General features: G+C 62.6%; 212 protein-coding genes, 3 tRNA genes and 1 riboswitch (2 of these 216 cut by a window edge). Of the genes, 70 read left to right on the forward strand and 145 right to left on the reverse strand.

Going from position 1 to position 226,891, the window contains the following annotated elements; genetic code table 11:
• Window positions 1–1,274 carry the 5' portion of an ABC transporter substrate-binding protein gene (locus J3D46_RS19900; protein ID WP_231337979.1) on the reverse strand. 355 nt of this gene lie to the left of the window's left edge, so the window shows 1,274 of its 1,629 coding nt (coding positions 1–1,274); the start codon lies at window positions 1,272–1,274; the stop codon falls past the left edge of the window.
• 246 nt (window positions 1,275–1,520) lie between these two features.
• Between J3D46_RS19900 and J3D46_RS19905 the strand changes: the two genes are divergently transcribed.
• Window positions 1,521–2,348 carry a caspase family protein gene (locus tag J3D46_RS19905; RefSeq protein ID WP_253468576.1) on the forward strand — a complete coding sequence of 276 codons (828 nt, stop codon included), beginning with the start codon at window positions 1,521–1,523 and terminating at the stop codon, window positions 2,346–2,348.
• A 30-nt stretch (window positions 2,349–2,378) separates the two neighbouring features.
• On the opposite strand, the gene J3D46_RS19910 is transcribed toward J3D46_RS19905, so the two are convergent.
• Both J3D46_RS19910 and mnmA read right to left on the reverse strand, forming a co-directional pair.
• Window positions 2,379–4,004 carry a hypothetical protein gene (locus J3D46_RS19910; protein ID WP_231337977.1) on the reverse strand — a complete coding sequence of 542 codons (1,626 nt, stop codon included), beginning with the start codon at window positions 4,002–4,004 and terminating at the stop codon, window positions 2,379–2,381.
• Between the two features lie 108 nt (window positions 4,005–4,112).
• Window positions 4,113–5,252, reverse strand: coding sequence for a tRNA 2-thiouridine(34) synthase MnmA (gene mnmA / locus J3D46_RS19915; protein WP_256491624.1), 1,140 nt, complete (start codon window positions 5,250–5,252; stop codon window positions 4,113–4,115).
• 159 nt (window positions 5,253–5,411) lie between these two features.
• Between mnmA and J3D46_RS19920 the strand changes: the two genes are divergently transcribed.
• A complete protein-coding gene (locus tag J3D46_RS19920) occupies window positions 5,412–6,659 on the forward strand; it encodes an NAD(P)/FAD-dependent oxidoreductase (protein WP_253468578.1) in 1,248 nt (415 codons plus the stop codon).
• On the opposite strand, the gene J3D46_RS19925 is transcribed toward J3D46_RS19920, so the two are convergent.
• The 4 genes from J3D46_RS19925 to J3D46_RS19940 all read right to left on the reverse strand — a co-directional run bounded on the left by J3D46_RS19925 (window position 6,656) and on the right by J3D46_RS19940 (window position 10,329).
• Window positions 6,656–7,888 (reverse strand): aminotransferase class V-fold PLP-dependent enzyme, encoded by a 1,233-nt coding sequence (locus J3D46_RS19925; protein WP_253468580.1) that lies wholly within the window; start codon window positions 7,886–7,888, stop codon window positions 6,656–6,658. The genes J3D46_RS19920 and J3D46_RS19925 overlap by 4 nt on opposite strands.
• A gap of 22 nt (window positions 7,889–7,910) precedes the next feature.
• Window positions 7,911–8,588, reverse strand: a complete 678-nt coding sequence (locus J3D46_RS19930) for a metalloregulator ArsR/SmtB family transcription factor (RefSeq protein WP_231337974.1) — start codon at window positions 8,586–8,588, stop codon at window positions 7,911–7,913.
• Window positions 8,589–8,662: 74 nt separating this feature from the next.
• On the reverse strand, window positions 8,663–9,340 hold the full coding sequence (locus J3D46_RS19935; protein WP_253468583.1) for a hypothetical protein: 678 nt from the start codon (window positions 9,338–9,340) through the stop codon (window positions 8,663–8,665).
• 59 nt (window positions 9,341–9,399) lie between these two features.
• Entirely contained in the window at window positions 9,400–10,329 is a 930-nt protein-coding gene (locus J3D46_RS19940) for a diacylglycerol kinase family protein (RefSeq protein WP_253468585.1), read from the reverse strand.
• Window positions 10,330–10,449: 120 nt separating this feature from the next.
• Here J3D46_RS19940 and J3D46_RS19945 point away from each other — a divergent pair, with 120 nt between their 5' ends.
• From J3D46_RS19945 to J3D46_RS19960, 4 genes are all read left to right on the forward strand, one after another.
• Window positions 10,450–11,394, forward strand: coding sequence for a J domain-containing protein (locus tag J3D46_RS19945; RefSeq protein WP_253468587.1), 945 nt, complete (start codon window positions 10,450–10,452; stop codon window positions 11,392–11,394).
• A gap of 62 nt (window positions 11,395–11,456) precedes the next feature.
• Window positions 11,457–11,924 carry a tRNA (cytidine(34)-2'-O)-methyltransferase gene (locus J3D46_RS19950; RefSeq protein WP_178996968.1) on the forward strand — a complete coding sequence of 156 codons (468 nt, stop codon included), beginning with the start codon at window positions 11,457–11,459 and terminating at the stop codon, window positions 11,922–11,924.
• Window positions 11,925–12,112: 188 nt separating this feature from the next.
• Complete coding sequence (sigK, locus tag J3D46_RS19955; RefSeq protein WP_256492644.1) at window positions 12,113–12,718, forward strand: ECF RNA polymerase sigma factor SigK; 606 nt, start codon at window positions 12,113–12,115, stop codon at window positions 12,716–12,718.
• Window position 12,719: 1 nt separating this feature from the next.
• Window positions 12,720–13,553: an anti-sigma factor gene (locus J3D46_RS19960; RefSeq protein WP_253468589.1), complete on the forward strand. Its 834-nt coding sequence runs from the start codon at window positions 12,720–12,722 to the stop codon at window positions 13,551–13,553.
• 79 nt (window positions 13,554–13,632) lie between these two features.
• Here J3D46_RS19960 and J3D46_RS19965 read toward each other — a convergent pair whose 3' ends face one another.
• The 6 genes from J3D46_RS19965 to J3D46_RS19990 form a co-directional block, all read right to left on the reverse strand.
• The gene (locus J3D46_RS19965; protein WP_253468591.1) at window positions 13,633–15,036 is read right to left on the reverse strand and encodes a gluconate:H+ symporter; all 1,404 of its coding nucleotides are present in this window, start codon (window positions 15,034–15,036) and stop codon (window positions 13,633–13,635) included.
• Window positions 15,033–15,578, reverse strand: coding sequence for a gluconokinase (locus J3D46_RS19970; RefSeq protein ID WP_231337966.1), 546 nt, complete (start codon window positions 15,576–15,578; stop codon window positions 15,033–15,035). The genes J3D46_RS19965 and J3D46_RS19970 overlap by 4 nt, the downstream gene beginning before the upstream one ends.
• A gap of 74 nt (window positions 15,579–15,652) precedes the next feature.
• Entirely contained in the window at window positions 15,653–16,417 is a 765-nt protein-coding gene (locus J3D46_RS19975) for a PIG-L deacetylase family protein (RefSeq protein ID WP_253468593.1), read from the reverse strand.
• 20 nt (window positions 16,418–16,437) lie between these two features.
• Window positions 16,438–17,391, reverse strand: a complete 954-nt coding sequence (locus J3D46_RS19980; protein WP_231337964.1) for an electron transfer flavoprotein subunit alpha/FixB family protein — start codon at window positions 17,389–17,391, stop codon at window positions 16,438–16,440.
• 14 nt (window positions 17,392–17,405) lie between these two features.
• Window positions 17,406–18,209 carry an electron transfer flavoprotein subunit beta/FixA family protein gene (locus J3D46_RS19985; RefSeq protein ID WP_253468595.1) on the reverse strand — a complete coding sequence of 268 codons (804 nt, stop codon included), beginning with the start codon at window positions 18,207–18,209 and terminating at the stop codon, window positions 17,406–17,408.
• A gap of 250 nt (window positions 18,210–18,459) precedes the next feature.
• Window positions 18,460–20,178, reverse strand: a complete 1,719-nt coding sequence (locus J3D46_RS19990; RefSeq protein WP_231337962.1) for a trypsin-like peptidase domain-containing protein — start codon at window positions 20,176–20,178, stop codon at window positions 18,460–18,462.
• A 321-nt stretch (window positions 20,179–20,499) separates the two neighbouring features.
• Here J3D46_RS19990 and J3D46_RS19995 point away from each other — a divergent pair, with 321 nt between their 5' ends.
• Both J3D46_RS19995 and J3D46_RS20000 read left to right on the forward strand, forming a co-directional pair.
• Window positions 20,500–22,560, forward strand: a complete 2,061-nt coding sequence (locus J3D46_RS19995; RefSeq protein ID WP_231337961.1) for a TPM domain-containing protein — start codon at window positions 20,500–20,502, stop codon at window positions 22,558–22,560.
• Window positions 22,561–22,658: 98 nt separating this feature from the next.
• On the forward strand, window positions 22,659–23,447 hold the full coding sequence (locus tag J3D46_RS20000) for a PspA/IM30 family protein (protein ID WP_231337960.1): 789 nt from the start codon (window positions 22,659–22,661) through the stop codon (window positions 23,445–23,447).
• 93 nt (window positions 23,448–23,540) lie between these two features.
• On the opposite strand, the gene J3D46_RS20005 is transcribed toward J3D46_RS20000, so the two are convergent.
• From J3D46_RS20005 to J3D46_RS20025, 5 genes are all read right to left on the reverse strand, one after another.
• Window positions 23,541–24,341: a GntR family transcriptional regulator gene (locus tag J3D46_RS20005; protein WP_231337959.1), complete on the reverse strand. Its 801-nt coding sequence runs from the start codon at window positions 24,339–24,341 to the stop codon at window positions 23,541–23,543.
• A gap of 161 nt (window positions 24,342–24,502) precedes the next feature.
• Window positions 24,503–24,576: transfer RNA gene (locus J3D46_RS20010), tRNA-Met, on the reverse strand.
• A gap of 194 nt (window positions 24,577–24,770) precedes the next feature.
• Window positions 24,771–24,844, reverse strand: a tRNA-Met gene (locus J3D46_RS20015).
• Between the two features lie 137 nt (window positions 24,845–24,981).
• A complete protein-coding gene (locus J3D46_RS20020; RefSeq protein WP_231337958.1) occupies window positions 24,982–27,978 on the reverse strand; it encodes a UPF0182 family protein in 2,997 nt (998 codons plus the stop codon).
• Between the two features lie 126 nt (window positions 27,979–28,104).
• Window positions 28,105–29,241 carry a PDZ domain-containing protein gene (locus J3D46_RS20025; RefSeq protein WP_231337957.1) on the reverse strand — a complete coding sequence of 379 codons (1,137 nt, stop codon included), beginning with the start codon at window positions 29,239–29,241 and terminating at the stop codon, window positions 28,105–28,107.
• Between the two features lie 210 nt (window positions 29,242–29,451).
• Here J3D46_RS20025 and J3D46_RS20030 point away from each other — a divergent pair, with 210 nt between their 5' ends.
• Window positions 29,452–30,918, forward strand: coding sequence for a zinc-dependent metalloprotease (locus J3D46_RS20030; RefSeq protein ID WP_231337956.1), 1,467 nt, complete (start codon window positions 29,452–29,454; stop codon window positions 30,916–30,918).
• 56 nt (window positions 30,919–30,974) lie between these two features.
• Here the strand turns inward: J3D46_RS20030 and J3D46_RS20035 are convergent, their stop codons facing one another.
• The 3 genes from J3D46_RS20035 to nudC are packed head-to-tail and all read right to left on the reverse strand — an operon-like array spanning window position 30,975 to window position 34,689.
• Window positions 30,975–31,571 carry a M48 family metallopeptidase gene (locus J3D46_RS20035; RefSeq protein ID WP_231337955.1) on the reverse strand — a complete coding sequence of 199 codons (597 nt, stop codon included), beginning with the start codon at window positions 31,569–31,571 and terminating at the stop codon, window positions 30,975–30,977.
• Entirely contained in the window at window positions 31,571–33,703 is a 2,133-nt protein-coding gene (locus J3D46_RS20040; protein ID WP_231337954.1) for an ATP-dependent DNA helicase UvrD2, read from the reverse strand. Before J3D46_RS20040 ends, J3D46_RS20035 begins: the two co-directional genes overlap by 1 nt.
• Window positions 33,700–34,689 (reverse strand): NAD(+) diphosphatase, encoded by a 990-nt coding sequence (nudC, locus tag J3D46_RS20045; RefSeq protein WP_231337953.1) that lies wholly within the window; start codon window positions 34,687–34,689, stop codon window positions 33,700–33,702. Before nudC ends, J3D46_RS20040 begins: the two co-directional genes overlap by 4 nt.
• Before the next feature lie 171 nt (window positions 34,690–34,860).
• Between nudC and J3D46_RS20050 the strand changes: the two genes are divergently transcribed.
• Window positions 34,861–36,138 carry a macrolide 2'-phosphotransferase gene (locus J3D46_RS20050; RefSeq protein ID WP_231337952.1) on the forward strand — a complete coding sequence of 426 codons (1,278 nt, stop codon included), beginning with the start codon at window positions 34,861–34,863 and terminating at the stop codon, window positions 36,136–36,138.
• 20 nt (window positions 36,139–36,158) lie between these two features.
• Here J3D46_RS20050 and J3D46_RS20055 read toward each other — a convergent pair whose 3' ends face one another.
• Genes J3D46_RS20055 through J3D46_RS20065 form a run of 3 tightly spaced genes read right to left on the reverse strand, consistent with a single transcriptional unit; the run spans window position 36,159 to window position 43,407 of the window.
• Window positions 36,159–39,671, reverse strand: a complete 3,513-nt coding sequence (locus tag J3D46_RS20055; protein ID WP_253468597.1) for an ATP-dependent DNA helicase — start codon at window positions 39,669–39,671, stop codon at window positions 36,159–36,161.
• The gene (locus tag J3D46_RS20060) at window positions 39,668–42,994 is read right to left on the reverse strand and encodes an ATP-dependent DNA helicase (protein WP_253468599.1); all 3,327 of its coding nucleotides are present in this window, start codon (window positions 42,992–42,994) and stop codon (window positions 39,668–39,670) included. The genes J3D46_RS20055 and J3D46_RS20060 overlap by 4 nt, the downstream gene beginning before the upstream one ends.
• Window positions 42,991–43,407: an MGMT family protein gene (locus tag J3D46_RS20065; RefSeq protein ID WP_159703581.1), complete on the reverse strand. Its 417-nt coding sequence runs from the start codon at window positions 43,405–43,407 to the stop codon at window positions 42,991–42,993. Before J3D46_RS20065 ends, J3D46_RS20060 begins: the two co-directional genes overlap by 4 nt.
• A gap of 65 nt (window positions 43,408–43,472) precedes the next feature.
• On the opposite strand from J3D46_RS20065, the gene J3D46_RS20070 reads away from it, so the two are divergent.
• The 4 genes from J3D46_RS20070 (at window position 43,473) to J3D46_RS20085 (ending at window position 46,970) form a co-directional block, all read left to right on the forward strand.
• Complete coding sequence (locus tag J3D46_RS20070; protein WP_231337948.1) at window positions 43,473–44,183, forward strand: 3'-5' exonuclease; 711 nt, start codon at window positions 43,473–43,475, stop codon at window positions 44,181–44,183.
• A gap of 325 nt (window positions 44,184–44,508) precedes the next feature.
• Entirely contained in the window at window positions 44,509–45,459 is a 951-nt protein-coding gene (locus tag J3D46_RS20075; protein ID WP_253468601.1) for an ABC transporter substrate-binding protein, read from the forward strand.
• Window positions 45,460–45,471: 12 nt separating this feature from the next.
• Entirely contained in the window at window positions 45,472–46,236 is a 765-nt protein-coding gene (locus J3D46_RS20080; protein ID WP_231337946.1) for an amino acid ABC transporter permease, read from the forward strand.
• Entirely contained in the window at window positions 46,233–46,970 is a 738-nt protein-coding gene (locus J3D46_RS20085; RefSeq protein ID WP_231337945.1) for an amino acid ABC transporter ATP-binding protein, read from the forward strand. The genes J3D46_RS20080 and J3D46_RS20085 overlap by 4 nt, the downstream gene beginning before the upstream one ends.
• A gap of 64 nt (window positions 46,971–47,034) precedes the next feature.
• Here the strand turns inward: J3D46_RS20085 and J3D46_RS20090 are convergent, their stop codons facing one another.
• The 10 genes from J3D46_RS20090 to hemE form a co-directional block, all read right to left on the reverse strand.
• Entirely contained in the window at window positions 47,035–48,312 is a 1,278-nt protein-coding gene (locus J3D46_RS20090) for a glycoside hydrolase family 3 N-terminal domain-containing protein (protein WP_253468603.1), read from the reverse strand.
• Between the two features lie 111 nt (window positions 48,313–48,423).
• Window positions 48,424–49,743, reverse strand: coding sequence for a glutamate-1-semialdehyde 2,1-aminomutase (gene hemL / locus J3D46_RS20095; protein WP_231337943.1), 1,320 nt, complete (start codon window positions 49,741–49,743; stop codon window positions 48,424–48,426).
• 43 nt (window positions 49,744–49,786) lie between these two features.
• A complete protein-coding gene (locus J3D46_RS20100; RefSeq protein WP_253468605.1) occupies window positions 49,787–50,866 on the reverse strand; it encodes an LLM class flavin-dependent oxidoreductase in 1,080 nt (359 codons plus the stop codon).
• A complete protein-coding gene (hemB, locus tag J3D46_RS20105; RefSeq protein WP_231337941.1) occupies window positions 50,866–51,846 on the reverse strand; it encodes a porphobilinogen synthase in 981 nt (326 codons plus the stop codon). The genes J3D46_RS20100 and hemB overlap by 1 nt, the downstream gene beginning before the upstream one ends.
• The gene (locus tag J3D46_RS20110; RefSeq protein WP_253468607.1) at window positions 51,843–52,721 is read right to left on the reverse strand and encodes a uroporphyrinogen-III synthase; all 879 of its coding nucleotides are present in this window, start codon (window positions 52,719–52,721) and stop codon (window positions 51,843–51,845) included. Before J3D46_RS20110 ends, hemB begins: the two co-directional genes overlap by 4 nt.
• A complete protein-coding gene (gene hemC / locus J3D46_RS20115) occupies window positions 52,708–53,706 on the reverse strand; it encodes a hydroxymethylbilane synthase (RefSeq protein WP_253468609.1) in 999 nt (332 codons plus the stop codon). The genes J3D46_RS20110 and hemC overlap by 14 nt, the downstream gene beginning before the upstream one ends.
• Complete coding sequence (locus J3D46_RS20120) at window positions 53,703–54,926, reverse strand: ferrochelatase (RefSeq protein WP_231337938.1); 1,224 nt, start codon at window positions 54,924–54,926, stop codon at window positions 53,703–53,705. Before J3D46_RS20120 ends, hemC begins: the two co-directional genes overlap by 4 nt.
• The gene (gene hemQ / locus J3D46_RS20125; RefSeq protein WP_253468611.1) at window positions 54,923–55,624 is read right to left on the reverse strand and encodes a hydrogen peroxide-dependent heme synthase; all 702 of its coding nucleotides are present in this window, start codon (window positions 55,622–55,624) and stop codon (window positions 54,923–54,925) included. Before hemQ ends, J3D46_RS20120 begins: the two co-directional genes overlap by 4 nt.
• Before the next feature lie 72 nt (window positions 55,625–55,696).
• The gene (gene hemG, locus J3D46_RS20130) at window positions 55,697–57,166 is read right to left on the reverse strand and encodes a protoporphyrinogen oxidase (RefSeq protein WP_253468613.1); all 1,470 of its coding nucleotides are present in this window, start codon (window positions 57,164–57,166) and stop codon (window positions 55,697–55,699) included.
• A 5-nt stretch (window positions 57,167–57,171) separates the two neighbouring features.
• Window positions 57,172–58,287, reverse strand: a complete 1,116-nt coding sequence (gene hemE / locus J3D46_RS20135) for a uroporphyrinogen decarboxylase (protein ID WP_231337935.1) — start codon at window positions 58,285–58,287, stop codon at window positions 57,172–57,174.
• 158 nt (window positions 58,288–58,445) lie between these two features.
• Here hemE and J3D46_RS20140 point away from each other — a divergent pair, with 158 nt between their 5' ends.
• A complete protein-coding gene (locus J3D46_RS20140; RefSeq protein ID WP_231337934.1) occupies window positions 58,446–59,768 on the forward strand; it encodes a glutamyl-tRNA reductase in 1,323 nt (440 codons plus the stop codon).
• Window positions 59,769–59,776: 8 nt separating this feature from the next.
• Here the strand turns inward: J3D46_RS20140 and J3D46_RS20145 are convergent, their stop codons facing one another.
• On the reverse strand, window positions 59,777–60,763 hold the full coding sequence (locus J3D46_RS20145; protein ID WP_253468616.1) for an SDR family NAD(P)-dependent oxidoreductase: 987 nt from the start codon (window positions 60,761–60,763) through the stop codon (window positions 59,777–59,779).
• A 39-nt stretch (window positions 60,764–60,802) separates the two neighbouring features.
• Window positions 60,803–62,005 (reverse strand): molybdopterin-synthase adenylyltransferase MoeB, encoded by a 1,203-nt coding sequence (gene moeB, locus J3D46_RS20150; protein WP_231337932.1) that lies wholly within the window; start codon window positions 62,003–62,005, stop codon window positions 60,803–60,805.
• Between the two features lie 6 nt (window positions 62,006–62,011).
• Here moeB and J3D46_RS20155 point away from each other — a divergent pair, with 6 nt between their 5' ends.
• Genes J3D46_RS20155 through J3D46_RS20165 form a run of 3 tightly spaced genes read left to right on the forward strand, consistent with a single transcriptional unit; the run spans window position 62,012 to window position 63,362 of the window.
• Entirely contained in the window at window positions 62,012–62,746 is a 735-nt protein-coding gene (locus J3D46_RS20155; RefSeq protein ID WP_253468618.1) for a TetR/AcrR family transcriptional regulator, read from the forward strand.
• 50 nt (window positions 62,747–62,796) lie between these two features.
• Window positions 62,797–63,021 (forward strand): DUF3107 domain-containing protein, encoded by a 225-nt coding sequence (locus J3D46_RS20160; RefSeq protein WP_026539987.1) that lies wholly within the window; start codon window positions 62,797–62,799, stop codon window positions 63,019–63,021.
• Between the two features lie 38 nt (window positions 63,022–63,059).
• The gene (locus J3D46_RS20165; protein WP_231337930.1) at window positions 63,060–63,362 is read left to right on the forward strand and encodes a hypothetical protein; all 303 of its coding nucleotides are present in this window, start codon (window positions 63,060–63,062) and stop codon (window positions 63,360–63,362) included.
• A 76-nt stretch (window positions 63,363–63,438) separates the two neighbouring features.
• On the opposite strand, the gene J3D46_RS20170 is transcribed toward J3D46_RS20165, so the two are convergent.
• The 4 genes from J3D46_RS20170 to thiO all read right to left on the reverse strand — a co-directional run bounded on the left by J3D46_RS20170 (window position 63,439) and on the right by thiO (window position 66,121).
• Window positions 63,439–63,774, reverse strand: coding sequence for a 4a-hydroxytetrahydrobiopterin dehydratase (locus tag J3D46_RS20170; protein ID WP_253468620.1), 336 nt, complete (start codon window positions 63,772–63,774; stop codon window positions 63,439–63,441).
• Window positions 63,775–63,806: 32 nt separating this feature from the next.
• Window positions 63,807–64,619 (reverse strand): thiazole synthase, encoded by an 813-nt coding sequence (locus J3D46_RS20175; protein WP_256491633.1) that lies wholly within the window; start codon window positions 64,617–64,619, stop codon window positions 63,807–63,809.
• Window positions 64,620–64,622: 3 nt separating this feature from the next.
• Window positions 64,623–64,859: a sulfur carrier protein ThiS gene (gene thiS, locus J3D46_RS20180; RefSeq protein WP_159703647.1), complete on the reverse strand. Its 237-nt coding sequence runs from the start codon at window positions 64,857–64,859 to the stop codon at window positions 64,623–64,625.
• A complete protein-coding gene (gene thiO / locus J3D46_RS20185) occupies window positions 64,856–66,121 on the reverse strand; it encodes a glycine oxidase ThiO (protein WP_231337928.1) in 1,266 nt (421 codons plus the stop codon). The genes thiS and thiO overlap by 4 nt, the downstream gene beginning before the upstream one ends.
• A riboswitch (TPP riboswitch) is annotated at window positions 66,114–66,232 on the reverse strand. (Overlaps the previous gene by 8 nt.)
• A 27-nt stretch (window positions 66,233–66,259) precedes the next feature.
• Between thiO and thiE the strand changes: the two genes are divergently transcribed.
• On the forward strand, window positions 66,260–66,925 hold the full coding sequence (gene thiE, locus J3D46_RS20190) for a thiamine phosphate synthase (RefSeq protein ID WP_231337927.1): 666 nt from the start codon (window positions 66,260–66,262) through the stop codon (window positions 66,923–66,925).
• A gap of 21 nt (window positions 66,926–66,946) precedes the next feature.
• On the opposite strand, the gene J3D46_RS20195 is transcribed toward thiE, so the two are convergent.
• A complete protein-coding gene (locus J3D46_RS20195; protein WP_231337926.1) occupies window positions 66,947–67,615 on the reverse strand; it encodes a ferritin-like fold-containing protein in 669 nt (222 codons plus the stop codon).
• Window positions 67,616–67,656: 41 nt separating this feature from the next.
• Between J3D46_RS20195 and J3D46_RS20200 the strand changes: the two genes are divergently transcribed.
• The 3 genes from J3D46_RS20200 to J3D46_RS20210 all read left to right on the forward strand — a co-directional run bounded on the left by J3D46_RS20200 (window position 67,657) and on the right by J3D46_RS20210 (window position 72,025).
• Complete coding sequence (locus tag J3D46_RS20200) at window positions 67,657–69,153, forward strand: RNB domain-containing ribonuclease (RefSeq protein ID WP_231337925.1); 1,497 nt, start codon at window positions 67,657–67,659, stop codon at window positions 69,151–69,153.
• Window positions 69,154–69,431: 278 nt separating this feature from the next.
• Window positions 69,432–71,138, forward strand: coding sequence for a DEAD/DEAH box helicase (locus tag J3D46_RS20205; RefSeq protein ID WP_231337924.1), 1,707 nt, complete (start codon window positions 69,432–69,434; stop codon window positions 71,136–71,138).
• A gap of 8 nt (window positions 71,139–71,146) precedes the next feature.
• Entirely contained in the window at window positions 71,147–72,025 is an 879-nt protein-coding gene (locus J3D46_RS20210; protein WP_231337923.1) for a site-specific DNA-methyltransferase, read from the forward strand.
• Between the two features lie 17 nt (window positions 72,026–72,042).
• On the opposite strand, the gene J3D46_RS20215 is transcribed toward J3D46_RS20210, so the two are convergent.
• Together J3D46_RS20215 and J3D46_RS20220 are read right to left on the reverse strand one after the other, a co-directional pair.
• Entirely contained in the window at window positions 72,043–72,651 is a 609-nt protein-coding gene (locus J3D46_RS20215) for a MarC family protein (protein ID WP_231337922.1), read from the reverse strand.
• A 13-nt stretch (window positions 72,652–72,664) separates the two neighbouring features.
• Window positions 72,665–73,510 carry a PHP domain-containing protein gene (locus J3D46_RS20220; RefSeq protein ID WP_231337921.1) on the reverse strand — a complete coding sequence of 282 codons (846 nt, stop codon included), beginning with the start codon at window positions 73,508–73,510 and terminating at the stop codon, window positions 72,665–72,667.
• 80 nt (window positions 73,511–73,590) lie between these two features.
• Here J3D46_RS20220 and J3D46_RS20225 point away from each other — a divergent pair, with 80 nt between their 5' ends.
• Complete coding sequence (locus J3D46_RS20225) at window positions 73,591–75,174, forward strand: aminopeptidase P family protein (protein WP_253468622.1); 1,584 nt, start codon at window positions 73,591–73,593, stop codon at window positions 75,172–75,174.
• Window positions 75,175–75,269: 95 nt separating this feature from the next.
• Here the strand turns inward: J3D46_RS20225 and J3D46_RS20230 are convergent, their stop codons facing one another.
• Window positions 75,270–76,097 carry a general stress protein gene (locus J3D46_RS20230; RefSeq protein WP_231337919.1) on the reverse strand — a complete coding sequence of 276 codons (828 nt, stop codon included), beginning with the start codon at window positions 76,095–76,097 and terminating at the stop codon, window positions 75,270–75,272.
• Window positions 76,098–76,173: 76 nt separating this feature from the next.
• On the opposite strand from J3D46_RS20230, the gene J3D46_RS20235 reads away from it, so the two are divergent.
• The 3 genes from J3D46_RS20235 to J3D46_RS20245 are packed head-to-tail and all read left to right on the forward strand — an operon-like array spanning window position 76,174 to window position 79,301.
• Window positions 76,174–77,457: a magnesium transporter MgtE N-terminal domain-containing protein gene (locus J3D46_RS20235; protein ID WP_011775428.1), complete on the forward strand. Its 1,284-nt coding sequence runs from the start codon at window positions 76,174–76,176 to the stop codon at window positions 77,455–77,457.
• Window positions 77,438–78,169, forward strand: coding sequence for a DUF1003 domain-containing protein (locus J3D46_RS20240; protein ID WP_231337918.1), 732 nt, complete (start codon window positions 77,438–77,440; stop codon window positions 78,167–78,169). The genes J3D46_RS20235 and J3D46_RS20240 overlap by 20 nt, the downstream gene beginning before the upstream one ends.
• Window positions 78,170–78,173: 4 nt before the next feature.
• Window positions 78,174–79,301 carry an Mrp/NBP35 family ATP-binding protein gene (locus J3D46_RS20245; protein WP_253468624.1) on the forward strand — a complete coding sequence of 376 codons (1,128 nt, stop codon included), beginning with the start codon at window positions 78,174–78,176 and terminating at the stop codon, window positions 79,299–79,301.
• Between the two features lie 36 nt (window positions 79,302–79,337).
• Here the strand turns inward: J3D46_RS20245 and J3D46_RS20250 are convergent, their stop codons facing one another.
• Genes J3D46_RS20250 through sigE form a run of 3 tightly spaced genes read right to left on the reverse strand, consistent with a single transcriptional unit; the run spans window position 79,338 to window position 81,319 of the window.
• The gene (locus J3D46_RS20250; RefSeq protein ID WP_253468626.1) at window positions 79,338–79,742 is read right to left on the reverse strand and encodes a Sec-independent protein translocase TatB; all 405 of its coding nucleotides are present in this window, start codon (window positions 79,740–79,742) and stop codon (window positions 79,338–79,340) included.
• 31 nt (window positions 79,743–79,773) lie between these two features.
• On the reverse strand, window positions 79,774–80,688 hold the full coding sequence (locus J3D46_RS20255; protein ID WP_253468628.1) for a hypothetical protein: 915 nt from the start codon (window positions 80,686–80,688) through the stop codon (window positions 79,774–79,776).
• 7 nt (window positions 80,689–80,695) lie between these two features.
• Entirely contained in the window at window positions 80,696–81,319 is a 624-nt protein-coding gene (sigE, locus tag J3D46_RS20260) for an RNA polymerase sigma factor SigE (RefSeq protein WP_231337914.1), read from the reverse strand.
• A gap of 236 nt (window positions 81,320–81,555) precedes the next feature.
• Here sigE and J3D46_RS20265 point away from each other — a divergent pair, with 236 nt between their 5' ends.
• A complete protein-coding gene (locus tag J3D46_RS20265) occupies window positions 81,556–82,188 on the forward strand; it encodes an O-methyltransferase (RefSeq protein ID WP_090818104.1) in 633 nt (210 codons plus the stop codon).
• Between the two features lie 81 nt (window positions 82,189–82,269).
• On the opposite strand, the gene J3D46_RS20270 is transcribed toward J3D46_RS20265, so the two are convergent.
• The 4 genes from J3D46_RS20270 to J3D46_RS20285 all read right to left on the reverse strand — a co-directional run bounded on the left by J3D46_RS20270 (window position 82,270) and on the right by J3D46_RS20285 (window position 85,155).
• Entirely contained in the window at window positions 82,270–82,437 is a 168-nt protein-coding gene (locus J3D46_RS20270) for a DUF3117 domain-containing protein (protein ID WP_064721643.1), read from the reverse strand.
• 227 nt (window positions 82,438–82,664) lie between these two features.
• A complete protein-coding gene (locus J3D46_RS20275) occupies window positions 82,665–83,882 on the reverse strand; it encodes a hypothetical protein (RefSeq protein WP_253469262.1) in 1,218 nt (405 codons plus the stop codon).
• A 74-nt stretch (window positions 83,883–83,956) separates the two neighbouring features.
• Window positions 83,957–84,289 (reverse strand): DivIVA domain-containing protein, encoded by a 333-nt coding sequence (locus J3D46_RS20280; RefSeq protein ID WP_231337913.1) that lies wholly within the window; start codon window positions 84,287–84,289, stop codon window positions 83,957–83,959.
• Window positions 84,290–84,315: 26 nt separating this feature from the next.
• The gene (locus J3D46_RS20285; protein WP_231337912.1) at window positions 84,316–85,155 is read right to left on the reverse strand and encodes a TIGR00730 family Rossman fold protein; all 840 of its coding nucleotides are present in this window, start codon (window positions 85,153–85,155) and stop codon (window positions 84,316–84,318) included.
• A gap of 163 nt (window positions 85,156–85,318) precedes the next feature.
• Here J3D46_RS20285 and J3D46_RS20290 point away from each other — a divergent pair, with 163 nt between their 5' ends.
• The 4 genes from J3D46_RS20290 to J3D46_RS20305 all read left to right on the forward strand — a co-directional run bounded on the left by J3D46_RS20290 (window position 85,319) and on the right by J3D46_RS20305 (window position 88,659).
• Window positions 85,319–86,074 (forward strand): amino acid ABC transporter ATP-binding protein, encoded by a 756-nt coding sequence (locus J3D46_RS20290; protein WP_062072913.1) that lies wholly within the window; start codon window positions 85,319–85,321, stop codon window positions 86,072–86,074.
• A gap of 75 nt (window positions 86,075–86,149) precedes the next feature.
• Window positions 86,150–87,025: a glutamate ABC transporter substrate-binding protein gene (locus tag J3D46_RS20295; RefSeq protein WP_231337911.1), complete on the forward strand. Its 876-nt coding sequence runs from the start codon at window positions 86,150–86,152 to the stop codon at window positions 87,023–87,025.
• Between the two features lie 93 nt (window positions 87,026–87,118).
• Entirely contained in the window at window positions 87,119–87,769 is a 651-nt protein-coding gene (locus J3D46_RS20300; protein WP_089595689.1) for an amino acid ABC transporter permease, read from the forward strand.
• The gene (locus J3D46_RS20305) at window positions 87,766–88,659 is read left to right on the forward strand and encodes an amino acid ABC transporter permease (protein ID WP_231337910.1); all 894 of its coding nucleotides are present in this window, start codon (window positions 87,766–87,768) and stop codon (window positions 88,657–88,659) included. The genes J3D46_RS20300 and J3D46_RS20305 overlap by 4 nt, the downstream gene beginning before the upstream one ends.
• A 66-nt stretch (window positions 88,660–88,725) precedes the next feature.
• On the opposite strand, the gene dapE is transcribed toward J3D46_RS20305, so the two are convergent.
• Window positions 88,726–89,850 carry a succinyl-diaminopimelate desuccinylase gene (gene dapE / locus J3D46_RS20310; protein ID WP_253468630.1) on the reverse strand — a complete coding sequence of 375 codons (1,125 nt, stop codon included), beginning with the start codon at window positions 89,848–89,850 and terminating at the stop codon, window positions 88,726–88,728.
• A gap of 95 nt (window positions 89,851–89,945) precedes the next feature.
• On the opposite strand from dapE, the gene dapD reads away from it, so the two are divergent.
• Both dapD and J3D46_RS20320 read left to right on the forward strand, forming a co-directional pair.
• The gene (gene dapD, locus J3D46_RS20315) at window positions 89,946–90,971 is read left to right on the forward strand and encodes a 2,3,4,5-tetrahydropyridine-2,6-dicarboxylate N-succinyltransferase (RefSeq protein ID WP_231341909.1); all 1,026 of its coding nucleotides are present in this window, start codon (window positions 89,946–89,948) and stop codon (window positions 90,969–90,971) included.
• Window positions 90,972–90,984: 13 nt separating this feature from the next.
• Window positions 90,985–91,827, forward strand: a complete 843-nt coding sequence (locus tag J3D46_RS20320) for a hypothetical protein (protein WP_253468632.1) — start codon at window positions 90,985–90,987, stop codon at window positions 91,825–91,827.
• A 21-nt stretch (window positions 91,828–91,848) separates the two neighbouring features.
• Here the strand turns inward: J3D46_RS20320 and J3D46_RS20325 are convergent, their stop codons facing one another.
• Both J3D46_RS20325 and J3D46_RS20330 read right to left on the reverse strand, forming a co-directional pair.
• Window positions 91,849–92,460 carry a hypothetical protein gene (locus J3D46_RS20325; RefSeq protein ID WP_231341907.1) on the reverse strand — a complete coding sequence of 204 codons (612 nt, stop codon included), beginning with the start codon at window positions 92,458–92,460 and terminating at the stop codon, window positions 91,849–91,851.
• 100 nt (window positions 92,461–92,560) lie between these two features.
• Window positions 92,561–93,184 carry a TetR/AcrR family transcriptional regulator gene (locus J3D46_RS20330; RefSeq protein ID WP_253468634.1) on the reverse strand — a complete coding sequence of 208 codons (624 nt, stop codon included), beginning with the start codon at window positions 93,182–93,184 and terminating at the stop codon, window positions 92,561–92,563.
• A gap of 80 nt (window positions 93,185–93,264) precedes the next feature.
• Between J3D46_RS20330 and galE the strand changes: the two genes are divergently transcribed.
• Entirely contained in the window at window positions 93,265–94,308 is a 1,044-nt protein-coding gene (gene galE, locus J3D46_RS20335; RefSeq protein WP_253468636.1) for a UDP-glucose 4-epimerase GalE, read from the forward strand.
• 82 nt (window positions 94,309–94,390) lie between these two features.
• Here the strand turns inward: galE and J3D46_RS20340 are convergent, their stop codons facing one another.
• The 5 genes from J3D46_RS20340 to typA all read right to left on the reverse strand — a co-directional run bounded on the left by J3D46_RS20340 (window position 94,391) and on the right by typA (window position 100,081).
• A complete protein-coding gene (locus tag J3D46_RS20340) occupies window positions 94,391–95,674 on the reverse strand; it encodes a citrate synthase (RefSeq protein ID WP_144648484.1) in 1,284 nt (427 codons plus the stop codon).
• A 232-nt stretch (window positions 95,675–95,906) separates the two neighbouring features.
• The gene (gene dapC, locus J3D46_RS20345) at window positions 95,907–97,055 is read right to left on the reverse strand and encodes a succinyldiaminopimelate transaminase (protein WP_256491644.1); all 1,149 of its coding nucleotides are present in this window, start codon (window positions 97,053–97,055) and stop codon (window positions 95,907–95,909) included.
• A 14-nt stretch (window positions 97,056–97,069) separates the two neighbouring features.
• Window positions 97,070–97,396, reverse strand: coding sequence for a ferredoxin (gene fdxA / locus J3D46_RS20350; protein WP_024817464.1), 327 nt, complete (start codon window positions 97,394–97,396; stop codon window positions 97,070–97,072).
• Window positions 97,397–97,714: 318 nt separating this feature from the next.
• Complete coding sequence (locus J3D46_RS20355; RefSeq protein ID WP_253468638.1) at window positions 97,715–98,131, reverse strand: hypothetical protein; 417 nt, start codon at window positions 98,129–98,131, stop codon at window positions 97,715–97,717.
• A gap of 33 nt (window positions 98,132–98,164) precedes the next feature.
• Window positions 98,165–100,081, reverse strand: a complete 1,917-nt coding sequence (typA, locus tag J3D46_RS20360) for a translational GTPase TypA (RefSeq protein ID WP_089595701.1) — start codon at window positions 100,079–100,081, stop codon at window positions 98,165–98,167.
• Window positions 100,082–100,364: 283 nt separating this feature from the next.
• On the opposite strand from typA, the gene J3D46_RS20365 reads away from it, so the two are divergent.
• A complete protein-coding gene (locus J3D46_RS20365) occupies window positions 100,365–101,222 on the forward strand; it encodes an SGNH/GDSL hydrolase family protein (protein ID WP_253468640.1) in 858 nt (285 codons plus the stop codon).
• Window positions 101,223–101,321: 99 nt separating this feature from the next.
• On the opposite strand, the gene J3D46_RS20370 is transcribed toward J3D46_RS20365, so the two are convergent.
• The 5 genes from J3D46_RS20370 to J3D46_RS20390 all read right to left on the reverse strand — a co-directional run bounded on the left by J3D46_RS20370 (window position 101,322) and on the right by J3D46_RS20390 (window position 107,502).
• A complete protein-coding gene (locus J3D46_RS20370) occupies window positions 101,322–103,031 on the reverse strand; it encodes an ABC transporter ATP-binding protein (RefSeq protein ID WP_231341902.1) in 1,710 nt (569 codons plus the stop codon).
• A 10-nt stretch (window positions 103,032–103,041) separates the two neighbouring features.
• Window positions 103,042–103,986 (reverse strand): ABC transporter permease, encoded by a 945-nt coding sequence (locus J3D46_RS20375; protein ID WP_090818045.1) that lies wholly within the window; start codon window positions 103,984–103,986, stop codon window positions 103,042–103,044.
• Window positions 103,976–104,905, reverse strand: coding sequence for an ABC transporter permease (locus J3D46_RS20380; RefSeq protein WP_026539948.1), 930 nt, complete (start codon window positions 104,903–104,905; stop codon window positions 103,976–103,978). Before J3D46_RS20380 ends, J3D46_RS20375 begins: the two co-directional genes overlap by 11 nt.
• A gap of 124 nt (window positions 104,906–105,029) precedes the next feature.
• The gene (locus J3D46_RS20385; RefSeq protein ID WP_253468641.1) at window positions 105,030–106,712 is read right to left on the reverse strand and encodes an ABC transporter substrate-binding protein; all 1,683 of its coding nucleotides are present in this window, start codon (window positions 106,710–106,712) and stop codon (window positions 105,030–105,032) included.
• Between the two features lie 322 nt (window positions 106,713–107,034).
• A complete protein-coding gene (locus J3D46_RS20390; protein ID WP_231341900.1) occupies window positions 107,035–107,502 on the reverse strand; it encodes an SRPBCC domain-containing protein in 468 nt (155 codons plus the stop codon).
• A gap of 61 nt (window positions 107,503–107,563) precedes the next feature.
• On the opposite strand from J3D46_RS20390, the gene J3D46_RS24990 reads away from it, so the two are divergent.
• The gene (locus J3D46_RS24990) at window positions 107,564–107,689 is read left to right on the forward strand and encodes a hypothetical protein (RefSeq protein ID WP_256491650.1); all 126 of its coding nucleotides are present in this window, start codon (window positions 107,564–107,566) and stop codon (window positions 107,687–107,689) included.
• A gap of 120 nt (window positions 107,690–107,809) precedes the next feature.
• Here the strand turns inward: J3D46_RS24990 and ychF are convergent, their stop codons facing one another.
• Window positions 107,810–108,895 (reverse strand): redox-regulated ATPase YchF, encoded by a 1,086-nt coding sequence (gene ychF / locus J3D46_RS20395; protein ID WP_231341898.1) that lies wholly within the window; start codon window positions 108,893–108,895, stop codon window positions 107,810–107,812.
• Between the two features lie 111 nt (window positions 108,896–109,006).
• Here ychF and J3D46_RS20400 point away from each other — a divergent pair, with 111 nt between their 5' ends.
• On the forward strand, window positions 109,007–110,236 hold the full coding sequence (locus J3D46_RS20400; RefSeq protein ID WP_231341897.1) for a DNA recombination protein RmuC: 1,230 nt from the start codon (window positions 109,007–109,009) through the stop codon (window positions 110,234–110,236).
• Between the two features lie 85 nt (window positions 110,237–110,321).
• On the opposite strand, the gene J3D46_RS20405 is transcribed toward J3D46_RS20400, so the two are convergent.
• A complete protein-coding gene (locus J3D46_RS20405) occupies window positions 110,322–111,407 on the reverse strand; it encodes a 4-hydroxy-3-methylbut-2-enyl diphosphate reductase (RefSeq protein WP_231341896.1) in 1,086 nt (361 codons plus the stop codon).
• A gap of 24 nt (window positions 111,408–111,431) precedes the next feature.
• Window positions 111,432–112,295, reverse strand: coding sequence for a hypothetical protein (locus J3D46_RS20410; RefSeq protein ID WP_231341895.1), 864 nt, complete (start codon window positions 112,293–112,295; stop codon window positions 111,432–111,434).
• A 182-nt stretch (window positions 112,296–112,477) separates the two neighbouring features.
• Here J3D46_RS20410 and xseA point away from each other — a divergent pair, with 182 nt between their 5' ends.
• Together xseA and J3D46_RS20420 are read left to right on the forward strand one after the other, a co-directional pair.
• Window positions 112,478–113,755 (forward strand): exodeoxyribonuclease VII large subunit, encoded by a 1,278-nt coding sequence (xseA, locus tag J3D46_RS20415; protein WP_231341894.1) that lies wholly within the window; start codon window positions 112,478–112,480, stop codon window positions 113,753–113,755.
• 41 nt (window positions 113,756–113,796) lie between these two features.
• Window positions 113,797–114,054: an exodeoxyribonuclease VII small subunit gene (locus J3D46_RS20420; protein WP_231341893.1), complete on the forward strand. Its 258-nt coding sequence runs from the start codon at window positions 113,797–113,799 to the stop codon at window positions 114,052–114,054.
• A 37-nt stretch (window positions 114,055–114,091) separates the two neighbouring features.
• Here J3D46_RS20420 and J3D46_RS20425 read toward each other — a convergent pair whose 3' ends face one another.
• From J3D46_RS20425 to J3D46_RS20465, 9 genes are all read right to left on the reverse strand, one after another.
• The gene (locus J3D46_RS20425) at window positions 114,092–114,946 is read right to left on the reverse strand and encodes a polyphosphate kinase 2 family protein (protein ID WP_231341892.1); all 855 of its coding nucleotides are present in this window, start codon (window positions 114,944–114,946) and stop codon (window positions 114,092–114,094) included.
• A 54-nt stretch (window positions 114,947–115,000) separates the two neighbouring features.
• The gene (locus J3D46_RS20430; protein ID WP_026546228.1) at window positions 115,001–116,221 is read right to left on the reverse strand and encodes a pyridoxal phosphate-dependent aminotransferase; all 1,221 of its coding nucleotides are present in this window, start codon (window positions 116,219–116,221) and stop codon (window positions 115,001–115,003) included.
• A gap of 120 nt (window positions 116,222–116,341) precedes the next feature.
• Window positions 116,342–117,298, reverse strand: coding sequence for an ABC transporter substrate-binding protein (locus tag J3D46_RS20435; RefSeq protein WP_231342639.1), 957 nt, complete (start codon window positions 117,296–117,298; stop codon window positions 116,342–116,344).
• Entirely contained in the window at window positions 117,295–118,038 is a 744-nt protein-coding gene (locus J3D46_RS20440; RefSeq protein WP_253468643.1) for an ABC transporter permease, read from the reverse strand. The genes J3D46_RS20435 and J3D46_RS20440 overlap by 4 nt, the downstream gene beginning before the upstream one ends.
• Complete coding sequence (locus J3D46_RS20445; protein WP_231342637.1) at window positions 118,035–118,775, reverse strand: ABC transporter permease; 741 nt, start codon at window positions 118,773–118,775, stop codon at window positions 118,035–118,037. The genes J3D46_RS20440 and J3D46_RS20445 overlap by 4 nt, the downstream gene beginning before the upstream one ends.
• Entirely contained in the window at window positions 118,775–119,869 is a 1,095-nt protein-coding gene (locus tag J3D46_RS20450; protein ID WP_269215863.1) for an ABC transporter ATP-binding protein, read from the reverse strand. The genes J3D46_RS20445 and J3D46_RS20450 overlap by 1 nt, the downstream gene beginning before the upstream one ends.
• A 170-nt stretch (window positions 119,870–120,039) precedes the next feature.
• On the reverse strand, window positions 120,040–121,224 hold the full coding sequence (rsgA, locus tag J3D46_RS20455) for a ribosome small subunit-dependent GTPase A (protein ID WP_231342634.1): 1,185 nt from the start codon (window positions 121,222–121,224) through the stop codon (window positions 120,040–120,042).
• Window positions 121,225–121,446: 222 nt separating this feature from the next.
• The gene (locus J3D46_RS20460) at window positions 121,447–121,899 is read right to left on the reverse strand and encodes an NUDIX hydrolase (protein WP_231342629.1); all 453 of its coding nucleotides are present in this window, start codon (window positions 121,897–121,899) and stop codon (window positions 121,447–121,449) included.
• Window positions 121,900–121,929: 30 nt separating this feature from the next.
• Entirely contained in the window at window positions 121,930–123,726 is a 1,797-nt protein-coding gene (locus tag J3D46_RS20465) for a beta-galactosidase family protein (RefSeq protein ID WP_231342626.1), read from the reverse strand.
• Window positions 123,727–123,776: 50 nt separating this feature from the next.
• Between J3D46_RS20465 and J3D46_RS20470 the strand changes: the two genes are divergently transcribed.
• Window positions 123,777–124,808, forward strand: a complete 1,032-nt coding sequence (locus J3D46_RS20470; protein WP_253468645.1) for a pirin family protein — start codon at window positions 123,777–123,779, stop codon at window positions 124,806–124,808.
• A 7-nt stretch (window positions 124,809–124,815) separates the two neighbouring features.
• Here J3D46_RS20470 and J3D46_RS20475 read toward each other — a convergent pair whose 3' ends face one another.
• Window positions 124,816–125,751 (reverse strand): BadF/BadG/BcrA/BcrD ATPase family protein, encoded by a 936-nt coding sequence (locus J3D46_RS20475; protein WP_231342623.1) that lies wholly within the window; start codon window positions 125,749–125,751, stop codon window positions 124,816–124,818.
• Window positions 125,752–125,792: 41 nt separating this feature from the next.
• Between J3D46_RS20475 and J3D46_RS20480 the strand changes: the two genes are divergently transcribed.
• Window positions 125,793–126,836: a nitronate monooxygenase gene (locus tag J3D46_RS20480; protein WP_231342619.1), complete on the forward strand. Its 1,044-nt coding sequence runs from the start codon at window positions 125,793–125,795 to the stop codon at window positions 126,834–126,836.
• Here J3D46_RS20480 and J3D46_RS20485 read toward each other — a convergent pair.
• A complete protein-coding gene (locus tag J3D46_RS20485; RefSeq protein WP_231342615.1) occupies window positions 126,811–127,785 on the reverse strand; it encodes a LysR family transcriptional regulator in 975 nt (324 codons plus the stop codon). The two genes, J3D46_RS20480 and J3D46_RS20485, sit on opposite strands and share 26 nt — an antisense overlap.
• Window positions 127,786–127,906: 121 nt before the next feature.
• Here J3D46_RS20485 and J3D46_RS20490 point away from each other — a divergent pair, with 121 nt between their 5' ends.
• The 3 genes from J3D46_RS20490 to J3D46_RS20500 are packed head-to-tail and all read left to right on the forward strand — an operon-like array spanning window position 127,907 to window position 130,370.
• Window positions 127,907–129,124, forward strand: a complete 1,218-nt coding sequence (locus tag J3D46_RS20490) for an MFS transporter (RefSeq protein ID WP_231342614.1) — start codon at window positions 127,907–127,909, stop codon at window positions 129,122–129,124.
• Between the two features lie 43 nt (window positions 129,125–129,167).
• A complete protein-coding gene (locus J3D46_RS20495) occupies window positions 129,168–129,809 on the forward strand; it encodes a TMEM175 family protein (protein WP_231342613.1) in 642 nt (213 codons plus the stop codon).
• A gap of 54 nt (window positions 129,810–129,863) precedes the next feature.
• The gene (locus J3D46_RS20500; protein WP_011775479.1) at window positions 129,864–130,370 is read left to right on the forward strand and encodes an Lrp/AsnC family transcriptional regulator; all 507 of its coding nucleotides are present in this window, start codon (window positions 129,864–129,866) and stop codon (window positions 130,368–130,370) included.
• A gap of 9 nt (window positions 130,371–130,379) precedes the next feature.
• Here J3D46_RS20500 and J3D46_RS20505 read toward each other — a convergent pair whose 3' ends face one another.
• Window positions 130,380–131,615: an MFS transporter gene (locus J3D46_RS20505; RefSeq protein WP_231342612.1), complete on the reverse strand. Its 1,236-nt coding sequence runs from the start codon at window positions 131,613–131,615 to the stop codon at window positions 130,380–130,382.
• 154 nt (window positions 131,616–131,769) lie between these two features.
• Here J3D46_RS20505 and J3D46_RS20510 point away from each other — a divergent pair, with 154 nt between their 5' ends.
• From J3D46_RS20510 to zapE, 4 genes are read left to right on the forward strand one after another with little or no spacing between them, the layout of a single operon-like run.
• Entirely contained in the window at window positions 131,770–132,312 is a 543-nt protein-coding gene (locus tag J3D46_RS20510; RefSeq protein ID WP_231342611.1) for an Lrp/AsnC family transcriptional regulator, read from the forward strand.
• A gap of 10 nt (window positions 132,313–132,322) precedes the next feature.
• On the forward strand, window positions 132,323–132,748 hold the full coding sequence (locus J3D46_RS20515; protein ID WP_253468647.1) for a DUF1761 domain-containing protein: 426 nt from the start codon (window positions 132,323–132,325) through the stop codon (window positions 132,746–132,748).
• A gap of 10 nt (window positions 132,749–132,758) precedes the next feature.
• Window positions 132,759–133,754 carry a magnesium/cobalt transporter CorA gene (gene corA, locus J3D46_RS20520; RefSeq protein ID WP_231342607.1) on the forward strand — a complete coding sequence of 332 codons (996 nt, stop codon included), beginning with the start codon at window positions 132,759–132,761 and terminating at the stop codon, window positions 133,752–133,754.
• Window positions 133,751–134,902, forward strand: a complete 1,152-nt coding sequence (gene zapE / locus J3D46_RS20525; protein ID WP_253468650.1) for a cell division protein ZapE — start codon at window positions 133,751–133,753, stop codon at window positions 134,900–134,902. The genes corA and zapE overlap by 4 nt, the downstream gene beginning before the upstream one ends.
• A gap of 41 nt (window positions 134,903–134,943) precedes the next feature.
• Here zapE and J3D46_RS20530 read toward each other — a convergent pair whose 3' ends face one another.
• The 18 genes from J3D46_RS20530 to galU all read right to left on the reverse strand — a co-directional run bounded on the left by J3D46_RS20530 (window position 134,944) and on the right by galU (window position 148,986).
• Window positions 134,944–135,474 carry a ferritin gene (locus J3D46_RS20530; protein ID WP_024817501.1) on the reverse strand — a complete coding sequence of 177 codons (531 nt, stop codon included), beginning with the start codon at window positions 135,472–135,474 and terminating at the stop codon, window positions 134,944–134,946.
• Window positions 135,475–135,528: 54 nt separating this feature from the next.
• Window positions 135,529–135,900, reverse strand: coding sequence for a fluoride efflux transporter CrcB (gene crcB, locus J3D46_RS20535; protein ID WP_231343346.1), 372 nt, complete (start codon window positions 135,898–135,900; stop codon window positions 135,529–135,531).
• Window positions 135,897–136,337 carry a CrcB family protein gene (locus tag J3D46_RS20540; RefSeq protein WP_231343345.1) on the reverse strand — a complete coding sequence of 147 codons (441 nt, stop codon included), beginning with the start codon at window positions 136,335–136,337 and terminating at the stop codon, window positions 135,897–135,899. The genes crcB and J3D46_RS20540 overlap by 4 nt, the downstream gene beginning before the upstream one ends.
• Entirely contained in the window at window positions 136,327–136,848 is a 522-nt protein-coding gene (locus J3D46_RS20545; protein WP_231343344.1) for a universal stress protein, read from the reverse strand. Before J3D46_RS20545 ends, J3D46_RS20540 begins: the two co-directional genes overlap by 11 nt.
• Before the next feature lie 41 nt (window positions 136,849–136,889).
• Complete coding sequence (locus J3D46_RS20550; RefSeq protein ID WP_231343342.1) at window positions 136,890–138,602, reverse strand: AarF/ABC1/UbiB kinase family protein; 1,713 nt, start codon at window positions 138,600–138,602, stop codon at window positions 136,890–136,892.
• Window positions 138,603–138,606: 4 nt separating this feature from the next.
• Window positions 138,607–139,149 carry a PadR family transcriptional regulator gene (locus J3D46_RS20555; RefSeq protein ID WP_231343340.1) on the reverse strand — a complete coding sequence of 181 codons (543 nt, stop codon included), beginning with the start codon at window positions 139,147–139,149 and terminating at the stop codon, window positions 138,607–138,609.
• Between the two features lie 423 nt (window positions 139,150–139,572).
• Window positions 139,573–139,887 (reverse strand): tyrosine-type recombinase/integrase, encoded by a 315-nt coding sequence (locus J3D46_RS20560; RefSeq protein ID WP_231343338.1) that lies wholly within the window; start codon window positions 139,885–139,887, stop codon window positions 139,573–139,575.
• 41 nt (window positions 139,888–139,928) lie between these two features.
• Entirely contained in the window at window positions 139,929–140,792 is an 864-nt protein-coding gene (locus tag J3D46_RS20565; RefSeq protein ID WP_231343336.1) for a site-specific integrase, read from the reverse strand.
• 64 nt (window positions 140,793–140,856) lie between these two features.
• Window positions 140,857–141,201: an ImmA/IrrE family metallo-endopeptidase gene (locus tag J3D46_RS20570; protein WP_231343333.1), complete on the reverse strand. Its 345-nt coding sequence runs from the start codon at window positions 141,199–141,201 to the stop codon at window positions 140,857–140,859.
• Window positions 141,202–141,359: 158 nt separating this feature from the next.
• Window positions 141,360–142,241: a DUF3037 domain-containing protein gene (locus J3D46_RS20575; RefSeq protein WP_231343348.1), complete on the reverse strand. Its 882-nt coding sequence runs from the start codon at window positions 142,239–142,241 to the stop codon at window positions 141,360–141,362.
• A gap of 2 nt (window positions 142,242–142,243) precedes the next feature.
• Window positions 142,244–143,092 (reverse strand): HipA family kinase, encoded by an 849-nt coding sequence (locus tag J3D46_RS20580; protein WP_231343331.1) that lies wholly within the window; start codon window positions 143,090–143,092, stop codon window positions 142,244–142,246.
• A gap of 10 nt (window positions 143,093–143,102) precedes the next feature.
• Window positions 143,103–143,696 carry a hypothetical protein gene (locus J3D46_RS20585; protein WP_231343330.1) on the reverse strand — a complete coding sequence of 198 codons (594 nt, stop codon included), beginning with the start codon at window positions 143,694–143,696 and terminating at the stop codon, window positions 143,103–143,105.
• Window positions 143,697–144,286: 590 nt separating this feature from the next.
• On the reverse strand, window positions 144,287–145,690 hold the full coding sequence (locus J3D46_RS20590) for a hypothetical protein (protein WP_231339558.1): 1,404 nt from the start codon (window positions 145,688–145,690) through the stop codon (window positions 144,287–144,289).
• A 134-nt stretch (window positions 145,691–145,824) separates the two neighbouring features.
• Window positions 145,825–145,897, reverse strand: a tRNA-Ala gene (locus J3D46_RS20595).
• A 36-nt stretch (window positions 145,898–145,933) separates the two neighbouring features.
• Complete coding sequence (locus J3D46_RS20600) at window positions 145,934–146,359, reverse strand: NAD(P)H-binding protein (RefSeq protein ID WP_308102706.1); 426 nt, start codon at window positions 146,357–146,359, stop codon at window positions 145,934–145,936.
• Window positions 146,360–146,402: 43 nt separating this feature from the next.
• A complete protein-coding gene (locus J3D46_RS20605; RefSeq protein ID WP_253469266.1) occupies window positions 146,403–147,287 on the reverse strand; it encodes a hypothetical protein in 885 nt (294 codons plus the stop codon).
• Window positions 147,288–147,432: 145 nt separating this feature from the next.
• A complete protein-coding gene (locus tag J3D46_RS20610; RefSeq protein WP_231339556.1) occupies window positions 147,433–148,044 on the reverse strand; it encodes a GNAT family N-acetyltransferase in 612 nt (203 codons plus the stop codon).
• 6 nt (window positions 148,045–148,050) lie between these two features.
• Complete coding sequence (gene galU / locus J3D46_RS20615) at window positions 148,051–148,986, reverse strand: UTP--glucose-1-phosphate uridylyltransferase GalU (RefSeq protein ID WP_256491663.1); 936 nt, start codon at window positions 148,984–148,986, stop codon at window positions 148,051–148,053.
• A 98-nt stretch (window positions 148,987–149,084) separates the two neighbouring features.
• Between galU and J3D46_RS20620 the strand changes: the two genes are divergently transcribed.
• The 3 genes from J3D46_RS20620 (at window position 149,085) to J3D46_RS20630 (ending at window position 151,011) form a co-directional block, all read left to right on the forward strand.
• Window positions 149,085–149,699: a 5-formyltetrahydrofolate cyclo-ligase gene (locus tag J3D46_RS20620; RefSeq protein ID WP_231339554.1), complete on the forward strand. Its 615-nt coding sequence runs from the start codon at window positions 149,085–149,087 to the stop codon at window positions 149,697–149,699.
• 171 nt (window positions 149,700–149,870) lie between these two features.
• A complete protein-coding gene (locus J3D46_RS20625; protein ID WP_231339553.1) occupies window positions 149,871–150,131 on the forward strand; it encodes an FmdB family zinc ribbon protein in 261 nt (86 codons plus the stop codon).
• A gap of 70 nt (window positions 150,132–150,201) precedes the next feature.
• Window positions 150,202–151,011 (forward strand): Flp pilus assembly protein CpaB, encoded by an 810-nt coding sequence (locus tag J3D46_RS20630; RefSeq protein WP_231339552.1) that lies wholly within the window; start codon window positions 150,202–150,204, stop codon window positions 151,009–151,011.
• A gap of 26 nt (window positions 151,012–151,037) precedes the next feature.
• Here J3D46_RS20630 and J3D46_RS20635 read toward each other — a convergent pair whose 3' ends face one another.
• The 10 genes from J3D46_RS20635 to J3D46_RS20680 form a co-directional block, all read right to left on the reverse strand.
• On the reverse strand, window positions 151,038–155,201 hold the full coding sequence (locus tag J3D46_RS20635; protein ID WP_231339563.1) for a DUF4011 domain-containing protein: 4,164 nt from the start codon (window positions 155,199–155,201) through the stop codon (window positions 151,038–151,040).
• 164 nt (window positions 155,202–155,365) lie between these two features.
• Window positions 155,366–156,955, reverse strand: coding sequence for a glutamine-hydrolyzing GMP synthase (guaA, locus tag J3D46_RS20640; RefSeq protein ID WP_062073057.1), 1,590 nt, complete (start codon window positions 156,953–156,955; stop codon window positions 155,366–155,368).
• Window positions 156,956–157,062: 107 nt separating this feature from the next.
• The gene (locus J3D46_RS20645; RefSeq protein ID WP_231339551.1) at window positions 157,063–157,563 is read right to left on the reverse strand and encodes a DUF3817 domain-containing protein; all 501 of its coding nucleotides are present in this window, start codon (window positions 157,561–157,563) and stop codon (window positions 157,063–157,065) included.
• Complete coding sequence (locus tag J3D46_RS20650) at window positions 157,560–158,432, reverse strand: SURF1 family protein (protein ID WP_231339550.1); 873 nt, start codon at window positions 158,430–158,432, stop codon at window positions 157,560–157,562. Before J3D46_RS20650 ends, J3D46_RS20645 begins: the two co-directional genes overlap by 4 nt.
• Window positions 158,433–158,624: 192 nt before the next feature.
• The gene (locus J3D46_RS20655; protein ID WP_231339549.1) at window positions 158,625–159,113 is read right to left on the reverse strand and encodes a PTS sugar transporter subunit IIA; all 489 of its coding nucleotides are present in this window, start codon (window positions 159,111–159,113) and stop codon (window positions 158,625–158,627) included.
• 48 nt (window positions 159,114–159,161) lie between these two features.
• Entirely contained in the window at window positions 159,162–160,916 is a 1,755-nt protein-coding gene (locus J3D46_RS20660) for a glycerol-3-phosphate dehydrogenase/oxidase (RefSeq protein WP_231339548.1), read from the reverse strand.
• 75 nt (window positions 160,917–160,991) lie between these two features.
• Window positions 160,992–161,633: a hypothetical protein gene (locus J3D46_RS20665; RefSeq protein WP_231339547.1), complete on the reverse strand. Its 642-nt coding sequence runs from the start codon at window positions 161,631–161,633 to the stop codon at window positions 160,992–160,994.
• Window positions 161,630–162,262, reverse strand: a complete 633-nt coding sequence (locus J3D46_RS20670) for a hypothetical protein (RefSeq protein ID WP_231339546.1) — start codon at window positions 162,260–162,262, stop codon at window positions 161,630–161,632. Before J3D46_RS20670 ends, J3D46_RS20665 begins: the two co-directional genes overlap by 4 nt.
• Window positions 162,263–162,311: 49 nt before the next feature.
• On the reverse strand, window positions 162,312–163,184 hold the full coding sequence (locus J3D46_RS20675; protein WP_231339545.1) for a hypothetical protein: 873 nt from the start codon (window positions 163,182–163,184) through the stop codon (window positions 162,312–162,314).
• Window positions 163,185–163,338: 154 nt separating this feature from the next.
• Entirely contained in the window at window positions 163,339–164,475 is a 1,137-nt protein-coding gene (locus J3D46_RS20680) for a GuaB3 family IMP dehydrogenase-related protein (protein WP_159703872.1), read from the reverse strand.
• Window positions 164,476–164,703: 228 nt separating this feature from the next.
• Between J3D46_RS20680 and J3D46_RS20685 the strand changes: the two genes are divergently transcribed.
• Window positions 164,704–165,354, forward strand: a complete 651-nt coding sequence (locus J3D46_RS20685) for a hypothetical protein (RefSeq protein WP_253468653.1) — start codon at window positions 164,704–164,706, stop codon at window positions 165,352–165,354.
• A gap of 3 nt (window positions 165,355–165,357) precedes the next feature.
• On the opposite strand, the gene J3D46_RS20690 is transcribed toward J3D46_RS20685, so the two are convergent.
• From J3D46_RS20690 to J3D46_RS20705, 4 genes are all read right to left on the reverse strand, one after another.
• On the reverse strand, window positions 165,358–167,235 hold the full coding sequence (locus tag J3D46_RS20690; RefSeq protein ID WP_253468655.1) for an ABC transporter ATP-binding protein: 1,878 nt from the start codon (window positions 167,233–167,235) through the stop codon (window positions 165,358–165,360).
• A 104-nt stretch (window positions 167,236–167,339) separates the two neighbouring features.
• Window positions 167,340–168,851, reverse strand: coding sequence for an IMP dehydrogenase (gene guaB, locus J3D46_RS20695; RefSeq protein ID WP_253468657.1), 1,512 nt, complete (start codon window positions 168,849–168,851; stop codon window positions 167,340–167,342).
• A 272-nt stretch (window positions 168,852–169,123) separates the two neighbouring features.
• The gene (locus tag J3D46_RS20700; protein WP_253468659.1) at window positions 169,124–171,208 is read right to left on the reverse strand and encodes an acyltransferase family protein; all 2,085 of its coding nucleotides are present in this window, start codon (window positions 171,206–171,208) and stop codon (window positions 169,124–169,126) included.
• Complete coding sequence (locus J3D46_RS20705) at window positions 171,205–173,265, reverse strand: acyltransferase family protein (protein WP_253469268.1); 2,061 nt, start codon at window positions 173,263–173,265, stop codon at window positions 171,205–171,207. Before J3D46_RS20705 ends, J3D46_RS20700 begins: the two co-directional genes overlap by 4 nt.
• Window positions 173,266–173,491: 226 nt before the next feature.
• Here J3D46_RS20705 and J3D46_RS20710 point away from each other — a divergent pair, with 226 nt between their 5' ends.
• Complete coding sequence (locus J3D46_RS20710; RefSeq protein ID WP_231339540.1) at window positions 173,492–174,487, forward strand: DUF389 domain-containing protein; 996 nt, start codon at window positions 173,492–173,494, stop codon at window positions 174,485–174,487.
• Here J3D46_RS20710 and J3D46_RS20715 read toward each other — a convergent pair.
• From J3D46_RS20715 to J3D46_RS20735, 5 genes are all read right to left on the reverse strand, one after another.
• Window positions 174,382–175,530 carry an NAD(P)/FAD-dependent oxidoreductase gene (locus J3D46_RS20715; RefSeq protein WP_231339539.1) on the reverse strand — a complete coding sequence of 383 codons (1,149 nt, stop codon included), beginning with the start codon at window positions 175,528–175,530 and terminating at the stop codon, window positions 174,382–174,384. The genes J3D46_RS20710 and J3D46_RS20715 overlap by 106 nt on opposite strands.
• A gap of 140 nt (window positions 175,531–175,670) precedes the next feature.
• Window positions 175,671–177,305: a response regulator transcription factor gene (locus J3D46_RS20720; protein WP_231339538.1), complete on the reverse strand. Its 1,635-nt coding sequence runs from the start codon at window positions 177,303–177,305 to the stop codon at window positions 175,671–175,673.
• Window positions 177,306–177,465: 160 nt separating this feature from the next.
• On the reverse strand, window positions 177,466–179,079 hold the full coding sequence (gene groL / locus J3D46_RS20725) for a chaperonin GroEL (protein WP_231339537.1): 1,614 nt from the start codon (window positions 179,077–179,079) through the stop codon (window positions 177,466–177,468).
• 84 nt (window positions 179,080–179,163) lie between these two features.
• Window positions 179,164–179,460 (reverse strand): co-chaperone GroES, encoded by a 297-nt coding sequence (groES, locus tag J3D46_RS20730; RefSeq protein WP_011775524.1) that lies wholly within the window; start codon window positions 179,458–179,460, stop codon window positions 179,164–179,166.
• A gap of 192 nt (window positions 179,461–179,652) precedes the next feature.
• Window positions 179,653–180,015, reverse strand: coding sequence for a hypothetical protein (locus J3D46_RS20735; RefSeq protein ID WP_231339536.1), 363 nt, complete (start codon window positions 180,013–180,015; stop codon window positions 179,653–179,655).
• Window positions 180,016–180,082: 67 nt separating this feature from the next.
• On the opposite strand from J3D46_RS20735, the gene J3D46_RS20740 reads away from it, so the two are divergent.
• On the forward strand, window positions 180,083–181,312 hold the full coding sequence (locus tag J3D46_RS20740; RefSeq protein ID WP_231339535.1) for a class I SAM-dependent methyltransferase: 1,230 nt from the start codon (window positions 180,083–180,085) through the stop codon (window positions 181,310–181,312).
• Window positions 181,313–181,318: 6 nt separating this feature from the next.
• Here J3D46_RS20740 and J3D46_RS20745 read toward each other — a convergent pair whose 3' ends face one another.
• From J3D46_RS20745 to J3D46_RS20755, 3 genes are read right to left on the reverse strand one after another with little or no spacing between them, the layout of a single operon-like run.
• The gene (locus tag J3D46_RS20745; protein ID WP_231339534.1) at window positions 181,319–182,131 is read right to left on the reverse strand and encodes a shikimate 5-dehydrogenase; all 813 of its coding nucleotides are present in this window, start codon (window positions 182,129–182,131) and stop codon (window positions 181,319–181,321) included.
• A gap of 34 nt (window positions 182,132–182,165) precedes the next feature.
• Complete coding sequence (gene ykgO, locus J3D46_RS20750; protein ID WP_011775528.1) at window positions 182,166–182,288, reverse strand: type B 50S ribosomal protein L36; 123 nt, start codon at window positions 182,286–182,288, stop codon at window positions 182,166–182,168.
• A 50-nt stretch (window positions 182,289–182,338) separates the two neighbouring features.
• Window positions 182,339–183,490, reverse strand: coding sequence for a GTP-binding protein (locus J3D46_RS20755; protein ID WP_231339533.1), 1,152 nt, complete (start codon window positions 183,488–183,490; stop codon window positions 182,339–182,341).
• Window positions 183,491–183,655: 165 nt separating this feature from the next.
• On the opposite strand from J3D46_RS20755, the gene J3D46_RS20760 reads away from it, so the two are divergent.
• Complete coding sequence (locus J3D46_RS20760; protein WP_231339532.1) at window positions 183,656–184,807, forward strand: glutamate--cysteine ligase; 1,152 nt, start codon at window positions 183,656–183,658, stop codon at window positions 184,805–184,807.
• Here J3D46_RS20760 and tsaD read toward each other — a convergent pair.
• The 6 genes from tsaD to J3D46_RS20790 are packed head-to-tail and all read right to left on the reverse strand — an operon-like array spanning window position 184,804 to window position 190,134.
• Window positions 184,804–185,988, reverse strand: coding sequence for a tRNA (adenosine(37)-N6)-threonylcarbamoyltransferase complex transferase subunit TsaD (gene tsaD, locus J3D46_RS20765; protein WP_231339531.1), 1,185 nt, complete (start codon window positions 185,986–185,988; stop codon window positions 184,804–184,806). The genes J3D46_RS20760 and tsaD overlap by 4 nt on opposite strands.
• A complete protein-coding gene (gene rimI / locus J3D46_RS20770) occupies window positions 185,985–186,482 on the reverse strand; it encodes a ribosomal protein S18-alanine N-acetyltransferase (RefSeq protein ID WP_253468661.1) in 498 nt (165 codons plus the stop codon). Before rimI ends, tsaD begins: the two co-directional genes overlap by 4 nt.
• A gap of 13 nt (window positions 186,483–186,495) precedes the next feature.
• The gene (gene tsaB / locus J3D46_RS20775; protein WP_253468663.1) at window positions 186,496–187,167 is read right to left on the reverse strand and encodes a tRNA (adenosine(37)-N6)-threonylcarbamoyltransferase complex dimerization subunit type 1 TsaB; all 672 of its coding nucleotides are present in this window, start codon (window positions 187,165–187,167) and stop codon (window positions 186,496–186,498) included.
• The gene (gene tsaE, locus J3D46_RS20780) at window positions 187,167–187,733 is read right to left on the reverse strand and encodes a tRNA (adenosine(37)-N6)-threonylcarbamoyltransferase complex ATPase subunit type 1 TsaE (protein ID WP_253468665.1); all 567 of its coding nucleotides are present in this window, start codon (window positions 187,731–187,733) and stop codon (window positions 187,167–187,169) included. The genes tsaB and tsaE overlap by 1 nt, the downstream gene beginning before the upstream one ends.
• The gene (alr, locus tag J3D46_RS20785) at window positions 187,730–188,983 is read right to left on the reverse strand and encodes an alanine racemase (RefSeq protein ID WP_231339527.1); all 1,254 of its coding nucleotides are present in this window, start codon (window positions 188,981–188,983) and stop codon (window positions 187,730–187,732) included. The genes tsaE and alr overlap by 4 nt, the downstream gene beginning before the upstream one ends.
• A gap of 56 nt (window positions 188,984–189,039) precedes the next feature.
• On the reverse strand, window positions 189,040–190,134 hold the full coding sequence (locus tag J3D46_RS20790) for a carbohydrate kinase family protein (protein WP_231339526.1): 1,095 nt from the start codon (window positions 190,132–190,134) through the stop codon (window positions 189,040–189,042).
• A 64-nt stretch (window positions 190,135–190,198) separates the two neighbouring features.
• On the opposite strand from J3D46_RS20790, the gene J3D46_RS20795 reads away from it, so the two are divergent.
• Window positions 190,199–191,596 (forward strand): 6-phospho-beta-glucosidase, encoded by a 1,398-nt coding sequence (locus J3D46_RS20795; RefSeq protein ID WP_253468668.1) that lies wholly within the window; start codon window positions 190,199–190,201, stop codon window positions 191,594–191,596.
• Here J3D46_RS20795 and J3D46_RS20800 read toward each other — a convergent pair.
• Window positions 191,577–192,095 carry a GNAT family N-acetyltransferase gene (locus J3D46_RS20800; RefSeq protein WP_231339524.1) on the reverse strand — a complete coding sequence of 173 codons (519 nt, stop codon included), beginning with the start codon at window positions 192,093–192,095 and terminating at the stop codon, window positions 191,577–191,579. The genes J3D46_RS20795 and J3D46_RS20800 overlap by 20 nt on opposite strands.
• 116 nt (window positions 192,096–192,211) lie before the next feature.
• On the opposite strand from J3D46_RS20800, the gene mshA reads away from it, so the two are divergent.
• From mshA to J3D46_RS20815, 3 genes are all read left to right on the forward strand, one after another.
• The gene (mshA, locus tag J3D46_RS20805; protein ID WP_231339523.1) at window positions 192,212–193,456 is read left to right on the forward strand and encodes a D-inositol-3-phosphate glycosyltransferase; all 1,245 of its coding nucleotides are present in this window, start codon (window positions 192,212–192,214) and stop codon (window positions 193,454–193,456) included.
• A gap of 104 nt (window positions 193,457–193,560) precedes the next feature.
• Window positions 193,561–195,246, forward strand: a complete 1,686-nt coding sequence (locus tag J3D46_RS20810) for a formate--tetrahydrofolate ligase (RefSeq protein ID WP_253468670.1) — start codon at window positions 193,561–193,563, stop codon at window positions 195,244–195,246.
• 247 nt (window positions 195,247–195,493) lie between these two features.
• A complete protein-coding gene (locus J3D46_RS20815; protein WP_231339521.1) occupies window positions 195,494–196,693 on the forward strand; it encodes an IS110 family transposase in 1,200 nt (399 codons plus the stop codon).
• Window positions 196,694–196,862: 169 nt separating this feature from the next.
• Here the strand turns inward: J3D46_RS20815 and J3D46_RS20820 are convergent, their stop codons facing one another.
• The 8 genes from J3D46_RS20820 to glmS form a co-directional block, all read right to left on the reverse strand.
• Entirely contained in the window at window positions 196,863–197,948 is a 1,086-nt protein-coding gene (locus tag J3D46_RS20820; protein WP_231339520.1) for an inositol-3-phosphate synthase, read from the reverse strand.
• 171 nt (window positions 197,949–198,119) lie between these two features.
• On the reverse strand, window positions 198,120–199,157 hold the full coding sequence (mgrA, locus tag J3D46_RS20825) for an L-glyceraldehyde 3-phosphate reductase (RefSeq protein ID WP_231339519.1): 1,038 nt from the start codon (window positions 199,155–199,157) through the stop codon (window positions 198,120–198,122).
• Window positions 199,158–199,239: 82 nt separating this feature from the next.
• Entirely contained in the window at window positions 199,240–201,012 is a 1,773-nt protein-coding gene (gene treZ, locus J3D46_RS20830) for a malto-oligosyltrehalose trehalohydrolase (protein WP_253469270.1), read from the reverse strand.
• Window positions 201,013–201,070: 58 nt separating this feature from the next.
• Window positions 201,071–203,383, reverse strand: coding sequence for a malto-oligosyltrehalose synthase (treY, locus tag J3D46_RS20835; RefSeq protein WP_253468672.1), 2,313 nt, complete (start codon window positions 203,381–203,383; stop codon window positions 201,071–201,073).
• A complete protein-coding gene (gene glgX, locus J3D46_RS20840; protein ID WP_231339517.1) occupies window positions 203,380–205,659 on the reverse strand; it encodes a glycogen debranching protein GlgX in 2,280 nt (759 codons plus the stop codon). The genes treY and glgX overlap by 4 nt, the downstream gene beginning before the upstream one ends.
• A 69-nt stretch (window positions 205,660–205,728) precedes the next feature.
• Entirely contained in the window at window positions 205,729–207,306 is a 1,578-nt protein-coding gene (locus J3D46_RS20845) for an NAD(P)H-hydrate epimerase (RefSeq protein ID WP_253468674.1), read from the reverse strand.
• Between the two features lie 17 nt (window positions 207,307–207,323).
• A complete protein-coding gene (locus tag J3D46_RS20850; protein ID WP_018760400.1) occupies window positions 207,324–207,671 on the reverse strand; it encodes a holo-ACP synthase in 348 nt (115 codons plus the stop codon).
• A 4-nt stretch (window positions 207,672–207,675) separates the two neighbouring features.
• Window positions 207,676–209,559: a glutamine--fructose-6-phosphate transaminase (isomerizing) gene (gene glmS, locus J3D46_RS20855; RefSeq protein ID WP_231339515.1), complete on the reverse strand. Its 1,884-nt coding sequence runs from the start codon at window positions 209,557–209,559 to the stop codon at window positions 207,676–207,678.
• Window positions 209,560–209,698: 139 nt separating this feature from the next.
• Here glmS and coaA point away from each other — a divergent pair, with 139 nt between their 5' ends.
• Window positions 209,699–210,670: a type I pantothenate kinase gene (coaA, locus tag J3D46_RS20860; RefSeq protein ID WP_026539842.1), complete on the forward strand. Its 972-nt coding sequence runs from the start codon at window positions 209,699–209,701 to the stop codon at window positions 210,668–210,670.
• Window positions 210,671–210,737: 67 nt separating this feature from the next.
• Complete coding sequence (locus J3D46_RS20865) at window positions 210,738–211,553, forward strand: D-alanyl-D-alanine carboxypeptidase family protein (protein WP_231339560.1); 816 nt, start codon at window positions 210,738–210,740, stop codon at window positions 211,551–211,553.
• A gap of 67 nt (window positions 211,554–211,620) precedes the next feature.
• Here J3D46_RS20865 and glmM read toward each other — a convergent pair whose 3' ends face one another.
• The 3 genes from glmM to rplM form a co-directional block, all read right to left on the reverse strand.
• Complete coding sequence (gene glmM, locus J3D46_RS20870) at window positions 211,621–212,985, reverse strand: phosphoglucosamine mutase (protein WP_231339514.1); 1,365 nt, start codon at window positions 212,983–212,985, stop codon at window positions 211,621–211,623.
• A 169-nt stretch (window positions 212,986–213,154) separates the two neighbouring features.
• Window positions 213,155–213,661, reverse strand: coding sequence for a 30S ribosomal protein S9 (gene rpsI / locus J3D46_RS20875; RefSeq protein WP_011775553.1), 507 nt, complete (start codon window positions 213,659–213,661; stop codon window positions 213,155–213,157).
• A 38-nt stretch (window positions 213,662–213,699) separates the two neighbouring features.
• On the reverse strand, window positions 213,700–214,143 hold the full coding sequence (rplM, locus tag J3D46_RS20880) for a 50S ribosomal protein L13 (protein WP_011775554.1): 444 nt from the start codon (window positions 214,141–214,143) through the stop codon (window positions 213,700–213,702).
• Between the two features lie 287 nt (window positions 214,144–214,430).
• On the opposite strand from rplM, the gene J3D46_RS20885 reads away from it, so the two are divergent.
• The 9 genes from J3D46_RS20885 (at window position 214,431) to J3D46_RS20925 (ending at window position 222,431) form a co-directional block, all read left to right on the forward strand.
• Window positions 214,431–215,075, forward strand: a complete 645-nt coding sequence (locus J3D46_RS20885; protein WP_231339513.1) for a prepilin peptidase — start codon at window positions 214,431–214,433, stop codon at window positions 215,073–215,075.
• Window positions 215,076–215,397: 322 nt separating this feature from the next.
• Window positions 215,398–215,592, forward strand: a complete 195-nt coding sequence (locus J3D46_RS20890; RefSeq protein ID WP_231339512.1) for a Flp family type IVb pilin — start codon at window positions 215,398–215,400, stop codon at window positions 215,590–215,592.
• A 111-nt stretch (window positions 215,593–215,703) separates the two neighbouring features.
• The gene (locus J3D46_RS20895) at window positions 215,704–216,105 is read left to right on the forward strand and encodes a TadE/TadG family type IV pilus assembly protein (RefSeq protein WP_231339511.1); all 402 of its coding nucleotides are present in this window, start codon (window positions 215,704–215,706) and stop codon (window positions 216,103–216,105) included.
• Entirely contained in the window at window positions 216,093–217,133 is a 1,041-nt protein-coding gene (locus J3D46_RS20900) for a TadE/TadG family type IV pilus assembly protein (protein ID WP_253468676.1), read from the forward strand. Before J3D46_RS20895 ends, J3D46_RS20900 begins: the two co-directional genes overlap by 13 nt.
• A 51-nt stretch (window positions 217,134–217,184) precedes the next feature.
• Window positions 217,185–217,952: an RcpC/CpaB family pilus assembly protein gene (locus J3D46_RS20905; protein ID WP_231339509.1), complete on the forward strand. Its 768-nt coding sequence runs from the start codon at window positions 217,185–217,187 to the stop codon at window positions 217,950–217,952.
• The gene (locus J3D46_RS20910; protein WP_231339508.1) at window positions 217,949–219,148 is read left to right on the forward strand and encodes an AAA family ATPase; all 1,200 of its coding nucleotides are present in this window, start codon (window positions 217,949–217,951) and stop codon (window positions 219,146–219,148) included. Before J3D46_RS20905 ends, J3D46_RS20910 begins: the two co-directional genes overlap by 4 nt.
• A 128-nt stretch (window positions 219,149–219,276) precedes the next feature.
• Complete coding sequence (locus tag J3D46_RS20915) at window positions 219,277–220,596, forward strand: CpaF family protein (RefSeq protein ID WP_231339559.1); 1,320 nt, start codon at window positions 219,277–219,279, stop codon at window positions 220,594–220,596.
• A 2-nt stretch (window positions 220,597–220,598) separates the two neighbouring features.
• Window positions 220,599–221,540, forward strand: coding sequence for a type II secretion system F family protein (locus J3D46_RS20920; protein ID WP_231339507.1), 942 nt, complete (start codon window positions 220,599–220,601; stop codon window positions 221,538–221,540).
• A 12-nt stretch (window positions 221,541–221,552) separates the two neighbouring features.
• Complete coding sequence (locus J3D46_RS20925; protein ID WP_231339506.1) at window positions 221,553–222,431, forward strand: type II secretion system F family protein; 879 nt, start codon at window positions 221,553–221,555, stop codon at window positions 222,429–222,431.
• Between the two features lie 120 nt (window positions 222,432–222,551).
• Here the strand turns inward: J3D46_RS20925 and truA are convergent, their stop codons facing one another.
• The 8 genes from truA to J3D46_RS20965 form a co-directional block, all read right to left on the reverse strand.
• Entirely contained in the window at window positions 222,552–223,442 is an 891-nt protein-coding gene (gene truA, locus J3D46_RS20930; RefSeq protein ID WP_231339505.1) for a tRNA pseudouridine(38-40) synthase TruA, read from the reverse strand.
• Window positions 223,443–223,474: 32 nt separating this feature from the next.
• Window positions 223,475–224,035 carry a 50S ribosomal protein L17 gene (gene rplQ, locus J3D46_RS20935; RefSeq protein ID WP_231339504.1) on the reverse strand — a complete coding sequence of 187 codons (561 nt, stop codon included), beginning with the start codon at window positions 224,033–224,035 and terminating at the stop codon, window positions 223,475–223,477.
• A 66-nt stretch (window positions 224,036–224,101) separates the two neighbouring features.
• Window positions 224,102–225,112: a DNA-directed RNA polymerase subunit alpha gene (locus J3D46_RS20940; RefSeq protein ID WP_011775567.1), complete on the reverse strand. Its 1,011-nt coding sequence runs from the start codon at window positions 225,110–225,112 to the stop codon at window positions 224,102–224,104.
• Between the two features lie 148 nt (window positions 225,113–225,260).
• The gene (gene rpsK, locus J3D46_RS20945) at window positions 225,261–225,662 is read right to left on the reverse strand and encodes a 30S ribosomal protein S11 (RefSeq protein WP_014922380.1); all 402 of its coding nucleotides are present in this window, start codon (window positions 225,660–225,662) and stop codon (window positions 225,261–225,263) included.
• Window positions 225,663–225,713: 51 nt separating this feature from the next.
• Window positions 225,714–226,091: a 30S ribosomal protein S13 gene (rpsM, locus tag J3D46_RS20950; protein ID WP_011775569.1), complete on the reverse strand. Its 378-nt coding sequence runs from the start codon at window positions 226,089–226,091 to the stop codon at window positions 225,714–225,716.
• Window positions 226,092–226,287: 196 nt separating this feature from the next.
• The gene (gene rpmJ / locus J3D46_RS20955) at window positions 226,288–226,401 is read right to left on the reverse strand and encodes a 50S ribosomal protein L36 (protein ID WP_011775570.1); all 114 of its coding nucleotides are present in this window, start codon (window positions 226,399–226,401) and stop codon (window positions 226,288–226,290) included.
• Window positions 226,402–226,473: 72 nt separating this feature from the next.
• Window positions 226,474–226,695 carry a translation initiation factor IF-1 gene (gene infA, locus J3D46_RS20960; RefSeq protein WP_011775571.1) on the reverse strand — a complete coding sequence of 74 codons (222 nt, stop codon included), beginning with the start codon at window positions 226,693–226,695 and terminating at the stop codon, window positions 226,474–226,476.
• A gap of 194 nt (window positions 226,696–226,889) precedes the next feature.
• A protein-coding gene (locus J3D46_RS20965) for a P1 family peptidase (RefSeq protein WP_253468677.1) crosses the window boundary here: on the reverse strand, window positions 226,890–226,891 show a 2-nt sliver of it. It continues 949 nt past the right edge of the window; a 2-nt sliver of its 951-nt coding sequence is all that appears in the window; the start codon falls outside the window, past its right edge — the gene reads right to left on this strand; only part of the stop codon is in view: it crosses the right edge, with 2 bases visible at window positions 226,890–226,891.

Raw genomic sequence — 226,891 nt, forward strand, 5'->3', positions numbered from 1 at the left:
ACCCATTCGGTGGACTGCAGGTTCACCGTGAAGAGGCCGGACTTCTCCAACTGCTCCTTGACCATGGCGTATTCGTCTCCGGAGGATCCGCCGTAGTGGTCCGGGTTGTACTGCAGGTTCAGTGCGACGGGTTCCGTAATGCCGGCGTCGGCCAGGACCTTCTTGGCCTTGTCCAGGCTTGGCTTTCCCGCATCGCCGTAAGCATCCTTGAAGGACTCGTTGGCGCCGAGGAAGCCGCTCGGAACGTTGGAGTACAGGGGCAGGTAGGTGCCCTTGTAGACCTGATCGGCAATGGCCTGGCGGTCAACGAGGTTGGCCACGGCCTGGCGAACGGCGAGTGCCTTGGCCGGGTCTGCGCCTGCAGCCTTCGTTCCGTACGGCATGGTGTCGAAGTTGAACGTGATGTAGCGGATTTCGCCACCCGGTCCGGTAAGGACCTTGACCTTCGAGTCCTTGCGGAGGTCGTCGATGTCCGTGGCGCTCAGGCTGCGGAAGGCAACGTCAATTGCTCCTTGCTGGATTTCCAGCTTCAGGTTGGTGGGGCTGGCGTAGTACTTGATGGTGGCTGCCTCGTTCGCAGGCTTGCCAAGAACGCCTTGATAGTCGGCGAAGGCCTTGAAGCTGACAAGTTCGTTCTTCTTGTAGCTGTCAATGGTGTACTGGCCGTAGAACGCGTTCGCCTTGATGATCTCGTCGTCCGAGAGGACCTTGTCGGCCGGGAAGACTTCATCGTCCACGATTGGCGCGGCGGGGCTGCTGAGGATCTGGCTGAACGTTTGGTCGTTTGCGTTCTTCAACTTGAAGACCACAGTGGTGGCGTCGGGGGTGCTCACGCTCTCGATGTTGGTCAGCAACGATGCCGGACCAGCGGGGTCGTTAATGGCCACTTGCCGATCAAACGAGAACTTGACGTCCTTGGAATCCAACGTGTGGCCGTTGGCCCATTTCAGCCCGGACTTGAGCTTGACAGTGTATTCCGAGGGTGCTGTGAACGACGACGATTCCGCGAGGTCTGGTACTGGCTCCGCACCGCCGGGCTTGGAGTTCAAGAGGAAGGAGTAGATCTGGTTCATCACCATGAATGAACCGTTGTCGTAAGATCCGGCCGGGTCCAGGGACGTGACCTTGTCTGTGGTGCCGTAGGCGATGGGGCCCGCGGCAGCCGGGGCAGATGATGAGCCGCCGCCGGAGGGTCCCGTGCATGCCGTCAAAGCGAGCGCGGAGATGCCCGCCAGCGCGATAACGCCGTGCAGGGCCTTCTTGTTCAGTGCCATCTGGTGAACCTTCTGTTCGATGGATTCGGCGCGCCGCCGTGGGATATTTGTGACGGCGCACACTCTTAGTGCCTCGATTCAACCAGACTTCGAAGGATACGAACCCTTGAAATAGTGATTTGAGACACAAAATTTACTTTCCAGTAGCTTCATTCGCCTGTCCAGGGCCATTGTCCCGGTAGGGGTGCGGGAATATCGTTGTCGAAGGGTCTCCACTCACTGAACGACAGCCCAAAGGACAGGCACATGAGCAAGGCAGCACTCTGTGTAGGGATCAACAAGTTCAAGTTCCTACCGCAATCGAGTTGGCTCAACGGCTGCGTCAACGATGCCGAAGACCTCGCCGAAATGTTGGAGAAACACTACGGCTTTGAAAGTTCCGCCATCACGGTTCTGCGCGATGCCAAGGCAGTGAAGAAAACGGTGATGGCCGAACTCAACAAGTTGGTGGACACGGCGGTGGCGGGCACAGCCAACCACATCGTCTTCACTTTCTCCAGCCATGGAACGCAAGTGCCGGACACCAACGGAGACGAGGGCGACCGCCTGGATGAGGCCTTCGCATGCTACGACATCAACAATTCCGGTGATGCCTGGGATCCGGACACCGTGATCTCGGACGACGAGCTGGCAGTGCTGTTCGCCCGGCTCCCCAAAGGTGTGCTCATGGACGTTGTGCTGGACACCTGCCACAGTGGGACCGGGCTCAAGTCTTTGGACCTGATTCCCGGTCGCCGCCCCCGCTTCCTGCCGGCTCCTACGCCCCGCGCAGTCATCGCCAACGAATCCAAGGACACCCGCAGCCTGAGGGACATGGTCAGGACCGCGAAACTCTCGACGCCGGTCTTGATGGCCGCTTGCCGTTCTGACCAGACAGCCGCAGATGCCTTGATCGATGGGCGGTATAACGGTGCGTTCACCTACAACTTCGTGAAGTCCCTGCTGGGCGACAGCACGGTGGGACGGGCTGAGATCCTGAAGCAGGTCAGCAAAGGACTCAAGTCCGGCGGCTTCGACCAAGTCGCCCAATTGGAAGCTTCGACGGCGGCAGGCAAGGCTGCTTGGGGCGCCTGACCCGCGCTGCCCGCTTCATCCCCTCATCAGCTAGTCGCCCGTGCCATGGAACTTGTCCCGGACTCCGGATGAGGCAGCTTCTTCGGCATCATGACGTTGGTCGGAGCCAAATAACTGTCCTTGGCGCTCCCTGTCCATGACTGGTTTCAGGGCGGCATACACAAGGCGGCCGCCGGCGTCGAAGCGCAGCAGCCCTCCCCCACGGATGTCCACGAAGTCCCTCCGCGTCCTCAGTCCAAGGCGGACGTACGCCTCCCGTCGGCTCATGCGGACCGTCTGGATGAACGAGGCCCCTATCTCGGAAATGATGAAACCGTCCGGGGAGACACGCTCAGAGGTGCGTACACGCGTGGAACTCAGGGGCGTCCGCCGTTCAAGCCGCGCCGCCTCCAGGAGCCGGGGATTCTCCCAGACGAAACGTTGCACCTCCTGGGGGTCGGAGCCGAGGGCAGAAAGCCTGATGGGATAACGGAGTCCCTGGTAATTGTCCACGCCGCTGATGTTGTTCATTGACACTCGACGGATACCGATCGCGGAGAACTCAGTTTGGAGTGCCTCGCGATACCCGTAGTTGTCTTCGGGAACCATGTCCACGTCAGCGGCAATGATGCCGCGCAGGAGATCCCGCCACGAGACGTCAACCGGAGGCATATACGAGAGTCCGCGAATCACCATCCGCAAGACCCTGATAGCCACGATCGAACCCGATTCGGCCTTCTGTTGGAGGCTTTGGCTGTCCCCGAAGCGGGCGTTCCGTTCCGACCACAGTCGTTGGACGGACCGTAGCACCGCACCCACCACGACGGCGCCGCGCGCATGGGGCTCCGGCATTGCCTGCCAGTCTTCCGGCACGGCGCCGACGAAAGGTTCACGCAAGGGACCGCGGGCAAAAAGGTCGCGTGCGAAGTCGAAGAGGGAACGCATCAGGACGGCATCATCCACAACCTGCCCGGCCTCAAAACCACCGCCTGCCGCTTCGAGTTGCCGGTAGACCACTTCACGGGATGAGAAGACGGAAAGAATGGCTACGATATCGGCCAAGGCTTCGTGCATGGCCAGTTGCTCCATGGTGGCCATCTGGTCGGCCCAGGCCGGCCGGAAACCATCCAGAATCGCGTGCGTCACTTCGTGGGCAACGATGTCGCGATAGAGGGCAGTCGGCACTTTGTAGCCCATTCGGTCCACGGACCCGAAGCGAATGACGTTGGTTCCGCGCTCATAGCCTGTGTCAGTGGCGGTGATCAAGTCCCGCGCCTTGAGAACCACCCGGCCCTCAGGATTCCATGGCATGCGCCTGCCGAGCGTGCTTTCAAAAATGTCCAAGGTGCTCATCGCCACGCCATAGACGTGCTGGGCCAGGAAACGGGTGTCATCCAAAAGTTCACGTAAGCCCGTTGGCGGAGGTTCCGAGACCAGCTGCCAAGGATCTCCCTGTTGGGTCAGGGTCACCGGGGACACCGTAGTGCCGCGCCACTTCCGGATGTGGATGGCGTAGCGGTGACCCGTGGGACCACGCCTTAGGCGTTCCACCGGAATGCGAACCTGGGCTGTCAGCGGGGGCGCCCCCGAGGCGCCAATCGGCCCCTCGGCCAGAACGGTCACGGAGACCATCTGCCCGGCTTTGATGTCTCCCGGACTCTTCTTTGGAAATGCCACAGTCATCGCCATCCCGAATGCGGACCCCAAACACCGCAGCGGAAGCGCTGCTTAGCCCAGTATGGAGTCGGTGGAATCCGGTGGCAATAACTACTAGGGCGCTGGAACCTAAAGCGCTACGCGCTGAAGAGAGCGGGCGGCGTCGATGGTCGCCTGGCCCAAGACCCGGCTGCCCTGGTAAAGGACCACGGTCTGGCCCGGAGCCACACCGCGGAGCGGATCGGTCAGTGTGACAACGAGCTCGGCCCGCTGAACACCCGATTCGTCGTCGACCAATTCAACGTGTGCCACCGCTGGAACGGGGTCACCGTGGGCCCGCACTTGGGCATGGCAGTCAAAGTCGGCGCCAGTAGCAACCTCGGAGATGGGCAACCCTGCCCACGAAACCTTGATGCCCCTGATTTCGTCGATGGCCAGCAATGCTTCCGGTCCCACAACTACCTTGTTTTCCTTGGGACGGATCTCAAGGACGAAGCGTGGTTTGCCGTCAGCCGCGGGGGTTCCCAGCTTGAGGCCGCGACGCTGTCCCACCGTGAAGGCGTTGGCGCCGGGGTGTTCTCCCACCTTGGCCCCGGTCTCGTCAACGATGTCGCCGGTGGTCATGTCGATCTTTTCGGCGAGCCACCCACGGGTGTCGCCGTCGGAAATGAAGCAGATATCGTGGCTGTCGGGCTTATTGGCCACGGACAGGCCCCGACGTTCCGCTTCGGCGCGCACTTCTGCCTTGGACGGGGTCTCCGCCAGCGGGAACATGGAGTGCTTGAGCTGCTCATGGGTCAGGACGCCGAGGACGTAGCTCTGGTCCTTGGCCCAATCTGCAGCCCGGTGGAGTTCTCGGTTGCCGTCGGCATCTTCGATCACCTTGGCATAGTGCCCGGTGCATACGGCGTCGAAGCCCAGGGCTATGGCTTTCTCCAAGAGGGCAGCGAATTTGATGCGCTCGTTGCACCGCATGCAGGGGTTGGGGGTGCGGCCAGCGGCGTATTCGTCAATGAAGTCCTGGACGACGTCTTCCTTGAAGCGTTCCGAGAAGTCCCACACGTAGTAGGGGATGCCCAGGACGTCGCAAGCACGCCAAGCGTCACGGGAGTCCTCGATGGTGCAGCAGCCCCGGCTTCCGGTGCGCAGGGTGCCGGGCATCCGCGACAACGCGAGGTGGACTCCGACGACGTCGTGTCCGGCCTCTACGGCGCGGGCGGCGGCCACGGCGGAGTCCACTCCGCCGCTCATTGCTGCAAGTACTCGCATGCTGGCTTTCTGTATTTGGGGCTATGGCATCTATTCCGGCTCAGGATAGCCGGGCTGCCCATCTATTCTAGCTTGCCGTGCAAGGGCTGCGCTAAATCCCTTGACCGGTCCGGCATGCGCTTCTAAAGTCAAAACTACTGGTTTTAGAATCGAGCTGACATGGCACACGAACGAATCGTCATCGCCGGCGGTGGGCTTGCCGGCGCCACCGCAGCCCGGACATTGCGGTCCGAAGGCTATTCGGGTCCCATCACACTGATTGGCGCCGAGAACCGGATTCCCTACATCCGTCCGCCGTTGTCCAAGGAATTCCTCGTGGAAAAGGTGGGAGACGATGCCGTAGAGGTGATGCCGGCCGGTTGGTACCAGGACAATGACGTCGAGGTCCTCCTCGCCAGCCCCGTGAGCGGGATCAACCCGGGAGACCATGAGGTCGCCCTGTCCAATGGCCGGGGCCTGGGATACACCAAGCTGCTTCTGGCAACCGGCGCACAACCGCGGACAGTCCCGATCCCCGGCGCAGACCTGGACGGCGTGATGACGTTCCGGACCTTTGACGACAGTCTGCGGCTCAGATCCCTCCTCAGGGAAGGGGGCCGAAGCGTCGTCATGATCGGGTCAGGCTGGATCGGAATGGAACTGTCAGCGGCTGCGCGCACCTACGGCAACGAGGTCACCCTGCTAGGTCTCGAAGACATTCCCCTGAGCGCGGCAATCGGGCCCAGGCTTGGCAGGTATTTCCAACAAATCCATACCGAACATGGCGTCCACTTCCGGCTTCCCGCCAGCGCCGCAGGGATTGAAGGGAAGCACGGCAAGCCCACAGCGGTCCGGACGAATACCGGGGAAACGCTGGCAGCCGACGTCGTCATCATTGCAGTTGGCGTTGTGCCGAATACAGCACTTGCCGAAGCAGCCGGGCTCGCACTCCGCAACGGAATCCTGGTGGACGCGGGACTCCACACCAGCGCGCCCGACGTCTTCGCAGCTGGAGACGTGGCAAATGCCTTCCACCCCTTCACCGGGGAACATCACCGCAGCGAACACTGGGCCAATGCGCTCAACGGCGGGAAGGTGGCCGCAAAGTCCATGCTTGGCCAGGAAGCCGTTTTGGATGTAGTGCCCTACTTCTATACGGACCAGTTCGATCTCAGCATGGAGTACTCGGGGTTTCCGTCCCTGGCGTCCGGCGTTGAGCCTGTCATCCGCGGCTCACTGGATGACGGCAGCTTCATTGCCTTCTGGTTGCGGGAACAGCAGGTAGTTGCCGGCATGAGCGTCAACCAGCGCCGCGTGCAAAAACCCATCAAAGCGTTGATTTCGAGTCGCGTCCGCGCGGACGTCGCTCTGCTTACGGATCCCGGGGTGCCGCTGGAGGAACTCTTGCCCGGCGGGCATCGAAGTTAGTTCGGTTCGGCCGCACCCTGCCGGGCTACCGTGGCAGCCGTTTGGATGCTGGATTCGTGACCTGCCATACCGGCCTGCCGCGCCCGGGAGCAAGCCTCGGGGAGTGCCTTGAGGAGCGCGTCCACATCCGCTTCCGTGGAGCTGTGGCCCAACGTGAAGCGCTGGGCTCCGCGTGCGGTGTCCTCATCAAGGCCCATGGCCAACAAGACGTGCGAGGGCCGCGGGACTCCGGCCGTGCATGCAGAACCGGTGGATGATTCAACACCCGCGAGGTCCAGGAGGAACAGCAGCGAATCTCCTTCACACCCCGGAAAAGTGAAGTGGGCATTTCCTGGCAGGCGGCCTGCACCAGCGGCACCACGCAGCACTGCATCCGGAACAGAAGCGCGAACGCCATCGATGAGATGGTCGCGCAGTGCGCTGAGTCGCTCCCCCTCTTGCGCCAGATTCACAGTGACTGCCTCAGCAGCGGCGGCAAAAGCGGCAATCGCCGGCGTGTCCAGTGTTCCCGAGCGAACGTCGCGTTCCTGCCCACCGCCGTGCTGCACAGGCGTCAACTTCACGGACCGTCCCAGGAAGAGCGCACCAACACCTACAGGGCCACCAAGCTTGTGGCCCGACACAGACATGGCAGCGAGGCCGGAGCCGCGGAAATCCAGGGGAACAGAGCCGAAAGCCTGGACGGCATCCGAATGGACCGGGATTCCGTGGGGCTTTGCAAGCTCCACGATGTCCGCCACCGGCTGGATGGTCCCGACCTCGTTGTTGGCCCACATAACTGTCACCAGGGCCACGGATTCGGGGTCCCGCTCAATTTCCCGCTTGACGTCCCCAAGCTGCACCGTGCCGGTCCCATCGACAGGAAGCCACACAACATCCGCGCCCTCGTGCCGCTCCAGCCACTCCACGGTGTCCAGGACCGCATGATGCTCGACGGCGGAGCACAGGATCCGCTTCCGGCGGGAATCCTCGCCGTGGCGGGCCCAGAACAGGCCCTTGACTGCCAGGTTGTCTGCCTCCGTCCCACCCGAGGTGAAGATAACCTCCGAGGGGTGCGCCCCGGCAGCTGCGGCCAATGTTTCGCGGGCGTCCTCAACCGCGCGCCGGGCGCGGCGACCCGCACCATGCAGCGAGGACGGGTTGCCCGTTCGCCCCAACTCACGAGTCATGACGGCGAGCGCCTCGGCCGACAGGGGCGTGGTGGCAGCGTGGTCAAGGTATACAGGCACCTTGCCATTCTACCGACGGGGCTTAGGACACGTTCGTTTCGGCCGCGATGCGGGCGCAACAGTGGCCTGCACCGGAGTCCTGCACCACTGCGCCGGTATCGCGGCCGGAGGCCACTGCGACTCCGGCGAGAAATGATCCGTTCATTGAGCAAACCACCGCATGGTGATCCTGCGACAACCGGTGAAAAGGACAGTTAAGCAGGCGGTATCCGCCTGTGGCATCTTGTGCCGGCTCGTATCCAAGGTCGGCCAAGACTCCAAGGAAGTCACCCGGACGTCCTGCTTTGCGTCCCTTCGCGTCCGCCACGGCCATCAGCACCTCCGCAGCCGGCGTACCTTGATCCGATGAGCCCTCGATGGCCGCGGCCATGAGATCGGCAGCGAGGTCGTACTGGCGTGCCGGGACTGATGCGCCCACCTCGTCCAGCACTGGAGTGTAGAGCTTGGCAGGGCGCCCGGAACCTGGCCCGGCTTTGTCCGGTGTCTTCCTGAACTCCGGCCGCAACAAACCGTCCCGCACCAGCCTGTCCAAATGGAACGACGCCGTGCTGCGCGGAAGTGCCATGGCCCGAGCAGCTTCGTCGCGCCCCACGGCGTGGCCCGCGTTCCTGACATAGGCGTACAACGCCCTTCGGCAGGCATCGTTCAGTGACGCGATAGCCGAAAGCCGTTGGAGCCACGTGAGGCCTGACACGCTCATGGAGCAACAGTAGCTCTAAAAACAAGACACGTTGCTTTATAGCCCTGACCACACATTGCGGATCAGAGCCAGGGCTATCCCGGCGGCACCACTACGAGCCGGGCCGCCGCTTCTGCGCGTGCCGTGGACAAGGCACCATCATCCGGGCAAGCCAACGACACATACACAGAGGACGCCGGGACGCTGAACAAACGGGCCATCACAACAGCGGCCTTGCCGCCCGACGCCGCAGACGATTCCAACGCGAGGAATTCGACATTGTGAGGCGGTTTGTCCGAATCCTCTCCCCACCGCAGTGTCACCGGCTTCAGGTTGTCCACCGCGATGCCGGGGTCAAGATAGTGGAAGAGCTCCTTCGTTGACGCCGCATCGTCTCCTTGGGCGACCAACGGCCCCTGATTGACACTGACGCGGACAGCCAGCGTGCAGCCGTCATTCTTCCGGTACCGGACTTCGCCCTGGAGTCCGGAATGAACAACAGCCCATCCCGGAACCTCTTCCAACCGGGTGGAGACCGTCACCGGATCTCCCGGGGCCAACGTGTTCCCCGCAGTCAAGGGCAAATCCTTCGCCGCCACGGCGGCAGCATCGTGCCCGGGCGTGATGGTGGGCGTCGCCAGGACCGACTCCGAGGGCGACGGCTTTGGTGCCGCTGGATCCGGAATGTTCACGGTGCAGGCTGCCAGCGCGACACCAACGGTTCCCAAGGCAGCAATCCCAGCCACCCGTCGTCGAACGTTACGCGCCACCATCGCTCCTTAGTCACCATGCCAAGCCATCTGCCGCGATCGAGTCTAGCCGCCGGGCTTGCCTAGGCGAGCACGCACAGACCCCCCGGAACAATGTCGACATCCACAGGCAGGGGGGCGACGCGCTCGCCGTCCGCATATGCCACCACGGCTTCTGCCTCCAGCCGTACCTTCCGCACACGCTTGATCTCCACGGCAGGGTGTCCGGTGTGCTTGCCGGCGAAGACCTTCGGGAAGACCGCAAGGAAGCGGAGCCGGGACAGGGGTCGGACCACAAACAGATCCAGCATGCCGTCCTCGGGCGAAGCATCAGGGGTAATCCGCATGCCGCCGCCAATGAACTGCCCGTTTGCCACCGAAATGAGAAGCGCAGGCTGGTTCCAGGTCACGTCGTCGGCAGTGACCTTGTATTCGATCCGCCGGAAGGAGCCCAGTTCCCTGAGCATGGCAAGGTTGTAGCGGCTTTTTCCGCGTGGCCAGCGCCAGGAATTGGCCCTCTCATTGACCGCAGCATCAAACCCGGCCGAGAGAACGCCGGCAAAGTAGGTTGCCCGCCCCTTCGCTGTGACGCGTCCGACGTCGATCTTCCGGCCGCCTGATGGCATCGCGGCCAGGATCCTCCGGCAGGCGGCCGAGGTGTCATGAAGGGGCAAATCCAACAGTCGGGCAACATCGTTTCCCGTTCCGCTCGGGACGATGCCAAGGGCAATGTCCGTTCCGGCGAGCGCGTTGACCCCCAGATGGACCATGCCGTCACCGCCCACCACCACCAAGGCGTCCACTCTGGTGCCGGCCAATGTCTGGTCAACAAGCCGCCTCAGGGCGTCGTAACTGTCAGCCGTGAGTACGACGACGTCCCCGCCGGCGGCACGGAACCTGGCTGCGGCCAGGTCCCCGGCGTTGCGGGTCCGGCCAAAAGAGGCCGCAGGGTTTATTGCCAGTGCGATCGTCCCCGGCACACTGGACGGGATTTCAGTTGCCGGTGGAGTCACAGGCTGAATTATGCCAGCCGGGAACCACCAGCCCCGATGCCGACGTTCACATAGTGGCTGGATAAACTGCCAGTACCGCGTCTCATCGGAGCGCACCGACATTTAGAGAAGGGCCCGTGCTTGGCCGAGGGCAGCAATTCGCACTATCAGGTTCTCCGTGTTTCCGTCACAGCCACGGACAAGGAGATCAAAGTGGCCTACCGGAAGGCTGCCCGGAAGGCACACCCCGATCACGGTGGAGAAGCGGAGACTTTCAGGCGCGTGACGCTCGCCTACGAAACCCTGATCGATCCGCAGCGCAGGGCTGAGTACGACCGGAGGTACGCCAGCGGCGCCTCAGGCCCCAGCCAGCCAAGGCCCGGCGACTACACGGGCACCGCTGCTCCGGGCCCCTTTGCCACAAGCAACGTCAGGCGGCCCCAGGCCCAGCGCAACACTGCCGGTGATCCCGCGGTCTATGTTCCCCCTTTCGACGATCCCAACGAAGTTCCGCTCATTTCTGCGGCGGAAGCAGCCCAACAAGTCCACGGACTCCCCCGCAAACGTGGAATCTTTGGCGCCGAAGCGCGTATCCAGAGGGAGATGCGCACGGTCCAGCTCATCAGCCGCCAGGTACTGCCTGCCATTCCCGCCGCGAGGCTCATCAACGGCCTGCGCTCACCGTCGGACAATAACCACATCGACCACGCTGTCCTCTCCGGCTACCGGCTGGCGTTGGTCGGATCCATGCTGCTGCCCAAAGGCGCCTATGCCTGGGACGGCAATTCCCTGCGCCACGGCGGCCGTTCCGTGGCTCCCCCGCAACTTGCCCACATTGTCCGCCATATGCAGGACATCTTCCCCGAACTCAACGTCACGGGCTGGGTGGTCCTTCACAGTCCCGACGGCAACCTCCATGAACCGGTCATCGACCAGTACGGCAAGGGCCAATCCAGCCACAATGCCGTGGAGGTAGTCAATGGCGCCGGGCTCGTCAGGGGGCTCAAGCAGTTCCTCAGCTCGGGGCCGGCTCCGAATACTGTGGTGGTGCCGGTCCTGGCCCGGCTGCTTCGCGGGATGCACTAGGCCACCGGAACCTCCGAACACCGGGATGCGGCTGCTCCGGACAGCCTGACTAAGATGGGACGGTGTTCCGCATCCTCTTCCACACCCCAGAAATCCCGGGCAATACGGGCAACGCCATCCGCTTGGCCGCCATCACGGGAGCTGAGCTCCACTTGGTGGAGCCCCTTGGCTTCGACTTTTCCGATGCCAAGCTGCGACGTGCCGGCCTTGACTACCACGATCTTGCAGTAGTCACAGTTCATAAGGATATCGACGCCGCCTGGGCAGCACTGAAGCCCGAGCGCGTCTTCGCCTACACTTCCGACGGCGAGACGTCCTATACCGATATCAGCTATCGCGAAGGCGACGTCCTGATGTTTGGGCCGGAGTCGGTTGGCCTGCCGGACTGGCTGAAGCAGGACCCCCACGTCACCGCACGCGTTCGCCTTCCCATGAAGCCGTCGCTCCGCTCACTCAATCTGGCCAATGCTGCCTCTATCGCCGTGTTCGAAGCCTGGCGGCAGAACGGATTTGCCGGCGCCAAGGTCTAGCCCATCCAACGGCGCCACAGCACCGAATACCTTATGCAGGGACAAGTCCTGCCTTGGACATTCGTTGAGGAGCCTACGTGAGCGCGCTGCAGACCAGGGTGATGACGGTAAAGCACCGCACTGCCGCGTCCGCAACACAACATGGACGTGCTGCCACATTCAAACGGGACGACATATGCTGGACGGTGATGGACATCCCCAACAACCCCGGCCCCCCGGTCTTTGAGGCTACTGGCACTGCAGCAGATTTGAATGCGCAGTTGACTGGTTTGCTCGAGCTCGTGGCCACCGGCGACCAGCAGGCTTTTGCCGAGTTCTACCGCCTGACCTCCAGACGGGTCTTCGGTATGGCCAGGCGCGTCCTGATAGACCCTGACTTGAGCGAGGACGCCACCCAGGAGGTTTTCATCCAGGTGTGGCAAGGAGCGGCGAAGTTTGATCGCGCGGCCGGAACCCCACTGGCCTGGCTCATGACCATTGCGCATCGACGGGCCATCGACCGTGTTCGCACGGTCCAGGCCGCAACGGACCGTGAAGCCAAATACGGTGCAGCGAGCCTGGACCCGGACCGCGACCTGGTCGTCGAAGAGGCTGACACGAACCTGGAAGCCGAAGCCGTCAGCCGATGCCTCGGAACGCTCACGGACACCCAGCGCGAGTCCGTCCGCCTCGCATACTACGGCGGTTTGACGTATCGGGAGGTCGCCGAGCAACTCGGCGCTGCCGTCCCGACCATCAAGTCCCGCATCCGGGATGGACTGCTGCGCCTGAAGACCTGCCTGGGGGTGGGTTGATATGAGTGAGAACACCAGTGGAGGCTTTATCCGCAGAATGTTTGCCAACGACATCGCTACCGACCTCGCCGAGGGCCGCGTCCTTGAACTGGCTGAAATCTATGCTTTGAACGCTGTCAGTGACGAAGAACGGGCCCTGATAGACGACTACATCAAGGATGCTCCAGATGGTCCGGAGTTCCACGAACGGGTTCGTGAAGCCCGGGAGACTCTGGCGGTCAGCTTCGCGCCGGAGGAAGCGCCCCCTGCAGGCCTGTTCGACAACATCATGGAGCGTATTGCCAACGATCCCTCCGTGAAGCCCGCCGCAGAGCCGGTAAGTCCCGGACCTGAAATCCCTGCCGTCGATGAACTTGCCGCAGCGAGAATGAAGCGCGAGGAGCGCAGCCGGACTGGTGGCGCGCGCCGATGGATCGTTGGGGCAGCCGCTGCAGCCGTCATCGCTCTCGGCGGCATCGGAGTCGGCACCTACGTCTCGGCGCAGAATGACCCAGTCAACCAGGTGCTGCAAGCACAGGATGTCCAGAAGAAGTCCGCGCCGGTTCCCGGCGGCGGTACAGCCACTATCTCCGCGTCATCAGCCAAAGACTCGTTCGTGGTCCTGATGGATGGAGTTGCCCCGGCGCCGGAAGGCAAGGTCTACCAATTGTGGACCCTTCCCAAGGACGGGTCGGCCCCCGTACCCCAGGGCACCATGGACGCCCAGACGCTCTCCAAGCCCGCCGTTGTGAAGGGCCTGGCATCGGCATCGTCCGTAGCCATCACGGTGGAACCCACAGGCGGATCGAGCGCCCCCACCACTGAGCCGGTCCTGGTGGTCGCGCTCAGCGCCTGACGCTCGGGAAGTTAATGCACGACGGCGGCCGTCCCACTTTGGGGACGGCCGCCGTCGTGCGTGTCGGTACTTTCAGTAGCTATAAGACGAGCGATAGAAGCATCACGAACCCGAAACCCACCACGGAGATCAGGGTTTCCATGACCGACCAGGTCTTGAATGTCTGTCCAACGGTGAGCCCGAAGAGTTCTTTGACCAACCAGAATCCGGCGTCGTTGACGTGGGACAGGAACAGCGAGCCTGCGCCAATTGCCAAGGCCAGCAAGGCAGCATGCGTCGGGCTCAGGCTGCTCGCCAGTGGCGCCACAATTCCCGCGGCCGTTACCGTGGCAACCGTGGCTGAGCCAGTGGCAAGGCGGAGAGCCACAGCCACGATGAAGCCGAGCACCAGGACCGACATGTTGGCACCTTCGGCCCATTTCTTGACGGCATCCCCTACCCCGGCGCCGATCAGCGTCTGCTTGAAACCGCCGCCCGCTCCCACAATGAGGAGGATCGCGGCGATCGGCCCAAGGCTTTCACCCACCTTCGAGGTGATCTTGCTGCCGGTGAAGCCCACGGCGTAACCGAAGGTCACGATTGCAAGGAGCACAGCCAGCGTCATGGCCACCAAAGGCTGGCCCACGAAGTCGAAGAAGATCCGGATGGCTGGTGCCGTTTCGGGGTTTGGCCAGATGATGCCGCCCAGCGCCTTGAGCAGCATCAGGACCAAGGGGAAGATGATGGTCAACAGAGTAACCAGGAACGAGGGCTGGCGCTTGACTTCGCTCATGTCTGCCGCGTGCTGGGTGTCGATACCTCCGGCCACGGCGGGCGCGTCAACAGGGACCCACCGGGCCGCCAACCGCGAAAAGAGCGGACCACAGATGATGACCGTGGGAACCGCCACGAGGATGCCCAAACCGAGGGTTGTTCCCAGTTCGGCTTTGACTGCGCTGATCGCAATGAGTGGTCCCGGATGCGGCGGCACGAGCCCGTGAAGCACAGATAGGCCAGCCAACGCCGGAATGGCGATGCGCATCAGCTTCATCTTGGACCGCTGCGTCACCAGGACAATCACCGGAAGCAGCAGGACGAGCCCGATTTCGAAGAACATGGGCAGCCCGATGATGACCGCCACGAGCGTGATCATCCAGACCAACTTGTTGCCGCTGGCTTTTGCCAGCAAAGTGTCCACTACCCGGTTGGCGCCACCGGAATCGGCCAGCAACTTCCCGAGCATGGCTCCCAGGGCAATGAGCAGCCCGACTTCCTTGAGGACACCACCAACCCCGTCTTCGAAGTTGGTGATGACCTTGCCCAGTTCCACGCCGGAGGCCAGGCCAACGAAGGCCGAGCCCAGCACCAGCGCAAGGAACGGATGAAGCTTGAGCTTGGCAATCAACACGACAATCAGGGCAATGCCCAGCGCGGCCACCACAAGAAGTTGGGTGTCGTGCCCGGTCCATTCCTGTACTTGCGTCGCGGTTTCCAGGACCCTCACGAGGCTGTCGCTTCGGGGCCGGCGCCTGCGGGCCGGAGACCGAGCCGTTCAATGACTTCGTCGGCTTCTTCTGCCGGCGAAGCCGAAACGCACAGCGAGATGTGGTTCTCGTCTTCCGTGGGCTCCTCCAAGGCGTCGAACTGCGATTCCAGGAGTGATGGCGGCATGAAGTGGCCGTGCCTGGATGCCAGACGATCGGAGATCTTGTCCTTGCTCCCCTGCAGGAAGACGAACACCACTCCCTCGCCGCGAAGCACGTCGCGGTACTTCTTTTTCAGAGCCGAGCACGTAATGATCGCCGGGGTTCCTGCATCCGCCCGCTCGCGGATCCAGTCCGAAATAATGCCCAGCCAGGGCCAGCGGTCCTCATCGCTGAGGGCCAGCCCCGACTGCATCTTGGCTACATTCGCCTCCGGGTGCAGGTCGTCGCCTTCGGCGAGATCCCACCCCAGCTTGCCGGCAAGAACACCGGCTACAGTCGATTTGCCGGAACCGGAGACTCCCATAATCACCAGTACGGGTTGTTGCGCAGTCTTCGCCATCAAAGTCTGCCTTCCTCGAATAAATATGATTTAACCGAGATCAAGCATATGACACGGGTTACACCACGGCAACGTCAGAAACCTGCGATGGTGCTTGAACCGTTGACGGACACCACGTGGAAGGCCTCAGCACTGGTACCCGCAGTCAGGCCGGCCCGCTCGCCGTTCGCCAACAGCATGCTCCTGACAACGCGCTCCATGCCTTCAATATCGGGATGCTGGCTTGCATGGACACGGATGGCCTCGAGCTTGGCCTCGACGTGTCCTGAGACATCCACAAAGTGGTTCTCCCTGGCTTCGGGGCTGGAGATAAACCACAACCACGGCAGCTTGTAGGCACCCAGACCGGCCTCGGCCAGTTCTGGATAGGCAAAGGGATTCTCCACCGCCGGATAAACCGCCCGGGTTACGGCTTCCCCGGCCGCCAGGTGGTCCGGGTGGCTCTTTTGAAGTCGGTCCCAGTTCCGTTCCGGGTGCATGGTCAGCACGATGTCCGGCCGGATTTCGCGGATCAGCTTCACAACCTGCTTGATGACGCCATGTGTCGGTTCAAGGTAGCCATCTAGCTCGTGGAGGTAATGGATGTCGGTGACACCTACCAGGGCGGCCGCCCGCCTTTGCTCCTCTGCGCGGAGTTCAGTGATCCGATCCCTGTCGGCCGGATCGAAACCGCCGGCGTCCCCGTCGGTCATGATGCAGTAGCTGACCTCGACGCCGGCCGCAGTCCACGCTGCAATGGTGCCAGCAGCGCCGAAGTCGATGTCGTCAGGGTGGGCAGTAAAACAAAGCACCCGCTCGACGCGCTCCGTGGAGGCGTCGAACGGGCTCTTTGCTGACATAGCGCCAGTAGGCAAAGGGATCAGCCTTTCCGCTTCTTGATCTCGGCCGTGGCCTGTGGGAGAACCTTGAACAGGTCACCGATGATGCCGTAGTCGGCAATCTCGAACACCGGCGATTCTGCATCCTTGTTGATGGCCACAATGACTTTGGAGGTCTGCATTCCGGCCTTCTGCTGGATTGCGCCTGAGATGCCGGCCGAGATGTACAACTGGGGCGAAACCGTGACACCGGTTTGGCCCACCTGGGCGTCGTGACCGATCCAGCCTGCGTCGGTGGCGGCACGGGAGGCGCCCACCGCAGCGCCCAAGGCATCTGCGAGCTCTTCAACCGGAGCGAAGTCGCCGTCAACGCCGCGGCCGCCGGCTACGACGATCCTCGCTTCGCTGAGGTCCGGGCGGCCGCTGACCGGCTTCTCGGTCCGGGCAGCGATGCGGGCAGAGTTGGCGATCGCGCCCGCCGGTACTTCAATCGTTGCAGTGGCCGGGGCAGCCGCGGCACCAACCGGCGAAGGCTCTACGTTGTTCGCCTTGACCGAAAGAACTGTGACCGGAGTAGTTGCCTTCGCCGTGGTGTTGTACGAGCCGGCAAGAACAGACTTGTGCGCGGTGCCATCGGCTTCAACGCCCACGACGTCAGTGATCACGCCGGCGTTGAGCTTGATACCGAGCCTGCCCGCGATTTCCTTGCCCTCCGGAGAGTTGTCCAGGAGGACTGCCGTGGCTCCCGAGGAGGCCACTGCAGCGGCGAGGTAGGCAGCCTTCGGGCCAACCAGGTAGTTGTCGAGGTCCTCCTCCGACGGCAGGTAGACCGTAGTGGCGCCGTAGGCACCCAAGGTGGCTGCGACGTCGTCGTTCAGCTCACCGGTGAACGCGACGGCGGTCTCCCCCAGCGAGCGGGCGATGGTCAGGAGTTCCAGGCTGCTCTTCTTGAGAGCCGCTCCGGGGTTGTCAATGAAAACAAGTGCATTTGCCATGGTTGGAATCCCCTTTAGAGCAGCTTCTGTGCGGCGAGGAAGTCGACCAGCTTGATGCCGGCGTCGCCGTCGTCGGTGATGATGGTGCCTGCTGTCCGCGGCGGACGCGCCTCTGCGGATTCCACCACTGTCCAAGAACCGGCGAGACCCACCTGCGAGGCATCCACGCCAATGTCCGAGAGCGACAGGGACGCGATCTTCTTCTTCTTGGCGGCCAGGATGCCCTTGAAATTGGGGTAGCGCGGCTCGTTGATCTGGTCGGTGACCGAAACCACGGCAGGGAGCTGCGCTTCCACCGTTTCAGAGAAGGCGCCGGCGTCACGGCGGGCGGTGACCTGATTGCCCGCAACCTCAAGGCTGGACGCGAACGTCACCTGCGGATAGGACAAGCGTTCGGCCAACTGGGCCGGGATCAGCGACGTCTCACCGTCGGTGGACGCCATGCCTGTGAGGACCAGGTCCACCGGGCGGCCATCAGCCGAGATGTGGCGGATAGCGGCGGCGAGGGCCAGCGAGGTGGCAGCTGCATCAGAACCGGCCAAAGCGTCATCGCTGAGGTGAACGCCCGAATAAGCGCCGATCTGCAATGACTTCTTCACCGCGTTGACGGCACCGGAGGGACCCATGCTCAAGGCAATGACCTCGTTGCCGGCCTTCGGGCCGCCGTGTTCCTCGGCCAGCTGCAGCGCTGCCTCAAGGGCGTACTCGTCCAGCTCGGACAAGATGCTCTCATCACGGTCGGTGGTGTTTCCGGATCCGGTAATGTGCCGGTCGAACTGCGCGTCCGGGACGTGCTTGACCAGAACGACAATCTTCAATGTCTCTTCCACTGTCTTCGAAGCAGCCTTCCATGCTTGTGGACGGCCAACCGCAGCAGCGTGGCCGTGAATTGCCCAGCGCGTGGGCTCGTCCTAGCTAAGCATATTGCCCGCAGAAAGCCACTCCCAGCGTTAACCCCTGTTTCAGCTGCCCGCGTGACTTTCGTTGGGCTGATGCTGTGCCGGGTACGGCAAAACGGCGGGCGACACCCAAAGGTGTCGGCCCGCCGTCGTGCGCTGTTCCCGCTGCCTACTGCTGGGCGGCGTCGAGGGTTACCTCAACCTCCTGGGCCTGGCCGCCGCGTTCAATGGTGACCTTGACCTTGGCACCGGCCGGCTGTTCCCGTACCGCAGCCGTCAGCTGGTTCGGGTCGCTCACCGTGTAGTCGCCGAACTTGGTGACAACGTCGCCTACCTTGAGTCCTGCTTTGGCTGCCGCCGAACCGGTGGTCACTGAGGCAACTTCGGCGCCGACAGAGAAGCCGGAATCACTCCCTGTGGACGACTTCGAACGGACCGACACACCGAACTGGCCGTGGCTGGCTTTGCCGGTGTCGATGATTTCCTGTGCCACGCGCTTGGCATGGTTGATCGGGACACTGAAGCCAACACCGATGTTGCCACTGGACGACTCGGACGTTCCGCTGCCGGCAGACGCGATGGCGACGTTGACGCCGATGACCTCACCCTTGCTGTTCACCAACGCACCACCGGAGTTACCGGGGTTGATGGCGGCGTCTGTCTGGATGACGTTGATGGCAATGGAGCCTTCGTTGGCTGTTGACTGGCTCTGGCCACCGTTTGGAGGCGCGAACTGGAAGCCTTCGTCGCCGCCCTGGCTCTCGTCGGGTGTGCCTTCCGGCACGGCAGACGAGGCAACGCTGATGGTGCGGTTGAGCGTGGAGACGATACCGTCCGTCACCGTACCCGTCAGGCCCAGAGGCGAACCGATGGCGACGGCGGTGTCCCCCACATTGATCTTGGAGGAGTCACCGAGCGTTGCCGGAACCAACCCGGACGCGTCGCTGACTTTGATCACCGCGAGGTCCGAGAGTGGGTCCGTGCCTACAACTGTGGCCTTGAGGACCTTGCCGTCGCTTGTACGTACCTCGATGGCGGCATTGGCCGTGGCACCGTCCAGGGTCACGACATGCGTGTTGGTGAGAATATGGCCCTGGTCATCGAGGATGATGCCTGAACCGGTTCCGCCCTCGTTGCCGCTGGTTGCCTTGATCGTTACAACACTCGGCGATGCCTTGGCAGCTGCCGCAGTGATCACGTTGACGTCATCCTTGTTGTTGACGATGACCGTGCTGGACTGTCCGCTCGTCGACGCTGCCGGAGCCGGCTGGTCCCAGAGCACGTTGCTTCCGGCCACTACACCGCCACCGATGAGGCCCGCCGCGAGCATGCTGGCTACGAGGGTTCCGACGCCGAACGCGGGCTTGCGCTTGGTGGCGACCGTTGAGTTACCGGGTGCGTGCTGCATTCCAGGGCCGTGCTGTCCCTGGGGGTTTGCGCCCGTGCCGTAGAACGGCTGGTGCTGGGGGTAGTTCGGGCGGTTCGCCGGATCCTGGTGCTGCGGAGCGCCGTAGTACTGCGGCTGCTGCTGGGTGGCATTGGGCTGGCCGGACGGTTGGGCGGGTGCTGCGTGGTGCCCTGGGTGCTGTGCTGTGTATTGCTGGGGTGCCTGCTGGGCAGGGGCTGCGTGCTGACTGGCATGCTGTGTCGGCGCGTTCTCCTGATCCCGCCGGCCAGCCGGGCTTGCAGGCGGCTGGAACGCTGGCAGTGGCGTGGTGGGCTGTGCACCGTTTCCGGCACCTGCCTCCTGCCCTGAAGGCTCGTGCCCTGAAGTCCAGGCAGGCTGCTGCTGGGTGGCGGTGGCATCGGTGTTGTCGCTGGTGGTGTCCCGCGGCTCGGATGGCTCGCGGTCCTCCGGTGCGGTGCCCTGCGCTGGGTTCTCCGTCATGGGTCTTCCTTTCGTCCTCGTCTTCAACAACTATGGACCCAATAACTGGAACAAAAGCGGACGTTCGCTGGGAGCTTCCTGAAAGGCTCAGTAAGACCCTTTCAGCCCCTCCGCAATTGCCCTTAACGCCTGGACAATCCTGCTCTCTCCTATATTTCGCTGGTGGCATATTCACCCCTGTGGACGGGTTAGGGGGTGCACCATAGAATCAAGAGGAATTGCCACAGCGACCTGCGGCTTTACACCATGCGTGGGGGCGCTGAGCATTCTGTGACGATTGGTACGCCTTGTTCCAGTCGCAGACGTGCTGAAGGGTTGCACATGCGGTCAATATTTAAACGCGTACTCGCCGGAATTGGCGTGGCTGGACTGTTGGCCTTCCCGGCCACAGCGGCTTGGGCTGTCGATCCGGTGACCATTCCGTCCGGGCAGAACATCGTGGACGACGCCAACGTCCTGGGCAGCCGAAAAGGCGAGGTCCAGGAAGCCATCCAAAAGACTCTCAAGGACCACAAGTACAACCTGTACGTTGTCACCGTGGATTCCTTCACCAACCCCTCGGACCCCAAGGAGTGGACCAAGGCCGTTGCCGATAAGAAGCTCATGGGCAAGCCGGACGCCATTCTGGCAATTTCCACGGCTGGCCAGTACAACTTTGCCCTGAACTCGGGCAGCTCCATCTACTCCAAGCAGTCGGCAATCGCTCAGAACGCCGTTGTTGCCAATCTGGCAGGCGGCAAGAAGGACTACGCCCAAGCAGCCATAGATACGGCTGCTGCCATCGGCGATGCCGCAGGCGGTGGAAGCGGGACAGTGCCCAGCGGCAACGCCGGTGTTGGCGTCCTCGTTGGAGTCGGTGTAGTAGCCGCCGGTGGCGCAGGGACGTACCTGTACTTGCGCAATCGCCGCAAGAAGGGCAGCAGCCAGGCCACCAGCGCTAGCTATGGACCGCAAGGTGAGCAGCTGGACCCTCTCGCTGGGCTGAGCATCCCGGAGCTACGTCAGAAGAGCGGCTCACTGCTGATCGAGGCCGACGACGCCATCAAGTCCAGCGAACAGGAACTCGGCTTCGCACAGGCCCAGTATGGTGATTCCGCGATCGGCAACTTCACCAAAGCCCTTGAAGAAGCAAAGGGCCACATGACGGAGTCCTTCAAGTTGCAGCAGCAGCTTGATGACCACATCCCGGACACCGAAGAACAACAGCGGAGCTGGCTCGGCGAAATCATCCGCAGGTCAGAGGCAGCACTTGCTTCGCTGCGAGACCAGAAGGCCGACTTTGACTCGTTGCGTGAGCTTGAAAAGAACGCCCCGCAGGCCTTGGCGGCAGTGTCCGCCGGAGCCAGGGACGCGGATTCCAAGATCGCCAACTCAGAACAGTCGCTGGATGGCTTGCGCGCCAAGTACGCCGACTCTGCCTTGACGCAGGTCTCCGATAACATCCTGCAGGCAAAAGAGCGCCTCGCATTCGTGCAGAACGCCGTCACCGCAGCCCAGGAGAAGTTGGCGGCCGGCGAGAACAGCCTGGCCGCAGTGGCCGTTCGTGCCGCCGAGGAAAGCCTGCACCAAACCAACGTATTGATCGATGCCATCTCCAAGACGGCCGGCAGCCTGGATGAGGCACGTGCCTCCCTGGAAGGCGCAGTTGCGGAGACCAGCCAGGACCTCGCCCAGGCCAGGGCCATGATCCAATCGGGTGAGCACCCCGAACTTGCTGGCCCCGTAGCCGGTGTGGAAGCCGCCTTGGCACAGGTGAAAACCGAGATCCAGGGCGGAAAGATTGATCCCATCGCTACGCTCAGCCGGGTGGAATCAGCCCATCAAGCCCTGGACCAGTCACTGTCCGGTATTCGCGACCAGCAGGAGCAGGCCCGCCGGGCGCAAGCATCACTGCAGCAGACCATCATGGCTGCCCAGGCCCAGATCAGCGCCACCTCGGACTACATCACTGCCCGACGCGGCGGCGTAGGTACGGAAGCCCGGACCAGGTTGGCCGAGGCTCAGCGCAATCTGGATTACGCGCTGTCCATCTCACGCAATGATCCTGTGACGGCACTGACCTACGCCCAGCAGGCGCACTCACTTGCTGCCCAGGCGGCCCAACTTGCACAGTCCGACGTCGACCAGTTCGGCTACGCAGACCAGGGCCAAGGCTACGGACGCGGTGGCATGTTCGGCGGTGGCGGCGGAGGCGGCGGCCTTGGCGGCGCCATCCTCGGCGGTATCCTCATCAATTCCATCCTGAACGGCGGCGGAGGCGGCTGGGGCGGCAACAACGACGGCGGAGGCGGCGGTGGCTTCTTCGGTGGCGATTCCGGTGGCGGCGGAGACTGGGGCGGCGGCGGAGGCGACTTCGGCGGCGGAGACTCCGGCAGTTTCTAGCCCGACAGACTAGGTGGGGTCCATGCCCCGCATAGAAGCGGTACAACAACTGATCACTGACTTCAGTGGCACCACTGAGCAGGACGAAAGGCAACACCATGGTTAAGCAGTCCATTTTCGGTCGGATCTCGCAGCTCGCCAAGGCAAACATCAATGCCTTGCTGGACCAGGCTGAGGACCCGCAGAAGATGCTGGACCAGATGGTCCGCGACTACACGAACAACATTGCCGAGGCCGAGTCAGCCGTGGCCCAGACCATCGGCAATCTTCGGATGTTGCAGGCGGACTACAACGAGGACATCAAGAACGCCCAGGACTGGGGCAACAAGGCCCTCGCCGCATCCCGCAAGGCCGACGAGTACCGCTCCGCCGGCGATTCCGTCGATGCCCAGAAGTTCGACAACCTTGCCAAGGTGGCCATCCAGCGCCAGATGACTGCGGAGTCAGAGGCAAAGTCGGCTGAGCCGAGCATTGCGTCCCAGACAGAGGTCGTCGACAAGCTCAAGACCGGGCTTGACCAGATGAAGAACAAGCTCAACCAGCTGACCGCCAAGCGCAACGAGCTCGTTGCCCGCTCCAAGACCGCAGCGGCCCAGTCCCAGGTACACGACGCCCTCAAGAGCATCGACATCATGGATCCCACCAGCGAGGTTGGCCGCTTCGAAGAGAAGATCCGCCGCGAAGAAGCCAAGGTCCTGGGCCAGCAGGAGCTTGCCAGCTCCAGCCTCGACGCCCAGTTCAACCAGCTCGAGGACCTCGGTGAGCAGACGGAGATTGAAGCCCGCCTTGCAGCCCTGAAGTCCGGTGGTTCCAAGCCGGCCATCGGCGCCGGAGCTCCTGCTTCAACCGGCGCTACCGTCGACGAAGCCGACTTCGACAAGCTCTAGTAACCATCAGGCGGAGCGCCTGTGACGTACAACTGAACCAAGGCAATGGGCCGGATCCTGCAAGGATCCGGCCCATTGTTGTCTGATGTCTATTTACCCCGCAGGTGATTGCACAACTGAATCCTGCCCGGGACTGACATCCGTTGCCACTTCAGCGCGGATCTCGAAACCCCTGGGATGGAAGTACGTCACCGTACATTCCAGGACCTCCCCGTGAGGGCCCAGCGTCGTCCGCTCCAGTCGCGGCACCATGGCAAAGCCACGGACGTTGAGAGCGTCTGCAAGGTGTTCCGGGGGCTCATGCATCGTGACGGTGATTTCCGCCCGCTGGAGCGGCTTCAGCGTCCTGTCCTGGATGACCTGGTAAATGGAGTTCCGCTCGGCATCCGCCAGGCTGATATGGCGTCCGATCTGCGACGGGATGAAGATCTCTGCAATGGCATAAGGCCAGCCGGCGCTTGAGTACGAACGGCGGATCACCAGGACGAGGTTGTCATCAGAGACCAGCTTGGCCGGTACTGACTTGTCTTTTTCCATCCATTTGTATTCGATGAGGCCCTTGACGGTCTTCATGCCTGCCGCCGTGAACGTCTCCATGAATGGCGCCAGACGGTTCAGCATCTTGACGGGACGCTGGGCCATCACGAATGTCCCCTTGCCCTGCCTGCGGACCAGCAAACCCTTCACCACGAGCGTTTCGATGGCTTTGCGGACGGTAGTACGACTAATGCCGTACTCGTCCATCAAGGACTCTTCGGTCGGTATCCGTGACCCGGGCTCCAAACGGCTGACCTGGTCCGTGAGAACTTCAGCCACCTGCTGATAGACCGCGACAGGGCTGTCCCTCTGAAGGACTTCACGATTGAGGCCGGGGTTGAAGTCTTCGTTGACCATAGCGCCATCCCATCCGTTGTCTAGCCTCAGCAAATCCGGATCCGATGCTAGCACCGGCATTCCGGCTCCCTGCTCAACAGCCAACTGCCTGCTCACCAAAGGAGGACGGCGTTAAACAAGAGATCCGGATCAGTATTTACTGATCCGGACCTCTTCTCCAGTTGCGGGGACAGGATTTGAACCTGTGACCTCTGGGTTATGAGCCCAGCGAGCTACCGAACTGCTCCACCCCGCGTCGCAAGAACAACTCTACCGCACCCCTCAGGGTACTTCTGACCATATGAGGGCAATGGTGCCGCAGATCACTTCCAGCATGCGCGGCTTCCACTGGATCCTCACGGGAAAGGTGATCAGGTTCGTGGCTCCGGGCAATTTCGGGCAAAACAAAAGGTCCGGATCAGTAATTACTGATCCGGACCTTTTCTCCAGTTGCGGGGACAGGATTTGAACCTGTGACCTCTGGGTTATGAGCCCAGCGAGCTACCGAACTGCTCCACCCCGCGTCGCAAGAACAACATTACCGCCCGGTGAATGGGAGACCAAATCCTGGCTACGTGATGTACATCTCCCCCATCGCGAAAGGGCCCGTGCCCGCTCCCGAAGGAAGCGGGCACAGGCCCTCTGCAGTCACTGTCGCCGCTTAGCTGCTCGGCGAAGCCGACGGTGTGGCGCTGGGAGTAGCCTCCGGCGTCGCCGTCGGAGTCGTCGTGGCGCCCAGACGTGTTTCCGCGTCCAGAGCCTTCTTCAAGGCGTCTGAAAGCTTGGTCTGCTGGGCCCCGTAGGCGGCAAAGTCACCCTTGGCCAGGGCAGCCTGGCCATCCTGGATCGCCTTGTTGGCCTCGTCCAATGCTGCCTTGAGGTCAGCCTTGGCATCGGTCGGGCCAGTGGGCGGCGTGGTGGTGCCAGGAGGTGCAGTGGGCGTCTGGCCGTTGTTGTCCGCGTCGCCGGCCGTAGCACCGGAGTTGCCACCGAACAGTTGATCGAGTGCCTCGTCCAGGGTCGGGGCAAAGCCGATCTTGTCACCGAAGGCCACCAGCACGCGCTGCAACGTCGGGTAGGACGTCTCACCGGTGGACTTCAAGTAGACGGGCTGCACGTAGAGAAGGCCGCCACCTACAGGAAGGGTCAACAGGTTGCCGTTCAAGACGTCCGACGCTCCCTGTCGCAGGAGGTTCAATGCCTGGGACACGGTTGGATCAGAGTTGAACTTGTTCTGCGCTTGTCCAGGACCTGGAACCTGCGTATCGGTGGGAAGCTCCAGGAGCCGCAGCTTTCCGTAGCTCTCCCCCTTGACGCCCTTCACGTTGCCGGCATCAGAGTCAGCAGCGAGGAAGCCGTAGAGGATATTCCTCGCGCTGCCGTTTACCGTCTGCGGGATGAAGGACGACGTCAGCTGGAAGGCCGGCTTTTCCTGGTCAGGCATTTGCAGGGACATGTAGAACGGCGGCTGCTTCACGGCCTCCGATACGGTGGGATCGTTCGGAACGCTCCAAGCATCGTTGTTCTGGTAGAAGCTGTCCGGGTCCGTCACATGGTAGCGGCCGAGCAGTTCACGCTGGACCTTGAAGAGGTCCTCCGGGTACCGGACGTGGCTCATGAGATCCCCGGACATCTCCGAGTAAGGCTTGATGACGGTCGGGAAGACCTTCTGCCAAGCCTTCAGGATGGGGTCCTGATCGTCCCAGGCGTAGAGGTTCACGGAGCCGTCGTAGGCATCCACTGTGGCCTTGACGGAGTTCCGGATGTAGTTGACTGAGCTGTTCGGAAGGGCAACAGTCCGGCCGGCACTTGTCTGCGAGTCAGCAGTCGCGTTCTGCAACTGCTGCGGCTGCGAGTACGGGAAATACTGGCTGGTGGTGTAGCCGTCAACGATCCACTTCACGCGGCCGTCAACGACAGCCGGATAGGCGTTACCGTCAACAGTCAGGTACGGAGCCAGCTTCTCGACGCGTTCGCGGGGGTTGCGTTCATACAGAATCTGGGACTCAGCATTGACGCCATCGGACAGCAAAAGGTCCGAAGACTGGAACTTAATGGAGTACAAAATCCGGTTGAGCCAGTTTCCAACGTTGGGTCCACCGTTGCCACTGAATGTGTACTGGGTCTCTCCACCGCCTTCCCTGCCTGCTGGCCGGTCCTGCTCACGGTTCGGAGCCCCGTCCGGTGCACCCACGATGGAGTACTCGGGCGAGTTCTCACCGAAGTAGATGCGGGGCTCATACGTGGTGTCGTTGCCGAGGACACCATTGGACGGGATGCCCGACTGCAGGAACTCCGGCTTGCCGTCGGCCGTAAACTTGTTGCCCTTGGCTGCGACCACACCATAACCGTGGGTGTACACAATGTGGCGGTTAACCCATGTCTGCTGGTTGGCGCTCAGGCCATCCGGGTTGAGCTCGCGGACAGCAATCACCGTGTCCTGGACCTTGCCATCAACCATGTAACGGTCAACATTCAGGGTCTGCGGGAACTGGTAATACGGGCGGTATTGCTCCAACTGGGCGAACGCGGAAGAAATCAGGTTCGGGTCCAGAAGGCGAATGTTTGCAGTGGTCTGGGCATCTGCAGCGAGTGCACCGGTTGTGGCAGTGGTGGTGGCATTGTAGGCCGATACATCAATCTGGTCCAGGCCATAGGCGGCCCGTGTCATCTTGATGTTGCGGTCTATAAACTCCTTTTCCAAGGTGTTTTCCGAGGGGCGTACCTGGAATTGCTGGATAACCCACGGATAGACGCCACCGGCCAGGATGGCCGTGATGACAAGCATTGCAGTACCGATGACCGGCAGGCGCCAGCGCCCGATGATCGCGGCAATGATGAACAGGATGGCAACGAGGCCGGCAGCAACGGCGAGGATTGCCTTGGTGGGCACCACGGCATTGACGTCTGTGTACAGGGCACCGGCCCAGCGGCCGGAGTTGCTCTGCACCGTGGTGTACCTGTCGAGCCAGAAATTAATACCGAGCAGGATCAGGAAAAGCGCACCTGTCACTGCGATATGGATCTGGGCAGCACGGCTGGTGAAGATGCCGCGTTCCATCAGGCGGATGCTGCCGTAAAGGTAGTGGGTCAGGATGCCCGCGATACCGGCCACAACGGCGATGCTGATGAGGAACCCGGTGACGAAGCCGAGGAACGGCAGCGACATCAGGTAGAAGCTGATGTCGAGGTTGAACAGCGGGTCCGTCTGACCGAAGGGCTCCTGGTTGAAGAACAACAAGGCTTTCTGCCACTGGCTGGCTGCGGCACTGCCGGCAAATAGACCGAACAGGATGGGCAGGCCGATCATGACGACCCTGCGAACAGGCTCAAGCTGGGCCTGGTAGCGATTCAGGTTGTCCCGTGACTCGGCATCCGGAGCATAGACGGGGCGGGAACGGTACGCGATCCTGATGGCAAAGAAAACAGCAGCGAACATCATGGCGAAACCGATCAGGAACGTGATGATCCTGGCCAGGTTTTCGCGTATATAGACTTCGAAGAAACCAAGCTGCTGGTACCAGAGGACGTCAGTCCACACATTGGCGAAGAAAATGAACCCGACGACGGCCACAGCCACGACAATTAGCGTCGGAGTAAGGGCACCTCGTCTCAGCGGTGATCTTCCGGGCGGGTTGGAGCTGGCGGGACGGGACAAACTCTGTACCTCATTGGTGTCAGTGAACAGTCGGTATGCGAGTGGTTGACTTTCTCTGCCGCTGGGATATGGCGGAGGCCGTCATATATGCCACGAGTGGCGGTGAAGCTAAGTTCCACCGCCAGTCTAGTTGTTTGTGCAGGTGGGAAGGCCCGTCGTGTCTTCTCCGGACCCGAGTCGCTCCACGGCGGAGGTAGCGTCTGCCAGCGTTTCCACTTTGACTACCTGCAGTCCGTCCGGCACATGGCCCACCACGTCGGCGCAATTGGCGGCCGGCGCGAGGAACATAGTGGCCCCCTGCTGCCGGGCTCCGATCATCTTCTGGGCAATGCCACCGATGGGTCCCACGGCGCCATCGGCAGTGATGGTGCCCGTACCTGCCACGTGTTTGCCGCCCGTCAGGTCCCCCGGTGTGAGGTTATCGATAATGCCCAGGGCGAACATCATTCCGGCGCTGGGCCCTCCCACGTTCTCCAAGGAAATACTGACGTCGAATGGAAAGATGAAATCACTGGCCAGGAGCACACCCAGAACATAGCGGTCAGCCGCATTCCTGGTGGGAGTGATTGTTGCCGTCACTGGAGTACCGTTCCTTTCCACGACGACGGCGACCGGCGCGCCGGCTCCCGCGGCCAGCTCAGCCTGGATCACGCTCATGGAGGTAATGGCCTTGCCGTTAATGGACTTCAGGAGATCGCCTTGCTGAATTTTCCCAGCCGAAGGTGATGCTTCCGAGAGACCAGCGACGTTCAGCTTTTGCTCGAACGGGATGTCCAGCTCGCGCAATGCGGCAGCAAAGGCGTTCTCCTGGGACGTCTCCATGGCAATCTCGCCCTCTTGCACAGTCTGCTCAGCAGTAGTGCCTTTGGGGTAGATGAGCTCCTCCGGATAAATGGCCTTTGAGCTGTCCAGCCAGGCCCGGAAGACATCGAAAATGGTCGCCGGGCTCTTCGGGCCGCCGGTCATGACGACGGTGGTCAGATCCAGGTTGCCATTGGCAGGGAAGGACTCACGGCCCGAAATGCTGATGACCGGTTTATCGCCGTCCTTGCCCAAGGTATTGAAGGTGGGCCCGGCCGACTCGATAACGTATGGAACCGGCAACGCTGCAGCACCAATGCCGAGGCCCAGGGCCAGCAAGCCTGAGATCACCATGATCATGTACCTGGTGTCGCGGGGAGGTGCCGGAGGCACTGAGGAGGAATCGGCGTCGGGTGTTTGACGCGGGTCCAATGAGCCCTCGGGGCTGGGCGAAGTAAGCATTGAGGCCTCTCTATGCCGGCACTGCTTGACCGGTTCCATGGCTTCTGCCACCGAAGACAACGGCGGCACATACCAAGCATCAACACTACGCGGTCCAACGTTGCGGCACTGCTTTGCCTACAGCGAACGGCGCCGTATCCGGGCAGACAGCATACCGGCTGCGGGGTACGGTGAAAGAGATCACCAGCCAGTTCGACGATCGGCGGCACCATGACATCCAACCCCAACAACCCGTCCAACGAAGACGACGACACCCCCAAGGATCCCCTGGCAGAAATGCTGCAGAACCTGATGGGTGGCCAGGGCATGGGCAGCATCGATCCCGCCGAGCTGGCCAAGGCCGCAGGCCTGCCCAACGATCCCCAGCTGCTCCAGCAAATGTTCGCGCAGGTCCAGGCCATGATGAGCTCGACCTCCGAAGGCCCTGTGAACTGGCAGCTCGCCCACGAAAATGCGCGGCGCGTTGCAGCGACCGGCAGCGATCCCTCCGTCAACGCCATGCAGGCCAAAGAGATCGACGAAGCTCTCAGGCTCGCCGAACTTTGGCTTGACCCCGTGACTGATCTCTCGGCAACAGGCCTCATCGGCCGCGCATGGTCCCGGGCCGAGTGGGTTGAAGCGACACTTGGCACCTGGAAGCGACTCACCGAACCCGTGGCGAACAGCGTCGCCAATGCCTTGTCCAACGCGCTCACCCAGCAGCTGCCCGAGGAAATGAAGTCCATGATGGGCGGCGCCTCGTCCATGCTGCAAAACATGGGCGGCGCCATCTTTGGTATGCAACTGGGTCAGGCAATCGGCGCGCTCTCGGCAGAGGTTGTCAGCTCCACCGACATCGGCGTCCCGTTGGCAGATCTTGAAATGGCACTGCTGCCGGCCAATGTGGCCAAGTTCGGCGAAGGCCTCAGCCTCCCCGAGAACGACGTCCGGCTCTTCCTCGCCGTTCGTGAAGCAGCCCATGCCCGCCTGTTCGTCCAAGTACCGTGGTTGCGCGGACACCTGCTGGGTGCCATTGAGGCATACGCCCGCGGCATCCACATCGACATGTCCCGCATAGAAGACCTGGCCAGGGATCTTGATCCCAGCAACCCCGAGGGAATCCAGGAAGCACTCTCGCAGGGCGTCTTCACCCCGGAACGCACCCCGGTTCAGACAGCTGCACTGGAGAAGCTCGAAACAGCACTGGCGCTTGTTGAAGGCTGGGTGGACGAACTCACAGCTGAGGCTACCGACAAGGTCCTGCCCTCTGCGACCGCCCTCCGCGAAACCGTACGGCGTCGTCGGGCCACTGGCGGACCTGCCGAGCACGCTTTCTCGTCCCTTGTCGGTCTGGAACTGCGTCCGCGCAGGCTCCGGGAGGCTGCCACACTGTGGGCAACCCTGAAGGAAGAACGCGGCATCGCCGGTCGCGATGCGATCTGGCACCACCCGGACCTGCTGCCAACCGGTGAAGACCTTGACGATCCCAAGGGGTTCTCCGAACGCCGGAGGCTTGCCGAGGCCAGTGACAGCGAAGTTGATGATGCCCTGCAGAAGCTGTTGAGCGGCGGTTACGATGCTGAAGAAGCCCAGGACAGCACTTCAGAAAAGTCCGATACACAAGGCGATCCCGCCGGGAACGGCCCCGGCAACGAAACTGAAACGGACGACACCGATCCGGAATCCCCAGCCAAATAAGTCCTCGTAAGCAACGGCCGCCATTCCATTGGCGGCCGTTGCTTCGTTAAGCTGCGTTAAGTCGTCGAGTCCGAATCTGCCGGGAGGCCCCTGGCCGTAGCAAAGGCAACGCCCTCCAGGAAGGCCTTCGCACGCTGGGTCTCTGGGTAGGCCTCAACGAGCCGCCAGAAGTCGGCGTTGTGCCCAGCCACCAGTAAGTGCGCGAGCTCGTGCACCAGGACGTAGTCGATGACCCACTGGGGCATGGCCTGAAGCTTGTTCGAGAGCCTGATCGTGCCATCCGCCGGAGTAGCCGAACCCCAGCGCGAGTTCTGGTTGCTGACCCAACGTACCGACGTCGGAACTGCCCGGCCGCCCAAGTACGTCCGGGAGAGGTGGGCGGCGTGCTCAGCCAGTACTTCATCGGTGGCCGGACGGCGCTTGCCCCGGCCGGATCTTTGCTCGCCCTGTTTCTTCAACTTGGCCAGCATCCGGTGGACCCATTCCCGTTCCTGGGATGTGGTGAAGGTGGCCGGGATGGCCACAACGGCCTTGCCGTCTTCCCAAAAGGCTGCAACAGTCCTGCGCCGTCTGACCGAACGACGCACCACTACCGGAGCACCGTCGTCGGTGACCAGTGGAATCTCTGCCGACCCGGCCGGTGGGCGGGGCATCAGAGTTCGCTGCTCTCAGTCAGGACGGCCAGGACTGCTTCGCCATAGCGTTCAAGCTTGGACGGTCCAATTCCGGCAAGGCCGGCCAGTTCTTCAAGGGAGGACGGTTTGGCCTCTGCGATCGCCGTGAGGGTGGCGTCCGTGAAGACGACGTACGCCGGGACATCGGCGGACTTCGCTTCATCCTTGCGCCACTGCCTCAACGCATCGAAAGTTTGTTCCTCGTATGAAGGCGGGCACTGGTTACAGCGCCCGACCTTGCGTTCGGCTCCGCTGGCGAGCATACTCCCGCACACCCTGCATGACGCCGGAACAGCCGCCTTACGGCGCGTGGGACCTGTCTTGCTGCGGGCGCTGGCCGACGCCACCGAATTAGGGCGAAGTCCGTCAAGGAACCGTGAGGGTTTGCGGTTGGCGCGGCCACCCGGCGTCCGGGCCGTGGACCAAGACAAAGTGAGGTGCTCCCGTGCCCGGGTAATCCCGACGTAGAGCAACCGGCGTTCCTCATCCACGTCCTCAGGAGTGTCCGCAAAGGAAATGGGCATAAGGCCTTCGCTGAGGCCCACGAGGAACACCGCATCCCATTCCAGGCCCTTGGCAGCGTGGAGGGACGCCAAGGTCACGCCCTGGACCGTGGGTGCATGCTGCGCCACCGAGCGTTCCTGGAGTTCATTGACGAATTCGGCCAACGTGAAGGACTCGCCGCGGCTGATGGCTAGTTCGTCCGCCAACGCGACCAAGGCAGCCAATGATTCCCAACGCTCCCGGAGGGCTCCCCCGCTGTGCGGTGCGGCATCCGTGTAGCCAAGCGACGCAACGATGTCACGAACAATCTGTCCCAGTGCTTCCTGGGGCCCCTCGGCCACTGCCCGCGTTGCGGCCCTCAGTTGGAGGATGGCGTCGCGGACTTCCTTGCGGGCGAAGAACCGCTCGCCTCCCCGCAACTGGTAGCCGATGCCCGCTGAAGCAAGGGCTTGCTCGTAGGCCTCCGACTGGCCATTCGTGCGGAAAAGGATTGCGATCTCACTGGCTTTGACTCCGGTGTTGAGCAGTTCCTGGATCCGGCCTGCCACCACGGCGGCCTCGGCTTCGTCATCCGGGCATTCCATGAACCGCGGTTCCGGACCGGCTGGCCGCTGCGCGACGAGCTTGAGCGGCGGCGCCCATGCGGCATCCGCCACCGGTCCACCGCTTCGACGGGAACCGAGGAGGTCATTGGCCAACTTCACCACTTGCGGTGTGGACCGGTAGTCGCGAATGAGCTTGACGACGGTTGCCCCAGGGAATTGTGCCTTGAAGCCGAGCAGGTGCTTGGGTGAGGCGCCGGTGAAGGAGTAGATCGTTTGGCTGGCATCGCCCACCACACACAGCTCGTCCCTGCCGCCGAGCCATAAATCCAGGAGCCGCTGTTGCAGCGGCGATACGTCTTGGTACTCGTCCACCACAAAGTGACGGTACTGTTCACGGACGGTTGCGGCGACTTTCGGATCCTCCTGGAGAATACCCACCGTGATCAGGAGGACGTCTTCGAAGTCGATGACGTTGCGATCTGTCTTGATGTCCTCATATGCCTGGAAGACCCTGGACACAGCCGTCAGGTCAAAGCCACCAGGCGTTCCCCGGTCCTGGGCGTTCTCGAGGTAGTTGGCCGGCGTGAGCATGGACACCTTGGCCCATTCAATTTCGGCAGCCAGGTCCCTGATGGTCGCCCGATCAGTACTGAGCCGGAGCCTGCGGGATGCTTCTGCGATCATGTTGGCTTTATGGTCCAACAGATTCGGCAAGGTACCGCCGATGGCCTGCGGCCAGAAGAACTGCAGCTGCCTCAGGGCAGCGGCATGGAAGGTACGGGCCTGCACGTTGGCCACCCCGAGGTCGCGAAGCCGACTGCGCATCTCGGCCGCCGCCCGCGCCGTAAATGTCACCGCCAGCAGGCGCTGCGGGCTGTAAACGCCGGAATGGACTCCGTAGGCAATGCGGTGGGTAATGGCACGCGTCTTTCCAGTGCCGGCCCCGGCGAGTACGCACATCGGCCCCGTCAGGGTACTGGCTACTTCCCGCTGTTCTTCATCCAAGCCGCCGAGGATGCGTTCCTCAAGTGAACCGCCGGCGTCGAAAATGTCTTCGGTCACGGCTGTAGGTCTTCGATGACGCCGCCGTACCAATGTTCAATCAGTGAACGAGCAATGGACAGGCGAGTCGAGATGGTGATCTCGCCGTTGGAGACGGCGTCCTGGAGCTCTTCGCGGCTGAACCAGCGCGCCCTGGTGACTTCAACGCCATCCGGCCTGGCAACAGTGTCTTCCGTGACGGCGGTGAAGCCCAACATCAGTGAGGCAGGGAACGGCCAGGATTGCGAACCGAGATACTGGCAAGCCGTTACACGGACGCCTACTTCTTCCCCGATTTCACGCACAACGGCCTGCTCCAGCGATTCACCGGGCTCAACAAAGCCGGCGAGCGTGGAATAGTTCCTGGCGTCTGTAGGACCACCGCCACCAAGAAGGATGCGGCCGTCAGGTCCAACAACCGTGACGATAATTGCAGGGTCGGTTCGCGGATAGTGCTCCGAATTGTCCCGGGGACAACGGCGCACCCAGCCCCCGGCCTCGACGTCGGTGGGATTTCCGCACTGAGGGCAGTGAGTGTGCGTGGCGTGCCAGTTGGAGATTGCGCTGGCCTCGATGAACAAGGCGGTGTCATTGGCGTCCAAACGCGCAGCGACGTCCCGGAAGCCGGCCCATTGGGCGTCCGCAGGTACCGTGGCAGTGCCCGGCGCGGGAGGTTCAGCAACCGTGAAAAGCAGAACGGACGTGCCTTCCGCCAAGGAGGAAGGTCCCAGAGTGGTGCCCAGATAAATGGCCGCGGCAGCACCGCCGTCGGCTCCGTTGAGGACGTTCCACAGCGGTGTGGCATCCCCGAACCAGAGCCCATCGGCAGTCACCAGCGCCTTGCGCTGGGAGATCACCATGGCCTTTGCCGTGCCGGACGCGATGAGATCTTCAACCATGCCGGGCTTCATCCGCACCCCGGAGCCGCGATCCACCATGGCAGGGCGCACTGGAAGAACAGTGTCCATCAGGTGGTTGGCCAGCGCCCGCGACTCCGTATAACTCATGTATCTACCGTACTGATTCGTACCGACAAAAAACATTTGGAAGGTCCCCGCCCTGTGGATGCGTCCATACCGGACTGCCGGGGAGGCACAATTGCCCTGTTTTGCTGCGGATCTGAAGACTCGCCGCACTGCATCATGGCCACAGGCCACACTCAATCTACCGTGGAGAACGTGAGAAGAACACCGCTCGAACTGGCCGCCATAGCAACCGCGGCGGTGCCTGGCCTGGCGCCGACGGCTACAGCCTTTTCCCCCGACGACGACGCCGATTTCGACTCGGCGCTGCTGCTCGACTCGGAAGGCAAACGCTGGCGCGTCCGTTGCCCACGCCATCCGGAAGCCAGCACGCGGCTGGAGACCGAGTTCATGGTGCTGCGTGCTTTTGCGCCGGCCATCCGTGCCGAGCTGCCCTTCCACGTGCCAACCATCGCCGGCACCGTGCGTCAAGGCGTCCTCACCACGTTCGTATACGCCCACCTGCAGGGCTCGACGCTGTCCATAGATGAACTTTCCGCAGGCAGCCTCGCCCTGGCCCAGGAGATCGGGGCAGCCCTGGCAGCCATTCACGACCTCCCGTTGACCCTCGTGACCAACGCGGACCTGCCGAGTTACTCTGCCAATGAGTTCCGGCAGCGCAAGCTCAATGAACTGGACCAAGCGGCAACCACCGGGAAGATTCCGGCCACTCTCCTTCGCCGTTGGGAACACGCCCTCGAAGACGTTGCCCTCTGGCGGTTCAATACATCAGTGGTCCACGGAGACCTCCATGAAGACAACCTCATGGTGCAGGACGACTCCGTAACTGCCTTGACGGGGTGGACCGACCTCAGGATTGGTGACCCTGCCGACGACTTCGCGTGGCTGGTTGCGTCCAATGAAGCCACGTTCGTTGATGCCGTCCTGACCCATTACACCCAGGCACGCCGGGAGACCCCGGATGGCCACCTGCTCCGTCGTGCAGCGCTGCTGGCAGAATTCGCCCTCGCCCAGTACCTGGTCAAGGCCATGGCGGCCGGACACCAGAGCATGACCGCCGAAGCTGAGTCCATGCTCCAAACACTGGCCGATGACATCGAGGAGCAGGCCCGACGCGAAGAAGAAGCAGCGCAAGCGGCTGAGGAAGAGGCCGCTGTGTTGCAGGCACCTGAAACTCCGGCCGGCCAGCAGCTTCCCGTCAGCGTCGCGGCAATTCCCGACGCCGGTCCAACCGTTACGGTAGCGGCCATACCGGCCGCTTCGGCGACTGTTGCAGGGCCTCCCGGGCAGTCTCATCCGCCCGTCCCAGAGGGAAGCGGTGAACCGGTATCAGCCGTAGACACCGGGGAGGCTGAAAGGTCTGTGCCCTCGGAGGACAGCGATTCCGCTGACTCGGCAGACCCGGATGACACGTCAACGGCTGCGATCAGCGTGGTCAATGTGACACCGCTCCACCCGGCCGAGAGGTCCTAGCACTACCAGCGGTCCAGCCCCTAGCCGGCGCTTTCCAAAGCCCTCGCCACGATCTGCTCCAGTTCCTCGGCACTGCCCAGATCGTGCGGCCGCACCACTGAGTCCTCCGCCACGTAGTAAAACGCAGCGCTGACGTCTTCAAGGGGCACGCCCTTGAGCCGGGCCCAAGCGAGCCGGTAAACAGCCAGCTGCACCGCCCGTGTCGCCAACTGCTGACCCGCGGGGCGTCGTCCGGTCTTCCAGTCGATGAGCTGCCAACGTCCATCGGCGTCACGGAACACTGCATCTATGCGTCCACGGACTACGACATCCCCGATCCGGGTTTCCACGGGCACTTCGACAAATGCGGGCGCGCGCTGTGCCCACTCGGACTGCTTGAAGGCCGCCACCATGTCATCCAAGCCGTATGCCTCGTCGATGTGGGAGTCCGAGCCTGGCGCCTCATCGAGGTCGAGCATGCCGGTGGTCCCGAAGTACTCCTCAACCCACGCATGGAAGGCCGTACCTTTGCGGGCTGAAATGCCAGGTTCGCGGGGAACAGGCCTGCGGAGTTGGGTGAGGACGGCAGCCGGGTCAGCACCGAGGTCCACGAAAAGCGAGGCCGAAATATGGCTCGGCAGGTGAACATCCTGCACTGACTTACGTTGCTGTTGGCGGTCCAGCAGTAGTTCTGCCTCCTGGGACCATTTACGGGCAGGGCCACCGGGCTCCGGGGAGGGTGCCTGGCCGACGGCATCATCGATGTATGCACGGACCCTTGCCGCCGCCTGGTCCATGGCCAGCCTGCGCCCGGGGACCAACCTGAGGCGGGCGCCGCTCCGGGGATCGGAAGGGCCTTCGAGGGGATCATACGGGAAGCCGGCGACCTCAAGCACTGCGGTCAGCGGGCTCTCTTCCGGGAGTGCATCCTCGGCTACGGATTCCGGGTGGACCACTGCGCAGCCGGGCGTGAGGGGGCGGCTTGAACCGGCTTCGGGGTCGACTCCGGCAAGCGGGGCCAACTCGGAGAGGAAGGCAGAGATACCGGCCATCCCCGAGCGGGAGCCGTTCCAGGCGGCGCTGGAGGCCCACAAGACGAATTTCGCCCGAGTGTAGGCGACATAGGCGAGCCTCCGTTCCTCGGCCTCGCCATGATGCTGGACTTCGGACTTGAAATCCTTCTCCGCGTCCAGCCACCCCTTTTGGTCAGGCTGGTCGAGGTCCCACTGGGGGAGGTCTGCGCGGTCACCCCGCAAAGGCCAAGGCAACGCAGCAGCTCCGCTGCTCCATCGCGAATCCCTGCTGCTGGGGAACGAACCTTCGTTGAGGCCGGGGACGAAGACAACATCCCATTCCAAGCCCTTGGAGGCATGCACCGTGAGCAACTGCACGGCCTCCCGATTGGTTTCGACGGGGGCAACGTCCAGGCCGCCCTCCTCGGAGGCCGCAGCCTCAAGCCATGACAAGAATGCCAAGAGATCGATGCGCTGGGACGTCTGAAGGAATCCGGCCGCGGCATCTTGGAAGGCGTCAAGGTTCCGGCGCGCCTGGTGAATGCTGATTCCAGGCTTGGCCGCTACTTCAATGTCCAGGAGCATGGCACGTTCGACCTCCCCGAGGAGCGTCGTGAGGTCGTCTCCGATGTAGCTCCTCAGGGAACGAAGTTCCGACGCAAGTCTGCTCAGCCGCTCCATGGCGGCGGCACTCAGGCTCCTCCCGTGCCCGGACGTCCAGCCCGGACGAGGGAGGAAGTCCAAGGCTTCCACGAGGCTGGCGGTATCCGTGATGTCGCTCTCGACCACTACCGCGGCCGGTTGCTCGTTGTCATCTGTGGTTTCGGAGTAGCCGTCCGGAGCTGAACGCCGACGGGCAAGGAAGCGGGACCAGTCGCTGAACGCCATCAAGTCTGCCGGGCCAATCCGCCAACGGGCTCCGGCCAGCAGCCTCATCAAGGCATCGGACCGCCCGGGATCGGCGAGGACACGCAGGGTGGCCACCAGGTCCACAATCTCCGGCGTGTCCAGCAAACCACCAAGTCCCACGATCTCATAGGCAATTCCCTGCAGCTCAAACTCCCGGCGAAGACACTCCATCTGCGCGCGCCTGCGGCACAGGACCGCCATGGTTGGCTTGACCGGCGTCCCGTCCTTCTCTTGCTCGAAGACGGTGCGCTGATAGCGGCGGACATCGCGGGCTACGACAGCGGCCTCATTCTCATCCGTACCAAAACGGCCGATCACGACGCTTCCGTCGACCGCCGCCGGGCTCGGAACCAACGGAGGCACAGAAACGCTGCCGGCTGTCCCCCTCTCCCCCGCAGGGCCATCCGATGCTGCGGCTTTGTTCAAGGGCGCTGCGATGGTGTTGGCAGCTTCAAGAATGTGCCGACCGTTCCGCCAGGCTGTAGTCAGGTACGACGTTGGAGCCACGGAATAGGCCTCATCATCCCCTGTCGCGTCCATGTTCCTGACGGGGAACTCCTGGACAAAATGGAAGAGCTGTCCGGCCGAAGCACCGCGGAACCCATAAATCGACTGGTTGGGATCTCCCACCGCGGTGACGGCGTGTCCTCGGCCGAAGAGCCGCGAAAAGAGAACCAGCTGGGCATGGGATGTGTCCTGGAATTCGTCCAGGAGCACCACTTTGTAGCGGGCCCTCTCCGTTGACGCCGCGAGGGGAATGTCACTGGCAATCCGGGCAGCGAGAGCCACGAGGTCGCCGAAATCGAGGACTCCGCGTTGCCGCTTTGCCTCTTGGTAGCGAACCACCATGTCTGCCACGCTGGCGCGGGTTCGGAGCATGGCTGCCAGATCTGCAGCAGCCTGGGTCGGGTTCTTCTTTGCACCGGCCACGTAGGGAAGCTGGCCAAAGGTCTCGACGCGTTCAAGGACCCAGTCCCGCACGGAAGCAGGATCCTGCAGGTGTTCGGCGCACTCCCCGGCAAGTTGAATGACGGCATTGACGAGGGTGGACTTGGCCGCGGTGAAGTGCTCATAGTCGCCGTCGTACGCCTCGACTACTTCGCTGGCCAGCTGCCAGGATTGTGCCCCACCCAACAGGACGACGTCGCGCTCGATGCCCAACCGCAGACCATAATCAGACACTATGCCGCTGGCGTAGGAGTGGTAGGTGGAGACCTTGGGTTCAAGGTCGTCAGCACCCACGAGTCCGTCGGGGAACCCGATGCTGCCGTCATCCTGCGCTGCAATTCGCTGGAGAGTGGCCAGCTTGTTCCGGATCCGGCTGGCCAGTTCTCCTGCAGCCTTGCGCGTGAAGGTCACACCAAGTACTTCCTCCGGACGTACCCAGCCATTGGCTACGAGCCACACCACCCGGTCTGCCATGGTGGCGGTCTTCCCCGAACCGGCACCGGCAATCACCAAACGCGGTGACAGCGAGGAAGCGATAATGTCCGACTGTTCGGGGGTGGGATGGTTCTTTTCGCCAAGGATGTCAGCAAGGTCGGAGGGTGAAAAGCGGGGCTCCGGAACATCTGCCTCGCCCTGAGTGCCGGATGGAGCGGCGGCAAGGCCGTCCAGGAGCTCAGTTGTCATTCGGTGACCTGCTTTCCTCTGGCGCACAGTGGACAAATATCCGGGAGACGGCAGCCATGGCCGCCATGCCCCCCTTTGCTGGGATCATGCCGGGCTTCGAACGTTGCTCCGGCCATCAGCGCAGCAGCCTCGTTGACCAGGTTCTCCGCCCAATTGTCGGAAGGGTCCAACGGATCCTGCTGCTGCACTCCCGGACTCTTGGTCTTGGTCCCTAGCTGGGCCAGTACGGCACCCCCGGGGACAACGCCGTTCGGGGTCCCGGCGAGGGGACCGGCGTCGGCCGTTGGTTTATCGGTTCCCGCATCCTGGAAGCCGCCCTTGAGCACGGCCGCCTGATAGGCGCCCAGTTGCGGGTGCTTGGCAACCTCGGCCTTCCCCGGTTGGCGCTTGCCGGTCTTGAGGTCCACGATGACGAGCCTGCCCTCGGGATCGATCTCAAGGCGGTCCACCTGGCCACGGAGGACCGCGCGCCGGGTGGACTCCCCGTCACTTCCATCCGGGGTGGCCGCCTCCACACGGACATCAGGAAGCTGGACTTCAAAGTCGTGCTCTACCGCCAGCAGGCTTCTTCCGTCACCGCGCATGATGAGAACGTACTGGGCCAACTTGCGGACCATCTGCTCCGCGCGTTGGAAGTCAAGCCTCCCTTCCCAGTTGTCCTTCATACCCAATGTGGGCCATCGGCGGACAAGTTCCGCGACGTACTCCGACCCCGAAGCGTCGGGAAATTCCTGGGCAATACTGTGGACCAGCGTTCCCAGGCTCCGTGCAAAATCTGTGGCAGCCTCACCTCCAGCGGCCTGGACAAACCAGTCCAGCGGCGACTTATGGACGGCTTCAACCTTGGAAGGTGAGACCGGGACCGTTCCGCCAGGAGGAACAACTGGCTCCACGGAACTCAAGGGCGCCAAGCCCCACCAAGTGTCCGGGTGGGCGCCGGGAACAGGCGGTTCCGTACTTGCGAGCCGGGCCAGCAACCGCGCCGCCTCGTGCCCGGCGCCCGTGCCGGAGTCTTCGGACTGGGCATGTTGCCTCAGTTCCGCGACAAGTGCCCGAAGGGTCATAGGGCGGTCCACGGGCGTGTACTCGCGCCTGTACTCGCCGGAATCCAGTGGTGCCACATAATCCAGGAAGGCGGAGGGTTGCTCATCGTCGGACGAAACGGCCGTACAAATCAGGACCTCACGGGCACGCGACACGGCGGTCGAAAAACTCCTGAGTTCGTCATACCGGATATCCCGGAGCCTGCTCAGAGGTCCACGACGAACGGCATAATCCACTCCATGCTCCACGGCGTCGGCATACAGCGTGCTCCCCAAAAGCTCACCACGTAGACGGGTGTTGGGCCACACACCCTCTTGGAGGCCGGCAACGATCACCACCGGCCATTCCCGGCCCGCTGCACTGGCCGGAGTCATGATCTCCACGCAGGCCTCGAGCTGGGCCCGTGCGGCGAGGGTGTCCATGGGGAGTTCCTGGTTCAACAGATACTCCAGGAACTGTTCAGGACCGGATCCGGGCAACTGGTCGACGAAGCGTTCGGCTGTATGGAACAGGGCCATCATGGCGTCGAGGTCACGATCCGCCCTTGCGCCGGCGTTGCCTCCCTCAAGTGCCATTTCAGCCCACCGGGACGACAATCCGGTGGCTTGCCATAAGGCCCACAGAACAGACTCGGCATTTGCCCCGGGCTCAGCCGCAGCCCCGGATCCAGCCGCTATCATGCGGGCCAGCCGGCGGGCCGAGCTCCCCTCTATTCCCAGCGACGCCAGGGCTCCGGGTTGAAGCAGGGCCTCCACCAGGAGGGCGTCGCTGGATCGGCCACCTCCGCCCAGAAGTTCCTCGCGGCGGAGCGATTGCCTGAGCCTGCGCAATTCGATGGCAGTAGCCCCGCCGACACGCGATGTAAGGAGGGAAACTGCCGTTTCGGGAGTCAACTTAGCTGGGTCCAGGACTATCGCAAAGGTCTCCAACAGGGGACGTACGGCTACTTCGTCGCGGACGGCTGAGTCTGCCACCGGAACGCGTACCGGGATTCCCTGGCCGCTCAGGTACCGCTGCAGCTGCGAGATCTGTCCGCCGTTGCGAACTATCACCGCGATATCGCTGAAGTCCCGGTGTTCCCGTAACTGCGCTTCCAGAATCCTCTGGGCAACGTACCGCATCTCGTGGACGGCGGACGGAAGCACATGCCCCTCCACGCGGCCTTCGCCGGCCGACGCGGGCTCCGCCATTGGTGGTTGCTCCAGCCTCCGGGCCAATTGACCACCGGAACGCTGCGAAATTCGAGCTGCGACACGCGTCCATGCTTCGGCTACCTCGGGCAGGTGACGGTGCGTAACCCACAGCGGACATTCTTGAACTGCCTGCTGCAGGCCTCCCAACAGGGCAGGCAGCTCAGCAACAAGGTCCGGACGTGCACCACGGAAACCCTGCACGACAGTATCCGGGGAGTACGTCACCACAACGTCCTTGGCCTCCGATATGTCGGCGAGCAGCTCAAACACGGCAGGATTGGACTCCTGGGCATCGTCCACCAAAATGAGCTGGAGGCGTTCGCGTTCGGCGGCCAGGAAGGCCGGCGAATCCTGGAAGATCTGCCGCGCCGTGGTGATGATTCCCGCGGGGTCGAAGGCCTCTGGCATGCGCAGGTCCAACACATCCCTGTATTCGCTGTAAAGCTCGGCCGCGGCGATCCAATCGGGACGTCCGCATTCATGGGCAAGACCGAGCAGATCCTCCGCCGTACGGCCCGATTCAATGATGCGGTCGAACAGCTGACGGATCTCGTGGCGGAAGCCGCGGGTGGGAAGTGCCGCCGCGAGGTCCTCCGGCCAAGGCAACTGGAAACCGGGCCGCGAGTGCCCCTCGAGCAACTCCTTGATGATCAGGTCCTGCTCCGGTCCGGACAGAAGCTTCGGGGGCCTGGCAAGGGGCAGGACGCCTTCGGCTTTCGCCCGCCGGATGACATCGAAAGCGTACGACGCCCAGGTGCGTGCCGGCGTCGTACTAAGGCTGCGGTCAAGCCGCCCCGTAAAAGTATCCCGCAAGGCTGCGGCAGCATGCCGTCCGGGCGCGAGGATCAGTATCCGTTCGGCGTCCAGTCCATCCTCACGAACGCGTCGGACCGCGGATTCGACGAGCACTGTGGACTTACCGGTTCCCGGGCCCCCGGGCACCAGGACCGGACCGCTCCCCTGTCGGAGGGAAACGACTGCTTCTTGGTCCGGGGACAAACCGGGCGACGCGTAGTGGGTTTCGCGCGGAGGCAGCAGACGAAGAGCTGCCGGTACTTGGCGGGTTTTGGTTGGAGTCGCGGTCACACAGTCATTTCATCATCGGGCACCGACAATTTATGGAGTTGACGCTCCAACTGGTCGGAGATCACATCCAGTTGATCAAAGTCGGCGTCCGTAGGCGCCCAACGCGCCGCTGTCAGGTCCACCCGCCAGCGACCTTCGCCCGTTCTCTGGAATGCTTCGTAAGCACCGTGGAGGGGTGTCGATTCATCCAGGTAGTGCCGAAGGGCGTCAGCTTCGTGGCCCGGGGGCGCCTCCCCGCTTGCCCGAAGCACCCTCCACCAAGCCACCGAACTGCCATAGTGGCTCATGACCGCGCCAACTTGCCTGGGTCCACCGGCTCCCAGGAGCTCCGCGACGTCACCATAGGAGACCGCAGAACCCGACGGAACGAGGTCCACAACGGCCAGGACCGCCGTTACATACTCCATCCGCATGTGTTCAGCGTAACGGCAGGAGTGTCGTGCCCAATAGTGTCGGAGCCAGCCGGTAACTTGAAAACATGAGCTCCTGGAACACCCTCTCCCGTGCCGCATTCGACCTCGAGACCACCGGGAAGAACTCGCGGTCGGCGCGGATCGTCACCGCCTCCATCACTGTCGTGGACGCCCGCGGGGAACTGGTGGCGGAGCATGAATGGCTGGCCGATCCCGGCGTCGAAATCCCCCTCGAAGCCAGTGAAGTGCATGGTGTCACCACGGAAAAAGCCCGTGCTGAAGGCCGCCCGGCGGCGGAGGTCACGCGGGAAGTCGCCGCGGCTCTCCAGGAACTTTTCGACGCCGGCACTCCAGTCATCGCTTTCAACGCCAGTTACGACTTCACAGTCCTGGCCGCCGAGTCCGCCCGCTACGGCGTCCCGCAATTGAGCCGTTTCCCGGTTCTGGACCCGTACGTCATGAACAAGCAGGTCGACCGCTACCGCAAAGGCAAGCGCACCCTGACCGCCCTGTGCGAGGAATACGGAGTGGACCTGACCAACGCCCATACGTCTGCTGCGGATGCGCTTGCCACTCTCCGCGTGTTGGATGCCATGGCCGGCAAATTCCCCAAGCTGCAGATGCCTGCATCCACGCTCCATCAACTGCAAGTAGACTGGGCTGCATCCCAGGCCGCCGATTTTCAGCAGTACTTGCGGCGCAGCAAACCCACGGCAGTCATCGAAGGTGAATGGCCGGTACTTCCGCCCGAGGACGCAAGCCGGGGCGGCTTCTAGGCCGGGAACATTCCCGCGTACGTTACTTTCTGCGACGCAAGTCACAGCAAATTCGGGAACCCCCAACCCGGGCTTGGTCATGCGTGGATTCCATGCGGAGAGCTACTCCCGAAATAGTCCGGAGTCCCGCCGCCGTTCCAAGGGAATTCTGTTCGGCGTAATCGAGTGCTGGCAACCGTTTGTTCGATTCACTATGCGTTGGCGGGCTGGTGACATAATTAAGTTTGGCGGGTTGAAGTCTGCTAGGGCAGCCAACCTTCTTTCGGTTGCCACATTCCCCGCCCACCGCGAAACGTCTCCGTGACCCGATGAAAGTGATTTCTTTATGAAATTCAAAGCCCCTAAGTGGCTGTCTGTTGCCCCCGTGGCCGCAGCCCTGGTGATTTCCCTGGCAGCATGCGGTGGAGGCTCCTCCGAGCCCAGCGGCTCCCCCACCGACGCCCTCGCCGGCAGTGACCAGCAAACGCTGGACAAGTACACCACCGCCGATGTCACTCCCTTGGACAAGATCGATAAGTCCAAGCTCGGCCTCGCGACCGAAGGCACCCTGCGCGTCGGCACGCTCTCGGATGCCCCTCCGAACATCTTCATTGATCCTTCCGGCAAGTTCACCGGCTACGACAATGAGCTGCTCCGCGCCATTGGCGACAAGCTTGGCCTCAAGGTCGAATTCGCATCCACCGATTTCTCGGCGCTGCTCTCCCAGGTCGCCAACAAGCAGTTCGACGTCGGATCGTCCTCGATCTCCACCACGGACGCCCGCCGCAACACCGTAGCGTTCACCAACGGCTACGACTTCGGCTACATGGCTGTCGTGACCAAGAACGACTCGAAGATCAAGGGCTTCGCCGACCTCAAGGAAGGCCTCCGCGTCGGAGTCGTCCAGGGCACCGTCCAGGATGACTACATGACGAACACCCTCAAGATCGAGCCGGTCCGTTTCCCCGACTACAACACGGTCTACGGCAACGTGAAGAACGGCCAGATCGACGCTTGGGTGGCTCCCTCCCAGCAGGCTGAGGGCCAGGTCAAGGAAGGCGATAACACCACCATCGCCGAAAAGGTCGTCAACACCCAGAACTTCACCGCTTACGCCGTGAACAAGGACAACCAGCCGCTGATCGACGCCCTGAACTCCGGTTTGGACGCTGTCATTGCTGACGGCACCTGGACCAAGCTCACTGCCGAGTGGTACAAAGACCGTCCCACTGCCGCAGAGCAGACTCCCCAGGGCTGGACGCCGGGCAGCAAGGCCGTCCAAGTTCCCGCCAAGTAACCCGGACGTTCCATGGATATCCTCAATCAATTAGCTGACGCCTTCCTGGACTGGGAGGCGATGGGCGAAGTCATCCCCAAGATGTTCGCCGTCGGTCTTCCCAATACGCTGATCCTGGCTGTTACGTCGGGCATCATCGGGACAGCCATCGGTATGCTGCTGGCACTGATGGGGATCTCCCGGAACGCCGCAGCCCGGTGGATTGCCCGCATTTACACGGACATCCTCCGCGGCCTGCCGCCAGTGCTGACCATCCTGGTCATCGGATTCGGGTTTGGCCCGATCGTTCGTGAGCTCACGGGTTCCAGCAACCCGTATCCCATGGCCATCACGGCTTTGTCCATGATGTCCGGCGCGTACATCGGTGAAATCTTCCGCTCGGGTATCCAGAGCGTGGACAAGGGCCAACTCGAAGCAACCCGTGCGTTGGGGTTCAGCTACGGCTCTTCGATGCGCCTCGTGGTGGTACCCCAGGGAATCCGCAGGGTCCTTCCGGCCCTGGTCAACCAGTTCATTGCGTTGATCAAGGAATCATCGCTTGTGTTCATGCTCGGCCTGCTGGCCACGGAACGTGAGATCTTCCAGATCGGCAAGGACGCCGCTGCCAACAGCGGAAACCTGTCCCCGTATGTGGCTGCAGCCATCTTCTACCTCGCGCTTACCATCCCGCTCACACACTTTGTGAACTGGATCGATGCCCGGATGCGCTCCGGCCGCCCGGAAAAGAAGGAACCTGACGAGGCGGCAGCCGTCGTTGGAAAGGGAGCCCAAGCATGAGCGAATTCGCTTCAGGCACATTGACGGCGAAGAACATCCATTTGTCCTTCGGCAGCAACCACGTGTTGCGGGGCATTGACCTGCACGTAGAGAAGGGCACCACGGCTTCCGTGATCGGTCCTTCCGGCTCAGGCAAGTCGACGCTCCTGCGCGTGATGAACCGGCTCATTGAGCCTGACCAGGGCGACATCCTGCTGGATGGGCGTTCAGTGCTCAAAGACAATCCGGACGAACTGCGCCGCCGCATCGGCATGGTCTTTCAGCAGTTCAACCTCTTTCCGCACAAGACGGTGGCCGAGAACATTTCGTTGGCACTCCGCAAGCTCCGTGGCATGTCCAAGGAGCAGGCCCGGGAGGAGGCTTTGGCCCAACTGGACCTGGTGGGCTTGAAGCACAAGGCTGACTCGCGTCCGGCCAACCTTTCAGGTGGCCAACAGCAGCGTGTAGCCATTGCCCGCGCCCTGGCCATGAAGCCCGAGGTGATGTTCTTCGACGAAGCCACCTCGGCTCTGGACCCGGAACTCGTCAAGGGTGTCCTTGCCCTTATGACAGACCTGGCCCAAGGCGGCATGACCATGGTGGTAGTGACCCACGAAATGGGTTTCTCCCGCAACGTCTCAGACGTGGTGACCTTCATGGACGCCGGTGTTGTGGTGGAATCCGGACCTCCGGAGCAACTGTTCACCAATCCCCAAACGGAACGCCTTCAAGGATTCCTTTCGGACGTCCTCTAGCCAGGGCCAGCAGCAACTGCTCAGAACCCCGCCTTCGCTGCGAAGGCGGGGTTCTTTGCTGTTCTCATTGCCCGGCCTTGACCCGAAGAACCGTCAAAGCCGCGGCATCCACTTTTGCCCGGAACGCGGGATCGCTTTGCGCCTTCTTCACCACGGCCTGATGCATTGCTGGAATACTCGCGGGATCAGCGCACACCAGCATGGTTCCGCCTGCGCCAAAGAAGTTCAGGGCTCGATCCGCATCGGACCAGGCTTCCAGCTGCGCGGCACTGCAAAGGTCATCCGAGAGAACGATGCCTTTGAAGCCCGCATCCGCACGCAGCATGGTGTCCATGACCGTCGGTGAGAACGGTGCAATGTTGGCAGGATCGATCCGGTCATAGAACGCATTCGATACCATGACCCATTGCGTGCCCGACTTGATGGCTGCGTGGAACGGCTCCAAGGCAGGATCATCCCGCGTGGTGACGGTGTCCCGGACATCGCTGGTGACGTCCGTGTTGGGAACAACCCTGCCCAAACCGGGAAAGTGCTTCACTACAGGCGCCACTCCGGCGTCCTTCATGCCATCCGCAAAGGCGTCGCCCAGGACGGAAACGGTGCCGGGTTCGTAGCCGTACTCACGTTGAAAGTGGCCGATGGGGGCGTTGGACGGCGCGAACTCCGGGCTCGTGACCGTGTCCAGGACCGGCGCGAGATTGACGTTGACGCCAGCGCTGCGCAGCTCCCTGCCCCATGTTGCAGCATCAGTGCGGAGCTTGGCAGGACCGGAGGATGCCTGCACCAAGGCCGTGGGAATCGTGGAGAATCCAGGGCCCGAAAGAACCTGGACGTACCCGCCCTCCTGGTCGGTGGCCACGTAGAGGGGTATGCCGCCGGTGGTGGCGGCCGAGACCGTTCCCGTCAACGCAGACACAACGCCGGCAGTAGCGGCAGAGCCTGCTTTGCTGCGCCCACTTAGGTAGACGTTGCCCGCGTGATACTGCTTCAACGCTTGCATGGTTCCTGGCTCGGCGCCGGTGGCCTTGGCCGCCACCATAAACAACTGGCCCACGCGCTGCTCAAGGCTTAACGCAGCCAGCTGTTGCTCGGCCACAGTGGGAGAGGTGGTGGCCGGCGCGGCAGAGGGCGAAGGAACCGTTGTCGGCTTCGTTGGCACCGCTGACGCGGTGCTGGGCTTCGGGGTGCCTGACGGCGTGGAAGGAGAGGCCGACGGCGTCCCTTCCGTTGTGGTTTGGGCGGTGCTTCCGCTGCCGGTTGAGCAACCCGACGCCATGGCGAGGATAGCTCCAGCCGCCGCGATGCTCACACCGAGGGATGCAATTGTCTGGATCTTGCGCATGGTAAACCGTTAGTTCGTTGGGGTTGGGTTTCCATCTACGAGCCTACCCCGTAGGGACACCACCATGCCCCGGGCAGCTGCTGCGCGCAGTCGCCCGGGGCATCAGCATGATCAGGCGGACGCGGCAGCCGCAGCTTTTGCAGCCGCCGGCAAGGCATCCACAATGCGGTTCATCGCGGCGTCGTCGTGGGCCGCTGACAGGAACCAGGCCTCGAAGACGGACGGCGGAAGGTAGACCCCGGAGTCCAACATGGAGTGGAAGAACGGCGCATAGCGGAACGTCTCCTGGCCCTGCGCATCGGCGTAGTTGTGGACGCCGTGGGCCGAAGTGCCGAACGCAACGGAGAACAGGTTTCCGGCCCTCTGGATGGAGTGGTCCACTCCTGCAGCGTCCAGGGCTGACGACAGCGCCGCCGAGAGTTCCAGGGAACGGGCATCCACAAACGCATAGACCTCGGGGGTGGCGTTTGTCAGCGTTGCTACTCCGGCGGCCATGGCAACAGGATTCCCGGACAGTGTGCCTGCCTGGTAGACCGGGCCTACGGGAGCGAGGTAATCCATGACGTCGGCACGGCCGCCAAGTGCCGCCGTCGGCATTCCGCCGCCGATGACCTTGCCGAAGGTCAGCAGATCCGGCGCCCAGCCTTCCTGGCGGCCCGTCAGCCCCCAGTAGCCGGCGTAGCCTGTGCGGAATCCCGTGAGGACTTCGTCAAGGATGAGAAGCGCACCGTGTTCCTTGGTGATGCGGGACAGCCCTGCGTTGAAGCCCTCCCCCGGGGTGACAACGCCCATGTTGGCCGGAGCCGCCTCGGTAATCACAGCGGCGATGTTGCTCCCGTGCGTCGCGAAGGCGGCCTCGACGGCGTCGAGGTCGTTGTAGGGCAGCACCAAAGTTTCAGCTGCCGTAGCTTCCGTGACGCCGGCCGAGCCCGGCAATGCCAGCGTGGCGACGCCGGAGCCTGCGGCGGCAAGCAGCCCATCCAGGTGGCCGTGGTAGCAGCCAGCGAACTTGATGATCAGGTTGCGTCCGGTAAAGCCGCGCGCAAGGCGGACCGCAGTCATGGTCGCTTCTGTGCCAGTGGACACCATCCGCAGGCGCTCGACGGCCGAGACACGCTCTTTGACGATCGCCGCAAGATTGGCTTCATCCGGCGTGGAAGCACCGAAGGACAGCCCGCGGTCCACTGCTGCGTGGACGGCGTCGAGTACTGCCGGGTGAGCGTGGCCCAGCAGCGCCGGACCCCAGGAGCACACGAGGTCCACGTATTCCTTGCCATCGGCATCCGTGAGGTAAGCCCCCTTGGCCGAGACCATGAACTTCGGGTTTCCGCCGACGGATCCGAAGGCGCGGACCGGGGAGTTGACCCCGCCGGGCATAAGGGACCGCGCGCGGTCGAAGAGCTGGTCGGAGACAGGGGTGTTTGAAGTCATGGTTCCTATTCTTTCAGTGATTCATCGGCGGCAAGGCCGCAAGCTACGAAGCGCCAGCCAACAGTTCGGCGACGCGAGGGGCCACCTCTGTGCCGTAGAGCTCGATGCAGCGCATCATGGACTGGTGCGGCAACGTTCCGTTGCTGTACTTGAGGTCGAAGCGATCCACTCCAAGGTTGCGCTTCAGGAGGACGATCTTTCGCGCGACGGTCTCCGGAGAGCCTACGTAGAGCGCACCCTCGGGGCCACACATGGCATCGAACTCGCCCCGGTTGCCCGGACCCCAGCACCGCTCGGCGCCGATCCTGTTGCGCTGCTCAAGCCAATGCGGGAAGAGCTCCTCCCGGGCGGCCTCATCGGTATCGGCGATGAATCCGGGTGAATGGGTTGCGATCTGGCGCATCGGGTGGCCGTACTTGCCCATGGCCTCGCGGTACAGGTTCACCAGAGGGGCAAAGCGGCGGGGCTCTCCCCCAATGATGGCGAAGATGATCGGATACCCGTATTCAGCACAGCGCAGAACGGACTCAGGCGTGCCGCCCACACCGATCCAGGCCGGCAGAAGGTGGTGCTGCAACCGCGGGTAGACCTGGAGTCCACCGACGTTGGGCCGTGTGCGCCCCTCCCAGTGGATGGGTTTCTGGGCGCGCACCTTGTCGAACAGCTCAAGCTTTTCCTCGAAGAGGACCTCGTAGTCCGCCAGGTCCAGGCCAAACAGCGGGAAGGACTCAACGAAAGAGCCTCGCCCCAGCATGACCTCAGCCCTGCCGTTGGCGATGGCATCCACGGTTGCGAACCTTTGGAAGACCCGGATCGGATCATCGGAGCTGAGGACCGTGACGGCCGATCCCAGGCGAATCCTGGACGTCACAGCGGCTGCGGCTGCAAGGAAGACTTCCGGTGCGGAGACAGCAAAGTCCCGCCGGTGGTGTTCGCCCACGCCAAAAGCATGGATCCCGACGGCGTCAGCCAGTTTTGCTTCCTCCAGCAGCTCGCGAAGCACGCTGGCATGCTCCTTGGGGTTGCCTTCGGCGTCCAGCCCCGCGTCGCCGAAGGTGTTCAGTCCCAGCAGGATGTGGTTGGCCGCTACCGGCGCTGTGGGGTCGGAGGGAACGGACGTCATCAGGACTCCTTCAGCCAGCCTGCAAGTTCGGAGGCCCAGTAGGTCAGCACGGTATCGGCCCCGGCACGCTTGATCCCCAGGACGGATTCGGTGATGGCACCGCGCCTGTCGATCCAGCCGTTTGCCGCAGCCGCTTCGATCATGGCGTACTCACCTGAAATTTGGTAGGCCGAGACCGGCACGGGACTCATGGCTGCGACATCGGCCAGGATGTCCAAGTAGCTCATGGCCGGCTTGACCATCACCATGTCGGCGCCCTCTTCGAGGTCCAGTTCAACTTCCAGGATGGCTTCACGGCGGTTGGCCGCGTCCATCTGGTAGGTCCGCCGGTCACCCTTGAGCTGGGAATCGACGGCTTCCCGGAAGGGGCCATAGAAAGCAGAGGCGTATTTGGCGGCGTAAGCCAAGACCGCAGTGTTCTTGTTCCCGGATTCCTCCAGCGCCTGGCGGATCACGGCGATCTGGCCGTCCATCATTCCCGACGGCCCCAGCACATGGGCGCCTGCCTCGGCCTGCGCCACCGCCATCCGGCCGTAGATCTCCAGGGTGGCGTCGTTATCCACATATCCGTCAGCATCCAGCACACCGCAGTGGCCGTGGTCGGTGAATTCGTCCAGGCAAACGTCGCCCATGATCACCAGGTCATCGCCGACTTCCGCTTTGACATCGCGGATGGCCTTGTTCAGGACACCTTCAGGGTCGAGGGACGCAGTACCCTGCGCGTCACGTACCGCCGGCACACCGAACAGCATGATGCCGCCCACGCCCAGCTCCACGGCTTCGGCTGCCGCACGCTTCAAGGAATCGGTGGTGTGCTGGACGACTCCCGGCATGGAGCTGATGGGGCTGGGTTCAGTGAGTCCTTCACGGATGAAAGCCGGCAGGATCAGGTCTGCGGGTGCCAGTCGGTTCTCAGCGGTGAGCCTGCGCATGGCGGGAGTTGTGCGCAAGCGGCGGGGACGATGGTTTGGAAAGCTCATTGCGGGTTCCCTTCGTTGGCGAAAACAGATTCCAAAGCGGCCACGATGCCGTCCGGGGTTGGTTCTTTGGCTGTGGCAGCGACGGTGAGGCCGAGGCGGGAAACCTCTGCCGCCGTCGGACGTCCTATCGCGATCAGGCGGCAGGCGCCCAACGATGGGAACATCTCGGCGATGCGCCGTGCGGCACTGGGTGAAGCAGCAACTACAGCGTCCAGCGTCCCGGCCTCGAGCGCTGCCAGGGCGTCTTCCGGGGTGAGGATCGGCACCTGTCCAGTTTCGGAATCAACGACGGCGGCGGGCAGCTGCGCTTCCAGCTTCCGTCCTGTCCGGGCGGGGTAGTCTACGGTCTGGTAGGCAACAACCGTGGCCACTACCGCACCCTTCGTCGCCAAGCCTTCCCGCAGGCCCGGTGCTGCAATATCAGCCTGCGGCAGCAGTACCCGTACGGGGCCCGGTTTCCACGCAGCAAGCAATCCTTCTGCGGATTGGACCTCCGCAGGAGCCAAAGCGACGGTGAGGCCAACGGACTCAAGGACATCCCGGGATGATGGGCCGATGGTCGCCACCTTGGTTTCGGCAGGGACCAGGTCCGCGAGGGACTTTCCATGCCTTGCAGCCTTCTCCAAGAGAACCCGCACGGTGGTGACGCTGCTGAGCACCAGCCAGTCAAAGTCGCCTACGGCCAGCCGGTCAAGGGCGTCATCGAGGGACGCCTGGTCCTCAGCCCGTTCAAAATCGATGAGGGGCAGGACCAATGGCGTGGCGCCCCGGCTTCCAAGGAGTGATGCCAGCGGCCTGGCACGATCGGCGCTCCTGGTAATCAGGACGCGCCGACCGCTCAGCCCTTGTGATGCATGCAGCTCAGGACGCGGCAAGGTCCGCGATCTCCGCGGCGCCGGCAGCAAGCAAGAGCTCCGCCACTTCGATGCCGAGCAACGTGGCTCCAACGTCTGTCAGGCCGTCCGTGGCCTTTTTCTCGCGCACAGTTTTGGTGCCATCCACGGCGCAGACAACGGCTTCCAAATAGAGCATGCTGCCCTTCCGGAAAGCATAGGCGCCGACGGGCGCGGCACAACCGGCTTCAAGCCTGGCCAGGACGGCACGTTCGGCCGTTACGGCCAGGCGGGTGTCGTCGTCGTTCAAGGCTGCCAGTGCCTGCGCCAGCACACCGTTGGAGCCCTCAGCGGTTCCTGCCTGACGTGGAGCCTCCTCCGTGCGGCACTCAATGGCCAGCGCGCCTTGTCCTGGTGCGGGAAGCATGACGTCCGTGGCGAAGAACTCGCTGACAGTATCCAGTCGGTCTATACGTTCCAAGCCGGCGGCAGCCAGCACCACAGCGTCAAGATCGCAGGACTTGCCCGGAACAACCTCCTCAGTGGCATTTCCGGGAAGCCCCGGGACGCGTCCAAGGCGGGTGTCCACGTTTCCGCGGATGTCCAGCACTTCGATGTCAGGCCGGGCGGCCCGGAGTTGTGCTGCCCGACGGGGTGAGCCTGTGCCCACTCTTGCCCCGCCCGGAAGCTCCGCAAGGGTCAGCCCATCGCGGGCGCATAGTACGTCCCTGACATCAACGCGCTGGGGTGTCGCAGCAATGCTGAGGCCCACGGCGGCCCCGGTGGGCAGATCCTTGAGGGAGTGCACGGCGACATCGCAGCTGTCAGCCAGCAACGCGTCACGCAACGCTGCAACGAACACGCCTGTTCCGCCCATTTGGGAAAGGGAACCGGTCTTGACGTCGCCTTCGGTCTTGATGTGAACGAGCTCCACCGGGAAGCCGCCAACCGCAGCCAATTTGTCTGCCGTTTGCTGCGTCTGCGTCAGAGCCAGTTTGCTGGCCCTTGTGCCGATGCGAACGGTCACTTTGCTGCCTCCGAAGCCGGGTAGGCATCATGGCCGGTACCGGTGGTAGTGCCAACCTCTGCAATGACGGGCTTGGCGCCTCGGAAGTTCTCGCAGCAATTGGGCCGGCACACGTCGTACCAAGGTCCAAGGTCCGTGACATGGGGACGGTCGGCGATGTTGTTCTCCACTGTCCGTTCGCAGATCAGGTCCACCAGGCCGGATACGAAAGCCGCATGCGTCCCCGGGGTAGGAACGCGAGTGGCTTCGATGTCCAGGTTCTTGCAGGTTTCCAGGGCCTCGGTGTCGAGGTCCCAGGCAACTTCCATGTGATCGCTGACGAAGCCAAGGGGAACAATGACCACACCGCGGACGCCCTGGGGCGCTATTTCCTCAAGGTGGTCGTTGATGTCCGGTTCCAGCCACGGGATGTGCGGTGCACCGGAGCGGGACTGGTACACAAGATCCCAGGCGACGTTCGGTGCCACAACGTCCATGATGGCCTTGGCATTTGCCAGGTGCTGGGCTGCGTATGCGGAGCCTTCTGCGAATTCGCGCGGCTCGTCGTCGGAGCTTCCGGCGGCCTCGGCGTCCCTGGTGGGAATCGAGTGCGTTGCGAACAACACGCGGATCCTGGCGTCAGGGTCGGTTTCGCCAGCTGCGGCCAACTTGCCACGGATCTCTTCAAGACCCGCTGCCGTACCCTCAAGGAAGGGCTGGACTACGCCGGGGTGGTCGAAGTACTGGCGGATCTTGTCCACCTGAAGCTTGCCGTCCAGACCGGTTTCCGTCAGGGCAATGCCGATGTCTTCGCGGTACTGGCGGCAGCTGGAGTAACAGGAGTAGATGCTGGTGGTGAGCATCAGGATCCGGCGGTGTCCGGCGTCGTACGCGTCCTGCAGGACCGGCGCGATGTAGGGATCCCAGTTACGGTTGCCCCACAGAACCGGCAGCTCAATTTCCCGCTTGGCCAGTTCAGCCTCAATGGCGGCCTTCAGCTCACGGTTCTGCTGGTTGATGGGGCTGATCCCGCCAAACGCGCGGTAGTGGTGCGAGACCTCTTCGAGGCGCTCGTCCGGGATGCCCCGGCCACGGGTGACGTTGCGCAGGAAGGGGATGACGTCGTCCTGGCCTTCGGGACCACCAAAGGACGCAAGAAGCACGGCGTCGTAGCGTTTGGCTTCCTGGCGGCCGCGCTCAGTGATGGCGTTGGGTGCTGTGGAAACTTCGGGGCCGGTCATGCGAGAACCTCGGCAATCTCGGCCGCCGTGACGCGGCGGCCGGTGTAGAAGGGGATTTCTTCGCGCACGTGGTGGCGTGCCTCGGTGGAGCGCAGGTGGCGCATCAGGTCCACCAAGTCCACCAGCTCAGGTGCCTCGAGACCGAGGATCCATTCCCAGTCGCCCAGAGCGAACGAGGAGACGGTGTTGGAAATGACCTGCGGGAATTCGCGGCCCAGCATGCCGTGGTCGCGGAGCATCTTGCCGCGTTCTTCCGTCGGAAGCAGGTACCACTCATAGGAGCGCACGAACGGGTAGACGCAAAGCCAGGTGCTGGGCTCCACGCCGCGGGCGTAGGCGGGCACATGGCTCTTGGAGAACTCGGCTTCGCGGTGCACGCCCATGGCGGACCAAACGATGTCGGTTCCTGCAAAAAGCTTGCTGCGGCGGATGGAGCGGACTGCGGACTGAAGGTCCTCCGGCTTGGGGCCGTGGAGCCACACCATGATGTCAGCATCCGAGCGCATTGCCGAGACGTCGTAGCTACCGCGCAGGATCACGCCGCCGTCGGCGAGCTTCTCCGCAAGGGCTTCGAATTCCTGGGCAGCATCGCCGCTGCGCAGAACGTCGGCCGAGCGCTTGAAGACCGTCCACAGCGTGTAGAACTGTTCTTCGGTTTCAGCAGTTTTAGTGACAGATTCGGCAGAAGTGTGGCTCATGGTTCAAGTTTGCCCCGTGCCAGCCCCTAAGTCGAAACGGATCAGTTCTACAACGCGTAGAAGTGACACAAATCACAGACGGGAGTGCTTTTGGCCCCATCCCGTCGCCAGCTGCCCCCGGGTGTCCGCCACCACGGCCGCCAAGCCATTTCCGGCCAGCCAGCCGCCCACGACAGTCAAGCCATCCACTTCGGCACACGCTTTGCGCACCTGCGCAACCCGCTGTTTATGACCAACGGCAGCAAAGGGCAGGGCGCCGGACCAGCGCACCACATCCCAATCAACAATGTCCGCACGGGACACCGGAACCGTCAACAATGCTGACGCGTCCTCCAGGGCCGCAGCCAAGAGGGAACCGTCGTCGGTGGCGGATTCCGCTCCCCCACCAGTCTCTTCGCGCCGCCCATAGGAAAGTCGCAGGACATGCGTACCCGGACCGGCTTCTGCTGCCAACCAATCCCACTTGGCAGTCGCGTGCGTCAGTGCCTTGGCTTTGATTCCGGGGGTCTGCGGCGCAACCAGGATGCCTGTGCCCCTGGGCCTTCGATCCAACTCCGGCAAGTCCACCACCATCGTCACCAGGCTGACCAACGGCCCCGGAGCGGGACGCAGGCCGGACAACCCGGGCAGGGACGGCTCCAGCAGCCCGACGGCGGCAGGACCGTCGAGCGCGACGACCAGCCGGCCGGCGTCGTACGCGGAATCGCCCGCGGTAACCAGCCAGCCATCGCGGGTCCTCACGACGGCATCGGCATGTTTGCCGGTCAGCAAATCGACTCCGCGCTTCCGTAGGTCGCCGACCAACGCAGCCACCAGCGTGTTCATGCCACCCTTCAAACCGGCGACGGCGGACCCTGGCTTTGCTGGACTGGAGGCGGAGCCGGTGGCGTGCTTGCGCTGGGCCGCGACAGCGGCAGCAAGCGAACCGTACTTGCGGATACCTGCCCTGAGCCCGGGCGCAACCATGTCAATGTCCAGGAGGCCGGGATCGGCGGAGTGAACGCCACCCACTACCGGGGACACCAAACGTTCCAGGACCTTCTTGCCCATACGGACACGTACCAATGATGAGACGCTGGTGACCTCGGCAGAGGTTCCGATCGATGCAGGCAGCCAGCGGTCCATGGATGCCCTGATGGCGCCGATCAGCCCCAGGGAACGGCGGACTTCCCGGTCCCAGGGATTGGCGGGAATGCCCAGGACGCCGGTCTTGGGCAGTTCCTGCGGGCCATCCGGCAATTGCACCCAGGCACCTCCAGGGTGTGGGGAAACGATGTTGTCCGCCAAGCCGAGTTCGCGCGCTAGGTCGGCTACGGCCGGAGACCGTGTGGCGAAGGACTCGGCGCCGCTGTCAAGGCGCAGTCCCGCCACGACGTGGCTCCCAACGCAACCTCCCCACTCCTGGCGTGCCTCCAGGACCGTGACAGACATGCCCGCCAAAGCGAGTTCCCGCGCAGCGAGAAGGCCCGAGATCCCTCCACCCACCACCACGGCGGTTTCCTTGGGTGGGTGCGTCTTTGGAGTTGAGTGTCCCCCGCGCATTGGCCCTACTCTGCGGCGATCGAGTGGATGAGCTCCACGACGCGCGTCAGTACCGTGGGGTCCGTCTCCGGAGGAACGCCGTGGCCGAGGTTCAGGACATGGCCCGGCGCGTGCGCGCCCGCCGCGATGACCTCGCGGACGTGTGCTTCAAGGACCTCCCACGGTGCCGAAAGCAGCGCGGGATCGATGTTCCCCTGCAACGGCACTGTTCCACCCAAGCGACGATTGGCCTCGTCGAGGGGCAGGCGGTAGTCAACGCCCACCACGTCCACACCGACATCGCGCATGGCGACCAGGAGCTCGGACGTGCCGGTGCCGAAGTGAATCAGCGGAGCCCCCAAACCGCGGACGTGGTCGAGGGCCCGCGTCGAGGCAGGTGCCACGTACTTGGTGTAGTCGGCCAGACCCAGGGATCCTGCCCAGGAGTCAAAGAGCTGTGCGGCCGAAGCGCCGGCCTCAAGTTGCGCCTGCAGGAACATGCCGGAGGTATCGGCTGCCCAGTTCGCCAAGGCTTCCCACGTTTCAGGATCAGCGTGCATCATGGTCCGCGGGCCGAGGTGGTCACGCGACGGCTTTCCCTCAACCATGTAGGCAGCAAGGGTGAACGGTGCACCGGCGAACCCGATCAGCGGCGTCTTGCCAAGTTCGGCAACTGTCAGGCGGACGGCTTCGCGGATGGGTTCAAGCGCTTCCCAGGTCAGAGTGGGAAGTGCCGCCACGTCCTCAGCCGTGCGCACGGGCTTGTCCAAAACCGGACCCACACCGGGGACGATGTCCACGCCCACCCCGGCAAGCTTCAAGGGGATGACGATGTCGGAGAAGAAGATAGCGGCATCGACGTCGTGGCGGCGGACCGGCTGAAGCGTGATCTCAGCGGCCAGCTCGGGCCTCAGGCATGAGTCAAGCATCGCAACGCCCTCGCGCACCTTCAGGTACTCGGGCAGGGAGCGACCGGCCTGGCGCATGAACCACACGGGCCTGCGGGAGGGCGTGCCACCGCGGTAGGCCGTGATCAACGGGGAGTCCGAGGTGCGGCCGTCCTTCAGCGGGTGGTTGGCGCCGAGGGTTCCCGCCGGGGCGGTGGAGGCCGTACTGTTGGATGCTGCCGCGCTAGAAGTCATGCCTTCGATTGTGCCGAAAATCCGGGGCAAAAGATAACGACAAGCTGTCACGTCGCGCCCCGCCCGGGCCGTTGTGGCCGGGATCACTCGCCTGCGTGTGGATCACCACGGCGCCACATTGTTCTACCGGGCTACGAAAAAGCTATGATTGGGGTGCTGTGGTTCTTTTCTCATTGGTGGCTACACACGCCGACATCGACCTCGAAACTGTCGCTCAGTTGAGCAACGGTTCCTCTGGGCTTGCCTCCGCTGCCCTCATCGATTCCCCTGTGGTTTCCGGAACGGTGGTGTTGGCCACCTGCAACCGCTACGAGGTTTACGGGGAAACAGCCAATGGGGCCGACCTTGAAGCAGCCCGCTCCGCCCTCGTTTCGCAGATCAGTGAGCTGAGCGGCCTCAACGAGCAACTCGTATCCCGCTCCTTCGCCACCCACACTGGAGCCGATGTCACCAGGCACCTCTTCGCCGTGAGCGCGGGCCTGGACTCCGCGGTTGTGGGCGAACGTGAAATCGCCGGCCAGGTACGCCGGGCACTGATTACCGCCCAGCAGGAAGGCACGGCTAGCTCCGGGCTCGTCAGGCTTTTCCAGGCGGCTTCCAAGACCGCCAAGGATGTCGGTGCGCAGACTGCCCTCGGCTCCCGCGGCCTCTCCATCGTCTCCGTTGCATTGGACCTCGCCACTGACCTCGCTGAAAACGATGATTGGTCGACCAAACAGGTAGTCGTCTTCGGTACCGGAGCGTATGCCGGCGCCACAATGTCGCTGCTCAGGGAACGCGGCTGCACTGAGGTCTCCGTCTATTCTTCCTCCGGCCGCGCCGAAGGCTTCGTCGCCACCCGCGGTGGGACCGCGCTCGACGCCGACACGCTCCCCGCTGCTGTTGCCGCAGCTGACGTCATGATTGGCTGCAGCGGTTCCGACAACCGGGTGGAGGCCGCTGAACTTGCCCGCGTCCGGGAAAACTCGGGCAAGCCGTTGATCGCGATCGACCTTGCCCTTACCCATGACTTCGACCCCGCTGTGGGAGAACTCGACGGCGTTGAGCTCCTGACGCTTGAGTCCGTTCGTCTCGCCGCACCCCAGGAACAAGCAGAATCGCTGTCCCAGGCCAGCGCAATCGTCACCGGGGCTGCCGCGTCCTTCGAGTCAGAGCGCGAGGCCCGGTCTGTGGACACGGCCATTGTGGCGCTGCGACGCCACACCATGAATGTCCTGGACGCCGAGATGGAAAAGGTGCGCGCCCGCCACGGTTGCACTGCTGCCGCCGAAGAGGTTGAGTTCGCGCTGCGCCGCATGGTCAAGCAACTCCTCCACATCCCGACGGTCCGTGCGCGCGAACTCGCTGCCAACGGCCAACAAGATGACTATGTAGCCGCCCTTGAGGCCCTCTACGGTATCCAGGTGGAACAGCCGCAGTCAGCAACCCCGGCCGCGGAGTGCCCCGTGGACCACCAGCAACTCCGCTCCGAAAGCGCCTGACGCAACCGCTAGGCGAAAGCGTTCACTCCCGTCATCCCAGCGGAAAGCTCCCACAGTTTCCTTGCCGCGTCCTTGTCGACGGCGTGGGGGTCTACTCCCTGATAACGCGCCAGCGGTGACTCCTTCTCCGTGGGATGCGCTATATCGCAGTCCTCGCAGTAGACACCGCCCTTGCCAGCCAGCGCTTTGGACGTAGCAGCCCACAGCGACGTCGCTGCACCTTGTTCCGGCGTCTTGAAACCCTCACGAAGATTGCCCTCGGCGTCCATCCAGCCTGCGGCCACCATCTCTTCCTTGGGCAAGTGACGTTGCAGCTCGGTCATGATGCCCCCAGGGTGCACCGCGAAGGCACGCACGCCGAAGTCCCGGCCCAGCCGGTCCAACTCGACGGCAAAAAGCGCATTCGCGGTCTTGGCCTGGCCATAGGCTCGCCATTTGTCGTAGCCGGCAGTGAAATTGATGTCGTCGAACCGGATGGAGGACAGCTTGTGGCCGGTGGAGGACAAGGAAACAACGCGGGCGTCACCGGAAGCAGCCAAGGCCGGCCAGAGAACGTTGACCAGAGTGTAGTGCCCCAGATGATTGGTGGCGAACTGCGCTTCCCACCCCGGCCCCACACGCTGCTCTGGACTTGCCATGATGGCGGCGTTGTTGATCAGGATGTCCAGGGTGCTCTGCCCTTCCAGGAAGCGTGCCGCAAAATCCTTCACGCTGCCTTGGTCTGCCAGATCCAGTTGGTCAATCTGTACGTCGTTGGCCAGGCCGGCTTCCGCAAGGACGACTCGGGCGTGCTCCAGCCTGCGGGCCGGAACCGTTACCTGCGCTCCGGCTGAAACCAGGGCACGCACCGTTTCCAGTCCGAGGCCTGAGTATCCGCCGGTCACAATAGCCGTCCTGCCTGAGAGGTCGACTCCCGACACAACGTCCATGGCCGTGGAGCCGTGTCCGAATTCCGAACCAAGCGGCTGCTGGGGTGTATCCGTGATTTCGCTCATGGTTGAGCTTCCCAGACGCACCGGCCCGGCAGCAACGAACTAGTAGCTCGGCTTCCCGGGCTCCACGTCGCGGACCCAGGCGAGAATGCCGCCGTCGAGATGCCGGACGCGGCTGTAGCCCGCCTTCTGCGCAGCTTCCAGGGCAGCAGCGGAGCGCGTACCGGCCTTGCAATGGAAGATGATGTCCTTGTCCAGCGGCAAGTCCACCCACGCCTCACCGGAGAGGATCCTGCCCTGCGGTATGAGGACGGAACCGTCGATGCTCACGATGCTGTGCTCGCCCGATTCGCGGACATCCACCAGCTCGAAGTCCCTCTCCCCAGACTCCCGCTCAGCCAGCAGTCCGGCGAGTTCCTTGGCGGACACGGTGTGGTCCCGGTCAGTCGGAGCCAAGGGCGTCACACCACAAAAGGCCTCGTAGTCGGTGAGTTCGGTGATGGGGTCGGCTTCCGGATCCTTCGAAACCCTGATCTCGCGCCAGCTGCCGCCCAAGGCGTCAAAGAGCGCGACGCGTCCCAGCAATGAACGCCCGACGCCGGTAATCAGCTTCACCGCTTCGGTCACCATGAGCGAGCCAACCGCTGCGCACAACATGCCGAAAACGCCGCCCTCACCACAGGACGGCACGGAGCCGGCGGGTGGCGCTTCGGGATACAGGTCCCGGTAGGTAGGTCCGTGGTCAGCCCAGAAAACACTTACCTGGCCGTCAAAACGGAAGATGGAACCCCATACGTATGGTTTGCCGAGAATGGCTGCGGCGTCGTTCACGAGGTATCGGGTGGCGAAGTTGTCGGCGCCATCCAGTATGAGGTCATACTGCGCAAACAAGTCCAGGGCATTCGAGGAGTCGAGGCGAACGTTGTGCAGCACCACGCTCACCAACGGATTGAGTTCGGTGATGGCATTGCGTGCGGACTCGATCTTTGGAATGCCCACGTCCTTGACGCCGTGGATGACCTGGCGCTGCAGGTTGCTGAGGTCAACGACGTCATCGTCCACTATGCCGAGCGTGCCAACACCGGCAGCCGCCAAATACAACAGGGCCGGGGAACCAAGTCCCCCTGCGCCTATGACGAGGACTTTCGCATTCTTAAGCCTGCGTTGGCCCACGGCGCCGATTTCCGGAATGATGAGATGCCGGGAGTATCGCTCCACCTCGGCCGGCGTGAGTTCGGCAGCAGGTTCAACGAGGGGCGGCAGGACAGCGGGCGCAGCAGAGTGGGCAGCAACAATTGAGGCCATACCCCAATGTATGCCTGCCGATGCCGCCCGGTCATATTACCCACGAGTAGAGTGGTCATAACTGCAAAGGAAAGGCGGCAGACTGTGGCTGACGGCACACGGGCAAGCGATGGGGCACCGGCCAAGCAGGAACGGGCTGGTTCAACGCGTTCACCAAGGTTGCCGCGGGACGAGCGCCGCGCACAGTTACTGAACGCGGCGTTGGAAGTATTCGTCTCCAACGGTTTCCATGGCGCTGCCATGGACGAAATCGCAGAGGCTGCCCACGTGAGCAAGCCTGTGCTGTACCAGCACTTCCCCTCCAAGCGAGAGCTCTACATGGCCCTCCTGGACAGCCACTTGGCAACGCTGACGGAACTGATGCTCAGTGCCTTGAACTCCACCACGGACAACAAGGAACGCGTTAAGGCTGTGATGCGCGCCTATTACAGGTTTATCGCTGATGACGACCAAGCCCACCGCCTGGTGTTCGAGTCCGACCTTATTAATGATCCCGATGTCAGCTCCCGTTTGGAGACTTTCAACAAGACGTTCGCCGACGCAGTCGCCCACGTCATTGCGGAAGACACCAAGCTGCCGCCCCTGGAGGCACAACTTCTTGGCCGCGGTCTGGCTGGAATGGCGCAGGTCAGCGCGCGGTACTGGCTTGAAACGGATGGAAACCTGGACCTCGATGTGGCCAGTGATCTGATCTATCGTTTAGCTTGGCGCGGAATCAGTCGATTCCCCAAAGAGTCCTAGGCTACAAATAGAGGACTGACTTAACACTTGATTGGCTTGGAGGCCTTGCTGTGGAAGTAAAGATCGGCATTCAGAACGTTGGCCGTGAAATCGTGCTCGAATCCGCTTTGGATGCCGATGCCGTTGCCAAGATCGTGGCCGAAGCCGTGTCCAAGGGCTCGGAACTGCGCCTGACCGATGAGAAGGGCCGCCAGATCATCGTCCCCGGCAGTGTCCTGGGTTACGTGGAGATTGGCGCCGAGGAAGTCCGCCGCGTCGGTTTCGGCGCCCTCTAGGGCATTGCCCACCTAACGTCGTCCGCTAAGGAGTCTTAATGCTTTCACTCGTGGTGGTGGTTCTGGCCACCGTTGCCACCGGCTTCATCGTGTGGGCCAACGACAAGAGGCACGGCAAGTACGGCATCGCCTTGCCGGCCGGCGTCTCTGCAGCCGTGGGCACCCTGAGCTGGATCGCTTTCATTAGTGCCGGTCTGGGCTACCAGCCAGGCGCAACGTGGATCCCTTGGGTCCTGCCGATCGTTCTGGGGACAGCTGCCGCCGCCGGCGTAGTGGTCTTCCTGGGCCGAACACGCACCCAGCACGATACTGCCGCCCTGACCAAAGCACTGAGGCTCTAACAGCGACAACCAAGCAACAGTGACCATCGCCCCTCGGGTGATGGTCACTGTTGCTTTAACGCTCCGCCAGTCCTGTTCAGGCGCCCCGATAGCGCTCCGGCTGGGCGGCGGCACCAATCCCGGCTGCGGCCTCACTCACGGAAGCCGCGGCGGCGACGTCGCGTTGGGTCACCTGCCCACCCGCATCGTGGGAGACGTAGCGCACGAACACCCGGTTGTAACGCCAGTCAAGATCCGGATGATGGTTTTGTTCTTCGGCGATCCGGCCGATCGCGGCGATAAGAGCCAGGGCCAGGGCTGCCGTCGGGGTTTTATAGACGGTGACGAGGCCATCCTGATATCTCCAGTCCGGAAGGTCCCGAAGAGCGCCTTCGACATCCGCCTGAGTCAGGTGGTCATCGTTGCCCGCCACGACTACTCCTTCCACACAGGAGAACCCTGCATCTAGAGGAACTCCGCCCGGCCCTCCATGGCTGAGGACGCCAAGGCGTGCTCTCGCCGCGGAATCCGGCCTGCTTGCTTGGCCAGCCTACCGGCGATGACGGCGTGTTTGAAGGCTTCGCCCATCTGTACCGGGTTCTGCGCCCTGGTCACTGCGGTGGCCAACAGGACGGCGTCGCAGCCCAACTCCATGGCGAGGGCGGCGTCGGATGCCGTCCCGATTCCAGCATCGAGCACCACCGGGACTGAGGCCCGGGACACGATGAGCTCGATGTTGTGCGGGTTCAGGATGCCGAGGCCCGTCCCAATGGGTGAGCCCAACGGCATGACGGCAGTGGCTCCCAGGTTCTCGAGCCTGAGTGCCAGTACGGGATCATCATTGGTATAGGCGAAAACCTTGAAGCCCCGGTTCACCAGTTGTTCCGTTGCATCCACCAGCTCCACGGCGTCCGGAAGCAGTGTGTGTTCGTCCGCGATGACTTCCAGCTTCACCCAGTCGGTCTCCAGGGCCTCGCGCGCCAGTTCAGCGGTCATCACGGCGTCCTTGGCAGTGAAGCAACCCGCCGTGTTGGGCAGCACGCGGATGCCATGGTCCACAAGGAGTTGGAAGAGCGATCCGGTTTCGGCCGGCGAGTAGCGCCGCATGGCCACAGTGGTGAGCTCGGTCCCGGAGGCCAGGAGTGCGGCGCCCAGACCGTCCAGGCTCGGGGCACCTCCTGTCCCCATGATCAGGCGGGAGCCGAATTCGACGCCCTCGATCACCAGCGCGTCGGTAGGTACGTCCGTGGTGCGGACCTCAGTGTTTGCTGTTGTCATGCTTCAGCCTCCTTGGACTGCGGTAACGAGTTCGAGTTCGTCTCCGGCGGCGAGCGCTGTCGCAGACCATTGGCTGCGCGGCACCACCTCGGAATTGCGCGCGACGGCGACACCCAGCTTGCCGCCGTCGGCTGCCTGTCCGCGGTGGTCCAGGACGCGGCCGGTGACAGCGGTGACGAGTGTGCTGACGGAAGCGTCCTCCGGCACTGCGTGGTCGGATCCGTTGAGTTTGATGTTCATGCTGTTTCCTTACTCGGAACGTGTGCCGGCGTAAGAGCCCGCGATAGGGATGTGTTCGTGGCGAAACGGTCCGGACGGAAGTGCGCCCATCGGGGGTCTGCCGAACCGTTGATCAGGTCGCACACGATCCTGGCGGCCACGGGTGTCAGGAGAACACCGTGACGGAAGAATCCTGTGGCGATCACCAGCCCGTCAACGTCTCCGCTGGTAGTGGCGACGCGGCCAAGAAGCGGTGCATTATCCGGAGTCCCGGGGCGGGCCCGGGCTGTTGCTTCAAGGAGTTCCAATTCCGCCACGGCAGGGACCAGGGTTTGGGCATCCCGCAGAAGTTGATATACGCCGCCGGCTGAGACAGCGTTGGATGACGCAGACAAGCCGTCCTCGCGTTGGGTGGCCCCGATGACCACGGTGCCATCATCCCGGGGAACGATGTACACCGGTACGCCGCGCACCATGCCGCGGACTGTGGAAGTCACCAACGGCCGCAGGTGGTCGGGGACGCGAAGCCTGAGGATGTCGCCGTATACCGGCCTCACAGGAAGGCTGAGACCGTCAGGGAGTCCGGACAACTCCACGGCCCCCAGACCGTTGGCCACCACGGTTTCACTGGCGTGGACAGTGGCGCCGGAGTCGAGCTCCACTCCTGAGACGCGCCCACCGTCCCACAACAACCGGCGGGCGCCGGCACGGACCCCGTACCCGTCATCCGTTCCGTGCACCCACGTAGCGTCCCGGTGCGAGTGGTTCTCCAGTTCAGTCACCAGGCAGGCCGCCAGCTTCCGGGGATCCACTTGGTGATCGGCTGGGATGTCGAAGGCGCAGGAGATTTGCGGGCTGAGGAGCGGCTCGCGCACCCTCGCGTCGCGAAGGGCCAGTGGTTCAACGGCCAGGCCGGCTCCAAGCTGTACGGCGCGGAGATCGGCGAGCGCCCTGCGGTCGGCGGCGTCGGCACCCACGGCGAGTGTCGGCGTCGCGCGGTATCCAGTGTCAGTACCTTCACGGGAAAGTGCGTCCGCGAAGGACGGCCACAGGTGCGAAGACTCCAGCATCAGTTCCAGGAGGTCTTCCTCCTGGTAGTGCAGTTCGCTGACAGGGGCAAGCATCCCTGCCGCAGCGTAAGTGGCTCCGGTTGCCGGTGCGGGATCGACCAGTGCCACCGAGCGGCCCAGCCGCCGGGCTCCGTGGGCGATGCCAAGGCCAATAATGCCGCCCCCAACGACCGCCACGTCTGCGTGGAGGGGGGTATGGCGGGATTCTGCCATTCGTTTCCTTCCCTACGCCGGTACTAGCCGGATCAGGTCAAGCGGTCGGCGCTGAAGCCCTCTCAGCCGGACGGTCATATAACGAACGTCGCGGCTCCCGCAGTACGTGCCCAGTTTAGAGGAACTACTCTGGTTTCCATGACCCAGCCTGATGCCCTCTCCGCCGCCCGCCTGTACTTGTGCACCGATGCCCGCAAACAGCAAGGCGATTTCGAAGACTTTGTGGACGCCGCTTTCGAGGGCGGCGTGGACATCATCCAACTCCGCGACAAGGCGCTGGAAGCGGCCGAAGAATTGGAAATGCTGGCTGTCCTGCGCAGCGTGGCCCAACGTCATGGAAAGCTTTGGGCAGTGAACGACCGCGCCGATGTTGCCGGTATTTCCGGGGCTCCGGTGTTCCATGTCGGCCAAAAGGACCTCCCTTTGACGGCCGCCCGGGCCCTCCTGCCGAACGTCACGGGAATAGGCCTGTCCACGCACACCACTACGCAGATCGATGCCGCAATCGCCGCGTCGTCGAGCCCCACCGGACTGGACTATTTCTGTGTCGGCCCCGTCTGGGCAACACCGACCAAGCCCGGTCGGCAAGCCGTCGGTCTGGACCTGGTCACATTTGCCGCGAAAGCGGTCAAACACGCAGAAGTGGATCTCCCCTGGTTCGCCATCGGCGGCATCGACCACAGCAACGTGGAGCAGGTGGTTGCCGCTGGCGCCAGCCGCATCGTCGTCGTCCGGGCCATCACTGAGGCCACGGATCCGACGGCGGCCGCCAAGTCGCTGTTGCAGGCACTGGACACCGTATAGCGGAAGCAAGCGGCCAGGAGGTTACGCAGTCAGGCCGAGGCCTGTCATCCGTCGTGCGTGCTTCTCGGCGAGGTCGCCGGTCAGCCTCTTGACTGCTGCACGGGCGTCGCCGCCGCTCCTCAGCGTGGGCCCCAGCTGCGGGTGTTCCGTGCCGACGCGTTGGGCCTGCGTCAGTGCTTCGCCCACCAGTCGGCGGCCCCAGAGGGCCAGACGCGAGGCCAAGCGGGGGTCATCGGCCAGTGCCCGCCTGAGCAGGACACGCAGGACCTCCGTTGCCTGATCGGGAGAAGCCACGCGATCAACGAACTGTTGGGTCGTGGCATCAAGGAATACCGCGACGGCCCTGTAAAAGTCCGATGACACGGTATCGATGACGTAGGCCTTCATGACGGATTCGAACCAGTCCCCTGGCTTGGTGCGTTCATGGAAGTGGTCGAAGGAGCGCTGGAACGGCAGCATGGCCTCTTCGGGATCGATGCCCATCTCGGCCAGCCGATCGTTGAGGAGTGCAAAGTTTCCGTAGGCGCCCACGGCGATTTTTGCCAAGACTGAGCGGTCATGAAGCGTGGGGGCGTAGCGGGAATCGACGGAGAGCCGCCCAAACGCTGACAACTCGCCATATGCCATTGCTCCAAGCAGCTCCGCGGCGAGTTGCCCGGTTGAAGCTGCAGCGTCCGGGGAAGTGCCCATGATCCAAGACTATCCGCCGGATTCGGGCTAACCTGATTTTCGTGTCACATCATCGGATTGCACCCAACGTCGACGATTCGTCGGACCAGCTTGCCGCCGCACTGGCTGCCCTGAGGACCGAGCTGGACCTTCCTGGTGCATATCCGGCAGCGGCCGTAGCAGAAGCACGCCAAGCCGTGGAAACCCTGAAGTTACCGGACCGGGACATGCGCGAAATCCCCTTCCTGACCATCGACCCTGCCACGTCGACAGACCTGGACCAGGCGTTGTTCATGGACCGCTCCGGTGACGGATACAAGGTTCTCTACGCCATCGCCGACGTGCCGGCCTTCGTGGTCCCCGGCGGCGCCCTGGATGCCGAGACACGGCAGCGCGGGCAGACGTTCTACGCTCCTGACGGGCGGATCCCCCTGCACCCGGAGGTCATCAGCGAGAACGCCGGAAGCCTGCTGGCCGGCCAGGTCTGCAGTGCGTTCGTCTGGGAATTCGAGCTGGATGCGCAAGCGGATGTGGTGGCAGTGTCGATGGCGCGCGCTGTTGTTCGCAGCACTTCCAAGCTGAGCTACACGGGCGCCCAGCAGCAGATCGACGACGGAACAGCCCCACCCGTCCTGCAACTCCTGAAAGAAGTTGGCCTCAAGCGCGTTGAACTCGAACGGCTGCGCGGGGGCGCAAGCCTCAACATGCCGGAACAGGAAATAGTACAAGCGACCGACGGCGGCGGGTACAGGATCGCTGCCGCCCCGTCCTTGCCTGTGGAGGACTGGAATGCCCAGATCTCCCTCATGACCGGCATGGCCGCCGCCCAACTGATGCTTGACGGGAAGGTTGGCATCCTGCGGACCATGCCCGCGCCGGACGACCGTTCGCTGCTCCATTTCAAACGGCAGACCGTCGCACTGGGAAAGCCTTGGGACGGCAAGACCTCCTACGGCGAATACCTCCGGACGCTGGACGCATCCGATCCCAAGCAACTGGCCATCCTGCACTCGGCCGGCACCTTGTTCCGCGGCGCCGGCTACACTCCCTTTGACGGGGAGGTGCCCGCCAATGTGGTTCAGGCAGCCATTGGAGCTCCCTACGCCCACACCACCGCACCGTTGCGGCGGCTCATTGACCGTTTTGTCCTGGTGATCTGCGAAGCCCTGAGCAATAACCACCCGATACCGGCCTGGGCGCGTGATGCCCTGCCCTCTCTGCCCGACATCATGGCGTCCTCGGATCAGCTGGCCGGACGCCTCGAGCGCGCCGCCTTGGACACTGTGGAAGCGGCGCTGGTGGCCAACCATGTCGGGCAGGAGTTTGACGCCGTGGTCATATCCGGGTCCAAGCCTTCAAACGGCAATGCCAACGGAAAAGGCACGGGCAACGGTAACGGCAATGGAAACGGGAGCGGTCCTTACGGCGTCGTCCAGATTGCCGAACCTGCCGTGACGGCCCGCTGCGACGGCGAGTTGGAGTCCGGGACCAACGTTCGGGTACGGCTGGTGAAGGCTGATATTGCCAGCAGGGAGATCCGGTTCCAACTGCTTCCCTGACGGCCTTCCCGGCGGCGATCCGGGCTTTGCCGGCGCCAGAGGATAGACTAAGCCTGTAGTAATGGATGCCCGGTCGTTGATTCAGTTAATTTTTGAACTCAACAAGCCCGCCCCTACGCGATCTTGAGATGTACCAACTGGTCACCAGTGCCAGTACTTAGATAGCCCGCGATCGGCTTCCACTGGATTTGCTTGCGCGCCCGTTCGTGCTCCGGTACGGCTCCGCCGCCCCCGTTGAGCATGCAGCGCCAATGCCCAAATGAATAAGGAAACTCCCTGTGAGTGAATTGCATACCCATGAAGTCCTGACGGACTCCACCGGAACTGAAACCATCGAGCCCGAGGAAACGATCACCTCGGATGAGACGCCCCACGAGATCGAAGAAAAGTCGTTCGCTGACTACAACGTCCGCGCGGACATTGTTGAGTCCTTGGCCGACGCCGGGATCACCCATCCCTTCCCCATCCAGGCAATGACCCTGCCCGTAGCCCTGAGCGGCCACGACATCATCGGCCAGGCCAAGACCGGTACAGGCAAGACACTGGGCTTCGGCATTCCCGCGCTCCAGCGTGTGGTCGGCCGCGACGACGCCGGCTACGAAAAGCTTGCTGTCCCGGGCGCACCCCAGGCCCTGGTGATCGTCCCCACGCGTGAACTCGCGGTGCAGGTTGCCAACGACCTCCAGACTGCTTCACGCAAGCGCAACGCCCGCATCGCGACCATCTACGGCGGCCGTGCCTACGAGCCCCAGATCGATGCCCTGCAGAAGGGCGTCGAAATCGTTGTCGGTACCCCGGGCCGCCTGATCGACCTCTACAAGCAGAAGCACCTGAGCTTGAAGAACGTCAAGATGGTGATTCTTGATGAGGCGGACGAAATGTTGGACCTTGGCTTCCTCCCGGACGTTGAGACCCTGATCGCCGGCACCCCTGCCGTTCGGCAGACGCTGCTCTTCTCGGCCACGATGCCCGGCCCCGTGATCGCGATGGCACGCCGCTACATGACGCAGCCAACCCACATCCGCGCTGCTGATCCGAACGATGAAGGCCTCACCAAGCGCGATATCCGCCAGCTCATCTACCGTGCCCACAGCATGGACAAGACCGAAGTCGTGGCACGTATCCTGCAGTCACGCGGGCGCGGCCGGACCATCATCTTCACCAAGACCAAGCGCACCGCAGCGAAAGTTGCCGAGGAACTCGTCGACCGCGGATTCGCCGCTGCGGCCATCCACGGCGACCTTGGCCAGGGTGCCCGCGAGCAGGCCCTCCGGGCCTTCCGCAACAACAAGGTGGACGTCCTGGTAGCAACCGACGTTGCCGCCCGCGGCATCGACGTCGACGACGTCACGCACGTCATCAACTACCAGTGCGTTGAAGACGAGAAGATTTACTTGCACCGTGTTGGCCGCACCGGCCGCGCAGGCAACAAGGGCACTGCCGTCACGTTCGTGGACTGGGACGACATGCCCCGCTGGGGCCTGATCAACAAGGCCCTGGGACTCAGCGTTCCCGAGCCTGTTGAGACGTACTCCTCCTCACCGCACCTCTACACCGATCTGGACATCCCCGAGGGCACCAAGGGCAGGCTGCCGCGCAACAAGCGCGTCCTCGCCGGCGTAGACGCCGAGGTACTTGAAGACCTCGGCGAGACCGGCAAGAAGAACGCACGCTCCGGCAGTTCCGGCCGGGACGGCGGACGCGATGGCGGCCGTGGCCGCGACGGGGGACGTGGCCGTTCCGGCAAGTCCGGCGACTCCGACTCCAGCGAATCCAAGGGCGATGGTGGACGCAACCGTACGCGCCGCCGTCGTACGTCAGAAGGCGAAGCAGCCCCAGCGGCCGGCGCCTCAGACGCCCGCACGGCCGCATCGGACAGCGCTGAAAAGCCTGCCAGGACGCGTCGTACCCGCACGCGCCGCCGCAACGGCGAAGTGGTCTCCGGTGAGACTGCAGCTGCCCAGTCCGGCAGCGCCGAGGCCTAAAAACCTCAATGACTGAAACTGTTTGGGCGCCGGACGGCGGCAATTTGGTGGTGCACGCGGACAACGCGGAATTCCTCCCTTCGCTGCCGGACGGCGCCTTCACACTCATTTACGTGGACCCGCCCTTCAATACCGGCCGGGTCCAGCGTCGCCAGGAAACCCGCATGGTCCGCAACGCGGACGGCGACGGCGACCGCGTCGGCTTCAAAGGCCGGTCCTACGACACCATCAAGGGCGCCCTCCACAGCTACGACGACGCCTTCAGCGACTACTGGTCCTTCCTGGAACCCAAGCTCGTAGAGGCCTGGCGGCTGTTGGCTGACGACGGCACCTTGTACCTTCACCTCGATTACCGTGAGGTGCACTATGCCAAGGTGATGCTCGACGCCATCTTTGGCCGGGAATGCTTCCTCAACGAGATCATCTGGGCCTACGACTACGGCGCCCGCGCCAAGAACCGTTGGCCAACCAAGCACGACAACATCCTGGTGTACGTCAAGAACCCCACCAAGTACCATTTCGACAACGCCGAAGTGGACAGGGAACCGTACATGGCACCGGGCCTCGTCACGCCCGCAAAGCGAGAGCTCGGAAAATTGCCCACGGATGTCTGGTGGCACACCATTGTTTCGCCCACCGGCCGCGAAAAGACCGGGTATCCCACCCAGAAGCCCGAAGGGCTGGTCCGCCGGATCGTCTCAGCATCAAGCCGTGAGGGCGACTGGTGCCTGGATTTCTTTGCAGGCTCCGGAACCCTCGGTGCCGTGGCAGCCAAACTGGGCCGCAGCTTTGTGTGCGTAGACCAGAATGAACAGGCCATCGAGGTCATGCGTAAACGACTGGGCACCAAGGCCGTCTTCCACGAGATCCAGCCCACCAGCCTCTAGAACGTTCAAACCGGGCTTCAGGCGACGCCTTTGACGAAGGCCGTCACGGAGTCTGCGATCATCTGCACCGCAATCGCGGAGAGCAGCAGGCCGGCGATCCTGGTAACAAGCTCCACGCCGTTCTCGCCCAGCACGCGCTGCACCACACCCGCGAACCGCATCGCCAGGTACAGCGAGGCCAGCACTGCCGCGATGCCAAGTCCCACGGCCAAATATTCGGACAATTCGGTGGACTGCTGGACAAAGACCATGACCGCCACGATCGCGCCGGGACCGGCCATCAAGGGAGTACCCAGAGGCACGAACGCGACGTTCTTGTACTTGGCGGCATTCTCCTCGCCGCTGGTGGAACCAGTCAGGAGCTGCAATGCGATCAGCACCAGCAGCAGGCCACCGGCACCCTGCAAGGCCGCCAGCGAAATATGCATGTAGTTCAGGATGGACTGACCGAAGATCGCGAACACCACGATCACGCCAGTGGCCACCAAGAGCGCCTGGAACGCAGAGCGGTTTCTGTCTTTCGCGGACATCTGGGCCGTCAATGACATGAAAATGGGCACCGTACCGGGTGGATCCATGATCACGAACAACGTAACGATCACCGATGCGAGCAGCTGCAAATCCATCAGCGGACCCCCTTCACCGAATCACCGTGGATCCTGTTGCCAACTCCTCGATCCGTGCCAGGACCTCCGGCGATGTCATGTTCTCGCCCAAGAGGTTGGGTTTGCCCGCTCCGTGATAGTCGGAGGAGCCCGTCATGAGCAGGCCGTGTTCCGCCGCCAACCCCCGCAGGAACCCGCGTCCATCCTCCGGGTTGTCCCGATGCTCGACTTCAAGTCCCAGCAGTCCGGCGTCGATCATCTCCCTGTACGTCCGCTCCCCCACGATGCGACCCCGCGATGACGCCACCGGGTGGGCGAAGACCGGAACGCCGCCCGCGGCACGGACAAGCTCGACGGCGAACGCCGGGTTGGGAGCGTAGTGCTGCACGAAGTACCGCGAATGTGAGGTGAGGATGGAGGTGAAGGCTTCGGTCCGATCGGCGACGACGCCAGCGGCGACCAAAGCATCGGCAATGTGGGGGCGCCCGACAGTTGCACCCGGGGCGACGTGGTGGATGACGTCGTCCCAGGTCAAGGGATAGTCCTCGGACAACAAGGTGACCATGTGCTCGGCACGGGTGAGCCGGGCATCCTTGGACTTGGTGATCTCCTCCAACAATCCCGGGTGGGCGGGGTCGTGCAGGTAGCTGAGCAAGTGGACGCTGATGCCCTGTTCCGTTCGGCAGGAGATCTCCATGCCCGGGACAAAGGAGATGCCATGTTCCAGGGCAGCTGCAGCCGCTGGCTCCCAGCCATCCGTGGAATCGTGGTCAGTCAGAGCGACCGCGTCCAAGCCTGCCGCCACAGCGGAAATAATCACCCCCGCGGGTGTCTCGGTTCCGTCGGAAACGTTGGAGTGCGCATGCAGGTCTATCCTCACTTTCACAGCCTATTGGATGCAGCCCGGCTTGGAGCGCTGCGCCGTTGGCCTCCTCACGGAACTGGTGGGACGATGTAACGGTGAACGATGCCGAAAACACCCAAAACATGGACTCCTCAAATTCCCAGCCGCTGCAAGAGCGCGTCAACAACCGCTCACAGAGGCCCACGTCCGATGCCTTCAAGGCATTCATGGCCAGCAATTGGGCGCCTGCCGCGCAGGTGACCCCTGCGCGTGACGCCGTCGCGGACCATGCCGCCCGCCGCCGTCGTACCCTCTCCGAACTGTTCAAGGGCGAGCGGCTTGTTGTCCCGGCCGGACCGTTGAAGGTCCGCTCCAACGACTGCGACTACCGCTTCCGCCCCCACTCGGGGTTCGCCCACCTCACAGGTTTGGGCCTGGACCACGAGCCCGACGCCGTCCTGATCCTGGAGCCGGTTGCGGAAGGAAAGGGCGACGACGGCGGTCACCACACCGCGACGCTCTACTTCCGTCCGCTGGCAGGCCGCGATACCGAACAGTTCTACGCGGACTCCCGCGCCGGCGAGTTCTGGATCGGCGCCCGTCCCACCTTGGCCGAATTCGAAGCACGGCTGGGCCTGCCCACCGCGCACATCGCCGAACTCGAGATGGCCATCACCAAGAACGTGGGCGCCCCGGAAATCGGTGGCATTTCCATCCGGCTGGTCCGCAAGGTGGATGAGAACATCGATGCCCTGGTGGACACAGCACGCTATAACACCGCCAAGGACCCCGAGACCTTGGACCTCGGCGAACTCGATGCCCTGGACGAAAAGCTCAGCGAAGCACTTTCTGAACTGCGCCTCCTCAAGGACGAGTGGGAAATTGAGCAGATGAAGATCGCCGTCGCGGCTACCGTTGAGGGCTTCGCCGACGTGGTTCGCGCACTCCCCCGTGCCTTGACCCACAAGCGCGGCGAGCGTGTTGTTGAGGGTGCCTTCTTTGCCCGCGCCCGTGAGGAAGGCAACGAACTCGGCTACGACACCATTGCCGCCTCCGGAAACAACGCCACGGTGCTGCACTGGAACCGCAACTCAGGAACCGTGAATGCCGGCGAACTCCTGCTCCTGGACGCCGGAGTGGAAGCCGATTCCTTGTACACGGCCGATGTCACCCGCACCCTTCCTGCCACCGGCACCTTCACCGACGTCCAGCGCAAGGTGTACGAAGCCGTCCTCGACGCCGCCGACGCCGGCTTCGCGGCGGCCCAGCCTGGCGTGAAGTTCCGCGACATCCACACAGCGGCAACAACGGTCCTGGCCGAACGCCTCTCAGAATGGGGGCTCCTCCCTGTCTCCGTCGAGGAAGCGATCAGCCCCGAAGGCCAACAGCACCGCCGTTGGATGCCGCACGGCACCAGCCACCACCTCGGCTTGGACGTCCACGACTGTGCCCAGGCAAAGCGCGAACTCTACCTTGATGGGATCCTCACCGAGGGCATGGTGTTCACCATTGAACCCGGCCTCTACTTCAAGGATGAGGACCTCGCCATTCCGGAGGAATACCGCGGAATCGGTGTCCGGATCGAAGACGACATCCTGATGACCGCCGACGGTCCCGTCAACCTCAGCGCCGCATTGCCGCGGAAGGCCGACGACGTTGAGTCCTGGATGGCCGGCATCTACCAGGAGGCGCAGGGCTAAGCCTGACCGCACTGCTTTGCAAAAAGGGAAGGCCACCGGAGATCCGGTGGCCTTCCCTTATTCAGAACTTATTCTTGTCCAGCGCTTATCTGCTTCTACTGCTTGGACGAATCTTCGGAGCCGGACTCCCGCCCATCCCCCTGCTGTGCGTTCTGGCCTTCCGTGACGCGCACACCGTACTGCGGTCGGCCGTCGGGCAGGTCCGGGTAACGGACGGCTGCCGGCGCCGGGGTCTGCACAGGCTCCTGGGCGACAGGGGCCGTTGTCCCGGCGGGTGCGTTCTGGCCCTCAGGGACGCCGGCGGTGGGCTCGGGGCCGCGCTGGCCGTAGGGGTCGTTCCACGTGGAAGGACGCTCCGGCGCTTGGCCCGGCTGATGCAGCGGAGGATTCTGGGGGCTGTAGTTTGGCGCCTGGGCCGTGGCTGCCTGCGATGGGTTCATGGGCAACTGCTGGAGCAACCGCCGGGCTTCGTGCGCTGCCTCCACGGCAACGATGACATCGTAATTGGTGGCCACCACCTGGCTGGTGGAGGTGAAGTCACGCTTCCCGCGTTGCGTGGCGTACGTGACGATTCCGAAGAGCATGAAGAACGCCGCGCCCATCAGCACCGAGGTGATGATGGAGAACGGACCACCCGCGGGTGTGAAGAAGGAGAGCATGACACCGACGAAAAGGCCGAACCACATGCCACTCAAAGCGCCTGACAATGCCACCCTCGGGTAGCTCAGGCGGCCGGTCACGCGCTCCACCATTTTGAGGTCGTTGCCCACGATCGACACCAGCTGAACCGGGAACTGCTGGTCCGCGAGGTAGTCCACCGCCTTCTGGGCATCCAAATACGAGGTGTATGAGCCCACAGTGTCGCCTTGGGGGACGCTGCGGGATTCCTCTACGGCTTTGGGAGCACCAAAAATGTTAGACATAGCCCCATTGTGTCTCATGGACATGTGTAACAGCTGGAATTCAGCTAAAAGAGAGCAGACTCGGTAGCCTGTAAACATGAGCACACATCCTTCACGCGTCTTTGTCGCGCGCCTGCTCGGCTTGGACGTCTTCGACCCCTTGGGCGACCGTCTAGGCCGCCTGCGCGACGTCGTGGTGCTCTCCCGCGGGACCCGTGGAGCCCCCCACGTGGTGGGCATCGTGGTGGAGGTGCCGGGCAAGAAGCGCGTCTTCGTTCCCATGACGCGCATTACGTCCATCGACCAGACGCAGATCATCTGCACCGGTTTGGTCAACCTGCGCCGCTTCGAGCAGCGCGGCGCCGAAACGCTGGTGGTGGCCGAGATGTTCGATCGCCGTGTGACGCTGGCCGACGGCAGTGGAGACGCCACGATCGAGGACATCGCCATGGACCAGCACCGGTCCAAGGACTGGTTTGTCAGCAAGCTCTTCGTCCGCCGCGGACATTCTTTGTCGCCGTTTGGCAGGCTCCGCCGCAACGAGACCCTCATCATCGATTGGGCCGATGCCCAGACCGGTGCCCACAACGAGCCCCAGGCCGCAACCCAGTTCGTTGCCACCCACGAGGACCTCAAGCCCGCGGACTTTGCCGAGGCCCTGCAGGAAATGAGCGACAAAAGGCGTTTTGAGGTGGCCAGCGAGCTTCAGGACGAACGCCTCGCCGATGTCCTCCAGGAGCTACCGGAGGATGACCAGGTGGAGATCCTTTCCGCGCTGGACGTTGAACGCGCCGCAGACGTGCTTGAAGAAATGGATCCTGACGACGCCGCCGACCTCCTCGCCGAGCTTCCGTCCGCGCAAGCAGAAGAGCTGCTTCAACTCATGGAGCCCCAGGAAGCCGAGGATGTCCGCCGCCTCCTGGAGTACGACGAAGACACCGCAGGTGGCTTGATGACCCCTGTCCCGGTCATCCTCCCGCCGGAGGCGACCGTAGCTGAGGCACTGGCCCACGTCCGCCGCGAGGAGCTCTCACCCGCGCTGGCCTCATCCATCTTCATTGCCCGCCCGCCTTTGGAGACACCCACCGGCCGTTTCCTTGGTGTGGTGCATATACAGCAGCTTCTGCGTTTCCCGCCACCGGAACCTTTGGGCAACCTCGTGGACAAAAACCTGGAACCGCTTTCGGACCAGGCCCACATCAGCGAAGTTGCCCGGACCTTGGCCACGTACAACCTGAATTCCCTTCCAGTCGTGGACGACGACGGCCGCCTTGTGGGGGCGGTGACTGTTGATGACGTGCTGGATCACCTGTTGCCGGATGACTGGCGCGCCCACGAGGACGATGCCCCTATAAGGAAACTTGGAGGCCGCATTGGCTGATAACAACGCCACCCGATCCACCAAGTCCACAGGACGCTCCGGCAGCAGCCTGGATACGCCCCTGAGCGGCCGGCAGCGGATACTGCCCAAGTTCTCCCCCAACCCGGACGCCTTCGGCAACGCGACGGAGGGTTTCGCCCGTTTCATGGGTACGCCCACGTTCCTTGTCTATATGACGGTGTTCTGCGTGTTCTGGCTTGCGTGGAACTCCTTCGCGCCCACGGACTGGCAGTTCGACCGGATGGAGTTGGGTTTCACCCTTCTGACCCTGATGCTGTCGCTGCAGGCCTCTTACGCCGCTCCCCTCCTGCTGCTGGCCCAGAACCGGCAGGACGACCGGGACCGTGTCTCCCTTCAGCAGGACCGCCAACGCGCCGAACGCAACCTCTCCGACACCGAGTACCTGACCCGGGAGTTGGCTTCCCTCCGCATCGCCCTGCGCGAAGTGGCCACCCGTGACTATGTCCGGACCGAGCTCAGGAGTCTGCTCGAAGACATCATCGATGCCCAGGAGGAACTCCGCGAGAACGAAGGCTCCGCTGATGGCTCGGAGTCGCCGGGCGAGAAGGTCAAGGAGAAGCTCAAGGAGAAGCGCGATAAGTCGCGTGGTCCCCGCACCCAGCAGATTCCGAAGGTCCGCCCGCCCCGTGCCAGCGGCCCGCAGCACTCCACCGCCAAACCAACTCCCGAAGACCCTGAAAGCCGGACCTGACCGTATGAGCACCACATCCGCCGAGGCTCTTCATGCTGCCCTGGCAACCGTTATTGATCCCGAGCTCCGCCGGCCCATCACGGAACTCGGGATGGTGGAATCGGTGTCTGCCGACGATGCAGGCGCCGTGCACGTAGCTGTCCTGCTGACCATTGCCGGGTGCCCGCTGCGCGAGACCATTACGGAGGACGCCACAGCGGCGTTGTCCAATGTCCCCGGCGTGACAGGCGTGGACGTGGAACTGAAGGTCATGACCCCGGCCCAACGCGAAGCCCTCAAAGAGCAACTCCGCGGACCCGGCGGACAGCGCGGCATACCTTTCACCAAGCCTGGTTCGCTGACCAAGGTCTACGCCGTTGCCAGTGGAAAGGGTGGTGTCGGCAAGTCCTCGGTCACCGTCAACCTCGCCTGTGCACTGGCCGCCCAGGGCTTGCGCGTGGGCATTGTGGACGCCGATGTCCATGGCTTCTCAGTGCCGGCCCTGATGGGGATCACCCAAAAGCCCACCCAAGTGGACGACATGATCCTGCCCCCGGTGGCGTACGGCGTGAAAGTCATCTCGATCGGCATGTTCGTTGCAGGCAACCAGCCGGTCGCCTGGCGTGGACCCATGCTCCACCGCGCCCTTGAACAATTCCTGACGGACGTCTATTTCGGCGACCTCGATGCCCTTTTCCTGGACCTGCCTCCGGGCACGGGCGACATCGCCATTTCCGTAGCCCAGTTGTTGCCCAACGCCGAGATCCTGGTAGTGACCACGCCGCAGGCAGCTGCAGCAGACGTCGCTGAACGCGCCGGAACCATCGCCACCCAGACAGGGCAGAAGGTGGCGGGCGTCATCGAGAACATGTCGTTCCTGGAGATGCCCGACGGCGGCCGGATGGAATTGTTCGGAAGTGGTGGAGGTGCCATCCTGGCTGAGCGGTTGAGCGCTGCCGTAGGCAGCGAAGTTCCGCTACTGGGCCAGATTCCGTTGGACATCCGATTGCGTGAGGGTGGCGACGCCGGGAAGCCCGTGGTCCTGGCAGCACCCGACACGGCCGCTGCCAAGGCGATGCTGGAAGTCGCCTCCGCTTTGGCCTCACGGCCCCGCGGATTGTCGGGGCTGTCACTGGGGATCGAACCCCGCTGACCCTTACCGCTCGCGAGGGCGGCAATATCAGTCAGGTCAGGTTGCCTCGGAATCGAAGGGTGCAGCTTCGCCCTCAGCCAGCCGCTCGATGACCCTGGTGGGGGCCTTGGGCTTGGTCTCCGACGCAGCCGCGCCCGCAGCAGCAGTAGCTGCAACAGCAGGCGCACCGGCGCTGACGGGCTTGGTGTCATCATCAAGGAGTGCATCCTTGATGATGCGCCGGGGATCGTACTGGCGGGGATCGTACTTCTTCCAGTCGACTTCATCGATATCGATGCCGACTTCTTCCTTGATCTGCTCACGCGCACCCGAAGCCATCCGCCGGACTTCCTTGACCAGGTTTGCGAGCTTTTGAGTGTATTCGGGCAAACGGCTGGGACCGATGACGAGTACGCCGATAATCAGAAGGAGTATGAACTCCGGGCCGTTGATTCCAAACACGCTACGAAGATTACCTTGTCTGTGGTGTCGCTCATAAACCGGCGGGCCGGAGAAGGGTCTGGAGTCCGCGCAGCAGTCTCGCGTGCCATGCCTCCGACCCTTCGTTGGAAGGCAGAACGGCCATTGACTCCCCGGCCCGGACGATCTCGGGGACGGCGTCATCCGCCGTATCTGCCGGGAGGTCGGACGCATAGCTGATCACGGCCGCGGGCATGGTGTAGACAGCCTTCCACGGGCTACCCTGCGTGACGGAAAGCTGCGCCGAGGTGGATCGTCCGGTGCCGGGCTGACCCGCCGGCAGGTGTTCCTCCACAATGGTGGCGTAGTGCCCATTGCTTTCAAGACGGAGCTCCACAACTGGATGGCCATTGCGCTCGGTTGCCTGGGCGGACACGATGTGGAAGCCCATCGCCGACAGTTCGGGGCATGCCCATCCGTCTTCGCGCAGGCTATCCAACTGTGCATCACTCAAGCTGATGGTGCTGCCGGCGCGGAAAGCGGGTCCCAGTGTGGTTTCTGCCGGGGTTCCCGTCCACGCGCCCGCGAGTGCACCAACCTCGCTGGTTCCCGCAAGCACCTGGGCCTCATTATCGCCTGCTACGACATACGCCGAGACCGCCAGGGCGCCGGCGCTGACCGCCAGGGTGCCCGCGGCGACGCCCGCAATACGTAGGCCACGACGCAGCCCTCCCCTGGATGCCTGGGCTGGGATCAAGTAATCCGGCTCGTTGGCAAGCCGTTCGGTGTGCTGGATGAGCCGGGCAGCGAGATCCTGGCTGGCCTCGGGCACGGAGGCACTCTGAAGACGTTCAAGGTACTGCCGCTCCCGGCGCAGCGCCGTACTGCAGGCAACGCATTCCTGCACGTGTTCCGGGCTTCGCGTATGGCGCAGCGCAGCCAATTTGCGCCGGGACGACCGTCCCGGACGAAGAGGATGTCGGGGCATCGACGTCCTAAAGAATGCTGGCGATGCGCGGCATCTTCAGGCGCGGCTTGCGTGCCTCCGCGGGTCGGGGGTCACGGTGGGCAAGCTTCTCGCGCAGCATGGTCCGGCCGCGGTGAATACGGGACCTGACGGTGCCCAGCTTCACACCCAGCGCCTCTGCAACCTCGTCATAGGAGAGACCTTCAAGATCGCACAGCACGACGGCGGCGCGGAAGTCCGGCGGCAACTCCTCCAACGCGCGCTGGACGTCCAAATCAAGGTTGTTGTGCTCGAAGCTCTGCTCCGGACCTGGTTCGCGGCCGGGCAAGCGGGACTCGGCGTCCTCTGCAAGGGCATCGAAACGGATACGGCTCTTGCGACGGGCCTGGTCCAGGAACAGGTTGGTGGTGATACGGTGCAGCCAACCATCCAGGGTTCCCGGTTTGAAGTTCTCCAGCGACCGGAACACGCGGACAAACACCTCTTGGGTGAGGTCCTCGGCGTCGAACTTGTTGCCGGTCAGGCGATAGGCGAGGCGGTATACCTTGGCGGAGTGGTTCGCAACCACTTCCTCCCAGCTGGGCATGACCCAGTCGCTTACGGCCTCAAGGCTTTCCGATGCTTGGACTGGCGCAGCATGCGATGCCGGCATCGTCCACTCCCCTCAAACTGTGGTTCACCGAGTCTTCGGCGCCGCCCACCTCATGGATGACCGGAGCAATATCATCCCAAGGTTGTCTGGGAATTTCCTGACTGGCGGGCGTTTTTCCCGCAGGGCTGAATACACTCGCGGACACAGCTTCAGGGCGGCTGCCCAACAGCGGGTATACGGGGGCAGACACAGTAGTCTGGTACAAACACCCCTACCCGCGGAAAGCGAAACCCTTCATGAGTGCCGACAAGTCAAGCAGCTGGTCCTATGCAGAAGATCTGCCTGCTGAGGATGACGTCTTGTTGCGCGCCCGGGAGCGGTCCTTCGAGCTGGGAGTCACGCCCATCAGCCCGGGCGTCGGGGCGGTCCTGACGGTCCTGGCTGCCGCTTCCAAGGCCCAGACCGTGGTTGAAGTGGGTTCCGGCGCCGGAGTTTCCGGCGTCTGCCTGCTGCGGGGCCTGAGCCCCCAGGCAGTCCTGACCACCATCGACGTCGATGTCGAACACCTCAAGGCCGCCAGGGAAGCGTTCCTGGAATCCGGCAGCCCAGCCAACCGCACGCGCACCATATCGGGCCGAGCCGCCGACGTTCTGCCACGCCTGACCGATTCCGCCTACGACCTCGTTTTCATCGACGCCGACAAGCCGAACTTTCCCAAGTACGTGGAACAGGCGATCCGCCTGCTCAAGTCCGGCGGAACGCTGGTGATCAACGACGCCCTGGACAAGGACCGTGTAGCCAACCCGGCAGCGCGCGACTCCACCACCGTGGTCCTGCGCCAGATTGGCAAGGCAATCCGCGACGACGAGCGGCTGGCTTCAGCCATGCTGCCCACCGGCGATGGCCTGCTTGTGGCGGTCAAGAAGTAGCGTGTGTCTGGTCCGAGAGGGCCTAGACAAGAGCCTTAAACAAAAGCAGGGCCCGGCTCCCGCCAGGCCCTGCTTCTAAATCTATTCGGTCACACCTACGAGGCATTCCTTGAGGTTTTCCGCTTCGGCGGCATTGAGTTCGACTACAAGTCGTCCTCCGCCTTCGAGTGGCACACGCATGATCAGGCTGCGTCCCTCTTTGGTAACTTCCATAGGGCCGTCGCCAGTACGTGGTTTCATAGCCGCCATTAGGAAAATCCCCTCCATTTGTCCCAAGTCACGCCCAACCCGGCCGGGCTGGATCCGCGTCGCAATTGCAGCCGGCGGCACCGCTTGGGAGGCCGCCTTGGCCGGGCACTTTTAGGTGCTTTGTCCTTGCTCGTAGTCCATTATCCCGTACTTACCCGTCCGTAGCGAATCAGCGGGCTATTTGTCCGGGCTTTGTACATATTGTGTTTCCCGGGCAAAGCTCCACGTCAGGGCGGATAGTCGCCACCGCCGGGTAACGGAGCCCATGCCCAAAGCCATACCACCCACACGATTTGGAGGAGAACGAACAGGACCACCACGGTCCCCCGATAGGCCCTGGACTTGGACAGCAGCGCCGCACCCAAGGCCAGCGGGAAAAGAGGTAGCAACATCCGGAAGGTACTGGTCTGCGGATGCAGGAATACCAGCAGATAACCCATATAGCAGGCGCACCACAGGCGGAGTTCAGCCCCTAGGGCCCGGACGGGCTTGGAGATCATCACCAACACAAAAAGGGCGGTGAAGACAAAGGGCGCCAGCACACCCAGAACTGGCCCGAACAACATCCGGCCAGTATCAAACCACGGCTTAAAGGGGACAAGATCGTGTCCGCGCCATGCCGTTTCTGTACGGGTGTAGGCCGCAGGGTCCCCAGTCACGGCCCAGGCGATGGCTGGCCATGCCAAGGCTCCCAGGCCAGTCGCGAACACCAGGACGGCCAGTGACACCAAGCTGCGCGTCGACGTCGGATCTTTTGTGGTGCCACCTGTTGCAGTCCTGCCTACTGTTTCCAGCGCTGCTGCCGGCGGCCGCAGCCGGCCCCATAACCGCCACAGGAACAGGAGCCCCAGCATGGCGGCAAACGGGACTCCGGTTGGCCTGGACAAACACATCAGGAGCACAACCGGGATGGCGGCAAGGTAGTGGCGCCGGACGACCAGCAGCAAGGAGGCCGCTAGCAGCAGCAGGTTCAAGGACTCGGCATACGGGACTTGCAGGATCGGGGACACCGGAAAGGTGGAAACGAAGACTACGCCCCACATCGCCGTGCGCCTGCCGGCGAACTCCCGGAAGAGCTTGTAAATGACTAGTGCCGCACCCAGGCCGGCCAGCATCGCAATGGCCGTGAGGGCAGGCAATGCACCCATCCCGGTGATCGCGGACACGCCGCGGGCCAGGAAGGGAAACAGCGCATAGAAGGCCCAGGCATTTTCCTTGACCACGCCGTTCGCATCCACGGGCAGTTCCGAGGGATAGCCCTTGTCTGCGGCTTCCTGGTACCAGCGTCCGTCCCAGATGGTAATGAAGTTCCAGTAATCCGGCGCTGGCGGGAACCACGGGTTAGTTCCCTGGTGAATGGCGGCGGCCATGAAGATACAGGCGCTGACCACTCTGGCCGCCACAAAGACCAGGGAAACCTGCAGCCACCACGGCCACGCGCCCATCCGGGCCACCGTGGCCGAGACCGCATGCGAAACCCGGGCCGTAGCGCCTTCGGTCTGGATCGGAGCCGTCCGGCTCACGGTTGTATCCGCTTGGTTTCGCCGTCCTCCAGCCGCGGCTGTGCCAGTGCATTGAGTCTTTCGATCTCACGGTCTTTGGCCAGCAGCTGGTCCCGCAGGTCATCCAGGACCTGGTCTACCTGGTCCATCCGGTACCCTCTCAGCCCCAATGCGAAACGCAGGGAATCGACGTCGGAGGGCTTTGCTTGCGACGGCAGCACCACGGGGGGCAGGTTTGGTACGGGGTCGTCGAGGCCCGCTCCAATCGAGCGCCCCCGGACCATCCCGGCTCCGAGGTACAGCGCAGCGCCGAGAAGGACAATCGCGAGGAACACCAGGAAAAAGCTCACAGGTCCATGGTGCCAGAAAGGAGTGCCTATTCCGGGCGCTGGTTTCCGTTGGGCGTGGGAGGAAGCGGCGCCCCGTGCAAAACGCGGTGCACCGCATCTGCAGGGTCATCAACCAACTGGATCAGGTCAAGGTCCTTTTCGGACACCATGCCCTCCGCAACCAATGTTTCCCTGATCCACTCGATCATCGGACCCCAGAACCGCACGCCCAGGAGGACGATGGGGAACGACGTCACCTTGCGGGTTTGAACCAGCACCATTGCCTCAAAGAGTTCGTCCAGCGTTCCCAGCCCACCAGGAAGGACCACAAAGCCCTGGGCGTACTTGACGAACATCGTCTTGCGGGCGAAGAAGTACCGGAAATTGATGCCCAGATCCACCCACTGGTTGAGGCCCTGTTCGAACGGCAATTCAATGCCGAGACCCACGGAGACTCCATTGCCTTCCACGGCACCTTTGTTTGCCGCTTCCATGGAACCAGGCCCGCCGCCGGTGATCACCGCGACGCCCGCTTCGGCAAGTTTGCGACCAACATCCACGGCCATCTCGTAGTACTCGGTGCCCGGCTTTGTACGTGCGGAACCGAACACGCTGACAGCCGGGCCCAGGTCAGCAAGGGCCCCGAAGCCCTCCACAAATTCGCTCTGAATCCTCAGGACACGCCACGGATCGGTGTGAATGAACTGTCCGGCCCCACTCGTATCCAGCAAATGCTGGTCCGACATGCCCGTATCCGCTTGTTTGCGCCGAAGCTCCAGGGAGCCTTTGTGCTTCGCCGGGGCAATCTCCGAAGGCAGGGGCACATGGGCCGCCTTGACGTGGCCGTTGGCATCGGAGTGGGGTACTGGGTGCTGGCTGATGCTCATTGCCCAAGGCTAGCGCCTATGAGTGCCTGCTCTGTCGCCGCGACCCGCTTCTTGCATTGCAGTCTGGTATATCGCTGTGGGGCAGGTTTCTGTTCAGTCACGATCTTCAGGAAGTTGCCGTGACCGTGGTCATATTTGCTTCTTTGTTCGCTAGATTCGTCGTATGACTACTCAAGCGTCCGGCGATGCCCTCGTCTCCCTGAATGGCGTCAACAAGCACTACGGTCAATTGCACGTCCTCAAGGACATTAACCTTCAGGTCAAGAAGGGTGAAGTGGTGGTGGTCATCGGGCCCTCCGGTTCCGGTAAGTCCACGCTGTGCCGTGCGATCAACCGTTTGGAAACGATCGATGACGGCGATATCGCCATCGACGGGAAGAAGCTTCCCGAAGAAGGCAAGGATCTCGCGCACCTGCGTGCCGACGTCGGAATGGTCTTCCAGTCCTTCAACCTGTTCGCCCACAAGACGATTCTTGAGAACGTCACCCTGGGCCCGATCAAGGTAAAGAAGGTGGCCAAGGGAACCGCTGACAAGGAAGCCATGGCCCTCCTGGAGCGCGTAGGTGTCGGGCACCAGGCTCCCAAGCTTCCCGCCCAGCTCTCCGGTGGCCAGCAGCAGCGTGTGGCTATCGCACGAGCACTGGCCATGAAGCCCAAAGTGATGTTGTTCGACGAGCCCACGTCGGCGTTGGACCCCGAGATGATCAACGAAGTACTGGACGTCATGATCCAGCTGGCCAAGGAGGGCATGACCATGATCGTGGTCACCCACGAGATGGGCTTTGCCCGCAAGGCTGCTGACCGTGTGGTGTTCATGGCTGACGGCCAGATCGTGGAAGACGCAACTCCCGAGGAATTCTTCACCAACCCGAAGAGCACCCGTGCCAAGGACTTCCTGTCCAAGCTTTTGACCCACTAGCTCCTTATCGCCCGCACCCCAGGCCGTAAAGACCTCACCCAGGCCGAACGACGGCCAACCTAAGAAAGGAATGTCATGAAGGCTTTCATTACCCGGAGGAAGTCGCTGCTGGTGGCTGCTTCTGCCGTGCTCGCCCTCTCGCTGAGCGCATGTGGCGGCAGCGGCACCACCTCTACCCCTGTGGCCTCGGCGAGCTTCGAAGCCGGCACCACGATGGAGAAGCTGAACAAAGCCCAGAAGATCACCATCGGCACCAAGTTTGACCAGCCCCTGTTCGGCCAGAAGGGCCTTGACGGCAAGCCTGTCGGTTTCGACGTCGAAATGGGCAAGGCAATCGCCGCCAAGCTGGGCATTCCTGCCGACAAGATCGAATGGGTAGAGACCGTCTCCCAGAACCGTGAATCGTTCATTGAGCAGGGTCGTGTTGATCTGGTCATCGCCACCTACACCATCAACGACGCCCGCAAGGAGAAGGTTGCCTTCGCCGGACCTTACTACGAAGCCGGCCAGGCCCTGCTGGTGAACAAGGACGACAACTCCATCACCAAGCCTGAAGACGTCTCCGGCAAGAAGGTCTGCTCCGTGACGGGCTCCACCCCGGCAAAGACCATCGCAGAGAAGTACGGCGCAGAGGTTGTTCCGGCCGCCACCTACACCGCTTGCCTGGAGCCGCTGCGCAACAAGCAGGTAGTTGCAGTGACCACGGATAACGTGATCCTCGCCGGCTACGTGGACAAGGAACCGGACGCCTTCAAGCTCGCCTCGGACGAGACCTTCACCAAGGAGCCTTACGGCATCGGCCTGAAGAAGGACGACACCGTCTTCCGCAACTGGATCAACGATCAGCTCGAAGCATTCCAGAAGGACGGCGAATACAAGAAGGCTTGGGAAGCCACCGCAGGCAAGGTCATCAAGACCACTCCTGAACTTCCTGCGATCAACCGCTACTAGTCGGGATCCGTTAGCTGCCGCCGCCCCTTCCGGACGGCGGCAGTTGACCACTCCAGGACCCTGTTCCCTGATTAGCTGCAGTCAAAGGAAGCCATGGACGCCGTCATAGCAAGCCTCCCCGAATACTGGGACGGATTTCTCCGAACCCTTTATCTCTCCGTAATTTCAGGAATCATTGCCCTCCTTGTCGGCACACTCCTGGCGGCCATGAGGGTTTCCCCCGTGGCTGCACTCCGCGGTTTCAGCATGTTCTATGTTGAAGTCGCCCGTAACACCCCGTTGACCATCATTTTCTTCTTCGCAGCCATCGTTCTCCCCCGGCTGGGCGTCAAATTCGAGCAATTCGAAGTCGCCGCGATCATCGCGCTGAGCAGCTACACGGCAGCCTTCATCGCCGAAGCAGTCCGTTCCGGTGTCAACAGCGTGCCGGTGGGCCAAGCAGAAGCTGCCCGCAGTATCGGCATGACATTCACCCAGGTCCTGGGCTTCATTGTGCTTCCCCAGGCCGTCCGAACCGTCATACCTCCTTTGATCAATATCCTGATCGCCTTGGTCAAGAACTCTTCGGTAGCCGGCGCGTTCTTCGTCCTCGAGCTGTTCGGCTACGGCCGCCAGCTCTCCAACGACTACGGAGACCAAGTCCTCTGGATCCTGCTCGGGGTGGCCTTCTTCTACCTCCTGATCACGGTGCCCCTGGGTCTTCTGGCGCACTTTGTTGAACGAAAGGTGGCGATTGCCCGATGACTTCGGTCCTGTACGACGTCCCCGGGCCCAAAGCCCGCCTTTACTCGCTCCTGGGATCCGCAGCCGGAATCCTGATCATCCTCGGTGTCCTTGCCATTGCCGTCACAACTCTGGCTCAGCAGGGCATCTTCGACGCAGACCGCTGGGAGATCTTCTACGGCCCCATGGCCCCGGATGTCTGGAGCCTGATCGGCCAAGGCATTCTCTCCACGCTGGCCGCAGCTGCAGTCGCAGCAATCATTGCCTTCCCGTTGGGCATAGCCCTCTGCCTGCTGAGAATCTCCCTGATCGCCTGGATCCGCATTCCAACTCAGGTGGTCCTCGAGTTCCTCCGCGGCATGCCCGTGGTCCTCATGATGTTGTTCGTCCTGCTGGTTTTCGCAACCGGTCAGTTCCAAGCTGTAGTGGTGGGCCTAACGCTCTACAACGCCGCCATCTTCGCCGAAATCCTCCGTGCAGGCATCCAGTCCCTGCCGAAGGGACAACGTGAAGCCGGCCTGGCCATTGGCCTGCGGAGCTTCCAGTCGCGGATGTCCATCGAATTCCCGCAGGCCGTCCGCCGGATGCTGCCGTCGTTGATCGCCCAGCTGGTGGTCCTGCTCAAGGACACTTCCCTCGGGTACATCGTTGGCTACGAGGAACTTCTGCGGAAAATCCAGATCATGGCCGACTTCCTGGGCCCGGACTTCCTGTTCCCGGCCTTCTTCGTCGGTGCTGCGATCTACATCCTGATCAACCTGACCGTTTCACGGATCGCCATCCTGATCGAACGCCGTGGCTCCAAGAAGGCCGCTGGCGGCGTGGCTCCCCCCAGCCTCCGGACAGGGCTCGTGGTGGGCGGTAACGACCCCATCGCCAAGGACTCCGTCGAAGGCCCGAACAAGGCGTAGTCCTGCACCAAGCCAGAAGGTCCGCAGCCACCAGGCTGCGGACCTTCTTCTCTGTCTGCGTACGTCTTAGCCAGCCAGCCAGGTCTGCAGTGCCCGGAGGCACTCACGGATGGCATCGGCGTCGACGTGTTCGTTGTCCTTGTGCGCCAGCAGCGGGTCGCCTGGACCGAAGTTCACCGCCGGAATGCCAAGTTCACTGAAACGCGCGACGTCGGTCCAACCGTATTTGGGCTTGGGCTCAGCGCCCACTGCGGCGACGAAGGACGCGGCGGCGGGGTGGTTGAGGCCCGGGCGCGCGCCCGCGGCAGCGTCTGTGCGGACGACGTCGAAGCCTTCCAGCAGCTCGCGGACGTGCGCTTCGGCTTGGTCCGGTGTCTTGTCCGGAGCGAAGCGGTAGTTGATCTCCACCACACAGCGGTCCGGGATGACGTTCCCGGCCGTGCCCCCCTTGATTTTCACGGCGTTGAGGCTTTCGCGGTAGTCGAGGCCGTCAACGTTGATGGTCCGGGGTTCGTAGGCGGCCAGCCGGGCAAGGATCGGTGCGGCGGCGTGGATCGCGTTGACGCCCATCCATGCTCGCGCAGAGTGGGCTGTTTCCCCGATGGTGGTGGCTTCGAAACGGCTGGTTCCGTTGCACCCGCCTTCCACCGTGCCGTGCGTAGGTTCCAGAAGGATGGCAAAATCGCCGTCCAGCAAGTCGCCGTGATTGCGCACCAACCTGCCAAGGCCGCTCTTCACCGCCTCCACTTCCTCATGGTCGTAGAAGACAAAGGTGACGTCCTTGTCCGGCTCCCGACCGTCGTCGAACAGCGTTGCCGCGAGGGCGAGCTGCACCGCGACGCCGCCTTTCATGTCGGTGGTCCCGCGGCCGTAGAGCACACCTTCGCCGGGAACGCCGGACTCCCAGGTGGCCGGTACTGTGCCCAACGATCCGTCAACCGTGGGCAGGGGAACAGTGTCCAAGTGCCCTGCGAGGATGACGCGTTCAGCGCGGCCGAGTTCGGTTCGGGCGATGATGGCGTCACCATCCCGGACCACCGTGTAGGCGGGGATGGCACGCAATGCGGTCTCAACGGCGTCTGCCAGTTCGGTCTCGTTGCCGGAGACACTATTGAAGTCAATGATCGCGGCCGTCAGCAAGGCAACGTCCTGGCGCAGGTCAAGGAGGGCGGGAGCAGGGTTCAGGGTCACCCGTCCAGCCTAATCCCCGGAAACAACCACAAATGCGACTTCTACGGCATGAGACGGGTTTTAACCGACCTCTGCCTGCTGGATAGACTTGGCCCATGACTGAAACTGCTTCCTCTGCTGTGCCCGCAACCGCGCCCGCCAACCCCCGATCGGCTTATGGCTTCGGCCTCGCCACCATCGCCACCTCGGCTTCCGGGGAAGCAACCGTGCTGGACGTCTGGTACCCCGCACCCGCACTTGGTGTGGCGGCAGATACCCTGCGCGATGTTGAGAACGCCGATCCCGCGCTCACTGCACTGGCCAACGACGGCAAGGATGCCGATCGTGGCACGGAGCAGAAAGTGGTCTTCGCGCAGATTGACCTCGACGCCGCACCGGCTGACACTGCCGATGCCTACCTGCGCCTGCACCTGCTGTCCCACCGCCTGGTCACGCCGAACAGCATCAACTTGGATGGCGTCTTCGGCAAGCTTCCCAACGTCGTGTGGACCAACTTTGGCCCGGCCGCCGTTGATGGTTTCGAACTGACCCGCGCCCGCTTGCGTAAGCGCGGCAACGTGGTGGTCTATGGAGTGGACAAGTTCCCGCGCATGGTCGACTACGTTGTCCCCACCGGCGTGCGGATTGCCGACGCCGACCGCGTCCGTTTGGGTGCGCACCTCGCCGAGGGCACCACCGTCATGCACGAAGGCTTCGTGAACTTCAACGCAGGCACCCTGGGCACCTCCATGGTGGAGGGCCGCATCTCGGCCGGCGTCGTTGCCGGCGATGGCACCGACGTTGGCGGTGGAGCCTCCATCATGGGCACGCTCTCCGGCGGCGGCAAGGAAAAGATCGCACTGGGCGAACGTGTACTGCTGGGCGCGAACTCCGGTGTGGGCATCAGCATCGGCGACGACTCAGTAGTGGAGGCCGGCCTCTACGTCACCGCCGGTACCCGCGTGCGCGTCCCCGGACCCAAGGACGAAAATGGCGAGGACACCAGCAAGATCATCAAGGCCGTGGAACTCTCCGGCGTGCCCAACCTGCTCTTCCGCCGTAACTCCACCACAGGCGGCGTGGAAGTCCTTCCCCGCAAGGGCCAGACGGTAGAGCTCAACGAGGCTCTTCACGCCAACTAGCAGGAGGACCTCCGTGCGCCGGTTCCGCCGCGCCATCGTTGCGGTGCTGGCCTTGGCCCTCGTAGCAGGTGCCATCTACGCGATCGTTGCTGTGCTGCAGCGCTCCGAGACCTTGGTCACGGAGCGCTGCGTCGCCGTCGTGGGTTCAGACAGTCATGAGCTGGCCACGGATCAAACAGCGAACGCTTCGCTGATCTCCGCGATCTCCGTCCAACGCGGGCTGCCGCCCCGGGCGGCGAGCATAGCCCTTGCGACCGCCATGCAGGAATCGCGGCTCCGGAACATTAATTATGGCGATGAGGCGGGCCCCGATTCCCGTGGCCTGTTCCAGCAGAGGCCATCACAAGGCTGGGGCACCGAGGCCCAAGTCATGGACCCTGTCTACGCAACGAATGCTTTCTATGACGGCCTGGTCAAAGTTCCCGGTTTCGAGACCATGGAAATCACCCAGGCAGCCCAAGCTGTCCAACGGTCGGCCTTCCCCCGCGCCTACGCCCAGCACGAGGGCATGGGCCGCGCTTTCGCGTCGGCCCTTACAGGGCACTCTGAATCATCGCTGGACTGCGAATTGCGCATGCCCGACGCAGCTGGTGACCCGGCCGCCGTCGTGGATGACATCACGACGGCGTTCGGCACCCAAGCGGCCACGGTACAGGGCCGTACGGTCCAGCTGGACGTCACGGGCACGCAGGCGTGGGCAGTGGCCCACTGGGCCGTGGCGAATGCCAAATCCTTGTCCATCACGCAGGTGGACGTAGGCGGACAGACGTGGAACCGCGAGAAGCGGAATGGGTGGCAGGCCGCGGCCGCGCCTTCTGAAACGGTCACCGTTACGGTGTCGGCGCCCACCACCTAAGCACTGCTTCCCCAACGTCCTTCAGGCGAGGATCTCCACCACCGGCTGGACGTAGCTACGGAACACATCGGGCTCTGACAGCAACCTGTGGCTCATGATCATGGTGCTGGGCTCCAAGTACCACGCACGGGGTTCATTGAGGGGAAGTTCAATGATCGTGAGGTCGAAGTCGCGGGAGCTGCGGCCGACTTCCAGGAGCCGGTCCTCCACCATTTCGTTCAACACCTGCGTCACGCCGTTGGCTTCCCTGGCGGCCTCAAGATCGGCGTACTCGTCAATCCTGTCTGTGGCCCAGCCCAAGGCCGAGCCAAAGTGGGCCTGCAAGACCCGTTGAAGTGCAGGGGAATTGCCGAACGCCTTGAAGCTTGGCGGTGAAAGCTCATGAGCCGGTTGGGGATACGATCTCACCAATTTCTCCCACCAGGCCTCCCATTCAGTCTTGAGGGCCTGGACGCCGCCTACGTCAGAAGTGAGGTGGGTGTGGTCCGCATGCCGGACTTTGGGGGCTGCGTGGGACAGGCTCGGTTTTCCGGCACCGTCCAGTCCAGCTACATCGCGCAAGTACAGGGCGATGAGCATCGGCCCGGACGTGTCCATGGTGATGCGCCATCCCGGGCCGCCTGACTCATGCATCCGAATTCCTCCCTTGGCAGGTTCCCGACAAGTCCCAGTCTATTCCCGTTGAGTCTGGACGGTAGTGGCGGGGCGGCACTGGTTGACGGAAGCACCCGTCCTAGTGCGCCGGCACTGCACCCAGGGATCGCAGGTGCGCGGTGAGGACGTCGCTGCACATTTCCGCCGTCATCCATTCCGGCTGCAGCAACGCATGCATGCACAGCCCATCCATCGTGGCCAACAGCCGCTCGGCTTCGGTGACGAGGGTTTCCTGGACGTCCGCACCCCCAGGGCTCAGGAGCATGATCAAACGCCCGACGACGGCCGCTACGGTGCGGTGGCTGCGCTCGGCTTCGGCCGCCAGGACGGGCTTGATCCGGGCAGCGTGCCTGAACGCCATCCACACGCAGGCATCCACTGCGAGTTCCTCGTCCAACGGCAGGAATTGTCCCAGCAGGTTAAGGACAGCGGCATGCTGTTCCGGGCTGCCACCCGCCTGTTGCTCGACTACTGTCAGCGCTGATTCAAGCCGTCCGGCAATGCGGTCGATCACTGCGCCAAACGAGAAGACCAGGAGGTCGTCGCTGCTGGCAAAGTAGTGCCGGACGGAACCCACGGCCAGTCCTGCCTCGTCCGCTACTTCCCTGAGGGATGCCCGCTCCAGGCCATCGCTGGCAATGATCCGGAATACAGCGTGGACAACATCAAGGCGCCGGGCTTCGGCATCAACTATTTTGGGCACTAATAGTTTTTAGCACGAACGTGCTTCAACACCGCTCAACACAGAGCGGTGTGGCTCCGATTTCCGCTAGCGTAGGAACCATGAAAATTCTTGTCACGGGTGGCACCGGCTACATCGGTTCCCACACCGTTTTGTCCCTTCAGGAAGCCGGCCACGACGTCGTCGTGCTTGATAACCTCGTGAACTCCAGCGAGGAATCCCTCCGCCGGGTTTCGGAGCTCACCGGCAAGACCGCCGCGTTCCACAAGGTGGACCTGGTGGACGAGCCCGCAGTTGAGGCCGTGTTCGACCAGCACCAGATCGACGCCGTCATCCACTTCGCCGGGCTGAAGGCCGTGGGAGAGTCCGTTCAGGAACCCCTGGCTTACTACTACAACAACATCGTGGGCACCTTGAACCTGCTCCGGGCCATGGACAAGCACAATGTGCGCTCCATCGTTTTCAGTTCTTCTGCAACGGTGTATGGCGAGCACAACCCGATCCCCTATATCGAGAAGATGGAAATCGGCGCGAACAACCCGTACGGCCGCACCAAGGAACAGATCGAGGACATCCTCTCGGACCTGGGCAACGCGGACGACCGCTGGCATATCGCACTGCTGCGCTACTTCAACCCGGTGGGCGCCCACCCGTCCGGCCGCATCGGCGAGGACCCCCAAGGCATCCCGAACAACCTCGTTCCATTCATTGCGCAGGTAGCCGTCGGACGCCGCGAAAAGCTGATGGTCTTCGGTGGGGACTACGACACCCCCGATGGCACCGCGCAGCGGGACTACATCCACGTGGTGGACCTGGCGGATGGACACGTAGCAGCCCTGAACTACATCGCAGAGCGCGCCGGCGTGCGCCGCTGGAACCTCGGCTCCGGCCGCGGCTCCTCTGTCCTGGAGGTCCTGCGCTCCTTCGAGAAGGCCGTCGGTCAGCCGATTCCTTATGAGATCACCGGCCGCCGGGCGGGCGATCTTCCCGCCTTCTGGGCCGACGCTTCCTCAGCCCTGGCCGACCTCGGTTGGTCCACCACCAAGACCGTGGACCAGATGTGCGAGGACCACTGGCGCTGGCAGAAGAACAACCCCTTCGGATACAACGCTGCTGCTGCGACTTCCGCAACAAACAACGCCTAGGCGACCAACGCCTCAGTAATTAACGACGGCGGCCGCCCACCTCGCGCGAGGTGGGCGGCCGCCGTCGTTATAAGGCCTGGTACTAGTTGGCCGGGTAGTTGCGCTCCGGCTCCCCTGTGTAGAGCTGCCGCGGGCGGCCGATCTTGGTCTGGGGGTCGTTGATCATTTCGCGCCACTGGGCAATCCAGCCCGGGAGGCGCCCGATGGCGAACAGCACGGTGAACATCTTCTCGGGGAAGCCCATGGCCTTGTAGATGAGGCCGGTGTAGAAGTCGACGTTCGGGTAGAGCTTGCGCTGGATGAAGTAGTCGTCAGCCAGGGCCTTCTCTTCGAGGCGCATGGCGATGTCCAGCAGTTCGTCGTTGCCGCCGAGCTTGCCGAGAACTTCGTGGGCCGTTGCCTTGATGATCTTGGCGCGGGGATCGTAGTTCTTGTACACGCGGTGTCCGAAGCCCATAAGGCGGACGCCGTCTTCCTTGTTCTTGACCTTCTCCATGTAATCCTCGGGCTTGATGCCGTCGGCCTGGATCTGGCGGAGCATTTTCAGCACGGCCTCGTTGGCTCCACCGTGGGCGGGTCCGAAGAGTGCGTTGATGCCGGCGGACACCGACGCGAAGAGGTTCGCGTTGGACGAACCCACCAAACGCACGGTGGACGTGGAACAGTTCTGCTCGTGGTCAGCGTGCAGGATGAGCAGCAGGTCCAACGCCTTGACGACCACCGGATCCATTTCGTACTGCTCAGCCGGGAGGCCGAAGCTCAGACGCAGGAAGTTCTCCACCAGGTTCATGGAGTTGTCCGGGTAGAGCATCGGCTGGCCGATGGACTTCTTGTGGGCGTAAGCGGCAATGACGGGCAGCTTGGCCATGAGGCGGATGGTGGAAACTTCCACGTGCTCCGCGTTGAACGGATCCAGCGAGTCCTGGTAGAACGTGGACAACGCCGAAACAGCCGAGGACAGTACCGGCATGGGGTGTGCGTCGCGCGGGAACCCGCCGAAGAAGCCCTTGAGCTCTTCATGCAGGAGCGTGTGGCGGCGGATGCGCTGATCGAACTCTTCCAACTCCGTGGGGGTGGGAAGGTTGCCGTAGATCAGCAGGTAGGAAACTTCGAGGAAGCTCGAGTGCTGCGCGAGCTGCTCGATCGGGTAGCCGCGGTAGCGCAGGATGCCTGCGTCGCCGTCGATGTAGGTAATGGCCGAGGTGGTGGCCGCTGTGTTCATGAAGCCGGGGTCATAGGCAACGGCGCCCGTCTGCTTCAGCAGCTTGGAAACGTCGTAGCCTTCGTTTCCTTCTACAACCTGGATGCGCGGCAGTTCGAGTTCGCCGCCGGCATGGCGCAGTGTTGCGCTGGTGGTCTCAGTCATGGAGTCCCCTTCATGAGGCCTTTGGGCCTCTATCGAACGCTTGTCCAACCAACTTCTGGTGCCGCCGCCTTCGGCCCTACTGTTGCAGGGCTCCAACGGCCGAAGTGCTTTCTTAGTGAAGGCCACCATTGATAGTCAGTTAAAAAGCTACCGCCAGTAACCCTACGGAACTAATCCGTGCCGTCCGGTTACTGGCGGAATGACGCTGTTAGTGGTGCAAGTCACAGCATTGTTATGCGCTGGACCCAAGTCGGTCCACAGCAGCGTCGATTCGTTCGTCGCTTCCCGTGAGGGCGACACGGATGAAGCCATTGCCGGCGTCGCCATAGAAAACTCCGGGACCGACCACGATGCCAAGCTCAGCGAAACGAGCCACCGTGTCCCAGGTTGCCTCACCGGCAGTCGACCACAGGTAAAGGCCGGCCTTGGATTCGTGGATCTGCAATCCGAACTTCTCCAGCGCGGGCACGATTCTCTCGCGGCGCCCACGGTACAGATCCTTTTGGGCCAGAACATGGCTCGCATCACCCAAAGCAACGCGCATCGCTTCCTGCACGGGGAAGGGAACAATCATGCCGGCATGCTTGCGGCTGTTGACCAGATTGGCCATGATCGCCGAGTCGCCGGCCACGAAGGCGGCACGGTAGCCGGCCAGGTTGGACTGCTTGCTCAACGAGTACACGCACAACAGGCCGTGGGTGGACCCACCTGTGACGCGGGGATCCAGGATGCTGGGCACAGCTTCTCCCCCGCGCTGGGCGTCCCATTCGCCCCAGCCGAGCTCGGCGTAGCATTCGTCCGAGGCCACCACGGCACCAAGTTCGCGGGCCTGGCTCACGATCCTGCGGAGCGATTCCACGTCCCGGACACTGCCGGTGGGATTGCCCGGCGAGTTGATCCACACCAAGCGGACCTTCGCGCGGGTGGCAGCATCCAGTTCATCCAGGTCGTCGGCAGCCACGGCCGTGGCGCCTGCCAGTGAAGCGCCAATGTCGTACGTCGGGTAAGCAACCGTAGGACGCACAACAACATCCCCGGCGCTGAGGCCGAGCAAGAACGGCAGCCAGGCCACCAGCTCCTTGGAACCCACCGTCGGCATGACGTCCTTGGGGTCCAAGCCCGGGACGCCGCGGCGGCTGGCGAACCAATCCACCACGGCCTGCCGCAGTGCTTCTGTGCCATGAACTGTGGGATAGCCATGGGCGTCCGCAGCGGCGGCAAGGGCATCACGGATCAGCCCCGGGGTGGGGTCCACAGGCGTTCCAATGGAAAGATTCACTGCACCGCCCGGGTGCTTGGCGGCCGTGGCGACATACGGCGCCATGGCCTCCCACGGGTAGTCAGGCAGGTTCAGGCCAAAAGCCGGGGCCGCGGAAATCAAAGAAGCTACCGCCCTTAGTGGTCTTGGTTCTGCGGGGGCAGTGCCGAGATGAACGGGTGGTCCTTGCCTGTGTTGCCAATTTTGGCAGCTCCGCCCGGAGAGCCAAGGTCGTCAAAGAACTCGACGTTGGCCTTGTAGTAGTCAGCCCACTCTTCCGGGGTGTCATCCTCGTAGTAAATGGCCTCAACCGGGCACACGGGTTCACAGGCACCACAGTCGACACATTCATCGGGGTGGATGTAGAGGGAACGCTCACCTTCGTAAATGCAGTCGACAGGGCACTCTTCAATACATGCCTTGTCCTTGACATCCACACACGGCTGCGCGATTACGTACGTCACGTCCCAGACCTCTCCACGGTTTGTCCCGGCGATGGCCGGGTAATACTGCCGGCATCATGCCGGACACTCAACTTCCGAGCCTATTATCCAACAGTCCGCTAACGCCAACCTAGCCCGCGTCTTAGTATGAAACGGTGACTCCCCCGCATTTGCCGCCCAGACAGTTCCTCCTCACTGCAGAGCCAGGTATCCGGGTGGTGGTCCGTTACAGGGTCGACGACGGCCTGACGGACGCATTGGGCTACCTGCTGGACACCAGCGAGAACAGTTGCACGGTACGGACCCGCACGTCCGACGTCGAAATTCCCCTTGCGATGGTCATCGCGGCAAAAGAGGTTCCACCGCCACCGCCGCGGCGGCAGGCTGTCCGGCGCGAAGGCGGCTCGCCACCACCAGCATGACCAGTGTCACTGCTGCGATGCCGAAGACCCATACATTGCCCACGGCGTCGCCGAGGACCAACTGTTTGGCCGGTCCCGCGGATGACAGGACGCCGACGGCGGCGTAGCTCACCACGCCGGATACCGCCGTCGGCAGTATCGAGCGCGACCAGGCGGCCAACCACAACTGCACGGAGGCCAACAGCACCAGTGCCGCCACAACGCCCCACGGAACCTCGACGCCGGCCACCGACGCTGCTTGGCGGTGCAGGGCCGTACCTGCCGTGGCAACGAAAAGAGCCGCCAGTACGGCCGCGGCAATGCCACGAACCGTACCGGCGGCTCCTCTCTTCATTCAGCTGTTCCTGACTGTGTCAGTCAGTGCAGGCTAGGACTTGGCGCGGGCGCGGTTGGCCTTGGCGCGCTCGTTGGAGTCCAGGATGACCTTACGGATACGGATGGCATCCGGGGTTACCTCGACGCACTCGTCTTCGCGGGCGAATTCGAGGGACTCTTCGAGGGTGAGATCACGCGGCGGCGTCAGGTTTTCGAAGGTGTCGGAGGAAGCGGCACGCATGTTGGTGAGCTTCTTTTCCTTGGTGATGTTGACGTCCATGTCATCAGCGCGGGAGTTCTCGCCGACAATCATGCCTTCGTAAACCTCGGAGGTGGGCTTCACGAAGAAGGAACCGCGCTCCTGGAGGTTGATCATGGCGAACGGCGTCACAACGCCGGCACGGTCGGCAATCATCGAACCGTTGGTACGGTATTCGATCGGTCCGGCCCACGGCTCGTAGCCCTCGGAGATGGAAGCAGCGATACCGGCGCCACGGGTGTCCGTCAGGAACCGGGTACGGAAACCAATCAGGCCACGCGCAGGGACGATGAACTCCATGCGGCACCAGCCGGTGCCGTGGTTGGCCATGTTGGTCATGCGGCCCTTGCGGGCAGCCATGAGCTGCGTGACGGCGCCCAGGTATTCCTCAGGCACGTCGATGGTCATGTGTTCCATCGGCTCGTGCAGCTTGCCGTCGATGGTCTTGGTGACAACCTGCGGCTTGCCGACGGTCAGCTCGAAGCCTTCGCGACGCATCTGCTCAACCAGGATGGCCAGCGCGAGCTCGCCACGGCCCTGGACTTCCCAGGCGTCGGGACGCTCGGTGGGGAGGACCTTGATGGAGACGTTACCGATCAGTTCCTTGTCCAGGCGATCCTTCACCTGGCGGGCCGTGACCTTGGCGCCCTTGACCTTGCCGGCCAGCGGCGAGGTGTTGATACCGATCGTCATGGAGATCGCGGGATCGTCCACGGTGATCAGCGGCAGCGGCTGCGGGTTCTCGGCGTCGGTCAGGGTTTCACCAATGGTGATTTCCTCGATGCCGGCCACAGCGACGATTTCGCCCGGGCCTGCGGATTCGGCAGGAACACGGGTGAGAGCCTTGGTGGCGAGCAGTTCGGTGATCTTGACGTTCTTGAGCTCACCGTTTGCACGAGCCCAAGCAACGGTCTGGCCCTTGCGGAGGGTTCCGTTGTAGATGCGGAGCAGGGCGAGGCGGCCAAGGAACGGCGAAGCGTCCAGGTTGGTCACGTGTGCCTGCAGCACGCCGTCCGGGTTGTAGGTCGGAGCCGGGATGTGCTCAATGATGGTCTTGAAGAGAGGCTCGAGGTCCTCGTTCTCCGGAGCCGAGCCGTTGGCCGGCTGGTCCAGGGACGCACGGCCAACCTTGGCGGCAGCGTAGACGACGGGAACTTCGAGGACCTTATCCAGGTCCAGGTCCGGAACTTCGTCGGCGAGGTCCGAAGCGAGGCCAAGGAGCAAGTCCATGGACTCGTGGACAACTTCGTCGATGCGGGCGTCGGGACGGTCGGTCTTGTTGACCAGGAGGATGACCGGAAGGTGCGCAGCAAGGGCCTTACGGAGCACGAAGCGGGTCTGGGGCAGCGGGCCCTCGGAGGAGTCGACCAGCAGGACGACGCCGTCAACCATGGACAGACCGCGCTCAACCTCGCCACCGAAGTCGGCGTGGCCGGGGGTGTCGATGACGTTGATGGTAATGGTCTCGCCGTTGGACGACGGGCCGTTGTAGGCAACCGTGGTGTTCTTCGCGAGGATCGTGATGCCCTTTTCGCGTTCCAGGTCACCGGAGTCCATGACACGGTCCTCAACCTCACCATGGGAAGCGAAGGAGTTGGTCTGCTTGAGCATGGCGTCGACCAGGGTGGTCTTACCGTGGTCAACGTGTGCGACGATCGCGACGTTGCGCAGATCGCTCCGCGACGCAGTGTTGGTGATGGTTTCAGACATGCGTTAATGACTCGTTTCAGTGGTGAAGTCAGCTGTTTGTATCCGCGCGCATACCTGATCGACTTGATCGGAACACACAGCGAAAAGACCCCGGGACACAGGGCACCTGCATCCAGTCTAAACGCAGTTGCATTTCCCAGCCTAAAAAGCAAGCCATTAGTCAGTCGAATGTGGCGCTGCTCACATGAGGTCACGCTTTAACAACCGCTACTCCAGATGCTGGATTTTCTTGCCGCCGTGCCCCATGATTGCTGCAGAACCAGTGCCACACGGAGACCAATCGATGCGACAATCTTCGGCCGCGTTCCGCCTGCTCGCACCATTGATCGCCATCGGCGTTCTGTCGGTAGGCTGCGGACCAAGCCCAACCACCCCAGTTTCAGCCCCCTCGCGTTCCGTCACGCCCGGCCCTGCCCAGACGGCCGCCGCCGCTTCGCCCTTAAGGACGGCCCCGTCACCGAGTGCCCTGGACTTGCCCGTCGGCTCGCTCTACAAAAACCCGGCCAACAACCGCAACGAGCTGGTGCTGGCTGATGTTCGCCACACTGCCGTGCTGATCGGCGATTCGCAGTCGATGCCGAAGGAATCGTGGCCACAGCAGGGCATCGCGGCCCTCGGATACAAGTTGCACGTGGTGGGCATGGGCGGCACCGGTTTCGTGGCCGCCAACGGTAAAACAGGCAACTACATCGATGCATTGCAGCGCGGCGACTGGATACTGCCGTACGGCGACCCCCCTCTGATTGTGGTGCAGGGGGGCGGCAACGACGCCTCGCAGAAGGCCACCGACGCACAGATCGCCAGTAACGCCGAGCGATTGTTGGCCGCACTGAAGAAGCGCTACCCCGGCGCCGCCTTGGCGGTGATCGGAACCTTGGCACGCGGCGCAAGCAACGGAGGGGGCCGTCGCACTGAAGTGGACGCCTTATTAGGGCGGATTGCTGCCAAGCACGGAATCCCGTTCGTCAGTACTGGTGATTGGCTCACCCGTTACGACGCAATTGAGGATCTCCAGGACGGCGTGCACATGAAGCCCTCCGGGCACGCCAAGCTTGGCGCGGTCTTGGCCCGTGAGCTCACTGCATTGGGTCTCAAGCCCCGCCCCGACAACGAGGCCCCGGCGAAGACTCCCGCTCCGTAGCGGGCCCCTCAACGGGCAGATAAGACAGCAAGAGCCGGTGGTTTCCTTTCGGGAACCACCGGCTCTTCTGCTATCCAGCGATCAAACGTTCGACGCCGGTCAGGCCACTGCGGGCGGCAGCAGAAGTGAACCACCAGGAATAGCGTCCAGGAGAGCCTGGGTGTAAGCCTCACGTGGGTTGTCGAAGACATCGTCCGTGCTGCCCGTCTCCACCAGCTTGCCTTTTTCCATGACGCAAACGTGGTCCGCGATCTGGCGGACCACCGCGAGGTCGTGCGTAATGAACAAGTACGTCAAGCCCAGGTTGTCCTGGAGGTCAGCCAGCAGGTTCAGCACCTGCGCCTGCACCAGGACGTCCAGCGCCGAGACGGCCTCATCGCAAATGATGACTTCGGGGTCCAGAGCCAGAGCGCGCGCAATGGCAATACGCTGACGTTGGCCACCCGAGAGTTCGTTGGGGTAACGCTGCATCATGGACTGGGGCAAAGCCACCTGGTCCAACAACTCACGGACCTTCTTCTCGCGGCTGGCCGCATTCCCGATCTTGTGCACACGCAGCGGCTCTTCGATGGTCCTGAAGATGTTGTACATCGGGTCCAAGGAACCGTACGGATCCTGGAAGATGGGCTGCACGCGGCGACGGAACTTGAACAGCTCCTTGCCCTTCAACCCCGCGGTATCCACGCCGTCGAAGACGATCTGGCCCTCAGTGGGCTTCTCAAGCTGGAGAACCATCTTGGCAACAGTGGATTTGCCCGAGCCGGACTCGCCCACGATCGCCGTCGTGGTCCCGCGCTTGACGCTGAAGCTGACATCGTCAACAGCAGCGAAATCGGACGTCTGCCCCAGTCCCTGGCGCAGTTTGTAGATCTTGCGCAGGTTCTTGATCTGGAGGACCTCGTCCTGGGCACGGTCCTTCGCAGCCGCCACAGGTGCCAGGAGATCTTCTGCTTCGACACCCTGCTCCTTGGCCACCTGGATACGGCGCGAAGCCAAGGAAGGTGCCGACTCAACCAGGCGACGGGTGTACGGGTGCTGGGGGTTGCGCAGCAGATCCAAGGAAGGACCTGCCTCAACAACATTGCCCTGGTACATGACGATGACTTTGTCGGCCCTCTCGGCAGCCAGGCCGAGGTCGTGGGTAATGAGCAGCACGGACGTACCGAGCTCAGTGGTCATCTTGTCCAAGTGGTCCAGGATCCTGCGCTGCACCGTGACATCCAGTGCCGACGTCGGCTCATCCGCAATCAGGAGCTTGGGCTGGCAACTCAGGCCGATGGCGATGAGTGCACGCTGGCGCATACCACCGGAGAACTCATGCGGATACTGCTTTGCGCGCCGTGCAGCATCGGGAAGGCCGGCTTCAGCGAGGACACGGGCAACGTCCTCCGGGCCGTCAGGTCGACCGTTCGCCTTCAGGGTTTCCCGAACCTGGTAGCCGATCTTCCATACCGGGTTCAGGTTGGACATCGGATCCTGGGGAACCATGCCAATGTGGCTGCCACGCAGCTCGATCATGCGCTTTTCCGACGCATGGGCAATGTCTTCGCCGTCGAGCAGGATCTGTCCGCCCGAGACGCGACCGTTGTTGGGCAAAAGGCCGATGGCGGCCAGCGCCGTCGTCGACTTTCCTGAACCCGACTCCCCCACAATGGCGACCGTTTCGCCCGGCATGATGGACAAGTGCGCGTTCTTGACCGCTTTGACCTCACCGGATCCGGTCTTGAAGGTAATGGCCAGGTCCTTGATCTCCAGGATGGGCCGTACGGGTGCAGTGGCTTCATCAATTCTGATGTTGGCAGAAGTCATGGTCGCCTCCTTAGCGCTGACGGCTCTTGGGATCAAGAGCATCGCGGACGGCGTCGCCAAGCATGATGAAGCTCAGGACGGTGATGGACAGGGCGGCTGCCGGATAGAGCAGGATTCCGGGGTTGGTGCGGATGGACGCGTTCGCCGCGGAAATGTCGTTACCCCACGACATCACGCTGCCAGGCAGCCCGACACCGAGGAAGGACAACGTGGCCTCCAGGACGATGAAAACGCCCAATTCCAACGTGGCAAGCACAATCACGGGCGCCAGGGCGTTCGGCAAAGCGTGCTTCACCAGTGCGCCAAACTTGGAAACACCCAAGGACCGGGCCGCGGTGACGAAATCCGCGTTGCGCACCTCGATGACGGCACCTCTGGTGATACGCGCCATTTGCGGCCAGGCGAGCAAGGATATGGTCAGGACCACGGTCCAAACGCTCCTGTTCTCCCGGAACAACGGCAACTGGGTGATAACAAGGGCGCCGAGGATGATCGGCAGCGCGAAGAAAATGTCGCCGAGACGTGCAAGGACAGAGTCCAGCCAGCCACCGTAGTAACCAGCCAACGCACCCAGGGTGACACCAATCAGTACGACGGCCAGCACGGACAGGACTCCGACAGACAAGGAAGCCTGCGTACCGTGGATCACGCGGGAATAGACGTCGCAACCCTGGAGGGTGAAGCCCAGAGGGTGGCCGGCAGTGGGCGCACCTTCGGAGTTGGCCAGCTGGCAGTCGTTATTGGGTTCCACGCTGGTGAAGAGTCCCGGGAAGACTGCAACGATCACCAGGAGCAGGATCAACAGCGAGGAGACGATGAACATGGGACGGCGGCGAAGCTTCCGCCAAGCATCGGCCCAAAGGCTCAGAGGCGCCTGATCTGTCTTGACAGCGTCAGTGGCCAGAAGCGGCGTTTCCTCGACGGGGGCCACAAAGTGTTCAGTATTACTGGTCATAGCGGATCCTCGGGTCAAGCCAGGCGTACAGGAGGTCAACCAAGAGGTTGGTGATGACGAAAACAAGGACCAGGACGCTCACGATCGCAACGATGGTGGGGCCCTCGCTTCGCTGGATGGCCTGGAAGAGTTTGTTACCGACACCGGGCACGTTGAAGATGCCCTCGGTGACAATGGCGCCGCCCATGAGCCCGCCGAGGTTGGCACCCAGATAAGTCACCACGGGGATCAACGAGTTCCTGAGAATGTGGGCCATCACGACGCGGGGCCGGGAGAGACCCTTCGCGGTTGCCGTACGAACGTAGTCCGCGTTCATGTTCTCGCTGACGGAGGCGCGTGTCAGTCGGAGGACGTAGGCAAACGACACCAGCCCCAGCACGACCGCCGGGAGGATCAGGTTGCCCCAGTCGGCATTGGCACCCACCGTAGGTTTGGCCCAACCTAGTTGGACGCCGAACACGAGCTGGAAGACGAAGCCCAACACGAAGGTCGGGACGGCGATCACCAGGAGCGACACGACGAGGACGGTGGAGTCGAAGAGCTTGCCCTTCTTGAGGCCAGCGAAGACACCGAAGGCGATACCGAACACGGCCTGGATAATGAGCGCTTCGATGGCGAGCATTGCCGTGACGGGGAAGGCCCTGGCCAGGGAATCGGCGATGGGCTGCTGGGTAAAGTCAACACCAAGGTTGAAGGTAAACAAGTTCTTGATGAAGAGGCCATATTGAACCCAGAATGGCTGGTCCAGGTTGTACTGGGCCCGGAGGGCGTCGATGACGCTCTGCGGTGGCTGGCGATCCCCGAAGAGGGCAGCAATCGGGTCGCCGGGTAGTGCGAAGACCATGTAGTAGACGAGGAGCGTGGTCCCCAGGAATACCGGGATGACCTGGAGGAGCCTACGGAAAATGAAGCGAACCACGGGTCACCCCTCTCCGGTGGTGGGGCATTGGTGTGTCATGTGTGCCTTCCTGCCAAGCAAGCAAGGGGGGCCCGGCGCTTTGGCCGGACCCCCTTTGCCCTAAGGCAAGTTCAGATCCTGGAGACTACTTGGCCTCGATGTCGAAGTAGCGGACGCCGCCGTTCCAGCCGGTTTCAGCTGAGACAACGTTGTTGCTCCACACGATCGGGGTTGCCCGGTACCACAACGGCAGGCCGGGGAGGTCCTTGAACAGGATCTCCTGTGCCTCGTTGAACTTCTTGTTGGCGTCTTCCGGAGTCTTGGCTGCAAGGCCTTCCTTGAGGAGCTTGTCGAACTCGGGGTTCGAGTACTTCTCGTAGTTGGACGATGCGTTGGTTTGCCACACAGGTCCGAGGAAGTTGTAGAGCGACGGGTAGTCACCCTGCCAGCCGGCGCGGGTCAGGCCTGGGAGGGACTGCGACTTGCGGAGGTCCAGAACTTCAGCGAACTTTGCGAACGGCTGGATTTCAGCCTCGATGCCGAGGTTGTTCTTGAAAGCGTTGGCTACGGCGTCGATCCATTCCTTGTTGCCACCGTCAGTGTTGGAGGCGATCAGGAGCGGCTTGGAACCGTCGTACGGCTTGATCTTCTCGGCTTCGGCCCAGAGATCCTTTGCCTTCTGGGCGTCGAACTTCAGCACGTCGCTGCCGGGGATGGCGTCGTTGTAGCCGTCGAGCACGGGAGCTGTGAACTCGGTGGCCGGGGTACGCGTGCCGTTGAAGATGACCTTGGTGATCTCTTCGCGGTTGATGGCGTGAGACAGTGCCTGGCGACGCAGGAGGCCGGCTTCACCCTGGAAGTTCGGGTTGTAGCCCGGGATGTTCAGGGTGGCGTTGTTGGCGTTCGGGCGCGTGGAGTTACGGTCAGGGAAGTCCGTGGTGTAGGTCTTCAACGCGTTCGACGGAACAACGTCCGTGATGTCGAGGTTGTCGGCCTGGAGATCCGTGTACGCGGGGCCCGGATCCGTGTAGAACTTGAAGGTCACGCCACCGTTCTTGGCAGCACGCGGGCCGGTGTAGTCGGCGTTCTTGACCAGGGAGATGGACTGGTCGTGGACCCAGGCACCTTCCTTCTCGAACTTGTAGGGGCCGTTGCCGATCGGGTTCTCGCCGAACTTCTTGGAATCCTTCAGGGCCTCTGACGGAAGCGGGTAGAAGGCGGAGTATCCAAGTCGCAAGGACCAGTCAGCTTCAGGCTGGGTCAGCTTGACCGTAATGGTCTGGTCGTCCGTGGCAGCCAGGCCGGACATGGTCTGTGCCGTGGGGGCCGGCGTCGAGGTCTTCTTGCCGTCGGCGGAGGTGGTCTCGGTGACTGCGCTGACATCGGCGTAGCCTTCGATGGACTCGAAGAAGAAGCCGTTGTTCTGGAGGTTGGTGCTCAGTGCGGCAAAGTTCCAGGAGTCAACGAACGTCTTTGCCGTGACGGGCTCGCCGTTGGTGAACTTGGATCCGGATTTGACCTTGATGGTCCAGTTCTGCGAGTCCGTGGTTTCAATCGACTCCGCAAGTGCGTTAACGGGCTTGCCGTCCGAGTCGTAGGCGCGAAGGCCCTCGAACAGCAGCTCGACGACGCGGCCACCGTACACCTCGTTGGTGTTGGCCGGAAGCAGCGGGTTCTGCGGTTCGTTGCTGTATGCGGAAATGACCTTGTTCGGGTCAGCTGCGGCAGAGCTGTTTGTGCTGGTGCCGCCACCGCCGCCGCAACCGGTCACTGCGAGGGCGATGATCGCCGCTACGCCTAGAGCTTTGGAAGTGCGCGAGAAACGCATTCCGCCTCCTATGAGTCGTGGAGTTGAGCAGGGGAAATTCGTGATTTCCCCCAGGCACAGGCACAGTTTCCTACTGTGACGTTGCCTACATGTGAGTGTAAGCCTACCCACATTGTGTCCGGATGATGGGACATGCTGGCCAAACTGTAACCGTTCCGCAACCTACACATGCCTAAATTGACGCGGATTTCAAGTCAAACGCTACTCGGTGGTAATATTCGCTGTCTGACAGCAGGACAGGACGATTTCTAGACAAAGAAGGGCCCCGATTCCATGGAACCAGGGCCCTGTCCCACACCTGGGAAAGTCTTTGCCGTAGCGGCTACTGCCGCTCGGCCAAAGTTGCCAATTGTCCTGTCACCAAGCTCCAGCCCTCCTGCAAGCCAAGCTGCTCATGCTGTGCGCGCGACTCCGGATCCCCGTGACGCGCCACGATCCGGTACAAGGTTCCCTCTGTGTGGTCTGTGAAGGTGACCTCTCCCGTGACCGCGACGGGCATGGGTCGGACGGGCCTAAGGCTGCTGTCTACGGCATTGGTAAACACCAGTCGCTCCCCCTGATCAACAACGAGGAAAGCTGCGTCCATGTGTGGAACGAACGCAGAACCGTCCTCGCTCATGGAAGTTACGAAGCCCCCGCCAGCATGCGGTGCGAACGACTCCAACCTGCACGTGTAAGGCTCGGGAATCCACCACTGCTCGAAAAGTTCAGGCGTTGTCCAAGCGCTCCAAACGGTGGCCCGCGACGCACGAATGACCCTCTCGATAACGAGGTCAAGATCACGATTCATGGTTCTCCTTGAAGTTGCTGGTACTGGAGGCCGCTACGTCCTGACCTATTATGCTGGGCGGATGTCTACTGATGAAGAAAAGGATCCGCCCATCCCGGCTGATGTTGAGGGCAAGATCCCCAAAAAGACGCACGACAATCCAGACACCGAACAAGAAAAAGACGGCATCGAACCCGCCGACTCCTAACGGACTCCACGCGGGGCACAGCTGTAGGCCCTCAAACAGCGAAGGCCGCAGGCAATGAAGTCTTGAACTTCATCGCCTGCGGCCTACTGCGCTACAGGTCTCTTTACTCGCTGAACCAGGTCACACGTTGAAGCGGAACTCCACCACATCGCCGTCGGCCATCACGTACTCTTTGCCTTCGATGCGGACCTTGCCGCGGGACTTGGCCTCAGCCATGGAACCGGCGTCAATGAGGTCTTCGAAGGAGACAACCTCAGCCTTGATGAAGCCGCGCTGGAAGTCGGAGTGGATCACGCCGGCGGCCTGCGGTGCGGTGTCACCCTGGCGGATGGTCCACGCACGCGTTTCCTTGGGACCGGCCGTGAGGTAGGTCTGCAGGCCAAGGGTGTGGAAACCAACGCGGGCCAACTGGTCCAGGCCGGATTCGCTCTGGCCGTTCATTTCCAGCATCTCGCGGGCTTCTTCCTCGTCCAGTTCAACGAGGTCTGATTCCAGCTTTGCGTCAAGGAAAATGGCGTCAGCAGGGGCAACCAGAGCCCGCAGTTCGTCCTGCTTCGCCGGGTCTCCAAGAATGCCCTCGTCCGCATTGAAGACGTAGATGAAGGGTTTGGCGGTCAGGAGTCCGAGTTCCTTGAGGTGTCCCATCTCCAGCTTGTCGCTCTTGATCGACGAGAAGATCGTGTCACCGCGTTCCAGGACCGCTTGGGCGGCCTTGATGGCTGCAAGCTCGGCAGCTTCGCGCTTCTTGATCTTGACTTCTTTTTCGATACGCGGGATGGCGTTTTCGATGGTCTGAAGATCGGCCAGGATCAGTTCGGTGTTGATGGTCTCCATGTCGGAGCCCGGGTCAACCTTGCCATCCACATGGATCACATCGGGGTCATCGAACACGCGGACGACCTGTGCGATGGCCTCTGCTTCGCGGATGTTGGCGAGGAACTTATTGCCGAGCCCTTCGCCCTCCGAGGCGCCCTTCACGATCCCGGCGATGTCCACAAAGGACACCGGAGCCGGCAGCAACTTCTGCGAACCGAAGATTTCGGCCAGCTTCGCCAGACGCGGATCCGGCAGGTTGACCACACCGACGTTCGGCTCGATCGTCGCGAACGGATAGTTCGCGGCGAGCACCTGATTACGGGTCAGTGCGTTGAAAAGAGTTGATTTGCCGACGTTGGGCAGTCCGACGATGCCAATAGTAAGAGCCACGAGCATTGATTCTACCCGGTGTGACCACGTCCAGGGTTGTCACCACCCGCAAACGGCGCCCACGCGTGCAGCCTTGCTAAAACTGTCGTACCCCTGTGACAGGGTTGCCTCATGGATGGATTTGGATTGGTTTTGGCCCTGCTCATGCTCCTGATCGGCGCCGCCGTGGGTCTGGGGGCTGGCTATGTCGTCTTTCGGCGCCGGGGTGCTGGCCTGGAGGAAGATTTCGACGCCGTTTCGTCGCGCCTCTCGGAGGTGACCGCGCAGCTGGCAGCGGCCGACGCCGAACGCCGGCTTTTGTTCACCCAGAACCGGGAGTTGACTGCTTCGAGGAACGGGGATGGCAGCGTCCTGCGTGCGCTCGCTCCTGTGGCTGAGAAATTGACGGCAGTCCAGCAGCAGGTTTCCCTTCTGGAACGCGATCGGGTGGAACAGTACGGACAGCTTGCGCAGCAACTGCAGGACGCCCGTCTGTCAGATGAACAACTCCTGCGGTCGACGCACGCCCTGGCATCCGCCCTTCGCTCCAACAGCGCTCGTGGGCAGTGGGGCGAAGTTCAGCTCCGCCGGGTAGTGGAAGCCTCGGGAATGCTGCGGCACGTGGACTTCCATGAGCAGGTTCATTCCGGCCGAACCGAGAACACGCTGCGCCCTGACCTTGTGGTCCAGCTGCCCGGCGGCAAACAACTGGTAGTGGACGCCAAGGTACCACTGGGATCCTACCTCGCAGCCCAGGAACAGCTGCACGGCGACGGGTCCTTTGGTGAATCCGTAGCACCCGCCAGCAACCATGACTCAAAGACGTTGCTGGCGCACCACGCCAAAGCCCTGAAAGCCCATATCGATGCTTTGGCGGGCAAAAAGTACTGGGACATCCCGGGGAACTCACCCGAATTGGTGATCTGCTTCCTTCCGGCAGAATCCATCCTGGCGTCAGCCCTCGAGGCAGACCCGGCCCTGCTGGAATATGCCCTCTCCCGGAATGTCGTATTGGCGTCGCCTGGAACCTTGTTGGCCGTCCTCAAGTCGGTGGCGTTCACCTGGCGCCAGGATGTGCTCACGGACAGCGCCCACGAGCTGTTCGAGCTCGCCAAGCAGCTCTACGAGCGCATGGGGACACTGGGTGAAAATGTCGGCAAGCTGGGTAGCTCGCTGAAGACGTCCGTAGATCGTTACAACGCGATGGTAGGAACCCTTGAAGCCCGTGTCCTCCCGACGGCACGAAAGCTCAACACCATGGACGATGCCGGCCTTGCCGCGCCCATGTCAGTAGAGGCAGTCCCACGGGCCTTGGCAGCCCCTGAACTGCTGGCCGAGGACGCCGAAGAGTCTGCGGCTTAACGCACTGGCCCGCAGTGGGCCGCTTCCCCGGAGGGCAGCGACCACTGCGGGCCAGATTCTTTTTGTCTGTTGTGTGGCGAAGACGTTATGACGTCGAGCGGTTTCCCCGGCCGCCGAGCGCGCGTGTCACGTCGCCGGCTTTCTTCAGGGTGGCCCGCAGCTCCTTGGGAAGGGAGAACAGGAGGTCTTCTTCGGCAGTCACCACTTCCTGCACGTCGCCGTAGCCGTAGTCGGCCAACAGGCGCAGCACATCTTTGACGAGCACTTCCGGAACAGAGGCCCCGGACGTCACACCAACGGTGGCCACTCCTTCGAACCATGCTTCGTCCACTTCATTGGCAAAGTCGACTCGATATGAGCTCTTGGCGCCATATTCGAGGGCAACTTCAACCAGTCGGACCGAGTTGGAAGAGTTGGCTGAACCCACAACGATGACAAGGTCAGCTTGGGGGGCAATCTTTTTGATGGCCACCTGCCGATTGGTGGTGGCGTAGCAAATGTCGTCGCTGGGCGGATCCTGCAGGGTCGGGAACCGATCCTTCAGGAGGCGGACAGTCTCCATTGTTTCGTCCACACTCAGCGTCGTCTGTGACAGCCAGATGGTCTTCTCGGGATCCCGGACCGTGACCTTGTCTACCTCGTGCGGACCGTTGATGATCTGGATGTGCTCCGGGGCCTCACCGGCTGTTCCTTCGACTTCCTCATGACCCTCGTGGCCGATGAGCAGGATGTCGTAGTCTTCCTTGGCGAAGCGGACAGCTTCTTTGTGGACTTTCGTCACCAAAGGGCAAGTGGCGTCGATGGTGCGGAGACCTCGGTCCTCTGCGGACTGGACCACGGCAGGGGAAACTCCGTGCGCAGAGAAGATGACAAGAGCGCCCTCGGGGACCTCGTCTGTTTCCTCGACGAAGATGGCTCCTTGTTCTTCCAGGGAGCTGACCACATGGACGTTGTGGACGATCTGTTTGCGGACGTAAACCGGGGGCCCATAGTGCTCAAGGGCTTTTTCGACGGCGATGACGGCCCTGTCCACTCCAGCGCAGTACCCGCGCGGGGCGGCCAGCAGAACCTTCTTGGGACCCGTGACGGGGGCCGCTGCCTGTACCTCTTCGGGAGAACGCCGTCTGCGCGGCACCGTGGGCATAGGAATGGAAACTGCTGTGCTGGTCATCCCTCCATGCTACCGGCCCGGTCTTTAGCTCCGGGCCGAACGTGACCCTCGTCGCCCTGACACCGCGGAAGCTATGACGCCAACCACCAAGACAGCCCCGGATGTGACTGCTGCGATCAGGACCCACTGGCCAAAACCTGTCCGCGCCGCAGTGAGGAACTCCTGCTTGAACAGTTCTGCCACACCATTGGCGCTGGCAAGGTTTCCGATCATCCCGCCAGCCAGATCCGCCCCTGCCGTCCATAGTGCCGCAAGTGCGAGTCCGCCGAGCCCCAGGAACACCAGGACCAGCGAGCGTCGGCGGGCGGCGACGAAGGCCAGGAGTGCCGCCACTAAGGCGCCGGCAGCGGCTACCCACCACAGGGGTGCGAAGGCAGAAACGCGCTCAACGAGTTGCCGGTGCGAAGGCTCCCCCAAAGAGACAAGGCTCTCAGCGGGAACATCAAGCCTGATCCGCGTAGCCTCGGCAAAATGATCGCGAATCAGCCTCACCAGTGGCCCTATATCCAGGACCAGGGCCGTGGAAGAAGCCGATTCCTCCGCTTGCGTGGCTGCTCCGAAGTTCAGCCTGTGGCTGTTCCGAACCGTTTCCTCCCAGGCTTGGGGGTAGTCGCTCCACGATTGCATGCCCGTGGCCGCATTCCGGAGCGCATCGGCCGCCAGGGACTGGATCGGCCCGGGAAGGTCCACCGAGGATTCGAAGGTGCCTACGGCGGCGGTTGCAAGGCGGCTCTGGAAGTCGGGATCGTTGCCCAACGCTCCCGCGATGCGAACGAAGCCCTCTTCCTTGACGATGTTCTGGTCTACCCACGCTGCTGGCACGGCGACGGCCGTCAGCAGAACGGCGAGGACCACTCCCAATGCTGAAACAAAAGTACGCAAGGTCATCCTCGGGGCTCGGGGGCTGTGCCACCATCCTAGGTCTGTCCACATGATAGGAAAAATGTCGGGGCCCGGCACTAAAGCTATGGATAGAGTTGGAAAGCGGCCGGCACCCAAGGCCGCATCCCTGAGCGAGGACAAAACCATGCTGCAACAATCACGGACACCGGAACAGGCACGGACCGCCAATGTCCGCTGAAGCGACGCCCGAATCCACCTTGCCGGGGACAGCTGCCGAAACCAGCCCTGATAATCCCTGGCCGCTGCAACTCCTGTCCAGGAAGCTCAAGGCGCACATCGAACGGGCGCCTGCGGCATGGATCGAGGGACAGGTCATTGAGCTGAACCGTCGGGGTGGAAACGCATTCCTGACGCTGCGTGACGTTGACGCCGAGATTTCCCTGCCGGCATCCGTGTGGTCCACGGTGCTGGACCGCCAAAAGGTTCCCTTGGAACGCGGGTCCCGCGTGGTCGCCTTGGTCAAGGCGGACTTCTGGGTCAAAACAGGTCGGCTGAACATGTCAGTGAAGGACATCCGTCCAGTTGGCCTGGGTGACCTGCTGGCGCGGATCGAACGGCTGAGGCAGGCGTTGGCTGCCGAGGGACTCTTCGCTGATTCCCGGAAACGCAAGTTGCCTCTCCTCCCCCACCGCATCGGACTCATCACCGGCCGGGACTCGGACGCCAAGAAGGATGTCCTGCGCAATGCAGCCTTGCGTTGGCCGGCAGTTGAGTTCGACGTCCGCGAAGTTGCCGTCCAAGGCAACACCGCTGTTTCCCAGATCATCGCAGCGCTGAAGAAGCTGGATGCGGATCCCCATGTGGATGTCATTGTCATCGCCCGAGGTGGCGGGGCGCTGGAAGATCTCCTCCCCTTCAGCAACGAGGACCTCATCCGCGCTGTTTCAGCGGCAACAACGCCAATTGTCAGCGCTATCGGCCATGAGGCTGACCGTCCCATCCTGGACGACGTCGCGGACCTCCGCGCTTCCACCCCCACCGATGCCGCCAAACGGATCGTTCCTGATGTCGCAGAAGAATTGGCCATGGTGCGCCAGGCCCGCGATCACCTCCGCCGCAGCGTTGGCCGGATGGTGGACAGGGAGACAGACCGGCTCCATGCCTTAAGGTCCCGACCGGTTTTGGCTACCCCGGCTTCGATGGTCGACGCCCGCGCAGACGACATCCACCGGCTGCAACGGCGTTCCCATTCAGCTGTGAGCACTGCGGTCGTCCGCGCCCTGGATCAGGTGCAACACCTGAGGGCACAAGTGCGGGCATTGTCTCCGCAGAAAACACTGGACCGCGGTTATGCCGTGGTCCAAATCGTCGGCGAGGACCAAGCAGGGCACACGGTGGTCAGCAGCCCTGAAGAGGCGCCAGAGGGCACCGCACTTGCCATCCGCGTAGCTGACGGTCGATTCCGCGCAGTATCCAGCGGCCAAGGACAAGTCGCCGAACGCTGACACGGCAGAACCCAACGTCACTCCCAACCACAAAGGACATCATGACTGAAAACACTCCAGCGGACCCTTCACCGGAGTCCCTCGACTCTCTGAGTTACGAAGAAGCCCGTGAGCAACTTGTCAGCGTAGTGGGCCGCTTGGAAGCGGGCGGTGCCACCTTGGAAGAGTCCTTGGCGCTCTGGGAACGGGGCGAAGCCTTGGCCAAGCGGTGTGAGGACTGGCTTGAGGGCGCACGCAAGCGCCTGGCGACCGCAAGAGATGCTGGCAACGACGCCGGGGCTGCCGCCAGCTCCGGCTAACAGCTGCGGGACGCTACCAGTCGCGGGAGCGAATGGCTTAGGACTCCATGACGAGGGCGCGCTCCTCGGCGACGTCGAAATTTGCCTTGGGCCAGTCCAGCTGCAGCCCCCCGAGGGCATCCAACAGCAGTTGCTGCACTGCGATGCGCGCGTACCACTTCTTGTTGGCAGGTACCACGTGCCACGGAGCAGTTTCCGTTGAGGTCTTCTCGAAGGCCACGCTATAGGCGTCCATATAGTCATCCCAGAAGGCCCGCTCGGCGAGGTCCGTCCGACTGTATTTCCAGTGCTTGGTGGGATCGTCAAGCCTGGCAATGAGTCGCCTCTTTTGCTCGTCCTTGCTGATATTGAGCATGACTTTGACCACGGTGGTTCCCTGCTCGGCAAGACGGGCTTCGAAGTCATTAATCGCGGCATACCGGCGCTCCAGCTCGGAAGCGTCGGCCCATTCGTGGACGCGATGAATCAGGACGTCCTCGTACTGTGAACGGTCAAAGACTCCCACCATTCCAGCAGCAGGGACTTGCTTCTCGATCCTCCACAGGAAGTCGTGCGACTTTTCCTCGTCAGTTGGGGCCTTGAACGCGGATACTTGAACGCCTTGCACATCCATGGCGCCCACTACGTGGCTGACAATGCCACCTTTCCCGGCGGTGTCCATGGCTTGGAGTATCAACAGGAGCCGTTTCCCGCTGCCCGCCCTGCCCTCGGCAAAGAGCTTTTCCTGCAGCTCCGCCAGCCGCGCATCCTGTGCCTCCAGCAGCGCTTTGCCATCCGTTTTCCCACCGGTGTAGCCGGGGGTGGATTCAGGATCAACGCCTGCCAGCGAAAACCCAGGCCCCACTCTCAGTACCTCGGCCGGACTTTTGGCGAACTCAACTGCTGCAGCCATTGACGTGCCCTTTCTGCCAGGCCGCGCCCCCGTGGCGCGGCCATGGACCTCAGGCTAATTGCCCGGGTACCTCGACAGGAAGTCCGCCATGCGGCCAATTGCCTCTTCGATGTCCTTCACGTTGGGCAATGTCACCATTCGGAAGTGGTCCGGGCGCACCCAGTTGAACGCCCTCCCGTGTGACACCAGGATTTTCTGTTCCTTCAACAGGTCAAGGACAAACTTCTCGTCGTCGCGGATGTGATAGACCTCGGGGTCCAGTTTGGGGAACAGGTACAGTGCTCCCCTGGCCTGCTGGGTGCTGACTCCGGGGATGGCATTCAACAGATCGTAGGCCTTGTTGCGTTGTTCAAGGAGCCTGCCGCCGGGCAGGATGAGGTCGTTGATGCTCTGGTAGCCACCAAGCGCCGTTTGGATGGCGTGCTGGGCAGGAACATTGGCACACAAACGCATGTTGGCCAGCAGGTTGATGCCTTCAAGGTAATCGGCGGCATCCTTCTTGGGCCCCGAGATGGCCATCCAGCCAGCGCGGTAGCCACAGACCCGGTAGGCCTTGGACAGGCCACTGAACGTCAGGCACAGGACATCGTCACCGGTGAGCCCGGCGAGGTTGATGTGAACAGCGTCCTCGTACAGGATTTTCTCGTAGATTTCATCGGCGAAAAGCACCAGGCCGTGTTTTTCGGCGAGGGCGACAATCTTCTTGAGCGTCTCTTCCGGGTACACCGCGCCCGTGGGATTGTTGGGGTTGATCACCACAATTCCCTTGGTCCGGGGCGTGATCTTGGCTTCCATGTCCTCAAGGTCAGGCTGCCAGCCGGAGTCTTCATCACAGAGGTAGTGCACTGGGCGCCCGCCGGCCAAGGCGACCGAAGCCGTCCACAGCGGATAGTCCGGTGTGGGAATCAGGACCTCGTCGCCATCTTCAAGGAGGGCCATGAGGGACATGGTGATGAGCTCGCTGACACCATTGCCAAGGTAAATGTCATCAACGTGGATGTTCTGGATGCCGCGGGTCTGGTAGTACTGCGACACGGCCGTCCGGGCAGAGAAAATACCGCGGGAATCGCTGTAACCCTGGGCATTTGGCAGGTGGCGGATCATGTCCACCAAGATGGCGTCAGGCGCTTCAAAACCAAAAGGGGCCGGGTTTCCGATGTTCAGTTTGAGGATCCGGTGACCCTCCGCCTCCATCTGCTGGGCGGCCTGAAGAATCGGTCCACGGATGTCGTAAAGGACATTATGAAGCTTGGTGGACTGCTTGAATTTCGCCATCCCTCAAATATGCCACACGGGTGATGGACTTTAGCTGAGACTTAACTCACATATACGACGACGGCGGTGACGGTCCCACGCGGGTCCGTCACCGCCGTCGTACGCGGTTTTAGTCAGGCGTTACTTGACGATGCCCTTGTCCTTCAGCCATGCGGCTGCTGCATCCTTGGGTGCCTGCTTCTGGTCGCCGCTGACCGCACGGTTCAGGTTGATCAGGTCATCGGTGGTCAGGATCTTGGAGACGTTGTTGAGCGCTTCCTTGGCCTTGTCCGTCATCTTGGCCTCCTTGACCAGCGGCAGGACCTGCTGGGCCTTGAAGTTGTTCTTCGGGTCTTCAAGGACCACGAGGTCGTTATCTGCGATGGAAGGCGTGGTGGTGTAGATGTCGGCCACCTGGACCTTGTCCTCCAGAAGGGCTTGGAGGGTCAGGTTGCCGCCGCCGTCGCTGAAGGGCTGGAGGCCCTTGAGCTCGCAACCATAGTTGGCCTTCAGCCCCGGGAAGCCGTAGGCACGCGTTTCAAACGTTGCCGGAGCCGCCATGGTGAAGTCCTTGCAGACCTTGGCCAAGTCCTCGATGGACTTGAGCTGGTACTTCTCAGCCGTGGCCTTGGTAACCACCATGGCGTCCTTGGACTCGGCCTTCGCCGGCTCCAGGACGGCGAGTCCCTCCGGAAGCTTGCCTGGGAGGGCCTTATAAACATCCTCCGCGGAAACTTCCTTTGCTTCGGTGTCCACAAAGGAGAGCAGGTTGCCGGAGTAGTCCGGGACGAGGTCGACGGAGCCATCCTGGACGGCCTTGAAGTAGATTTCGCGCGAACCGATATTCGGCTTGGACGTGGCCGTCAGACCTGCGGCGTTGAGAGCGCCGACGTAGATCTCGGCGATGACCTGGCTCTCCGGGAAGTCGGCCGAACCGACAACCAGGGAGCCGCCGGCAGCGGAGCCGCTCGGCGCAGAGGTGGAGGGCGTGGCCAACGGGCTGCCGCCACACGCGCTCAATGCGAGGGCTACACCCAGTCCAGCTGCGAGGCCGCCGAGACCACGGCGCGTAAGGGTCATGGGAACGGGATTTTTCATGGTGTACCTCCTTGAACGGCAGCCCCTGCGGGAGCTGTGGCTGTGAGATCATCGGCCGCCTTCTGGCGGCCGCTTGAGTCGAGGGTCAGGCCGGGCGAGAGGATAAGCCTCTGCACGCCGGCAAGGATAAGGTCCACGGCGATGGCCAGCCCTGCAATGAGCAACGAACCGCCGAGCATTCGGGGGAAATCCTGCAGGACAAGTCCGTCAAACAGGTAACGCCCCAGCCCACCCAGCGGCAGGTAAGCCACCACTGAAACAGTCGCGATGACCTGCAGAACCGCCGTGCGGATGCCGCCGAACATCACCTGGAGGCCATTGGGTAATTCCACCCGGAACAGGATCTGGAGTTCGGTCATGCCCATGGCCCGGGCGGCGTCCACCACGGTGGCATCGACGCTGGAGATGCCGGCGTACGTGCCTGCCAGCAGCGGCGGAACCGTAAGAATGACAAGGGCCCACACAGGCGGCATCAAGCCGGTGCCGGCGAGCAAGGCGAAAAGGACCAGCAAACCCAGTGTTGGGAGGGCGCGAAGTGCCCCGGCAACTGCAACAGCGACTACCCGGCCGCGGCCCGTGTGCCCGATGTAGAGACCGATAGGCATTGCGATGGCGGCTGCGATGAGGAGCACCAGCGCGCTGTACTGGAGGTGTTCCAGTATCCGGGTGGGAATTCCGCCGCTCCCTGTCCAGTGGGAGGGATCGGTCAGCCAGGCAATGGTCTCGGCGAAGATGTTCATGCGGATGCCCCCGGATCGGGGCGAAGGGCTGCGTGCTGGGTGGCAGGTCCTGCTTTGGGCTCGGTAACGAGGGTATTGGCATCCGGCCGGTTCGGCTTACCGCCGGCCGCCCGCGTCCAAGGAGTCAGAAGGCGCTCCAGAACCACCAGGACAGCATCCATCAGCAGTGCAAGCACCAGAATCGCGATAATACCCACCACCACTTCGGTGATAAACGTGCGCTGGAGCCCGTCGGTGAACAGGAACCCGAGATTGCCCACCCCGAGCAGCGCAGCGACGCTGACCAGAGAGATGTTGCTGACAGAGACGACCCGCAGGCCTGCAAACATCACGGGCAGCGACAACGGGAGATCCACTTGGAAGAAGCGGGCCAGGGGTTTGAAGCCCATGGCGACGGCAGCGTTGCGGAGATCGTCGTCCACGGAGTCGAAGGCGTCCATGGCCGCACGGACCAGCAAGGCGACAGCATAGATGGTCAACGCCACCACAACGTTCAGCGGATCCAGGATCCGGGTGCCCAGGACGGTGGGGAGAATGATGAACAGTGCCAGGGAGGGAATGGTGTAGAGCAACGACGTGGCCGTGGCCACGACGGACCTGAGCGTGCTGTTGCGCCTGGCCAGCTGGGCCAACGGGATGGAAATCAACAAGCCAAGGATCATGGGAATGAGGGCAAGCACCATGTGCTGGCCCGCCAGGCCCAGGACCATGCCACTGTTATTGAGGAACCACTCCATCAGGTGGCGTCCTCCCTTTGGTGGCGGACTTCTTCAATGAGCGACAGGACTTCCGGCGCCTTCAAGACCCCGGCCACCCGGCCGTCGTCGTCCACTGCAACGCCCAGCCCCGACGGCGACGACAACGCGGCATCCAAAGCACGCCTCAGGGTGTCGCCCTTGCGGAAGAGCGATCCGCCAGGGATCAACCCGGCACCATCACGGGGCGAGGACCACCCGAGCGGACGCGAATCCTCATCCACGACCAAGGCCCACTCGCCCGTTTCCCGGCCCGCGTGACGGCCATCGGAAGGACCGACCATGGTCACCGGGTGCAACGTCACAGCGTCCGCGGGGTTGAAGGCAAGGTGCCTGAAGCCGCGGTCGCGCCCCACGAAAGAGGCAACAAAGTCGTTCGCCGGTGCCCGCAGGATCTCCTCCGGCGCCGCATATTGCGCCAGCTTTCCGCCAACGGCAAAGACGGCAACTTTGTCGCCAAGAACCGTAGCTTCATCGATGTCGTGCGTGACGAAAACGATGGTCTTGGCCAGTTCCCTCTGCAGGCGCAGGAGTTCCTGCTGCAGTTCGTCCCGGACCACGGGATCCACAGCACTGAAGGGTTCGTCCATGAGCAGGACAGGCGGATCAGCAGCGAGCGCCCGGGCAACCCCGACGCGCTGCTGCTGACCACCCGAGAGTTGGGACGGGTACCGCTTGCCAAGAACGGAAGCCAGTCCGACGACGTCGAGCAGTTCCGCGGCACGTTTCCGCGCCGCTGCCTTGGGAACGCCGTTAAGCCGCGGGACGGTGGCGATGTTATCCAGCACCGAACGATGCGGCAGCAGGCCCGATGACTGCATGACGTAGCCCATTGAACGGCGGAGCTGCGCTGCAGGCACGTGCGAGACGTCCTCGCCTGCCACTGTGATGGTTCCGCTGGAGGGCTCCACCATCCGGTTGATCATGCGCAGGGATGTGGTCTTGCCACAGCCTGAAGGCCCAACGAACACCGTGATCGAGCCTTTGTCGATGGACATGCTCAGGGCGTCCACCGCCGGCTGCCCGCCCTGGTATTGCTTGGTTACGCTCTGGAACTCAATCATGGCTTCGGCCATACCCGGGCTTACCTATCTGTGGTCGAAAACATCGGTGGTCGAGAACATCGGTAGAGCCACACGATCATATGCACTCTTATTACTTGGCTGCAAAGCAATCTTCACCCAGCGTAGCCAGCCCCACCGGCGATGTCAGCGCCGCCACGTTTTCCGTAATGAATCGGCAATGTTCAGCGTTTCCTTCGTTTGCCGCCTTTCCCGGCCCGTTCCTCAGCTTGATCGTGCCTGTATCGTTCCGCCGCGCGCTGGCCCCTGCTCGCTGAGACGACCTTCTGGTGCCATTCGCGCTGGTAGGCCCGCCGCGCCGCTGCGTCATGTTTCCTGGCAAGGGCTGCCAACTCACGTTGCAATTTCTGGTAGCTTGCCCAGCGCCGGGGATCGAGGGCTTCTTCAGCCAGTGCTTCCTGAACTGCGCACCCGGGTTCGGCTTGGTGGACGCAATCCGCGAAGCGGCAACGGGTGAAGAGTTCCTCCAGGTCGCCGAACATCTCCTCCATGCCATCGTCTGCATCAAAGAGTCCAAATCCGCGGACGCCTGGGGTGTCCATCAGGACCGCGCCGCCGGACAGGGGCACCAACTCGCGTGATGTTGTGGTGTGCTTGCCTTTGCCGTCGCCAGCGCGGACCGCGCCGGTTTGTTGGACGTCCCGGCCCGCGAGGGCATTGATGAGCGTTGATTTCCCTGCGCCGGAAGGGCCAAGCAGGACCAAAGTAGCGCCAGCGGGAATGTGCTGCATCAATTCGTCGAGCCCGTCGCCCTGCTCCGCCGACGTGGTGACGACATCCACGCCGGCAGCTTGCAGGATGACTTCACCCACGACATCGTCTGCCAAGTCGGCAAGGTCCGCTTTGGTAATGACGACAAGAGGCGTGGCACCGGAATCCCATGCCGCCACGAGCGTCCGCTCAAGGCGGTTATGGGTGAGGGGACGGTCCACTGGGACGACCACCGCGACGATATCGATGTTGCTGCCCAGGATTTGTTCCTCCGAGGAAGCTTCGAAGGCGCGTTTGCGGCTGAGTGCGGAATGCCGCGGCAGGACCTCGACGACGGCAGGCTCACCTGCGTTGTTGTGGCCGAGCCATACCCAGTCTCCGGTGGCTGGCACAAGCCCGTGCAGTGGATAGGGCAGGTGCAGGAGACCCTCTGCGGATGCTACGAGCACCCGATTCCGGTCCAGGCGCACTACGCGGCCCGGGCTGGAAGTTTCCTGGGCCGCCGGCGCCGGGTGGGCAGCGAAAAGTCCCACGGTCTTGTCCGTGAAGCCGTACTCCACCGGTCCGTGAAACAGATTTTTGGGAAGTTGCTTGGTGGAACTGAAGGAAGGGTCGCTTGAAGAAGCGTAAGTATTCAATGAAATGCCTCTGGTGAGGCCCGGCCGCCTAGATTCGGCAGGCTGATGCCGGGACAAGATTGGTGGGCTGATGACGGCACGCCGCAACTGAGTGCGGGGCGCGCAAGATCGTGGCAATCATCAAAATCCACCTCCTCGGCATCCGGCCGGCAGATGAAGTGCCGGCAACGTTGTTTAGCGTAGCCAAGCGGTGACGCTTTGGCTAGTCTTTCGCGGCGCTTTCTAGCTCAGCTTCCCGTCTGCCGGGCGCTCCCGGTGCATGCGCAGTGCCGTGTCCACCAAGGACACCCGGTTGAGTTTCCCGATGTCCAGCAACGGAATCCACGCGGCGTGGGTGGTGCTGCCATCCACCTCGTGGGTCAGTTCGCCGCCCACCACCGTGGCCTCATAGACCAGGCGGAGGGCTTGGAAGTCCTTCACGGAACCGTCAGGTCTGGCCTCGCCCGGCCAGTGGCCTACATCGATGCCCAGCATGCGTTCGATGCGCGCTTGGTAGCCGGTTTCCTCGAATACCTCGCGCCTGCACCCATCCACCGGGTGTTCGGCCAGATCAAGGCCTCCGCCCGGAAGCGTCCACCCTTCTTTGCCGTCCTGCTTCCAATAGGCCAGCAGGATCTTCTCCTCCTGGACAATCACGGCGTACGCGGCTGGGCGGGTATCGAACTGCAGGCTCATGCAGCCAGCATAAATCCTTGAATCACATCGTTAGGGAAGCTCAGCGGCGGTGATGGGACCTGCTTCTTCGGGACCAAGGTCAGGCGCCTCGCGAAGCTCGACGACGGTGCCCGGCTTACCAAGCTCCAGCACCTTAATGCTGTTGCGGCCGGATTTCAGCAACGGGGCTGGCGCATAGAGGGTGACTTGTGGGCCCTTCTCCCAATACCTGCCCAGGAGGAAACCGTTGAGCCAGATGAAGCCCTTCCCGGAATCGGGCAAGGCAATGTAGGTGTCGGCCGGCTCATCTACCTCAAAGTCGGTTCCGGCCAGGGACTCCAGGTCCTCTTGCTTCCAGTCGGCGAGCGCAACGGGAGTCTGTGTCCAATGGAAGGTGTACCGCTGGTTGATGAGGACACCGCCCAGGATGCCCTTGCCCTGGCCTGTCAGGGGTCCGTAGTTGATGCGCCCCAGGTTCTCGACCAGGATGTCCAGCTTGGCTGGAATACCTGTGCCGGTAACCGTCAGGCCTTCCGCTCCAGTGACGTCGTCCAGGACGCCGGCGAAGACGCCATCCACCCAAACATAGGCACGGTCGTTCAGGCCGGTGATCTTTAGCCGGCTCTCCGTAGGAGTATCAGCCCGTCCTGGCAGGATGGCTTCGGAGCTGTACAGCACCAGGCCGGCGTCGAGTCCCAATTCTTCGAAGCTGAGTGGCTTGACGCTGCTGACCACCCCGCCTGCGTTTCCAACGAGCTCCAACAGATCCTGCCCCTCCGTCAATGGCAAGGTCTGCGCCGGAAGCACCGGGGCCCCGGCCAGCAACTCAACAGGGAGTTCGGGCAGCTCTTCAATGCCCTGCGCGCGGAAGAACTCCCGGCGGAAGGCGTGGAACTTCGGCGTGAGTGCACCGTTCTCAGCGATGGGCGCGTCGGAGTCGTAGCTGGTGACGGTCGGCTGAAGCATGGTGCCGTCATGGTTGCTGCCGGAGCTGAGGCCAAAGTTGGTTCCGCCGTGAGCCATGTAGGCGCAGATCGAACCGCCGAGATCGAGCATTTTCCGGGCTTCGAGTGCTGCGTCATCGGCGTCGCGGCGGTGGTGCAGTTCGCCCCAGTGGTCAAACCAACCGCCCCAGAACTCAACGTTGAAGAACGGCTCACCGGGCCGTCGTCGCTGCCAGGTGGCTACGGCCTCGTCGCCGCGGCTTCCCAACGTTGCCGTCGCCCAGGTGCCTTCGATGGAACCGCCGTCGAGGAAGTAGTCGTTGCCACCGTCAGCCGTAAAGAGCATCTCCGTGATACCGCGTTCCTCAAGCACCTGCCGGTTCCAGCGGATGTAATCATGGTCGTCGCCGTAGCTGCCGTACTCATTCTCGATTTGAACCGCCACCACAGGACCACCTGCAGAGCTCTGCCGCGAGGCAATGATGGGAAGGAGGTGATCGAACCACTCCTCGATGGCTGCGGTGAACACCGGGTCCATGCAGCGCAGGCCAAGGCCCGGGATGCCTGTCAGCCAGGCGGGAAAGCCGCCGTTGTCCCATTCAGCACAGATGTACGGCCCGGGACGGACGATGACGTCCAATCCTTCACCAGCTGCGACGTCAATGAACCGTCCCAGGTCGCGCCACCCGCTGAAGTCCGGAGCCTGATCGCGCTTAGGCTGGTGGAAGTTCCAGGCAACGTATGTGTCAACAGTGTTGGCGCCCATTGCCTTGAGCCGGCGCAGCCGGTCCTGCCACAGGTCCGGATGCACGCGGAAGTAGTGGATGGCTCCGGCGAGGATGCGATACGGTTCACCCGAACGGTAAAGGACGGCGTCGTGGTAGCTCAAGAGGGCGTTGTTCACACGGAACAGATTAGCTCAATTTCCAACATTTATGCACAGGTGATGAACACATGACCAATCTTGATACTTCTCCGGCACAAGAAGTGTGCCCGGCAGCTACGGAAGATCAGGGTCCGTGCGTTCAGCTGTGGCCCGAACGTGAGGTTCCCTTGGGTGGGGTTCGTGCCATGAATGTCATGAGGACGCTGCCCCAGCGCGGGCTGCCGACTGTTGGCGCATGGTGCTTCCTGGACAGCTTCGGCCCCGACAGGGTGGCCATGAGCGTCCTTCCCCATCCGCACTGTGGGCTCCAAACGGTCACCTGGCCTTTGGAAGGCGCAGTGCGGCACCGCGACAGCGTGGGCAGCGATGTCGTGGTACGGCCGGGCGAGCTGAACATCATGACAGCAGGCCATGGCATCTCACACTCGGAGTTCTCGGTCCTCCCCTCCACCACCGCGGCAGGATCAAGCCCCGAGGCGCAAGGGATTCCCGTTTCGCGTGGGCTCCAACTGTGGGTAGCCCTTCCTGAGGAGCACCGCCACCGTCCGCCGTCCTTCGAGCAGGTGAAGGACCTGCCGGTAGCAGTCGGCGAAGGCTTTACGGCCACCGTGATGGTGGGCGAATTCGCCGGCCAACGCTCCCCAGCCACCATGTTCAGCCCCATCGTTGGAGCCGATATCACGGGCTCCGGCCCACTTGAGCTGCCCGTGCGTCCGGACTTTGAACACGCAGTATTGGTGCTGGACGGCCATGTGGTCATCGACGGTCAAGACATAGAGGCCGGCCCGCTGGCCTACCTGGGGGCGGGCCGGACCAACCTTGATGTCGTAGCCGGGCCGGACACGCGGTTCATGCTCCTCGGCGGCGAACCGTTCGGCGAGGATCTGCTCATGTGGTGGAACTTCGTTGGGCGGACCCACGAGGAAGTCGAACAGGCGCGTGAGGAATGGGAAGCAGAGGGACTCCTCGACGACGACGCTGCCACCGCCTTACGCTTCGGCTTCGTCCCCGGCCATGGTCCCGATGCCGGACCGGAGGCCGGCCGCATTCCCGCTCCTCCGCTTCCCGGCGTTAGACTGCGGCCACGAACCCGCGGTTAGGCCGCTGCTAACGGCGCTGCTCGGCCACCAACCGCGGGACGCCGAACACGGGATCCTGCTGAAGTATGCGTACATCAACAATGCCGTCTTCGGCCAGCTTCGCCTTGAATGCTTCCTGCAGCCGGGGAACATTCATGCCAAGTCCGCTTCCCAGGATCACCGGCCCGTCCAGTCGCAACTGCCGAACGGCTTGCCCGGCGAGCTCGGCGAGGTCGCGGCCTGCCTGTTCCACCAAAGCCTTGCTGGTTTCGTCGCCGGTGTCGGCTGCTTCCACCACGAGGCGTGCTTGCTGCGCCCAGTACCGGCGACCCGTGTCCGGTGAGTGGAAAAGGGCGATCAGCTTACCGGGTTCGTCCACGCCGCACGAGTCCAACAACGCGCGGCTAAGCCGGTCCGGCTCCAGGCCTTGGTTCATCCGGCGCAGGCTGTGCCGGACGGCTTCCCGCCCCAGCCAGAAGCCGCTGCCTTCGTCACCCAGAAGGTATCCCCAGCCGCCTGCGCGGGCTTCCTCTCCGGCGTCGTTTTTTCCCCACGCCGCTGAGCCGGTCCCCGCAATGACCGCTACTCCCGTGCTGGCTCCGCCGGCTGCCAGCAGCAAACGTGAGTCGTGAACCACCGTGATGCGGGCGCCGGGGGCATGGGGCGCGATCAGCTCGGCGAGCGCCTGGGCGTCCTGGTCAGTATCGATCCCCCCTGCACCGGCGTACACCTCGTCAACGTGTCCGCCACCGACCTTCGCGAACAATTCAGCGAGGTTGGCCGCGGCCTGCTCCCGGCTGACATTTTGCACGTTGGAACTGCCGGCACTTTCGTCTACGACCGGCAAACCATTTTCAAAGCGCACGCCGCGTGTTTTCGTACCGCCGATGTCGAGCCCGATGACGGTTCCGGGCACGGCTTCCGTATCGGCGAGGGAATGCTGGGCAGAGTCAGGATTGTTCACCGTGACAGACTAGCTTGGAGCGTCCGGAGGAGAAACCGCACATGCCCGAATCCCTGTTTGGTACAGCGTTTATTGCAGCCCCCATGGCCGGGGGAACGTCCACGCCCGCGTTGGTGCAGGCAGTTCATGAGGGCGGCGGTCTGGGTTTCCTCGCCGCAGGCTACAAAAGCCCGGAGGCGATGGTTGCCGAGATCACGGCGACGCGGGCCCTCAACGCCCCCTTTGGCATGAACGTCTTTGTGCCTGATGCCCGCCAACTCGCGCCCAGCCAGGCTGAGCAGGCGCGGCTTCAGGCCTACCGGGCAGAGCTGGAACCCGATGCGGCGCGCTACGGGGTGGGCCTGCCGCCCCTCCGCCTTGACGACGACGATGCCTGGCAGGACAAGATCGATGTTTTGCTGGCCAATCCCGTGGAGTTCGTCAGTTTCGCTTTCGGCCTGCCTGGGAAGCCGGTGGTGGCCGCGCTCCGGAAGGCCGGAACCGCCGTCATTTGCAGCGTCACCAGTGTCCGGGAAGCCCTGGCCGCTGCCGAGGAGGGACCGGACGCCCTCGCCGTCCAGCACCGCTCAGCGGGCGCACACTCAGCGGCCTTCCTGCCGGGCGGTAAGGAATCAGCCGGAACCCCGGCAGCCCGGACGACGGCGGAACTGGTCACCCAAGTGCGTGCCGCCGTCGGGCTTCCGCTGATCGCGGCAGGTGCCATCATGGACGGCCCGGGGTTGCGTGATGTGCTGGACGCCGGCGCGTCAGCCGCGCAAATCGGGACTGCCCTGGTTCGGACCCACGAAAGCGGCGCCCGGCAGCTGCACAAGGATGCTTTGGGTGATCCCGCGTTTACTGAAACGGCCATGACCCGCGCCTTCACCGGACGTTTGGCCCGATCGCTGGTCAACGACTTCGTCCGCGACCATCAGGATGCTCCGGAAGGCTACCCGGCAATCCATCACCTCACGGCACCGGTGCGGGCAGCCTCGTCCGCAGCCGGTGATCCACAGCGCCTGAATCTGTGGGCGGGCACCGGCTGGCGGTTGGCCCGTGAAGGATCGGCGAAAGACGTCGTCAGGGAGTACCTGAGCGGGCTCTGACAAGTTCGGCCAGCAACTCTCCGCCCTCCGAGATGACGAGTTCGCGGAAGAGCCGAACGGCGTCGGGTTCGAAACTTCTCTCCCGCCAGGCGATACCAATTTGCCGGAACGCCAACTCGGACTCAATCGCCACTTCGACGAGCCCGAGTTCGGCCTTCGGAAGAAATTGGCCGGTACCTGAGCCGGGACCCGCAGGCGGAAGGATGCTGAACCCGAGGCCGGCCGAAACCAGGCCCCTGGCGGAGGTGGACTCCTGGACTTCGAAGGCAATCCTTGGGCGGAAGCCTGCTTCACGCAGGAGTGCTTCCCCCAAGGCCCGCAGCCCAACACCGGCTGGAAGTGTCACGTAGGGATCGTGCCGCAATTCTGAGAGATGCAGGCTGGACCGCCCTGCCAGCGGATGCCGGTAGTGCAGGACCACCCTGAGCGGCTCGCGGTAGAGCGGCAGGGAGTGGATGCCCCTGCCTTCGGGTGCGATCGGCGCAATCAAGGCAAAATCGCTGTCCCCGCTGGCCAATTGTTGCAGGCAGTCGTCGCGGGGACCCTGCCAGAGCTCGAACACCGCATGGGGGTGGCGGCCGCGAAATGCGCTGATGAGCAGGGGAAGAGTCGCCTCACCAAAAGTGTGTTGGAAGGACACTCCGATTCGTCCACGGACTACGTCCGACTCGTGCCTGACCCGGTCAAGGCCGGCTTGGAAGTCCTCCAGCGCGGCTTCTATGTAGGGCAGCAGGGTCCTGGCGGCGGAAGTAAGACGGATCCCCCTGCCCTCGCGCACCAGCAGGTCCATCCCCACAATGGCACTGGCCCGTGCCACCGCCCGGCTGACCGTTGACTGGGGAACACCAAGGATCTCCGCGGTTTCCGTCATATGTTCCGTGCGGCCAAGTTCAGCCAGAACGGGAAGGAGCGGAAGGAGTTGGATGAGTTGGTGGTGGTCCGGCTCCACGGTCGTCTCCCTTCAGCAGTGATCCCTGCCTGCAGATCTCCCACTATTCATGCTCTATTGCATCAATTCTAGACGACTCATGCATTGGAATGTGGTGTCCGGCGAGGCCTAATCTTGCCGGGTGAGTAAAGCAATCGCCTTGGGCAGCGCAGAAACATGGGACGGGCACGCCAAGGGGTCGCGCGGCTACAGCCGGGTGCTCGCCGCTTTGGCGCTTGCCGGCGTTGCCACCTTTGCACAGCTGTATTCCACCCAGGCTGTCCTGCCCCTCATGGCCAGCGACCTCAACATCACAGCAGCCGAAGCCGCCCTCAGTATCTCCCTCGCCACCGTGGGCCTTGCCATCACTGTCCTGCCATGGTCTTTCGTGGCCGACAGGATTGGGCGGGTCCGTGCCATGGCCATAGGCATCGCGGCCGCGACGCTCCTGGGGCTGTTGGTTCCGCTGGCCCCCACTGTGCCGCTGCTGCTGGGCCTCCGAACCTTGGAGGGCATGGCCTTGGGTGGAATTCCTGCCATAGCCATCGCCTACCTCAACGAGGAAGTCACGAAAATACACACCGCGTTGGCGGCTGGAACCTACGTTGCCGGCACCACCTTGGGAGGGCTGGCGGGACGCCTTGTGGCCGGACCCGTGGGCGAGCTCTGGGGCTGGCGGGCCGCGGCCCTGGCAGTGTCCCTGCTGGCCACTGTGTCCGCAGTCCTGTTCCTGGTCCTCGTTCCCAAGCAACGCCGCTTCAGCCCGGCCCCGGCACTGGGATTCCGCGGCGCCCTCCGGACCCTGAAGGGACACTCCAGCAACCCCAAGCTGGTGTCGTTGTACTTACAGGCTTTCCTCCTCATGGGCGGCTTCGTGGCCGTGTACAACTACCTGGGCTTTCGCTTGCATGCCGAACCCTTCGGACTTCCCGCCACGGTTGTCAGCCTCATCTTCCTTGCCTACTTGTCCGGAACCGTCAGCTCACGCTGGGCTGCGGGGCTGACCACGAGATTTGGCAGGCGCAACGTCCTGGTGGCCGGGATCGCCGTCATGTCGGCAGGCCTGGCGTTGACGTTGGTGGAGAACCTGGCAGCCACCCTGGCCGGGCTTGTCATCTTCACAGGCGGCTTCTTTGCAGCCCACAGCGTGGGATCTGGCTGGACCGGAGCAATCGCTACTACTGGCCGCGCGCAGGCAGCGTCCCTGTACAACCTGTCCTACTACCTGGGTTCGAGCCTTATTGGATGGGCCGGCGGTTTGGCCTTCCAGGCGTTTGGCTGGCCTGCGTTGGCTTTGAGCGTCATCGCCCTCTCATGCACGACGGCGGCCGTCACCTTGATAGTGCACCGGAGGCCCTAACACCCCGGCTGATATCAACGGTCCTGCCCCTACAATCAGAGGCATGACACAGGTCACGAAACCCCGCGAACTGTCGTCACCGGAGCGTTTGCAGGCGTTTACGGATGCCGTGGTGGCGATTGCTTTGACGTTGTTGATCCTTCCGCTGATGGATAGCGTGGGTGAGTTGGCGGACCACGATGGCACTACGGCCCAATGGTTGGCCGAGGAGCAGTACGCCTTACTGGGCTTCGTCCTGAGCTTTGTCCTCATTGCCGTGTTCTGGGTGCACCACCACCGACTGTTCCACAAAGTCCGGCGCATTGACTCCGGACTGTTGTGGTTGACGGTTGCTTGGATGTTCACGATCGTGCTGATGCCCGTCGCTACCTCGCTGTCCACCCAACTGCAATCCGACTGGGCCCAGCCCCTTGTCTACATCGGAACGCTTTTCGCTACCAGCCTTATGCTCCTTCTGGCGCGCGTCCACCTGCGGTCCCACCCGGATCTGCACGACATGGATGCCGCTGAAACGACGTCAGGGATCCGGGCAGGCGGCATAGTGTCCGGGCTATTCCTTGCGGCTCTTGTTGTGGCCTTAGCCGTTCCGACCGCCGGCAACTTCCCCCTGTTGCTGATGCTTCTCAGCGAGCCGCTCCAACTCCTGGCCAACCGGGGAGACCGGCGGGCCCGCCCCAAACGATAGTCACCTGAAGAATTCACCGATTAGGATGGATGAAAGGCAATTTCAGGAGGATCCGTGAGCAACCCCACGAAGAATGTTCGGTCAAGCACCGGCAGCGCAGAGCCGCTGGACGCGATCGACGAACGAATCCTCGCAGCGTTGGTGGACGACGCCCGTATCTCCAACAAGCAGTTGGCGGAGCTGGTCGGTATCGCCCCTTCCACGGCCCTGATGCGGACCAGGGCGCTCTCCGAACGGGGAATCATCGAAGGCTTTGAAGCCGTCTTGAGCCTGCCGGCCATCGGCCGTTCGGTACAGGCCCTCATCGCCGTTCGCCTTCGCGCCCACGACCGCGACCAAATCGACCGCTTTACTGCCCGCGTCCCTAAACTCCCGGCGGTCATCTCCACCTTCCACACCACCGGTTCCGTGGACTACCTGCTCCATATCGCCGTCGCCAACACTGACGACCTCCGAAACTGGCTCCTCGACAACCTCGCCACTGACCCCGTGGTGGGTCACACGGAAACCACCATGGTTTTCCAGCACATACCCGGCAACCGTGGACCGCTGCCCGAATAGGGCCGGGAATCAGGAACGCACTACGCGTCGAAACGAGACGGCCGCAAGGACCATCGCCGCCACGCCGCACAGAACCGTGAAACCCACGACGGCGGCCTGCAGACCGAGCGCCGAGACAGCCAGTCCCAGCCCGATCACCGGAACGGCGCTTCCCAAGTAAGTGATGACATAGACGGTGCTGATGACCTGCGCGTGGCGCGCAGCCTCAACCTTGCCGGCAACTTCATTGAAGACCTGCCGGAACGCAATGCCCTGTCCCACGCCTGCGGTGATGCTGGCTGCCACCAGCAGCCATGGGCTTGACCATGCGGCCGCTGCTCCGATGAGAACCACGGAGGAGCCCAGAACCACCAAGGCCAGGGGAACAACAAAGCGTCCGCGCGTACCCAGCAGCTGGCTCAGCGCGGAAGCACCCAAAGTGACCCCTGCAAGCAAGCCAATGAGGGGCCTCGAATCAGCCTGCACCACGCTGGCGAAGTAGCCCGGCGCCAAGGAAAGGCAGAAGCCGAAGACGGCGAAGCTGAGGAATCCCGTGGCCGCTGCCATCCAGAATGCTCCGCGGGCGTCACGCGAGATGGACGGCCTCCGCGGAGCGAGGACTTTCAGGGGCTTCGGTCCTCCCGCGGGTGCAATGGCTGGCCGCGCCTTCAAAAGCCACAAGGGAACCAGCGCTGCAAGCAACACTGCCGAGTGAACGTAGTAGGGAGTTCGCGTCGAGTCCGGCAGGAGTGATAAGAGGCCGCCGATTGCGGGACCGGCGGCCACGCCTCCGGCAGAGGACAGAAGGGTAAAGCGGGAGGCCCAGTCGGGCCGCTGGGGCAGCAATTCACGCAGGGCTGCGGCGCTGGCTCCTGTCGCAAGTCCAACTGCTGCTCCTTGGAAAGCCCGGCCCAAGGACAATGACACCAAGGTGTCCGCGTTGGCGAAAATCACTCCGCCCACCAAGCCAACCAAGACAGCCAGCACCAGCGCCGCACGGCGTCCGATGTGGTCCGACCAGTGGCCCGCCACCATGAGGACGCCTACCAAGGCAAGGACGTAGCTTGAGAAGGCCACCGTCACGTCAAGCGAGGACAGGCCAAGCCTGGCCTGGAGCAGGGGGTACAAGGGTGTGGCCAGGTTGGCGCCAACCAGGAGCGTAAAGATCACAACCCCCGTCAGGACCAGCCGGGCAGTGGTGGAGGCATCCCATCCCCAGCGTTCGGCGGTGGCCGGACGCATGCGGAGTTCGCTCAAGACAGTCATTTCCATGCCTTCGGGCTCGGTCGCCGGTTTCGGTTTTCCTTGTGGGAAGCGCAGTCCGGCTAAGTATTGATGGCAATAGAATGCAATAGTGCTGAGCTCAAAGAGCTGCAAAAGTGCAAGGATTGAGCAAAATACTCAAAGTAGTAAGCGACAAATGAGCTGGAGTGACCATTTGAACACCCTCGACCCAATGGACCTGAAGATCCTGCTGGAACTCATTAGGGAACCCCGCATCCAGATCGCTGAGTTGAGCGACGCCCTGGGCATAGCCCGCAATACCGCCCAGAGCCGCGTGAAGCGCCTTCTTCGGACCGGAGTGCTGCAGGCGGCCGGCCGTGAAGTGGACCTCGAAAAGGTGGGGTACGACGTCGTTGCCTTCGTCACGATTGAAGTCACCCACCGGGAACTCGACGGCGTCATTGGCGCCTTACGCCTGATCCCCCAAGTGCTGGAGGTCCACGAGATATCAGGGCGCGGCGATCTGTGGTGCCGGGTGGTGGCAACGGACACGCACAACCTGCAGTCGGCGTTACGCTCGGTCCTGCGCACCAAGGGTGTCATCCGGACAGAAACAGTTCTGGCCCTGCATACGCATATCCCGTACCGCACTGAGCCGCTCATCGAAAGGATGTCCGCAGCCCCAACACGCCCCAGGCAGGAGAGCCAGAGCACCGGCCCGCAGGCCCGAACGGACTAGGATTTCAGGCATGGATTGGCTCTCACACATCTCCCAGATCAACTGGTTCGCTGTACTTCTGGCTTTCGTTTCAAGCATGGTCATCGGCTTCGTCTGGTACATGCCGGCCGTCCTTGGACGCAGGTGGATGCAGGCGATCGGCAAGACCGAAGACGACCTCAAAAACATCGAAGGTGGCGCCGGCATCTGGGTTCCCATGATGGTGGCCGCGGCCCTGACCAGCATTCTCCTGGCTGTCCTTATCAGCGCGCTGGAGCTCAACACTTTCTGGGCCGGCGGTTTCTTCGCGCTGATCGCGGCCTTGGTATTCCGCGCCGGCGGCCATGTCATTCACAACGGCTTCGCCGGGCGCCCCGCCGCTGTGACAGTGATCAATTCCGGCCACGACCTCGTGGCCATGACCGTTGCGGGCGCCATCATCGGAGCCATGCAGTAGCGTTCACCCAGTGACCATCATCGATAACGCCGTATATGTAGACGGCGTCCGCACCGCCACCCCGCACAGCCTCGAGCAAACGTTCGAAACACTGGCCGAACATGGTGGCATGGCCTGGATCGGCCTGTATCGGCCCACGAAGGACGAGATGGCCGCCGTCGCCCAGGAATTCGACCTCCACGAGCTTGCCGTTGAGGACGCTGTTTCTGCACACCAGCGGCCCAAGCTCGAACGGTACGACCACAACCTGTTCACTGTTCTCCGCCCAGCCAGATACCTCGATGAAACCGAGACTGTGGAGTTCGGCGAGTTGCACGTCTTCACCGGACCAAATTTTGTGGTGACCATCCGGCACGCTGAAACCGGTGGAGTCGCCCGGGTCCGCCACCGGCTGGAGACGCGTCCGGATCTGCTCTGCCATGGACCTGAAGCCGTGCTCTACGCCCTCCTGGACCAGGTAGTGGACGACTATGCGCCAGTGGTGGCGGGCCTTGAGAACGACATCGACGAAATCGAAGACCAACTCTTCAGCGGCGACAGCACCGTGTCGCGTCGGATCTACGAGCTCGCCCGTGAAGTGATCCAGTTCCAGCGGGCCATCCAGCCGCTTCCGGACATGATGGCGCTGCTGGAAAAGGGCTTCGAAAAGTATGGCGTGGATATCGAGTTGCAGCGTTCCCTTCGCGACGTCGAGGATCACGTTCAGCGCGTCATCTCACGGGTGAACTCGTTCAGGGATCTGTTGCAGAACGCCCTCACATTGGATGGCACGCTGACCGCGAACCGGCAGAACGAGGCCAGTGCTGCGCAGAACGAACAGGTCAAGAAGATCTCCTCCTGGGCTGCCATCCTCTTTGCGCCGTCGTTTGTGGCAGGCGTGTACGGCATGAACTTCGACCATATGCCCGAGCTGCATTGGGACTTCGGCTATCCCTTGGCGGTGGGACTCATGGTCGGCGCCGCACTGCTGATGTATGCCATCTTCAAACGCAAAGGGTGGCTGTGACGCCTCTCTTGAGGCCTGCTCCGCGTACGGCGCGGGACATTGCCGGGACTTTGGTGGCCGGCATGGAGCACGACGCCGGGCGGTCGGGTTTCGAGCTTGAGCCCAGCCAGCGGAAAGCAGCTGAGCTCTTGGCGGCTTTCGCCGCCCAAGTGACCGGCCGGCGTCGTGCGCTCTCAAGGAGGACGCCGCGAAGCCTCTACCTCCACGGGCCGGTGGGCCGCGGAAAGACCTGGCTGATGGATAGCTTCTACGGACGGCTGGAGGCACGGAAGAGGCGTGTCCATTTCCACGACTTCTTCCGCAAGCTCCACTCCGGGACACACGGCTTCGAGCCCGGCAACGGAACGGCCATCCAGCAGTCGGTGGACTCCCTGCTGGATGACATCGATGTGCTCTTTTTCGATGAGTTCCACGTCCATGACGTCGGCGATGGCATGTTCATTGCCCGGTTGTTACGGGCCGCAGCCCAGCGCCGGATCCCCTTGGTGGTGACCTCGAACTACGCCCCGGACGACCTCCTGCCCAATCCCCTCTGGCATGACCACTTCGTACCCACCATTGAAGCCATCAAGGAGATGATGGACGTCGTGGAGATCAATGGTGCCTCGGATTTCCGCCGCTTTCCTACTCCCGGAACCGGTCCGGCCACAGGATTTGAGGCTTTTCGCGCCGGACGCATCATCTCCCCCGGCACACCAACGCAGTTGGGGCGCCTTGGCCTCTTCCGGCCCCAGCCCTCACAGAGCCGGATCGTGAGCCCCACCACGCAGCCATTGCTTGTCAAAAACTCAGACGCCGACTTGCTCTGGGTCGGTTTTGAGGAGCTTTGCGGCGGGCTGACGTCAACATCGGACTTCCTGGTTTTGGCCGATACCTATAGGACGTGGGTCATTGACGACGTTCCTTCGCCGGAAGATGGTGATTCGGCATCCGCACCGGCATGGCAGCGGTTCAGCAATGTGGTGGATGTGCTCCACGACCAGGACATCACGCTGTTTCTGGTCGGGGCGGGGCCTTTGAACTGGGATATCGATGTCCCGGGCAGTGTCCTGCCCGTTGATTTGGCGCGTATTGCCAGCCGTTTGTCCCTTCTGGGACGTTCAGACCCGGACGATGCTGTGTCAATGGAAGAGGCCGCCGGAAGCTGAGCTTCCGGCGGCCTCCTTGAAAACGTGGGCTGGGTGGATGGCTAGATAACGCCGCCGGCCGCAGACGGGGCACTGGCATCGTTTCCGCCATCGCCTACAGTCTCCCGGGCGACATAGTTCTCGATGTCGAAGAGGTTCTCGGCACGCTCGGTGATGTTCAGCAGCGTGGTCATGGAGGCGACCTCTTCCACCTGTTCCTTCAGGAACCAGAGCATGAACTGCTCGCCCAGGGCATCCCCCTCGGCGCGGGCGACGCGGAACATCTCCTCGATGTTCCTGGTGACTTCCTTTTCCTGTTCCAAGGCCAACGCGATGGGTTCCTTGGCGTTGGTGAAGTTGTTGCGAACCGGGGCAATACCGGGGATCTCCACGTGCACGTTTCGGTCCAGCATGTACTGAACCATCATCATGGCGTGGTTCCGCTCCTCAAGGGATTGACGGTAGAAGTGCCGGGCCAACTGCGGCAAGTCCTCGCCGTCAAAGTACACAGCTACTGCGATGTATTGCTGGGAGGCCGCAAACTCATTGGCGACCTGGGCGGACAACAACTCATTGAATGTCTTCTTAGCCATGGCTCGATCCTACAGGCGGGCCATGACACTTTTGAGGGTGAGGTTCACCACTGCTCAAGGCACCAGCAGGCTGATACTTACTCCAGCCGCAGCGGCAAGGACGCTAAGCGCCATTGTGCCCAACCCATTGATGATGGCCAGGGCCGTGCGACCACTTTGAACAAGCCGGATGGTCTCCAGGCTTGCCGTGCTGAAGGTGGTGTAGCCGCCCAGGAATCCGGTACCGAATACCAGCAGGAGGGACTCCGGCGCTTGGCCGCGCATCACGAACCCTGCCAGTAGGCCCAGCAGCAGGGAGCCCGAAATGTTGATGGCAACGGTCCCCCAGGGAAAAGCGGTCTTGAGGCGTGCCCGGATAAGCCCGTCCACCACAAACCGAACGGCGGCACCTACCCCGCCCGCCAAGGCAAGAAGGATGACCGTCACGATTGGCGTCCAGTTGCGCGCTGGTGATGGCGGGCCCCCAGCCAGATACCCGCAAGGGTGGCAACAGCGCCGCCCACCAGGCTCGCTGCCAGATAACCCGCAGCTGCAGGAGCCGCTCCAGCGCTGAACAGGTGCACCGCATCCAATGCCAGCGTGCTGTAGGTGGTATACGCGCCAAGGAACCCCGTACCCAGCCCGAGCCGCAGGACCCGGCGATTGCCGGCGTCGGGACCCCTGCGGGAGAGGCCCTCAAGCAAAGCGCCCAGCGCCAAGGCGCCGGAAAGATTGATGACCAAGGTGGGAAGTGGCCATGCACCTGGCGCCGGGATGGCAAGTCCCAGACCATACCGTGCCAGAGCGCCCAGCACACCACCGGCCGCAACAATACCGATAAATCCCCAGTGAAGGTGGACGGGGCGTTTGTCCTCAGTCGTCATCGTCGGTGTGGACCCGGGGATTGACGGGAACAACGAGTACCGGCAGTCCTTGGCGATGGGACAGGTGGCGGGCGACGGAACCGGCCGTCAGTTCCTTCAGGGCGGCTGTCAGTTTGTGCTCCCGCGTGCCCACCACGATCATTGATGCGCCTTCAGCTTCGGCTTCCCGGGCCAAGGCACGGGCCGGTTCCCCTGCCAATGGGACCATCGACCATTCGACGCCGGTGCCGTCCAGTTGCGCGGCGATGGCCTGTCTCAGCGATTCGGGGATTTCGTAAGAATCGTCGTCAACGCCGTCCGGATCGATCGGCGCCGCGGGACCTCCTGTACTGCCGTCCACGGGGTACACCGTAACGTCGGCATACGCGCACACCAGTGGCAGCCCGGCACTGGCGGCCACCTGGACTGCTTGCGCAAGAACCACGGGGGGCTGCCCCGGCATGACACCTACCAGGATGGGGCCGGACATGCCGTTGGCGGCCTCAGAACGCGGAGCGGGGGTCTCTGTCACAGGGCTAGTCTACGACGCGGGCAGGTGGCGCAAGCTTGTTCTCACACGCGACGGCTTCCCGACCACAAGGCGAACAGCAGCGGCACCACGGAAACGATCATCAGCACATTGCCGAGCACCATGTCATCGGCACGGACCAAGGCCCCTGAGATAAGCACCGCTCCGAAGATGACTGCGCCGACTGCTCGCCGGACCAACAGGATGAGCCGGGCCATCTGCCGTTCGAGCCTGCGATTTGATACCTGCAGGAAACCGTCCTCCAGTTGAGAGACCAATCCATCCAGCCGTTTCGGCAGGCGCAGGGCTATGGCAGCGGCATCGACCGCCTGGGATGCGACGTCGTTGATGAGGTTTCCACGCTCGTCGCGCAGCAGTTGCGCCGCGTACGGCTCCACGGAGTCCCACAGATTGAAGCGGGCATCCAGTGAGCTGCACACACCCGAGGTCAAGGACATGGCCCTGATGATGAGCAGGAAATTCTCCGGCAACTGGAAGGGCAGGGAGCGAATCACGCTGCCGAACTCAGCCCCGAATTCGCGGAACTCCCGCGGATCAACGTCGCGAAGCTCCGCGAAACCCATCCCGCCGAAGCGCGCGAAGAGCTGTGTCATGGCCCGCTCAAGCTCAGCTGTGTCGGCCGACTGCATCAGCACCCCCACGTCGCTGATCGCGGTCACCAGTCCTTTGCCGTCCCGTGAAGCAGCAGCGATCAGAAGCTTGCGCAGCCCGCTGCGCGTCTTCACGGGAACTTCGCCCATCATGCCGAAGTCAATGAACGTGAGTTTCCAGGGATGCTCACTCGACGGATCGTTAGCCGGCGTGACGAAGATATTGCCGGGGTGGGGATCGGCATGGAAGAAACCGTTGGTGAACAACTGGTCAAACATCACCGAGGCGAAGACTGGAGCCACAGTGGCCGGGTCTATGCCGGCCAGGCGAAGCGACTCCGCGTCCGTGATCTTGATGGCCGTGACATCTTCGAGTGTGAGCACACGGCGGGTGGTTCGCTCCCAGACCACAGCTGGGACAGTTACCCGTGGGTCGTTGGCGAAGTCAGCGGCAAAACGCTCTGAGTTGGCCGCCTCATTCAAGTAATCGATTTCCTCCAAGCTGGTCTGCGCGAACTCCTTGATCAGGGCCGGCACGTCTGCGCGGCTGGAAACGATGCGGATGCGGCTGAGCCAACCTCCCACTTTCCGCAAGGCGGCCAGGTCGACGTCGACGATTTCGGCGATGCCGGGCCGCTGCACCTTGAAGACCACGCTGCTGAGCCCGGTATCCTCGGCATTGCCGGCCAGGAGTTTTGCCCGGTGTGCTTGCCCGAGAGATGCTGCCGCAATGGGCGTCTGCTCGACTGAGGCGAACACCGCCTCCAAGGGGGCACCGAGTTCGGCTTCGGCCAGCGTCCGGATGGCAGGAAAGGGAACGGGCGGCACTTCGTCCTGAAGCCCCTCCAGCTCCGCGGTGATCTCCGGTGGGAGCACGTCCAGCCGGGACGACATGAACTGGCCCACCTTGATCATCAGTCCGCCGAGCTCCACCGCAAGGCCGTGAAACCGCCGGGCAAACTGCCGCATTCTGTTGGCTCGGTTGCGTTCCGTCAGCCGACGAAGGCCTACCTTGGGCAAGAACAGCTCAAACCACCACGTCACCGCCAGATGCCATGCGGCGAATCGCAGGATTCGGCGGTAGCGGGCGCGGGGATCCCCGCTTCCCGGCGTGGGATCTGCCCGATCGCGCCGAACCGACGTCACCCCTTCAGTCCTGGGCGAGGATCGAGTACAGGCGGCGGCGCGCCTCCTCGAGCACCGTCACAGCCTCCTGCACTTGCTTGGGCGTTCCGGTGCGGCCAACCTGCGCGGCGGCCTGAGCCAGGTCCACGCCGGCCTTGGGCAGGGCTGCGAATCCCGGGCTCGACGACGTGCCCAAGGAGTCCCACGGTGCAGACGTTTCAGAACCGGCAACATCCTCCCGGCCGGCTTCAGTCAGGGAGTAGATTTTGCGTCCGCTGGATTCTTCCGCACTGACGAAACCCTCGTCTGCCAGCAATTGCAGGGTGGGATAGACGGAACCGGCGCTCGGCTTCCAGCTGCCCCCACTGCGCTCTTCGATTTCATGGATGATCTGGTAGCCGTGCATGGGGCGCTCGGCAAGCAGGGCGAGGATAGCCGTCCGTAGCTCGCCCCGGCCCGCACGGGTTCCGGAGCGCTTTTCGAACCGGGAGCGAAACTCCTCAACGGCCTGCCACATGCCGTCCAGGTTGTTGCCCATGAATCCGTTTGCAGGGAATGAATTGTGCATCAAGCTCACCTCAGTCAATCGCGAACGATACTAAACGATAGTTAACGATATACCCGAGCGCGGCACCGTGGAAGCCTCATAGCGCAGGACCGGACAGCACTTCTGGGTGATGCCGTCCGGCCCCGGCCGCGGAACCTTGGGGCAGCTTCGGCAAACGAGGGGGGTCATTGGCCGACGCGTGGGATCCGCTGGGTTTAGTAAATGCGAACCGGCCACCTAGGCACACGAGTAGTTGGTACTCGTCTTTTCCTTGCGCTGGAAGGGGCGACTACTTGCAGGGCTGGGAACCCTGATGCCAAATGTGGAGCTAAGGAGATTCGAACTCCTGACCTCTTCGATGCGAAAGAGCCGCTTGCGGGAAAGTCACGTGAAACGCGGTATAGCGTCGAATGACAGAATCCGCGCCAGCATTGGGAAGGGGGCCTATCGCGGTGGCACTACGCGCAGTGCCGTGTAGCCCGGTAGAGCAGCGCCTTGCGGTACGTTTGCGGTACGGACACCAAGCTCCAAGGCCTCGGAAATCTGCTCTGCCGGGATGTCGGCAAGATGGGCATAGCGCTCCGTCGTCATCGGGGACGCATGGCCCAACAGCCGGCCTACCTCCTTGATGGACACACCACTCTGGATCAACCACGAGGCGTAGGTGTGCCGCAGATCGTGCGGCCGCGCGTGATCAATCCCCGCAGCTTCGAGCGCCGGCAACCAGACACGCTTGCGCCAGTTATCCAGGTTCACCATCTCGCCCTCAGCGTTTAGGACCAGAGCCGACCGGCAGCGGCCTACGCGGTGGTCATGTCCGCAGCTAGATCCGCCCGGGGCTCCAGCTCATCGATGAGTTGGGCAACCCACCCAGGAAGCGGGACACTTCGCGCCAGCTTGCCCTTCGGGTAAGGCTTCATCATTCCGGCCTCATAGTCGTACGTTTCAACGACGTGAATCATCCCGCGCTCGCGGTCCACACGGTGAGAGTGAAGGCCCATGGCTTCACCCCAGCGCAGCCCCGTACCGATCAGCAAACCCACAATGGCAGCATCGACCTTCGTATCCAGGACAGCATCAAGCGCCTGGTACTCGTCTTTGATCAGGTAGCGCTCCTGCGCCGGCGGCCGCTGCGGCAGTTTCAGCCGATAGACCGGATTGCCAGGAAGCACCTCCGCATCGACAGCCGCCATGAAAGACGCCGAAAACAGGCCAAAGATCCGCTGAACACTGGAAGCAGCAAGCGTCCGCACAACAGGCTTGTAATCGTTGCTCTCGCGTCGCTTCAGCTCGGCCTTGCTCGGCTTAATCTCAACCCTGGACAATTCGGAGATCCACTTCCGCCCGTCCTGCCTGGTGATATCGCAAAGAGGCACCGAGCCCCACTTGGGGAACAGATATTGATCCCTCATGCTGACCTCATTGGCCGCCGTCGAAGCCTCAATCTTCCGGGTGGGCCACCACTCCTCACACCACTCCCCCCACGTGCGCCGCGCAGCATCCGGATCCCGCCACCCAGCCGACCGCGACGTCTCCTCCTTCGCGCTCGCCGCGTTCTGGGCGGCTCGCTTGTGAGAGAACGTGCCGGCGGAGCGTTCCTTACCGGCGCCGTCGCGGTAGAGCCCCTGGTACTTGCCGGAGGGAAGTTTCTTTGTCCAGGCCACGGGGATCCTTTCGACCTCGGGAACGCTGGCGGCGTTCCGGTATTGAATCGAATTGGATGGTCGGCTACAGCGGCTGTAGCTCCAGGGTGAGGAGCGTTTCCCATTCTTTGTCCTCGAGTCCTGTGAAACGATCCTTTAGGACATCGGGCGTGACCCAGAGTTCGTCAGCAAGTTCATCGAAGGAACGAGCCCAGCGGAGGCTCTTGCTGAGGAGGTCCATGGGGATAAGCCGCCGGGCCGTCTCTTCACAGACGTCAGTTTCGATGCCGAGCGGCTGGCAGCCCCGGTGTTCCCCTTCCAGGTGCACGAGTTCGTGAGCAAGCGCGCAGCGCCGTTCGACTTGCTGCTGGCCCTTATTGAGCCAAATGACGTCAACACCGTTCGTCCTGCCCCGAGCGCCGTCAGGCATGTCAACCCAAGACAGGCGGACATGCTTTAACCCCCGAAGGTGGAGCCATGGATCAATTCCCCAATTCGAACACATATTCGAAATGTTAGAGGTTTTGGCGTCTACCTAAGAACTTGAATTAATAACGTGACGGGTGCAGTTCGTCACCCACGGCAGCGTTAGGCCACGACGGCGAGGGCGTCGTCGACCAGTCTGGATTGCTGGCTTTCTGGGTACGCGACCAGTCCGGGGACTTCGGCCCAGACTTCTCTGGCGATATCCAGAGCAGGCTTGGCAGCTTCGGTCCTCGGTTCCTCGTAGACAACTCGGAGCTGTACGTCTTCGGGGATAACTAGGGGCGGGTTGCCCCTAGATTCGAGGAGGCCGCCTTTCGTCCTTAGCCGGCTCATGTGTGCCGCCCACGCCTGAATTTCTGTTGAGACTTTTTCGACGTCCGAGAGGTTGAATGACCAGGTGTTGGTAATCTGCTCAACCCGAGAGTCAGTAACGGCGAAATTGGCTGTTCGGGGAACAGCGCCGACGCGAACGTGAGGGCGGTTTCGGATGACAGCGTTGCTGCCGCGGGGCAGAGCGTGCCGGAACTGCTGTGACACGTAGTTTGTTACCCGGGCGCCAAAGAGTTCGCGAGTTTTGACCTGAGGATCTGCCACAAGGTGATCAAACAGCATGTCAATGCCGGCCTGCGCGGAATCGGCAACAATCGGGTATGGCGCTGATACTTGCACCGCGTTGTTCAAGCGGGCCGCTAGTCGCGCTACAGTGGCCGCGCTGATGTTTTCGCCGGAGTCAGCAATCGCAGTCAGCATGGCTTCCGGGCCCGAGGCGCGCCCATTATCAAGATTGATTACCATTCGCTGCAGTTCGCGCATCCAATAGTTGGCGATCATTGGGTCACCGCCGAGACGTGTGGCTCGGTTGAGGTGCCTGACCTGACGGAATGCCCAGTCGTGCCCGTCCGCTCCAACGAGCAGGGCGATGTTGACGAATTCTCCGCGGATTGGGTCCGGTACGTAGCGGACAATCCAGTATTGGTAGAACATCTTCACCTCACTTCGTCTTTGGGTTTCGGGTTGGCCAGGGAGGTCTCCTTGGCCAACTGGCGCATTCTTGCCGATGCGTGGGTTCTTCTCTTATAGAACCACCATGCGAGCGATTCAAGGAGTTCATCCGGAACACCCCATGCTAGGGGCACACTCGCAACCACGTCTATAAGGTCCGTCACGGTGAGCGCCTCGATGCGTTCATACATCTCGACAAAGGCCGCTGGATCCATACCCTTCAGTGGGCCCTTCCACGGCTTCCAGGACGTGGTTGTCAGCTCCAGATCTTTTACAGTCAGCGGTTCCGGTTCTCCGCCGGTGATCCAATAACCATGATCGTAAGACCAGACCTGCTCTTCGTTTTGGCGGTCATAGAGCCACTGTTCATCTTCTCCGTAACACAGCTCCCAGAGTGCGATGAAGCGTGGCTGCCGGGTCTTGTTGCCGTCTCGTGTGACAGAGTCGAGCACGTTCTTCTCTAGGCAGTTCTCAAGAAACAGCGACCCATGCGCTACGCCGGGCTGAATACCGCTCCCAATTAGGCGCGGGTCATGAGTCAAGGCTTCAGGGACATTGACCAGGGTGGATGGACGCATAGGAGCGTCCAGCGTGCGGGCCAGCGCCTCGACCACGCGCTCGGCAATCAACGAATCAAGACCATGGGCATTGCCCATGTACTTCACCCAGTAGTGGGTGCCATTCGTTGCAATTCCCAGAAATGGCACTGAGCCAGTGTTGGCCACGCTGGCAATGGCAAAGATGTCCGTCTCAGGTTCCGGGCGCGGATGTGTCGCAAGAAGCCCAAGCCAATTCAGCCGGATCGAGTAATCGACCGGTTCCCCCATACTCATCTGAAGTTACCTATTCCCCTTGGTCCTGGGACTCTTCGCCACGCTCAGTCCACTCACGATCACGCCTTACCTGAGACTCATGCGGGGCACCCGCAGCCAGGTCCTGCCAGTTATCGGGCAACGGAATGTTCCCATCATCAGGAGCTCGCGACCCGGTCTTCTGTCCAGGGCGAGCGTCACGGCGCTTACCGGCTGACCCGATATCGGTGGGAGGTTCAATTTCTGGAATTGCTTCGACATGTGGCTCCTGATTAGTCGCCAGGACCCCTATTTCTCGACCGAGCTGCAGGAATGCCTCACGGGTTGATGCCGGGAGGGTGTGCAGTCCAGCGACATAGACAGAGTCTGGTTCGGTGTCACTGACATCGAGCCCTAGAGACCGGGCTGAGGCCATGATGATTTCCGTGACCGTATAACCAGTTCCTCGCGCCAACCCTTTAATCGTCGCTGGGTCCGGGAAGTTCTTCAGCGGATCATTGATCAGCTGAAAGAGACGTTGCCTTGCCGGCACTCCCCCGCAAGCCTTGGCAAACGAGTCGTAGCTGTAGCCTTTGGCCTCCTTCGCCGAGGAGACCAAGGTCGCAAGATCCTGGTTGCTTGTCACGATATCTAGCCTGTGGTCCTTTGCATCTGAAGCAAAACGGCATTTCTTAGGCAGTGCCTAACCCTAAATGTTCCATACATTGCCGCTAGATGCCTAAGAAGAACTTTGGTAAAGAGTTGGTTGCTTGGCCTGGTACCTATCAGCACCGTAAAACACGTTCAGCGGCACCGCCTGTAGTTTCGCCGCTTCCGAGCCGGCATTGCGGTACTCGAACTGAATGACAACAGGCACCATGTCTGGGCTCGGGTCGCTTCCAATCTCTGAAGCTTCAGCTATCCGAGTTCCAACGAAAGCTATTTCAATGTCTTAAGTGGAGTGTCCTGAAGGAGTATTCACCCTCGGGGTGGAGGGTAGTCAGCGGCACTCGTCATCTGCGAGACACTGACCAGCGACAGGGTACGGACGGAAAGGCCGCTTTCACGCCCGCAGGTGCAGGTGTTGTGACAGACAAACATGCGTAGTTCTAACGTTAAACACTGAAGAGCCCCACCCTCTCTGGAGGGTGGGGCTCTTCAGTGGAAATCCCCAGATCTCAATCTTCGAGGTCTGGGGACTTTGGACGTTTTGCTATCGGGGCTTACAGGTTCGGGTCAGACATTTTCCGACTCTCCTTCGTCTATTGCTGATGAGACTAACACGCCGATTTCTTCAGATTCAACGCTTGTAACACGTGCATGTTTCTGGCTGTAGTCACGCAGTTCGCTCAGAAGTGGCCACGTGAGCCAGTGTCGTAGGGGCAGCTCGTCCGAGGCGCGCATCTTTTGCACGAGCTTATGGCCTTCTGTCAGCTCGTCCAGCAGTGCGTGCTTAGCAAGCCGGAACACCGGCTGGAGGACCGACGTATTCCAGTTTTCAATGTCTTCCTGGTGCTGTTTTAGCTGCCCGGTTCGTTTGGCTGCCACCCAGCTGTTGACTTGATATCGGTAGCCAGCGCCCAAATCGTTGAAGCTAGATGCCTTGACTACCTGGGAGAGCTGTTGAACGGCCTCAAATCGCTTGTCCTGAAGCAAGTGGTATGAGACAACTCCACCAACATAAGACTCCATGGACTGCACGGAGTCTTGGTCCTTGACGAATTTCTGGCACGTAGCGAACACGAGGAAGGTGGCGATCGACATAAGGCGGTCAGAGGCGTGCCGCAGATATGGAACATCTACGCCGAGGTACTCATCCAGGCCCTTCTTATGGGGCGACGGCTTGCACGCTTCGACGTATTGCTTGGACGCAACCGCGCCGTTGTGCACGATCATGTGACGCCGCTGGAAAATCTCGATTGTAGATGCGTCGGTGGCTAGCGGGGGCACATCTATGTGTAGCTTCTTACCGACAAACTCCAGCCAGTCACTATAGCTGCCGTACAGCAAACTATCGACGAACTTGTCGATCTGATGCTGCCTAAAGGATTCAAGGTCTTCAAACTCGCATATCTGCGCCCAGGTAAAGGTCTGATTGGATGAACTGATGATTTGTGGGACGTTTGTAATCACAACACGGAGCAGGTTGCCCATGAGGACTTCAAAGTCAGCAACTACCGTAGTCAGCAAAGAGGACAGCAGCTTTGTCGTCTGCGGCGAATCCTGCATCCTTACGATGGCCCGGGCTACATCGCTGAAGTACTCTTGCCCGCAATCCTCTGGCAGCTCTCGAATTACCGCACGCACCGCATCCTTGTGTTGTTCGGTGTCGCGTGTATGAAGTCCCTCTTTGTCAGATTTGAGCTGTGGCGCCCCAATGCCCTCCAGTTCCACTTCCAAGAGATCCCAGAGACGCTCAAACAAACCTTCGGGTACGTGCGGATACTCCCGCTCGATGCTCGTGTGAGCGCGCTCGCGGTAGTCGTCAAGTTCATGTTCTTGCCGCTCGATGTAGTCGGCCGTGTAGAGCAGGTCATCTTGATTGGACCTGAAGGCTTCCATGAGTTCAAGGAGTTCTTCTACAGTCGGATCGAGATCGTCCGCCTCAGATTCGGTCGAACCTTCTTCTTGGTCCTGCATGGTGCCCCCATATTTATTGTTGCTCTGCGGCTCGCAGATTCTCTGATGCCAAGATTGCGGTACGCAATTGGGTTTTTGACTCAGTAACTGCCGCCCTACCCGCGTTTGCGCAGGTAGGGCGGGCATTCTCTGTGTGGAGCTAAGGAGATTCGAACTCCTGACCTCTTCGATGCGAACGAAGCGCTCTACCAACTGAGCTATAGCCCCTGGGCCAAGCTGTACGGCCTGGCCAGTGTCCCTAGGCTACAAAGTTTCGTCGTGCTTTTCCAACCACGACACGAACGTCTCCGCGCCATCCTTCCGCCCGGGGATCAGGTTGTTGCCGGCACGAAGGAAAGACCCCATGGCCCCGGCCAGGGGCAGCTCCACGATCTTGCCTCGCCTCCCTGTGACCGTCTTCCACGACTCCGCCATCTGACGCATGGTGAGGACCTCCGGACCGCCCACAGTTCGTATGCAGTGCCGCTCACTACCCGGGGCTCCGAGACAATCAATGACGACGTCGGCACCCACCAAAGCGGCTGCCAGCCCCTCTCCTGTGGTGACATCGCCCGTAAAGTAAGTTGCGCCGTCGTGACGCTTCGCCGAGCCGGCGGCCGGTACGTGGCGGGAAGAGGCGGTCACCGTAGGCCCCGCAGACAGCGCGAGCCGGACGACGTCCCGACCGATCTACCCGATGCTACCCGCGACGCAGATGCTGTTCATGGAGGTTCTAGGCGCGACGGCGCTGCAGAACGTCGTCCAGGTTGCTGAGCGCGCTCTGCCCCTTGGCAGAAACAGTGGCCGCTGCCTCCGCTTGCTCAGCGCCCTGCTTCAGAACGGGCTTGCCCACAGGCTTGGGAGCCTCAGGGAGGTCCAGGGGCTCGGGAGCCGGCCTTGGAACCTTGGCGGCCTCGACGTACGTGGGCTTGGGAACTGCGACCGGCTCCCAGCTGGAGCCCTTGGAGTCCCCGGCCGTCTGGGCGGATTCGTCTCCCGCGGCGACTGCAACGGCCAACGCGGCCTGGCGAAGCTCAACGGCGGACAGGCGCGCAGCTTCACGATTGGTGGCTTCGGCGTCGAAAACGGTGGTTTCCTTCGCTTCCACTGCCGGTTCCTTCGGCAAGTAGCGCGCCGGCGTCGGAATGGGCGCAGCTTGCGCAGCACGGCGCGCCCGGCGTTCGCGAAGATCCCGGAGGGCGAGCTTCCGCAGGGTCACGACGGCGAGCACAGCCCCAATGAAGGAAACCAACGGCAACCAGACGGATCCGGCGCCAAAGGCGAGGAGAACGCCGGACACCACTGACGTCACCAGCAGGGCAAGGCCCGCCAATGCCAGCGTGAGCCGGGCGTAGCGGATGGTGAAGGGAGTGGTGGGGGCTTTTCCAGGGAACGACTCAGCCGCACGGGATTCCTGGGGCGACGCCTGTGCTTTGCTGTGCATGGTCTCCATCGGTTTCTCCTGCTGAGGTGCCAAAGTCAGTACCACCCCTGCCTGCGTTTCGTCTGGTTCGTCGTCGATCGCCCCTGCCGGGACAGTGGCTGTTTGGACTTGTTGGCGTCTGTTCCGCAAAACGTAGGGCGCCACCCAGACCATCCACAGGGCAACAGTGACCACGAGTATCACTGAGCTGCTGAGAGGGAAGTCCACATTCAAAACCGTAGAAGCAAATCGCCGGGCGCGGCGGCATTGCGGCCGGTGTGTCGTCGGCGAGTCCGCAAATGACTGGATATACGGCCAAAAAGGCCTATGACCTGCCCGTTTATCCCCTGAGCCACCGACGTAACAGACCCTCCGGAACTTCCTCGGAGGTCAGCGCGAAGGAGCGGTGGTCAGCCCATTCGCCGTTGATATGCAAGTAGCGTTCGCGATAGCCCTCATCGCGGAATCCGAGCTTTTCGACCACCCGCAGGCTGGGTGCGTTTTCAGGCCTGATATTGATCTCCATGCGATGGAGGCCCAACACCCTGAAACAGTGATCAGTTGCCATGGCGACCGCCGTCGGAGCGATGCCAAGCCCGGCACGCTCCTTGTCAACCCAATAACCCAGCGTTGCCATCATGGCCGATCCCCAGACAATGGAGGAAACGGTCAATTGCCCCACGATTCGCGGTTCCCGGAATCCGGGGGTCCGCTCAACGATGAGGAAGGGCAGGGCCGTGGAGTGGCGGGCTTGGTCGTTCAGCGAGCCCACCATCTGCCGATAGCTGGGCAGGCGCCCACCCGGTGCGGGGTTGGACGCCTCCCATGGAGCGAGCCATTCGCTGTTCCGCGAACGGACTTCAGACCACTCCCGCTTGTCGCGGTAACGGATGGGGCGAAGAAGCAGGTTTCCGCTCTCCAGCGTCACCGGCCAGATCGCAGAGCCGTACATCCGGTGTTACTTGGGAAGCGAGGCAGTAAAGGTCGGCAACCACTCACGCAGTTCGGGGCCGAGGTCTTCGCGTTCGCACGCCAGCTCAATGCATGCCTTGAGGTAGCTGAGCTTGTCACCGGTATCGTAGCGGCGGCCGCGGAAAACGACGCCGTATACGCCGTAGCCCTCACCTTCGCCGGCGGCAAGGACTTCAAGGGCATCGGTCAGCTGGATTTCGCCGCCCCGGCCCGGAGCGGTTTTCTCCAGAACATCAAACACTGCCGGGTGCAGCACGTAGCGGCCGATGACGGCGAGGTTGGACGGCGCTTCTTCCGGAGAAGGCTTTTCCACGAGCTGCTTGATGCGGACGTAGCCGTCTTCGCCGATCTCTTCGACGTCGGCGCAACCGTAGGCGCTGATCTTGGAGGGTTCCACTTCGATCAGGGCAACCACGGAACCGCCGGTCTTCTGCTGGACGGCGATCATGTCGCTCAGCAGGTTATCGCGGGCGTCGATCAGGTCATCGCCCAGGAGAACGGCGAAAGGCTCGTGGCCAACGTGCTGCTTTGCACGAAGGACGGCATGGCCCAGGCCGTTCGGGTCGCCTTGGCGGACATAGTGGATGTCGCCGAGGTTGGTGGCGGACTGGATGGCCTCAAGCTTGGCGGTATCGCCCTTCTCGGCCAGGGTCGCTTCCAACGCCGGCACGCGGTCAAAATGATCCTCAAGGGCGCGCTTGCTGCGCCCTGTGATCATCAGGACGTCGTGCAGGCCAACCTTGACGGCTTCTTCGACGACGTACTGGATGGCTGGCTTGTCAACCACAGGCAGCATTTCCTTCGGCATCGCCTTTGTTGCAGGCAGGAACCTGGTGCCAAGACCCGCTGCGGGGATGACGGCCTTACGGACAGCATTGTTATCGAGAGTCACCGGACTAATGTAACGGAAGGAATACATCATCGGCTAAACCCTCGCCGTGCCGGGAACACATTTCGGTGTGCCGCATGGCGGCCTTGGTTGCTGGACCGGCATCAGGCTCACCTCACGATCGGATACGCATGGCATCGAAAGAAGACATCCGCAGCAGCCGCCGCCTGCACAGGCAAGCCCTCTCTCCGGAACAGATCGCGGCGGCCGGCGAGGGGATCGCACATCATGGATCGGCGTGGGCGGCAGCTGCCTCCCCTGCCACCGTCTCCACGTTTGCCGTCTACTTGGGGGTTGCCTTCGAGCCGCCCACCATGCCGCTTATCGAGGCGCTGCACGGGGCCGGCCACCGCGTTCTGCTTCCCGTCTGCGAGCCCGGACGGCAGTTGAGCTGGGTGTATTGGACGCCCTCGACGGCGTTTGTCCGCTCCGCCTACGCCCCCATCGACGAGCCCGAAGGCGAACGACTGGAAAGCCAGGTTGTCGCCGGAAGTGCGGGTATCTTCATGCCTGCCACTGCGGTGGACATGGATGGCAACCGGATCGGCCAGGGGGGCGGCTACTACGATCGACTCCTCCATGGCCTCGACGCTTCCGGCCGGCGGCCGCCCACCATTGCTGTGGTGTACGACGACGACCTGTTGCCAACAGGTTCGATCCCCGCCGAAGCTTTTGACCGCCCCGTGCGGGAGATCCTGACGCCATCCGGCGTCGTCCGTCTCGAAGGCACGGCGGGTATGGCCTGACTGCCGCACCTCCTTGTTGACTCCGGCACTTGGAGAGATCCAACACATCCGCTGGCGCATGCCAAGGAGACGGATGATAGAATTGGCACTCAGGCCCTGCGACTGCTAATGCGGAGAGTTATTCCGCCGCCGCTGCACAGGACCTGAACTTTGTCCTGAAGGAGGAATTCAGTGCCCACTTACGCATACGCCTGCAAAGACTGTGACCATGCCTTTGACATCGTCCAGTCCTTCTCTGACAGCTCCCTGACGGAGTGCCCCGAGTGCAAGGGCGCCCTTCGCAAGAAGTTCAACAGCGTCGGCGTAGTCTTCAAGGGTTCAGGCTTCTATCGGACAGATTCCCGCGACGCCAAGGGCAGCACCGTTTCGGCCGCAGCACCGGCCCCTGCCGCTCCGTCGCCGGCCCCCGCTGCAGCGGCCGCAGCCAGCTAGGTCTCCACCTTTTCCACATAGCGCACCAGAGGGCTGTTTCGCGGCGCTGGCAGCTGGCTAACGTGGCGGCATGCCACATCAGTCACGCAGTGCCTTCCTTGCCCGCGCCGAGCGTTCGGCATCAACCGACGCCACTTGGCCCCCGGTCCCGCGTGCAGGAACGAGGCGATCCAGTGTCTTAAGCGGCATTCCCGCAAGGTTCAATCCGCCACGCACCCGGGATCGCACTGACCACCGGGGCCACAAGCGAAAATTCGGCTCCTGGATCGGACGAAACCGCAGGCTCACAGTTGCCCTCCTGCTCTGCCTTGCCACCGGTATGGCAGTCCAACAACTGACGCCGGCATCAGAAGCACGCATCAGCGTCCTTGTCGCAGCCCACGATATTCCAACAGGCACCAGCCTTGCGGAGTCCGACTTCACCAGCCAGGGTGTGCCGCCTGACCTCGCCATCACCGGCGCCCTGACAGATGTTCAGGCCCTGGTTGGCCGCCAACTTGCCTCACCCCTGGGCAGGGGGCAGATCCCTACGGAGTCCAATCTTCTTGGTCCAGGCCTGCTCACCGGCGCACCGACAGGGGCGGCTGCGGTGCCGCTGCGAATGGCAGACCCGTCATCCATCCAGCTTCTCTCCCCCGGCCAGTTGGTGACGGTGGTCCTGACGGCGGCCGGCTCCTATGACGAATCCAGGCAAAGCCAGGTGTTGGCCGGCCCTGTCCCAGTGCTCTGGACTTCAGCTTTGGGCGGCAAGACCGGCGAATGGCTCGGTACCAGCGACACCGAGGGTTTGGTGGTGGTCGCCGCGGATCCCCAACAAGCAGAAAAGCTTGCCGGCGCTTCAACGCAAGGCAAGCTTTTCTTCGTTTTGGTAAGTCCGTGATGCGGGACCCCTCTACGGGCGGCCGATCAGCCCCAATGCGGAGGCCTTTGCTCTTTGAGCCACTGCTCGTGGTCATAGCCGGACTCATCGCCCCAGCGGCGGGGATCGTCTTCCGCAGCTTTAGTAGGAAGTATCCCGCCGGCGCCGGGCCTGGCCGCGGTCGTCGTGGAGTCCGAAGCTTCTTCGGCACCGTCGGCCCCCGTTGCGTCGGGTTCGGCCTTGGCCCCGTTTTCCGGACCGGATGCTTGTTCCATCAGTGGTGCTTCTTTCCCATTCTCTGCAAAGCCATGTGCTTCTCCGGCAGCGTCCTCGGGCCCCCCGGCTCCCTGCAGTGCCGCACTCGGCGCAAACGTTGGCTGCCCCTTTTCCACGTTCAATTGTTCAACATCCATGTCCAGGAAGCCATGCTCAGGCGACGTCGACCGTGGGATGTGATTCTCCAGCCCAAGGTAGGACCCAATGCGGTCCGCGCAGGACGAAGGATCAGTAAACACTTCAATGGTCCACAGGGACATGTAGCGCCATCCCATGCGTTCCAGCAACTGCGGACGCAGCCGGCTGCGTTCGCGGACGCTCATCCTCTTGTAGCGTTCTGTGCCATCGGATTCGATTGCGACGGGGGTAGGGATCTCTGCACCCTCACGGCCGATGGTGTGGACTGGATCCGCGGCGGCCGCGATGTCCAGCACGCCATCGTAGAGATGCCAGACACGGGCTCCCCGGGCACGCAGACGCTCGCCAAGGTCGGCCACCAGCGGGTCCTCGCCGAGCGCTTGCTCACTGGCAACAGCGCGGGACGCGGGCGTACCGAGGTTGCTGTTTCCCGAGAGTTCCCGGTCCAACAGTTCGTAGAAGTCCACCGCACCGTGAGCCAAGCGATCAAGGTCTAGGTCCTCGGGTCGGAAACAACTCAGGACGTGCATGGAACGCCGGGCACGGGTCATCGCCAAGGCGAACCGGTTCCTGCCACCTTCCGTGGACAGTGGGCCAAACGAGTGCAGCGCCCGGCCATGAGGTGTGCGGCCATAGCCAAGGGAGAAGATCACGTGGTCCCTCACCAGCCCCTGCGCACGCTCAAGGTCCACCACGCGGAAGGACTCGGCGCCAGCCCCGAAGAACGTGGCCAGCAAGGGATGGTTGGGCAGTTGCAACCTGATGGCCTCGCCGATTCGGGCGGCATGGCGCAGGCTGGCCGTCACTACGGCCAACGACGTGCGGGGCCGGAGCCTGGCATGTTCGAACACCAGGTCCACAACACGGTTGACCTCAGCGGTGACGGACTCGACACCTTCGTGGTCTGCCCCCGGAAGCCCGGTGCCGTCAGGAATGTACTCGACGAGGATGGAACGGTCCAGGCCCGTGACCGAGTTGCCATCAGGCAGGCGCCGCAGGCCACCGTCGTAGTAGTTCTTGCTCAACTGCAGGATCAGGTCTTCGTCCACGGCGCGGTAAACCCAATTCAGCTGCCATGTGGGCAGAACCCTGGCCAAAGCCTTGAACGCACTGTCGACGTTCTCGTGGCTGGCAACACCGGCAACCGGCGGTTCCACGGCCACGCTGAACGTGCGCGCGTTCGCGATCTTCGCATCGCCGAAGGCCACAACCTGCTGCGCCCGGGCAATGGCAGGAAGAACGGCCTGCAGCGACGTGGATTCGGCGTCAATAATCACAACCGCGTCAAACTTCTGCTCAGCTGGAAGAACACCAGTGAGAAGGTAGGGACTGACCGACCAAACAGGGACCAGCAGCGGCACAAGTTCCGGAGCTTGGGCGCTGAGCGCCGGCAGCGTCACCCGGCCGTCCTTCAGCAGTGCGCGAAGCAATTCCGCCTGTCTCGGGTGCTCGAGGAGGCCCTGGCGCCACTTCCCGGCCAACTGCCACCGAAGGCGTGCGGCTCCACTGGCAATGTGCGCCTGGTCGGCAAGACGGTATTCAGCTTCGAGCCGGCGCAACGAATCACCGTCGGACATGGCAAGGTAGTCGTCGCCACTGATCATGGCTTCCAAAGCGGACTGCCACCAGGCCAAGTCCAGTTCGGCGGCCACGGAGGCTGCCGGGACTTCCCTGGCAGCCAAGTCGGAAAGCAACTCGCCGAGACCATGCTCGCGCATTTCCTCGATCAGGAGGGTGCGCTCGGGAAGGGTTTCCAAGGTGGCTGTGTCGGCAACAAGCCGTTCCAGCCGCTCCATCAGTTCCAGATACGGCGTACCGTGCAGCGACCCTCCGGCGCTGGTGTGCTTGAGCGCTTCACCGAGGCGACGCAGTTCGCCGTCGAGTTCACGGTAGAGCGCACCAAGATCGGCAAGCCCGGAAGGGACAGCCGGGTGGCGCTGGGTAGTGGCGTAGCCAGCCCAGAGAGCGCGTTGCTCCTGCACCAGAACCAGGGAGCTGTGGAGATCGGCGATGTGGACACCGGGCCGCACGTATTCCTTGGCAACGCGGCGGAGGCGCGAGCGCTGCATGGAGGGCATCTCCAAGTTACGCTCACGGCGCCAAGCGGAGCTGGCGGTAGCGGAAATAAGGTCGTGCACCGGACGGTCGAAGATGTCCGGGGTGAATTTATCCAGGCTTTCGCGGACGGCAATCAGGAGTTCGAGCTGGGCACCCCACTCCGTGAACGTCTCTCCCAACCTGATCTCGGCGTGGTCCGAAAGCTGTTTCATCCGATCCCGCAGGACGGGCAGCTTTTCCTCTGCCAGGCGGGCGAGCTGCTGCGCTTCCTCGGTCTCCTTGCGGGTGACCAATCGGGCTCCATACCAAGGGCTTGTGGTGGAAGCCCGGCTGAAGCTGCCCAGCTCGGCAGCCCGACGCAAACGGCCAGCGAGTTCCTCACGGTCCTTGATGTTGTCCAGGACACTGCGCTTCAGACGGACCGTCGTGGATGGCGCAGGGTGGATGGACGTCAGCTCAGCGAGCGATTGCATTGCCTGGTACGGCGAGCAACCCCAGCGCTCACGGACGTTGTGCAGTGAGGCAACGTGGTCCATCAGGGCGTGGCGGTGTCCGGTCAGAGTCTGGTGAAGGTTGCCCAGTTGTGGTTCAAGTGCTTTTTCATTGCGCATGATGGCCCGGACCAACTGGCCCTTGAGCTGCTGCGGGGTGGTCCCGTTGCCGGGGCGGAAGAGCATCGAATCCAAGCCAAGGGATTCCAAGTGCGATGAAAGGCCGGCGAGGCTGGACTGCCTGTCCCCCACCACGAGCACCGACTTGCCTTCGCTGACCAGCGCACCGATTGCGTTGATGGCTGTTTGTGTCTGTCCGCTTCCCGGCGGCGTGCTGACGACCAGCGAATCTCCTGCACGAACGGCATCCACCACATACTGCTGATCAGTATCAGCGTCGAGCAAGAGGAGCTCATCCGCCGGATCGCGGAGGTCAAGGCTGGGGAAACGGCCTGCCTTGATTGGTTCGGCCTCAATGTCACCGCCGTTGGCGGCAATGGAGAGCGCCGCAACAGTGGCGTTGTTTGTATTGATCCAAGGATCATCCAGGTTGCCGGAAAGGTCCGCCAGCGTCGTGACCAGTAAGTTGAACTCCACGTCGGCACCGTGAATCGGCTGGACGAGAGTGGACAGGCGATCCAGCACCGGTTGAGGATCAAACCTCGCAGTGTTGTAGGCCATCCTCGCGACGGCGTTGACGTCAAAGACAATCCCGTGGACTGATTTGAGGTGACGCACCAAGGCCGGGTTCATGCGGGCCTGCTCGGTGAGCTGGAGTTCGAAGTCGTCTTCGCCCGGCCTCACCGTCAGAATGATGGACGTGAGCATCACGGGGGCCGATACTCGCTGTGGCTTGCCGCCTACAGCAGAGGTCCAGACCACAGTGCCGGCAGAGAGGTAGCCGGCCTCAATACCGCGATCGTTGCTTAGCTCGAAGATCTTGGACCTGATGTTTCGTGCTGCCCGCGCCGCCACCAAATATTGTTGGCGGTCCCGGATCAGGGTGGACAGGCGCGTCCTGCGGCCTGCCAGCAACTGCGCCAGTCCCGAAGGGTGGGCGTTGCTGAGATCAATGGCGCCTTCGGGCGTCTTGACGAAACGCAGCATCGTGTCTGCCCCGGTGACGGGCTTAAGACCAGACAGCCATTTACGGAGCTCTTCGGAGCCCTCTTCCTGGCCTTGACCTACTGACACAACTTCTGCCTTCTTTTCTGTACTAGCTTTAGACGCCTTGGACCATACCGGCATACCTTCGAGGGTAGCGGGAATACCCTGCCAGCCCGCTCCGCAACGCTGTTCCGACGCGAAATTCGCCGTCATTTCACAGGTGCCCGCCGGTTTCGAAGCGGTGAAGTGCTTACGGATACAAGCAAAGAGGCCGGCCTCCCAGAGGAAGCCGGCCGCTCACATTGCTATTCCCACTCGATGGTTCCCGGTGGCTTGCTGGTCACATCCAACACCACCCGGTTTACTCCATCCACCTCATTGGTGATGCGGTTGGAAATCCGGGCCAGGAGGTCATAGGGCAAACGCGACCAGTCCGCCGTCATGGCGTCTTCGGAAGACACCGGGCGCAGCACAATGGGGTGGCCGTAGGTACGGCCGTCGCCCTGGACACCAACGCTGCGAACGTCCGCCAGGAGGACCACGGGCATCTGCCATACGTCGTTGTCCAAGCCTGCGGCCGTCAGTTCCGCGCGGGCAATGGCGTCAGCCTTGCGCAGCAGGTCCAGGCGCTCCTTGGTTACTTCACCCACGATGCGGATTCCCAGGCCGGGACCCGGGAAGGGCTGGCGACCGACGATTTCCTGCGGCAGGCCGAGCTGTGCACCGACAGCACGTACTTCGTCCTTGAACAAGGCCCGCAGGGGCTCGACGAGTTCGAACTGCAGATCCTCAGGAAGCCCCCCCACGTTGTGGTGGCTCTTGATGTTTGCAGCACCCTCGCCGCCACCGGACTCAACGACGTCCGGGTACAGCGTTCCCTGGACCAGGAACTTGATCTTCTCGCCCTCGGCAGCGGCCTGGGCGATGATGGCCCGCTCCGCTTCCTCGAAGGCCCGGATAAATTCGCGGCCGATGATCTTGCGCTTGGTCTCCGGATCGCTGACGCCGGCAAGAGCCGACTGGAAGCGTTCCTGCTCGTTGGCTACGTAGAGGTTGACGCCCGTGGCTGCCACGAAGTCGCGTTCAACCTGCTCGGCTTCACCTTCACGCAGGAGGCCGTGATCCACGAAGACACAGGTCAGCTGGTCACCAACGGCGCGCTGGACCAAAGCGGCAGCTACTGCGGAGTCGACACCACCGGAGAGGCCACAAATGACCTTGGAGTCCCCGATCTGCTGGCGGATACGATCCACCTGCTCTTCGAGGATGTTGCCCGTGGTCCAGTTGGGGCTCAAGCCCGCACCCTTGAAGAGGAAGTTCTCCAGGACGTGCTGGCCGTGCACGGAGTGCTTGACCTCGGGGTGCCACTGCACGCCGTAGAGGCGCTTCTCCTCGTTGGCGAAAGCAGCAACCGGCGCACCGGCCGTCGAGGCGAGCACTTCGAAGCCTTCAGGGGCCTCGTGGACGGAATCGCCGTGGCTCATCCACGTGTTCTGGGAAGAGGGGACGCCGTCCAGGATGGAGCGGGCATCGCCTACAACAAGCGCTTCAGTGGCGCCGTACTCCCGGAGACCCGTCTGGGCCACCTTGCCGCCCAGTGCGTTGGCCATGGCCTGGAAGCCGTAGCAGATGCCAAACACGGGCACCCCGGCTTCGAAGAGGTCCGCGCCGACGCTCGGAGCTCCCTCTGCGTACACGCTGGAGGGCCCTCCGGAGAGAATGATGGCTGCCGGGTTCTTGGCCAGAAGCTGCTCGGTGGTGAAGGTATGCGGAACAATTTCCGAATACACATTCGCTTCGCGGACGCGGCGGGCAATCAGCTGCGCGTACTGGGCACCGTAGTCAACAACCAGCACCGGCTTCTGGGAAGTTTGGGGTGCGGTGGGAGTAGTCACCAGACAAGACTACTTTGCCGGGCCGCCCCGGTGCACGTTGGCGAGGGCGGCCGGGGGCCAAAAACGGCCCTGCCGTTAGGCATCTCACATCTGGATGCCGGTACAGCCTAGTAGCGTTTGGTTGCCTGCGGGTTGGCGGCGAGTTCGGCCTCGACCTGGGCGTGGAATTTCTTCTCCACAATGAAGGACAGCAACGGGACAACTCCGCCAAGTGCCAGCAGGACCATTTTGGAGAACGGCCAGCGCATGAGGGACCACAGTCGGAAGTTGGAGACGAGGTAGACCACGTACATCCAACCGTGCACGATCAGCACCGACGTGGAGATATTGAAGCCGCCGATCACACCCTTGGGCTCGGATTCCGCGAAACCGAAGCCAAAGGGCTGGCCTGTGACAGCGCTCGTACCGCCGGCGAAGAGCGAAACGCCAAAGCCGTACCGGGCGATCAGTTCCGCACACAGCAGGAGCAGCATGGCGCCCGTGAGGTATGCCATGACTTTGTAGAACTTCAACGCCGAACGGATCTGGGCTTCCGTTCCGCCGAACCGGCGCTTCTTGGGCTTGGATCCGGATTGTTCGGGCTGGATGGCCGGTTTTGGCTCAATCATTGCTGCACCTTTTGTTCTGGCTCTGGGCTTGTAGGTTCTGTCGTGGCCTCGGCATTGGACGGCTGGTCGGGGTCCACATCATCGAAGTCGTCATCTTCGTACTCGTCCTCTTCGAGGTCGCGACGGTAGTCGTCCTTCACAAGCCGCCACCAGATAAAGATCGAGAATCCCGCAAAGACAACCCATTCGACCGCATAGAAGAGGTTCAGCCAATTGACCTGCTCTGCAGGGGGTTGCGGCGGAATATTGAGGGCCTTGACGTCATCGCCGAGGGGAATCGTAATGCCGCCTGAGACTTCCGATGTCGCAGCGACAAACCCCGGGTAGCTGGATACTTCCCACTGATTGATGAGTTCGGCAGCGGACACCGCGGACGCACGGCCTGGACCGGCGTCGACGTTTGGAACGGGTGCTTCAGAAGGAATGAGGCGACCGGTCAAGGTGATGGTTCCCGACGGCGGCGGGCCGGCTTGGGCGGCATCGGCCACCCAGCCGCGCGCAACAGGGATCCACGTTTGGGGCGACGCGGCGACACCGTTCAGCGTCGGCGCGTTGTTGACGGCAAAGGCGGAGACGATCCAGAAACCTTTTTGGTTGTTGTACAGGCGGCCCTCAACGAGGACCTGCTTGCTGGGATCGTACGTTCCCGTGGCAGTCACCATCTGGTCCGAGACCGAACCGGGGAAGAATTGGCCGGGCTGGAGGACGTCCACCAGCGGTTTCACTTCCTCAATGCTGGACGGCGCGGGAGGCTCGTGCTGGGCGGACCGGCTGAGCTGCCACTGGCTGAGCAGCACAAACACCCCGGACAACAGAAGCGCAAAGACCAGTCCTGCGATCCAGCGGGGTTTCAACGCGGTTTTCAACACCCCTTAACCGTACTTCGTCCGGCTGTAGAACAACGAAACGAGGCAAAGCGGATAGCCAGCCCCTCTGCCCTGGAGTGGGGCAGCAGGGTCCCTACGTGGCGACGGAGTCGACACCAAAAGCCCTGCCCTAGAGTGGGGCAGCAGGGTCCCTACGTGGCGACGGAGTCGACACGAAAGGGCCTGCCCCAATCTCTAGTGGTCGAAGAACACCAGGCTGGAGTTGATGAGTTCGGAGATGACTTCAGGATCGTGGGCACGCCGGAGGGACTCGCGGAACGACTCCTTGGACAGGGACCGTGCCAGCGTGGCCAAAACCTCGAGGTGGTCGGAAAAGGAGCTGGCGGGCGTGGCGATCAGAAGAACCAGGGTGGCTGGGCCGTCCGTTGCTCCGAAGTCCAGGGCATGGCCGAACTTGGTCACACCGACGGCAATGGAAATCCTGTCCACGAATTCACTGCGTGCATGGGGCAGGCCAATGCCGCCAGGGAGTCCTGTTGCGAGCTGATGCTCCCGTGAGTGCACTTGCTCCAGGAAGCCCTCGAGGTTGGTGATCCTGCCGGCTGCGTGAAGCTTGTGGGCTAGTTGGGCCGCGGCGTCAATCTTGTCCTCTGCGACAAGTTCAAGGATGACGGTGTCCGGGGTGGTCAGTTCCGCGTCATACCGGTCAAGTGGTTCTGCCAAGTCGTGTTCCCTCCAGTGTGGCCGTCCGGCCGCATTACCTTGGGCTGTTCAGCGAAGGGGAACGATGTCATCCACTCCCATGCGCGCGGCGTCGGCCGATTCGTCGTCGGGCTGCTGCTGACTGAGCCGTTCAGCCTCCACGCGCGCGAGGTAGTGCTTGATTTCGCTTTCGCGCTGAGTCTCGCTCCAGCCAAGGATTTCTCCCATCAGCTTAGCCACTACGGGGAGGGCAGACACACCCCGGTCCCACGATTCGATCGAGATCCGGGTTCGACGCGTCAAAACGTCGTGAACATGCCGGGCTCCTTCATGGGTAGTTGCGTAGACAACTTCCGCCGCGAGGTAGTCATCGGCACCGGGCAAGGGTTCGCCCAACTCCGGACGGTTGGAGATCAGTTCCAGCACTTCGGACGTCATCGATCCGTAGCGGTTCAAGAGGTGCTCAACCCGGGCGACGTGCACCCCGGCCTCCTCCGCCGACCGGGCCCGTCGGTTCCAGGCGGCCTTGAAGCCTTCTGCGCCCAGCAACGGGATGGTTTCGGTGCAACTGGACGGGACGCGTTCATCCATGGCCCTGGTGGCCTCATCCACGGCATCCTTGGCCATGACCCGGTAGGTGGTGTACTTGCCGCCGGCAACCACCACGAGTCCGGGAACGGGATGGGCGACGACATGCTCGCGGGAGAGCTTGGCCGTGGAGTCATTCTCTCCGGCCAGCAGGGGCCGAAGACCGGCGTAGACCCCTTCGACGTCCTCGCGGGTCAGGGGGCGCTTGAGAACCTTGTTGACGTGCTCCAGGACGTAGTCAATGTCCTTGCTGGACGCCGCCGGATGGGCTTTGTCCAGCTTCCAGTCCGTGTCTGTGGTTCCGATGATCCAGTGCCGGCCCCACGGGATCACGAAGAGCACGGACTTCTCCGTGCGCAGGATGAGGCCCACCGTGGACTGGAAGCGGTCGCGTGGCACCACGAGGTGGATGCCCTTGGATGCGCGGACCTTCAGCTGGCCCCTATCAGTGACCATGGCCTGTGTTTCGTCGGTCCATACGCCGGTTGCGTTGACCACTTGCTTGGCCCGGACTTCGAAGACGCTGCCGTCTTCCTGGTTTTCGAGCTTCGCTCCAACCACGCGCTCACCTTCGCGCAGGAAGTCCACCACACGAAGCCGGTTGGCGGCGTGGGCGCCGTAATGGGCCGCCGTCCTGACGACATTCACCACAAGCCGGGCGTCATCCACCTGGGCATCGTAGTAGCGAATGGACCCCACGAAGGCGTCGTCCTTCAAGCTGGGAGCCGCGCGCAGTGTTCCACGCCTGAACAGGTGCTTATGCATGGGAACGCCGCGGCTGTGCCCTGATGTCAGGCCCAAGGTGTCGTAGAGCATGATGCCCGCGCCCACGTATGGCCGCTCCCAGAACCTGCGGGTCAGTGGGTAAAGGAAGGGAACAGGCCGCACCAGGTGGGGTGCGATCTGTTGGATCAGCAGTCCCCGTTCCTGGAGTGCTTCCTGGACCAACCCGAAATCCAGCATCTCCAGGTACCTGAGGCCTCCGTGGATAAGCTTGGAAGACCGCGACGACGTGCCGGACGCCCAGTCCCTGGCCTCCACGATGCCCACCGTGAGGCCACGGGTCACGGCGTCCAGGGCCGCTCCAGCACCCACCACTCCGCCGCCGACAATCAGGATGTCGAGCTCCTTGCCGGCTTCCGCAGTGGCTTTCAGGACTTCGATCGACGCGGCACGCGATTCCGGGCTAAGTGCTCCCGGGGCATTCACCTGCGGACCGCCTGCGACATTGCTCATCGGACCCCTCCTCAAACGCAACAGCTGGTAGTCCCCTACCCTACTTGTTGGCTGCCGCCTTGGGCAGGGCACAGGTCAGAGTGGCCCGAACTGCTTGTTTCCCTGTGGATCGCGCCAGGAGAGGGACAGTGCTTCGAGCTCACGACGAAGTTCCGGATCCGAAGCTATGCGACGCCGAAAATGCTCGCGGGCGTGCTCCGAAAAGTAGGCGGGCGCAGCAAACAGGCAACCCGTTGCCAGCAGCAGGAGGGCGTAGGCCGCAACGAATCCCAGCGCTTGACCGGCCCCCTCGTGAAGCAGTGGATTTACCACGGGGAAGAGGCCCACCCCCAAGATGGCCGAGAGGAATACCGCCAGCCCCACGCCGGAGGAGAACTTGCCAGGCGCGCGGGACGCCATCACTGGACGAACTTTGGGAACTCCCCGAAGCCTGGCACGAAGTCCGGCAGCGACGCAGAATAGGGCCACACCCACACCAGCGAAGGAAATCACCACGCCGGGGCTGCCCCCCAGCACCAGAACCAGGAGCGCGGCGCCCAGCAGGCTGACGGCTGTACCGAGGCACGCCACAGAGAGTCCCAGAAATTGGCCCCTGTTCCACGCCATGTCCCTCAAAACGGAGGGTACGGTGTCCGGGACCATGCGGCCGGAAGAGATCCAATAGTCCAAGGGGAACTGCTGTGGCCATTGTCCGGATGAGGGGAACTGCTGGCTCATGCGAAGGTCAAGGCCGCCGCGAATTCGCCGAAAGCCTCGCCTGCCGGGACTGGACGGTGGGGCGGGTTGTCTTCGTCCCCGGTGGCAAGAGTCCAGCTACCGTCGGCACCCGCTTTGAGATGGGCTGTGAGCGGGGACCCCTCAGCCCGGTGGTGCTTGATCATGGCCGCGGCGGGAAGCCCGTCCGGACCATCCACCAGGTAGTGGCGGGCAATCTCAATACCGAGGGGCAGCATTCCGGAGCGGGAATCAATCGGTTGAACCTCGTGTACGCCGTAACGGCTGAGGTTGAGGAGAACGGACCCTTGGTCCGAGCCGGCGGTGAACAGCACATGGTCGCTGTTGGGCGTAACCAAGGCCATTTCCAACCATTCATCTGCACTGGAAACAACTGCGGCCACTATGGCGCCTCTGTCAACGGGGACAATGTCCTCACCATCGACTTCTGCCAGGCCGCGCACCAGCAAAGTGGTGATCCCGGCCTGCTCCAGCACCTCTTTGTCCGCGACCCCGGAAAGCCGGAACAGGTCACGGGTCTTCTCGGCTCCGCTGGTTGGGCGCATGGCCAGCAACGCCAAAAGCTCGTGGTCCGTCAGCCGCAGGGTTTCCAGGTTTGCTGTTTCTGTCATGCCGTCCTCATGTTGGTTTGCTGGTTCCACGCTATCTTAGGAAATCCGGTCAACCGCCCAGCCAACCCCACACCTTCTTCGCCCCATCGGCCACAGCTTTGGCGCCATCCTCTACGGCACCGGCGACGGCTTTGGCGCCGTCGACCACCATTTCCGAGGTGGACCCGTAGCCGAGCCCTTTCGCAAGGAAGCCCATTCCGGCCCATGCGAGGCTGGCACCTGCAAAGAAGGGTCCCACGACAGGTACGAAGCTTCCGGCCGCCAGAACAGTGGTGATACCTCCGTCGGCCATGGCGTAGCCGTCGCCGCGCATGTAGCCATCAGCAAACTGCGCCACACCCCCGATGACGCTCAGGACACCCGCTGCACGGCCCACCATGGAGAGACCGTTCAGGAGTTGCGTGCCTTTGAGGTACCCAACGCCGGGCATCTGCCCGAATTGGGCGCCCAGAAGGCTCCACGGCTGGCGTACCAGGAGATTTGCCTTGGCCATCTTGTTGAGGAGGAGGTCGGCAATGAAGCCCCCACCGGAAGCGGCAAAGTTCAGCCCTTGGTAGCCCGTGTTGCCGTTGGCTTCCACCACCGGCGAAAACGGGGTGGTCCCTGGCCCGGACCCCGTCCCGGACCCCGAACCCTGCGACGTTCCGCCGGAACCTTGGCTGGCCTGTTCCTGCTCATCTGCCTGGACAAGCAGCGACTTCGCCTGGGTGCGGAGCGATTCGCTGGCCTTGTGCAGCATGGGCCGCATCTTCCCGGACCATTCCGAGCGGAACCGCTCGCCGTCGGCGCCCTTCCAGGCAGTGGACGCGACGATGCCGTTGATGTTGAGCTCCAGGCTGGACAGGGAGTTTCCCGAGGCCCCCATCACTTTGGACAGTGACCTTAGCTGGGCAACATCTGCCCCAAAAATGCCCGGTGCCATTTCTACCCCCACGTCTCTGCCAGCAAAAGTTCTTCGGCCGCCAGATTACTGGGATCGGTGGATGGCCGCGATGGGGAGAACTTCCCCGGGACACAGGAAGCCCCTATCCCTCCGACAAGTCGGAAGGATAGGGGCTTCCTCAGGGGCCGTGCTGTCAGTTGCCTGCGTACGGCGAGACGACGACGTCAACCCGCTGGAACTCCTTGAGGTCCGAGTAGCCGGTGGTTGCCATGGAACGGCGCAGAGCACCGATCAGGTTTGAGGTTCCGTCCGTGTGGTGGCCAGGTCCGAAGAGGACCTCTTCCAGCGGACCGACCGTGCCAACATTGACGCGGTCGCCACGGGGCGACTCGAGGTGGTGCGCTTCCGGACCCCAGTGCCAGCCGCGGCCAGGTGCCTCTTCCGCGCGTGCCAGCGCGCTGCCGAGCATCACGGCGTCAGCGCCCATGGCAATGGCCTTGACGATGTCGCCGGAGCTGCCCATGCCGCCATCGGCAATGACATGAACGTAACGGCCACCGGACTCATCCATGTAGTCGCGACGTGCCGCAGCGACGTCGGAGATGGCAGAAGCCATGGGCGAATGAATACCCAGGGCTCGTCGCGTCGTGGTGGTGGCACCGCCGCCGAAGCCCACCAGGACGCCGGCAGCACCGGTACGCATGAGGTGCAAGGCAGGCGTGTAGCCGGCCGCTCCGCCTACGATCACAGGGACGTCAAGTTCGTAGATGAACTGCTTGAGGTTCAGCGGTTCGTGGTTCTTGGAGACGTGCTCAGCAGAAACCGTTGTTCCGCGGATGACAAAGATGTCGACGCCGGCAGCCACCACTGTCTTGTAGTGTTCCTGCGTGCGCTGCGGGGTCAGAGAGCCTGCAACGGTGACGCCTGCGGCACGGATCTCTGCAAGGCGGGAGCTGATGAGTTCGGGCTGGACGGGCGCCTGATAGAGGTCCTGCATGCGGCGGGTAACGGCCGGGCTGCTGGTCTCATCGGCCAGGGCGGCGATCTCGTCAAGGACCTTCTGGGGGTCCTCGTAGCGGGTCCAGAGACCTTCAAGGTCCAGAACACCAAGGCCTCCGAGCCGGCCAAAGGCGATTGCAGTGTCCGGAGACATCACCGAGTCCATGGGTGCCGCGATCACGGGGGTGTCGAACTTGTAGGCGTCGATCTGCCAGGAGACAGAGACGTCCTTCGGGTCACGCGTCCGGCGGTTCGGGACGATCGCGATGTCATCCAGGGAGTAGGCACGACGCCCACGCTTGCCACGGCCAATCTCAATCTCATAAGTCACGGCTCTTACTTTACTGGACCCCTCCCAGAACCCCGATTCGGCAAATAAACACTTCACAAAGTGTGCCAATGGACTCCGGGATGGCTTACCTGATCACGCCACTTCCTAAACTGGACTCAGAACCGCTGAGGAGAAGGCAGTAATGACCACCCAGAACGAAGAAGGCCAGGCGTCGGCCATCACCAACCATGAGCTCATTGCTCCCCTAGCCCTGGAGGAAAACCCCTGGTGAGCTACCAGACCGGCCCCACTCCACTTTCCCGCTCTGCCCTCCCCCTGGACTACTGGCTTTCCACGGAGCTCTCCGCCATTACTCCGGCCGGTGCGCGCTCCCGTCTTCGCGAGATCGCTGATGCGAGGGGTTCCTACATGGGCGCTTGGGCCGCCGGCATTGGCATGGGGGCAGTCCTCATCCTCTTGGGTGTCATCCTCGCCATCCGGTTGGGCACGCTGGTGCCGGTTCCCTCCCTCAGCCTTCCCGGCGCGGCACTCGCCGTGCTCTCCTCCGTCTTCTACCTACGGGTACGGGACCGGTTGCCGCGAACCAGCCGGGCGATCGTCAATCGTGGGCCCGGGAGCCTACGGGGCGCGCTTTCATTCGCGGGGTTCATCCTGATCGCCTTCATAGGGCTGTTCGCCCTCATGGCCAAGCCATCGACGTGGCAGGATCCTGCCGCGCTGCTGACGCTGGCTACGGTTCTTGCCTTCATGGTGTGCCTCCTCGTGGTGGGGATCATCGTCCCGGCCACCATCGCGGGCCGTTCGAGGGAGTCCCTTCGCCGCAAGGCCACAACTGATCCCCATTTCCGGGCGATGCTGGAACAGGACCTCGCCACGTGGCGTGATCCCTACGGCAACGCAGGATACGGCCCGCTCTAATTCTCAGGGGGTGTTCTGGCTGGTTTCGTCCACAGAGAGTTGGGACTCGAACATCCGGAAGTAGCGGCCCCTCAACGCCACCAGCTCCTTGTGGGTCCCCTGCTCCGCAATCCGGCCATCTTCGAGCATGTACACGATGTCGGCCTTCTCGATGGTGGCCAAGCGGTGGCTGATGGCGATGATGGTACTGCTTCGGTCGGCGAAGAGCCTGGTGAAGATACGGTGCTCTGCCAAGGCATCTATGGCTGATGTGGGCTCGTCCATGACCATGAATGAGGCATCCCGGTAGAAGTTGCGCGCCATGGCCAGCCGCTGCCACTGCCCGCCGGACAGCCCACTGCCCTTGCGACCACGCGGGTCCTCCATCCAGTTGCTGACATGGTTTTCCAAGCCGTTGGGCAGTTTGTTGATGAACTCCATGGCTTCGGCGTCAGAGGCCGCCCGCCTGATGCGGTCATCGTTCCGGGGTTGGTCCACGTCGCCGAGGTAGATGTTTTCCGCGGCGGTGGCGAACTCGTACTTCAGGAACTCCTGGCTCAGCACAGCGAGGTGCCTGTGCCAGCTGGTGACGTCGATCCCGGCAAGATCCACGCCGTCGAGCAGTACGTGGCCGGAGTCAGGCCGGTACAGTCCCGCAAGGATACGGATCAGTGTGGACTTTCCCGCACCGTTTTCACCGACAATCGCAATGTGCTGGCCCGCCGTGATGGTCATCGAAATGCCCTTGATGACCTCGATGTCGCTTCCGGTATAGCTGAAGCGGATGTCGCGGAGCTCCACGGTGGTGGGCGAAATGGTCAGGGGTTTTTCGTTGCCGCTGGGAACAGGCAGGGCCATGAACAGCTCATAATCCTTGAGGTTGGCGAGGTCCTCGTCGATGGAACTCAAGGAAGAGACAAGACTGTTGGCCGTGGAAAGTGCCCGGCTCACGATCTGCTGTACGTAGAGGAACTGACCCACCGGCTGGGCCCTGGCGATGATCTGCCCGACCACCCAGATCAGGGAAACCACCTCGGCGCCATACTGCAGGGAGTCCGCAGCCAGCTGTTTGGGAATATACCGCTTTTGGAAATCCAAGCGTCGCTTCTCGTCTGCGTCCCGCAGCCGTGATCGCAGGTCCATCAGGTATCCAACAATGCCGTAGAGCCGCATCTCCGCGATGTGCTGCGGACGAAGCAGGTTCTGTTCGATCATCCGGCGTTGCCGGCGCGAATCCACTTGGGTGTTCCAGTGCGCGATCTGCTCACGCGACAGTTTGAACTGCAGATACACACTGGGCACGATGGCCACCAGAACGATGACGGCGATCCACCAACTGACCAGGACCAGCGCACCGATGGCGAGGATCACGGAGACCAGTTGGGTGAAGATTGCGGCAATCCTGTCCAGCACGCGGGCGTAGGAGTCCGAGAACCGCTTCGCGCGGTCGTAAAGGTCCACCGTTTCCTTGTCGTCGTAACGCCAAAACTCCAGCGCCAGGAAACGCTGGTACATCATGTCCCCAACGATCGCGCCCACCTTGAAGCTCATGAGCTGTTGGATGTAGCGGTCAACACTGCTGAAGGCACCCCAAAACAACCCCAGCGCAGCAGTGATGATGACGTACAGGATGGCTTGGGGACCGGCGTTGGGATCCCCCGCATAACCGGCCGCCAAGGCTGTGGTGGTCAGGGCGGCGAAGTAGGTGGTGACCAACGGAAGCGTGGCGGAGATCAGCGAGCCAAGCACCTTCATGATCACCGCGACGGGTGAGGCCTTGAAGCTCACCTTCAGGACCTGCCCGACGGCGCGTGCATAGGGACGCAGCGCCAGCTTGCGGGGCGGCGTGTTGTTCAGCCGGATGGACTCCGGGTGCCGCGGTTGTGCGGGCTTTTCAGACATGCCCCCAGCCTATTCTCCCGGGCCGACAATTCCGCTTGCCCGTCAACAGCCGGTCCGTTAAAGAACTGTTCCCCGCGGAGGTCTCCGCGGGGAACAGGCGATTCTTAGCGTGAGCCGTAATTGGGGGCTTCCACTGTCATTTGGATGTCGTGCGGGTGCGATTCCTTGAGCCCGGCAGGGGTGATGCGGACGAACTTGCCGCGGGCCTTGAGCTCGGAGATGGTGGGTGCGCCCGTGTAGAACATGGTCTGGCGGAGGCCGCCAACCAACTGGTAGGCAACGGAAGCCAACGGGCCGCGGAAGGCTACGCGGCCTTCGATGCCCTCGGGGATCAGCTTGTCATCGCCGGAGACGTCGGCCTGGAAGTAACGGTCCTTGGAGTAGGACGTGTTCTTGCCGCGGGACTGCATGGCACCGAGGGAGCCCATTCCGCGGTAGCTCTTGAATTGCTTGCCGTTGACGAAGATGAGTTCGCCCGGCGATTCCTCGCAGCCAGCCAGCAGCGAGCCGAGCATCACGGTGTCGGCACCGGCGACCAGTGCCTTGCCGATGTCGCCGGAGTACTGCAGGCCGCCGTCGGCGATCAGCGGAACTCCGGCCGGGATGGCTGCCTTGGCGGATTCGTAGATAGCGGTGATCTGCGGAACGCCGACACCGGCAACAACGCGGGTGGTGCAGATGGATCCGGGGCCAACGCCTACCTTGATGCCGTCGGCGCCGGCGTCGATCAGCGCCTGGGCGCCTTCACGGGTTGCGGCCTGCCCACCGATGATGTCCACGTGGGCAGCAATCGGATCCGACTTCAGGCGGCGGATCATGTCAAGCACGCCCTGGGAGTGACCGTTGGCGGTGTCCACGAACAAAGCATCCACGCCGGCGTCGATGAGCTTCATGGCGCGCTCCCAGCCGTCGCCGAAGAAGCCGATGGCAGCACCGACGCGCAGGCGGCCTTCGTCGTCCTTGGTGGCCAGCGGGTACTGCTCAGCCTTGGTGAAGTCCTTGGTGGTGATCAGGCCCTTGAGGCGGCCCTGCTCGTCAACGAGCGGGAGCTTCTCGATCTTGTTGGTGGCCAGCTTGTGCGAGGCTTCCTCGCGGCTGATACCCACGTGCCCGGTGATGAGCGGCATCTTGGTCATGGCGTCGCTGACGCTGCGCAGCGGGAATTCCGATTCCGGGATGAAGCGGGTGTCGCGGTTGGTGACGATGCCCAGCAGGCGTCCGTCAGCATCCACGACGGGAAGGCCGGAGACGCGGTAGCGGGAACACAGTTCGTCCAGTTCCTGCAGCGTGGCCTGGGGGCCAATGGTCAGTGGGTTGGTGATCATGCCGGACTCGCTGCGCTTGACGCGGTCAACGTGCTCGGCCTGGTCATCGATGGACAGGTTGCGGTGAACCACGCCCAAACCGCCCTGCCGGGCCATGGCGATGGCCATGCGGGATTCGGTCACCGTGTCCATAGCAGCGGAGAGCAGCGGGGTCTGCACGGAGATGCGCTTGGAGATGCGGGATGACGTGTCCGCGTCGGACGGAATGACATCGGTGTGGCCCGGGAGCAACAGGACGTCGTCGTACGTCAGGCCGACAAAGCCAAAGGGATTGTGTTCGGGCTGGGTCATGAGTGTGCGCCTCTTACCTGGGTTCTTGGGGGCTTAACTGGTAGGGGTTGCAACTGATGACCAGCCCGTCATTACGGGACTGGCCTGTGCATCGGTACTTCGGCATGGGTACTGCGTGGGAGAAAGTGCTGCCGGGTATTGAATAAATAGTAGAACCTTCGCGCCTATCGCCATATTCCGCGACGCCCCAGTGTGAGCAACAGCACTGGCGGCAGGCCGGCGTCGCGCGTGTCGGAGCCCGGCCGCAGGCCGAACCCAACCGAAGGACGAAACTAGCCGCCGGACCATCCCGTGGCGGCCAGGAGGCGCTCTTCAAACATGGGAATCATGCTCTGCACGTACGTTTTGGTGAGGTGGTTGTCGTCCTTGTAGACATAGACGTTGCCCACCACGGCCGGACATGTCCCCTGCTCGCAGATGAAATCGCTCATGTCCATCAGGTACAGCCGCTCCACCTTGCCCAGGTAATCGTCCAAGGGCGACGACGCCGCCAAGGACTCCTCGAGCGGGGCATTGCAGTCCGGCGAATCGGGACCCTTCTTCTGCACGCATTCAGGCATGTTGATGCTGAACCTCGGATTGTCACGGACACCCACAACATCGATGCCGGCATCCGTGAACGGCTGGATTCCCTCGAGGTACCCGGGGACTTCCGTCTCGAAAGGCGCCGTGACGTGCGTCAGGGAAGCAACGGTGAACACGGCATCCGGCTTATGTTCCATGACATAGGCGGCACTGGCCTGGTTGAACTCGTTGCACTCCTGAGTCCGTTCAGGGGACTCTGCCCCGAACCGGCAGCTGCCCTTCAGGAGCGTGACCACTTCCCATCCATGCTGCTTGGCAATCGGGCCCAGGGCAGCCATGTACTGCTGGGCATGCGAATCGCCGAGCACCACGATTTCCTTGGTGACTTCCTCGGGCTCCTCGTTCTGCAGGCACCCTTCCAACAGAGGGTCCGACGGCACATTGTCGCCCGTGCAGAGTCCGTCGATGTCTGCCCACTCGTCCTTCATGGCAGCCGGTGCCGGGATGATCATGGCTTCCTGCGTGGGTGCGCCGACGTACTCCGGGGACAGGGCTGCGGCTCCCGGGGTCAGCTCCTTGGGCTGGTCCGCGATCGCTGCGCCTTCGGCCGCAATGGCGCCCTGCCACGCGGTGACAGGCAGCGCCAGCAGCGCACCGCAGCAGGCAATCACGACGGCGGCACGCCAGGACCGTACGTCGGGCCACTCCCAGCGGCGCATTGGTACTTCCACGTACTTGGTGGTGGCCACGGCCAGCAGCATGGAGGCGGCCATGATGCCCAGGCCCTGGAGGAGGTTGGGTGAAGTTGCCCCGGAAACCAACAGGAAGAAGACAAGGACAGGCCAATGCCAGAGATAGAGGGCATAGGAGTTATCGCCCACCAGGACCAGAGGCCGCGAGCTGAGGAGGCGATCCACGCCGAAACGGCTGCCGCTCTGTCCTGCCACGATGACCGCCGCGGCGGCGAGGGTGGGCCACAGCGCCACGAACCCCGGGAAAGAGCGATCCACGGTCAGGACCAGACCGCAGGCGAGCATGGCGGTGATCCCGGTCCACCCAAGGAAGACGCGGAGCCGGCGTCCAGGCTTCAGGTAAGGCAGGGCCAGCGCCAGCAAAGAGCCCAGGGCGAATTCCCACAGACGTGCGCGGGTATCGAAGTAGGCGTACTCCTGGTTGTTGGCGGTCTGCTCGATGGAGAAAGCAAGCGAGGCCACGAACACTGCCCCGAACGCCATGAACAGCAATGCCCGGTGGGCAACAGCCTTCCGGCCCGGGAAAAGCCTGGCCAACTGCGGCTGCAACAACGCAACGGCGGCGAAGACCAGCGGCCACAGAATGAACACCTGGCCTTGGACGGACAGGGACCAGAAATGCTGGAGCGGGCTGGCACCCGAATGATCCTGGGCGTAGTAGTCCACGGCCGTGTCAGCCAACTGCCAGTTCTGCCGGTACAACAGCGACGCCCACGCCTCAGCGAGGACATCCGGCCAGCGGCTCTGGGGGATGAAGGCCCAGGTGGCTGTCAGGACACCCAACAGGACCACGACGACGGCGGGCAGCAGCCGCTTGAAGACGTGGAGCCAGTGCCGCAGGAGCCGTAAGGGCTTACGGCTTTCCAGTTTGCGCGTGAACGACAACGTCAGCAGGAATGCCGAGATCAGCAGAAAGACGTCCACACCGCCGGAGACCCGGCCAAGCCAAATATGATAGGTCGCCACCATCAGAACAGCCAGTGCGCGCAGTCCTTGGACCTCCGGACGGAAGCCGGGTTTCGACGTCGTGCGTTTCTGTCCGGCGGCGGGTGCCGTTTCGGTAGCTTGTGTGTTCATCATCGCTGCCACCCTGTCGCGGCAAACCACCTTTCTTCAAACATCTCGGCCATGCTGGTCACATATGTCCGGGACAGGTGGTTGTCATCCAAGTACACGAACATATTGCCCACCACGCTCGGACACGTGATGCCATCGCACAGCAGGTCGGTCATGTCCAGGAACGCGGCGCTGCCAAAGCTCCCCTGTACGGCAGCGAACGGGCTTTCCGTGGCGAGGACGTCGGGCTGGTCAGACTTGCAGTCAGCGCTGTCCACGCCCTTGGACAAGGCACATTCGGTGACGTTGTAGTCGTACCGCGGGTTGTCACGGATAGCCACAACCTCAATGCCGAGGTCGTTGAAGTTGGTGACCGTCTGCTCAAAGCCGTACACCAACTGCTCATCGGGCGATGACGGCGATGCCATGGTTCCCACCATGAAAACAGCGTCCGGCGCTTGGGCCGCGGCGTACTTGAGGGCGGCGGCGTTGAAGTCGTTGCAGCCGTCCTCGGCGTCGGGGTTGTCCGGCATGAAATGGCATCCGCCCAGCAAGAGGGCGGTTACCTTCCAGTGTTCGGCCTCGGCAAGGGGGCCAAGTGCGGCCAACCATTGCTGCGAGTGCGAGTCGCCCAGCACCAGGATGTCCTTGACGGCGTCGTCGTCCGCCACGGCGTTCTGCTGGCATTTATCCTGCAGCATCTTTTCGTCCGGTTTCGACTGGCCCTCGCACGGTCCTGCGAGAGTTGCCCAGTCCTCCGGCAATTGCTCAGCCGTGGGCAGGGTCTTCGCACCGTCGCTGACCAGGTCAACGTATCCGGGGACGAGTGCGTGGGCGCCAGGATTGTCATTGAAAGCCTGCGCCTGGGCAGCTTTGAGGTCCAGGTCCTGCTTGTACTGGAATCCCAAGAGCGGCGCGCACGCCACGGCAAGGCAGGCGGCGATGGCGATGGCAGAGCGGCGGCGCTTGACCTCGGGCCATTTCCATTCACGGAACGGCTTCTCCACATACTTGGTGGTTAGGAAAGCCAACGTGAGCGCCAGCGCGATGATGGCGGTTCCCGACAACCAGCCTGCGTGGTCCTTGCCGCTCCAGGCCAGGGCGATCACCAAAATGGGCCAGTGCCACAGATAGAGGGCATAGGAGTTGTCGCCCAACCGAACCAGGAACTTTGAACTCAGGATCCGGTCCACGCCGAAGCGGCTCCCGGTCTGGCCGGCGGCAATGACGGCGACTGCCGCGAGCGTGGGCCACAGCGCAACGAATCCGGGGAACGCCGTCTGCACCTGGAGCAGGATCCCACACGTGAGCATCGCAACCACACCGATCCACCCCATGACCACTCGCACGGGCTTCGCGAAGTTCAAGCCCGGGATGATCAGTGCAAGCAAGGTACCGAGGGCGAACTCCCAGAGCCGCGCAAAGGTGTCGAAGTAGGCCACAGCCTGGTTGCTGGCAGTAAAGATCACTGAGTACGTGAGGGATATGACGAAAATGATCGCGAAAACGTAAGCGAGAGTGGCCCGGTACCGCAGGCTGAACCTGCGGCAAATAAGCGCAACGGTGGCGAAAATGACGGGCCATAAGATGAAAACCTGGCCTTGGATGGACAGGGACCAGAAGTGCTGCAGAGGACTGGCGAGGCTGTGGTCGGTTGCGTAGTAATTGACCGCCAGGCCTTGGAGGAGCCAGTTTTCGAAGTAGAACAGTGCGGCCCACGACTGGTGGACCACCTCCACCCAGCGTGTTGGTGGGAGGAAGGCGAACGTCGCCGCGAGCGTACTCAAGAGGACCACGACGACGGCGGGGAGCAGCCGCCGGAACAGGTGCAGCCAGTGCCGCAAGAGGTCCATGGGGCGGCCCTGCTTGTAGCGTCCGGTGAACTGCAGCGTCATGAGGAACGCTGAGATAAGGAGGAAGACGTCCACGCCTCCGGAAACCCGGCCAATCCAGATGTGGTAGCTCACCACCATGAGGACGGCGAGGGACCGAAGGCCCTGGATTTCGGGGCGGAACTTCGACTTTGCAACGGGTCCGGAAGGCCGCCTGCCGGCACGGGCAGGGGCTGGGATCGTTGGCATAGTCACGTTAGGCAGTTCCTCAAAGCTGTGGCACAAAGCATCAATCATACGCGGATTGGCGGCCCCAACCCAGTCGGGACAGCTTTCTGGACCGGCTTCCGAGGCTTAATTAGCTCAGGTCAGCCTATGGATTTTCCCAGCCCTGCCTGTGCGTGGCCTGTGCCCGGATCACCGCAAACCACACCATGCGGAACTACGCTGGAGCCGGGTCGAAGGAAGGACATCCATGATCGTGCAACTGCGCCTCTGCGTGCCTGCGGACTTGTCCGAGGCCGTCCTTGAATGCTGCTCAGGTCAAACCGGCGCCGCGGAGGTGGCACTTCACAAAGGCGCGTCCGTGGTACCGCCCGGCGACGTGATCACCGTCCAGATCGCCCGGGAATCCGCGGAAGGGCTGATCGGGCGGCTTCATGCCCTCAAGGTTCCGGACCTGGGCTCAATCTCCGTCTCGTCACCCGACTTGGTCTTGTCCAAGCGCGCCGACGACGCCGAGAAGGCAGCGCCCGGCGAATCGGCAGACGCCGTCATTTGGGACGAGGTTTCCAGGCAAACGGGCGAGGACTCAAAACTGACGTGGAGCTTCCTGGCATTCCTGGTGATTGCTACACAGTTGGCAGCGATCGGAATTGTGACCGATTCAACGATCGCAATTGTGGGTGCCATGGTGGTTGGGCCGGAGTTTGGACCCCTTGCCGCGTTGGCGGTGGGACTGGTGGAACGGAAGTGGCGATTGGTACGGGCCTCGCTGCTCGCCCTTGCTGTTGGCTTTCCCCTGTCCATGGTGGTCACCGCAATTGCCGCATGGTTGTCCGTACCCCTTGGGTTGTTTCCGGACGACACACTCGAGCGCGGATCCGCCGTCGAGTTCATTTACCATCCGGGCCCATACTCGCTGATAGTGGCTGCACTCGCGGGCGGGGCGGGAATGCTCTCCATGATCACGCATCGATCCTCAGCGCTGGTGGGTGTCTTCATTTCCGTCACTACTGTTCCGGCTGCCGGCTATGTTGCCGTCGCCCTGGTGCTGGGTGAATACAGCAAAGCGGCAGGATCAGCCATGCAGCTGGCACTCAACCTGGTAGGAATCGTGTCAGCTGCAGCTGCTGTGTTGCTGTTCTACCGGCTCGTCGGCAAGCGGGTCTCCCTGGCCCGGCGACCATCCGCCTCAGGACGACGCGCTGACATGGGCCGACGCTCCTTTGCCAACCGGCGGGCCAGGTAGCGGGCATCGCGGGTAACTCCGGGAAGTGTTGCCGACGCGGCAGCGAACAGGAACTCCTGGCCGATGAAGTACACGCCTGGAACGTCGTTGGCCACTCCCCTGGTCTGCCTCGGCTCACCTCGATCGTCGAACACCGGCAGCTTCACCCACGAGTAATCCTCGTGATAGCCCGTGCACCAGATAACGTTTGCGGCCTCGACCCGTGTCCCATCATCCAAGACCGGCAAACCGTGTGAAACCCCCTCCAATCTGGGGCCAAGCTGGACTCCGGCGGCCGCCAAGTCCTTGGTCTTTGTCCTGATCAGCGGGGCAGCCATGCTCTTAAAACCCGGAGCTGCCTTTCGTCCGATGGGCGTGTTGAGCGTGAGGACATGGACACCAAGGAATTTGACGACCGGCAAGGCAAAACGCGCCGCTGTCCGGCCGTGGCGCATCGGCATCTCGCCACTGGGCTTGCCGGCAAGCACAGTGTGATGGGATCGCCCGAGCTCAAACGCGATCTCCGCCCCGGAGTTTCCCAGGCCGACCACCAGCACAGTTCCAGCCTGCAGTTGACCCGGGTTCTTGTAGTCCTGTGAATGCAGCTGGACAATCGCTTGATCCAGCTCTCCCGCGAAGGGTGGCTGCTTCGGAATACGGTGTCCGCCCGTGGCAATCACCACGTTGCGGGCGTGCCAGGTGCGGTCCCCTGCCCGGACTGCGAAAACATCACCGTCGGCTACGATTTCGTCCACACGGGTGCTTGCAACGAAGGGTAGGTCGAAGCGGCGTACATAGTCCTCCAAGTAATCGGCCAACTGATCCTTGGTTGGGAAAGCCAGGCGGTCGCCGGGGAATGGACTGCCCGGAAGGCCGTCATACTTGGCGGGTGTGAAGAGTTTGAGGGAGTCCCACCGCTGCCGCCAGGCCTCCCCCGGCCTCTTGTATTGATCCAGGATCAGGAAGTCCCGCCCTTCCCGGGCCAGCCAGAACCCGAGCGCGAGCCCGGCCTGGCCACCTCCCACGATCACGGTGTCCATTTCTGTGTCCTGATGCGCTTCCATGGCTGTTCCCCTTCCATCTGTGGTGCTGCCTGGGTGCTGATACAGCCAAGATATTGCTGCGGACTCCGCCACCGCGTCGGCCGAATTGCGCATACCAGGAGCCGGGGCATGGGTATTCCTACCCACCAACTGAGGGAAATTCAGCGAATCAGGCCGTGCTCAAAGGCGTAGCTGGTGGCAGCCGCCCTGGACGGCACAGCGAGCTTGGAAAAGATATTGCTCAGGTGCCGGGCCACGGTTTTCTCGCTGAGATACAGCTCGCGTGCAATCGCTTTGTTCGCCAGGCCACCGGCGACGAGCCGCAGGACTTCCACTTCCCGCACCGTCAGTGAGGACGGGTCCTTGGGTTTGTGACCGGCAAGTTCCAAGACTTCGGCCGCTGCCGGGGTTGCCCCCAGATCAGCGAATTCAGCTGTGGCCGCCTCGTACTCCATGGCCGCCGAGTCCACATCGCCCAATGCTGCGCACGCCCGGCCGGCAAGGACCCGGCATCGTGCAGCCTGATAGGGGGCTTCCAAGCTGTACCAAATCCGCCAAGCCCTCCTCGATGCTTGAAGCGAGCCCGCGGGATCGCCCTCGGCAAGCAGCACATGGGCTGAGGCCAGGGAAGCAAACGCCAACTCCAAGGGCCGGCTTTCACTGTGCAACGGTGCAGACAACTCATCTGAGGCGGCCCTTGCGGCGGCCACGTCTCCTGCGGCAAGCTCGATGTCCACGACGGCGGGGAGCAGCCGGCGACGGTTGGCCGGATCCGCGCCGGACAACGCCCGGCGCATGGTGTTTTTCGCCTGTGCCGTTTTGTGCTGGACCAGGTGGAGGTACGCGATTCCCGGGACGGGTTCGAAGCCTGTCTCTGCAGCCTTTGCATAGGCACGACCTGCGTCGTCCAACCACCCCGTCAGACGAAGAACTTCGCCCTGCTGGTACCAGCTGCCGAAGGTGGCATCCGGGTCACCCTTCCTGATCCGCCCCTCGGCCGCCCGTGCAACGGACAGGGCTTCGTCCCAGGCACCATGGAGGATGAGCAACTCTGCACGGTTTGCCTGGCACTGGCCACTGAACATCACCATGTCCGGACGTTCGCCGCACCACCGTTCCAGTGCGGCCGTCCACTCCTGGGCCCTGTGGACGTCCTGGGCCAGGCGGCAACTTCCCAGAACGGCGCAGTAGATGATTCCCGCAGGTATGGGAGAGACTTCTCCGGAAGTCACCGACACCATGACCTCGTCAAGGAGTTCCAGCCCCTCATCCATGCGTCCAAGTGAAACCCGTGAGGTGCCCACTCCGAGCATTCCCATCGCTTGGAGATCGCGGTCATGGAGGAGGGTGCCAATCTCCAATGCCCTGCCGAACACACCGTGCCCGGCTTCAGGGTCGCCCGCCCTCAACAAACCCAGTCCGGCAGGAATGAGGAGGTAGCCTTCCGCGGAACTGGGGCCGGCCAGGCCCTCAAGCAAATGCTTCGCGCGGGCCAACCATCCTTGTCCGAGTGCCTGCTCGCCCATGTCCATGAGGAACATGACCAGCCAAGCGGCGCATCGCGCTGCACTGTTCGCGTCCCCCATGGTCAGGTATTCGTCGTGCGCCCGGGTCAGATACTGCACACTCTCCGTGTTCAGTCCGAGCAGCATGGCCACCGAAGCAACCAGTTCGATGTCCTGGGGAGGCAGTCCGCCTTCGGCGTCCGCGCGGACAAGGCAATCAAGGGCATCACTCCAGCGGCGTTCGGAGTATGCCGAGCGTCCCAGGTCCAAGTCTGTATCCGGAGCTGTCATGGCTCACCCTGCGGGTGGTGGCGGCCCGGTTGGTACCCAAGCCGCAGCGTTTAGCGTCAGGTTACCGCCGCCGTCGAACGCCGACAATAGCGTCGCCGCGCCGCAGGTGACGACAAAAAACCCCGGTCACCAACGTGACCGGGGTTCCTTGGACAGGGTGCTAGTGGCTGTGGCCTGCGTGTGCGTCTTCTTCCTCAGCCGGCTTCTCGACAACCAGGGTCTCGGTGGTGAGAACCAAGGCAGCGATGGAAGCGGCGTTGCGGAGAGCGGAACGGGTGACCTTGACGGGGTCGATCACGCCAGCGGCGATCAGGTCCTCGTACTCGCCGGACTTGGCGTTGAAACCGTGGTTGGCTTCCAGCTCGGAAACCTTGGCAACAACCACGAAGCCGTCGAAGCCGGCGTTCTGGGCGATCCAACGCAGCGGCTGGATCAGGGCGCGGCGGACGATGCCCACAGCTGCTGCTGCGTCACCTTCCAGTGCCTTGACGGCCGGGGACTCGTCCAGTGCCTTGAGGGCGTGGATGAGGGCGGAACCGCCGCCGGAGACGATGCCTTCTTCGAGGGCTGCGCGCGTGGAGGAAACAGCGTCCTCGATGCGGTGCTTCTTTTCCTTCAGCTCAACCTCGGTGGCTGCGCCAACCTTGATCACGCCGATGCCGCCGGCCAGCTTGGCCAGGCGTTCCTGCAGCTTTTCCTTGTCCCAGTCGGAGTCCGTCCGGGTGAGCTCAGCACGCAGCTGTGCTACGCGGTCGGCGACGTCCTGGGCCGTACCGGCTCCGTCCACGATGGTGGTGTTGTCCTTGGTTACCGTGATGCGGCGCGCGGTACCGAGTACTTCGAGGCCAACGGTGTCCAGTGTCAGGCCGAGGTCCGGGGAAACAACCTGGGCGCCCGTAAGCGTGGCGATGTCCTGGAGCATGGCCTTGCGGCGGTCGCCGAAGCCCGGAGCCTTGACGGCAACAACGTTGAGCGTGCCGCGGATGCGGTTGACGATCAGCGTGGAAAGGGCTTCGCCTTCGATGTCTTCAGCAATGATGAAGAGCGGCTTGTTGGCCTGCAGGGCCTTCTCCAGAAGCGGCAGGAAGTCCTGCAGCGAGGAGATTTTGCCCTGGTTGATCAGGATGAGGGCGTCTTCGAGGACGGCTTCCTGGCGCTCTGCGTCGGTGACGAAGTACGGGGACAGGTAGCCCTTGTCGAACTGCATGCCTTCGGTCAGAACCAGCTCGGTCTGCGTGGTGGAGGACTCTTCAATGGTGATGACACCGTCCTTGCCAACCTTGCCGAACGCTTCGGCAAGGAGCTCGCCGACCTCGTCGCTCTGCGCGGAGATGGCTGCAACGCTGGCAACCTGGGTGCCTTCGACTTCGCGGGCGTTCTCCAGGAGGCGGGCGGCGATGGCTTCAACGGAAACCTCGATGCCACGCTTGATCTCGCCCGGAGCGGCGCCGGCAGCAACGTTGCGCAGGCCTTCCTTGACCAGGGCCTGGGCAAGCACGGTGGCTGTGGTGGTGCCGTCGCCGGCGACATCGTTGGTCTTGGTGGCTACTTCCTTGGCCAGCTGGGCGCCAAGGTTCTCGTAGGGGTCGTCAAGCTCAACTTCGCGGGCGATGGTGACGCCGTCGTTGGTGATCGTGGGAGCGCCCCACTTCTTGTCCAGCACGACGTTGCGGCCGCGCGGGCCAAGCGTCACCTTGACAGTGTTGGCGAGCTTGTCGATACCGGCCTCAAGAGACCGGCGGGCAGCATCGTTAAAAGCAAGCTGCTTTGCCATGGTTGTGTCCTTTCAAGACAGAAAACCCGCACCGCTGACGGTCGGAATGATTCCAACTCGGCGGCGGTGCGGGGCTCCGGGAAGTTACTTTACGACGATCGCAAGGACGTCGCGGGCGGACAGAACGAGGTACTCGTTGCCGCCGGTCTTGACTTCGGTTCCACCGTACTTGGAGTAGATGACGACGTCGCCAACAGCTACGTCAACCGGTACGCGGTTACCGTTGTCATCGAAGCGGCCGGGGCCGATTGCAACAACTTCGCCTTCCTGCGGCTTCTCCTGTGCGGAGTCCGGAATTACCAGGCCGGAAGCCGTGGTCTGCTCTGCTTCGAGCGGGCGAACAACAATACGATCCTCAAGAGGCTTAATCGAGACCGACACTCGGACTCTCCTTTTCATGAGCTGATTCATGGACTAAGAACTAGGGTGCCGGAGCGTACAACCGTCGTCGCGGTGCCGGAAGACGCTTGGCGTGATTAGCACCCTCCGGGGGAGAGTGCTAACAAGACTCTATGTAAGTGGTTAGCACTCGGTCAAGGTGAGTGCCAGCATTTCGTCATGGGTGAACGTCCATCAACGGCCGGTGAGGTCGTCCAGATCGTAGTCTTCGCCGTCGTCGTCCTCATCAAGCGGTGCATTGCCGCGGTTCAGGTACAGCAGCACGGCAGAAGCAACAGCGACGACGCCGGCAATCACCAGGGTGATAATGCCACCGGTCCGGGCGCCGCTGTAGAGCTCGCGAATGTCGCGTGCCTCGTCGGTGGCGTCGTTGACGCTTTTCCCGGCCACCGAATACGTGGCCGCATTAAAAGAATCCAGCGCGAAGATAATGATCAGCAGGCCGATGCAAACCACCGCGATCACGGCCCCCGCGATGAGGGCGGGTCGGGCAAACTTTGTGATGGTGGAGGGTTGCGGGGCTGCGTTGTCGTCCATGAAAACAACCCTATCTGGCTGATTCGCAAGTCACGTTGTCAAGTGCCGCGCCGTTAGGCTTGATCCCATGCCTCACGCACCGCAGGAACAGATCGCACCCTTGCTGACCACCGAAGGATGGGAACTTCTTGCCTCCTTGGGGCCTTACCGGGAGTCCGAGGCATTCAGCGTCAACGCCGATCTCCGGAAGGCAGGCCACTCCCCTGAACTCGTGGCGGCGGTCCTGACCCAATCACGGTTGAGGACCCGTGCGGAAGCCAAGTTTGGCGAGTTCGCGCGCCAGATGCTGTTCACCCAGGCCGGCTTGGAACAGGCCACCCGGTTGAACGTCGCTGCCCGGCACGCCGAACGTTTCGCCAAGGCCGGCATCACCCACGTGGCAGACCTTGGATGCGGGCTCGGTGCCGATTCGATGGCGATGGCCTCCATGGACATTGCCGTCACGGCCGTGGAAATGGATGAAACCACAGCTGCGTGCGCCACCATCAACCTCATGCCTTTCCCGCACGCCACCGTGGTGCACTCCGATGCCACGTCCGTGGAACTGGACGGGATCGACGGCGTGTGGCTGGATCCGGCCCGGCGCACCACCTCCACATCGGGGACAAAGCGGATCTGGGACCCGGAAGCGTTCTCCCCGCCGCTGTCGTTCGTGGAGCGCCTGGCGGCCACCGGCCGCGCCATCGGCGTCAAAATGGGTCCGGGCATCCCCCACGACTCCGTGCCATCGGGCTGCGAAGCCCAGTGGGTCTCGGTGGGCGGCGACGTCACCGAAGTCACCTTGTGGTTCAACGCAGTGGCCCGCCCAGGCGTGCGTCGGGCCGCCCTGGTCATTGGCAGCCAGGGCGCAGCCGAAATCACCAGCGGCGAGGATTTCGACGGCGGTCCGGTGGCCGCCGTCGGGCCCGTTGAAGGTTTCTTGTACGAGCCCGATGGTGCGGTGATCCGCGCAGGCCTGGTGGCCGACGTCGCTGAGCGGCTCGGCGGGCACCTGGTGGATGAGCACATCGCCTACATCTGCGCACCCGAACTGCATGACACTCCATTTGCCCGCGCCTACAAGGTGCTCGAAGTGATGCCCTACAACGTCAAGGCCCTCAAAGCCTGGGTGAAAAACAATGGCATCACCGTGCTGGACATCAAGAAGCGCGGCACGGCAGTGACCCCGGAGGAGCTACGGAAGCAGTTGCTCCCCGCCAAGCCATCCAAGGGCAAGGACGCGAAAACAGCCACCCTGGTCCTCACCAGGATCGGCGAGGAGAGAGTGGCTGTTGTGGTGGAGCCGGTCTCGGTCTAGCCCGGGTCAGCGGCGCGAGAACTCCGAAGCTTCGCGGACCTGGGCAGCACCGGGGCGCACGCCTGTGTACAACACGAACTGTTCTTCTGCCTGGATGGCGATGACCTCGGCCCCGGTGATCACCTTCTTGCCGGCGTTCCGGGCCGCAGTGATGAGCGGAGTCTCCGAGGGCAGCGCAACGACGTCGAACACTGCCTGGGCAGCGGCAATCGCAGCGTCGTCGAAGGACTGTGCGGTCTCATCTTCACCTGCCATTCCGAGCGGTGTGACGTTGATGATGAGGTCCGCAGTTGAACCATTGACGTCGTCCTGCCACCCAAATCCGTACAGGTCCGCAAGGGCACGGCCAGTGGTTTCGTTGCGGGCAACGATGGTGACGGCGGTGAATCCCGCGTCACGGAGGGCTGCGGCCATGGCTTTGGCCATGCCGCCGGCACCGCGTAGCAGAACAGTGTGGCTCTGGGGAACCTGGTGGTCCTTCAAAAGCCTTGCGATAGCGATGTAGTCCGTGTTGTAGGCCGTGAGCACGCCGTCATTGTTCACGATGGTGTTCACCGAATCAATGGCCTTGGCCGATGGGTCCATCACGTCAACCAGGGGGATGACGGCCTCCTTGTAGGGCATGGACACCGCGGCGCCCCGAATCGGGAGGCCGCGGATGCCAGCCACTGCGAGCGTGATGTCCGCCGGGGCGAACGCCTTGTAGACAAAGTTCAAGCCGAGCAGATCGTACAAATAGTTGTGGAACCGGGTACCGATGTTGCTGGGCCGGGCCGCGAGCGAAATGCACAGGGACATGTCTTTGTTCAGGATTGGCATTCCCCCATTAAACAACGCCCATTAACCCTGCCGCTTAGCCTTGCCGCGCCTTCATCCGAGGGTTGTTCTTGTTGATCACGAATGTGCGTCCACGACGCCGGACGATCTGTGCCCCGGGAATCTTCTTGAGGGCTCGCAGCGAGTTCCTGACCTTCATGGTGTTTCTCCTTCTATTGGGGTGGGTTGGCGTGTTGGGTTGGCATGGGCTTAGAGGGCGTCGCTGAGCTCCAGGGGGTCGTCCCAGACCTCGAAGCCCAGTTCCATCTCCGCCTCGGTGAGTTGGCAGCCGTCCAGGAGCCCGCGGATCTCCCCCGCGTCGATGTCCTCGCAGCGCCCGGTGATGGCCAGGACCGTGCCGCGGTCGCCATGATGCGGATGCCAGTCCAGGAAAGCGTCGACGTCGGCGCCCGGCTTTCCGGCGTGGGCCTGTCCAGGTGCGGCAGCAGCCGAGTCGGCCAGCCACCTCCCCGTACTTTCGAGCCAGACCCTCGGCCCGATTCCCTGGACCGCGATGCGGGTGGCGGGAGCAGACGCAATCCACAGGCGGCCACGCATCCAATGGGTGCCTACGGCCAGTTGGGGCAGCGCATCACGGAAGCGCCCCGGATGCAACGGACGGCCTGCTTTGTGGAGCACCGTCCGGAAGGAACCTGACGTTTCGCTAACGGGAACACGTACGACGCCGGGCCGGTTACGGGCCGCTGCTTCGGCGTCGTCGAAGCATCCCGGCCGGAAGTCCCCTGCCGAACCAACCACGTTTGCATGGGGGGCCAACTGGCCAAGAAGTTCCAGTCCCAGCAGCCATGCCGCCGACCCCTCGCGCGGTTCCCCGGTCAATACTGCGCCCAAGCCGGGTCGAACCATCACGGTGTCCACCTGCCCAAACTCCCCGATCAGGAATTCGCCGCTGGTGCGCTCGTCCTGTGGCATGGAGGTGAACCCGGATTCGAACAGGGTGTGACGGTCCCAGATGTGGTCGTCCAGGTCCACGGGGTCCAAGGCGAGCACGGCGTTGTCTATGACGGCGGGCCGGCTGAGGCCGCGGCGAAGCTCTGCTACGGCCATTCCGGCCGCGACTCCGGGTGGCAAGCCGAGGACCACGTGGTCGAAACCGCAGGCGGCGAGGCGTTCCGCCGTCGGGACTACATCCAACCTGACTGTGCAGCTGAGGCAGCCATGTTCCAGGACTGTGGTTTCGCGTTCAAACAACTGGCCGCCACGGTACACCCGCCGCAGGACCAACGAGCCATCCAGGAGGTCATGGAGGACCACGACGGAATTGGCGTGGGTCCGGCCGAGCCGTTCAGTGGTGGCCTCACGGCATTGGCTGTCCAGGGAACTGACGACTGTGAGGTGCATGCGTCGATTCTAATGAGAATCATTATTATTAGCAAATGACGGCTCCTTTGCCCCACCAATCTGCCGATATCACCGGTGTTCCGGCTGCATTAGACTTGATCCGACCGCTGGCGGCCCCGCAGCGGGGAACCGCGCCCGGGTGGGAGAACACAATGAGGGGACTACGTGCAGATTGATTTTGCGCCATCCAGGCAATCGACACTGGGTGTGGAATGGGAGTTGGCGCTCGTCAATGCACGCACCGGGGAACTGGTATCCGTCGCGAACGATGTCCTCAAAGGCGTTTCCGCCAACCACCCCGACCTCAACGAGGACGACGAACACCCCCACATCAAGCGCGAGCTGCTCCTCAACACCGTTGAACTCGTCACGGGGATCTGCGAAACGGTCAAGGACGCCAAGGAAGACCTCAGCCGCTCCCTCGCCGCTGTCCGCGAAGTCACTGACCCCATGGGTGTTGAAGTGTTTTGCGCTGGAAGCCACCCCTTCAGCCCGCCCTTGCTCCAGCCCGTGACGGACAAAGAGCGCTACGCCAAACTGATTGAGCGGACCCAATGGTGGGGCCGCCAAATGGTGATCTACGGCGTTCACGTGCACGTGGGCATCGACCGCCGCGACAAAGTGCTCCCCATTCTGGACGGCCTGGTCAACTACTTCCCCCATTTCCAGGCGTTGTCCGCATCCAGCCCCTACTGGGCAGGGGAAGAAACCGGCTACGCGTCCCAGCGAGCCCTCATGTTCCAGCAGCTACCCACTGCAGGGCTGCCCTTCCAGTTCGACACGTGGGAGGCATACGAGTCCTACGTCCAGGACATGTTCACCACTGGCGTCATCGACTCCACGTCCGAAATCCGCTGGGACATCCGGCCCGTTTCCAACCTGGGCACCATTGAGATGCGCATCTGCGATGGCCTTGCCACGCTTGAAGAAGTGGGTGCCATTGCTGCGCTGACCCAGTGCCTGGTGGACGAGTTCTCCTCCATCCTGGACGCCGGCGGCACCATCCCCACCATGCCTCCGTGGCATGTGCAGGAGAACAAGTGGCGTGCCGCACGGTACGGCCTGGAAGCCATCATCATCCTCGACGCCGAGGGCAACGAGCAGCTTGTCACGGAGCACCTTGCGGAAACCGTCGAGCGGCTGGGTCCGGTGGCAGCAAAGCTCGGCTGCTCCGAAGAACTGGCCGACGTCTTGAAGATTGTCGAACGCGGAGCCAGCTACCAGCGCCAGCGGCGGGTTGCCGCTGAGCACAACGGAGACCTGCAGGCAGTGGTCATGGACCTCGTCCAGCAAATGCGCAAGGGTCCCGACGCCTAAGTCGCCGGTTGGGTGCCTTCCCGGGCAGGAAAAGCCTGGGCGGGCACCGACACAGTAGTCACCGGCATCGAGGAATCGGGCGCGAAAGAGACACCGCTCGGGCCGATGCCTGCCATGATCAGCTGGGCACCGAGGGCCGCCACCATGGCCCCGTTGTCCGTACAGAGGTCCAGCGGCGGCACATGCAGCGTGATTCCAGCTGAGGTACAGCGCTGCCCGGTCAGTTCCCGGAGCCGCGAGTTGGCTGCCACTCCCCCGCCAAGGAGGACGTCGGTGATGCCGTTTTCCTTGCAGGCCAGGACGGCCTTTGAACTGATGACGTCAACCACGGCTTCCTGGAAAGCCGCTGCGATGTCGGCCACCGGCACTTCCTCGCCACGGGCCTCGAACTGTTCCACGCACCGGGCCACGGCTGTCTTCAAGCCGCTGAACGACCAGTCGTAGCGGTGCGGGCCCTTGTCCTCGGCGGTCCCCATGTACTTGGGCTGGGTAAGGCCGCGCGGGAACCGGATGGACTTGGGGTTGCCCTGACGCGCCAGTTTGTCGATGGCAGGCCCACCCGGGTAACCGAGGCCAAGGATGCGGGCAACTTTGTCATAGGCCTCACCGGCGGCATCGTCGATGGTTGAGCCAAGCAGCTCAACGTCGTCAGTGATGCTCCTGATGCGCAGGATTTCGGTATGCCCACCTGATACCAGCAGAGCTCCGAGGTTCCCGGGCAGCTTTCCGGCTCCCAGGCCGGCGGCAGCACCGGCGTCGTGCTGTCCGTCAGTCCTGCGACGCCCATCCAGCAGCCCCACACCGACATGCGCCACCAAGTGATTAATCGCGTACAACGGTTTGCCCGTAGCCACGGCCAACGCCTTCGCAGCACAAACACCCACCATCAGGGCTCCGGCCAGTCCCGGACCGGAGGTGACGGCAATGGCGTCGATGTCGTCCAAGGTCACTCCCGCTTCGTGGAGCGATTCCTGGAGTGTCGGAACGAAAGCGTCCAGGTGCGCACGCGACGCGATCTCAGGGATGACACCGCCGAATCGCACGTGCTCGTCCATGGATGAGGACACCGTGTTGGTGAGCAGGGTGGTACCCCGCACGATGCCGACGCCGGTCTCGTCGCAGGAAGACTCGATACCGAGCACCAATGGCTGTCGGGGCTGTTCCGGATAAGGCCCGCTCACGCTGTGGCTCCTTCGTGGGGTTTGTTCAATTCAAGCCGCATGATCAGGGCGTCAGTGCCGTCGCGGTAGTAGCGGGGACGGACGTGGATCTGCTCGAACCCGAAGCGCAAGTACAGTTGCTGCGCGCGGGGATTGTCCGCGCGGACTTCCAACAGCACGTCCGCCGCACGGCGGCGCCGCGCTTCATCGATCAATTCGGTCAGGACAGCGGAGCCGATTCCCCTGCCTTCGAATTCAGGCACGACGGCGATTGTCTGGACGTCCGCGATCGGCTCGATGCACATCAACCCGGCGTAGGCCACGATCTCCCCCGCAACCTCGGCCACCACATAGCGACGGGTCCCGGGCTGGGCCAATTCGTCGAAGAACATCTGCAATGGCCAGGCGTCCACGGGGAACAGCCGACGCTCCAAGGCCTCCACCGCCGGGATGTCGGCCTCCGTCATGTCCCGCAGGGATACCCCGTCGAGCTCAAGCTTGGGTGAGAGTTTCACAGGTTCCGTCCCATCACAGAGCACGCTTCCGGGGCCCGGGAACCTGGGCATCCGATTCCCGCAAGTACAGGGGTGTGGAGTCGAGCAACGCCTGCCCGGCCGTGAGCTTGGCCAAGGCGAACTGGCCCAGCGACGCTGCATCGGGCTGGGTCCGGGCGAAGTCGCCATCCGCCCTGAGGACGTCGGCGTACAAGCCTGCGCCGGCGCCGAATACCGGCAGGTCCGGAAGTCCGGAGGCGAAGCCCACATGCGGGCCGTCCACGAGCACGGGAAGTTGGCTGTCGGCCAGTGTGTATCGCGCCCAGTAAACCTCTTTGCGCCGGGCATCTGTGGCCACCAGGAACTCAGGCGCGGCCGAGGTGGACCCGGCCACCTCAAGGGCGATCGCGTCCAGGCTCATCAGGCCGTACAGCGGCTTGTTCCACACGAAGGCCAATGTTCGCGCCGTTGCAATGCCGGAACGCAGGCCCGTGAAGGGGCCCGGCCCTACCCCCGTGACGATCGCATCAATGTCCGCGCCCGTGACGCCTGCTCCTGCCAGGAGCTTTTCGATGCCGGGGGCCAGGACTTCAGCGTGGCTGCGGGTGTCCTCTGTAGCGAAGGAATCCACCACGCTTTCCATGGCATCGTCCGAGATCAAGGCGGCGCTTGCCACCGCGGAGGTGTCTATGGCCAGGATCAGCATCAGTTGCCTTCCTCTGGTGACATGGTTTCAAGAAGTCGCGGAGCCTCGGCCCAGCGGGGACCATACCCCCGGACAACAAGGGTGCGGGGTTCGTCGGCGTCATCGCTATCGAAGTCCAGGACATCGTCCTCTGGCGATGGCATGCCAACTGCCCGGTACAGGTCAATCTCAAGGCGGCTTTCCGAGAGATGCTCCACGCGGTCCCGGCCCCATTCCACAACGGTGACTGAAGTGTCCATCGTGTTCTCCAGATCGATGTCGTCGATCTCTGCCGCCGATTCCAGCCGGTACGCATCCACATGAACCAGGTCCGGGCCGCCGGGCCGCGGACCATCGGCAAGATTGGGGTGGATACGGACCAACACAAAGGTGGGTGAAATGATGCCGGCACGGACTCCCAGACCCTCGCCGAGCCCCTGGGTGAACGTCGTCTTGCCCGCACCCAGCTCCCCGGTCAGGACCAGGAGGTCCCCGGCTTCAAGCACCTCACCCAAAGCGGCTGCGAGCGCGTGGGTCTGTTCCGCCGTCGTGACCTTCAGCGTGCGCTCCCATTGGGGATCGCTCACAGCGCCGCCGCTTCCGGTGCCTGGCGTGCAGCCGTGTGGGCTTCCGGCTGGCCGGGCATCTCGTTGATATAGCTGCGTGGAACGCGGGGACTGATCCGGGTGACGATTTCGTAGTTGTTGGTTCCCGCGGCTGCCGCCCAATCGTCCGCGGTGGGGCCGCCGTCGGCACCGTTGCCGAGCATGACGGCTTCAGCGCCCTTGAAGGCAGCCGCCGCTTCAGTCGTCAGTGGTCCGAGGTCGATGACCATTTGGTCCATCGCGATCCGGCCCACCACCGGGTAATTGACGCCGTTAACGCGGACCGGCCCGCCAGTTGCGATACGGGGAACGCCATCGGCATATCCCAGTGGAACCAGGCCGAGCGTGCTCTCCTCACTGGTGCGGTAGTTCAGACCGTAGGAGACGCCCTGCCCCTGCGGCACCTTCTTGCAGTTGGACAGAAGTGTTCGGACAGTCATTGCCGGATGCAGGCCAAGCTCGGCGGACGTGGCGCCTTCGAATGGTGAGAGACCGTAGATGCCGAGTCCGACGCGGACAAGGTCGAAGTGTGAGTCCGGGCGGGACAAGGCGGCGGGCGTGTTGGCAATGTGGCGGACTTCCGTGTCCACACCGGCGTCCTCAGCCATGGCGATTGCCTCGCGGAAGATTGCGAGCTGCTCATCGGTTTCCGGGCGGTGGGGTTCATCGGCAACAGCGAGGTGCGAGAAAATACCAACCACCCGCAACAGGCCTTGGTCCTGGTATTCCATGGCCTGGCCCAACAGCTGGTCCAGGTCCGCAATGGTGCAACCGTTACGGCCCAGGCCTGTGTCCACCTTCAGGTGGACCCGCGCGGGCCGTTCCTGTTCGCGGGCTGCCGCGACCACGGCATCCAGCTCCCAGCCTGAAATTCCGACGTCGATTCCGGCGGCCACCGCCGCTTGGAAGTTGCTTTCACGGGTGTGCAACCAAGCAAGCAAGGGGGCATCCACGCCGGCTGCGCGCAAGGCAAGTGCCTCCGAAATGTGCGCGACGCCGAGCCAGGCGGCTCCGGCGTCGAGGGCGGCCCGGGCCACCTGGACGGCTCCGTGGCCATAGGCGTCCGCCTTAACCACCGCCATGACCGCGGCGGGCGATGCGATGGCGACGAACTGTCGAACATTGTGCCGCACGGCTTCAAGGTCAATCACGGCGGAGCGTTCCAGCACCGCCGACTTTGCTATGGAGGCTTTCGACCCGATACCGATTTCTGCAGCTGCTTCGTAAGTCACCCTAGAGATTCTAGTAGTGCCGGTGAATTCGGGTTAACTGCGGCGCCGGCGTTCCGCTACTGTGCATCCGACAAATGCGCGATCGTTGCCCGGGCGCGTCGTTGGGCCTCCGCAGGGATGTCCTTCACGATCGGTTCCAGGAACGCGAAGCGCCGCAGCCACTGGCTGGACTGGCGTTCCTTTCTCGCGTTCGCCCGTTGCCACCAGTCGGCGATGTCGCCCCACCCGGGCGCAGCCAGGGAGCCACCCACTTCCTGGACTGCAAGCGAGGCGCACAGGTTGGCGAACCGGAGCCGGTCCCCCAGCCTCCATCCCGCCAGGCTCCCCACAATGAACGCTGCCCCGAAGCAGTCGCCCGCACCAGTGGGGTCGTAGGCGGATACAGGCAGGGAAGGCACCCATTCTTCCTCGCCGGTCTCGGAGTCCACGGCCACGGCCCCCTGTGGCCCGAGCGTCACGACGGCTACGGGAACGCGGTCAGCCAAGGAATAGAGTGCAGCCCAGGGGTCCGCCTTACCGGTGAAGGCCATGGCTTCGGGCGCGTTGGGCAGGAAGGCGTGGAAGTTCTCCAGCAAGTCAAGCCGGCGCTCGGACCACTCCCCGGTAGGGTCCCACCCCACCACGCCGAACAGTTTGGTACCGGACTCCTTGGCTGCCAGCATCCACGGCTCCAACTCCTCGCCCAGGTCAGCGACGGCGGCGAGCGCCTTGGGCGGCTGCCCTATCAGCTCGGAGGAACTGATGGGAGCGGGATGGCCGTGGGTGACCATGGATCTGTCCTGGTTGACGCACATGGAAACAGTGACCGGCGAGTGCCAGCCCGGAACCGTCCGCGACAACGAGAGATCAACGTGCTCCTGGGTTTCGAGGATCTGCCAGTTGTAGTCCCCGTAGCCATCGTCGCCGAAGGTCGCGGCGAGGTTGGTCCGCAGGCCCAACCGGGCAGCAGCGATGGCTTGGTTGGCCACGCCGCCAGGGCAACTTCCCATGCCCTCGCTCCAGACCTCCGTGCCGGGTTCGGGCGCGTGAGGGAGTCCCGTGAAGATGATGTCCTGGAAAACTGTTCCCGTCAGGAGAAGATCGCAGTGGTTGTCCCCATCAGGGCGCACGGCAGCAAGGGGGTCAAAACGTCGCTGGGGCATAGCGTCCATGCACCGCAGACTACGCTGCACCTGCAGGGCTGCATAGACTTGCCGCGCTGCATAGACTCGGACCATGCGGCTCATGATCGCCGGTGGCGGCGGCTTCCGGGTTCCCCTTGTCTACCGGGCTTTAGGCGCGGGTCCCTTCGCCGGGCTGGTGGACGAACTGGTGCTCTACGACGTGGACGCCTCGCGGCTCTCAGCCATCGAAGCAGTTGTCCGGGACATGCCCGCCACTGATGGTTCCGCTCCCGCCATCGTGGTCTCCACTGACCTTGGGGCGGCCCTCACCGGGACAGACATGGTTTTTGCCGCCATGCGCCCAGGCGGCACTGCCGGGAGGATCGCCGACGAACGCGTGGCACTTGAGCTCGGCCTGCTGGGCCAGGAAACCACGGGCGCCGGCGGGATCGCCTATGCGCTACGAACCATTCCCCGCATGCTTGAACTCGCCGAGGCGATGCGGCGTCACTGCCCCGATGCGTGGCTCATCAATTTCACCAATCCCGCCGGCATGGTGACGGAGGCGCTGGTACCTGTTTTGGGCCGCAAGGTCATCGGCATCTGCGATTCGGCCGGAGGCCTGGTCCAGCGGGCGGCCCGGGCTGTTGGCGCGCCGTTGAAAGAAGGAACTCTCGACGGCGTGGGCTACTTCGGGCTGAACCACCTCGGTTGGCTCTACCGTTTGGCACCGGGCGGCCGGGATCTGTTGCCGGGACTGTTGTCTGACCATGCGGCGCTGGAGTCCATGGAGGAGGGCAGGTTATTTGGGCAGCACACCCTGCTGCAGCTGGGCTGCCTGCCCAACGAATACCTTTACTACTACTACCAAACGGCGCACGCAACGGCTGCCATCCGCCGGCAACCTCAAACCCGTGGGGCGTCAATTCACCAGCAGCAGAGTTCCCTCTACCCGGCATTGGTCCATGCCGCCCACCCGTTTGAGCTGTGGGACGCCGCCCGACGGTCCCGCGAAGAAGGCTACTTGGCCGAGGCACGGACGCATGGAGAGCAACGGGACGAGGAAGACCTGGCCGGAGGCGGGTACGAACGCGTGGCGTTGTCCGTCATGCGTGCACTCTCAGGCGGCGGGGCTGCCCAGCTGATCTTGAATGTGCCCAACGCTCCGGTGTCGACTGCAGGCGGCAGGGCCCCGACGGAAGTGGCCGTACCCGGACTGCCGGGGGACGCCGTCGTCGAGGTTCCGTGCGAAGTGACTCCCGACGGCGCGTTGCCGCTTGCGCAGGAACGGCCGGGCGGGCAGTTCCTCACCCTGATGCAGCACGTCAAGGAGGTGGAGCGGCTGACGATCCGCGCAGTCGCTTCCGGCGAGCGCAACGCCGCCAGTGGCGCATTCGCGGCGCACCCGCTGATTGGCTCGGCGGAGTTGGGTGACCAGCTCCTTGCAGGCTATGAGGCGGCTTTTCCGGAACTGGCGCAATTGTGGGGCCCTACAGCTTCCGGTACATGACGTGCAGGCCGACGTAACCAATCTCCGGGTGGTCAAAAGCCTCAGGCACGGTGGCGAGGATCCGGAAGCCCATGGACTGCCATAACCACACCGCGCGGACGTTGCTCTCCACCACCGCGTTGTACTGCATCGCGTAGAACCCGGCGGCTTTGGCCTCGCTGAGGGAGTAGGCGCACAAAGCCCGGGCGATTCCCTGGCCCGAGTTGTTGGCCCCTACCATGTACCCGGCGTTGGCTACGTGGCTCCCTCCACCTGCTTGGTTGGCGTGGAACTCCCCCGTGCCCAGTACCTCGCCCGTGTCCTTGTGGACAGCCACGAATGTCTGACCCGGAGCATCTTTGATCCATTTGCTGCGGGCGACTTCCTCAGTGGTGTCGCGGTCCCAGGTGAAGGTTTCGCCGTCGCGGATTACCGGTTCAAGGATGGACCAGATACCGGGCCAGTCCATAAGGGTTGCTGTGCGGATGTCGAAAGTCTGTTCTTGGCTCACAGCGGCCACGCTAGCAGCCTTGGACACTGCGGGGTTGTCCCCAAATGCAGTTGGAGGGCAGGAGTAGTGTTTTCTGCAGGGCAAACATGGTTTTGCTGTTTGCTGTGAATGTCAGGAGGAATGCGGTGCCGTTGATCCGTCGGGTGGCGTTCCTGTCGTTGCATACCTCCCCCATGGAGCAGCCCGGGGCCGGGGATGCCGGCGGGATGAATGTCTACGTTCGGGCATTGGCGATGGCGCTGGCGGAGTCCGGTGTGGAGGTGGAGATCTTCACCCGTTCCACCAAGGCGGGCCAACCCGCCGTCGAGCATCCCGGGCCCGGCGTCTGCGTCCACAACGTCATGGCCGGACCGCGCCGGAAACTGCCCAAGGAAGAACTGCCGGCGCTCCTGCATCAGATGGTGGAGGAAATCGACAGGATCCGCGGCAGCCAGCTGCACGGCCGCTACGATGCCATCCATTCGCACTACTGGGTTTCCGGGGTGGCCGGGCTTGAGTTGTCCGAGCTGTGGGGTGTTCCACTGGTGCACACCATGCACACCATGGCCAAGGTCAAGAACCTCGTCCTCGAATCCGGGGAGCGTCCTGAGCCGCGCCGCCGCGAAGAAGGCGAACAACGGATCGTCGATGGTGCTGCCCGGCTGGTGGCCAACACTCCCGCCGAAGCTGAAGAACTGGTTTCCCACTACGGTGCAGACCTTGACAGGATCGATGTCGCGCCGCCCGGGGTGGACCTCAAAGTATTCACGCCGTCCTTCCGGCGGAAATCGCGTTCCTTGCGGGATGTCAGGCCGGACAGTTTCCATATCCTCTTCGCAGGGAGAATCCAGCGACTCAAGGGCCCCCAGGTGTTCGTCAAGGCGGCCGGTATCCTGCGCAAGCGCCGGCCGGACATTGATCTTGAGATGACCATCCTGGGGTCACTCAGTGGGGCCAAGGACTTCAACCTCCAGCACATCATCGAAGACGCCGGGCTGGCTGACGTCGTCACGCACCGCCCGCCGGTGGTGGCTCCTGAACTGGCCAGTTGGTTCCGTTCGGCAGACGTCGTGGTGATGCCCTCCTTCAGCGAATCCTTCGGTTTGGTCGCCTTGGAAGCACAGGCGTGCGGCACACCCGTGGTGGCTACAAATGTAGGCGGCCTGTCCCGCGCCATCTCGGACGGAAGGACCGGAATGCTGGTGGACGGTCACGACCCCTCCGACTGGGCAGACGCCCTCGAAGACCTGTATGACGATGCCCAGACGCGGGAAGACATGGGCCGGCTGGCCGCCACCCACGCCGAGTCCTTCGGATGGCAACGGACGGCAGCCATCACTTTGGAGAGCTACCGCGAAGCTGTAGGAGGCCTGCTGGTCCCGCGGCGCTGAGTCTTCGCCCGGATCCCGCTCCTGGGCTGGTAGATTGTCGCGCACAGCGTATGAAAGCCTGCAGCACCATCCACGCTGCAGGGACACTCAGCCGAAGGACAACGATGTCTGAAAAGGTCATGACTGATCTTGAAATTGCCCACAACGCCACCATGCTGCCCATCGAGGACATCGCCGAACGCTCGGGCATCAACGTGGATGCCCTGGAGCTGTACGGGCCATACAAGGCCAAAATCAATCCGGCCAAACTGGTCCTCCCGGCCGGGAAACCCAACGGCAAGGTGGTGCTTGTATCGGCCATGTCGCCCACTCCTGCCGGCGAAGGCAAATCCACCACCACAGTGGGACTTGCGGACTCCCTGGCCCGTGCAGGACACAAGGTGATGATCGCTCTGCGCGAGCCCTCCCTGGGTCCCATCCTGGGAATGAAGGGCGGCGCCACAGGTGGCGGCTACTCCCAGGTGTTGCCCATGGACGACATCAACCTGCATTTCACCGGCGACTTCCACGCCATCACATCTGCGAACAACGCGCTCATGGCGCTGGTGGACAACCACATCTTCCAAGGAAACGAACTTGGAATCGATCCTCGCCGCATGACCTTCAAACGCGTGCTGGACATGAACGACCGCTCACTGCGCGAAGTCGTCATCGGGCTCGGCGGGCCAATGCAGGGAGTGCCACGGCAGGACGGCTTCGACATCACGGTCGCTTCCGAGATCATGGCAGTCTTCTGTCTCGCCACGGACCTCGACGACCTTCGGGCACGTCTTGGACGGATCACTTTCGGGTACACCTATGACCGTGTGCCGGTCACTGTGGCTGACCTTGGTGTGGAGGGTGCCCTGACCATGCTCTTGAAGGACGCCATCAAACCCAACCTCGTCCAGACCATCGCCGGAACGCCGGCATTGGTGCATGGTGGACCGTTCGCCAATATTGCCCATGGCTGCAATTCCTTGATCGCCACCACCACCGCAATGCAACTGGCCGACATCGTGGTCACCGAGGCCGGGTTCGGAGCCGACCTCGGTGCCGAAAAGTATATGGACATCAAGGCGCGCATCGCCGAGGTGGCGCCATCCGCCGTCGTGGTCGTAGCAACCATCCGTGCCCTCAAGATGCAGGGCGGGGTTCCCAAGGACCAACTCAGCCAACCCAACGTCGAGGCCGTGGCCGCGGGGGTGGAGAACCTGGAGAGGCACGTCGGGAACGTCGCCAAGTTCGGCATCACCCCTGTTGTCGCCATCAATAAGTTCGGCACCGACACCCCCGAGGAACTTCAGTGGCTCCTGGCTTGGTGCGCCGCGGAAGGCGTGGAGGCCGCCGTCGCTGACGTTTGGGGCCACGGAGGTGGAGGCGACGGCGGTGACGAGTTGGCCTCCAAGGTCGCAGCGGCCCTGGACTCACCGTCCACCTTCCATCACCTCTACCCCCTGGAACTCAGCGTCGAGGACAAGATCCGAACGATTGTGCAGGAGATCTACGGTGCCGAGGGCGTCGAATTCTCGGTTCCGGCCTTGAAACGCCTCGCCGAGATCGACAAGAACGGGTGGTCCGGCCTCCCCGTCTGCATGGCCAAGACACAGTATTCGTTTACGGACGATGCCTCCAGGCTCGGCGCACCCAAGGGATTCAGGGTCCATGTCCGCGAACTGATCCCCAAGACCGGGGCAGGGTTCATTGTCGCGTTGACCGGGGCCGTCATGACCATGCCAGGCCTGCCAAAGGAACCGGCGGCGATGCGCATGGACGTGGACGCTGAAGGACAGCCCACCGGACTCTTCTGACGCTCGTTACCTTTTTCGTAGCCTGTTTCCTGGTGCAGGATATGGGTGTGCTGGCCTGCTGATCCCGGCATGATTGTGACGCTCTGTCAGTCGATGATCTTGAGAGTGTTGTCACCGGGGTTGGTAGGTGCCGGGAGACCGCTGATAGGGGCAGGACAGTTCGGGAACGTCGTGCGTAACGTGGGTGCCGGGTCCTGACACCGATGGTGGGCCAGTGGAGGTAGTTGACTACGACTGGAGGTGCCAGATGATCACGAACCACGACGGTGTCGAGGTGTTTATTGGGCTGGATGTTGGCAAGGGCGTCCATCATGCCGTTGCCGTGGATCGGGCCGGCAGGAAATTACTGGACCGGGCGCTGCCCAACGATGAAGCCAAAATCCGGGAAATCATCGCCGAACTTGTGGACGCCGGACGTGTGTTGCTGGTCGTTGACCAGCCAGCGACTATCGGCGCGTTGCCGGTAGCCGTTGCCCAGGCCGCCGGGGTGCTGGTCGGCTACCTGCCGGGGCTGGCGATGCGCCGGATCGCGGATCTTCACCCCGGAGAGGCGAAGACCGATGCCCGGGACGCGTTCATCATCGCCGAGGCCGCCAGGACCATGCCGCATGCCCTGCGCTCGGTTCAGTTGGTCGATGAGCAGCTCGCTGAGCTGAGCATGCTTTGCGGGTTCGACGAGGATCTGGCCAAGCAGGCCACGGCGACTTCGAACCGGATCCGCGGGCTGCTCACCCAGATCCACCCAGCTCTGGAAAGGGTGCTGGGACCCTACATGGACCACCCGGCGGTGCATGACCTGCTGCGGACCTGGCCTACCCCTGAAGCGCTCCGTCACGCGGGCCGGCGCCGGATCGGGACCCGGCTGAGCAAACTCGCGCCGCGGATGGGTGAACGTCTTGCCGATGACATCATCGAGGCCTTGGGCCGGCAAACAGTCACTGTCGTAGGAACGAACGCCGCGACCATCGTGCTGCCCCAGCTCGCGGCCATGCTCGCCGGGCTCCACGAAAGCCGCGCCACGGTCCTCACCCAGGTCGAAGCTCTCGTGGAGGCCCACCCTCTTCACCCGGTCCTGATGTCTCTGCCGGCCGTGGGCATCAGGACCGCCGCACGAATCCTCACCGAAGTCGCCGGGAAAGAGTTCCCCACCGCCGGGCACCTGGCCTCTTACGCCGGGCTGGCCCCCGTCACCTGGCGATCCGGGTCCTCCATCCGCGGCGACCATTCCTCAAGAAAAGGCAACAAAGTCCTCAAACGAACCCTGTTCCTCTCCGCATTCGCTGCGCTCCACGACCCACCGTCCCGGGCATACTACGAACGCAAACGAGCCGAAGGAAAACGCCACAACCAAGCACTCATCGCCCTCGCACGACGACGCTGCGACACCCTCTACGCCATGCTCCGCGACGGCACCCTCTACCAACCCCCAACACCCAAAACCGCTTGACGAAAAACATAGGGACACTCTCACCTTTCAAGCCATTCCACCCGTTCCTCTCTCACTCTCTTGAAGAAAGTGAGCGAGGATGCGCCGACAGGCGACAGGACGTGAGAGAGCGTCGGGAAACGACAAACGCCCCCGTATCGGATACGGGGGCGTTTGATGTAACAGGGGTTTAGCGCTCGATGTCACCGCGGATGAAGGCCTCAACCTTGTCGCGGGCGAGGTCGTCGTTGAACTGCTCCGGCGGCGACTTCATGAAGTAGCTGGAAGCAGAGAGCAACGGGCCGCCGATACCGCGGTCCAGGCCGATCTTGGCGGCGCGGATGGCGTCGATGATGACGCCGGCGGAGTTCGGGGAGTCCCACACCTCGAGCTTGTACTCAAGTGACACCGGGGCGTCACCGAAGTTGCGGCCTTCAAGGCGGACGAAGGCCCACTTACGGTCATCGAGCCAGGCAACGTAGTCCGACGGGCCGATGTGGACGTCGTCGGCGTGCAGTTCAGCCTCGACGTTGGAGGTGACGGCCTGGGTCTTGGAGATCTTCTTGGACTCAAGCCGGTCGCGCTCAAGCATGTTCTTGAAGTCCATGTTGCCGCCAACATTAAGCTGGTACGTGCGGTCAAGCGTGACACCGCGGTCTTCGAACAGCTTGGCCATGACACGGTGCGTGATGGTGGCACCGATCTGGCTCTTGATGTCGTCGCCCACGATCGGGACACCGGCTTCGGTGAACTTGTCAGCCCACTCCTTGGTACCGGCAATGAAGACAGGCAGGGCGTTGACGAAAGCCACGCCGGCATCAATGGCGCACTGCGCGTAGAACTTGGCAGCCTTGTCCGAACCGACAGGCAGGTAGCAGACCATGACATCGGCCTTGGCTTCGCGGAGCGCTGCGACGATGTCGACAGCTTCTTCGGGTGCCTCAACGATGGTCTCGCGGTAGTACTTGCCAAGGCCATCGAGCGTGTGGCCACGCTGGACTTTAACGCCCGTTGCGGGAACGTCGGCGATCTTGATGGTGTTGTTTTCGCTGGCGCCGATGGCATCTGCCAGGTCCAGGCCAACCTTCTTGCCGTCAACGTCGAAGGCAGCAACGAACTGTACGTCGTTGACGTGGTACTGGCCGAACTCCACGTGCATCAGACCCGGGATCGTGGCCTTGGGGTCAGCGTCGCGATAGTACTGAACACCTTGGACCAGCGATGCGGCGCAGTTACCTACACCGACAATGGCAACACGAATCGGATGTGAAGACACGGAACTCCTTTTGAGAAAATAACCTCATGCGCCAGGCGCAGCCCTGACTGAGTCCAGGGCACGACTGATTGGCACGGCGCCATTCGGCGCACTCTTGCATTGTAACCAACACAGCAGGGGCCTGCTTTGTTCCCGGCAGGCCCCTGCTGTTTTATCTCGTAACTCCGGAGGCTACTTCTGCGCCCACCGGTTGATGTCAGATTCCACTGCGAACTCGTCAATGGCAGTGAGCTCATCGGTTGTAAACGCCAGGTTGTTGATCGCGCTGAGGGTGTCCTCCAGCTGGGCCACGCTGGACGCACCGACCAGTGCGGACGTCACCGGCGAGCCCTTCGGTTGGTCGCGCAGGATCCAGGCAATGGCCATCTGGGCCAGGGTCTGGCCCCGGCCCTCCGCGATCGCGTTCAGTCCCCGCACACGGTCCAGCTTGTCCTCGGTCAGCTGGGATTCAGACAGGAACCGCTCCTTGGCAGCACGGGAGTCCGCCGGCACCCCGTTGAGGTAGCGGTTGGTGAGCATGCCTTGGGCGAGCGGGGAGAAGGCGATCGAACCGGCGCCCACCTGGTCCAGTGCCTCGTACAGGTTGGGCGAGCCGTCCTCGGTCCACCGGTTCAGCATCGAGTAACTGGGTTGGTGGATGAGCAGTGGGGTGCCGAGTTCTTTCAGGATCCGGGCAGCTTCCAGTGTCTGTTCCGGCGTGTAGGAGGAGATGCCGGCATACAGGGCCTTGCCGGAGCGGACGGCGTAGTCCAGCGCGCCCATGGTCTCTTCAAGCGGCGTCTCCGGGTCCGGGCGGTGGCTGTAGAAAATGTCCACATAGTCCAGGCCCATGCGCTCCAAGGACTGGTCGAGGCTGGAGATCAGGTTCTTCCGGGATCCCCACTCGCCGTACGGGCCGGGCCACATGTAGTAGCCGGCTTTTGTGGAGATCACCAGTTCGTCACGGTACGGCTTGAAGTCGTCCGTCAGGTGGCGGCCGAAGTTCGTTTCGGCTGATCCGTCCGGCGGGCCGTAGTTGTTGGCGAGATCGAAGTGGGTAACGCCCAGGTCAAACGCCCGGCGCAGGATGGCACGCTGTTCATCGAACCGCTTGTCATCGCCAAAGTTGTGCCAGAGGCCCAGCGAGATGGCCGGCAGCTTGAGTCCGCTGCGTCCGACGCGGCGGTAGGGCATGGTTTCGTAGCGGTTTTCCGCAGCCGAATAAGTCATACGTACCATCCTGCCACTGCACAAACCGGGGCGACGGCGCTGTCCGCCATGTGGGCGCCGTCACCCTCGGCGTGGGTCGGGTTTAGTGGAGACGAACGACGGCGGCGCTGGCCCCGGGAAGCGTCAGAGTTCCTTCGTCCAGGGCTGCTTCACGGTCAGTGGCCAGCAGGATGGAGCCGCTCAGGGGTGTTCCGAGTGCTTCGTCGCCAAAGTTGCACACCACACGGACGGTGCCGCGGGACATCTGCAGCCATTGTTCGTCGTCGTCATACTCCACCACCGTGCTGCCGAAGCCGCCCTCCACCAACTCCGGGGTGTTCCGGCGCAGCTGTGCTAAATCCTTGTACAGCTGAAGCAGGCGCGCATGGTCCCCTTCGCTGGCTTCTTCCCACGTGAGTTTGGACCGCAGGAAGGTTTGCGGGTCCTGGGGATCAGGAACAACCGCGGGATCCCATCCCATGCGTTCGAATTCCTTGATCCTTCCCTCGGCCGTAGCTTTGCCGAGCTCGGGCTCCGGGTGGGAGGTGAAGAACTGCCACGGCGTGGACGCACCGAACTCCTCACCCATGAACAGCATGGGCGTGAAGGGGGATGTCATGGTCAGCACGGCGCCAACTGCCAACTTCCCGTAGCCCAGCGAGGCGGTGAGTCGATCTCCGATGGCGCGGTTGCCGATTTGGTCGTGGTTCTGAAGGCAGACCACCAGCGCCGACGGGTGGGCCAGATCCCGCCGAATGGGCCTGCCGTGGTGCCGGCCGCGGAAGCTGGAGTAGCTTCCGTCGTGGAGGAATCCGTGTTCCAGAACCTTCGCCAGGACGGCCAACGAATCGAAGTCCGCGTAGTAGCCGGTGGTTTCGCCGCTGAGGTTGACGTGCACGGCGTGGTGGAAGTCGTCACTCCACTGGCCTTCGAGTCCGTAGCCGTTGTCCTTGCGGGGATAGATAAGCCGCGGATTGTTCAGATCCGACTCCGCGATCAGGGTCTTGGGAATTCCTGTCTCGGCCTCGATCTGATCGCCCAAGGCTCCAAAGTCTTCCAGGATGTGCACTGCCCGTTCGTCGCGCAGGGCATGGACGGCATCGAGGCGGAGTCCGTCCACGTGGTAGTCCCGGAGCCACATCGCCGCGTTTTCCAGGATGTAGCGCCGAACGTCGTCCGAGCCCGGGCCATCCAGGTTTACGGAGTCCCCCCAGGTATTCCCTTCCCCCGATTTCAGGTACGGCCCGAACTTGGGAAGATAGTTTCCACTTGGCCCAAGGTGGTTGTAAACGACATCCTGGATGACACCCAAGCCGGCAGCATGGGCAGCATCGACAAACCGCTGGTAGGCCGCCGGTCCACCGTAGGGCTCGTGGACTGCATACCAAAGGACGCCGTCGTAGCCCCAGTTGTGCACACCGTTGAAACCGTTGACCGGCAGCAACTCGATGAAATCCACGCCAAGGTCCACCAGGTAGTCCAGTTTCTCCGCGGCAGCATCCAAGGTCCCCTCCGGGGTGAACGTACCGAGGTGGAGCTCGTAGATGACCGAACCCTGGAGGGTCCGCCCTTGCCAACCGGAGTCCTGCCATTCATGGGCGGAGGGATCAAAGGTGACGGACAACCCGTGCACACCCTCAGGCTGCCTCCGCGAACGCGGATCCGGGAACGGTCCCTCGCCGTCCACGACGTACCCGTAGGGCACATTGTCACCTGACTGGGCCACCGCATCAGCCGGCGCCCGCCACCACCCAGTGGCGGCGCCGTCGTGATGATGTTCCATGGCGTACTCATGCCCGCCGGCAAGCAGCCGGACCGAATCAGCATTCGGCGCCCAGACGTCGTAACGGTTCTTTCCAGCGGCGTGCTCCAGCATCATGCTCCCCTGTACATATTCAAGCGTGCGTTGCGGTGACGGTGAGGGTGGTTCGGAATCAGTCGGTGGGCACCAAAAGGGCCACCGGGTACTGCCCCAGGAGAGTGGCCACCGGGACGGCACCGGCACTGTACGTAGCTCCGGTGAATTCGTCCCGGACGTTCGTTGCCAGTTCGATGGCCGTACCGCGCCAGCCGCCATCGGCAGCCAGGCGTTTGGGCAGGCGAGTGCCAACGGCCACAGCACCCGGGGCATCCGATCCCCGGTCGAAGGCAACCACGTGGGCCGCCGCTTCGCCATGAACATCCACGGCGCGGTAGCCCCCAAACAATTCGGGGCGGTCACGGCGTAGCCTCAAGGCCCGGGAGACAACAAGGAGCTTGGCGGCTTCCTCGGTGTAAGCGGGCTTCGCCCCCTTGTCCACATCTGCCAATGCTGCGATGCGGGCCTGGAAATCCACGGGGCGCCGGTTGTCAGGATCGGTCAGCGAACCATCCCTGAATTCAGTGCCTTGGTAAACATCCGGGACACCGGGCATGGTCAGCTGGATGAGCTTGGCGGACAGCGAGTTGGAGGTGCCGTACGGTTCGAGCTCAGCCACGAAGTTCGCGATGGCTGCCGCAACTTCCGGCGCATCAAACGCGGCGTCGACGGCGGCAGCCAGGTGGCGTTCGAACTCCTGGTTGGGGTCGGTCCAGTTGGTGGAATTGCCGGCCTCACGGGCCGCTTTCAACGCGTACGACTGGAGCCGGCTACGATCAGCCGGCCACGCGCCAACGATCGACTGCCACACGAGTGCAGCCAAGGGTCCATCCGGGATAGGGGCCAGCTCCTGGACCGTCCCGAGGAACAATTCCCATTCCGGGACAGCCTCGGAAATGACGGAGATCCGTGCCCGGGCGTCCTCGCTGCGCTTGGTATCGTGCGTGCTCAAGGTAGTCATGGACAGCGGCAGTTCAGCTTGGCGACGCGCCATGCGTTCGTGGAAGTCCTGGGTGGACAAAGCAAACTCGGTGGGGTCTGCACCCACCTCGGTGAGTGTCCCCAGCCGTGTGTAGCGGAAGAACGCCGTGTCCTCCACGCCCTTGGCCATCACCATGCCGGACGTCTGCTGGAAACGCCGGGCGAGCTCGCCCTCAGTGTCCAAGAGATACGGCGTCAGGTCTTCCAGCACCGCCTTCAGGTCTTCGCGGCTCTCCGCCGCACGGTTGATGGACTCCAGAAGGATCTCCTGCCCATACGGGAGATACGTTCGGTAGATGGGGAAGCAGCAGATGACTTCCGCGATGGCGTCAGCTGCCATCTCCGGAGACAATTGGGCGGCCTCCGGCACAAGACGCGCGAGCCGAAGGATTTCCGAGCGCAGGATGCCGTCCGCAATACGGCGCTTGGTCCCATGGATCATGGCTTCGTAGTCCGCCGGAGCCTCTGCATCCCGCAATCTGGCATCCAAGGAGTCGAGGTATTCCTCCGCAGCCGGGTCCACAAACAGGCGGTCCACGTCAGCGAGTGCGTCGTAGCCGGTGGTGCCTTCACAGTCGAAGGTATCCGGCAGCGCCTCCCCCGGTTCCAGGATCTTCTCGACAAGAAGGTAGGCCCCACCCGTTGCCTCGCGGAGCCTGGTGAGGTAACCCTCAGGATCCGCCAGGCCGTCCGGGTGGTCGATCCTGAGGCCGTCCACCAGCCCCTCACGGAACCAGCGGACGATCTCTTCATGGGACTCGTCAAAGACCCAGGGGATCTCCACGCGTACGCCGGCCAAGGTGTTCACTGCGAAGAACCGGCGGTAGTTCAGTTCCGCATCGGCCCGGCGCCAACCCACCAACTCGTAGTGCTGCCGCGCATGGACATCCCGTGGGCTCTCCCCGTCGCTGTAAGTGCCCTCGGCCAGCGGGAGCCGGTGATCATAATAGTGCAGCTCACCGTCCACGATTGTGAGCTGGTCAAGGTCGTCGTCGCTGCCCAGGATGGGGATGCGGATTTTCCCGCCCCCGAAGTCCCAGTCGACGTCAAAGGCCTCGGCGTACTTGGACGCGCGCCCCTCCTTCAACAAGTCCCACCACCAGGCGTTCTGCCCGGGAGAGGCAACGCCCATGTGGTTGGGCACTATGTCGGCAAGAATGCCCAGACCCTGCTCACGGGCGGCCTGGGACAGGGCAGCGAGCCCCTCCGGACCGCCGCGTGCGGGATCCACGGTGGAGGGATCGGTGACGTCGTAGCCATGGTCCGAGCCCTCCTCCGCCGTAAGGATCGGCGAGACATAGACCCAGTCAGCTCCAAGGGACCGAAGGTAGCCAGTGACCTCGGCAGCGTCCTGGAGCGTGAAGCTTGGCCGGATCTGGAGCCGGTACGTCGAGACGGGAGTCCTCATGAGTCCGCTTTCTTCGTTGTTCCGGACTCCTCGTCGGCAGGGGCGTCTCCCTTGTAGTCGAAGGGCAGCGACGTCACAGCAGGAGCCGTGATGGACGCCGTTTCCGGAGTGCTCGTCTGGGTCAGCGCCGCCAGCGACGCTGCCACAGAGTGGTCGGGCTCCACTTCGGGTGTGCTGTGCGCACGCAGCACTACCAGGGACTTGGCGCCGACCATGAGGATCTGGTCCGGCTTGACGACACCTGCCTCGGCTCCTTCTCCTGCGGTGTCGATCATGACATCCCATGCGGGTGCGTACTCGTCCGAAGGAATCCGGAAGCCTACCTCGTCCTGATCCGCGTTGAAGTAGAGGAGGAAGTTCACGTCGGTAATGCGCCGGCCCTGGTTATCCCGGCCGTGGATACCGTCGCCGTTGAGGAACACGCCCACCGAACGGCCCAACGCCTCATCCCAGTCGGAAGGACTCATGGTGCTCGCGTCAGCGTCCAACCAAACGATGTCCGGGAGGCGTTCCCCTTCACCACGCAACACCGGACGTCCGTCAAAGAACCGGCTGCGGCGCAAGCTGGGGTGCTTGGCACGCAGGGCGCACACGGCAGCGGTGAACTCGATGAGCGGCTGGTCCACGTTCTCCCAGTTGATCCACGTCAGTTCAGAGTCCTGGCAGTAGCCGTTGTTGTTGCCGCGCTGTGTCCTGCCGAGCTCGTCGCCGTGGAGCAGCATGGGGACGCCTTGCGAGAGGAAAAGCGTGGCGATGAAGTTGCGCTGTTGGCGCGCCCTCAGGCCCAGGACTGTGGGGTCCTCGGTGGGTCCTTCGGTGCCGCAGTTCCAAGAGCGGTTGTGGGATTCGCCGTCGTTGTTGTCTTCGCCGTTGGCCTCATTATGTTTCTCGTTGTAGGAAACGAGGTCAGCCAGGGTGAAGCCATCATGGGCAGTGACGAAGTTGATCGATGCCACCGGTCGGCGGCCCGAGTGCTCATAAAGATCTGCGGAGCCGGTCAACCGTGACGCGAATTCACCCAAGGTGGACGGTTCCCCGCGCCAGAAGTCGCGGACAGTATCGCGGTACTGGCCGTTCCATTCAGTCCACTGCGGCGGGAAGTTCCCCACCTGGTAGCCGCCGGGACCAACGTCCCACGGCTCGGCTATGAGCTTCACCTGGGAAACCACCGGATCCTGCTGGATGAGTTCGAAGAAGGTGGAGAGTTTGTCGACGTCGTAGAACTCGCGGGCCAGCGTGGAAGCGAGGTCAAAGCGGAAACCATCCACGTGCATCTCGGTCACCCAGTAGCGCAGGGAGTCCATGAGCAGTTGAAGGGAGTGCGGGCTCCGGACATTCAGCGAGTTTCCCGTGCCGGTGTAGTCCATGTAGTACTTCTGGTCGTCTTCCACCAGGCGGTAGTACGCAGAGTTGTCGATGCCCTTGAAGGACAACGTGGGTCCCAGGTGGTTGCCCTCTGCCGTGTGGTTGTACACCACGTCCAGGATGACTTCGATGCCCGCGGTGTGCAGCGCGCGCACCATGGCCTTGAAGTCCTGGACCTGCTGGCCGGTATCGCCCTTGGAGCTGTAACTGTTGTGGGGCGCAAAGAAACCAATGGTGTTGTAACCCCAGTAGTTATTCAGGCCCTTGTCCTGCAGGATGCCGTCGTTGACGAATTGGTGGACCGGCATCAGCTCAATGGCAGTAATGCCAAGCTTCTGCAGGTGGGAAATCACCGCAGGATGCGCGACTCCGGCATATGTGCCGCGCTGCTCCTCGGGAACCTCAGGATGCATCTGGGTCAGTCCCTTGACGTGGGCCTCGTAGATAACCGATTTGTGGTACGGAATCCGCAGGAGCTTGTCGCCGTCCCAGTCGAAGAACGGGTTGATGACTACGCCCAGCATCATGTGCGGCGCTGAATCCTCATCATTCCGGGATTCAGGATCGCCCATGTTGTACGAGAACAGGGACGGGTCCCAGTCAATCTGCCGGTGGATGGCCTTGGCGTAAGGATCCAGCAGCAGCTTGTTGGGGTTGAAGCGCTGACCCGCATCGGGGTCGTAGGGGCCATGGACCCTGTAGCCGTACTTCTGCCCCGGCTGGGCTTGCGGGAGGTAGCAATGCCACACGTAACCATCCACCTCGGTGACGTCAACGCGGACTTCCCCGCCGTCGTCGTCGAAGAGGCACAGTTCCACTTTCTCGGCCTTCTCGCTAAACAGCGCAAAGTTGGTGCCGGTGCCGTCAAAGGTGGCACCCAGCGGATAAGCCGATCCAGGCCAGACTTCCATGCGTTCTCCTCTTGATGATGCGAACAACTGCTGCAAGCCTACTCATGACCCATGACACGGACAGTAACCTTACGGTCTTGTACGGTCGCATTCCGCGTTGAGCGAACCAATGACGCGCGGTACCGCGGCCATGATCGCCGACGCTGTAATGGGGCCGCCATCCAATTCTGCGGATGCCGCCGATCCTGCCCGGCCGTGGACGCTCGCGGCAACCGCAGCCAAGGCAGCCCAGCGGTCGGCAACGTCCAAGCCCAAGCGGGCGTACGCGCCGTCGTCGTCCGTAATCGATTCTGCACACTGCGCCAGCAAGGCGCCCACCACGCCGCCCAGAACGTCACCGCTGCCTGCAGTCGCCATCCACGCGGTGCCCTCGCACTGGCTGAAAACAACGCCCGACGGCGAGGCCACCAGGGTGGTTGCGCCCTTCAGGAGCACGGTTGCGCCGGTCTGTTCAGCGGCCTGCCGTACGAAGTGCAACGGCCGGGATTCGACGTCGTCCCGCGTCACGGCTACCTCGCCCGTGGAAGGAAGGGATGCCAGCAAGGTGGCGAGTTCGCCTGCATGTGGGGTCAGGATCCAGTGGGGCGGGCAGCGTTCCGGCAGAAGGCTCAGTGCGCCGGCATCTACCACCACAGGCAAATCAGCCGCGAAAGCCGCCGCAGCGGTGTCCTTGGCGCGTTCCAATTGTTCCTCGCCATCAACACCGGAACCCAGCAACCACGCTTGGACGCGGCCAGCCTCAGCGGATTCCCACAACGCTTCCGGGGTTTGGGCCAGCACTAGCTGCGCGACGGTTTGGGGGCCGAGGTACCGCACCATCCCCGCGCCAGCAAGGGCCGCTGCATGGACTCCCAGGACAGCGGCACCGGCGAAACGCACAGAACCTGCCACAACGCCAAGGACACCGCGGGAATACTTGTGGGCACGCCGGCCAGGCATGGGCAGCAGCGCGCCCAACTCCGAGGAAGTGAGGCGGCGCAACTCAGCGTCTTCGGGTGGCAGCGACTCCTCAATACCGATTCGTACGAGTTCGATACGTCCGCAACATCCTTCGCCCGGATCCGTCATCAGCCCGGCCTTGATGCCACCGAAAGTCACCGTGACGTCGGCGTCCAGCACCGGCCAGTGCACTTCTCCGGTGTTGGCATCGAGCCCGCTGGGGACATCGCACGCCACTACCAACCGCGGACGCAGTTCCTGCAGGGACGCAACCAGTTCCGCAGAGGCGCCGCGTAAGCCCCCACGGCCCCCTGTGCCCAGCAACGCATCAATGATCACGTCGTCGCCGGCGCATAGGACGGCGAGCTCTTCAGCGTTCCCGGGTTCCAAGCGCAGTGCCCGACCACCGGACGAAACAAAAGCAGCCAGCGCCTCAGGATGGACCTCGGCAGCGGCGAGTACCGCCGTCGCGCGCATTCCCCGGCCCGCAAGAAAGGCCGCGGCAAAGAGGCCATCCCCACCGTTATTGCCTTTGCCCACAAGGACCGTGACGCCGGCACCGGTGAGCCTGCGCCGGCGCTTGACCTCGCGAACCACGGCTTGGGCAAGGCCATAAGCAGCCCGTTGCATAAGAACAGCGCCCTCACCGGAGTCCAGGAGCGGTTGTTCCGCATCCCTGATCTGTTGTCCGGTGAAGGCGCTGATCATTGCTGTTGAGGGTCCGTTCAGCCCTCGGCGAGGACAGTCGCCGTAGCGATGCCGCCGTCGTGGCTTATGGACAGGTGCCAGCGCTTGACGCCCTTGGCCTCGGCCACGGCAAGCACGGTTCCTTTGACCTGGACCGTAGGGCCATTCTGGTCGAGGCCGATCCAGCAGTCCTGCCAGTTCATGCCCGCTGGAGCGCCCAAAACCTTGGCCACGGCTTCCTTGGCTGCGAATCGGGCGGCCAAGGACCGGGTGTTGAGCTCCCGTTCGGCAGGAACAAACAGGCGGTCCCGGAGTCCGGGCGTCCGTTCCAACTGCCGGCCGAACCGCTCGATGTCTACGACGTCTACGCCAATGCCAACAATCATGGCGTTATTCTACGGTCACGCTCTTGGCGAGGTTACGCGGCTGATCCACGTCGTAGCCCTTGGCGCCAGCCAGTTCAGCGGCAAAGATCTGCAGCGGAACAGTGGTGAGCAGCGGCATCAGCAGGGTAGGCGTCTCCGGAACGTAGAACACGTGCTCTGCGTAATCCTTGACGGACTCGTCGCCTTCTTCAGCGATGACCAGGGTCCTTGCACCACGTGCACGCACTTCCTGGATGTTGCTGACCACCTTGGAGTGCAGGGAGTCGCGGCCACGCGGGGACGGCACCACGACGAAGACCGGCTGGCCGTCGTCGATCAAGGCGATCGGACCGTGCTTGAGCTCACCGGCGGCGAAGCCTTCAGCGTGGATGTACGCGATTTCCTTGAGCTTCAAGGCGCCTTCGAGGGCAACCGGGTAGCCAACGTGGCGGCCCAGGAACAGCACGGACTTCTCGTCCTTCATGCTGCGGGCGAGCTCACGCAGGGGTCCTGCGTTGTCCAGGATGTGCTGGATCTTGGCCGGGATCTTGTTGAGGTCCGCGAGGACGTCCTTGATCTGGCCGGAGAAGATGTTGCCGCGCAGCTGCGCCAGGTACAGGCCCAGGAGGTAGGCAGCGGTGATCTGCGCCAGGAACGCCTTGGTTGAAGCAACTGCGATTTCCGGTCCGGCGTGCGTGTAGAGCACGGCGTCGGATTCACGCGGGATGGTCGAACCATTGGTGTTGCAGATGGAGATCGTCTTGGCGCCCTGTTCGCGGGCGTAACGGACGGCCATCAGCGTATCCATGGTCTCGCCGGACTGGCTGATGGAAACCACCAGCGTGTTGGAGTCGACGATCGGATCGCGGTAGCGGAACTCGTGCGCGAGTTCCACCTCCGTGGGGATACGGCACCAGTTCTCGATGGCGTACTTGGCAACCAGGCCGGCGTAGGCCGCGGTACCGCAAGCCAGCACGATGATCTTGTCTACCTGCTTGAGGAGCTCCGGGTCGATACGGAGCTCGTCCAGGGTCAGCTTGCCGTCAAGATCCGAGCGGCCCAGGAGGGTCTGCGCAACGGCGTCCGGCTGGTCGTGGATTTCCTTCTCCATGAAGGAGTTGAAGCCACCCTTTTCGGCAGATGCCGGGTCCCAGTCGACGTGGTATTCCTTGCCTTCGGCAGGAGCGCCGAAGAAGTCGGTGATTTCCACGGAGTCCGCGGTGATGGTGACGATCTGGTCCTGGCCCAGTTCCACGGCACGACGGGTGTAGTCAATGAAGCCGGAGACGTCGGAGCCGAGGAAGTTTTCGCCATCGCCCAGGCCCACTACCAGCGGAGAGTTACGGCGGGCAGCAACGACGACGTCGGGCTGGTCTGCGTGCACTGCAAGAAGGGTGAAAGCACCTTCGAGTCGCTGGCAAGCCAGGCGCATTGCCTCGGTGAGGTTGCCGCCGTCGCCATTGAGCTCGGTGCGGAAGATGTCGCCAACCAGGGCGGCTGCAACTTCGGTGTCGGTTTCGGACTCGAAGGTAACGCCCTTGGCGAGCAGCTCCTGCTTGAGTTCGGCGAAGTTTTCGATGATGCCGTTGTGAATAAGTGCAAGGCGGCCGCCGTCAGAGAGGTGCGGGTGCGCGTTGCGGTCGGTGGGGCCGCCGTGGGTGGCCCAACGGGTATGGCCGATGCCGGTCAGGGATTCAGGGACTGGATTTGCTTCCAGTTCACTGATCAGGTTGCTCAGCTTGCCGGACTTTTTACGGGACGAGATTGCCCCGTCAGCCACCACTGCGACGCCTGCGGAGTCATAGCCGCGGTACTCAAGACGGCGCAGCCCTTCCACGACGACGTCAAGGGCGCTGTGACCAGCTGCCTTGCGAGACGAATTGCCAACATAGCCTACGATTCCACACATGGGTACAAGCCTAACGGCTAGCGCAAACAACTGACGTGGGACATCCCAGCTCCTCCTCTTGCCAGTATGATGTCCAACCCTCACAATTCACCCTCCCGTCGTCGCGCATTTCCTGATCCGCCGCGTGGAGGGCAGAATCATGAGCGTGACTTTGCAACGCACCGAAGCTAATGGCGACGGCGCTTCCCCGTTTGTAGAGCTGGACCGCCAAACGTGGTCCAGGCTTGCAGCGCAGATGGAGCAGCCCCTCAACGAAGAGGACATCTTCCGTCTCCGCGGCCTCGGCGATCCCCTGGACATGAAGGAAGTCCGGGAGGTCTACCTTCCGCTTTCACGGCTCCTGCACCTGTATGTCCAGGCATCGCACCAGCTCCACGCGGCAACAACCACCTTCCTGGGCGAACAAACCCAACGCACGCCGTTCGTCATCGGCGTCGCAGGCTCCGTCGCTGTCGGCAAATCCACCATCGCCCGCGTGCTCCGGGAAATGCTCCGACGCTGGCCCGGGACCCCCAACGTGGAACTCATCACCACGGATGGCTTCCTCTACCCTTTGGCCGAGCTCAAACGCCGGCACCTGCTCGAACGCAAGGGATTTCCCGAGTCATATGACCGCCGCGGGCTCCTTCGCTTCGTCTCGGAAGTCAAAGGTGGCGCCGAAGAAGTTCGGGCACCTTGGTATTCCCACGTAACGTACGACATTGTTCCGGGCAAGGAAGTGGTGGTTCGGCGTCCCGATGTCCTGATCGTGGAGGGCCTGAACGTCCTCGCCCCCGCCCGCCCCCGCATGGACGGCAAGCAAGGACTGGCTGTCAGCGACTTCTTCGACTTCTCCATTTATGTGGACGCCAAGACCTCCTACATCGAGGAGTGGTACGTGGACCGCTTCCGGAAGCTGCGGACCACCGCCTTCGCGCAGCCGGAGTCCTACTTCCACCGTTATGCCACGCTGTCCGATGACGACGCCGAATCGACCGCCCGCGGCATTTGGAAGCGCATCAACGAACCCAACCTCGAGGAAAACGTGCTGCCTACCCGCGGCCGGGCGCAACTGGTCCTCACCAAGGACGCCGACCACTCCATCCGCCGCATGCTGCTGAGGAAGGTCTAGCGTGGCCGATCCGACGCCGCTGCCCAGCCGACGTACCTTCGCGGCCATGCTGACGGCCGGCGCGGGAATGGCCGCCCTGGCTGCGTGCACGCCCGAGAACGCTGTCCCCTCCCCCGTCGCCGCCAATGCCGCAAGCGGGGCTGCTTCAACCCCTGCCGTGCCCTCTGGGATCGCTTCCAGCGCCTCTACTACGGCTCCGGCGACGGTACCCCCGGACGCTGTTACGCCATCACCCAGTGCCGCGCCTTCCAGTTCTGCCCCCTCCAGCGCCGTTGCACCGCAGCATTCGCTGACGGACCCCACCAGCCCCTGGGTCATTGTCAACAAACACCGCCCACTCAACCCCCAGGACTTCGTCCCGGCAGATTTGGTCCAGCCAAACATCCGCCTCGCGGTCAGCGGCGAAGCTGCGTTGCTGAACAGCACGACGGCGGCTGCCGCAGAAAAGCTCTTCGCGGCCGCTGCGGCGGGGGGCGTCATCATGACGTTGGCTTCGGGCTACCGCTCCTACTCCACCCAAGTGGCCACGTATGGCGGGTACGTGGCCAGCACGGGTCAAGCGGCAGCAGACCGCGCCTCAGCCCGCCCGGGGCATTCCGAACACCAGACGGGCTGGTCCTTCGACATCGGAGACGGCGGAGGGGCATGCAGCTTCCAGCCATGCTTTGCCGAACAGCCCGCAGCAGTGTGGGCGAAAGCCAACGCGCACAAGTTTGGCTTCGTGGTCCGCTATCCGTGGATGTTCCATGACACCACGGGCTATTTCTATGAGTCCTGGCACCTGCGTTACATCGGTGTGGAGGCTGCCACCGATATGTCGGCGCGCGGCATCGCGACGCTGGAAGAGTACTTCGGGCTCGAAGCGGCACCCGACTACCTTTAGCCCTTAAACGGCTTCGGCCCGCTCCCCGCCTGTAGAGGGGAGCGGGCCGAAGCCATTCTCAGACTTCTTAGACAGCCATCTCGCTGGAAGCGCCCAAACGCTCTTTGACCACTGCAGCAAGACCACTGCAGATTCGCTCAGCCGTCTCCATGTCAGCGGCTTCCACCATGACGCGGACCAATGCCTCGGTACCGGAGGGGCGGAGGAGCACGCGGCCGGTCTCGCCCAATTCGAGTTCCGCTGCAGCCACAGCAGCGGCAACGCCTTCATCAGTACCGGCACGGGCCTTGTCCACGCCCTTGACGTTGATCATCAGCTGCGGGAGTTTAGTCATCGCCGTCGCAAGATCCTTGAGGCTGCGGCCGGTCAGGGCTACCTGGGCTGCGAGCTGCAAACCGGTCAGGACGCCATCGCCTGTGGTTGCGTAGTCGGAGAAGATCACGTGGCCCGACTGTTCGCCACCGAGGTTGTAGCCGCCGTCGCGCATTTCTTCGAGCACGTAGCGGTCGCCCACCCCGGTTTCGCGGATGGTGATACCGGCACCCTTAAGGGCGATCTTGAGCCCGAGGTTGCTCATGACGGTCGCAACAAGGACGCTGTCCTTGAGCTTTCCGGCGTCGTTGAGAGCCAATGCCAGGATGGCCATGATCTGGTCGCCATCCACTTCGTTGCCCTCGTGGTCCACGGCAAGGCAGCGGTCGGCGTCGCCGTCGTGGGCCACGCCAAGGTCTGCGCTGTGCTGAAGCACAGCTTCCTTCAACGGGCCCAAGTGGGTGGAGCCCACGCCCTCGTTGATGTTCAGGCCGTCCGGTTCGGCGCCGATAACGACGACGTCCGCGCCGGCATCCTTGAATACCTGGGGTGAACAACCGCTCGCCGCGCCGTGGGCGCAGTCGAGGACTACCTTCAGGCCATCCAGGCGCTTGGGAAGCGTGCCCAGCAGGTGCACGATGTAGCGGTCTTCAGCGTCGGAGAACCGCTGGATGCGTCCAACGTCCGCTCCAATCGGGCGCTGCGGCTCTTTGCCCAGCTGCGCCTCGATGGCGTCCTCGACGTGGTCCGGGAGCTTCTGGCCGCCCCGGGCGAAGAACTTGATGCCGTTGTCCGGAGCGGGGTTGTGCGAGGCCGACAACATAACGCCGAAATCGGCGTCGAGATCTGCCACCAGGTAGGCGGCCGCAGGTGTGGGAAGAACACCGGCGTCATAGACGTCGATGCCGGAGCTGGAAAGCCCCGCTTCCACGGCGGCGGCAAGGAACTCACCACTCGCCCTGGGGTCCCTGGCGACGACGGCGCGCGGCCGCTTGCCGTTGGTTGTGCGGTCATGGCCGAGTACGACGGCGGCGGCCTGGGCGAGCTGCATAGCCAGCTCTGCGGTGAGCAATCCATTCGCGAGACCGCGCACGCCATCTGTTCCAAATAATCTAGACATCGGCTCAAGTTTAGACGACGACAGGACACCAGCAGTTCAGGGGGCGTGTCGGAGCGTCACATGCGAGCCATTCCCGGCGCTGTTGACCCTCGGCGTTAACGACGAAAGCCCGCCCCGCCGAAACGGCGGAACGGGCTTTCGATACCCCAGCGATTTGGGGTGAAGCGAATTAACGCTTGGAGTACTGCTGAGCCTTGCGAGCCTTCTTGAGACCGGCCTTCTTACGCTCGATGACGCGGGCGTCACGGCTGAGGTAGCCGGCCTTCTTGAGGGTGGCGCGGTTGTTGTCGACGTCGATCTCGTTCAGCGAGCGAGCAACGCCGAGGCGCAGCGCACCGGCCTGGCCGGAGATGCCACCGCCGTGGATACGGGCGATGACGTCGTAGGCGCCTTCAAGATCAAGGATCTTGAAGGGCTCGTTGACGTCCTGCTGGTGCAGCTTGTTCGGGAAGTAGTTGTCCAGCGTGCGGCCGTTGATGGTCCACTTGCCGGAACCCGGAACAACGCGAACGCGTGCAACGGCTTCCTTGCGGCGGCCAACTGCTGCGCCTGCAACGGTCAGCGCCGGGCGCTCCTTCTTCGGCGCGTCTTCAGCAGACGTGCTTTCCGAGGTGTAGCTGGTGAGGGTTTCCTCGGCCTCGACGGCTTCGGCGGTCAGTTCTTCGTTCTGAGCCACGGTTCTCCTTGTAATGAAAAGTTGGTTGGTGGCCAGGACTACTGGGCGACCTGGGTGATTTCGAAAGTCTTCGGCTGCTGTGCAGCGTGGGGGTGCTCCGGGCCTGCGTAGACCTTGAGCTTGCCCAGCTGCTGAGCGGCGAGGGAGTTCTTGGGGAGCATGCCCTTGATGGCCTTCTCAACAGCGCGAACCGGGTTGGATTCCAACAGCTCGGCGTAGTTGACGGAGGTCAGGCCGCCCGGGTAACCGGAGTGGCGGTATGCCCGCTTCTGCTCCAGCTTGGCGCCGGTGAGGGCAACCTTTTCAGCGTTGATGATGATGACGAAGTCGCCCATGTCCATGTGGGACGCAAAGGTCGGCTTGTGCTTTCCGCGCAGCAGTGTTGCGGTCTGGCTGGCAAGACGACCAAGGACAACGTCGGTGGCGTCAATGACGTGCCACTGGCGGTTGATATCGCCGGGCTTCGGGGTGTACGTACGCACGGTTTTGCCTCGTTCTTGTTCTGGCGTTCATGTTTTAGGCGACACGCAATAAGGCGTGTACCTACTATGTATGCGCTACCGGAGCAGAGGTGAGGGCTCTATGTACCAGTCATCCCAAGATCTCGAAATGCCTCAGGAGTTAGCGATCCTGCAACTGGATCCCCCGCAAGGCATGTGTCATCGAGATAGGACACGCACAACGACTCTAAACAATACCGCCAACGGGGCGTCCGGGTCAAAATGGGGTATCCGCCCCCGGGGGTCGCGCACTGATTGAGGGAGAGTACATGTCCGACGGGCCCGCCTTTCCGCTCATCGTCGCCCTGGCCGGCCTCCTGCTGAGCCCGGCCGCAGAGTGGCTCATCTCGTGGCGGCTGCCGCTATTTGGCGGGCTTCCCTCCCCCAAGGTCCGCATCACGACGGCGGCAGTCACCGCGCTGCTGTTTGGCTTGCTCGCGTGGCGGTTCGGCATCTCTTTGGAACTGCCGGCATTTCTTTTACTGGCACTAATTGGCGTACAGCTTTCGCGGATCGATTTCACGCTGCATCTACTGCCTAATGCCCTTATTGCCGTACTGCTTGGCGGCGGCTTGCTGCTCCTGGCGCTGCCCGCCGTCCTCGCCCCCGGGTGGCCCGAGCTCTTCCGGGCCCTCGCCGCAGGGGCAATCCTCTTCCTTGGCTACCTGATTCTCGGACTTTTTTCGCCTGGCAGCATCGGAATGGGCGACGTGAAGCTCGCAGCACCCGTTGGCATGTACTTGGGGTACTTGGGTTGGCAGCAAGTACTCTTCGGGGGACTACTGGGATTTGTGGTGGGCGGGGTGCTCACGGTAGTGATGTTGCGCCTGCGACGCGCGGAAAAGCCTGCGGAAACGGCCCATGGCCCGGCAATGGTCATCGCCGCCCTTGGCGTCGTCCTGGTCATGAGCTAGTCCGGCTTAGTACGCACTTACCTCCCCCGGCACACGTTCCCCAATTAATAAGGCAGCTTTCGAAACCAAGTAGTTTCGACCCCCTTTTCATCGGAAACCGAGTACTTCCTGCCCTCCGCTCGCGCCGGCGAGTAGCACCCCCCTCCCCAAGTCGAGTACGGCTACGCATTGTCGCAGCCGCTTTCCAGGGTGAATTCTTATCTCATCGAATTCCGGACCGCTAAAGGCACCATGGGGGTAGTTCGGGAGTCGAAGCAAATTCCGATAATTTGCTGGACCTATAACCCAATTCGCAAATGCTTTTTCTGGGAAGGAAATTCCAATGTCTGCTTTTATTTTCACCATTACCTCGTACATTGCCGGCGTCAAGGACCGCTTCACCAAGGACGAGAAGGGAGCGACGATGGTTGAATACGGCATCATGGTCGCCTTCATCGCCCTCCTGGTGCTTGCGGCCGTTACCCTTCTTGGGCCGCAGATCGCAAACCTCTTCACTCGTGTGGACGCCGCCATCTAGGCATCATCACCCCAAACGCAGTTTGGCTCTGGTGGCGTCGTTCCACCGGAGCCAAACTGCTTTCCGAATAGTTTCATTTTCAGCCCTATCTGGGAAAGTCGGGGAATCGACATGGATCGGAAAGAACGAGGCGCGGTTGCAATCGAAATGGCGATCCTTTTGCCACTGCTGCTTCTCGTCCTCATTGGAATCATCGAGTTTGGTCGAGTGCTCAACGTCCAAGTATCACTGACGCAAGCGGCTCGGGAGGGCGCACGCTACGCCGCAGTTCACTATCAAGATGGTGGTTTGGACGTGGCCGGCACAGCGTTGTCCGCAGCGCCTTCATTGGAGGGCCTGGGTGTAAGTGTTAGCGACAACGCTTCCAGTTGCGCTCCTGGCTCCAATGTCGAAGTCACCACCAGCGTTTCGCTGCCGTCCATGTCAGGCTTCCTGGATGCCGGCTTCTTCGGAGCACCGGGCATCTTCCCACTCAGCATGACCGGGGTTGGGGTGATGAGATGCGGCGGCTGAGGCAACTCTGGGTCAGGCGCGAAGTCAATCGCGTCGAGTCCCACGAACGAGGGGCGGCAACCATAGTCGTCGCAGGGCTGATGGTCGTGCTTTTGGGCTTTGCGGCCCTTGCCATCGATGTCGGAGCCCTGTATGCCGAGAAGGCCCAGCTGCAGAACGGCGCCGACGCCGCAGCCCTGGCGATCGCCACCGATTGCGCCAATGGTAACTGCGGAGACAGCACCGCAACGGCAAACAGCTTCGCCAATAGCAACGCGAATGATGGTTCCAGCGGCTCTGCAGTGTCTTTTCCAGCTTCCACTACCGTCCGTGTTGTTACGAATGCACGCGATGGGGATTCAGGGGCGAACAGCTTTTCCCTATACTTCGCGAGGGTTCTGGGTATGGACACCGCGACCGTGGAAGCGGCCGCAGAAGCACAATGGGGTGCCCCGGCGGCGGCGACAACCTTGCCTTGGACGGTGAGTGAGTGCGTTTTCAGAAAGTACCTTTCACCTACGCAGCTGGCATCGCTCAACTCCACCGGCAACTTCTCAGGCGACCCGACTCCGACACACATCCTGCTGCGCTACGACGAGAATGCTCCCACCGTTCCGGGTTGCGCTACACAAAACGGCTACCAGCCTGGTGGTTTTGGATGGCTCGTCACCAATACAGGTTGCTCCACGAACATATCGCTCGATGCGACTGTCAACGGGCAACCCGGCAACCATTTCCCCAACGCAGCGGCTTGTGACGCTGTTCTTTCCACCATCATGGATGAGCCCGCTCTCATTCCACTTTTCAAGACCGCTGCCGGCAACGGAAGCAATGCAAAGTACACACTGATTGGCTTCGCAGCCTTTCAGGTCACCGGCTATAAGTTCAGCGGGTCAGGAGCGGTCCTTGACCCTCTTGCCCCTAGCTGCAATGGAAACTGCCGGGGACTTCAGGGGTACTTCTCCCGCTTCGTATCACTCGAAGAGGGATCGCAGATAAGCGGCACAGTTCCCAACTACGGAGCGTCCGTGGTCACACTGACCGATTAACTGCGCACAGCATCACACAAAGAATCACCAAAAACTCGAAAGGAGTTAAAAGTGAAGACACGCCTACTGGGAGGCATTGCAGCACTGCTTTTGGCAGTCATTGGCACCGTTCTACTGGTCACCTACGTTCAGGGAGCAGACAAGCGGGCGCAGCAAGGGCTCGATCCCATAAACGTTCTGGTCATCAAAGAACGTGTTCCAGCCGGTACCAAGGTAGAGGAGCTTGAATCAAAGGTTCGGGTGGAAACCCTTCCGCAGACAGCAGTAGCGCCTGGCACCATCAAGGCGCTCAATGACCAGAAGGGGAAGGTCACTTCGGCCGACCTTCAGCCCGGCGAGCAGTTGTTGGGCGTCAAGCTCGTGGATCCGAAGGAGCTGGCGCCTGGGACCGTGCCCGTGCCTGAAGGTCTGCAGGAAGCTACCTTTGTCCTTGCCCCCGAGAGAATCCTCGGCGGAAGAATTGAAGCCGGCGACACTGTCACAGTTTTCGCATCGTTCAAGTTGGATGAGGCCGTGCCGGCAGGAGCCAACCTCCCGGCCGGTATGACAGGGTGGAAAGACTTCACGGAGCTCCTTTATCACGATGTCTTGGTGACAGCAGTCCAACAGGCCGCACCTGATGCCGAGAAGTCGGCGGGATCAGACAAAGGCGTAGCGCTGCCGAATGGTTCCGCCTATGTCACCGTCGCCCTCAGCGATGCGAACGCCGCAAAGATGGTCTTTGGCGCTGAGTTCGGCACGCTCTGGCTCTCCAAGCAGACCGACAAGACCGTGAAGACTGATCCTCCCACTACCAATTTTGGAGGGCTGGTCCAATGAGCCGCTTCGTAGCCATCACTGCCGTCCGCGACTTTGAAGGTCGGGTTCGTCAAGCGATTTCGGGAGCCTTGCATGGTGACCTGCAAACGCTCTCGCCCGACGTCCTGCAGGCAGGAACAGATGACGTCTTCAAGCAACTGACGGGTGCCCCGCCGGAAGTCATGATTCTGGGACCGGGCGTGAACCCGGATGATGCCCTGAAACTTGCAACTGTGTTCGATCTCCAATTTCCGGAGATCAGTCTCCTCCTGGTTGCAGAACCCAGCCCGGACATCATCCTCCGGGCAATGCACGCCGGCATCAGGGATGTCGTGACGCCCGAGATCGACATCAACGAACTGCGGGTACTCATGGAAAGAGCCTGCTTGGCCGCGGCCAGCAGGCGTCGTGGAATGCAATCCGTTTCCGAATCCGGCCAGGAAAGGGGACGCGTCATAGCCGTAATGTCGCCCAAGGGCGGAGTTGGTAAGACAACCGTGGCCACGAATCTTGCCGTCGGGCTTGGTGCGGTTGCACCCATGGGAGTCGTCATTGTTGACCTTGACCTGCAATTTGGCGATGTGGCGTCTGGACTCCTGCTGGAGCCTGAGCATTCCATTACCGAGGCAGTCCATGGCTCTGCCGCCCAGGACTCCATGGTCCTCAAGGCCTTCCTTACCGTACATCCTTCAGGTATTTACGCTCTCTGCGCCCCCAAGAAACCGTCAGAGTCTGACTACATTACCGCCGACCATGTCACAAGGTTGATCAACCAACTTGCCACAGAATTCAAGTATGTGGTGGTCGACACCGCTCCTGGTTTGGGCGAGCACTGCCTCGCCACGCTGGAGCTCGCGACAGATGGTGTCTGGGTCTGCGGGATGGATGTGCCAAGCATCCGCGGCCTGAGGAAATGCTTCAGCGTCCTCCGGGAGCTTCAGCTCCTGCCGCAGAACCGGCATACCGTGCTGAATTTTGCGGACAGGAAAAGTGGCATATCGGTCCAGGATGTGGAAGCCACCATTGGGGTGCCCATCGATACTGTGATTCCGCGTTCACGAAACCTTCCGTTCTCAACAAACCGCGGAGTACCGGTCCTCCAAGGGACCACACGCGATTCGGCCGCTAAGGGTCTAAGGAAGCTCGTTGGCCGCTTCGATCCTCGACTGGAATCAACCCCGCAAAACAAACTGCACCGAAGGGTGGTGGTGTCGTGAAGCTTTCCGAACGGCTCTCGAAAAAGAACCCCGACGTCATAGCTGAAGTCATGGCCCGCGATGTCGGAGGCCCGGACGCAGCCGATGAAGCAACACCGGCACAGGCCGTTACGCCCACCAGCGCACCCATGCTGGGAGGCACGCCGTCTACGCCGGCCGTCGATGCCCTGGCTGGCTTGAAGCAACGGGCTGCATCGGCACTTTTTGAACGCATGGGCAGCAGGATTGGCGATACTTCCTCATCTGAAGAGGAACTGCGGTCCTTCGCTGTTGAGGAACTTTCAGCCGTGATTGATGACGAACAAGTTCCCCTCACGCCGGAAGAGCGCCGACGCTTGATACGCGAAATTGCCGACGAAGTGATGGGGTTCGGTCCGCTTCAACGGCTGTTGGAGGACCCGTCGGTAACAGAAGTCATGGTCAATCGCTTCGACCAGATTTACGTCGAGCGACACGGACATCTGGCATTTACTGATCTTCAATTCAGCTCAGATAACCACCTCAGGAAGGTCATCGAACGGATCGTTTCCAAAGTGGGGCGTCGCATTGATGAATCATCCCCGCTGGTGGACGCGCGACTGGAGGACGGTTCGCGAGTCAATGCGATCATTCCCCCGCTGGCCGTGAACGGTCCGTCGCTCACCATCAGGAAATTCAGTCATGTTCCCTTGACGGTTCGAAATCTCATCGAATGGGGATCAATGAGCCATGAAATGGCTGAACTGCTCAGTGCCTGTGTGCGCGCCCGGTTGAACGTCATCGTCTCTGGTGGAACAGGAACCGGCAAGACGACGCTCTTGAACGTACTGTCCTCTTTCATCCCGGAATCCGACCGCATCGTCACCATCGAGGACGCTGTGGAACTCCAACTGCAGCAACGCCATGTGGTCAGGTTGGAGAGTCGCCCGCCGAACATCGAGGGTAAGGGTGCCGTCACCATTAGGGACTTGGTGCGCAACTCACTCCGTATGCGGCCCGATCGGATCATTGTCGGAGAAGTACGTGGTGGCGAGTCACTCGACATGCTCCAGGCGATGAATACAGGGCACGACGGGTCTTTGTCGACGGTGCACGCGAACTCTCCCCGAGACGCGATCGCCCGTCTGGAAACGTTGGTGCTGATGGCCGGCATGGACCTGCCGCTTCGCGCAGTCCGGGAACAAGTGTCCTCAGCAGTCGACCTCATCGTCCAGGTCACCCGCCTACGCGACGGAAGCAGGCGCATAACGCACGTCACCGAAGTACAAGGGATGGAAGGCGACGTGGTGACGCTCCAAGATGCTTTTCTCTTCGACTACGGGGCCGGCCTTGACGCCGAAGGCCGTTTTCTGGGCAAAGCACTTCCTACGGGAATACGCCCCCGGTTTCTGGACCGTTTCACCGAACTTGGCATCAGCGTTCCTCCTTCCGTTTTTGGAGCCGCCCCCGTCCCGTCAGTGAGGCGATAGCCATGGATACGCCTGTGTGGTTCTTTCTAGCTGTTGGCGCCTGTGCTGCCGCCTTGCTGATTCTCGTTCTGGTTGTGCTGAAACCTCGTAGCAGCAGTATTCCGTTGGAAAGGCGCCGCTTTGGATTCACCCCCGACGAGTCGGCGCTGGGACGGGTATCCCAATCGGCTGTCCAGGTAGTCGATTCTGCCCTCGGCCGATCCGGCGGGCCCTTCAACCGCGACGTTCTCTACAACGCCGGCGTCAAACAGTCGCCAGCCGACTTCACAGTCCTGGTGGCAATTGCCACAGTGCTCCTGGGAATCCTTGGCATATTGCTGGCTAATCCAATGATCGGCATTTTGGTCGCTGTGGCAACACCGTTCGCGGCAAAGGTGGTTCTGGTGTTTCGAACCGAAAAGCGTCGATCCAAATTCGAAGGGCAGTTGACCGATACCATCCAGATGCTCATAGGCGGGCTCCGGGTAGGCCACAGCATCATGCGATCACTTGAAGCGGCCGCCCAGGAATCCCAGGAGCCTACCTCGGAAGAACTTGCCAGGATCGTCAACGAAGTGAGGATCGGCAAAGACGCCCGTCAGGCAATCGAAGACTGCGCGATTCGCATGGACAGCGAGGATTTTCGGTGGATTGGCCAAGCGATCCAAATAAACCGCGAGGTCGGCGGAGACTTGGCTGAGGTTCTTGAGCAAGTAGCCGGCACCATCCGTGAACGTAGTGAAATCAAAGGCCATGTTCGGTCCCTGAGCGCAGAAGGCAGGATGTCAGCAGTAATCCTCATGGCATTGCCGGTCGGAGTAGGTATGGTGCTCGGGATCATCAACCCGGGCTACTTGCGGGTTTTCATTAGCCATCCAGTCGGGATTGCTTTGACGGTCTTGAGTCTTGTCCTCTTCATCGTTGGAGGTTTCTGGATGAACCGCACCGTAAAGATCAAGTTCTAGGAGCTATGGGTCATGAGTCCCTTTGTATGGCTAATCATCGCCACGATTGTACTTCCGCTGGTCTATTTCGTTTGGTCCATTGCCACTATTGACCGTAAAGGCATGGTGGCTATTCATAGCAATCTTGGCTCCGGGTTCGCGCAAGGTGCCGGTGTCACCATCCAACGCGCTCCCCTATTGCTCGGCGTCGCCAGGAAATTGATGCCCGGCACCTACGAAGCCAAGCTCGACCAGTGGCTGGCCCTGGCCGGCCGCCCGAGGTCAATGCCGCTCACCAAACTCATTGCCATCAAGCCCATCCTGGCAGCATCCGGTGCCCTGTTCGGCATCCTTCTGTTCGCGAGCAATCCCGGCCCTACAGTTGTGGCCCTCGGGCTCTTTCTCACCGTTTTTCTGTACTTCATCCCCGACCTGTTGGTTTACAACCAAGGGGCCAAAAGGCAGGAAGCAATCAAGATCGAATTCCCCAACACGCTCGATCAAATGCTGATTTCCGTAGAGGCTGGCCTCGGCTTCGAGTCGGCAATGGAACGGGCTTCGGCTCAAGGTACGGGTCCTTTGGCCCAGGAACTCGTGCGTACGCTTCAAGACATCCAGGTGGGAAGGCCACGCCAGGATGCCTATGAGGCCCTGGCAGAGCGGTCCACCGTGACCGATGTCCGAAGCTTTGTGCTCGCCGTGATTCAAGCTGACAAGTATGGCATCGGCATCGCGAGCGTACTCCGGGCCCAGGCCAAACAAGCACGCGTCAAACGCCGTCAGAACGCGGAGGAGAAAGCAATGAAGCTCCCCGTGAAGGTGCTATTTCCACTGCTCTTCTGCATCTTTCCCGTGCTCTTCATCATCCTTCTGGGCCCGGCGGGCATCAGGATCATGGAGGCTTTCAGCTGATATTCCCCCAGGAGATAGACCGGCACTTCGCGGATCCCAGACCACGAAGTGCCACAACGGCCCCCTTCCGGTACCCAGAGCCGGGAGGGGGTCCTCCCACGTCCGCACAAGTCGGCGAGACTAAGCCCGCCGCGCCCGCGTCAGCTCAGCGCGGGCCAGCAGCTCGGCATCCGACGGATACGCGACTTCCTCCAACACCAACGGGTGCGGTGCAGCGAGCACGGATTTGGCATCCCGCTTACGCTCCAGGAGGCGCGAGTGCAGCCAGCCCGGGGACTCCAGCTCCTCCCCCACACGCAGTGCAGATCCCACCAAGGACCGCACCATGTTGTGGCAGAAAGCATCAGCCTGCACGGTGGCAACAATGACCCCGTCGCTACCTCGTTCAAACGAGAACTTCTGCAGCTCACGGATGGTGGTGGCACCTTCCCGGGGCTTGCAGTAGGAGCGGAAGTCCTGGAGACCCAGAAGGGAAGAAGCGCCCTCGTTCATCAGCGCAACATCCAGGTCCGCCTTGTGCCACAAAGTGATTCCCCGCAGAACGGGATCCCACCGTTCCGGGCCGTCGGCAATCCGGTAACTGTACCTGCGCCACAACGCTGAAAAGCGGGCGTCGAATCCTTCCGGCGCCAGACCGGCGTCGTGCACTTCCACCGACCCGGTGAGGTCACCGAGTATCCGGCTCAAAGCGCCACGGAGACGCCGCAAGAGCGCGACGCCGGGGTCGAGTTCGTGCCCGCGCGGCAATGAGAGCCACTCAGCTTCCGTCAGGTCCAGGTGAACTACCTGCCCGCGGGCGTGGACGCCGGCATCAGTCCGGCCGGCAACCGTCACGCGGACCGGCCGTTGCAACAGGAGCGCCAGCGCTTCTTCCAATGAACCCTGGACGGTTCGGAGACCAGGCTGAAGAGCCCACCCGCTGAACGGGCCGCCGTCGTACGAAAGATCAAGCCGGACACGCAAAAACCCGCCGCCCCCCATAACGGGGGCAGCGGGTTTTCGTTCGTTCATAGACTTAAGTCTACTGTGAAGAATTCAGTGAATTACTTCTTGTCCTCAGCGGCCGGAGCCTCTTCGGTTTCAGCAGCTTCAGCTTCAGTAGCTTCTGCCTCAGCGGCCGGAGCCTCTTCGGTTTCAGCAGCTTCGGTTTCTACGGCTTCGGTCTCAACGACCTCTTCCTCGGCAGCCGGAGCAGCCTTGGCAGCGGCAGCAGTTGCTTCAGCAACAACGGCCTGCTTTGCGGAAACCGGCTCGAGAACGAGCTCGATGACAGCCATGGGAGCGTTGTCGCCCTTGCGGTTGCCGATCTTGGTGATGCGGGTGTAGCCACCATCGCGGTTGGCAACGGCGCCGGCGATGTCGGTGAACAGCTCGTGGACAACGCCCTTGTCGCTGATCAGGCCGAGAACGCGGCGGCGGGAAGCGAGGTCGCCACGCTTGGCGAAGGTGACCAGACGCTCTGCGTACGGCTTAAGGCGCTTGGCCTTGGTGACCGTGGTGGTGATGCGCTTGTGCTCAAACAGAGCAGCTGCCAGGTTCGCGAGCATCAGGCGCTCGTGAGCCGGGCCGCCTCCGAGGCGCGGACCCTTAGTGGGGGTAGGCATAGTTATTTCTCCTGTTATGTAAGCCGGTCAGGTCCATCGCTGGACCCGGCGGCCAAGATCTGCTGTTTAGAGCTCGTCGTCGCTGAACGCGGCGTCGTCCTCTTCGATGGCTGCGGCGCGGGCTGCGAGATCGAAACCGGGAGGGGAGTCCTTGAGGGACAGACCCAGTTCCACGAGCTTTGCCTTGACCTCGTCAATGGACTTCGCACCGAAGTTACGAATGTCCATCAGGTCAGCCTCGGAGCGGGCAACGAGTTCACCCACGGTGTGGATGCCCTCACGCTTGAGGCAGTTGTAGGAACGGACGGTGAGGTCCAGATCCTCGATCGGCAGAGCCATGTCAGCTGCCAGGGCAGCGTCCGTCGGCGACGGGCCAATCTCGATACCTTCAGCTGCGGTGTTCAGCTCACGAGCCAGACCGAACAGTTCCACCAAGGTGGTGCCTGCGGAAGCAACAGCATCGCGCGGGGCGATTGCCTGCTTGGTCTCGACGTCGACAATGAGCTTGTCGAAGTCGGTGCGCTGCTCAACACGGGTAGCTTCCACGCGGAAAGTTACCTTCATGACCGGCGAGTAGATCGAGTCAACCGGAATACGGCCGATCTCGGAGTCGCCGGACTTGTTCTGAGCTGCCGAAACGTAGCCACGGCCGCGCTCGATGGTCAGTTCGAGTTCGAACTTGCCCTTCGAGTTCAGAGTGGCAATGTGCAGATCCGGGTTGTGGAATTCGACGCCAGCCGGCGGAGCGATGTCCGCGGCGGTGACGACTCCGGGGCCCTGCTTGCGCAGGTACGCAACAACCGGCTCATCGTGCTCGGAGGAAACCGAAAGGTTCTTGATGTTCAGGATGATCTCGGTGACATCTTCCTTGACACCCGGAACCGTGGTGAACTCGTGCAGCACGCCATCGATCCGGATGCTGGTTACAGCGGCACCGGGGATGGAGGAGAGCAGGGTACGGCGGAGGGAGTTTCCGAGGGTGTAACCGAAGCCCGGCTCCAGCGGTTCAATGATGAAACGGGAGCGGTTCTCGGATACAACTTCTTCGGACAGGGTGGGGCGCTGTGCAATGAGCACTTAGGTTTCCTTTCGGCGAGCATCCGCTATATGACGCAACACAGGTGGTGGAAATCGGCTTCGGTTTCCAGCCTGACCAGCCGGGCCATGCTGATGGAGGGCAGAACCATCCATAGCAGGCCCGGCCGGTCAGGCAGGGAAGACCTAATTAGACGCGGCGGCGCTTCGGCGGGCGGCAACCGTTGTGGGCGCTGGGGGTGACGTCCTGGATGGAGCCAACCTCGAGGCCAGCGGCCTGAAGCGAACGGATTGCGGTTTCGCGTCCGGATCCCGGGCCCTTGACGAATACGTCAACCTTGCGCAGACCGTGCTCCTGAGCGCGCTTTGCAGCGGCTTCAGCAGCCATCTGGGCGGCGAAGGGAGTGGACTTACGGGAGCCCTTGAAGCCAACCTCACCGGCGGAAGCCCATGAGATGACAGCACCGTTCGGGTCCGTGATGGACACGATGGTGTTGTTAAAGGTGCTCTTGATGTGCGCCTGGCCAAGCGCGATATTCTTCTTATCCTTGCGACGCGGCTTACGAACCGCTCCACGAGTCTTCGGGGGCATTGTTTCTCCTACAGAAAGTTATCGGGGGAAAACCGGATCAATCCCGAGGGATTAACGTCCGGCCTTCTTCTTGCCGGCGACGGTGCGCTTCGGGCCCTTGCGGGTACGAGCGTTGGTCTTCGTACGCTGTCCGCGTACGGGCAGGCCCTTGCGGTGGCGCAGGCCTTCGTAGCTGCCGATTTCTACCTTGCGGCGGATGTCGGCGGCTACCTCGCGGCGAAGGTCACCCTCAACCTTGTAGTTGCCTTCAATGTAGTCACGCAGCTGGACCAGCTCGGCGTCAGTCAGGTCCTTGACGCGAACGTCAGCGCTGATGCCGGTGGCAGCCAGGGTTTCGTGTGCACGGGTCTTGCCCACGCCGTAGATGTAAGTAAGCGCAATTTCCAACCGCTTTTCGCGGGGAATGTCTACGCCAGCGAGACGAGCCATAGTGGCAGTACTCCTTGAATAAACCGGAGGTCGTAGGCAGTACACCCACACGTTCAGTGTGGCCCCAGCCTCCGACCGGGGGTTCGCTGACCAGGCTCTGTAGTGCAGTCCTGGCACAGCTTGTGCTGCCTTTATTTACTTGCGTGGGCTAGCAGCCCAGGTTTGCCCTTGCGGGCGCTGATTCCCGAAAGGGGAATTAGCCCTGGCGCTGCTTGTGGCGCGGGTTCTCGCAGATCACCATGACCCGGCCGTTACGGCGGATCACTTTGCACTTGTCGCAGATCTGCTTGACGCTCGGCTTGACCTTCATGGCGTTCCTTTGCGTGTTTTGCAGTTGATCTGCTGGAGCGGCTTAGGCACTATTGCCTTGCCGCCCAGCAATTTACTTGTAGCGGTAGACGATACGACCACGTGTGAGGTCGTATGGGCTCAGCTCCACCACTACCCGGTCCTCGGGGAGGATTCGAATGTAGTGCTGTCGCATCTTCCCAGAGATGTGTGCGAGAACGACGTGCTTATTGGTGAGCTCAACACGAAACATCGCATTGGGCAGCGCCTCAGTCACAACGCCCTCGATCTCAATGACCCCGTCCTTCTTGGCCATATCCTCCGCTAACTGTTGTTTGCCACCGTCCTTCAGTTAGGCACCGAAGATCCAGCGGACGTTTTTTGTTTGCTTGGCTCTCTTGAACCACGACACTAAAAAGGGCGTGGCTGCACAGACAACCAACAAATAACTCTACGCCAATGAGGCCGGAAAGTTAAATCCGTCCATGGTAGCGCAAGCGTCCGCCGCCGTC

The sequence above is a fragment of the Paenarthrobacter sp. A20 genome (assembly GCF_024168825.1).
Taxonomy (GTDB): Bacteria; Actinomycetota; Actinomycetes; order Actinomycetales; family Micrococcaceae; genus Arthrobacter.

What these genes read in the sequence shown, in the direction of transcription:
- J3D46_RS20085 (WP_231337945.1), top strand. Translation starts at nt 46,233, where the DNA reads ATGAGCGAATTCGCTTCAGGCACATTGACGGCGAAGAACATCCATTTG.
- J3D46_RS20255 (WP_253468628.1), bottom strand. Translation starts at nt 80,688, where the DNA reads ATGCCCCGACATCCTCTTCGTCCGGGACGGTCGTCCCGGCGCAAATTG.
- groL (WP_231339537.1), bottom strand. Translation starts at nt 179,079, where the DNA reads ATGGCAAAGCAGCTTGCTTTTAACGATGCTGCCCGCCGGTCTCTTGAG.
- J3D46_RS20865 (WP_231339560.1), top strand. Translation starts at nt 210,738, where the DNA reads ATGGCCGCCCTGGCTGCGTGCACGCCCGAGAACGCTGTCCCCTCCCCC.
- J3D46_RS20340 (WP_144648484.1), bottom strand. Translation starts at nt 95,674, where the DNA reads ATGACTGAGACCACCAGCGCAACACTGCGCCATGCCGGCGGCGAACTC.
- galE (WP_253468636.1), top strand. Translation starts at nt 93,265, where the DNA reads ATGAAAATTCTTGTCACGGGTGGCACCGGCTACATCGGTTCCCACACC.
- J3D46_RS24990 (WP_256491650.1), top strand. Translation starts at nt 107,564, where the DNA reads ATGTCTACTGATGAAGAAAAGGATCCGCCCATCCCGGCTGATGTTGAG.
- J3D46_RS20270 (WP_064721643.1), bottom strand. Translation starts at nt 82,437, where the DNA reads ATGGCGGCTATGAAACCACGTACTGGCGACGGCCCTATGGAAGTTACC.
- J3D46_RS20610 (WP_231339556.1), bottom strand. Translation starts at nt 148,044, where the DNA reads ATGTACGGCTCTGCGATCTGGCCGGTGACGCTGGAGAGCGGAAACCTG.
- J3D46_RS20710 (WP_231339540.1), top strand. Translation starts at nt 173,492, where the DNA reads ATGATCGTGCAACTGCGCCTCTGCGTGCCTGCGGACTTGTCCGAGGCC.
- J3D46_RS19980 (WP_231337964.1), bottom strand. Translation starts at nt 17,391, where the DNA reads ATGGCAAATGCACTTGTTTTCATTGACAACCCCGGAGCGGCTCTCAAG.
- J3D46_RS20850 (WP_018760400.1), bottom strand. Translation starts at nt 207,671, where the DNA reads ATGATTGTTGGCATTGGCGTAGACGTCGTAGACATCGAGCGGTTCGGC.
- J3D46_RS20120 (WP_231337938.1), bottom strand. Translation starts at nt 54,926, where the DNA reads ATGACCGGCCCCGAAGTTTCCACAGCACCCAACGCCATCACTGAGCGC.
- J3D46_RS20530 (WP_024817501.1), bottom strand. Translation starts at nt 135,474, where the DNA reads ATGGCTAAGAAGACATTCAATGAGTTGTTGTCCGCCCAGGTCGCCAAT.
- J3D46_RS20290 (WP_062072913.1), top strand. Translation starts at nt 85,319, where the DNA reads ATGACTACTCAAGCGTCCGGCGATGCCCTCGTCTCCCTGAATGGCGTC.
- J3D46_RS20400 (WP_231341897.1), top strand. Translation starts at nt 109,007, where the DNA reads ATGGATGGATTTGGATTGGTTTTGGCCCTGCTCATGCTCCTGATCGGC.
- J3D46_RS20515 (WP_253468647.1), top strand. Translation starts at nt 132,323, where the DNA reads ATGGATTGGCTCTCACACATCTCCCAGATCAACTGGTTCGCTGTACTT.
- J3D46_RS19960 (WP_253468589.1), top strand. Translation starts at nt 12,720, where the DNA reads ATGAGTGAGAACACCAGTGGAGGCTTTATCCGCAGAATGTTTGCCAAC.
- J3D46_RS20405 (WP_231341896.1), bottom strand. Translation starts at nt 111,407, where the DNA reads ATGACCAGCACAGCAGTTTCCATTCCTATGCCCACGGTGCCGCGCAGA.
- nudC (WP_231337953.1), bottom strand. Translation starts at nt 34,689, where the DNA reads ATGAGTTATACGGAGTCGCGGGCGCTGGCCAACCACCTGATGGACACT.
- J3D46_RS20740 (WP_231339535.1), top strand. Translation starts at nt 180,083, where the DNA reads ATGCCTCACGCACCGCAGGAACAGATCGCACCCTTGCTGACCACCGAA.
- J3D46_RS20885 (WP_231339513.1), top strand. Translation starts at nt 214,431, where the DNA reads ATGTCCGACGGGCCCGCCTTTCCGCTCATCGTCGCCCTGGCCGGCCTC.
- rpsM (WP_011775569.1), bottom strand. Translation starts at nt 226,091, where the DNA reads ATGGCTCGTCTCGCTGGCGTAGACATTCCCCGCGAAAAGCGGTTGGAA.
- J3D46_RS20480 (WP_231342619.1), top strand. Translation starts at nt 125,793, where the DNA reads ATGCCCGAATCCCTGTTTGGTACAGCGTTTATTGCAGCCCCCATGGCC.
- J3D46_RS20300 (WP_089595689.1), top strand. Translation starts at nt 87,119, where the DNA reads ATGGACGCCGTCATAGCAAGCCTCCCCGAATACTGGGACGGATTTCTC.
- J3D46_RS20810 (WP_253468670.1), top strand. Translation starts at nt 193,561, where the DNA reads ATGTCTGAAAAGGTCATGACTGATCTTGAAATTGCCCACAACGCCACC.
- J3D46_RS19935 (WP_253468583.1), bottom strand. Translation starts at nt 9,340, where the DNA reads ATGGTGGCGCGTAACGTTCGACGACGGGTGGCTGGGATTGCTGCCTTG.
- J3D46_RS19920 (WP_253468578.1), top strand. Translation starts at nt 5,412, where the DNA reads ATGGCACACGAACGAATCGTCATCGCCGGCGGTGGGCTTGCCGGCGCC.
- J3D46_RS20920 (WP_231339507.1), top strand. Translation starts at nt 220,599, where the DNA reads ATGGATACGCCTGTGTGGTTCTTTCTAGCTGTTGGCGCCTGTGCTGCC.
- J3D46_RS20025 (WP_231337957.1), bottom strand. Translation starts at nt 29,241, where the DNA reads ATGCTTACTTCGCCCAGCCCCGAGGGCTCATTGGACCCGCGTCAAACA.
- J3D46_RS20000 (WP_231337960.1), top strand. Translation starts at nt 22,659, where the DNA reads ATGGTTAAGCAGTCCATTTTCGGTCGGATCTCGCAGCTCGCCAAGGCA.
- J3D46_RS20705 (WP_253469268.1), bottom strand. Translation starts at nt 173,265, where the DNA reads ATGCCAACGATCCCAGCCCCTGCCCGTGCCGGCAGGCGGCCTTCCGGA.
- J3D46_RS20030 (WP_231337956.1), top strand. Translation starts at nt 29,452, where the DNA reads ATGACATCCAACCCCAACAACCCGTCCAACGAAGACGACGACACCCCC.
- J3D46_RS20425 (WP_231341892.1), bottom strand. Translation starts at nt 114,946, where the DNA reads ATGGCTGCAGCAGTTGAGTTCGCCAAAAGTCCGGCCGAGGTACTGAGA.
- J3D46_RS20410 (WP_231341895.1), bottom strand. Translation starts at nt 112,295, where the DNA reads ATGACCTTGCGTACTTTTGTTTCAGCATTGGGAGTGGTCCTCGCCGTT.
- J3D46_RS20385 (WP_253468641.1), bottom strand. Translation starts at nt 106,712, where the DNA reads ATGCGTTTCTCGCGCACTTCCAAAGCTCTAGGCGTAGCGGCGATCATC.
- J3D46_RS20440 (WP_253468643.1), bottom strand. Translation starts at nt 118,038, where the DNA reads ATGAACATCTTCGCCGAGACCATTGCCTGGCTGACCGATCCCTCCCAC.
- J3D46_RS20285 (WP_231337912.1), bottom strand. Translation starts at nt 85,155, where the DNA reads ATGAGCATCAGCCAGCACCCAGTACCCCACTCCGATGCCAACGGCCAC.
- mgrA (WP_231339519.1), bottom strand. Translation starts at nt 199,157, where the DNA reads ATGACTTATTCGGCTGCGGAAAACCGCTACGAAACCATGCCCTACCGC.
- J3D46_RS20890 (WP_231339512.1), top strand. Translation starts at nt 215,398, where the DNA reads ATGTCTGCTTTTATTTTCACCATTACCTCGTACATTGCCGGCGTCAAG.
- J3D46_RS20165 (WP_231337930.1), top strand. Translation starts at nt 63,060, where the DNA reads ATGCTTTCACTCGTGGTGGTGGTTCTGGCCACCGTTGCCACCGGCTTC.
- xseA (WP_231341894.1), top strand. Translation starts at nt 112,478, where the DNA reads ATGTCCGCTGAAGCGACGCCCGAATCCACCTTGCCGGGGACAGCTGCC.
- J3D46_RS20420 (WP_231341893.1), top strand. Translation starts at nt 113,797, where the DNA reads ATGACTGAAAACACTCCAGCGGACCCTTCACCGGAGTCCCTCGACTCT.
- truA (WP_231339505.1), bottom strand. Translation starts at nt 223,442, where the DNA reads ATGAACGAACGAAAACCCGCTGCCCCCGTTATGGGGGGCGGCGGGTTT.
- treY (WP_253468672.1), bottom strand. Translation starts at nt 203,383, where the DNA reads ATGAGGACTCCCGTCTCGACGTACCGGCTCCAGATCCGGCCAAGCTTC.
- J3D46_RS20910 (WP_231339508.1), top strand. Translation starts at nt 217,949, where the DNA reads ATGAGCCGCTTCGTAGCCATCACTGCCGTCCGCGACTTTGAAGGTCGG.
- J3D46_RS20560 (WP_231343338.1), bottom strand. Translation starts at nt 139,887, where the DNA reads ATGGTGAACCTGGATAACTGGCGCAAGCGTGTCTGGTTGCCGGCGCTC.
- J3D46_RS20815 (WP_231339521.1), top strand. Translation starts at nt 195,494, where the DNA reads ATGATCACGAACCACGACGGTGTCGAGGTGTTTATTGGGCTGGATGTT.
- J3D46_RS20175 (WP_256491633.1), bottom strand. Translation starts at nt 64,619, where the DNA reads ATGACAACAGCAAACACTGAGGTCCGCACCACGGACGTACCTACCGAC.
- J3D46_RS20575 (WP_231343348.1), bottom strand. Translation starts at nt 142,241, where the DNA reads ATGTTCTACCAATACTGGATTGTCCGCTACGTACCGGACCCAATCCGC.
- J3D46_RS19990 (WP_231337962.1), bottom strand. Translation starts at nt 20,178, where the DNA reads ATGACGGAGAACCCAGCGCAGGGCACCGCACCGGAGGACCGCGAGCCA.
- moeB (WP_231337932.1), bottom strand. Translation starts at nt 62,005, where the DNA reads ATGGCCTCAATTGTTGCTGCCCACTCTGCTGCGCCCGCTGTCCTGCCG.
- J3D46_RS20630 (WP_231339552.1), top strand. Translation starts at nt 150,202, where the DNA reads ATGCCACATCAGTCACGCAGTGCCTTCCTTGCCCGCGCCGAGCGTTCG.
- J3D46_RS20915 (WP_231339559.1), top strand. Translation starts at nt 219,277, where the DNA reads ATGCTGGGAGGCACGCCGTCTACGCCGGCCGTCGATGCCCTGGCTGGC.
- J3D46_RS20895 (WP_231339511.1), top strand. Translation starts at nt 215,704, where the DNA reads ATGGATCGGAAAGAACGAGGCGCGGTTGCAATCGAAATGGCGATCCTT.
- J3D46_RS20570 (WP_231343333.1), bottom strand. Translation starts at nt 141,201, where the DNA reads ATGCCTGACGGCGCTCGGGGCAGGACGAACGGTGTTGACGTCATTTGG.
- J3D46_RS20215 (WP_231337922.1), bottom strand. Translation starts at nt 72,651, where the DNA reads ATGGATTTGCAGCTGCTCGCATCGGTGATCGTTACGTTGTTCGTGATC.
- J3D46_RS20230 (WP_231337919.1), bottom strand. Translation starts at nt 76,097, where the DNA reads ATGTCTAACATTTTTGGTGCTCCCAAAGCCGTAGAGGAATCCCGCAGC.
- J3D46_RS20305 (WP_231337910.1), top strand. Translation starts at nt 87,766, where the DNA reads ATGACTTCGGTCCTGTACGACGTCCCCGGGCCCAAAGCCCGCCTTTAC.
- J3D46_RS20460 (WP_231342629.1), bottom strand. Translation starts at nt 121,899, where the DNA reads ATGAGCCTGCAGTTCGATACCCGCCCAGCCGCGTACGCCGTGATTGTC.
- J3D46_RS20195 (WP_231337926.1), bottom strand. Translation starts at nt 67,615, where the DNA reads ATGGGCACTTCCCCGGACGCTGCAGCTTCAACCGGGCAACTCGCCGCG.
- J3D46_RS20735 (WP_231339536.1), bottom strand. Translation starts at nt 180,015, where the DNA reads ATGGACGACAACGCAGCCCCGCAACCCTCCACCATCACAAAGTTTGCC.
- J3D46_RS20435 (WP_231342639.1), bottom strand. Translation starts at nt 117,298, where the DNA reads ATGAAAAATCCCGTTCCCATGACCCTTACGCGCCGTGGTCTCGGCGGC.
- glmS (WP_231339515.1), bottom strand. Translation starts at nt 209,559, where the DNA reads ATGTGTGGAATCGTAGGCTATGTTGGCAATTCGTCTCGCAAGGCAGCT.
- coaA (WP_026539842.1), top strand. Translation starts at nt 209,699, where the DNA reads ATGAGCGTGACTTTGCAACGCACCGAAGCTAATGGCGACGGCGCTTCC.
- J3D46_RS20065 (WP_159703581.1), bottom strand. Translation starts at nt 43,407, where the DNA reads ATGCGGATGGAGTATGTAACGGCGGTCCTGGCCGTTGTGGACCTCGTT.
- J3D46_RS20075 (WP_253468601.1), top strand. Translation starts at nt 44,509, where the DNA reads ATGAAATTCAAAGCCCCTAAGTGGCTGTCTGTTGCCCCCGTGGCCGCA.
- J3D46_RS20660 (WP_231339548.1), bottom strand. Translation starts at nt 160,916, where the DNA reads ATGAGCAATGTCGCAGGCGGTCCGCAGGTGAATGCCCCGGGAGCACTT.
- hemE (WP_231337935.1), bottom strand. Translation starts at nt 58,287, where the DNA reads ATGACTTCTAGCGCGGCAGCATCCAACAGTACGGCCTCCACCGCCCCG.
- J3D46_RS20635 (WP_231339563.1), bottom strand. Translation starts at nt 155,201, where the DNA reads ATGCCGGTATGGTCCAAGGCGTCTAAAGCTAGTACAGAAAAGAAGGCA.
- J3D46_RS20580 (WP_231343331.1), bottom strand. Translation starts at nt 143,092, where the DNA reads ATGAGTATGGGGGAACCGGTCGATTACTCGATCCGGCTGAATTGGCTT.
- J3D46_RS20375 (WP_090818045.1), bottom strand. Translation starts at nt 103,986, where the DNA reads ATGACCAGTAATACTGAACACTTTGTGGCCCCCGTCGAGGAAACGCCG.
- J3D46_RS20620 (WP_231339554.1), top strand. Translation starts at nt 149,085, where the DNA reads ATGGCATCGAAAGAAGACATCCGCAGCAGCCGCCGCCTGCACAGGCAA.
- hemL (WP_231337943.1), bottom strand. Translation starts at nt 49,743, where the DNA reads ATGACTTCAAACACCCCTGTCTCCGACCAGCTCTTCGACCGCGCGCGG.
- thiE (WP_231337927.1), top strand. Translation starts at nt 66,260, where the DNA reads ATGACCCAGCCTGATGCCCTCTCCGCCGCCCGCCTGTACTTGTGCACC.
- J3D46_RS19905 (WP_253468576.1), top strand. Translation starts at nt 1,521, where the DNA reads ATGAGCAAGGCAGCACTCTGTGTAGGGATCAACAAGTTCAAGTTCCTA.
- J3D46_RS20390 (WP_231341900.1), bottom strand. Translation starts at nt 107,502, where the DNA reads ATGAATCGTGATCTTGACCTCGTTATCGAGAGGGTCATTCGTGCGTCG.
- hemB (WP_231337941.1), bottom strand. Translation starts at nt 51,846, where the DNA reads ATGAGCTTTCCAAACCATCGTCCCCGCCGCTTGCGCACAACTCCCGCC.
- J3D46_RS20325 (WP_231341907.1), bottom strand. Translation starts at nt 92,460, where the DNA reads ATGCATGAGTCAGGCGGCCCGGGATGGCGCATCACCATGGACACGTCC.
- sigK (WP_256492644.1), top strand. Translation starts at nt 12,113, where the DNA reads ATGGACATCCCCAACAACCCCGGCCCCCCGGTCTTTGAGGCTACTGGC.
- treZ (WP_253469270.1), bottom strand. Translation starts at nt 201,012, where the DNA reads ATGCTGGAGCACGCCGCTGGAAAGAACCGTTACGACGTCTGGGCGCCG.
- thiS (WP_159703647.1), bottom strand. Translation starts at nt 64,859, where the DNA reads ATGAACATCAAACTCAACGGATCCGACCACGCAGTGCCGGAGGACGCT.
- glmM (WP_231339514.1), bottom strand. Translation starts at nt 212,985, where the DNA reads ATGTCTAGATTATTTGGAACAGATGGCGTGCGCGGTCTCGCGAATGGA.
- J3D46_RS20245 (WP_253468624.1), top strand. Translation starts at nt 78,174, where the DNA reads ATGAGCACCACATCCGCCGAGGCTCTTCATGCTGCCCTGGCAACCGTT.
- J3D46_RS20445 (WP_231342637.1), bottom strand. Translation starts at nt 118,775, where the DNA reads ATGGAGTGGTTCCTCAATAACAGTGGCATGGTCCTGGGCCTGGCGGGC.
- rpsK (WP_014922380.1), bottom strand. Translation starts at nt 225,662, where the DNA reads ATGCCCCCGAAGACTCGTGGAGCGGTTCGTAAGCCGCGTCGCAAGGAT.
- J3D46_RS20370 (WP_231341902.1), bottom strand. Translation starts at nt 103,031, where the DNA reads ATGACTTCTGCCAACATCAGAATTGATGAAGCCACTGCACCCGTACGG.
- J3D46_RS20755 (WP_231339533.1), bottom strand. Translation starts at nt 183,490, where the DNA reads ATGCACCTCACAGTCGTCAGTTCCCTGGACAGCCAATGCCGTGAGGCC.
- J3D46_RS20275 (WP_253469262.1), bottom strand. Translation starts at nt 83,882, where the DNA reads ATGGGCGCGTGGCCGTGGTGGCTGCAGGTTTCCCTGGTCTTTGTGGCG.
- J3D46_RS20080 (WP_231337946.1), top strand. Translation starts at nt 45,472, where the DNA reads ATGGATATCCTCAATCAATTAGCTGACGCCTTCCTGGACTGGGAGGCG.
- J3D46_RS20675 (WP_231339545.1), bottom strand. Translation starts at nt 163,184, where the DNA reads ATGGCACCGGGCATTTTTGGGGCAGATGTTGCCCAGCTAAGGTCACTG.
- J3D46_RS20210 (WP_231337923.1), top strand. Translation starts at nt 71,147, where the DNA reads ATGACTGAAACTGTTTGGGCGCCGGACGGCGGCAATTTGGTGGTGCAC.
- J3D46_RS20355 (WP_253468638.1), bottom strand. Translation starts at nt 98,131, where the DNA reads ATGAAGAGAGGAGCCGCCGGTACGGTTCGTGGCATTGCCGCGGCCGTA.
- J3D46_RS20145 (WP_253468616.1), bottom strand. Translation starts at nt 60,763, where the DNA reads ATGAGCGAAATCACGGATACACCCCAGCAGCCGCTTGGTTCGGAATTC.
- mnmA (WP_256491624.1), bottom strand. Translation starts at nt 5,252, where the DNA reads ATGCGAGTACTTGCAGCAATGAGCGGCGGAGTGGACTCCGCCGTGGCC.
- J3D46_RS20100 (WP_253468605.1), bottom strand. Translation starts at nt 50,866, where the DNA reads ATGACGTCCGTTCCCTCCGACCCCACAGCGCCGGTAGCGGCCAACCAC.
- J3D46_RS20700 (WP_253468659.1), bottom strand. Translation starts at nt 171,208, where the DNA reads ATGATGAACACACAAGCTACCGAAACGGCACCCGCCGCCGGACAGAAA.
- J3D46_RS20645 (WP_231339551.1), bottom strand. Translation starts at nt 157,563, where the DNA reads ATGATTGAGCCAAAACCGGCCATCCAGCCCGAACAATCCGGATCCAAG.
- infA (WP_011775571.1), bottom strand. Translation starts at nt 226,695, where the DNA reads ATGGCCAAGAAGGACGGGGTCATTGAGATCGAGGGCGTTGTGACTGAG.
- J3D46_RS20495 (WP_231342613.1), top strand. Translation starts at nt 129,168, where the DNA reads ATGACACAGGTCACGAAACCCCGCGAACTGTCGTCACCGGAGCGTTTG.
- J3D46_RS20845 (WP_253468674.1), bottom strand. Translation starts at nt 207,306, where the DNA reads ATGATCAGCGCCTTCACCGGACAACAGATCAGGGATGCGGAACAACCG.
- J3D46_RS20155 (WP_253468618.1), top strand. Translation starts at nt 62,012, where the DNA reads ATGTATGCCTGCCGATGCCGCCCGGTCATATTACCCACGAGTAGAGTG.
- J3D46_RS19975 (WP_253468593.1), bottom strand. Translation starts at nt 16,417, where the DNA reads ATGTCAGCAAAGAGCCCGTTCGACGCCTCCACGGAGCGCGTCGAGCGG.
- J3D46_RS20055 (WP_253468597.1), bottom strand. Translation starts at nt 39,671, where the DNA reads ATGACAACTGAGCTCCTGGACGGCCTTGCCGCCGCTCCATCCGGCACT.
- glgX (WP_231339517.1), bottom strand. Translation starts at nt 205,659, where the DNA reads ATGGAAGTCTGGCCTGGATCGGCTTATCCGCTGGGTGCCACCTTTGAC.
- dapD (WP_231341909.1), top strand. Translation starts at nt 89,946, where the DNA reads ATGACTGAAACTGCTTCCTCTGCTGTGCCCGCAACCGCGCCCGCCAAC.
- J3D46_RS20070 (WP_231337948.1), top strand. Translation starts at nt 43,473, where the DNA reads ATGAGCTCCTGGAACACCCTCTCCCGTGCCGCATTCGACCTCGAGACC.
- J3D46_RS20430 (WP_026546228.1), bottom strand. Translation starts at nt 116,221, where the DNA reads ATGGCGAAATTCAAGCAGTCCACCAAGCTTCATAATGTCCTTTACGAC.
- J3D46_RS20720 (WP_231339538.1), bottom strand. Translation starts at nt 177,305, where the DNA reads ATGACAGCTCCGGATACAGACTTGGACCTGGGACGCTCGGCATACTCC.
- J3D46_RS20510 (WP_231342611.1), top strand. Translation starts at nt 131,770, where the DNA reads ATGAGCTGGAGTGACCATTTGAACACCCTCGACCCAATGGACCTGAAG.
- J3D46_RS19930 (WP_231337974.1), bottom strand. Translation starts at nt 8,588, where the DNA reads ATGAGCGTGTCAGGCCTCACGTGGCTCCAACGGCTTTCGGCTATCGCG.
- J3D46_RS20365 (WP_253468640.1), top strand. Translation starts at nt 100,365, where the DNA reads ATGCGACAATCTTCGGCCGCGTTCCGCCTGCTCGCACCATTGATCGCC.
- J3D46_RS20505 (WP_231342612.1), bottom strand. Translation starts at nt 131,615, where the DNA reads ATGACTGTCTTGAGCGAACTCCGCATGCGTCCGGCCACCGCCGAACGC.
- J3D46_RS20555 (WP_231343340.1), bottom strand. Translation starts at nt 139,149, where the DNA reads ATGCACAATTCATTCCCTGCAAACGGATTCATGGGCAACAACCTGGAC.
- J3D46_RS19995 (WP_231337961.1), top strand. Translation starts at nt 20,500, where the DNA reads ATGCGGTCAATATTTAAACGCGTACTCGCCGGAATTGGCGTGGCTGGA.
- J3D46_RS20900 (WP_253468676.1), top strand. Translation starts at nt 216,093, where the DNA reads ATGCGGCGGCTGAGGCAACTCTGGGTCAGGCGCGAAGTCAATCGCGTC.
- rpmJ (WP_011775570.1), bottom strand. Translation starts at nt 226,401, where the DNA reads ATGAAGGTCAAGCCGAGCGTCAAGCAGATCTGCGACAAGTGCAAAGTG.
- galU (WP_256491663.1), bottom strand. Translation starts at nt 148,986, where the DNA reads ATGATGTATTCCTTCCGTTACATTAGTCCGGTGACTCTCGATAACAAT.
- J3D46_RS20690 (WP_253468655.1), bottom strand. Translation starts at nt 167,235, where the DNA reads ATGTCTGAAAAGCCCGCACAACCGCGGCACCCGGAGTCCATCCGGCTG.
- J3D46_RS20790 (WP_231339526.1), bottom strand. Translation starts at nt 190,134, where the DNA reads ATGGACGCTATGCCCCAGCGACGTTTTGACCCCCTTGCTGCCGTGCGC.
- typA (WP_089595701.1), bottom strand. Translation starts at nt 100,081, where the DNA reads ATGTCTGAAACCATCACCAACACTGCGTCGCGGAGCGATCTGCGCAAC.
- J3D46_RS20295 (WP_231337911.1), top strand. Translation starts at nt 86,150, where the DNA reads ATGAAGGCTTTCATTACCCGGAGGAAGTCGCTGCTGGTGGCTGCTTCT.
- J3D46_RS20665 (WP_231339547.1), bottom strand. Translation starts at nt 161,633, where the DNA reads ATGAGCCAGCAGTTCCCCTCATCCGGACAATGGCCACAGCAGTTCCCC.
- J3D46_RS20265 (WP_090818104.1), top strand. Translation starts at nt 81,556, where the DNA reads ATGAGTGCCGACAAGTCAAGCAGCTGGTCCTATGCAGAAGATCTGCCT.
- rplQ (WP_231339504.1), bottom strand. Translation starts at nt 224,035, where the DNA reads ATGCCTACCCCCACTAAGGGTCCGCGCCTCGGAGGCGGCCCGGCTCAC.
- J3D46_RS20925 (WP_231339506.1), top strand. Translation starts at nt 221,553, where the DNA reads ATGAGTCCCTTTGTATGGCTAATCATCGCCACGATTGTACTTCCGCTG.
- sigE (WP_231337914.1), bottom strand. Translation starts at nt 81,319, where the DNA reads ATGCCGGCATCGCATGCTGCGCCAGTCCAAGCATCGGAAAGCCTTGAG.
- J3D46_RS20450 (WP_269215863.1), bottom strand. Translation starts at nt 119,869, where the DNA reads ATGGCCGAAGCCATGATTGAGTTCCAGAGCGTAACCAAGCAATACCAG.
- J3D46_RS20670 (WP_231339546.1), bottom strand. Translation starts at nt 162,262, where the DNA reads ATGACAGAAACAGCAAACCTGGAAACCCTGCGGCTGACGGACCACGAG.
- J3D46_RS20795 (WP_253468668.1), top strand. Translation starts at nt 190,199, where the DNA reads ATGCGGCTCATGATCGCCGGTGGCGGCGGCTTCCGGGTTCCCCTTGTC.
- J3D46_RS20715 (WP_231339539.1), bottom strand. Translation starts at nt 175,530, where the DNA reads ATGGAAGCGCATCAGGACACAGAAATGGACACCGTGATCGTGGGAGGT.
- J3D46_RS20005 (WP_231337959.1), bottom strand. Translation starts at nt 24,341, where the DNA reads ATGGTCAACGAAGACTTCAACCCCGGCCTCAATCGTGAAGTCCTTCAG.
- J3D46_RS20035 (WP_231337955.1), bottom strand. Translation starts at nt 31,571, where the DNA reads ATGCCCCGCCCACCGGCCGGGTCGGCAGAGATTCCACTGGTCACCGAC.
- J3D46_RS20090 (WP_253468603.1), bottom strand. Translation starts at nt 48,312, where the DNA reads ATGCGCAAGATCCAGACAATTGCATCCCTCGGTGTGAGCATCGCGGCG.
- J3D46_RS20540 (WP_231343345.1), bottom strand. Translation starts at nt 136,337, where the DNA reads ATGACGACTGAGGACAAACGCCCCGTCCACCTTCACTGGGGATTTATC.
- guaB (WP_253468657.1), bottom strand. Translation starts at nt 168,851, where the DNA reads ATGACCCAGCCCGAACACAATCCCTTTGGCTTTGTCGGCCTGACGTAC.
- thiO (WP_231337928.1), bottom strand. Translation starts at nt 66,121, where the DNA reads ATGGCAGAATCCCGCCATACCCCCCTCCACGCAGACGTGGCGGTCGTT.
- hemG (WP_253468613.1), bottom strand. Translation starts at nt 57,166, where the DNA reads ATGCGCGGGGGACACTCAACTCCAAAGACGCACCCACCCAAGGAAACC.
- ykgO (WP_011775528.1), bottom strand. Translation starts at nt 182,288, where the DNA reads ATGAAGGTCAGGAACTCGCTGCGAGCCCTCAAGAAGATTCCCGGGGCA.
- hemQ (WP_253468611.1), bottom strand. Translation starts at nt 55,624, where the DNA reads ATGAGCCACACTTCTGCCGAATCTGTCACTAAAACTGCTGAAACCGAA.
- J3D46_RS20235 (WP_011775428.1), top strand. Translation starts at nt 76,174, where the DNA reads ATGAGCACACATCCTTCACGCGTCTTTGTCGCGCGCCTGCTCGGCTTG.
- tsaB (WP_253468663.1), bottom strand. Translation starts at nt 187,167, where the DNA reads ATGCTGATCCTGGCCATAGACACCTCCGCGGTGGCAAGCGCCGCCTTG.
- J3D46_RS19970 (WP_231337966.1), bottom strand. Translation starts at nt 15,578, where the DNA reads ATGGCGAAGACTGCGCAACAACCCGTACTGGTGATTATGGGAGTCTCC.
- J3D46_RS20590 (WP_231339558.1), bottom strand. Translation starts at nt 145,690, where the DNA reads ATGCAGGACCAAGAAGAAGGTTCGACCGAATCTGAGGCGGACGATCTC.
- J3D46_RS20745 (WP_231339534.1), bottom strand. Translation starts at nt 182,131, where the DNA reads ATGCCAATCCTGAACAAAGACATGTCCCTGTGCATTTCGCTCGCGGCC.
- J3D46_RS20470 (WP_253468645.1), top strand. Translation starts at nt 123,777, where the DNA reads ATGACCAATCTTGATACTTCTCCGGCACAAGAAGTGTGCCCGGCAGCT.